Genomic DNA, 193,978 nt, shown 5'->3' on the forward strand with positions numbered 1-193,978 from the left:
GAAGTCACGTGCTTCACCACCGTATACTTTTGCAAGTACGTTAGTGATTGCTGCTGTTAGAGTTGTTTTACCGTGGTCAACGTGGCCGATTGTACCTACGTTTACGTGCGGTTTCGAACGTTCAAACTTTTCTTTTGCCATTTTAAAATTTCCTATAAAGAAATTAAAGTCCAGTCCTAAGACCGGACCGAACTAAAATTACTTAACAGCGCGAGCTGCAATTATTGCGTCGGCAACGTTTTTCGCCGCTTCTGCGTACTTGGAGAATTCCATTGAGTACGAAGCACGACCTTGCGTTGCAGAACGTAAATCAGTTGCATAACCGAACATTTCAGACAGCGGTACTTGTGCATTGACAAGCTTAAGACCACCAAAAGCGTCTTCCATGCCTTCGATCATGCCGCGACGACGATTTAAGTCGCCTACTACGTCACCCATGTTTTCTTCAGGGGTAGTGACTTCAACTTTCATAACAGGTTCTAAAAGCACTGGTTGCGCCTCTAAAGCACCATTTCTGAAGCCCATTGAACCGGCGATCTTAAAGGCCATTTCGTTTGAGTCAACGTCGTGGAAAGAGCCGTCAAATAACGTCGCTTTCACACCTAACAGAGGATAGCCCGCAAGCACACCTTGTTTCATTTGCTCTTGAATACCTTTATCAACCGCTGGGATATATTCCTTAGGAACCGTACCACCTACGATTTCATTAACGAATTCGTAAGTTGGTGCGTCTTCATCAGAAAAGTCCATTGGTTCCAATTTCAGCCATACGTGACCATATTGTCCACGACCACCAGATTGACGTACGAACTTACCTTCAGCTTCTACAGAACCACGGATGGTTTCTCTGTATGCCACTTGCGGCTTACCAACGTTACATACAACGTTGAATTCACGTTTCATACGGTCAACAATGATATCTAGGTGAAGTTCACCCATACCAGAGATGATCGTTTGGCCTGACTCTTCGTCAGTTTCAACACGGAAAGACGGATCTTCTGCTGCTAGTTTACCTAGCGCAATGCCCATTTTTTCCTGATCAGCGACTGTTTTCGGCTCTACCGCTACTGAGATCACTGGCTCTGGGAATTCCATACGCTCTAAAGTGATCACTGAATCTTGAGAACAAAGCGTGTCACCAGTGGTAACGTCTTTAAGTCCAATCGCAGCAGCAATATCACCGGCGCGAACTTCTTTAATTTCTTCGCGCGAATTTGAGTGCATCTGAACAATACGACCAAAACGCTCTTTCTTACCCTTAACAGGGTTATAGACAGAGTCACCTTGACCAACTGTACCAGAATAAACTCGGAAGAAAGTCAATGTACCAACAAACGGGTCTGTCGCAATCTTGAACGCCAACGCCGCAAACGGCGCGTCGTCACTTGCTGGACGAGTAGCTTCAGAGTCGTCCTCAAGGATACCCTGAATCTCTTTAACCTCGGTTGGTGAAGGCATGAATTCAATCACGGCATCAAGCACAGCTTGAACACCTTTGTTTTTGAATGCACTACCACATGACATTGGCACAATTTCGTTGCTCAATGTTAGTTGACGAATCGCAGATTTAATCTCTTCTTCGCTCAACTCACCTTCTTCTAAATATTTGTCCATTAGTTCTTCAGTCGCTTCAGCTGCACTTTCAACTAAGTGAGAGTGCCACTCTTCAGCTAAATCCTGAAGTTCTGCCGGGATCTCTTCGTAAGTAAAAGTCATGCCCTGGTCACTTTCGTTCCAGTTAATGGCTTTCATTTTGATGAGATCGATAACACCTTTAAATTCGTCTTCAGCACCAATTGGTAACTGAATAGGCACAGGTGTCGCACCAAGGCGGTCTTTCACCTGATCCACAACTGCCAAGAAATCTGCACCAGTACGGTCCATCTTGTTAACGAAGATCATACGAGGAACTTCGTATTTATTGGCTTGACGCCAAACAGTTTCTGTTTGTGGTTGTACGCCTGATGAAGCACAAAGAACAACAACAGCACCATCAAGTACACGCAAAGAGCGTTCTACTTCGATAGTAAAGTCTACGTGTCCTGGAGTATCAATGATATTGATGCGATGCTCAGGGAACTGAGCATCCATACCTTTCCAGAAACACGTTGTCGCAGCAGAAGTGATGGTAATACCACGCTCCTGCTCCTGCTCCATCCAGTCCATAGTTGCAGCACCATCATGTACCTCACCAATTTTGTGAGATAAGCCCGTGTAGTAAAGTACACGTTCTGTTGTGGTGGTTTTACCTGCATCTACGTGAGCACAAATACCGATGTTACGGTAGCGCTCAATTGGAGTAGTACGTGCCATAATATCCTCTTAAAGGTCTTGGGCAGATTACCAACGGTAGTGAGCGAATGCTTTGTTCGCTTCAGCCATACGGTGAACGTCTTCACGTTTCTTAACCGCAGTGCCTTTATTATCCGCAGCGTCAAGGATCTCTTGTGCAAGACGAAGACCCATTGATTTCTCGCCACGCTTACGTGCAGAGTCTACTAACCAACGCATACCTAATGCGTTGCGACGAACTGGACGTACTTCAACTGGTACTTGGTATGTAGAACCACCAACACGACGAGACTTAACCTCAACCGCAGGGCGTACATTTTCAAGTGCAGCTTCAAAGATTTCTAGGTGCGACTTGCCTGATTTTTCAGCAGCCACGTCTAGCGCACCGTATACGATTTTTTCAGCAGTAGATTTCTTGCCGTCTAACATTACTACGTTAACGAATTTAGCAAGAAGTTCTGATCCGAACTTCGGATCTGGAAGAATTTTACGTTGACCTATTACGCGTCTTCTAGGCATTTTATCTCTCCGATATCTTCAGGTTCGTTTTTTTCAACGAATACCCAAAACAAATTATTCAATATTAAAACTTAAGTGCTTGGCCTTACTAACGGAGAACCATTAGCCCTTAGGACGTTTTGCACCGTACTTAGAACGACCTTGTTTACGATCGTTAACACCCGCACAGTCAAGCGCACCACGTACTGTGTGGAAACGCACACCTGGTAAGTCTTTAACACGACCACCACGGATAAGGATTACACTGTGCTCTTGAAGGTTGTGGCCTTCACCGCCAATGTATGAAGTTACTTCGAAACCGTTCGTAAGACGAACACGCGCTACTTTACGTAATGCAGAGTTTGGTTTCTTTGGTGTAGTTGTATATACACGAGTACATACACCACGCTTTTGAGGACAAGCTTTAAGAGCAGCAGAGTTGCTCTTTGTAACCTTGCTGCGACGTGGCTTACGTACTAGCTGGTTAATAGTTGCCATTAAATAGCTCCTGATTAGTTAAAATTACTACTGAAAAAATAAAATCGACCCAAATTTTCCTTCCATTTTTATGGAACGAATAAATGGGTGGCCGAATTTTAATGAGCAAAGATTAACCTGTCAATAAAAACTGCGCTAAAACGCTAACTTTAGGTAAGGAAGAAGGTATTTTTACCGTCTCTAACTATTTACACAGCTTATCTGATCCGTTTAAGGTTTGCGTTTTAACGAGGGGCAATGATTTATCATATTTTCATTACCAATTTATGTAGCATAAAGTTTAGACAATACGACGTTGAAAAGGTTAATCATGCGAGATAAGAGAAGGGGAAAACACACATATAACAGATACAACATCATAGTTAAGGTTGTACCATGATCTCCACAGTCAACAAGAGGTGTACTTTCACACCCCCTGTCTAGTGATATTTAGAAGTTATAGCTCTTCAGAGATCATTACACTCAATGATAAACTTGGAGTAGTGTAATAGCGCGAAAAATCAAATGATAAATTTAACTGGTCACAACTACCGCCCGTAACAGCACCTTGAGATACATAGAACTTGTCACCACTATCAGACGCGCTGAATGTGCCGCATGATGCACTCATCTGCATATTTCTTGACGCTCTACCTGCAATATCAAAATAAAGCTTTTGGCCAAAGTCATTATACACTGGTAAAGATAAATCTAAACCAACTGTTCTATGAACAACCAGCGGCTCTAAGCCAGGGCAATAGTAGGTTTCAGTCACCGTACGCACACTAAAGTCACTTTGGGTCAATGAATGACGCTCACCACCGATATAGATTGAGCGACTAGAGAACATCCCCATGAAATCCGACTCAGCTAGCTCCGCACCATTTAACGTTTGCTCTTGTGCAGAGAGTAAAACTGGGTCAGCACCATATGCACATGGCTCTACTGGAGGCCGAATGATATCTCCAGGAGCTGCTTGTACTGATACTGCATTTGCCACTGCTAACGTTAGTAACATACCGCTGAATATTTTTTTAAATTGCATTGTTTTTTTCCTTAATTATAGTTATACGCAATAGCTTTTTATGACTAATCGCTTCTTAAGCGCCTAGCTTTAAATTTCAAACTTTTCCAAATAATCCCGTATTTTATGCCTCAGCCAGTTTGGCTGCTGTGCTGAGGCATCATTTTTATAAATGCGGGTTGTTGATTACTTCATAACAAGGTGAATAAGACCGTTATGTTAAAACTTACTGGTTACATAAAGTCTTAGATCGATACTTGCTATGTCGGTGTAATACATACGCGCTAAGCTGCCCACCTTGTCCATTCTGACTTTCACCGTTTCACACCCAGCATTGATTGGGTGATTTTCAACTCGAATTTGCGGTTTAACGACATAGCTTGATCTATCATGACGTAAGCCATATGAACTATCTGTCTGCACAACCTCATCATTACAATAAACTGACACCTTCATTGCAAAGTTAGATGAATACCAAGCAGATGCGATGTCACCCGTTAGTTGCACATCCAGCTCTGTCAGCCCCCAAGTACCATACACTGGTACTTCTACTTCATATGCCGTCTCTGCATACTTATTGACGCCACCTTCTTGCCTATATAGCTGTTTTATAACTTGCACATCATCTTTGGTAATATTAACGGCCTCACCAACAAATAAAGTCGGGAGTGCAAAAGCCGCTGATGACAACAAACAACTGCCCAGTAGTAATATATGTTTCATTCCGGTCTCCTTGTATTATTCATCCCCGCAAGGAATGCTCTAAATTATCGAGGATATTGCTCAACAATCTGGACTGTAAATGACAAATCAGTCACGCGAGTATAAAACTGCCTGCTTAAGTGTCCTTCTTTATCAATGCGTACTGTCATTTGCTGACAATTACCACCGGTGTTTAGTACTTCAGAAATCGCCGGCTTTGCAAGATAAGACACCCCCGCATACCTGATGCCAAAGTCCATGTTTTCGCCAATGAAAATGGCGTTATTTAACCCTGGAGTCTCACAAGAAACTGACAGCGTAGCGGCCATATTTCCTGCAAACCATCGCGTAAATACTTTACCGCCAACGCGATAGTTTAGGTCTTGACCAAAATCACCATCTACGTTCACTTTCGCTTCATATGCAACAACAGCCTGTTGCCCTGCATAAGGTTCTGTGATCGGAGTGAAATCAGCAAAGTTAAGTTCATAAACGGCGCCACCTACATCAACAGGTGCCGCATAGACTTGTGATGCAGCTAATAAGCTCGCCAAGATACATAGTTTTTTCATTTTATTACCCCATACTGAGTTGTAGATGATTGAGATGTCGTGTTAGATAAACGAATCGTGCCTTGCACTTTATTTGTTTTGCCATTGGTTAGTGTTGCGACACGAAGCTCCATAGATTGACAGGTTACCGGCTGTAACTTCACAAATGCCGTATCAAACGACACAGTTCTGCTTTGACTCGCTAGCGGTTCATTTGTAAATTCACTGCGATTTTGTCTATCCGTAAATAAAACCTGCCCATCACAGCGAACCTCTACCTCAACCTCATAAAGTAATTCACTATGTAGTGTATCGACGTATGCACCCATACACTCACTACCCTGAAATTGTGTACATACTGATTTTGATTCAGAACTGTAATCACCCGTTCCTGACGCCTGTAAGCTCAACTCAAAGACGGAGGCATTTACTGGCAATGAGTTAAGAATGTTTAGCGTATAACTGCCGTCTTGAAGTACCATATCGGCTTCTGTAAAACTGGTATTTAACTCTGCGGCCATCCCCATGGCGCTGTGCATAAGTAAACCTGCACTTATCATCGTTGTTTTCAACATCTCACAGCACTCCCTGAATAGGCTCAACAGCATTAATCGACACAGTGAAAGAAATATCCTGAATGCGGGTATAGAATTGTCGGCTCACAGTGCCTTCTTTAAGCAATTCCACTTTCAGCTGCGAGCAGTTTTCCACGCCTTCACGTAGCTCTGATATAGAAGGCTGCGCAGGGCTAGATATATTATCAACACGTTTACCGTAGACTTTACTCATACCTACTGGTACACCACTACAGCTTACCTTTGTTACCAAACCAAAGTTTGACGCGAACCAACGCGCACCCACTTCACCTTGGGCATTAAAAAATAATTTCGATTTCGCGCCTGTTACATCAATTAACGCCTCATAGCCAGTCACGACTTCTCGACCAGCCCACACAGTCGTCACGGGTGTAAAATCTGCTATATTCAATGCTAAAGGCTCAGCACCGACATTAAGTGTTTTCACTGTACTTGCGGCTGCTGCGCTACCTGCACAACTAAATAACACACCAAGTAACAGTAGGTTTTGTTTTAACTTCATGTTTATTTTCCCTAAACCATGATGGGGAAGCACAGCAATCACTGTGTCACCTCATATCAAACTAACCAATTCAATAGGTTAGGAGCCAAGTGGGAAGATCCGTGCGCTAAAATCACATGCATACGGTCTCGCCACGGCATCCACTTACCTGCAGGTTAGCTCCAATTAACTTTTTATCTTATAAGATCAAGATCTTAAGAACTTAGAATCCTAGATTTAAATAAATGATTAAGTTAGCGTTTAAATTCTCAATCACCGCTGAGCTATCTGCTGCTGAATGCCCAGTTTTACTCACGTTTATTTTCAATGACTTACAAGTACCATGTGTCACTTTACGGTTGTATATTGAAAAACGTGCAGGAATGACCATGCCACGACGTTCAAATGCAACATCGGCATCGTAGCCAATATCTGTGCCAGAGCACTCAACAGACATACCCACTAGTAAAGGCGAGCCACTGGTAGTGCCGTTTGCTTCACCGCTGACGTCAAAAATTAGCTCTGGATATCCGCCAATAAAGTCATCATAGGCATCAACCAAAACAGGCACTTCTAGGCTATATGAAACGACTTTGCCACCTTCAATAACAGGTGTGAAATCACTTTTTGTATAGCTGTGTTGCTCACCACCTACATAGATAGGCTCGACTGCATGTGCACCAAGCGACATTAAAAACAACATCGCAGTAGTTAGCTTTTTCATAGAACTTTCCTTTTATTTTTATATAAATTAATAAATTTTGTGTTTGTAAACTCGGCTTAGTCACTTGCGACAAAAGATGTGTTGTTACACAAACTCAAGGCAAAAGCGCATTCAGCCAATGTATTTTTCGAATCATTAAAATTCTTCTGAAATCATTACATTAAAACTAAAGTCAGCAGGCGGTAGACCTCTAAAAAACTTAAATTTCAATGTCATGTCTTTACAACTTCCACCTGTATTTTGTTGTCGTGAGATCACCCACTTATCACCAGAGTCACTGGCACTAAATGATCCACATTGAGCGCTCACACTCATGTCCTTACTTGAACGACCACTCAGATCGAAATACAGATCTTGACCCCAATCACCATCAACTGGAAACGTCGTTGTATAACCAACCAAATACCCGCATGAGCCTGGATATTGCGAATAATAAACAGGTGTTAAATTTGATAAATTTATCTTATAACGGGCGCCACCAACGTATATGGGACCAGGCGCAACAATGTCCCCTGTTGCACTGCGACCTAATGTTAGCTTCGGCGTTGCAGAGCGACACATCGCCCTGAGCACATCGCAGCAATCAACGACCGGATCATTTGTTGCGAACGTATATGGGCCAAAAAACTTGTCAAAATTTTTATCATAATTAAGGCCCGGCTTTGACGTGCTCAGTGTAAATTGCTCATCAAAAACCTCATCGGCGCTAGCTTGAAATGACAGCAAAGTCACCCCTGAAAGCAGAGCTAATATCATTTTTTTATTCATTCTTTTTCTCTTTTGATATTCTTTTTTATATAGAGCAATCTCTATTGCTCACCTTGATTCGCTCTTCACCCTCATTGAAATCAGTAAGGGGAACGTCGAACTAATTCAGTTGTTCTGAAATCATGATATTTAGATTCACGTCAAAATTATTCGGAAACGTCGGTTTATCGAGTGAAAACTTCAGCCTCATGTGCTTGCAACTTCCTCTCGTATTTTGTCTTTTCGAAATCAACCATTTTGAGCCAGAGTCAGTGGCATTAAACGAACCGCATGATGCGGACAAGGTCATTGGCATAGACGAGCGGCCGCCAATATCAAAAAACAAACCTTGGCCAAAGTCGCCATCAACAGCAAAGCTCGTTTCTAAACCAGTTAGGTAAGTAATAGGGATCTTGATCCCAAAAATCACTTTAATAAATCGCGTTTCATAAATAGGTGTGAAGTTTGAACGCTCTAGGGTATAGCGTGCTCCACCAATATAAACGGGTTCAGGTCTTACGACTGCCCGTGCGGCACTGAGTATTTGCTCTTCCGACATTGAGCTGAGCGTTTTGATATCCTGCAGAGACAGTTCAACTGGCACACCGCTCAGTACATCGCTAAGTAAATCGACATCACGTTGCAGTGGAGTATCATCATGGCTAGCCACTGCATTAGTCCCTACAGACATTAGAAGCAGCATCACAGAAGTTATGTTTTTCATGTAACCATCCCTAAATATGTTTATCGACTCAGTACTCACCGCTGCATCCTGCTACCAGGACGCAACTCTCTTATGGCCTCATCAAATGATAGAGGCCAGACTACACAGGTTTTTAGTGTTTACAGCTGCTCAGAAATCATGATATTTAGGTCGATATAACTTGGTGCAGCGCTGTTTGAGAAGGTGTACTTCAGCGTCATCTGTCTACAGCTTCTGGCCGTATTTTGTGATTTCGAAAGTACCCACTTAGTACCTGAATCAGATGCACTGAATGAACCACATGATGCCTTTAAAGTCATTGACTTGTTTGAGCGACCACTGATGTCGAAGAATAGGTCTTGTCCAAAGTCACCATCCACAGCAAAGGTTGCTTCATAGCCAGTCAATACTCTGTATACAATTGGCTCATAGGAACAAGGCTCAAAAATCGTGCGCGTTTCATAAATTGGCGTGAAATTTGACTTGTTTAATGTATAACGCGAACCACCAATATAAATAGGCTGAGGCTGAACGACTGCGTATGCTGCGCTCATCATTTCTTCCATAGACACTGTTTCTTGCTCGCTGTACGGATAAGGGCAGAAAGAAATAGGCTCGCCATGACGATAATTACAGCAATAATCTGGTGGAAGGCGAAATGGTTCATCGATAGCTGCTGATGTTTGAGTCGCAGATTGTGCGCTCACCACATTACCAGCTGCCACAACATCGCTTGCTAGTGCGTGAAAAGATAGCGCTGAAAGCGCTGATACAAATGCAAATACTGTCTTGTTATTCATGTTGATTTCTCTTTTTATCTTTTTAATTAGTATTTATTATGGGTACAGCAGTCGGCGCATTCTCTCTTGGAATGCCCCGTCCATCCCCTATATTTTTGGTTTAATCTTATTTATTACAGATGCTTAAAAAGCCTCGCGAAGCAATGCTTTCTGAATAGTACACACTGAATCGTTGATTACCTGACACTTGCAAAGTATCATCCACATACAGTTCATACTGGGCTGTAGCCGGCAAGCTAAATGAACTCGTTGCTTTAGCGCTTTGGTCTAGCGTAAAACGTACCTTTTGATCATACGTCGTTGGTAACTTACTGGACTCTGGTATTGTATACAGCAGACGATAACCTACTTCTATCACCTCAGGACCTGTATATTGTGGGCAAGTATATAGTTTGACTTCCACCGGCTGTAACATAGCTACAAACACATCACCCATTTCAACCAGGAAGTTATTCTGTGTGATTGACGGCGCAGTGTACGTAGAAGATGCCAAACGGCTATCTTGTGTGCTTACCTCTAGCGCTTTACCTTCTTCAATTTCTACCCAAGCATTTAGTCTGCCCATATCATCAGTGAAGTGCTGTACACCGTTGATGTTTAATTCAGCGTTTGCAACTGGCTTATTGAGTGAATTAAGCAGTCTTGCTGTGACTGTGCCACTTATATAAGACACTGGATCTGTTACTGTCACATCAATAGACTTGCGACTCGTATTGCCCGCTGAGTCACTCACTTGTAGATGTACCGTATAGTTACCAGCCATATCAGCCAGCAAGCTGTTTGTTGCTAAGTTATCCGCTGATAATTGTGCTGTCGATCCTGCAGGTTTATCTAAAGACCATTGGTAGCTCAGTACATCACCTTCAGGGTCATAACTGCCTGACGCATCAAACTGTGCTTCACTACCTAGTTCAATCGCACGTGGTTTTTCGTTAACGAATGTAATTACTGGCGATAAGTTTTCCGTCACATTGACGGTGTGCGTAACCGGGTCAGAGAAATACTGTCCGTCATTTGCGCGCACAGATACGGTATAATGACCGACTACAGACGGCGTGAAAGAAGCCTTACCATTTTCTGTTTGCAAGAGGATGTCACTGGCAGCGTCAACTACCTGCCACTCAAAAGTCAGTGGGTCATTGTTCGGGTCAACACTCTGTGTTGCATCTAGCACAACAGGTTCACCAATGAATACTGTCTCAGGGGCAGAGATTTTAGCCGTTGGCTTTTGGTTATCGTCAACAAAGAAAGTGCGTGGTTTAGAAGTCACTGCTGTCACACCGTCAGAGACTGTCAGTGCAACCACATATTCACCAGCAACATCTGGGTTTAACTGCGCAGATGCTTCCGTTGCCGATAATATTTCACTGCTACTTTGTGCAGGTCGACTTTGGAGCTGCCATTGGTATGTAAGTAGCTCACCTTCAGGATCATAACAAGATGCGCATGTAAGCGTGATTGGCGCAATACGTACATTGCTGTCCGAACCGAGATCTACAATCGGCGGTAAATTATCTGTCGTTACGGTAAAGGTGTACACGGCTTGAGTCATTTCACCTTTAGAGTCAGTTACTTGCACAGCCACTTCGTAGCTACCCAAAGTCGCTGCCGAAAAGCTCACTTGTGGACCTGATACGGCGCTTAAAGTCACATCCGCATCAACTGGCTGAGACAGCACTTGCCATGCAAATGTTAGACGGTCAAATCGATCTGGATCATAACTTTCGGAAGCATCAAGGCTGACCACTTCATTGAGTTTTAACTCGCCCTTGGCTTCTTTGATCACAACAACCGGCGCGGAATTTTCGCTGAGCGCGTCACTGGTGATCTGTAACGTATCCGTAGCAATATCACCAAACTCATTTTCAACTTTTAACTCGACAAGGTATTGGCCTACCTGATCCGCCACAAATGACGTTTTTACTCTCTTATCTCTAAAAATCTTTGTATTGCTGTGTTCTGGCTTGGAGAGGATCCGCCATTTGTAACTGGTGATCACGCCATCTAATGACTTACTTGCGCTACCATCAAGTGAAACTAACTGGCCCTGCTTGACGGTTAAATCTCGGCCTGCCGATGCAATAACAGTTTGCTCTGGCGTAAACTCAAAAGACGCTGCTTCGCTCACTGACTGACCATCATTTGCAGTCAGAGTTAGCACATAGCTGTCATTGTCTGTAAGCAGTACCGATACTTCTGAACCATGATTCTGCGACAATGCGACCGGAATACTGTCAACGCCTCTTACTAAACTCCACTCGTAGCTCAGCGCATCACCGTCTGCGTCATAACTTTGACCAGCATTAAACTGAAGCGGTCTATTTAGCAATAAACTTGCAGAGTCGGCTGTGATAACTGCAACAGGCACTTGGTTGCTAGCAACATTAGCATTTTCAGACATAGGTTGTGCACTCGTAGAGCCGCCACATGCAGCTAAGAAAGCACACAAAGATATAGGTAAACCATTTTTCAATACCATGACATTAATCCTTTTCCGTATTATTAATTCTGAGCTGCTAACCTGACCGCTTCATTCAGTGCTACACCTTTACGGCCCAACTCTTTTGCCTGTGCAATTAACTGCTCTCGCTCGTACATAATCTGTTGATCTACCCCTGAACTCGCTTCGCCAGAGGCCAATGCTTGCTTGTTTCTTTCCTCTACAAGCGCCTGTAATGAGGAAATACGCTCATTTTGAATACGCGTCGCATCACGGTAATCATTCACTTGCTCCTCAAGCTGCGGAAAGTGAGTAACAATGAAATCGTAGTAATGTTCTTCTTTGCTCTTGTCCTCACTCAGCGCTTGCTCTATGAGTGTGGTCGTGCCTTTGTAAGCTTCTGCCTCTGCGACAATCTCTTCGGCCGCTCTTTTATTTTCAATTACAGGCTCGATGTCCTGCTCAACAACTTCATTTTTAACCACTGGTAACTGCTCTTTCTCCTGCTCTACAGGCTGCTTTTGGACTTGTTGCGTTTCTTCCGGTGTATATAAACTCGTACCGATATAACCGGCTGCCGCTGCACACAACAATGTAATAACAACTTTTGCCTTCATAAAAAATCCTAAATCAATTGGGTGGAAAAAAGAGGGGGCGTCCCCCTCTACTGTGATGACTTATTTACAGCTAGCTTTATCAACACATACTTTTGCTTGAATTAGCGCACTACCTTGGAAAACATTAAACGATTCTTTCGAGTAACGTCTCCAGATCTTGCCGTATGTAGTTGAAGTGTGTGATGTCGTACCCTGAGCTTTAGAGCCACCGATGGTGTCTAGTACTCTCAGAACAACGTTAGCAACTTGACATACTTTGTTTCGAGGACAAACTTTGTTCAGACCATCACCAAGTTGTGCACCTACCGTGCTCTGACCTGCATCTGTTACTTCTGGGTCAGTTACAACTAAGTCATAAGACTCAGCATACGTTGCCAAGAACATTTGCCACATATCTGTGTAAAGTTGTGACTCTAGCTCTTCAACTAAGCGTGCTGCTTCAACAGGGTCGTTAGACTCTGGTACCGCACTCAGTGAACATTCCATGCCTAAGTTTTCACGTGCTGATTCACGGATATGGTCCCAGCTACGAGTCTTAGATCTGAACCAGCTCCAGCCTTTAGACTTACCAGTGTTTCTCCAGTATGAATTCATGCGATCGACGTCGATAGAACACTCACCTTCGATTTTGCCAGGATATGCATAGTAGTTATATGTAAGGCCGATATTGGTTGCAAAAACAGCATCATTGCCATTGGCAACATATTCATCAGTCACAACTGTCCAGCTGTCTTTGATGCCGTTACTGTCGGTATACGTGTAAGAGCGTTCTGTATTTTCTGTGTATGAACCACAGCGTGCATCTTTGGTTACATTGAAGTTAAAGCTACCTGCGCCCAGTGAATCCCAAGTCGTCGCATCAAAGTGAACGAAATCGCCGACTGTTTCACGCTCAAATGGCATGGCTTTATCACCAATCTTACCGAAGTTAATTACAGTATTTGCTGGGTAAGTCCATACATTCTTTCTGTAAAGTGGTGCGTTATCGCCACCTAGGATGTTTACATTTTCCTTACTTACACCTGAGTTCAAGCGGATATCAAATACACTAAGCTCTCTAACTTCATAGCCTTTACCAGCAACTGCATTCGAAAGGATACGAGCTTCGTCATCGAACAAGTTGTATCCAGCAACCGCTTCACCTGCAACCATGCGACCCGCTTCGTCAACTGCTTTCTTCTCAAGGTCATAGGCATTGTTAGCAATCATCAACTGGAAGCCATAGAGATCTTTAACAAAACTAAGCTGAGTATCTAAACGATTTAACTTATCGGTATACGCTTTATATAAACCTTGAACTGTATAGAAGTCAGTACGAATTTTGTCCTGCTCAGCAGAAATTGCGTCAGACTTCGCCTGTGCCGTACTGATCAGCGGTGTAAATTTGTTAATCTGAGCAATAATACACTCAGACATTCTTACTGGGTCCGTTGCATTGGTTACAATACACATATTTGTTGCATCTTGTTGCTGTGTACGCAAAGACGCGACTTCTTTGTCACTAAGCGCTTTATCAGCCGCTAGACCAACCCAAATTGAATTCAGTGAGTTGTACTGGTCGATAACCGCACCGTTTTCAAGCGCAAGCGCATTGATTTCAGCATTCTTATCACCAATTTCTTTGGCTTTTTTCAAGTTTTTAGCAGGAATAGCTACTGTCAATTGGAAGTAGTTACTGTAAAACTCATCGTTATCAAGTGCTTGTTGTACTTGTGCCTTTGAAACAGGCAGGTTGTGCAACTGATTCTTCATATTGACGTAAGAAGAACAGCTTGGGCCTCCACCGATTTCAAAATAGTCACCGATGATCTCTTTGTTATTGGCAGGGCCAACATGTAGTAGACGATCATTTTTGTGATCTCGAACTACATCACCGACACCTGCAGGCGTTGCCACGCCAATCGCACTTAGTGGGTTCCCTGAAGTAGCGTCTGGTAGTGCGAAAGCAGAAGAATGTGCTAGCGCTGCTGCAACTGCAACAGTTGTTGCGAGTAATTTACCGTACATGATTGTTATTTCCTTTATTAGTTTATTGAATTTTGTTAAAAGTAATTAGCACTTAAAGCCTTGTGCTAAGTTTGTTTACTGCGCCTTGGATAATCGAACGGTCACGACCGACATACTTATCAGCAAGCCAATTAGCTTGAGAGTTCAGATAGTTGTACAACTGAGCAATGTCGATTTCATTTGAGCTTAATGCTGATGTCACTGCGCCGCGTAAATTAGCCAGCTGCTGTGTACACAAGCTGCTATATGAGCCGCTACCGCAATTCGCTTCCAAATAAGTTTTCGTAGAGGTGAGATCTTCAAGTATCACTCGTAGATCTTCCGCTAGGATTTCGTCTTCAATGTCAAACTGCATAAACTCTAACGTGGCAACGGTATTATCAATTGCTGCTAGTAAGTTTGTGTGGCCTGTTGAAGGTACTGCTAAACTGGCCATTCTTTCTAAATGTAAATTGAATGACACAAGGTGCGAGGCAACTGCGCTGAAGTAACGCGGCTCTGGGTATTTCACCATTTGCTGAACCTCTAACTTACAACCCGGTTTCATCGCTTGGAATCCTGTTGCGCCATCTAAGCTGCTAAAGCTCACTACAGAGTCTTGGTTACCGTGAGTCAGCTCAATTGAGTTAGGCTCATAAGTGCGAGACCCAGCAATACGGTTCGAAACAGATGAACCATCACCATTTGACAAGGTGTAACGCACTGACAGAGGACGCATAGATTCACATTCAAATGTGTAATTTAGTAACGTCTTGTACAGGCCGTTTTCAATGATACTGCCATTGGCATAACTGTTGCTTTTCTGTGCAAAGATGCTTTTCCCACTAAAATTACACGGTGGTAAAAAGCGCTCTCCCGTCGAAGTTGTACGAGACTGACATTGCTGTTCAGCATTAAAAACCTCTACTGGAAAGGCGTGCGCTGCCGCCGTCCCTGTCAGTGACAAGGTCGCTAGTAATAAAGCTTTCATTATTTTTTCCTTTAATTGAACTTAAATCTGGTCAAGGGTTGCTGTTAATACCTGACGGCTGATGACTCCCAGCTCATCGGTGATTTTCACTACCATATTGATTTGATTATTATTCTCAGAACATCCGTGGAATGCAGATTGTCTGATTTTTAATTGCAAGTTATTGGATGGTGAATTCACTCCAATCGCATTTGGCAACAATGAGTTTGTTGATGTTGCCAGTCCTTGTAATGCTGGAAACAGCTCCAACAGTCCTACAGGCATTCTTGGTGTCCAAAACATCCCGTTATAATCGAAGTACTCTATTTCAATAAGTGACTTCTCACTGGTCATTTCAGAGGGTTCAAATAAGTGCCAATTCACTGATACCACACGGTCTTCATCAAACTGTCTGACATTGGCAAGTACTTGACTTCGATAAGCTAACGTCTCCATTCTGCGAATGATGGATTCCAACTCAGCCATCAAAACATCGCTGAAACCATTATCCAGCATGTAATAGATGATATCGTCAGCTCGATTCCCTAATTCAAAGCTTTCTGTTTGAATCTGCTTCATCTCAGGATTGATATTCTGAAACTCTTTACATAACAGAATCGGCTGACTGTCTAGGGTCTCTAAAGTTGCAAGTCCGACGTTGTTGGTCACATCTGCTATTTGAGTTAGCTGTGTGAGTGTTTCTTTACCCGTCAAATTTTGAGACAGATACGCAATATTGATAGCCGTTGCTAAGCGCTCCAAATTGACGTCTGTCCGCTGTGCTTTGTATTCAGCGAGCTTACGACTCACAAAACCGGCCAAATCAGGCTGTCTTAATTGATCAGGTGGCGTTGTTTGATAATCGCCGTTATATACATAGGTCAATGCAGACGCTTCGTTAGCCAGTGCCGTCAGTGAATGCTCATAATGAGAAAGCTGCTGATCAAAACTTGGATAAAATGGCGTCGTTGACGGCGCGACGATTTCATTAAAGCAAACACCCTGCTCACACTTCGCCAATGATGTGTCGACATACTTATTCAACACAGCAGACTTATCGAGCATTTTGCTTTGCAAATCTGCCGGCAGCTGCTCTAGTAAAGTAGCGTATGTGCTTAGCCTGCGATTTAAATAGCTAAGACGGCTATCTGAAATACGCGTTAAGCTATAGCGCTTTAACAGGGTCCACAATCTTACTTGTCTTGCGACATTGTTATTCAATTCAGACTTCAGTGACGTTTTCTCAGTACTTGAAAAGTATGGAAATCTGTCGATATCTACCATCATTTGCGCAAGTAAATCATCGAGTCTCTTTTCTAGTTCAAGTCCCAATGAATAACGTCGATATACCGCGGCATATCTAAGCGCTGATGACTCTCTGTCTATCTTTTCTAACAGATCAAGTCTGAAGTTTTGCTTGCGTAATTCATCACTTGCCGGGGTAAAGCCAAAGTCACCAGGAATAGCAATATATTCGTGGTATAACTCTCCAAATAAAGATGCTTGAAACACGTTCATTTGGCCTATCAAGGTTGAATAGTCAAGCAAATCACTCACATGAAACCAAGTGTCACTCCCCTCTTGTTGGTGTCCTGTGGCAGTCGCAGTCATCTGTGTCACGACGTCACAAGGCAACGCGACCTCTTTGAAACACTGTGGCATAGACGAAGGTGTCGCCGATGCACATACATCCGTACAGCTATTTGGATTAAATTCACTGTAGCAAATTTGCGGTTGAAAATGCCTAACCTGAAGTTTGGCAGAACAACTCGCATTTAAAGCATTCGCAGCGTCCACACTGAGTACATTTAACAGAATAAATGCAACACCAAGACTCGCGTTTTTATGCGAAATATCACATTTCATACTAAGTTTCCTTTTGTGTTTACTTGCTGGTGACTCATAGTGGCCCAACAAGTGGAACAAATTTCATTTCCATAGTAGTGCCAGCCCGCAAAAAAGTTCAATAGGTTAAAAATCAAACTTTTTTTCTATTCGGAAAATAAGTTCTATTTATTATTTAAATCAGCAAGTTAACCCCTATTTTCCCCTGCGTTATTTATTTATAACTATTTTTGTTAATTGATTTTTGATTAAAATTTGTACTGGATAGATTTTTTAAATTGAAAAATTCATCGCCTTTGAGGCTTTGATCTGTACAGGAGACTCTGAGGATTGTGGGGAAAATTCGAACTGATTGGGTATATGGGTGGGTTTAAACAAAAAGCCAGCTAATTTTCAACATGAATAGGGCTCATATGAATACTATTTATTGTACTGGAATAAGCAAAATACCACTGCACTATCATTGCGCTTCATTATTCTCTGTACATCAATAAATTCTGAGTCATATCGCTTCTTTTTTCGCGCTATCTGCAACCTATCACACGGCAGAAAATGAGATTGACTTCACTACGGCAAAAATAACTTAACTGCCTGTGATACAAAAAGGCGGGTAACTTCATACTGGCTAACCCTTGTTTCATAGCGCAACTAAAAACAAGATATGCCCAAGGTATCATCACCTATCTTATGCGCAATATATCGCGTAGTTGAAACGCTTGTTTAAGCATGCTTGACACGATAAAAAGGTAGCGAACTTAACGAAGTGGATATCTGGCAATTTAAGACAGTGGTCCATTTACTTTGCCAAGTGTTCCCTTGGTAAACTGTATGCTGTATTTATCCAGAGCACTGTTTGATGCGTACACATGATGCTTGCCTAACAACACCAAACACCTAGCACAATAAGAAAAGATGTGGTTTAAAGTTGACTAAATAAACCAGCTTGGCTGCCGCTGATCAATCCCAATGATTAAAACACCGTATGTTTAGTGACTAAATACGTGCGGTATTTAAAAGAAAGAGCACATCTAACTCAGCATGTTTCCTCCTCACGAAAACAGATGCCTATATACCCTTTTCGCGCTTTTTGCTCATACACCGTGTGTCAATGAGGCATGAAAAAGTATGCTAAAAGAGATACACCATACTAAACAAGGCAAGGTGATAGAGGCCTTATCGTTCTAGGAAGATTGAGGGGATATTGAGATTACGCAAAGTAACGCTGACCTGTACAAGCAAGAAAAAGGCGCACGCCTTCATCAGTGCAATGTTGCGGATATCATAAGTACCGGCATTGACGTTAGTAGAGCACATACAAACGGATATATATCAAAACGAATTACCTGCTAAAGCTGTCCAAATACTCAAAGGACAACTTGTGGCAAGGTGCAATAAACTGAGTGAAGTTCACATGAAGAATACTGAGCTGGGATCTAGTAGTTACGTACAGTTAGGGCCCGACTACCATGTATTACCTACATAGGAATACCGATACTTGTATGAAACTCAGCGCAAGTTAAATTTACAGACCAAGAGAGATTGACGACAATTAAGTAGCAGAGAAAAAGTGCAAGGAAGCTTAAGGACGCTCTATTTTTTGAGGCGTAATGATCATGGATCGTTAACATTACAAAATGCTGAATATCAGTCAAACAAACTGACCCATGTCTTTAGAAAAGTTGCGCGCATAAAAAAAGCCACCCTGCTGGGTGGCTTAAATTTCTACACTAGAGTGGAAAACTTACTCGTTTCCGCCTAGTAGGTCAGCATTAAGTGCATCTGTCAGCGCTTGCGACGCTTCTTCTGCACTTACTGTTTGCTCTTCAGCTGGTAGCTCGCTCTCTTTACGACGGTTGATGCGATCTTGGTGATACGCAAAACCTGTACCTGCTGGGATCAAGCGACCAACGATTACGTTTTCTTTCAGACCACGTAACTCATCACTCTTACCATTTACAGCTGCTTCAGTTAGGACACGAGTTGTTTCCTGGAACGATGCTGCTGAGATGAATGATTCAGTCGCTAGTGACGCTTTAGTAATACCCATTAGCTGAATTTCAAACTTCGCTGGGATCTTACCTTGCTTCTCAAGTTCACGGTTAGCAATGTTAACGCGTGCAACTTCAGCTTGCTCACCTGCTAGGAACTCAGTGTCACCACCGTCGATGATGATACACTTACGCAGCATCTGACGAACGATCGTCTCAATGTGCTTATCGTTAATCTTTACACCCTGTAGACGGTATACTTCCTGAACTTCGTTCGTGATGTAGTTCGATACATCAGTCACGCCACGTAGACGTAGGATGTCATGTGGAGACTCAGGACCATCGGCAATCACTTCACCTTTAGCAACCTGTTCACCTTCGAACACGTTAAGCTGACGCCATTTCGGGATCATCTCTTCGTAAGCATCACCTTGCTCAGGTGTGATCACTAGACGCTTCTTACCTTTCGTCTCTTTACCGAAGCTCACAGTACCTGTGATCTCTGCAAGGATTGCAGGATCTTTTGGCTTACGTGCTTCGAATAAGTCAGCAACTCGAGGTAGACCACCGGTGATATCACGAGTCTTCGAACCTTCTTGCGGGATACGTGCTAACACGTCACCCGGCTGAACAGTTGCGCCGTCTGTGATTTCAATCGTGGTGAATGAAGGTAGACGAATTTCTTGTAGGCCACGCTCTTCGTTTTCAATGATTAACTTAGGCTCTTTTGCATTCACCTTAGCTAAGTCTTTAACAACAACACGCGTTAGACCAGTAAGCTCATCAGTCTGTGCTTCTGTGTTTGAGTCATCGATATCGCTGAACGATACTTTTGACTGGTGTTCGATAACGATTGGGTGACTATGCGGGTCCCACGTAGCAACAATATCATTACCTTTAACTTCAGCACCATCTTGTACAGAAAGAACCGCACCGTAAGGTACTTTATAACGCTCTTTCTCACGACCTTGCTCATCGATAACCGTGATTTCAGTCGAACGTGAAGTTACAACGATCTTGCCATCAGTATTCAATACATATTTTGCATTGTGTAACTTCATGCTACCGTTGTTTTTAACTTGTACGCTGTTTTCAGCAGATGCTCTTGATGCCGCACCACCGATGTGGAACGTACGCATCGTAAGCTGTGTACCTGGCTCACCGATTGACTGAGCAGCGATTACACCGACTGCTTCACCTGGGTTGATGATGTGGCCACGTGCAAGGTCACGACCGTAACAGAATGCACAAACACCAAAGTCATTTTCACAAGTGATTACAGAACGTACTTTAACTTCATCTACTGAGTGTTCTTCTAAAAGGTCACACAGTTTTTCGTCAAGCATTACGTTACGCTCAACAAGTACGATGTCAGTACCTGGCTTACATACGTCTTCAGCAACAACACGACCTAGAACACGCTCGCGAAGTGGTTCTACAACGTCACCACCTTCGATTAGCGGCTTCATTACTAGACCTTCTAACGTACCACAATCTGATTCGTTGATAACCAAATCTTGTGCAACGTCTACTAGACGACGAGTTAGGTAACCCGAGTTCGCAGTCTTAAGTGCGGTATCGGCAAGACCTTTACGTGCACCGTGCGTCGAGATGAAGTACTGAAGTACGTTTAGACCTTCACGGAAGTTAGCTGTGATTGGCGTCTCGATGATTGAACCATCTGGACGTGCCATTAGACCACGCATACCCGCTAGCTGACGGATCTGAGCTGCACTACCACGTGCGCCCGAGTCGGCCATCATGAATACTGAGTTGAAAGAGTCTTGTTGCTCTTCTTCACCCTGTGCATTCACTACTGTGTCTTTCGATAAGTTCGCCATCATTTCACGTGAAAGGTTTTCGTTAACACGTGACCAGATATCGATAACTTTGTTGTATTTCTCACCCGCAGTTACAAGACCAGACTGGAACTGTTGGTTGATTTCAGCAACTTCAGCTTCAGCGCGCTCGATGATTTCAGTCTTAGTAGGTGGGATAACCATATCGTTAATACCGATAGATACACCTGACTTCATCGCGTAGTGGAAACCTGTGTACATCACTTGGTCAGCAAACACAACGGTGTCTTTCAGACCTAGGCGACGGTAACACTCATTAAGAAGACCAGAGATCTGCTTCTTACCAAGTGCTCTGTTGATAAGCTCAAACGGTAGACCTTTTGGCATGATCAATGACAGGATCGCACGACCTACTGTTGTATCAACAACATGAGTTTTTTCCGAACGCTCGCCAGTCTCTTCATCAACAATTGTCTCTGTTAGACGAACTTTAACGCGTGCGTGAAGCTCTGCGCTACCTGTACGGTATGCTTTTTCAGCTTCTTTCGGATCTTTAAACGCAATACCTTCACCTTTCGCATTGATGCGATCACGCGTCATGTAGTAAAGACCTAGTACAACGTCCTGTGAAGGAACGATGATAGGCTCACCACTTGCAGGTGAAAGGATGTTGTTTGTAGACATCATTAGTGCACGTGCTTCAAGCTGTGCTTCTAATGTCAACGGTACGTGTACCGCCATTTGGTCACCATCGAAGTCAGCGTTATACGCCGCACACACCAACGGGTGTAGGTGGATTGCTTTACCTTCGATTAGTACCGGTTCAAATGCTTGGATACCAAGTCTGTGAAGTGTAGGAGCACGGTTCAATAGAACTGGGTGTTCACGGATCACTTCATCAAGTACGTCCCAAACCTCTGGTACTTCACGCTCTACCATCTTCTTCGCAGCTTTGATGGTAGTCGCCATACCACGGCGCTCTAGCTTACCGTAGATAAATGGCTTAAATAGCTCTAGTGCCATCTTCTTCGGAAGACCACACTGGTGAAGTTTAAGCGTTGGACCAACTGTGATTACAGAACGGCCTGAGTAGTCAACACGCTTACCAAGAAGGTTTTGACGGAAACGACCTTGCTTACCTTTGATCATGTCTGCAAGCGACTTAAGTGGACGCTTGTTAGAACCCGTGATCGCACGACCACGACGACCGTTATCTAGTAATGCATCTACCGCTTCTTGTAACATACGCTTTTCGTTACGTACGATGATGTCTGGTGCAGCTAAGTCTAATAGACGCTTCAGACGGTTGTTACGGTTGATAACACGACGGTATAAGTCGTTCAGATCTGAAGTCGCAAAACGACCGCCATCTAGTGGTACTAGTGGACGTAGATCTGGTGGAAGTACTGGTAGCACGCTCATGATCATCCACTCAGGGTTGTTACCTGATTGGTGGAATGATTCCATAAGCTTAAGACGCTTAGTAATTTTCTTACGCTTAGTCTCAGAGTTAATTGTAGGTAACTCTTCACGCATTTCTGCGATTAGCTGACCAAGGTCTAGTTCGCGAAGTAGATCAAGTACAGCTTCTGCACCCATCTTAGCTTCGAACTCATCACCGTGCTCTTCAAGTGCATCTAGGTACTCTTCTTCACCTAATAGCTGACCGCGCTCAAGCGTTGTCATACCAGGCTCTGTTACTACGAAAGATTCGAAATAAAGTACGCGTTCGATGTCACGAAGTGTCATATCAAGCATTAAACCGATACGAGACGGTAGTGATTTAAGGAACCAAATGTGCGCAACTGGGCTAGCAAGCTCAATGTGACCCATACGGTCACGACGCACTTTAGTTAGTGTAACTTCAACGCCACACTTCTCACAGATAACACCACGGTGTTTTAATCGCTTGTATTTACCACACAAACATTCGTAATCTTTTACTGGGCCGAAGATACGGGCACAGAATAAGCCGTCACGCTCAGGCTTGAAAGTACGGTAGTTGATTGTCTCAGGTTTCTTTACTTCACCGTATGACCATGAACGAACCATGTCTGGCGAAGAAAGACCAATGCGAATTGCATCGAATTCTTCGGTCTTATTTTGTTGCTTCAGAAACTTAAGTAAGTCTTTCACCTTAGCTCTCCTGTCGGAGTTAATCTTGAGGGCAAGCATTGCTCACCCCTTCATTCTTTACAGTTACAGTCCGGGTTGGCAGCTCACTAGAGCTGCCGGTCGGATTAACTTTCTTCCAACTCGATGTTGATACCTAGCGAGCGGATTTCTTTCAACAATACGTTGAATGACTCTGGCATACCCGGTTCCATCTTGTGGTTACCGTCTACGATGTTCTTATACATCTTAGTACGACCGTTTACGTCATCCGACTTAACTGTCAACATTTCCTGTAGTGTATAGGCAGCACCGTATGCTTCTAATGCCCATACCTCCATCTCACCGAAACGCTGTCCACCGAACTGTGCTTTACCACCCAGCGGCTGCTGAGTAACTAGGCTGTAAGAACCCGTTGAACGTGCGTGCATCTTGTCGTCTACTAAGTGGTTTAGTTTCAGCATGTACATGTAACCAACAGTTACTTGACGCTCAAACGCATCACCAGTACGACCATCATAAAGCGTAACCTGACCACTTGACGGGTAACCACCCAGCTCTAGTAGCTCTTTAATTTCGCTTTCTTTAGCACCATCGAATGCTGGCGTCGCGATTGGTAGACCACCTTTAAGGTTGTTAGCTAGACGACGAACTTCGTCATCAGAGAAGCTAGCAATGTCTACTTCTTGACGGCAGTCACCAAGCTCATACGCTTTCTTGATGAAGTCACGTAGCTCATAAAGCTCCGCTTGCTCTTTCATCATGTCTTCGATGCGCTCACCGATACCACGTGCTGCCAGACCCATATGCGTTTCAAGGATCTGACCGATGTTCATACGAGATGGTACACCTAGTGGGTTAAGAACGATGTCTACCGTACGACCTCTTTCATCGTAAGGCATATCTTCTACTGGTACGATTGTCGAGATAACACCTTTGTTACCGTGACGACCAGCCATCTTATCACCTGGTTGGATACGACGTTTAACAGCTAGGTAAACTTTAACAATCTTAAGTACGCCCGGCGCTAGGTCATCACCTTGTGTGATCTTGCGACGCTTGTTCTCAAACTTCTTGTCGTATTCAGCTTTAAGCTCATCGTACTGTGCAGCAAGTTGCTCTAGCTCTGCTTGTTGTGCTTCATCAGCAAGGCTCTGAGTCAATAGCTTTTCAGCACCTAGAAGTGCAATTGCATCTTCATTTTGACCAGATTCAACAAGTAGCTTACGCGCACGGTTTAGAATACCGCCTTCAAGGATCTTGAACTCTTCGTTGAAGTCTTTCTTCGCTTCACGAAGCTGCATTTCTTCAACTTCTAGTGCACGCTTGTCTTTTTCAACACCATCACGTGTGAATACTTGAACGTCGATAACAGTACCAGATACAGAGTTAGGTACACGTAAAGAACTATCTTTAACGTCAGACGCTTTTTCACCGAAGATTGCACGTAGAAGCTTTTCTTCAGGTGTAAGCTGCGTTTCGCCTTTCGGTGTTACTTTACCTACTAGGATATCGCCGCCTTTCACTTCAGCACCGATGTAAACAACACCAGACTCATCTAGTTTGCCAAGTGCAGACTCACCTACGTTAGGAATATCCGCTGTGATCTCTTCTGGACCAAGCTTCGTATCACGAGCGATACACTGTAGCTCTTGGATGTGGATCGTAGTTAGACGATCTTCTTGTACAACTCGCTCAGAAAGTAGGATTGAATCCTCGAAGTTGTAACCATTCCAAGGCATGAACGCAACACGTAAGTTCTGACCAAGTGCCAAGTCACCTAAGTCCGTTGAAGGACCATCAGCAAGTACGTCACCACGTACTACTGGCTCACCAACCATACAAGTTGGTTTTTGGTTGATACATGTGTTTTGGTTCGAGCGCGTGTACTTAGTTAAGTTGTAAATGTCGATACCCGCTTCACCTGGAACGCGCTCATCTTCATTCACGTTAACAACGATACGGCTCGCATCAGCGTACTTAACTACACCGCCACGCTTAGCAACGATTGTTACACCTGAATCTTTTGCAAGTGTACGCTCGATACCTGTACCTACTAACGGCTTATCAGCGCGTAATGTTGGTACTGCTTGACGTTGCATGTTCGATCCCATCAATGCACGGTTTGCATCATCGTGTTCAAGGAATGGGATAAGTGCCGCTGCCACAGAGATAACCTGCTGTGGAGATACATCCATATACTGGATGCTGTCGCTAGGCATAAAGGTTGATTCACCTTTATGACGACATGGAATTAGCTCTTCTGCGAACTGATTTTCTTCAGTCAAGTTTGTATTCGCCTGTGCGATTACGAACTGACCTTCTTCAATTGCAGATAGGTAATCAACTTCGTCAGTAACGATACCGTCAACAACTTTACGGTATGGAGTCTCTAGGAAACCATAGTCGTTTGTACGAGCATACGTTGACAAAGAGTTGATTAGACCGATGTTTGGACCTTCAGGCGTTTCGATTGGACAAACACGACCGTAGTGCGTTACGTGTACGTCTCGAACTTCGAAGCCTGCACGCTCACGTGTCAAACCACCCGGACCTAATGCAGAAATACGACGCTTGTGCGTTACTTCTGAAAGCGGGTTGTTTTGGTCCATGAACTGTGACAACTGAGAAGAACCAAAGAATTCTTTAACAGCTGCAGAAATCGGCTTAGCGTTGATCAAATCTTGTGGCATCACGTTATCTAGATCACCTAGACTTAGACGCTCACGTACAGCACGCTCAACACGTACTAGACCAACACGGAATTGGTTTTCAGCCATTTCACCAACAGAACGAATACGACGGTTACCTAAGTGGTCGATATCATCCACTTCACCTTTACCGTTACGAATGTCGATAAGGACTTTCATAACAGAAACGATGTCTTCTTTGCTCAGTGTGCCTGGGCCTGTATCTGAATCATAACCAACACGGCTATTGAACTTCATACGACCTACTGTTGATAGATCATAACGCTCATCAGAGAAGAATAGGTTATCGAATAATGCTTCAGCAGCATCTTTCGTTGGTGGCTCGCCTGGGCGCATCATGCGGTAGATTTCTACCAATGCTTCTAGGCGGTTTGAAGAAGAATCAATACGAACAGTCTCTGACATGTACGCACCGCTGTCTACTTCGTTGATGTAAAGCGTATCGATCTTAGTGTGACCCGCTTTCACAAGCTCAGCCATTAGCTCTAGCGATAATTCAGCATTCGCTTCAGCAATGATCTCACCTGTTGACTCATCGATGTAGTTTTTAGCAACTACGCGACCAATGATGTACTCATGTGGTACTTCAAGTTGCGTGATGCCCTTTTTCTCGATGTTTTTAATATGACGAGCTGTGATACGACGGCTCTGTTCAACCAATACCTCACCGTCTGCATCTTTAATATCGAATGCAGCCGTTTCACCACGTAGGCGAGATGGTACTAGTTCCATCATCACTTTACCGTTTACTACTTCGAAGCTTGTTGTCTCGAAGAACAGATCAAGAATTTGCTCTGTTGTGTACTCTAGTGCACGTAAAATGATAGAAGCCGGTAGCTTACGACGACGGTCAATACGAACGAAAAGGTTATCTTTAACGTCAAATTCAAAGTCTAACCATGAACCACGGTAAGGGATAACACGTGCGTTATAAAGCACTTTACCCGATGAGTGTGATTTACCGCGGTCGTTATCAAAGAATACACCAGGTGAACGGTGTAGCTGAGAAACGATAACACGCTCGGTACCGTTAATAACGAAAGTACCTGTGTCTGTCATGAGCGGGATCTCGCCCATGTAAACTTCTTGCTCTTTAATGTCTTTGACTGTGCCTGGAGCTTCTTTGTCCATTAACACAAGACGTAATTTAACGCGAAGTGGAGCAGAATAAGTCACGCCGCGAATTTGACATTCTTTTACATCGAATACTGGTTCTCCGATACGGTAACTCACGTATTGAAGTTCAGAATTGCCCGAGTAGCTTTTGATAGGGAATACAGAACGGAATGCAGCTTCCAATCCAGTATCGCCATCCGCGTCCGGCGTAATGAATTTTTTAAACGATTCCAACTGCGTTTGCAAAAGGAAAGGTATATCCAAAACTTGTGGACGTTTACCAAAATCCTTACGGATACGTTTCTTTTCAGAATAAGAGTAAGCCATGGGGTTCCTCAGCTTGCTGATCTTTGACCCAACCTGTTCATGCAGAACAGCATTCATTGGCATCTAAGCCATGATAACAACATCTAAATTGTCTACCTAAACCCAACAGTTTCCCAAAAGGTTTAAATTATTGAAAAACTTGAAGAATTTAGGTTTTTATTGCGCAATAGTAATACTTTCGCTCTAGAGCGCAAAAGGGCCGGTGATTAAAAAATCACCAGCCCTTGCCTGATTTCTCAGGCAGCGAACCTAGCGTATGCTAGATTACTTGATCTCAACTTCAGCACCAGCTTCTTCAAGATCTTTCTTAAGTGCTTCAGCTTCTTCTTTAGAAACAGCTTCTTTGATTGGCGCAGGAGCAGACTCAACAAGAGCTTTTGCTTCTTTAAGGCCAAGACCAGTTGCACCACGTACAGCTTTGATAGCAGCAACTTTGTTACCGCCAGCGCCAGCTAGGATTACGTCGAACTCAGTCTTTTCTTCAGCAGCTTCAGCTGGACCAGCAGCAACAACAGCTGCAGCTGCAGTTACGCCGAATTTTTCTTCCATTGCTTCAACTAGTTCAACAACTTCCATTACTGACATTTCAGCAATCGCGTCAAGGATTTGGTCTTTAGTTACAGACATTTTAAGTTTCCTAATTAATCACGAACCCATGAGGTTCAAAAAATTTATTGATGAAAGTGTAAAAGGTGCGATTAAGCAGCTTCTTCAGCTTTCTGAACACGTACAGCTTCAATTGTTTTAACCAATTTACCAGCTGACGCTTCTTTCATAGCGCTCATTAAGCGTGCAACAGCTTCGTCGTAAGTAGGTAGCTTAGCAAGCATATCTACGTCAACAACATTGCCTTCAAATGCAGCCGCTTTCAGTTCGAACAACTCGTTTTTCTTTGCGAAATCAGCAAAGATACGAGCAGCAGCACCTGGGTGCTCTGAAGAGAAAGCGATTAGGCTTGGGCCTACTAGCGATTCGTTAAGGCACTCATAATCAGTACCTTCAACAGCGCGTTTTGCAAGCGTGTTACGGACAACTTTCATCCATACGCCTGCTTCACGAGCTTCTTTACGAAGCGCAGTGATAGCATCTACTGTTACACCACGAGAATCTGCAACTACTGCAGATAGAGCACCTTTGGCAGCTTCGTTGACTTCAGCAACAATTGCTTTTTTGTCTTGAAGATTTAAAGCCATGGGTGTTACTCCTGGTTAATATGGGAACAAGTCCCCAGTTCTACTTTACTCACAGTCAAATGACTCTGAGCTGCTTTTTACGGCGAGAACCAGAAGATTAGGAAAAATCTAGCTGGGATTCACACCGTCTACGTAGGAAGATTAAGTAACTAGGTTACACCTACGGTCTTGGACGGAAACGCAATTTATCGATTTTATTGTAGACCAAATTTGATAAACAACAGTTCGAAATTATGCGCTTCAACCCGAATTCTTTGCTTCGTTGGAAGTGACTTCTCAACGAAATGGCGCGAAATTATAGTCTAATTTTTACGCCATGTAAACGCTAAAATCTAAATTACGCTAGTAGCGTGTTTAGAGTAGCTTGGTCTACAGCAACACCCGCGCCCATAGTCGTTGAGATGCTTACTTTCTTCAAGTAAGTACCTTTAGCTTGAGAAGGCTTAGCCTTCTTAAGCGCAACGATAAGTGCTTCAAGGTTTTCTTGAAGCTGGTTCGCGTCAAAGTCAACCTTACCGATTGTCGTGTGGATGATACCGTTCTTGTCGTTACGGTAACGAACCTGACCAGCTTTAGCATTTTTAACTGCTTCTGCAACGTTAGGTGTTACAGTACCAGTTTTAGGGTTAGGCATAAGACCACGTGGACCTAGGATTTGACCTAGTTGACCAACAACGCGCATTGCATCTGGAGAAGCAACAACAACGTCAAAGTTCATTTCGCCTTTCTTAACCTGCTCAGCAAGGTCTTCCATACCTACTAAATCAGCACCAGCTTCTTTAGCAGCGTCTGCATTAGCACCTTGAGTGAATACAGCAACGCGTACTTCACGACCAGTACCGTGTGGTAGTACAGTTGCACCACGTACGTTTTGGTCTGATTTACGAGCGTCGATGCCAAGGTTTACAGCAACGTCAACACTTTCAGTGAATTTAGCAGTAGCTAGTTCTTTAAGAAGAGCAACAGCTTCGTTGATTTCGTACTCTTTAGTTACGTCAACTTTTTCGCGGATTACGCGCATACGCTTAGTTAATTTAGCCATTCTCAATTACCCTTCTACATTCAAGCCCATTGCACGTGCAGAACCTGCAATCGTGCGTACAGCTGCGTCCATATCAGCAGCAGTAAGGTCAGGACGTTTAGTCTCAACAATCTCTTCTAGTTGTGCACGTGTTACAGTACCAACTTTCTCAGTGTTTGGACGGCCAGAACCAGACTTGATACCTGCAGCCTTCTTAAGAAGGTAAGATGCAGGTGGAGTTTTCATATCAAAAGTGAATGAACGGTCGTTGTAAACAGAAATGATTACAGGAACTGGTGCACCTTTCTCGATAGACTCTGTACGTGCGTTGAACGCTTTACAGAATTCCATGATGTTTACACCGTGTTGACCTAGTGCAGGACCTACTGGAGGACTAGGGTTAGCCATACCAGCAGCAACTTGTAGCTTGATTAAAGCTTCAACTTTTTTAGCCATGTTAATAACCTCGTTAAATGGGTCTTAGCCTTGTGCGCGCGAGGACGCGTACTCAAACGGCTTCCCGATTAAAAAATTCTTTCTTTTCGTGGCAGAAATACTCTACCTACAAAAAGGCCGCTGATTATAGTTTAATCAGCGGCCTTTTTCAATTATTTTTTGCAATAGTACAAAATTACTGCAAATTAAGTATCTTGCTCTACCTGACCGAACTCAAGGTCAACCGGCGTTGAACGACCAAAGATAAGTACAGATACTTTTAAGCGGCTCTTTTCATAATCCACTTCTTCAACAACACCGTTGAAGTCTGCGAATGGGCCATCAATAACACGAACCACTTCACCCGGCTCAAACAGCGTCGCTGGCTTAGGTGCTTCAGCGTTCTCTTGTAGACGGTTAAGAATACGATCAGCTTCACGCTGACTAATTGGTGCAGGACGATCAGATGTACCGCCAACAAAGCCCATTACACGTGGTGTACTATTCACCAAGTGCCAAGTCGCGTCGTTCATCACCATCTGAACAAGCACGTAACCTGGAAAGAATTTACGCTCAGACTTGCGCTTTTGACCAGCACGCATCTCTACAACTTCTTCTGTAGGTACGAGTACTTCACCGAAGTCTTCTTCTAAGCCTTCAATTTTAATGTGCTCAATAATAGTTTGAGCAACGCGCTTTTCAAAACCAGAAAACGCCTGAATTACGTACCAACGTAATTTCTTTTCTTTGTTCTCATCCGACATGGGATCAGATCTCCAATCCAGTTAAAAAGCCAACAGCACGGAATAGCAAGCCATCTAATCCCCAAAGGATAAGTGCCATTACTACAGTTGCTGCCATCACGATAATTGTAGTATGCGTTGCTTCTTGACGCGTAGGCCATACAACTTTACGAACCTCAATACGAGACTCTTTTGCAAATGCAATAAAAGTACGACCTTTTTCAGTCGTCGCAGCGATACCAAGAGCGGCACCCACAGCAACCACAACACCGACCGCGCGTACTAATGCAGACATATCTGCATACATGTAGTTACCAACTACTGCGCCAGTGAGTAGTACAACTGCAACTAGCCATTTTACCGTGTCCATCGAGCTAGACGGGTTTTCAACATTAGTGCTCATAATTGTTTTACCTTAAATACAGACACAACAACCCTGTCTTAGACAGGGTTAATCCATTAAATCCAAATTTACAAATAAGCGACGAGTGCAGCACACATTATTTTAAATTTGGACTAAAAAGTATTGAGTGGCAGGGGCGGCAGGACTCGAACCCGCAACCATCGGTTTTGGAGACCGCTGTTCTACCAATTGGAACTACGCCCCTGCAAAGTGGATGCCCATTATACTGACGAACAAACTGAAAACAAGTGTAAAAGTTATACATCGTATGATTTTCACAACTTTTGTTTTTTTATCAGTTATTAAACACCCATTTAAAACCACTTTTTAAGTACTTAAGCCGCACAGGTAAGCGCGGCTGTATGAAGGATATTGGTGGGGCTGAGCAAATTATCAAGTCTCTGTTTATAAAAACAGATGATTTAATACAATAGCTATGACGCGGTTATACACAGTAAAACATTAATTGAGCGGATATCATCCATACCGCTCAAAAAGCAGATTACCCCTGTGCAACAACGCGTTTTACATCCGTCAATAAGCTCGACGCACCAAATCTAAACATACTAGAGCTAACCCAGTCAGCACCCATTATGTCAGTCGCTAATGTTAGATAAGGGAGGCCTTGAGCAACCGTTTTAACACCGCCAGCCGCTTTAAATCCAACAGGCTTGCCATTACTTTTAATGCGTTCTATCATCACCTGTGCTGCGGCCAATGTCGCATTGACCGGTACCTTACCGGTACTGGTTTTAATAAAATCAGCGCCTGCCAAAATCGCAATATCACTGGCTTGTGCGATTAATTCTGACTTTTCGAGTACACCAGTTTCAATGATCACTTTAAGTTTTGCCGACATACCACACACTTGTTTACTTGAGTGTACATATTGCCATGGCGTATCCGGGTCGCCGGCCACCACTTGGTTGTATGGCATCACTAAATCAATTTCATCAGCACCGTCGCCAATCGCTTGTTGTGTTTGCGCTAGCACTTGAGTAAGTGATTGCTCACCACAAGGGAAATTAGTGACCGTCGCCACTTTGATACTTTGCCAACCCCGTGATGCCAACTCCGCTTTACATAGCGCAACAAATTGCGGATATACACACACCGCGGCGGGTAATGCAATATTTTCATCAATGCTGTCCAACATAGCAATGATGCTCTGTGGTGTATCCTCTTCATTAAGCGAGGTTAAATCCATTAACTCAAGCACGCGGATCGCATCGCTCGCCGTAACTTGCTGCTGTGTACTCATTACATCTCCTTAAAACTTCAAACTACCCCATGGTTTAATAGCCATCAAACAGTTTCTACTTGTATGCACCCAGTAAAATAAATTACATGCCCGCTCTACAGGACATTTGTCCGCAACATACATTTTGATAATCGAAAATATTGCGTGCTCGACTATGGTCGTTCGATTATATCTCATAACCAATCGCTATAAGTTGCTAATATGGATACATTTTAGCCTCTAGGCCTTGAAATATAAGCCTTAAACCTAAATCGAAGTTTGTATATAACTTTTAGTTATATAATTTGGGTTAATATTATTTTTTTGTCTTTTAAGCCCGATATATTCTGCTCTCCTACTAAGTCAGTTTGGTTGGCTTACATCAAGGTTATACATTTAGGGGCGAATGTTGTGCAATATTTACCGATATTTACTAAGTTAGACGATAAACCAGTATTGGTGGTCGGTGGCGGCGATGTCGCTTTACGAAAATGCCAAGCATTTTTAAAAGCACGTGCACACGTCACTGTCGTCGCTCCTGAATTTTGTTCTGAACTGGTCGAGTTAGCAGAACAAGGTCAATTGCATCTAGTGAAAGAGTATTTTGATACTCACCATGTACTGGGCATGATGTTGATCATTGCCGCGACTGACAATGAAGCAGTTAACAAAGCGGTTTTTGATGCAGCCAACGCGCAAAACATTTTCGTTAATGTGGTAGATGACCAACCTAAGTGTGGTTTTATCTTCCCATCTATCGTTGATAGAGACCCTATTACCATTGCCATTTCCAGTGCCGGCACTGCCCCCGTATTGGCGCGCAGGATCAGAGAAAAATTAGAAACCTTGATCCCACATCACACAGGCAAATTGGCAAAGTTAGCTGGGGATTTCAGAGATCAAGTGAAAGCACGCTTCAATACGTTTTCGGACCGACGTCAATTTTGGGAGCGCGTATTTGATTCAAGTGTCGTTAGTAAAGTTCAAGTCGGTGATGAACAAGGCGCACAACAACAGCTTAATGACATGCTGACGCAACCCAGTTCACCTGAAGGCGAAGTCTTCGTCGTAGGCGCAGGTCCGGGCGACCCAGAGCTTCTAACGATAAAAGCCTTGCAACTAATGCAACAAGCTGATGTTGTGGTTTATGACTACTTGGTGTCTGATGAAATCATGGAATTAGTAAGACGCGACGCTGATTTGGTTTGTGTTGGCAAAAAAGCAGGCCATCATAGTGTTAAGCAAGGAGATACCAACCACATGCTGGTGAATTTTGCTAAGCAAGGAAAAAAAGTATGCCGTATCAAAGGCGGTGACCCATTCATTTATGGCCGCGGTGGCGAGGAAGTCCAAGTACTGGCCAAACACGGCGTTAAATATCAAATTGTCCCTGGTATCACCGCAGCGGCAGGTTGTAGTGCATATTCAGGTATTCCGTTGACACACAGAGACCATGCACAAGCGATTCAGTTTGTCACTGGGCACTGTAAAAAGGATGGTCAAGAATTGGATTGGCGTGGACTTGCGCAATCGAATCAAACCTTGGCTGTTTACATGGGCGTGATTAAATCGCCACACATTCAGGCCAAGCTGCTAGAACACGGTAGATCACCTGAAACACCTATTGCCATTGTTGAAAATGGCACACGTCAATCACAGCGCGTCGTTCGCGGCACACTTGGTGAATTGGCAGCAAAAATAGAGCAGCATCACATTCAATCACCAGCACTATTGATCATTGGTGAGGTCGCTGCACTACACGAAGAATTAGCATGGTTTGGGCAAACGGAGCAGATCAGTAGCTTTGCACAACCCATTACCCAAGTAGCTTAATAGACTTAATTTAATTAACAGTAGGACGACGAACAATGGCTTTAACCCACCTTCAGCAACTTGAAGCTGAAAGTATAAAGATTATTCGCGAAGTCGCTGCAGAGTTTGATAACCCAGTGATGCTTTACTCTATTGGTAAAGACTCTTCAGTGTTACTGCATTTGGCTCGTAAAGCATTTTACCCGGCAAAGATTCCTTTCCCTCTACTGCACGTAGATACGGATTGGAAATTCCGTGAAATGATTGAGTTTCGCGACCGCTTGGCAAAAGAATATAATTTTGACCTGATTGTTCATAAGAACCCTGAAGGTATTGCCATGGGCGTCGGCCCGTTTACACACGGCTCAGCGAAACACACTGACGTGATGAAAACGCAAGGCTTGAAACAAGCACTTGATAAGTATGGCTTTGATGCAGCATTCGGTGGTGCACGTCGTGACGAAGAGAAATCACGTGCGAAAGAGCGTGTTTATTCATTTCGCGATAAACATCACCGTTGGGATCCTAAAAATCAACGTCCAGAACTTTGGAATACCTATAACAGCCAAGTAAATCCTGGTGAGAGCATCCGTGTATTCCCTCTATCTAACTGGACTGAGCTGGATATTTGGCAATATATCTACCAAGAAAACATCGAAATTGTCCCTCTGTACTTATCAGATAAGCGCCCTGTGGTTGAGCGTAACGGTACATTGATCATGGTTGATGACGAGCGTATGCCACTAGAAGAAGGTGAAGTGCCAGAAATGAAGTCTGTGCGTTTCCGTACACTAGGTTGCTACCCGCTCACAGGCGCAGTTGAGTCTGAAGCCAATACACTAACCGGCATCATCGAAGAAATGCTGCTATCCACATCATCAGAGCGCGAAGGCCGTGTTATTGACCACGACTCAGCAGGCTCTATGGAGAAGAAAAAACGCGAGGGGTATTTCTAATGTCGACAGCGAACGAAGTAAGAGAACTAGGCATTGAAGCCTATCTGTCTCGTCAACAAGACAAAAGCTTATTACGCATGATGACTTGTGGTAGCGTTGATGACGGTAAATCGACACTTATCGGCCGCTTGCTACATGATAGCCATCAAATTTATGAAGATCAGCTTGCTGCACTTCACAAAGATAACGAAAAAGTTGGTAATGCAGGTGAAGAGCTAGATTTAGCGCTGCTTGTAGATGGTCTACAAGCTGAGCGTGAGCAAGGTATCACCATTGACGTTGCCTACCGTTATTTCTCAACGGCAAAGCGTAAGTTCATCATTGCTGATACACCAGGGCACGAACAGTATACTCGTAACATGGTAACAGGTGCTTCAACGAGTGATCTGGCTATTATCTTGGTTGATGCGCGTTACGGTGTGCAGGTACAAACTAAACGTCATAGCTTTATTTGTGACTCTTTAGGCATCAAGCAGTTTGTGGTTGCTATCAACAAAATGGACATCGTTGATTTTGACGAAGCCGTTTTTGAGAAGATCAAAGCAGATTACTTACAGTTTGCTGAGCAACTTAATGTTTCAGACATCAAGTTTATCCCAATGTCTGCACTTAAAGGCGACAACGTAGTAACACGCTCTGAAAAGACGCCTTACTACACTGATAAGCCATTACTTGAGCTACTGGAAGACTCGCCAGCAGCTGAAGCAAACCATGCTTTTGAAGCACGCTTCCCGGTTCAGTATGTGGTACGTCCAAACTTAGATTTTCGTGGTTTCCAAGGCACGCTCACATCCGGTTCGTTGAGTGCAGGTCAGGCTGTTAAAGTCCTGCCATCTGGTAAGTCTTCCACTATCAAAGAATTGGTTACTTTTGATGGCAACCTAGAGCAAGCACAAACAGGTCAAGCATTTACGATCACTTTGGCAGATGAAATTGATGTCAGTCGTGGTGATGTCATTGTCCCTGCGGATTCTACCGCCACGGTGACAAACCTCATTCAAGCAAAGCTTGTGTGGATGCACGAAGAGCCGCTTGTTTTAGGACAAAACTACAACTTCAAGTTGGGCAGTAAGAGCACGTCAGCCATTGTTCGCAAGATTGATCACACGATTGATGTGAACACGCTAGAACAAGGTCAGGCAGAGCAATTACAACTCAATGAAATTGCAATCGTTACACTTGAACTGACTGAAAGCATCGTGGCAGATATCTATCGCAACAACCACGAAACGGGTTCATTCATCCTGATTGACCGCATCAGCAACCTTACCATCGGTGCAGGTATGATTGAAGCGCTATTGGCTGAAGAGTCTGCAACGACGTCTGAGTTCAGTGCTTTTGAACTTGAATTCAACGCGTTAGTACGTAAGCACTTCCCACATTGGCAAGCGCTTGATATTAGCAAGTTGAAGTAAGTGAAGTTATGCCTGTTACTGGGAGACAAACGTGCTAGTTGATCAAATCATCTTAACAGGCATTATGATCGCTTTAGTCGTGTGCTTATTTGGCACACGACTCAATCCAGCTTGGTTATTTGTCAGCGCCATTGGTGTCAGTTATTTAACCGGTTTAATCGAGTTGGAATCTATGTTGGTGAACTACGCCAACCCGTCTTTGATCACCCTTGTTTTACTGATCTTAGTCTCTATTGCTATTGAAAAAACAACGTTGGTACAAAAGCTTGCCAGCACACTGGCCAGTGGAAGCTTGTCAAAGTCAGTGATGAAGCTGGGCCTCTCTACTGCGTTTTTATCCTCTTTTACAAATAACACGGCTGTCGTCGCTTCGCTCATCAGTACCATCAAGGAGAGCCAAACACACTCGCCCTCTAAGTTATTATTGCCATTGTCTTACACCGCCATCTTAGGCGGTACATTAACTTTAATTGGCACATCAACAAATTTAATCGTCAATGGCTTTGCCGTTGACGCCGGTATGGCTCCACTGGGCTTTTTTGACTTTACACTCGTTGGCTTCGGCGCATTAATTGTGGGCCTACTTACGATTTTATTGCTCCTCAAATTTCTCCCCGACCACGGTACCGAAGACCAAGAAGTCGTCCCCTTTTATTTAGAAGGCAAGGTCGCTGCTGATTCAAAACTGATCGGGCGTACTGTAGAAGAGAATGGCCTTCGTGATTTAAAAGACTTATTCCTAGCAGAAATTATCCGCGGTGAACGACGCATATGCGCAGTCACCCCACAACAAGAGATTTACCAAGGAGATGTTTTACTGTTTGTTGGTGACATCAAGTCTGTGCCTTTATTGCGTCGCTTTGATGGCCTTCAGGTGGTCCACGATAAACACGAAAAAGACGTGGAGCACCTAGTCGAAGTCGTCGTCAGTCAATCATCTAAATACATTGGTAAAACCATTAAAGAAATTCGTTTTCGCGAGCAATTTCATGCTGCCGTTATCGCCATTCGCCGAGGTCATGACCGTCTTCAAGGGGGGCTTGGTAAAGTGAAATTACAAGCTGGCGACTCTCTCATTTTAGCCCCAGGCAGTGATTTTTATAATCTACCGGATCTCAAACGCGAGTTTGTATATATTTCAGGTTTAGATTTACAAACACACTTGACCAAAAAGCAATCCGGCCATGTGCTGTTAGGATTTGCAGCGGTGATTGGTTTAGGGATCTTTGACATTGTGCCTTTGGTAAAAGGGCTAATGGTATTACTACTTGCACTGGTTGCGCTTGGCACCATCAAAGTGAACGAGATGAAGCGCCGTTTCCCTATTGAATTACTGGCGATTGTAGGCAGTGCAATTGGCCTTGCCAAATTAATGATAGAAACAGGCTTAGCCACACAACTGTCTGACGCGCTGTTTCTAATACTCGGCGACTTTGGCCCTTACGGTGCCTTCATCGCCATATTTGTGATGACCGTCGTCTTCACAGAACTTATCACCAACAATGCCGCGGCAGCACTGTCTTTTCCCGTTGCCTATGCATTAGCGGTTGGGTTTGGCGTTGATCCACTCCCATTTATTATGGCTGTTGCCTTTGGTGCATCAGCAAGCTTTATTTCCCCCTTTGGTTATCAAACAAACTTGATGGTGTATAGTGCCGGAAACTACCGCATCAAAGACTACGTTACGGTAGGCGTTCCGCTATCAATTATTTACTCTATTACCGTCCTGACCTTGATCCCATTGGTCTTTCCCTTTTAATGGATAGCTTCATGGATAAAAATATTGTTTGGCATAATTATGCCGTTGAAAAAACACATCGCAGTGAGCTCAAAGGCCATAAACCTGTGATCCTTTGGTTCACTGGCTTTTCTGGCTCAGGGAAAAGTACAGTGGCCAATGCCCTTGAAAGTGCCCTTCATCAAAGTGGTGTACATACCTATTTGCTTGATGGTGACAATGTTAGGCATGGGTTATGTAAAGACCTTGGCTTCAGCGACGCCGACCGCATTGAAAATATTCGTCGAGTGGGAGAACTCAGTAAATTGATGGTTGATGCAGGCCTTATCGTATTAACCGCATTTATTTCACCGTTTCAAGCGGAACGAGATATGGTCAGAGACCTCGTAGAAGACGGCGAATTCATCGAAGTATTTTTAGATACACCGCTAGAAGTCTGCGAGCAGCGAGACCCCAAAGGCTTATACAAGAAAGCCCGCGCAGGTGAGATCAAGAACTTCACGGGTATCGACTCTGATTATCAGCCACCCGTTGCACCTGAGATAAGATTGAACACAGGTGAGAATTCACTTGAGCAGTCCGTCCAGCAACTGGTAGATTACTTGAAAGATAAAAACATCATCCAGTAGCAAGGATAACCTATGAATGATACCGACCTGCTCGAAGAACTCGTCGAGCTTGCCCGCCTTGCAGGCGAGGAAATTATGCAGATCTATGCCAAAGATTTTGCCATCGAGTATAAAAATGACGATAGTCCAGTCACTGAGGCTGACTTGGCCGCCAACCGAGTGATCACCGCAGGTCTTTCGCGCTTGACCCCTGAAATCCCTATCCTCAGTGAAGAAAGTGCCAATATCAGCTGGCAAGAACGCCAAACTTGGCAACGTTATTGGCTAGTTGACCCAATCGATGGCACTAAAGAGTTCATTAAGAAAAACGGTGAATTCACCGTTAATATTGCACTGATTGAAAACGGTAAGCCAACCATGGGCGTGGTCTTTGCGCCGGCTCTGAACGTGTGCTATTTAGCTGCGCAAAGTATTGGTGCGTTTAGAGAATGTGGTGAAGCCCGAATTGAACTCAAGGTGACCAAGAAAGCAAATACAGGCACCATTAAAGTCGTTGGTTCTCGCTCTCATCCCTCACCCGCACTGGCTGAGTATCTAGGGCAATTTGACGACATTGAAATGGTTCCCAAAGGCAGTTCACTCAAGCTGTGTTTGGTCGCTGAAGGCGAAGCAGATATTTACCCTCGACTAGGCCCAACCAGCGAGTGGGACACTGGTGCAGGCCACGCTGTAGCAAGCATAGCTGGTGCGACAGTGAGTCAAATCGACGGTTCTCCTCTGACATACAATCAAAAAGAGTCTTATCTGAATCCATTTTTTGTGGTTTCAAGGCTCGAAAGTTAAACGACTTAGAGTGCTCTGTCTGAGCACTCTAAATCTCCCTTTTCTCCTTTTCAAAGGGTTATGCTGGGCTTTTGCACTACTTACTTATACTATAGCGTCCATTGAACTTGGCTTAACTCTTAAAGTAGCTAATATCTTTTTGTTTGGAAACTCTCTTTCTTGTTGGAATTAAATATGGACTTTACTAAGCGCTCTGCGACCCTGCTTTTGGCTCTTTGTGCCCAAAGCGCGCATGCTGCAAGTACCTCAGAAGATGAGGTCGCTGCCCTCAATCAATGTATTTTAAATCAGACTATTTCTGGAGATGATACCCGTACAATTAAAGAGGTACGCGCGTATTGTGAGCAGCAAGTAAGTGCACTGAGCCAACTCGACAAGCGTATGGCCAGAGAGCGAGTCACAGAAAAAAACCGTAATGTGCTGACCCCACACCATAGAAATTATATTCTGCCGGTATCATACATCAAAAATCCCAATAACCGCCCATTTGATGGCTTTGCTGACAAAGCCAATAAAGAAGGCGAGCCGCTGGATAATGTAGAAGCAAAATACCAAATTTCATTGAAGTTACCGATTTATCACAACTTTAAAGATCAAGATCAGGCCATTTATATGGGCGTCACACTGCAGTCGTATTGGCAGGTGTATAACAAAGATATTTCGTCTCCTTTTAGAGAAACTAATTATGAGCCCGAAATATTTTGGGTCAATTTTCTAGATGACGAAAATGTCTTATGGGGCGATGAAATGGCCATTGTGTTGGGTATTTCACACCAGTCAAATGGTAGAAGCCAACCAAATTCGCGTTCTTGGAACCGCATCTATGCCAATTTCATTTGGGAATATGATGGGTTTGTATTTAGCTTCAAGCCATGGTATCGACTGCCGGAAGATGAAAAACCTGAAGATAATTTAGCCAAAGGTGATGACAACCCCGATATCCACAAATATATGGGTTACTTTGAACTTAGCGGAGCCTACCGCTTTGACAATGACCATGAAATCGGCATGATGCTGCGCAACAATGCTGGCGGTGATAATAGAGGTGCTGTACAGCTAGATTGGTCCTTTCCCATTACAGGCCGCGTACGTGGCTATGCGCAATACTTCAATGGGTATGGAGAAAGTCTCATCGATTACAACGCCCACATCCAAAGGTTAGGCCTCGGTATCGCCATTACTGACTTGCTTTAAAGCTTTAGCAATCCGGTCAAGACTCACTTGACCGGATACATTTTTCCTAACGCTTCACAAAGAAGACGCCACAAAACTTTGCGACTAACACATCACCATCGTACACATTCACTGGTACCGTGTACTTAGCTTTTCCTTCGGTCTCAAGCGTTGTCAATTCACCGCTGCACTCAGACAAGGTCACCGTCGCACCTGGCGCTGTCGTGAGCGGCTTTAGGTATTTAATTTCAGCATCCGCAAGGACGATATCGCCTTCAAGATTAAGCTCTTTTAATGCCAAATATGTTGCGCCCCACCCTGTCAGGGTCGCCATACTGTAGACCGAACCTGCAAACATAGAATTATGCAAATTCAAGTTGGCTTTCAAGTCCGCTTTTGTCGAGAACTGCCAATCGGTGTAACTTTCAACTTTTATCCCCATGGCATCACTAATAGGAATAGACTCACGCCACGTATCTTGTAACACTTGCGTCCAATCTGGGTGTCTGAACCAACCTGGCTCTGATGGCTTTTGCTTGACCATTTTCCAGTGCTGTACATCACCATAAGCAAGGTGTGCTTTTTCAACCACTTTATAACCATGACGCTCATAAAATGCCAAAGCGCGCTCTCTGGCAAACAACACCAGCTCCTGCGCATCTTGCGTCCAAGCAATCTTTTCCAGCTCATGTAGCAATCGGCTACCCAGGTGTTGACCACGGTGCCCTTCGCCCACCGCCATGTAACGCACTTGTGCTTGAAGGTGATTATTAAAGTGTAAACGCGCAACTGCCAGCACTTCGCCTTCATTGTTTTTGATGTACCTGTGCTCAGCATCTTGCTCTAAATCGTCTTGCTCTGAGCCTCTTGGTTGATCCCATGGTGCTCTGAGAACCTGCCAACGCAATTGATAGTAGTCTTGCCAATCTTGGCTACTTTGTGGCGAAATGACTGGAAACATAATTACTCCTTTCTATGCACACCCAAGTGCGTGCCATTTTTGTGTTCTACCTTACAAGAAAAACTCTGAACAGGAAATGCTCAACGTAAAATCACCGACTAAATGTGTAAAATCATCTAAACACAGTGGAATTACCGCAATCCTTGTCTATGCTGATGGAACTATGCAAGATTTTTTGACTGAATCAGGAACCGTCAGCAACGATTTTGTAGCCCAAAGCCATGAGCTAGGCCACTTGTTATATTGGCATAAGCACGGGAAAACGAGCATACAAGTTAGACAAGAAAAAACGCTTCGTTGGCTATTAATAAACAATACGTTACAGTCAATCGTTGAACTGAATCACCCGGAGCACTTGCTTTTCCCTCATTTGCAAGTGTTGGATGCCTTGTGGCAAAAATACCCTAAACCTCACCGCGTACTCGAACTAGGACTGGGTGCAGGTGCCATTCGCGACTATTTACACAGTGTGCATGAAAATTGCCAAGTTATTTCCGTGGAAAACAACCCAGACATCATACATTGCTATAAACGGTACTTTGGCGGAGACCATATCAGTGAAGTCAATTGCAATGACGCCTACAAAGTATTAGAAGTAGACCACAATCACCCATTTAATTGGATTATCTTAGATTTATTCAGCGAATTGGATGCGCCACGCTTTTTATACCAGCACAAGTTTTACACCCTGTTACGCAATACATTAGCAGAACAGGGCGTATTATTTATCAACTTTATTGCCGAGCACGAGTCGCAACTCAAGCAACTAGAGCATCTGCTTATTATCAACTTCGGAAAAAAGCCCCATATCCACCAAGTACCGGGGTATGCTAACCACATTATTGTGGTTGAACGCTAGACCGACAAATTAAATGTCACCGGCCCATCGTTACACAAACTCACCTGCATATCCGCAGCAAACTGGCCTGTTGCCACTGAAATGCCAAGCCCTTTTGCCTGCTCAACAAAGTATTCATACAGTCGTTTTGCTTGTTCTGGCGAGCCCGCAGAAGAAAAACTTGGTCGCATGCCTTTTTTTGTGTCCGCCGCCAACGTAAATTGCGAGACCACAAGCAGCTCACCACCAATGTCTTTGAGGCTGAGGTTCATTTTGCCTGCATCATCGGTGAAAATTCGATAGTTACTGACTTTATGCAGTAATTTATCTGCACTTTGCTCATCATCCACTTTTTCGACACCGAGCAAAAGTAAGATACCCTGCTGAATTTCACCCACAACTTCTCCAGTCACTTCGACTTTTGCAAACTTGACCCTTTGAATTAATCCTTGCACGTTAACCTCTGTTTTTATCTATTTTGCACAGCAGTAAATCTGCCGCACGGCGAATAGCCTCCGAATATACTTGATTTGACGTGCAGTGCCCAACGCCTTCTAAAATTAGTAGCCGAGCATTTAATACTGCGGCAAATTTTTGCGCCATGGCAAAACGGCAGACTAAATCGTGACGGCTGTGGATCATCCAGATAGGCAAAGATTTTAAGGTGTGGGCATGCTTAAACAGCGCTTCATCCTCTAAAAAACATTGATTAGACATGTAATGCACCATTAATCTGGCTTGCGCAACAATATGTACAGGCGAGGGAAGTTGATAGCGCTGCATCTGAGTTTCAACGCTCAACTGCATATCCCAATCATGCCAAAGCTGTGCAGCTTTATGCTGTGATAGCTCATTGTCACTAAATAGTTGCTGCTGATAATGGGCTAATACCTGCTGATATGAGTCGAGCCCCTGTGAAAATTGAGTAAAACGCTCGGGATAAAACTGTGCCCCCGCACCTTTATCACCATATAACCAAGCCAAATCGGACGACGTCGCGAAAAAACTCGCCCAAGTGATCACCCCGGATACGCGATGAGCATGTTGCATCGCAAACCATAATGCCAATGTCGCACCCCAAGATCCCCCAGCTAAAACACAACGAGGAATATCCAGATAATCTAATAACGTCACCACATCATCGACGAGTAATGCGGTGTGGTTGTGCTCAAGTGATTGCGGGGAAGAGTTTCCGCACCCTCTTTGACTATATAAAATGATACGGTAACGCTTTGGGTTAAAATAGCTCTGCGCTGCCTTTTGCAGCCCCGATCCGGGACCGCCGTGCAATACCAACAGCGGAATACCCGCAGCGTTACCGTATTCCTCCACGTGCATTTGGTGGCCGTGAGAAAGTGGTAGATGAAAACTGCGCAGCGGTTCCGTTGGCTGATACAGTAAGGTCATGGATTTACCTCATAATTGAGGTGTGTCGCTCTCCTGTTCATGATGCTCGGCTAAACAAGCGGTAAACTCAGCGCCTAATAACACCACCATCCATGATAAATACACCCAAACAAATAAAATAGGAATAGTCGCCAGCGCACCATATATGACCTCATAGGACGGAAAGTGGCTGATATACATTGCAAACCCTCTTTTCGTCAGCTCAAATAAAAAGGCAGCAAATAATGCGCCCGGTATCGCGGCTTTAAACGACACACGTGTATTTGGTACTAAAGTATAGAGCATAATGAAGCCCGCCATTGAAATTACATACGGCAGCAACTTTAGGAGTAAACCGCTGAATCCAGGGATCCCTTGATCAGCAAATGACACCAGAGACACGATATACGACGTAACCCCGATACTGGCGCCCAATAACACAGGCCCCAATGTCAGTACCATCCAATAAATCGCAAATGAAATCATCAAAGGACGCTTACTTTCAACGCGCCAAATGCGATTGAGTGCACTATCTACATTACGAATAAGCAGTAATGCCACCGCAGCTAGAAAGCTGATACCCACAGCCGTCATTTGGTTTGCATTACCAGCAAATGCGCTAATATGGGCCTTTATCGTATCGGTAGAGGTGGGAACAAAGTTGGTGAATATAAAGTTTTCTATCGCCAAACGGGTATTCTCAAAACCAGGAAATGCGGTGAAAATCGCAACCCCCACAGCAATGAGCGGCACCAATGAAAGCAAGGTGACGTACGCCAAATACCCGGCATTTATGGTGAGCTGATCTTCTTTGCAGCGCTGGAAAAAACGCCGCCACCAACTCGGCTGAGCATCTATTACTGCGCGTGCTTGCGCTTTTATTTGAGGCCAATGTTGTTTCATAATTGTTTATACATTGATGATTGCTTTGCACATCTTACCAATCCACTTCATAATTTAAAGTAGCCCTATTAAGTAAAAGGATAAAGTATGCCTCTAAAATACCTAAAAATTTATATTTTGATTGCCGCTTGCGCTGTCCTTAGTGGCTGTAAAAGTGCGCAAAATGCCTATTATTCTGCGTGGGAGCAGGTGGGTGTACATAAACGTGATATTCTTGTCGATCGCGTCGAAGATACTCAACAATCTCAGCAAACCTCTCAACAAGAGTTTCAAAATGCGCTTGAACGCTTATCCGTTCTCATTGATTTTGATGGTGGAGAGTTACAAAGTGTCTACGAGCAGCTAAATAGTGACTTTGAAGCAAGCCAAAAAGCAGCGCAATCTGTCACTGACAATATTGATAAAGTAGAGTCGGTTGCCGACGCCTTATTCGAAGAATGGCAAGAAGAGCTTGAACAGTTTAGCAACCCAAAGTTAAAACGCAGCAGCGAGCAAAAACTGCGACAAACTCAAAAGCAATATGACAAGCTACTGCGCTCCATGCGTAAGAGTGAGTCAAAAATGCAACCTGTACTCGACTCTATGAAAGACAATGTTTTATATCTAAAACACAACCTCAATGCACAAGCCATTGCTGCCATCAGAGGTGAATTTACCAATTTAAAACGTGATATTCAGGGCTTAATCACAGATATGAATCGCTCAATTGCGGACTCCACCGCCTTTATCGAGCAAATGAACAAAAACTAAGATCTGATGAGCACTGCGCGCCTGCTTAGTGCTCTTCTGACATCTTTAAAGCCGCCTTTTCATACACCCAGTTGACTTCAGGCTCAGGTATATTCAATAAAAAGATCTCTTCGATAATCGCCCTCAATTGAACAGCATCCTTGATCAGCACTTCTCTGGTCTCTGCGGTTTCCTCGTTGCGATACACATATAACAAGTTATTTAATGTATGGCGCTCTTTTTGTGCCATTCGTGATAAGACTAAATGATTGACGAACAAAGAATCGGGGTGTTGATGACAATGAAAATGTGCAACGTCACAATCACTTTCAAACGTCTCTGCAAATTCAACGTCATATAATGGTACCTGCTTAGGTGATGTTAACGTGAGTACAGCACGCCGTGCACTACGTTCAACATAGTAACCATTAGCTTCATCATATACGTCGACGCTGTGATCAATGGGTATTAACGTACGTGGCGTTTTGCTACCAAAACCCACATCAATTAAGTATTCAGTGTGATGGTATTTAAGCAGTGTGACTCGATGTGTACGTGGGTTGTCCCATTTACCGTTAAGCAATACTCTGCCAAGCAAAGGAGACACATCAAAACCTAAATACTGTAACGCAAGCATCACAATTTTATTGTGCTCGAAACAGTAACCACCTTGCTCATTTTCAATGACCCGTGTAAACACCACATCGGGCTCTAAGCTCAAGCATTTATCTTGCATCGCGTTGATACTACTGAAACTAAATCGCGCGATGTGGGCTTTTATTAACTGCTCAACAAACGCTAAATTACCCTCTGAAGGGTAGTGCAATCCTAATTTGGCTAAATACAGGTCCAATTGCGACGATGTCATAGCACCTCCTACTCATCTGCTTGCTTACATAAGTTTTATTTACGGCGTTGCAAGATAAAACCTAAAGCATGGTTAAGGTCAACCCGCTAGCTGGCAAATTCTGTGATTTTTCTGCCTTGATCCTGAGATAGCAAATGCAAAGCTTCTTCTTCCAATAAAGGTTTGCTCATTAAGTAACCCTGCATTTGTTGGCAGTAAAGAGATGATAATACCGTTAACTGCGCTGGTTGCTCAATGCCTTCTGCTGTCACAGTCAAATTAAAGCTATTCGCAATGGCACAAATTGCCTCTATCAATTGGCGGGGATTGCCTACTTTTTCAATCCCATTGATAAACGCTCGGTCAATTTTCAAACCATCTACAGGTAAAACATTTAAACGAGACAAACTGCTATAACCTGTACCAAAGTCATCAATATAAATGCCAAAACCCATGTCATGTAACTTTTGCAGTGGCGCAACTAGGCTATTCTCTTGTGCCATCATGGCGGATTCTGTCAGCTCAATTTTAAACTGTGTCGGGTCCAACTCATTATGCTCAAATTGACTCAATAGCCAACTCATAAATCCTTTATGCTGCAACTGTAAAGGCGATACGTTGACACTCATAAATATACGTCGATTGGGAAAACGTTTCACACATTGCATGGCACGTGAAAAAACCCAGTGCCCAAGCTTCACGATTTGTGCGCACTCTTCTGCAATGGGGATAAACTCGGCTGGACTCACGACACCTAACTTAGGGCTCTGCCAACGCAGCAATGCTTCGAATCCAATAATAGATTTCCCCAATTGACAATAAATAGGTTGAAACCGCAGTGACAGCTCCGTGTCCATATTCAATGTTTGTAACTCACGCTCAATCAATAGCCGTCGAGATGCTTCATCGGCAATGGCCGAAGTAAAAATATGAAAATCATTTTTGCCACGCTTTTTCGCTTCATACATTGCCACATCTGCATCATGAAGCAGCTTTTCTGCTTCATAGTTATGGCATGGTGCTGTAAAACGCCTCACTCCCACACTGCCACTCACTGAGTGTTTACTTCCCTGATACTCAAATGGCTCTCTGATTGCCGCGAGGATATCCTCTAACATAAGCTCTAGTGGCACCTTCAGAGCTTGATTGTCTAGCAATATAGCAAATTCATCACCGCCTAATCGCGCAATGTCAGCATAACTGCCAACAAGCTCCCGCATTCTCATAGCGAATTCAACCAGCAGTTTATCGCCAGCAAGGTGACCTAGGGTGTCATTTATCAATTTAAACCGATCAAGATCGATATAGAGTAAAATAAACTGCCCCGCACTGCGCGCTCGATAAGACTCAACCAGTTGCAAAAAAGTCTGTCGATTGAGCAAGTCAGTCAAGCTATCGTGCTGGGCTTTATATTGGAGCTGCTCATTGAACAGTTTAATTTGCGTAATGTCTGTTACACGGCCCTCATAAATCGTATCGTGGCTGTGGCAGATCCACGAACCGGTTTGGCGCAACCATACACCATTCGCATGATTTGACCCCGCAAGCCATTCTAGCTCCTCATGTTGTTCAAACCTAGATACCATGGTGCGCCACTTCGCAGCAAAGTCATTATCGAGCATTAAATCACTCAGATGAATACTTTTTAAGGTGTGTTGCTCACCTATCAATAACGCTCTAAACGCGGGATTGGCATCCACCAAAACACCATGCTTGTCCAAGACAAATAGGCCTTCGCTGCTATTTACAAATAAACTCTTATACTTGCGCTCTGCAACAATCTGTTGCTGCAATGCAGATAATCGTTTATCAGATGCGTGTTTGAGCTGATGATTCGCTTGTGCCAGACTTGCCGTGCGCTCCTCAACCAGCATATTGACGGTTTGATGTTGCCGAGACAAATAACGTACTTGCAGCAGTACCATTAACCCTAGCGCAGCCGCAATCAATACGACCATGGCAATGATCAACGTAAAATTATTCAGAAAGGACGGCTTAAGCTGCTCTTGCGTATAGAGATGGATTTCAATCTGATTGCCAAAAAAGTCCATTCTTTCAATGATGCCAGGTTGTTTATTGGATAAATGATGCAAGCTTTGCCAATCCGATGTAAACAGCAGTTGCTCACCAGAGAGCACCCTCACTTGATGGCCATTATCTTGATAAACTGGGCTGAATAAGCCTTCTAATAAGTGTTGCAACTCAAAGCCTATGCCTAATGCCTTGGTAACACTGGCACTTTGAAATTGTTCGATAACCACGCTCCAACGATCAGACATCGGCCAATTTACTGCTTGTAGTTCACTGTTTTTTAAGCGCTCAGATAACGTACCCGATATCGACACAGCACTACCCAGAAGATGACCAAATTCAGACACTGGCGCCGTTTTAACCATGGTTAAATAACGAGTGCTTAAAGTATGCGGTAAGTGCACAGTAAAATCGAAAAAGCCCATATCTCGATATTGGCGCTCCAGCTGGGCAACTTGCTCCCGCTCTATGATGGCATAGGATTCCAAACTGAGTTCAAGCTCTAAACCTGCCAATTGCGATTGTGCTAAATGATAAAACTGCTCCGGCGTGATCTCCGGCGTTGCCCTTAGGTAAGCTTCTATCGAATACAGCAAGTGGGCAAATCGCTGCAGTTGCTCACTCATTCTAGAATGATATTGCGCCACTTGCTGTTCGAGCTGATGGTGGCTACGTTGCGTGTAATGATCGTGAAAAACCACGGCCATATAGCAGATCAAAAATAAATATATGCTGTAAATCCAACCACCAAACTGAATTGGTGATTGAAAGAATTTTTCCCACTTTTTTACTCTAGACATCCGCTCATAACACTGTACCATTGCACCACTTGATAATAATTCTTATTTGCGATGATTAAAAGTAAACTTTGTTGTTTTTACCCTTTTTTGCTACTAAGTACCCAAGTTTTAGCCAAAGATGACGAACTTAATGTCTATTCATTTCGCAAATACGAACTTATCAAACCCATGCTACAAGCTTTCGAGCAACACAGCGGTGTCAAAGTGAATCTCGTCAATGGCAAATCTCACTTTTTACTCTCACGACTCAAATCTGATGGTATACAATCTCGTGCAGATGTGATCCTCAGCTCTGATTTGGTGCAACTCAGTGCGCATCGTGCATTATTACAGCCGATGACTGAGCTCAAAGGCTGGTCACAGTTGCCAGATGTCTTCAAAGATCCAAATCAGCACTGGGTGAGCCTATCCATGCGCACCCGCGCGTTGTTTACGCGAAAAAACGACAATGCTACGGTATTTATTCCGACGTACTTTTCGCAATTTAGTGAACCACACATGCAGGGAAAGTTTTGTGTCAGAGACTGGGGACATAGCTACAACAAAACGTTATTTGCCAGTTTGCTATCAGGTAATCACGCCCAAGATACCCAATGGATAAACAACGCCAATCAGCTACTTGCAAAGCGCCCTTCAGGGGGCGACAGAGATCAATTACGTGGACTTGCTAAAGGACAATGCCAATATGCGCTAGCAAATCACTACTACTGGCATATGATGAAACAGTCGAATAATAAGCAAGAAGTGAAGCTTGCCTCGCAACTTGCAATGCACTTTTTGCAAATGGCAAATGGGCAAACCCCCGTGTCAACCACCACCGCAGCCATCGCAAAACACGCACCAAACAAAGAAAATGCCCTCGCGTTCATTGACTTTATGTTACAACCAAAAACACAAAAGATGTATGCGCAGCTGCTTAACGAGTTTCCCGTCGTCACCATTGAAGGCTATCAGCTGCCTTTTAAACCAGCGCTGCAAAATATCAATTTGAGCTTAGAGTACACCCAAAAAGCTGACAAGATACCAACACTGTAGCGCAGATATAACGTAAAAATCGATATAAGTCAGTGCACCTATTGACCTAATTTAGTGCACTGCTTAAGATAATTTTAAGTATGATTAGTTTGCCTGTGCGAGCCACTTTTGCACCGCAGCTTTCGGGTAAAGTACATCTTTAAATAGTCTATGTCGTTCAAATTTCAATGCCTTTTCAGTGCTCGGCAATCCAGCTTGAACTTGGCTGTGATGGGTGTTGAAGCGTGAGATCAGCGACAGTTTGTCGCGCGCAATTTTGAGGTGAACATTGAGGTAAGCACGTACATCGTCTGCGGTCATTAAACCCAGTGCATCTAAGTTCATTAGCTCTTTTTTTAACGTAGAGCGTATACCCATAGTTGATCTCCCTGTGTTGTCAAAATGGAATCAATCAAAGCTGCAAGCAAAATACACACCAAATGCTGCATTTACATTAAAGACCACCACAATAACGAAAAAGTTTCGTCATTCATCTTAACTGCGCGGTATACTGTCGCAAAGTCGCATTATGAGTTGTGATATGAATCAAGAATACGTTGAAATTGAACTTGAAGAAGAACCCATCGAGCTGTGTAATTTACTAAAAGTGCTCGATTTCGCAGAAACTGGCGGACAAGCCAAGCAGCTGATCACCCTCGGCTACATTGCTGTGAATAATGAATTATGCACGCAAAAGCGCAGAAAAATTTACTCAGGTGACACACTGCACTTTGATGGTGAGGTCTTCATGCTGACGCTCTCCGAAGATGCAATCCCCAATCCGCGTCCTCCAGAGCCTATTGCACCACCAAAAGCGCCTAAAGCCGCCACAAAAAGCACAGCGAATAAAAGCAAAAGCGGTAATAAAAAGCGTAAAAAACAGGGGCAGGTCGACAGTAAAACAGGCCGCAAACCTATTTCGTTTGGATAACAAGGAGTTCTCAATCAATGAGCATTTGGTTTAAACCCATTACCAAGGAACTTTGCCAGTCCCTTGATAAAGGCTTACACGGTAAAGGCTCATTAATGGCCACCCTTGGCATCGAAATCGATGAAATTGGCGATGACTATTTAGTGGCCACCATGCCTGCAACCGTCCATCACCACAACCCAATTGGCATGGTGCATGGCGGTGCCAATGTTGCTTTAGCGGAAACTGTTGCCAGCTATGCGGCAAACTTTGTCGTTGATTTTGAGCGCTTTTACTGTGTCGGCCAAGAGATCAATGCCAATCATTTAAAAGCCTCTCGAAACGGTACATTGCGCGCCACAGCAAAGCCACTACATTTGGGTAAACGCACCTCGGTATGGGAAGTGAAAATCACCAATGCCAAAGGCGAGTTATGCTGTGTGTCACGTATGACTGCAGCGGTAATTGAGCGCCCAGATAAGCAGCGAAGTATCTAAACATCATGGACCACATTGATACATTGATCATTGGTGCCGGTGTCGTCGGTCTATCCGTTGCAGCCAAGCTTAGCCAGCATCGAGAAGTCTTCGTGGTTGAGCAAGGCAAGCATTTTGGAGAGCACACCAGCAGTCGCAACAGTGAAGTTATCCACGCAGGTATTTATTACCCCACCGATAGTGCAAAAGCGCGCCATTGTGTCGCAGGTAAAGCGCTACTTTATCAGCACTGTAAAGACTATGGCGTGCCGGTCAAAATGCTCGGTAAGGTCATCACAGCACAAAACGATGCTGAAATACAGACACTGGAAAAGCTCATATTGCAAGCCGAGCTAAATGGTGTAGACGACCTATACTGGCTAAGCCAAGCAGAGCTGCAGCAAAAAGCGCCGCAGATAACAGCCAAAGAGGGACTCTTTTCACCCTCGACCGGCATTATCGACAGTCATCAGTTGATGCTCTCTTTGATTGGTCAACTAGAGCAAAACCAAGGACATTTTGTCGCAAATACACAATTTATCAGCGCAACACCCGTGCAACAGGGGTTTTTGGTAACACTCAATTGTGAGGGACAAACCTTCACGCTCAGCTGCACCCACTTGATAAACGCAGGCGGCTTATTTGCACAGCACAATGCGGCAAAAATTGAAGGGCTAAACAGTGCAAAGATACCGCCCATTCATTATTGTCGCGGACAATATTTTAGCTACCAAGGGGCACATCCATTTAAGCACCTGATTTATCCTGTACCAGAGCAGCATGGACTCGGTATACACGCCACCATTGATCTTGCTGGCCAATTGCGCTTTGGACCAGATACTCAGTTTATCGACACCATTGATTACGCAACAGATAGCAGCGCTTTAGACAAGTTTTATCAAGCCATACAACGCTACTGGCCTCAGGTTGAAAAAAGTAAATTGCAAATTGATTACGCAGGAATAAGACCTAAATTGCAAACCACGAGCGCACAAGATTTTATCATTGAAAACCAAAGCAGACATGGTATTACAGGCCTTATTAACTTATACGGGATTGAATCACCAGGATTGACTGCAAGCCTTTCTATTGCTCAGTCTGTACAAGCCCAGTTAGATGCTGAATAAAAAAGGCGACATGATGTCGCCTTTATCTCGTGATTTCAGTTTTATGTATCATCAAGCTGCTTAGCCCGCTGATCCATAAGCTTTTGTACGTTTTGCGCATCTTGCACCAGCTTTTTCACCTCATTGGGGCTCATACTGTTAATCCCACTTTTACCCTCTAGGCCGTCTGTTTTCTGTGTTTTTTCATTCAGAATATCTGTGTTCTCTGCTGCCATAATGGTTATTTTCGTCGGATCCAAGTTATGCACTTGGCTATTTACACGCGTATTTGGTCTATCTGAATAATGCCAGTTTCCTTTGGCATCTTGCCATTTATAAATGGTCGCTTGTGACGCGCTCGGCGCTTCACCATCCATCATCCCTTTCGCACTGTTAACCGCGTCGTTAAGTTCACGTTTTGACTTATCTAGCAGAGCATTGGCTTCTTGCTGCGCCTTACCAAAAATCATATCAACACTGAGGTAAGGTTTGCCATCGGGGCGTTTAATTATAAATAATGACGCCAATCCCACCAACATCATCATAATAAACAAGTAACTTGCGTATTTCATTTCGGCACTCCTTTTTGACTTGAGGCCACACTTGTAAAGTATAGCTTGGTATTGCGCACAGTTTGACAATTGGGCAAAAAATTATCAATAGAAAAGGGGATCGAAATGACTGAGAGGACGGTGTTATTTTAAAAGAAAATAAAAAAGCCGCAGACTATGCTGCGGCTCATCAAATCGCTTAGATACCATCCCCATCAATGTGTAGTCCACATTCACGGTTCAGACCAAAGAATCGCGTTTCTTCCTCTGTCATACCAGGTTCTAATTTACGTGTCGTATGCACATCACCCATAGACACATATCCTTGCTCCCATAGCGGATGATACGGCAAGTCATGCTTAGTTAAGTACTGATAAACATCTCGGTTGTGCCAGTCAATAATAGGGTAAACTTTTACACTACCTCGGCTAATTTCTAAGATCTGTTTATCAGAGCGTGACGAAGACTGCTGACGACGCAAACCACTAAACCAAGTACCGACTTGCAACTCTTGTAGTGCACGCGTCATTGGCTCAACCTTATTCAAGGTATTGTACTGTTTGATGCCTTCTTCACCTTGCTCCCACAGTTTGCCGAATTTAGCTTCTTGCCAAGCTGGGCTATAGTTACTGCGATAAACTTTAAGGTTTAACTTCAGCCTTTCAGTCAATTCATCCACAAACTGATAGGTTTCTGGGAAGAGGTAACCGGTGTCAGTTAAGACCACAGGAATATCGTTTTTTTGCTGTGATACGAGGTGCAGCATCACTGCCGCTTGAATACCAAAACTTGACGACAGCATATGGGTGTCAGGCAGATTCTCAAGCGCCCAAGCAACACGATCTTCAACACTTTTCTGTGCCAGCATGCCATTTGCATCAGCAAGCAATGCCTGCTGTGTTGCTTTATCTAGGGTTAATATTTGCTTAAATTCGCTCATAGCTTGTCCTATTATTGGGCCCTATTGGGCCCTTATTATTAAGCGTGGAAATCCGTTTTTGAAACTTTTACTTCCGCAACAATACCTTTGCGGATCACAAAATCACCAAAGCACTCTTGCTCTTGACGCTCAGCAGCCCACTGACCTATCAACTCATCTAGCGCAGGAAGATAAACATCTTCACTGACATTTTCTAGATACAACTTAGGAACACGGGTACCTTCACGGTTACCGCCAAGATAAACATTGTATTTACCTGGACCTTTACCAACGAAGCCCACTTCCGCCAACATTGCACGGCCACAGCCATTTGGACAACCTACCACACGCATGATGATGTCATCATTTGGAATGCTGTGTTTTGCCAATAGCGCTTCTGTTTTTTCTACTAGCTCAGGCAAATAACGCTCCGCTTCTGCCATCGCTAATGGACACGTAGGCAATGCCACACATGCCATTGAGCTCTTACGCTGCTCGGTATGCGTGTCATCAATTAAGCCGTGCTCACGAGCAATTTTTTCAATTTCAGCTTTGTCTTCTTCAGCCACACCCGCGATGATTAAGTTTTGGTTGGCAGTCATGCGGAAATCACCTTTGTGGATCTCAGCAATTTTGCGACAACCTGTTTTCAGAGGCTGGCCTGGGTAATCTAAAATACGACCACTTTGCAAGAATAACGTGAGGTGATGTTTGCCATCGATGCCTTCAACCCAACCAAAGCGATCGCCACGGTGAGTAAATTCATATGGACGACTCTCAGCAAACTTAACGCCTGCACGCTTCTCCACTTCCTCTTTAAACGCATCGATACCGAATGCATCTAGTGTATATTTGGTTTTTGCGTTTTTACGGTTTACACGGTTACCCCAGTCACGCTGTACACTGACAACATGCTCTGCCACTGCTAGCGTATGCTCTAGTGGAATAAAACCAAAGTCATCAGCACGACGCGGGTAAGTGTTCACATCACCGTGCGTCATTGCAAGACCACCGCCGACAAGTACGTTGAAACCGACTAGCTTGCCTTCTTCAGCAATCGCAACAAAGTTCAAGTCATTCGCGTGCACATCCACTTCGTTATTCGGCGGAATTGTCACCGTAGTTTTGAACTTACGAGGCAAGTAAGTAGAGCCTAAAATTGGCTCAAGATCGGTGGAATCTTTACGCTCGCCATTTAGCCAAATCTCTAAATAAGCACGTGTTTTTGGCAGTAAGTGCTCAGAGATCTTCGCAGCCCACTCATACGCTTCTTGATGAAGCTCTGACTCAACCGGATTCGTTGTACACAAGACATTACGGTTCACATCACCCGCGGTTGCAATTGAGTCGATACCCACATCATGCAAGGTTAAGTGCATTTCTTTAATATGTGGCTTTAATACACCATGGAACTGGAATGTTTGACGGGTTGTCAGACGAATACTGCCGTAAGACGTTTTCTCTTCTGCAAACTTATCAATGGCAAGCCACTGATCTGGCTGGATGATACCGCCAGGCATACGTGCACGTAACATCACGTTGTGCAACGGCTCTAGCTTCTGCTTAGTACGCTCAGCACGAATATCGCGGTCATCTTGCTGATACATACCGTGGAAACGGATCAGCTGGAAGTTATCCTTGGTAAAGCCACCCGTTAATTGGTCGCCTAGATCGGTTTCAATGGTTCCACGAAGGTGCTGACTTTCCGTTTTTAAACGTTCATTATCAGCAAATTTAGCTTCAGGATCGTGCTTACTATTGGGCTTAAAATCTTGATTGCTCATGGTTTTTCCTAAATTCTGTACAGTGACGGTAAAAGTGCGTGATGACGTCTATTAGTAGACGTCTTTTTGATAACGGTTAGCACTACGCAACTCTTTCAAATACTGCTCGGCCTGCTCATCATCTTTACCACCATGGGTTTTCACAATGTCTAACAGGGCCTGGTGCACATCTTTGGCCATACGCGTCGCATCGCCACACACATAGAAATGTGCCCCTTTTTCTAACCAAGCAAAAACTTCTTCGCCCTTTTCACGTAAGCGGTCTTGAACGTAAATTTTTTCTGCCTGATCCCGGCTAAATGCTAAGTCAACTCGGCTTAGCAATCCTGACTTCACATACCCTTGAATTTCGACTTGGTATAAGAAGTCTTGTGTAAAGTGAGGGTTACCGAAGAACAACCAGTTGTCTCCTTCTGCCTCACGTGCATCACGCTCTTGTAAAAATGCTCTAAATGGCGCGATACCAGTACCTGGACCAACCATGATCACAGGCGTATTATCATCACTTGGTAAACGGAAGTTATCATTGTGCTCGCTGAACACCTTGACCTTAGTACCTTCTTCAACGCGGTGCGCTAAGAAACCAGAACAGCCACCAAAGTGTTGTTCACCAAATGCTTCAAACTCGACTAAACCCACTGTTAAGTGAACTTCTTCTTCCACCTCAGCTTGGCTGGATGCAATCGAGTACAAACGTGCTTGCTGTTTACGACAACACTCAACCAGTGTTTGCGCTGCAATATCGCTTGGGTTTTGTTTGATAACATCAAAGATCTGACGTGCTTCTAAATATTCACGCAGCGCCGCTTTGTCTGTTACTAGCTTAGCCAATTCCTCATTCCCAGTGGCCGTCGCATACTTTTCAACGAACCCAGGATATGACTGAGTCAGTTCCAGTTTTTCAATCAGGGCATCACGCACACTGAAGGTGTCATCACCCAGTTTAACTTCGCTCTGAGGGTCTATATTTAATGTGCTGAGCACCTCATCGACCAGTGCTTCATCATTTAAGAAATACACACCTAATGCATCGCCCGGTTGATAACTAATGTCTGAACCTTCCAGATCAATTTCGATATGACGCACGTCTTTTGTTGAATCACGACCAGTGATTTTCACCGCCGTAGCAATTTCAGCGGTAAATGGATTTTGCTTTGTATACTGGCTATGAGCAGCTTGTGGCGCACCAAAAGGCGCACTCACTACATTTGTACCACCTGCAGCTTGCTGCGCTTTTAACTCTGGCTCAAATGCGTCTAGTGCTGATGCAATCCATGCCTCGGCCTGCTCTTCGTAATCAACGTCTAAATCAGCACGCGCAACCACACTTTGCGCACCCAACTTTTGCAGGCGCTCTTCAAAATCAATGGCTGTTTGGCAGAAGAATTCATAACTTGAATCACCCAAACCTAATACCGCGATTTTAACGCCATCTAATTTAGGCGCTTTTTTGCCAACTAAGAATTCATGCAGGTTCTCAGCATCTTCTGGCGGCTCGCCTTCACCGTACGTTGAGACCGCAACGGCGATAAATTTTTCTTTCTTTAAGTTACCAGGCTTATAGTCCGCCATGTTAACTAGCTTTGCATCTAGACCACGTGACTTCGCCTGTGCTTCTAGCTGAGCAGCAACGCCTTTTGCATTACCGGTTTGCGAACCATATAAGATAGTCAGTGGCACAGCATCTTGCGCAGGTGCAGCAGCTTGACCAAGCACGCCACCAAGCGCCGCAGTATTGGCATTTGCAGCCAAGTAACCACTCACCCAAGCTTGTTGAATAGGGTTTAGTTCAGCCACTAACCCCTGTAACTTTTGCAGTTGTTCTTGTGAAAGCGGACTTGCCGCAGCACTCAGTTGACTTAACAACATTGTCTATTCCCCGTAACCCATTTCGATTTACTTGCTCTGGCACTTTAGTGTGCAGGTCATTTAATAGCATGCAGGATACTGTTCCTATCCCTCAACAAAAAGAACAGTATCTGCTTTGTTATTCCTTTTAGTTATGAAAAGAAAAAAACACCAACGAAAACAGATTAAAAGAAGTGTTTATTTTTTGATCTATTTTTTATTAACATTTTAATAACTGCGGTGGGGTTTTTCTTCCGTTCTTTATCAACAAAACATAATAAGAGAAAGTAATGACATTACATAAAACAACAAGGATGCGGTATCAAGCGGCTGTTTTAGCAACTATTTTTAGTGCTGCAAGCCAAGCACAGGTAAACAATGGGGATTTTGAGCTATGGCAAAATAACGCACCGAGCAATTGGTCTACTATTGATTCAGGGATCACAACCTCCCCTGTGTCAACGCCTGTACAAGCAGGCCAAACCGCAGCAGCCATTACCGTCAATACCGCAACTCAAGGTAATACTGATTTACGCCAAAGTATTGCGGTGGTTGCAGGACAAAATTATGACTTCAGTGTGTGGGTTTATCACACGGAAGGAGGGGTGAAGTCGCGCCTCTATATCGATGGCTACCGAGGATATTCAAATCCACAGCTCACTGGTCAATGGCAGCAGATAAGTTATCAATATCAGGCAAGCACATCTAAAAACATTGAAGTGGGCTTGCGATTTTATGATGTCAGCGGATTTGACGGCAGTGAAGTGGTCTACGTTGACAGCTATGGTACAGGTACAACCACCACACCGCCTCCGCCGCCCCCTCCTGCAGATTGCCAGCACAACACCGTCACTTTTACCCTTAAAACAGATAACTACGCGAGCGAAACCAGCTGGCAATTAGTCAACACAGCGGGACAAAGTGTAAAAAGTGGCCGTGGTTACAGCAATAATCAAACCATTACTGAAACCTTATGTCTGGTTGATGATACCTATACGTTTACTATTCTAGATAGTTATGGCGATGGTATTTGCTGCTCACAAGGCAATGGCCGATACGAATTTAGTCACAATGGTCAAACCCTGATATCAGGTGGGCAATTTACCAATCAAGACCAAAAGCAGTTCACCCTAGGTAATGATGGCGGCAATGGGCAAGACCCAACTGGCTATTATGCATCTGCTGCGGGTCTAACTGGACTTGCACTCAAGTCTGAGTTACATACCATCATTAAAAACCACAACAACCAAGGCTATAGCGCTTTATGGTCTTTCATCGACCAGCACGAGCGTGACCGCTATTTTGAAAAAGATAACTCAGTACTCGATCGTTACTCTGAGCAACCAACAAATTCCGATGCGGTTAACTTTGTCGCAGTAGGCGATCAGTGTGGTAGCTATCGTGGTGAAGGTGACTGTTATAACCGTGAACACTCTTTTCCTAAGAGCTGGTTTGGTGGCAAAGTAGAACCAATGAACTCAGATGTGCATCATATTGTTGCCTCTGATGGCTATGTCAATGCAAAGCGCAATAGCTTTCCGTTTGGAGAAGTGGGCAACGCCAGTTATATCTCCTCTAACGGCAGTAAAGTCGGCAGTGCGTCAGGTATCAATTATACTGGCACCGTATTCGAACCCATTGATGCCTTTAAAGGAGATTTTGCACGAATTTATTTCTACATGGCCACACGTTATGAAAATGTCATTGCCAGCTGGCACAACAAATCTAGTTACGGCAGCGATGTACTCAATGGGACATCAGGCCTTGTTTATGAAACTTGGGTGATTAACCTGCTTAAACGCTGGCATCATCAGGATCCCGTCGATGATATTGAGCGTGCACGAAATCAAGCCGCTTATGAGTATCAAGGCAATCGCAACCCGTATGTTGACCACCCAGAGTTTGTCGACCTCATTTGGTAAAAATAAAACAAAAAAAGCGGCCCAATCCATTGGGCCGCATAACATACTCAGCGCAGAGTCTACGTGAGTGTTAAAGTAGGTAAGGTAACCATGTTCCTAACTCATAAATCGAATCGATCTTCCACCACCGCTGCGATTTAAAAGCACACTTACCTAGGCTCTATCGTTAAGGGAGATAAAGTCATTTTGGCATTGTTGCTGGCCCCCATTAAATTGGAGTACCTGCGGTTTTCAAATAAGGTATAAAATACATCAACATAATCATCATCATTGCTGAACCAGTTGCTTGGCATCGCCTTGACCAATTCATTGGTAAGCTGAGGGATAATGGCATACCCCTGCACATTAGGGTTAGGGATCAACTTCATCGCCTGCGTCACCACCTCTAAAAAGGCCACCGCCAATTCTTGATAATTTGTATTGTCATCATGCTCCATCAGCAGTACATCTGCCGCTTGCCAACGGTAGCGCTCCCAATGTATTAGAATTTGGTTTGGTGAGTAGGTTTGTCCATCGTGATCTAAATACGGTAAATCGACAATATCCAGTACTGGCGCATCTCGACTTGGGCTGACACCATTCACGATGGCATAAATTTCAGCGGCACCTGATACCCAAGGCTCTTTATCATCATTCAAGCGAATGTGATTAATCACGGATGTAGAAATAGCAGATTGCGCGCCTACAGAATCCCAGGTGTTAGTCTCAGAAATAGACTGCACCTCGCTAAAGGATTGAGTAAACACTTTGCGCATCACTGCAATCCCCTCTTTGTGCACAACCTGTTTATCCAACTCAATAATTAACACGGGTCGCTGTGGCATTTGTGTAGCGTCCAACAAATGTAATTGACCGTCTTCATCAAAAGCTTCGACATGAAGCCACTGCGTATCTTCCCCTCGCGGTGCAAATGCAATTAACGGTAGCTCACCTTTCTGCCACGCATCCAGCATGGCACTATCCGCTAGACGCAATTGAAATACTTGCTGACCATAAGATGACAACCCTTTTAATTGGCGCGTCAATCGATTTGCCTGTGATCCAAGCGATACCGTGTCATTAGATAAAGAGATCTGTGCAAGATTGAGTTTATTGAAACTATTGAGCTGCTTTTGCCAAGACTGTTGCTTGTGCTTGATATCACGTGCAACCGCTTTAGCGACCACACGCTTAATATCTGCGACTTGAAAACTCGCTGTGTTGTAATGATCTATCGACTTTAGCGAGGCACTGATGTCCTCTACCGCCTTCGTTGTCTGCGCGCTAACCTGGCCACAATGCAACGTAAGCGCTGCGGTCCATGCCGCGAACTTAAGTAACTTATGCATAACATTTCCTTGAAATAATCCGTGTGTGCTTAAAATAACTGCATTGCAGTATTTAATCGCCTAGCAACGATAAAACAGCTCACTAAATTTATCAAGATATTAATAATGAATTAACATGTTAATTTTCAATGTTGCGCTATCACAATGAAAAATATATATAAATTCGTTACACTACCCTAAAGAAAAATAATATATTATATTGCAATAATTAAATTTGGTTGATAATTAAACAGCAGGACGACGTCAATTCAATTCATCGTTAGGTGATACACCTACCCCAGATAATTTGACACACTCGTAAGGGTTACTGTTTCACGAAGATTTAAGCAATTGATTAATATAATTTTTGTGTGATTTTGATATAAAGCACAGGCTTTATTCGCGGTAAGATGCCGACATGAAAAGATTGATGGAGGCTCGATGCGGCCCCCATTAAATGTTACTTTTCGATAGGATACAATGTAATTTCAATGCCTGCACCAATAGCAGAAATTCTTAATAAAGTATCTACATCAATAGCTTGTGAATAGCATTTTGGCGTTTCACCCGAAACAAAACCGATATCAAATGTGCGTTTTTTACATCCCAGCCACTGTTTAAGCGCAGCTTTTGAACATGACTCAATCAGTTCACACAGATGATTAATCGCTTTGTTTGGACTACTCACTTCAGCACTCGCTTCAATGCGCGCCAGCTCACGATATTCATCTTTATCATAATGCAACACGACAGCATTACGCTTTAGGTCTTCCACCAAAGCGGAGATGTCATGTTTGGATTCTAATTCTAAGTCGACATTTAAAAATTGGATTTCTGACATTGCGAATGCGGTACCTTGCTTTATGGATGGGCCTCTCGCCCAATTGTTATACACTGCCACCACCAACCGACCAACATATTAAGTCATAAGTCATACTTTTGGGTGCGACAATTTGTCACTTCGGATTTTACGCCAATTTCATTAAGCTATCAGCAATTTTGACTAAAAAACAGAGCAATGATTAAAACTGCATTAAAACCCGCCAGAAAAGTACATAAATATCTGGGTTATTTACTGGCACTACAGATCTTCGCATGGCTGCTAGGTGGATTAGTGATGAGTGCAATTCCTCTCGAGATGGTGCATGGCAAACACTTGGCAAATAGGCAGATAGAAAACCCCTTTAGCGCCGCTGATTACACGGCCAGTTTAGATAGTCTAAAGCAGCAAGTATCTGAACTTAAAAGCATAGAATACAAGCACTTCCTTGATACCCCTATCATAAAGTTAAACGCCGAACATACAGCTTATTTTCACGGTAAAACGGGCTCTTTACTGCCACCACCCAACCAAGCAAATATAGAACAACAAGCTAAAGCACACTTCATGGGTAATGCAGATATCGCTCAGGCAACCCTAATGCCAGTAGGTCCAAGAGAAGTGCAGTATCGTAAAGATATTTGGCAAGTCACCTTTAATGATAAAGTGAGCACAACCATTTACCTCGATAGTAAAAGTGGCCAAGTGATCACCGTACGCAGTACGATATGGCGTATTTTTGATTTCTTCTGGATGTTGCATATTATGGATTACGATGAAAGAGAGGACTTTAATAACCCACTATTAATTTCTTTCTCAGCAACCAGCGTACTCTTCTGTATTTCAGGCTTAATACTATTATTCCAATCGCCACCTTGGAGACGCCGTCGTACACTGAAATAGCTATTATTAAACGATAAAGTGGGATAATCTGGGGGCAGTTTCGATGTTCACCTGAGGTGAGAGACATGTCCCGTATCCCAATTTTCTGTTCGCTCTTTCTACTATTCTTTGCTCAGCCTCTGGCCGCTCAGACATTCAACAGCTTTTATCAAACAAAAAAATACCTTAACCAGCAGCTCAGTGAACATGCAAAAACATTGTATTGTGGTTGTGATATCAACCGCGTTGGAAAAAAGCTCGTGCCGGATCCCCAAACATGTGGCTATCAGCCTAGAAACCCCACCACACGCAGCGGCAAACCAAACAGTCGAGCGACACGCATTGAGTGGGAACATATTGTATCCGCATGGGAGTTTGGACATCAACTACAATGCTGGCAAGCCGGTGGGCGCAAAAACTGTCGCAAAGTCAGTGCTCAATTTCGCCGCATGGAAGCCGATCCACACAACCTCGCGCCCGCAATCGGTGAGATAAATGGCGATCGCAGCAATTACCGATTTGGCATGTTACCCAACACCCCTTTTAGACATGGTGCGTGTGAAGTCAAAATCGACTTTAAACAGCGGGTAGTAGAGCCGCCTATTTATGCAAGACAGCAAATTGCGCAGGCCTATTTTTATATGCAACGAACCTATGGCTTAAAGATCAGTGAAAAACAACAAAAGTTGTTCGAAGTCTGGGGCAAAACAGAGCCAAAGCTTGCCCACTCACATTAAAATCTTCATATGCTTGTATTTAAAGTAGTAACAAGCACTAATTAGATTGTAATCTAATTCAGCAATTGATAATTTGGCTTTAATATTGGAATTAAACGTACAATTGAAAGCATCCTCCATAAAAGCAGGTCTTCTAAATTGGGGTTATGTAGTAAACGTTTAGGAACGGGATATGAAATTGAATAGCAGCAAGTTATACCTCGCACTCGGTATCGCATTGACATCCACTCTCATCGCTGGCTGTGGAGGTTCATCAGGGGGCGGCGGCGTGGCAAGTACACCGGTGAGCACGCCAGCAGTACCCGATACCACACCACCTTCATGGCAGGCTGGCCAATTTGATCCCTCTACTCGTTTCGTAAACCGTTGCGCTGCACCACGCAGCGGTATCGACCCATATGAAAATACAGCCTATCCAGATGTGGCTGGGACCACGATGCACGAAAAAATGTGGTTGCGTTCATTTAGTCATGAAACCTACCTATGGTACGACGAAATTATCGACAATGATCCGAACAACTTTTCCACTGTGGCGGCTTATTTTTCTCAATTGAAAACATTCCAAAAAACCGCCAGCGGTAGAGACAAGGATGAGTTTCACTTTAGCCAAAGCTACGAAGACTTTAAAAAAGAATCTCAAGATGGTGTATCAGCAAGCTTTGGATTGACGTGGACCATCCCACAATTCCGTGCCGCCTATGTGGCCTATGTCAATGACAATACCCCAGCAGCCAATGCCGGTGTTCAACGCGGCGACAGATTACTTAAAGTCGGTGACCTCGATTTCGCCACGTTTGATAGCCAAAATAGTGCGCAGTATAATCAGATACTTACAGCATTCACGCCCAATATCAATCAAGCAGTGACACTGACGTTACTCGATCGCAATGGGCAAGAGAAGACCGTCACTTTAACGGCACAGGACCTGCAACTTGCACCGGTAAAAAACACGCAAACCTTTGTTCATGAAGGTAAGAATGTGGGTTATGTACAATTCAACCAGTTTATTGCCAGTGCTCAGAGCGATCTCATTTCCGCATTTCGACAGTTTAGCGACGAAAATATTGATGAGCTGATCCTAGATATGCGTTACAACGGCGGAGGTCTGGTATTTCAAGCTTCTCAAATGAGTTACATGATTGCAGGCAATCAGTCAAATGGTCGTCCATTCTCTATCAAGACGCATAATGACAAACTGAGCAGTAGAAATGAACCGCTTGAATTTATCGATCGTTCGATTAATTGGACCACATTGCAATACAATAACGATCAGCTTCCTTCCCCGCAGATGCGACGCGTCTATGTGCTAACCACCAATGATACTGCCTCTGCCAGTGAAAGTGTCATCAACGCCCTCAGAGGGATCGATGTCGAGGTTATTTTAATTGGGGACAACACCCGAGGTAAACCGTTTGGTTTTGCGCCAGAACAAAACTGTGGCACCGTGTACTACACCATCCAAACCAAATCTGCTAATGCAAAAGGCTTTGGTGATTATGAAGATGGCTTTATGGTGACCCCCCAAGCAAACCTTGTCGGTGAAATCGGATTAGATGCAAAAGTACCTGGGTGCAATATCAACGACGATTTTAGTAAAGATCTCGGTGACAAAAGTGAAGGGCTATTTGCCGCAGCATTGCATCATATTGCCACAGGCAATTGCCCCGCTTCAGAGCGACAAGGGAGAACATTTTACTCCGAAGCACCATCGGTTCCTGCGACATATCATGGTATGACACCATTTAATGTGCCATTCAACCCACTCAAACATGGTGCCGTGTATACGCGCATCACTACGGATAACTAATGAAAGCTAAACTGCTTTTAAGTACGCTCGCGGCACTGTGCATCAGTGCCTGCAGCCATAGCCAAAGTACAGAACGGGTTCGACCCGCTCTACTCACTGAAGTCACCCCCTCGATACGCACAGAATTGGGCCGCGCCATTGTGTCCTTGAAAGGGGGCACAGTACCGACTTTGGCTATCGATGTATTTACGCAATCACCACAGCTGATGCTCACACAGGGTCAATCACTGGAAAAGTATGCTGCGGGTATGACGAATACATCACTGTCGTCATTGCCGATCAGTGCGTTTGAATTGCAATTGCGCGATAACCGCTGCGTACTTTACTATCCAAAATCAGGGCAGTTTGTGCCTTTGCAGTACGCCAAGTGTATTGCCTATAACAAAAAAGATCCTGCATAAACGCAGCCCCCCTGACTTGCATCCACAATGGGGATCAGAGAAACTAGGGCGGTTAAGCCAAGGAGTCATTTATGCACATCGCCCCCGCGTCCCCTTTTACGCCGCAATTACCCTATGTTTATCGCTGTATGGTGTTTAGCCCTGATATTTATCAAGATGCTGACTATAAACATTTCAATCAACCTCTTCCTGATAAATTACATCGCGCAGTGGCAAAGAGAAAAGCGGAGTATCTCGCAGGCCGTGTTTGTGCTGCCAGTGCACTGCAACCATTAGGACATACACATTTTGTTGTTCATAGCGCCGATGATCGCGCGCCTATTTGGCCTAAAGGGATCCGTGGCTCAATTACTCATAGTAAAGGGGTCGCGATGGCCGTCACCACAGATCAGCCTGACGTTCTTGGCATCGGGATCGACATAGAGCATCTGATGACAGACAAGCAGGAGTCAGAACTTCGCGGTCAAATCTTAAGAGATGATGAAACCGACGCTTTTACAGCACTTGGCCAAGATCATGAAAAGCCACTGACATTAGTTTTCTCGGCAAAAGAGAGTATTTATAAAGCGCTTTATGGCGTGGTAAGCGCCTTTTTTGGTTTTGATGCAGCAAAGCTCATCGCCCATGATAGACAGCATTTGCGGTTCATACTCACGACAGATCTCCACCCAACCTTACCAACTGGAACAGCAATCACCGTGCATTACCAGAGTACCCATGACATGGTGCTGACCGAATGTGTCCACCTAAATACGAATTGAGCCACGCAAAAAACGATGCCTTAGCATCGTTTTTTGCTGCATTGAGGGCGTGATCACACCGCCCACTGATCTGCAAGGCCACCTTTTGCTTCAGTAAGACACCCATTTTCCATACGTAATAACCTATCGGCCAAGTGGAAATATTTATCATCATGGGTGATCACAAATACCGTTTTCCCCTTTGCACTGAGCTCAGGCAACAACTCTTTATAAAACACATCTTTGAAAACAGGATCTTGATCAGCAGCCCATTCATCAAAGATATAAAACGGTCTATCCTCCAAATAGGTCACCACCAATGCAAGACGCTTGCGCTGTCCTTGAGATAACTTTTGCGTAGTGAAGGCACCGTTCTGAATGGCCACTTTATGATGCAAGTTCAACTTTTTGATCAGCTTATTCCCTTTATCCTGTAAAACGGTATCTTGGCAATCAAGTAGCCTATCAAACAGGTGGAAATCACTAAATACAGCACTGAATAATTGGCGATAACCATCTAACTTAGCAGCAGTAATGTGTTCACCATCTACGTATAAATCACCTTCTTTGGCAGGATATAAACCGCAAAGTAGCTTCGCAAATGTCGTCTTGCCACTGCCATTACCGCCCACAAGATAAATGATCTCACCTTTATTCAAGGTCAAGTTAATTGGTGTCAGCGCAAAGACTTCATCACTTTGCTCATGATAATACCCATGACTCAAAGCTTTAAGCTCAATCTGACTAAAGTTGTTTAGTTCTGAACTTGATTGCTGCTCGATAAGACGTAATTTAGCAGTCATCTCAGTGATGGTGTTTGCAGACGCTTTTGCTGCTGCCGCTTTTGGAATCGCCGCTAACATCACTTCAAGTGGCGTAAGCATATACAAAAACAACAGTGCAAAACCGGACATCACCTTGGTTTCATCTGTGCCTTGGCCAGTCAAGAAATAAAGCGTACCACCAATAAAAGCAAAAATGCTGAAGCCACCCCATGAAGCGGCATAGTGGTATATGGTCGCACCTTGTACACGACGTTTACGCAGCAGAGCAATGGTATCACCAATCACTTGTTCGACGAATATACGACGTTTAGACTGGTGTAATTTAAGCTCTTTTGCACCATCATAAATAGAGTCAAACTGGTCGTAGAGTGAGTCCTGAATTTTCGCAGCCTCGGTGACCTTTTTAAATGCCGTCGCGTTGGCTAAGCTATATCCGATTGACCCTACAATCAAAGTCAACACGGCAAACACAAAGACGCGCCAGTCTAACCATGCCATATAGGCAAAACTGCCGAGCACAATCATGGCATTGGTCAAAATTCCCGGTAAGCGTTGGAAAAATTCAGAGACACGCAAACTGTGCTCGGTTAAGCAAGATTTAATCTTGCCAGCACCTTGCGTTTCTACATCATTAAACACAGCGTTGACCACGTGTTCAGCAACCTGACGACGTACAGTCGCCTGACTTTGCTCGGTTAATTGCTCTGCAAATATTTTGGAGCATAGCTGCAACGCAACGCCCACGACAGCCAAAATAGCAAAGTAGGTAAACTGCTCGGTACGCGCCTCAGGCGAGGCATTGATGATTTCATTGATCAACGCAACAAGGGCGACGCTGGCCAAACCAAATAAAGTACTGGTAATGGCTGTTGCCATAAATCGCCACCATGTGGCACGAATTAGATTAGCAAGCACGTTACTTCTCTTTTTTGATTCAATATTAGGACTAGATACAGGACGAGAAGTCAGACAAAAAATTCACTGCAAAAACCAGATTTATATAACTAAATTAGGCCGAGTTAATGCCTTCACCCTATTTGTCATTTTATTCATACCACGCATTCTGTCTCTCTTATACCTGTCATACCCTTGCCAAAATTTTCCACTCAAGCAACAGGTTAAAAATAACAATGCATGAGAACACTAAATCTTTTTGTCATTGACACGTCTTTAACACACATTCGCGGCTGACCATCATGTCGGCAGCAGTTAAATGACAACGCAAAAAGGTTAAATTATGCATGCAGGCGAAATATCTAACTTAGCGCAGGCTCAGTCTTTAGGCGAGTTTCTGCTCGATCAAGATTGTCTCTTTGTGTCAGGCGATAGCTGTTTACTTGGACAAGGTATAAAACATCGATTTAATTTACCCATAGCAAACACAGACTATTTAGTGAATCAACTACAAGCACAGCTGCGTCAGCATCAGGATGACGATGACAACGTCATCGCGTTTGGTGTCCTGCCTTTTTGCAAATATCAAACTGCACAGTTCATTATTCCTAAACACGTCGCTAAATGGGATAAGAGCGTGTTTAGTCAATGGTTAAATACACAAACTGCTGATGCTAAACTCCAAGAAAACAAATTAAAAGATGTGCACTATCTTCAAGATAGAAAACACTTCGAGCAAACAGTGACTGACGCCAAGCAGTTATTCGAAAAGGCACTGTTAGAGAAAATAGTGCTCAGCAAGCAAGTTGAATTGGAATTTGAACGCCCGCTCAATCGTAAGCATGTATTAAATCAATTACTCACACAGAGCCAGTCAGGTTATCACTTTGCATTTCCCACAGAGCATGACTCTGTACTGATGGGTGTCAGCCCTGAGTTGCTGCTGAGAAAACAAGATGAAACCGTCACCAGCAACCCATTGGCAGGATCGATCCCGAGAGATCCCTGTAGCAAAGTGGAGGCACAGCGTCGTTCTGCCTTGTTCAATTCGAAAAAAGACAGATATGAGCATGCTGTTGTCATCGATGATATGCGCCAGCTGTTAGCGCCTGTGTGCGACAATTTATCGATCCCTACGGAACCCTCTTTACTGCACACAGCCACTATGTGGCATTTGTCCACAGTAATATCGGGACATTTAAAAGATCCCAAGACCCATATTTTAGATCTGGCCAATCAACTGCATCCAACTCCGGCTCTTTGCGGCAAACCGACAAAGCCAGCTTATCAACATATTTTAGATCTCGAAGGCCATGGTAGAGACCTGTTTTCGGGGATCATTGGCTGGTGCGATCAGCAAGGCAATGGCGAGTGGGTGGTGGTGATCCGTTGTGGAGAGCTCAAAGAGCACGTCGCTAAATTATTTGCAGGCGCTGGCATTGTCGCCGCCTCAGACCCTAGCTCTGAATGGCTAGAAACCGAAGCCAAACTCAAAACCATGCTGAACGCACTGTCTGTCCAGCAAGCCTATACTCAGTTTAACAAGTAACATTATGCGTATCGAATATACACCTTGGCCAGCAGAGCTGGCTCAACAATACCGCGCCAAGGGTTATTGGCAAGATAAGCCGCTGACGAGTATTTTATCCGATCAGCTTCCAAACAATAGCCAGGGTATTGCCGTTGCAGATGGACAACGTCAACTTAGCTATGCCCAATTAGATAATTACAGTGATAACCTTGCTGGCTACCTTGCTAACCAAGGCTTAGTGGCGGGAGACACTGCGGTCGTGCAACTCCCCAATTGTCTGGAGTTTTATATCACTTACTTTGCGTTGATAAAACTTGGCGTTGCACCCGTTTGTGCACTGTTCAATCATCAGCGTACAGAATTACAAAGTTATTGTGAGATCTTGCAGCCAAAGGCCATGATTGTCTCCTCTGCACACGCGTTATTTGGTGATGAGCAATTCACTCATGAATTATTTAATCGCTTTGCTTGTTTAAATAAGATCATCACAGATCACAGCAAAGGCAATAGTGAACTTAAGCAAGGTTATTTGCATAAGCATTCTTTCAAAGCCCCTGCTCTCAACCCTGAAGACGTTGCATTTTTCCAGCTATCTGGTGGCAGCACTGGCACACCAAAACTGATCCCGCGCACCCATAATGACTATCTGTATTCTGTGGTTGCGAGTAAAGAGATCTGTGAGCTGGATGGGGAGACACGCTATTTGTGCGCCCTACCTGCACCACATAACTTTCCACTGAGCTCACCGGGTGCGTTAGGCGTATTTATTGCCGGTGGCACGGTGATCTTAGCCAGCGATCCCAGTCCAGCTGTTTGCTTTAGCTTGATTGAGCACTATGCCATCACGCACACTGCGCTAGTGCCACCAGCCTTGCAATTATGGTTACAGCACGCATCAGCCAGCCAACATGATCTGAGTAGTTTAAAAGTGATCCAAGTTGGCGGCGCCAAACTCAGCCGCAGTGTGGCAGAGCAAGTCACCCCCATTTTAGGGTGTCAGCTACAACAAGTCTTTGGCATGGCAGAAGGCCTCGTGAACTACACCCGTTATGATGATGATCTCGAGTTGATCCTCACCACACAAGGGCGTCCAATCAGCGAACACGACGAAATCAAGATTGTCGACGAACACGGTAACAGCGTATCCCAAGGTGAGTCTGGACGTCTCATGACACGGGGCCCTTACACATTTCGAGGATATTACAAGTCGCCCACGCATAATGCCTCAGCCTTTGACAATGATGGCTTCTATAGCTCAGGTGATATTGTCAAACAATTGCCTTCAGGTCATTTAGTTGTGGAAGGTCGAGATAAAGATCAAATCAACCGAGGCGGCGAAAAAATCGCTGCAGAAGAAGTCGAAAACCATTTGCTAGGCCACCAAAACATCCAACAAGTGGCCATTGTGTCTATGCCAGATGACACACTCGGTGAGAAAAGCTGTGCTTTTGTGGTGGCAGATCAAGACATCAAATTGACCACCCTTATTTTACGCAAGTATCTGCGCCAACTCGGCATTGCCGATTATAAAGTGCCAGATAAATTTAAGTTCGTAACCCAACTACCGTTAACAGCCGTAGGCAAAGTCGATAAAAAAGCCTTGCGTGCCACGTTCGAATAACAGAGAAAACCATGAGCATTCCAAAGTTAAATCACTATCCGTTACCACGCGATGCAGAGTTACCTGAAAACCGTGTAAATTGGGAAATAGATCCCAACCGCGCCGCTTTGTTGATCCATGATGTACAACATTATTTTGTCGGGTTTTATGGGGATGACAATCCGCTGATCGACACCATGATCCAAAATATTCAAGCGCTCAAAGCACACTGCTACGAGCATAATATTCCGGTGTACTATACCGCTCAGCCAATCAAACAAGGTAAACACGAACGCGGTCTATTATCGGATATGTGGGGACCCGGTTTACAGGATCCAGCACAGCAACCGATCGTCGACGCACTGGCACCGACAGAAAAAGATGTGGTGCTCACTAAATGGCGCTACAGTGCATTTCAAAAGTGCGACTTTGAACAACAACTGCGCGACAAGCAGCGCGATCAGCTACTCATTGTTGGGATCTACGGCCATATTGGTGTCATGACCACAGCTGTAGATGCGTTTATGCGCGATATAGAGCCATTCTTAGTTGCCGATGCCATCGCTGATTTCACTAGAGAAGAGCATATGATGGCACTGAACTTTGTCGCGAAGCGCTGCGGTAAAGTAGTCTCCATGTCAGAGATCCTAGGTACCCAGACTCAAGATCTGACTTCGTTAGACGGATTAAAAGCCCATATTTTAACCCTGATCGACTGCGAAGAAGACGAGTTCGACGAGCATGAAAGTCTGATCGACTATGGCTTAGACTCCGTGCAGGTGATGAACCTCATCTCGTTGTGGCAACAACAGGGCATTGAAACCAACTTTATTGAACTGGCACAGATCCCAACTCTGGCCGCTTGGATAGAACTACTTGAAGAGCGTAAGGAAGACTAATGACGCATCCGCTTCCACTGACTGATTCGCAGCACGCCATGTGGTTGCTGCATACCATCAGTGGTCGAGGTGAGCTTTTTAATGTTGCCGAATGTTTAGAGTTTAAAGGTAAGATCTCGGCAAGTTGGCTACAACAGGCATTGCAACATGTTTGGCAAGCAAGCGATATGCTTGCTTGTCGCTTTATCAGCGATGACAGTTATACGCCTAAGCTTCACCACGACAACACACCTCCGCACATCATCTGCCAAGACATTGCACAAGACCCAGAAGATGTGCTCTCTTTTGCTCAGCAGTTTGCCAAACCGCATTTAGCAAAGCCGTTTGACCTTGCAAAAGATGCCTTGATGACATTATTTTTGCTGCGCGGCCCGCAGCAAGATTACCTGTTGATCGTAGCCCATCACCTGCTACTAGACGGCTATGGTTTTGGCTTATTCTCACAATCACTGAACCGCTGCTACAATGCCTTGAGTAAAGGCAAGCCACTGCCCAAATTGCGCTTTACAGAGCAACAAGAATTGCTCGAGTTACAGCAAAGTGATGGCTATCAAGCCCAGCAAAATCACGCGCGAGACACCCTTAACCAGTGGCTCGATAAAATAGCAAATGTCTACTCTTATAGCACTGAAAAAGCAGATGTTTCGGAACCAAACCATCGCCTGACAAGCACGTTTTCACAATCCGTCTGGCATACTATCCAATCTGCGGCACAGGTGACCAAAACGACCAGCAGTGAAATACTGCTTGCAGCCATCGCAGCAACCTTGGTTGAGCAACATCAGCAAAATCAAGTGACGCTGGGGTTAGTGATGATGAACCGCCAAGCCATTGTGGAGTTAAGTAGTCCATGTGTGCAAAGCAATGTTTTACCTTTACCACTAGAGCTGAATGACCAAGACGATTTAAGCGCAGTAGCACATCAAATTAATCAGCAGATCAAAGCCTTGAAAAAGGTGCAAAGCTATCGTGTCGAATCACTCAAACGGGATCGTCAAAAACAAGGTAAGTCTCTCAGTATTATCGGTCCCACAATTAATTTACTACCATTTGCCAGCACCCCTAAATATGCTGGTGTAGAAACGAGTAGTCACATTCTAAGTGCGGGTACCACAGACGATATTATGTTGCAGATCCACCTGCTCGGTGATACCCCCGCAACCGTTGATTTTGACAGTAACATTGCACGCTACGACACCGCTGCAGTTAAACACATCCAAACCCGTATATTTACCGCTGCAAACATGTGGGCGACTCAGCCGAAACTGTCACTCAAATCCCTATGCGAGCAACTTAGTCACTGTAACATAGAGGCCTCATAGATGGATTTTCATAATGCACTCACTTCAGAATACAACCAGCAGGTTGTATGGGTGACGGGCGTTGGCCAAGGTATTGGTCTTGCGGTCGCTAAGCAATTTGCTGCCTTAGGAGCTAAGGTCATCGGCTTTGATCGTCAGTTTAGCGACACCAGCATGCTGTTTAAGCATGTGCTGTGTGACCTATCAGCACCTGAACAACTCACCCAAACACTGAATGAACTCATACAACATGGTTTAGCACCCTATAATCTGGTGTATGTTGCTGGTGTGCTGGAAATGGGCGGGCTTGATGAGCTCAATCTGGCACAGTGGCAGCATTGCCAAAACGTCAATTCAGCGAGCCTATTCGTGTTTATTCAACAGTGTGCGAAGCACTTTAAGCAAACACGTCAGGGCAGTATTGTCACCATCGGCTCCAACGCTGCAAACACACCAAGGCAACAGATGGGTGCTTATTGCGCCTCTAAAGCCGCAGCCACACAACTGACGCTCACTGCAGGTATTGAACTGGCAAACTTTGGGATCCGCTGCAATGTTATCGCACCTGGTTCCACACTGACACCGATGCAAACGGGTATGTGGCAAGATGAGCACGGTGCACAACGCGTCATTGAAGGCTTTGCCGAGCAATATAAACTGGGTATTCCACTACAAAAAATCGCGACGCCTGAAGAAATTGCCAACACCGCGGTTTTCATCGCATCGAACTTATCTTCGCACACCACAATGCAAGTGCTTACCATTGATGGTGGCGCTACTTTTTGACCACACACCAAAGCCACCTATCCTTAGCGGGTGGCTTTTTTCTCAATTTATCGTGACTCATTCGTGCGACCCACACACTGTTGAACAAGTCTTATTTCCCCACAAAAAAGCCCCACATCAATCAGTGAGGCTTGGTGCTGCGAATATACACATCGAAGTGCCCGAAGACACTTCATATCGCGTATTAGAACGTATAAGTCACTTGCGCAGAGAAGTTGCGAGGGTCGCCAGGTCGAACTGAAATAAAGGCAATTTTCGCATCGTACTCTTTATCAAACAGGTTGTGAATATTGAATTTTGCACTCAATGATTCATTGAACTCATAATAAGCAGAGAAACCAGCCAGAACATGCGAATCGACTGGTACATACTCATATGGACCTAAACCAATAAAGCCCTCACGCTCACCAGCATAATTGATGTAGCCACCGACTCTCAGTTTATCAAACTCATAGAAGGTACTAAAACTTGCAATTCTATCAGGCACAACTCGAGATACACGACCCGCCAATTCATTTGGATTCGTTACATCCGTGTCAGAGAATGATAATGATGCGAACCACTGCTCAGTGAAGTAACCCGATACTTCGACTTCATAGCCTTCAGATTCAATGCCACTTTGACCAATGTAATACACATTGCCATCAGAATGTTTGCCTGCGACAACACCGTAATTTTCTTGAGTGATATTGAAGTAAGCTACATCTAAGCTCAGTGTATTGTCTGTATTCGAATATCTAAAGCCAATCTCTTGGTTTTCACCTCTGAGCGGATCTAATAAGGCACCAGCCTTATTATACTGTTGAGGTTGATCAAAAATATCGGTATAGCTTGCATACACCACCGTCTGCTCGTTTATCTTGTATACACCGCCATAGTATAGGCTTGTATCAGAGAACGTTTCATCGGTAACTGTCCCGTTGTTAGAGCTATATGAATCAATATCTTTACGATTTGCACCCAATAGCACGTTAAAGTTATCCAATAACTGAAGGTTAAGCGCAACGCGTGCACTTTGAGAGCCAATTTCAGCGCTGCGTACTTGCGGTTGTGCATAATTATACTCAGGCTTTGCCGGTTTTGGCTCTGGCGACTCATTTCGGTGCTCAGCACCTAAATTACCCGTCACCCTTGAAAGCGGTCTAAACGTATAACCCAATTCTTCAAAATTAGTATCCGCTAAAGTGAAGTTCACAGTATGCGTTTGACCAAACAAATCAAACTGACCATTTACACCAATTTCAGCACGATCTGTTTCAAAATCAGAATCTGTTTCGTACGTAAATAGTGCGTAATCACCCGTCGGCGCTGGGTGCCAATCAAGGCCGGCAAACACTTTCTCTTCATCAAGCGTTGAATGGTGAAGTTTTGCCACTACAGACCAATCGTCATTGATTTCATAACGCAGCTCACCAGTTAGGTTCTCTTGCGTTGAGTCTTGTGTGCCCCAATCAGGATAGATATTGGCTTCGATACCGATTTGAATAGGGTCGCCATTAGCAAATTGCAATGGTAGGCCATCTGATTTTGCACTTTGGCCATCGTCTTGGTAACTTGCAAAAACAGACACTTGCAGTGCATCAGTGATGTCTGCACTTAATGTTGTATAAAATGTCTTACGATCGGCATTGTAGCGATCAACAAATGAGTCCGTATCTTCTATAGCAACAACCGCACGGGCACGAACTGAACCGCTGTCGGTCAAAGTCGTATTGAAATCTGCTTCACCGCGCATCTTGTTCCACGAGCCATACTCTGCTGTGACATAACCACCCGTCCCATTGTATGCACGCTTTTGAACTAGGTTAACCGTACCAGAAGGCTGGCCAACTTCTTGAAGCATACCCGTAGAGCCACGGATCACTTCTACCGATTCAAAAATGCTTGTATCTAAAAGAGTGGCTTGCAGTGGACGAGCTGCTGTGCCCATACCATCAATCAAGAAACGGTTCATCTCGAAACCACGAGCGAAAACAAAGCGCTCGCGACTATCTAATGATGTTTCTGAGTATACACCGGCACTGTGCGTAAGAGCGTCACCAATAGAGTTAATATCATGAAAATCCATGAACTCACGGTCAATCACAGAGATTGATTGCGGCGTATCGCCGATTGCAAGTGGCAGTCCCGTTGCCCCTACATCGCGGTGGTGTTTGCCAACCACCTCAATTCGTTCCATATCTAATTTAGCATCGTCTGCTAATACTACTGAAGAACTACTTGCTAGTAGTCCAATACACACCGCTTTTGCAATCATAGAATATTGCTTCATACGCCGTTTGACTCCCTTATCCTAGTCGAGATAAAAAATGCTGATTTACTCAAGGGCAGACGAAGCAATACATTAAAAATTTAGCGACTTTACGTCATTTAGAGTGATAAAAATGGCTCTCATTCAATAAGTGCATAAATATCAATTATTTATGCGCGAAAAATATTTATGATTATATTCATATAGTTGATATATCTAAGAATTTATCGCAATACATTTATGCCAAATAACAAAATAAACAGCCCCACCATCGGCATTAAATACTTGGCAGCAAGGATACAATGCGCACGATAATTGACCTGCATTGAAAAGTGAAAAGCCACTCCGGCTATCACGATAATACTCATCAGCTCTGTGACTGTGATCACGGTATGAAAGTCTAAACCAAATAAATCTAAGCTCAGCCATATTCCACCACGTACCAACACCCAGCCGACAAACAGCCCGAGTATGACCCCAACATTTAATACGCGCATTACAATACCCCGCCAAGTGCAGCTAATAAGAGCAACATCAATATCGGCGCTGTACCGCGGTGGTGGCCCATCATCACCACCAAAGGCAGACCGATACTCAGCGCAAAAAACACTAAAAATAATGCGGCAATAAAACCGAGTTGAAAGTAATAAAAAACACTCAGTACCAACACGCTCAGCGCCAACATACGCGATGGCGTCATAAACTCAGAGACCTTTGCTACGCCGGCAAGTTCGCGATAAGGCCAATACTTAGAACTGGCAAATAGCACAAACCCAATTAATACAAAACTAAGCAAGGCGATCATTAGCAGGCTCCAAGTCAATTGTGCGTTTTTTCACTTTGTCTGTGACGCGTACTACAATCGTTGCTAAGCCAAAGCTCAAACCAGACAAAGCAATAAAAGCGATATTCGCGGTAAGTAGATCTTTGCCCACAAAACTATAAATCTCATGCCCTAACAGCAGGCGTATCACATCGATACAAGGTAGAATTAAAAACAACACACCCGCTATCTGCAGTACCATATGGGCAGACTCTTTTACCTGCTTAAAATAGCACGTCAATAAACCGCACCCGAATAAGCTGACAATCACAATTAGCTGATTTGTCAGCACAGTTAATGGCTCTCCCTGACTAAATAGTCGAGTGCAAACCAACAGCAATGCAATTGCAAATAATGCGCCGCAGGTGCCCGCTTCTAAGCATGCGCGCTGCAAGCGAAATAAGACTTGCCCAGCACGTTTAGGTTCTCTAATCGCTAACCAATACAAATTACCAATTAACATGGCTGCAATCGCCATCAGAGCTAAAATAAAGTACAGTAGATGGGAAGACTTACCGAGTAAGTGACCTTCGTGCAGCTGGATCATGATGTTATAAACATCATTCACAGGCGTTCGCTGCGGCTCATATAACAAGTTACCGTGGACATCATAAAAAGCGGTGACAAACTCAAAACTGCGATCAGACTCACCACTCACGCGCAAACGTATCCAAGGTCCAGGATAGATATCAAAACGCGCAATCCGCATATCAGGATATGCCTGTTGATAATCAGTGATCACTTGATTAAGGCGTTCTGTGCTAAGCTTAGCGTCCATATCATAGTTGTCCGGCTTACGAGGAAAGCCCAATTCATCCCAGTAACTTTCGCCACTTTTCTCGGCATATTTATGATATATCGGCGCATTTATCTCATAGCCAACATTAAAATATGCACTGCTCCAACCATACATCAACATAAACAACAGCACACCCAAGCCCAACAACACATGACTGTCTTTAAACACATCACGCGATTTACCTTTCGCGCGATATTGATGGAATTTTTTCACTAAATCACGCCAGCGGATCCAAATGCCACTGATGGTGACCATAATCAAGAAAATACAGGCTAACGCTATGATGTCTGTGCCGATATGCGTCATAAAATTGATATGCCAAAAATACAAAAAGTCTGCCGCAGCTTGCTGTTGTGTGCTGTCTTGACCAAAAAGCTGTTGCGTTTGATTGTTATAAAGCAAGCGGTCGTCATGACCGACGTAAATTTGAAATAAGTGGTGGTGCTCGGGGTCGGTTGTTAAAGTAATGCGCTGCTGCGCAAAATGAGGGATTTGTGCCATCATGTCAGTGACTGCGCTTTGCCATGACATATCACGCTCAACGTGTTGATCTTGATGCCATGCAAACTGCCAGTTTAGCAATTGCCCGCGGAAAAAAAGTAAACTACCACAGACAAAAACAATAGTGAGAATACAGGCGCTGATTGCCCCTAAAACGGAATGCTGTTTGGTTAGCCGGGTTAGCGTTTTTTTATCCATAAACTCCCTCCTGTTTATTTCAGGCTGTCCATTTAAAGTCAGTTTTTGACAGCCAAAACCACACCATTTGGCAGGACGAGAAGCATTGCTAAAAATTTATAAAAATAAGACAAAAAACATAAAAAGGGGCGTTTGTTACCCAAACGCCCCTATAAATCAGCCTGTTTGTCAGTGGCTAGTGTTAGCTAGTTTGCGTCGCAACCGCATTCAATAACTGCGGATGACGGACCACTTCTTGGTGCCCAACATCTAACTGTTCAACCACCATTGACGCGCCATTGCTCGTCAATTGCGCACTGTACACATCAATGTCACAGCTCAAACGCTCTGCTGACCACAAGACATGTGTTGGCAATGTTTCAGGCAGGCTTGGCAAGGTGCATTTCACTGCTCGCAGTGCTTTCAAGCGCTCACTCTTGATAAAAGTATCCGCCAATTGCTGTGCGGTGATCGCATTGTAAGGCAGCGGCAACGCGTCAACAGCAGATTGCCAAAATGCCTGTAGATGCGCGCTTAACGTACCGCTGTCCAGCTCATTATCAGCAAGCAGAGACGTAAAATAACCGTTTATGCGCTGCGCCCACGCCTCACCGCCATTATCCACCACCAGGGTTAAAAATTCGCTGACCGCATCTAACTGAGAAACATTGCGTGCTTGTGCGGTTGGGATCCACGAATCTGCCAAGTACAATTGTGTGACATGCTGCCCAGCAGCCTCCAACAAGGTTGCCACTTTTGCTGCCAATAGACCGCCCATGGACCAGCCCAACAACTCAATAGGCTGCCCAGCAAATTGCGCGATGAGTTTGTTCGCGTAACTTTGCGCCAACGCATCAAAATCATCCACAGCAAGATCGGTACTATTTGGTTCAAGGGCAAATAAGTTGACCTGATCATTCACATGCTCTGCCAATGCTCGATAACTCAGGGATAACCCTAAGCCATCGTGGAAACAAATAACCTCACGATTACCTGCTTTATGGCTATTCAATGGTGTGATCTGCTCAGTTGCCTCTGTGCTGAGCACATCGGCCAATTTAGCAACGCTCGGTGCTTGGAATAACACGCCTAAATCAAAGTGTAGATCTGATGCCTCTCTATCAGCCCAACGCTTAACCAGCTTGATGGCCGCAATGGAGTGCCCACCTAATTGGAAAAATGATGCGCTACGGCTGACTTTATCGAGCTCCAATACTTCTGCAAACACCGCAGCGAGTTTTTCTTCTAACTCCCCTTGCGGCGCTTCATAAGCCAGTGTCTGACTCGCAAATGAAGGTAGCGCCTTGCGGTCGACTTTTCCATTACCCAACCTCGGCCACTGTGCCACCACCATAAAGGCAGAAGGGATCATCGTCTCAGGTAAACTGTGTGACAAGGCACTTTTAAGTGCTTGCGTCGCGTCGCTGTCCAGTGCCCCATCTTCATACTGATTAGCAATCAAATAGGCATTTAGGCGCACTTGTCCATCCACTTTGTCTGCCACCACAAGCGCGTGTTCAATACCCTCAAGCTGCTCAATACAGGCAGCCACTTCACCTAACTCAATCCTAAAGCCACGTACTTTCACTTGGTCGTCTTTACGCCCTAAGATCATCACTGAGTTATCCGGCATGTAGCGAGCGAGATCGCCTGTGGCATAAACGCGCTGAGCCAATTCACTGTGCTCGGTAAACGCGGGATGGTCTGGCTGACCCAAATACCCGTCGCTCAATTGCGCACCAGCGATAAATAGTTCGCCCACTTCACCATAACTACACAGCTGCCCTGCTTGATTAAGCACATATGTATTTGTACCTGCAAAAACCCGACTGAGCTTAGCCACGCCACCGTCGCCTGCCACATAGCGATGACACATCACCCCTATGGTGGCTTCACTTGGTCCATAGTGATTATAAATTTCGCTATGCGGCGCCCACTGCTGCAGTGAACGTAAGAAGGTGTTTGGACACGCCTCACCGCCAAGTACAATTTTTTGCGGGAAATAAGGCAGTGCTTTTAAGTCGCACAGCGCTTGTAAGTGAGAAGGTACGATTTTAATGCAATCAATCTGATATTCAGATAAAAACGCCCCAAACTCTGTGCTGTCCATACTTTGCTTTTCACTGGCAATACACAACCGCTTGCCAAGGTATAACGCATTAAATAAACAGGTATACCCCAAATCTGCTGCCACGGTCGCTGTCAGTGCAAAGTTATTTTGCTCTGACAAACCCAATGCTTCACAGGATGCCGCGCAATAGGCACTCAGCTGTTGCTGGCCGATACGCACGCCCTTTGGCGTGCCCGTCGAGCCAGACGTAAAAATACTGTACGCCAAACTGCTTTCAAGTGACGCAAGTGTTGGCAACACAACATCACTGTCTGCTTGCAATGCCTCCAATGTTACACCTGTTTGCGCTGACTCCGCTATCAGGGTGGCATTATCAAACTGAGCGACAACCTTGTCGATACGTGCCTGCGGCCAGCTTGGGTCTAATGGCACAAAGCCAAAACCCGCTCGCATACTGGCAAGCATCGCCACGATTAAATCTGTGCTCCTTGGCAACAAGAGCAATGTTGGCTGCGTTGAATCAGACTGTCTGGACTTTAGTCCTTTAGCTATGTGCTCAACTTGTTGCCATAACTGGCCATAAGTGAGTGTGCTGTCTGCATCAATAAGTGCTTCAGAATCAGAATCTGTACTGGCAAAGCCCGCGACACGTGCGATCACTGTTTCAGCAGGCATTGCCAATTGGAGACCATTGATAGCCAAAAGCTGTGATTTATGTACATCACTTAATATGCTGATATCTAAAGATTGGGTATGCACCTCTGCAGAGTGAATAACACGTAATACCTGAGTCAGTTGCGCTAGCAAACTACTCACAGCAGCTGCAGAAAAACTGTTTTGGCAGTAATTTAATGTCAATGTGCCTTGCTGAGATACCGCTAGGTTCAGTGCATGATGCTGACTCACCTGCCAATCAGGCTGCGCGCTGTGTAGCGGCAATACGGCATCTGTCGTATTCAGTGCAATATTGAGCTGTGCCAATGAAATACTTTGCGCTACCTGGCGATGATTTTCACACTGCTCGTTTAGCGCACCTAACCAGCTGTGCAAACTCTGCTCCGGCTGATATTCAACAATAAGCGGCAAGCTTTTCGCATATCGGCCCAGTGCGCCTTCAAATGCTTCATCTTCAAGACGGGGATCATAATGCAGTGCAGTCAAAAATCGCGGTGTCGTTGCCAAACGCGCCATCAACCACCACCATGCATATTGCGCAATATTCTGTGCTGAAGTTTCCATTGTCTCTGCAAACTGTTCAACACCTTGCCACAACGCAGCATCAATATCATTTTGAACTTGCGTGTAGCTGCGCTCACCTTCACTGACTGTACCCATATTGTATGGAAGTTGTAATGGTGCCGGGATATCCTCGGTTAAATAGTTCTGCCAGTACACTTGGCCTGCTAGGCCATCTTCGTCATGTAACATCTCTTGCTGCCACGCGACAAAATCAGGAAACTGCAGCGCTTCTTCATCATCCGGTTGACCAGCTATAATAGCAGCGATGAGTTCCAGTGATGATAAGTCCAATGCACCAGCAAAACCGCGCAGTGCCAAATAACTCTGCTCTGGAGTATTGATGTGAGTGAGATGAAGATTGCAGCCCGCATTAGGTGTGATCTCAACGGGAGAAATCACCGCCAGCTGTGACAAACTTGGCACACCAACCTTTGCCCACTCAATGTTATCCACTTTTATTTTGGCATCAAGACTTGGCACAGCACGAAGACCTTTAAAGCCCTCAACTTGCTGATAAGTTGAAGCTAAACTTAAATGCGATTGCACTAGCTCATCAGCATAGCGCTGGATCTCTTGCAAATTGGTTGAGCAAGGCACCAATAACTGTACCAGTGCTGACGTGTTTTCGCCCTCAGTCACAAAGCGCTGCTGGTTTGCTGTCAGTACGACACCTTGTTGATATTCTTCAATATACTCTGTGATCATGCTAGGCACTCCTGCTCTGCTTGCGCTGTATTGGCGTCAGCCAATTGTTGTTGGGATACCATATCACCCATCGCAACAACGATTTTTCTTGGTTCTTCGTAAGGATCGCGGGCATGGGCTGCTAACATGTTATCAAGCATTACCACGTCGCCCTTTTGCCAGGCAAATCGCACCGCGCAGCGCTCATACGCTTCACCGATCAGGGCCATTTCTGCATAGCTGATCGGCGTCCCATCACCAAAAAATACATTGCGTGGTAAATACTCATGGCCAACCATTTCTATCAAGTCTTTTCGCACGCTCTCTTCTAAACAAGACTCGTGATGCAGCTGTACCTGATTAAAGAAAGACGCTTCACCTGTTAGATGGTGCTTGATCACGCCATGGGTTTTAGTACGCGTTTGCAAGCCGCCATTGTCTAGCCAACGGAACTCGGTATTACTGGCAGTCAAACGTGCTTCAACCTCTGCTTTATCGTCAGTTTTGTAAAAGTCCTGCCAAGCAACATCAAGATTCGGAATAAAGTTACGCACATAAAGTAGCTCTTTGGCTTTAATTTTTTCTACCAACTCTTGCGGTAATTCTTTGAGCATACGGCGACAATCCACAATCGGCGTCGCACCACCAACCACAGATGGCAACTCACAGAAGAACCATTGCTTGCGCGGCCACTTATCTAGGTGAGAGCTCTCATTGTGATACAAAATCATCTGACGCTCAGGGTAAGGCGTAGATTTATAGGTTTTTTTGCCGCCTTCTTTTTTCGGTAAGTCACCATACTGGCCGTATAAACCTGGCTGAATTGCATCAGCAAATGACTCAAATTCTTGAGGGGATTGCAGCGCAAAGTTTCTGAAAATAATCCCCCCGTACTGCTTTAAATAACCGTCAATCACATCACGGTTATTGCTTGCCCAGTTAATTGGGTCAAGATCAGGGGACGTCGGCTCTACGAGAATGGGAAACTGCTCAGTGTCTGGTAAAAAATAGGTTTTTATCGGCGCGGCAGGTGCCTTGGTGCGTTTTTTTAGACCTTTCTTTAATCCTGAAAATGAATTTCCGCGGGCGGCTTTTTGCATAGTTTTAAATTCCTGAATCATTGGCGAAATTACATTGCGAACAGGCTGTTCGCTCATCTCCATGAGTTGCAATACGCATTGCTGCCAACGCCCCAACCATTGCTGCATGCTCTCTGGGTTGTATAGTTGTTTTCTAAACACCCATTGGCATTGCAACTCATCCGCCTCAATGACGAAAAGCGCACTGTCAAATTTACTGCTAATCGCACTGAGGCTGTCGGCAGGTTCAAGGCTAATATCATCCATCATCCACTGCTGCTGCGGGGTGTTTTGCATGACAAATAACTGCTGTACTAATGGCTGAATATTGTTCACTCTTGGGGCGTCCACTAATTCAGTCAATGACTCCAAGCCCAGCGCTTGATGGGCCATCACTTGCAGTGATAAATCTTGAGTTTGTTTAATAAAATCAATAATTAAAGCATCTTTATCAAGCTGGCTACGCTGTGGTAATACCCGCACAAAAAAGCCAATCAGGGCTTCAAGTGCTGGATTATCACGCCCTGCAAAGTCACTGCCAACCACCACATCTGGTTTCTCGTTGATGGCATGTAAGAACAAGAAATAACCAGATAAGAGCAAGGCATTGAGTGATATTTGTTGCTCACTGGCAAAGGCTTTTAAGCGCTTAGTTTGATCTGCATCAAATGCGCCCACCACCAATCCCCCTTCATTACTTAATTGCGCAGGGCGTGGATAGTGATTTGGCAATGCACTGTTTGCTGGTGCCGCGGCTAAATGGTCGCGCCAATAAGCTCTCAGCGCGTCTCCGGACTCACCACTGAGTAGCGTTTGCTGCCAGCTGGCATAATCCACATAATCGAACTGTAATGGCGACCAGCTTGGTGGCTGATGACTCGCAAGTGCCTGATAGGCCGTAGCCAAATCGCCAATCAATACGCTCATCGACCAGCCATCGGAAATAATATGATGGGTGCTGACCGACAGTTGATACTCGTTTTCTCCAAGCTGAATAAGCATGGCGCGCAGCAGCGGTGCTTTTGTCAAATCAAATGGCTGGTTTTCAAAGTCGCGCTGCAATTGCTGGCTTTGCGCTGTGCGCTCGCCTTCATTTAAACCCGTCAGTACCTCCACCGCCAGTTTAAAATCTAGCTGCTCAATGACTTGCATACTGGCTTCACCTAAGTGCTCAACAAAGCGCATGCGCAACGAGGCATGACGCGCAATCACTAAGTCAAACGCTTGCTGTAGCAGGCCCACATTCAGCGCGCCACGCAGTGTGACCGCACCTGAAATATTAAACGCGTGCTTGTCTTGCGCTTTTACCAGTTGATCGGATAGCCACAAGCTCAGCTGCGCTGGTGCTAATTCATAACTTGGTTGGGTAGAGGCTTTGACCAGCTGAGGTCGCTGATCCTTGTCTACTTTATTTAATAGCGTGGCTAGTGCGGCTACATTGGGTGCATCAAACACATCTTTTACTGTGCAGTTGCACTCGAGTGTCTCACTGATACGACTTGCCAATTGCAGTGCGCTAATGGAGTCGCCCCCCAAGGTAAAGAAATCATCTTCACGGCCAATCGGCGAGGTCTTAAGGACGGTTTGCCAAATATCGGCCAATTGCTGCTCTTGCTCGTTCTCAGGCTCAACATAGTCTTCACTTTGGCCGTCATGTGCTTTTGGCAAAGCATGTCTGTCAATTTTACCTGAGTTATTCAGGGGCAATTTATCCAATACCATGATCACACTTGGCACCATGTAAGGTGGCAATTGCGCTGCTAATTGTGCTTGTAGGGTACTGCTTTCAAGTCCATTTCCTGCCACATAAGCCACCAATCGCGTGCCGGTTGGTAACTCTTCTGCGATTACCACGGCTTCAGTCACAGCAGGCTGTTGATAAAAGTGCGCTTCAATTTCACCTAGCTCAATTCTAAAACCGCGTATTTTCACCTGATGGTCGGTACGTCCCAAATATTCTAACTGGCCTGCACGGTTGTATTTCACCAAGTCTCCAGAGCGATACAAGCGGCTGCCCACTTGGCAGAATGGGTTGGCTATGAAACGCTCTGCACTGAGTTCCGGACGATTTAAATAGCCACGGGCGAGACCATCGCCCGCAATATATAACTCACCGGCAACGCCATTGGGGACCGGATTTAAAGCGCCGTCCAAAACATAAAATTGATTCCCGCGCACGGTTTCACCAAGGTGAATTTGGGGTATCACAACCTGCTGACAAGAAGACCAAATGGTGGTTTCGGTCGGTCCATACATGTTCCAAAGAGTCACTTGCTTTTCGAGTAATTCGGCTGCCAACTCCGAAGGGAGTGCTTCCCCCCCACACAGACCTAACACAGGTTTTTCAATTAAGTTTTGCGCCAGCAAGGCACGCCATCCCGCTGGCGTAGCTTGGATCACAGAAACGTCCGCCAAGATGGCGGTGCTGAGCTGACTTTGCTGCTGAGCAATGCATACCTTCGCCCCCACATACAGCGGCAAATGTAACTCAAGGCCTGAAATATCAAACGACAAGGACGTCAGTGCCAACACCGTATCTTCGCGCTGCAAAGCAAATCTTTCTTGCATGGCCGCTAAAAAGTTACTGAGGTTTTGATGGCTAATGGCCACCCCTTTTGGCTTACCGGTCGAGCCCGAGGTATAAATCACATATGCCAATTGCGCAGGGTGGATCGTGATAGTCGAGGCTGTAGCAGCATAACCTTGCAAAGATAACGTCGCTGTATTGCACTGTTCCACCTCTGTTTCCACTGATGCTGCAAGATTGTGCAGCACCAACTGTGTACCACTGTGCGAGAGAATGTAGTCAATACGTGATTGCGGTAACTTGGGGTCTATAGGGACATAAACGCCACCGGCACGCATTACTGCCAACATGGCCACCAGCATATCCACATCACGTTCATACATCAGTGCGACTTTTTGCTCACTTTGCAAGCCCTCAGCTAATAGATAATTAGCCAATTGCGCACTGCGTGTATCAAGCTGGGTATATGTCAGTGAAGTACCTTGCAAATCAGATGCCGCAATGTGGTTCTGATGCATGGCAAAATTCTGCGTCAACACAGACAAGTAACCCGCAGCTGGCACAACGGGTTCTGCTTTTACTGGCATCGCTTCTGCGACCACATTTCCAAGCGCCGCATCTGGCAAGCTGGTCAGCTTGGAGGCAAATGCCACAAAAGATGCCAACAAGCGCTCCAACACTGACATGTCATAGTATTTTGGATCGCCCTCAAATTGGATCAATAAGGTATCAGCTTGCTCAATCACTTCCAGTGAAAGCGGGAACTTGGCTTCAAACTTGTCGACCACAATGGGCGTCAGTGGCAGTGGCATCGGTCCATCACTGCTGGGCTTGTACTCTGAAAAGTTGTACATGGCTTGGAAATGGCTTTGTTCACCCATTTGCTGCCAGCCAAGCTCTCTAGCCAGCCATTCATATGGGATAAGCTGATGCTCAATCACAGTCAGGGTATGCTGTTGTACCGCGCGGGCAACCTCCACCAAGGTACGCTCGGGCAATGCCTCATTTTTATACAGCTGCGTATTGACAAAAAAGCCAACAATCTCGCTAATATCTGGATGATTTCTGGCAGCCGTCGGCACACCCAATAAAAACTGCTGTGCGTCGCTAAAGCGCGACAACACTATCTGATACAGTGCCATGGTTAACGACGAAACCGTCAGGTTATGTTGCTGAGAAAGCTGTCTGAGAGCACGGGTTTGCTCGGCAGATAACGGCGCTTTTGCCACCACGGCATAGCGCTCATCGCCCGCTTGATCCGCTTTTGGTAGTGCAAGATGTTGAGGCTCAAAGTTCACATAGTCTCGCCAATACAAACACGCTTGTTGTCCCATTTCAGACTCAAGGGCGCTGCGCTGCCACTGGGCATAATCTAAATATCGCAACCCAGTTGGTGAGAGTGGCTCACCAAAATAGGCTCGCACTAAATCTCGTAAAATTAAATTTAAAGACCACCCATCACTGGCAATATGGTGGTTATCTAACAGTAAAATACCGCCTTTACCGTGCGCTATCCAAGCGGCGCGCATTAACGGCGCAGAGCGCAAGTCAAACGGCTGAGCAAACCAATCAGTGACGATATTCGAGCCCAACACATCAACCGCTGCGCACGCCTGCAATGACGTATCTAACGTCAAAATCGACAACGGCACCTGTGCATCTTCAACCAAGTACTGCTTTGGTATATTGTCATTGCTAAAGCGCGTTGCCAGCGCCTGATGGGTATTTACCAAAGCGTTCAGCGCTGCTTGTAGTTTGTCGATGTCCAAAGCCGTCTCAATGTAAAAGGCACGGGGGACATTGTATGAAATCGACTCTGGGGTTAATTGCTGTTGTAACCAGAGCCTTTGCTGTTGAAAAGACAAGTTACCAAACGTGTCTGGGAGTTTCGGGATCTGGTTGTCAGCCTCTGGTTGCTCAGCTAGCAGTTCACCAAGTAATTCAAGGTCCAGTTCATCTGCAAGCACATCAAGAAAATCGTCGTTGTTCATGTGTATCTCGAAAAAAGGAAAAGGGAGTCACCGACTCCCATATACAAAGTTGAATGGATTACGTGTACTAGCTGCCCAAGCCGAGCTTTTGCTGCAGCGCTTTGCGCTGCTCGGGCGATAACGTTGCCAGCTTTAGTTGCGTCATGGCGATTTTTTCTAATTTTTGCGGGTTGCTATGCTGTGCGCTTAACACCGCTGCAAATTTCACTATGGTGGCATTATCAAACACCAAGGTCGGCTCAACATCCATCAGCAGCTGCTGCTTGATGCGCGTCACCAGCTTAATGGCCGCCAGTGAATGGCCACCAAGGTCAAAGAAGCTTGCATCACAACTGACTTTGTCCACTTCAAGAATGTTTGCCAGCGCATCCGCTAACCATGTTTCTAATTGCGAGTTAGGCGCAACGTAGTGATGGGTTTGTAATTTTGCAACGTCTGGCAGCTGGCTGCGATCAACCTTGCCATTCGCCAGCAGTGGCAACTGTTCAAGCGCCACAAAAAACTGTGGCACCATGGCTTCAGGTAGCTGTTCACGCAAACTGGTTTGAAGGGATTGGTTCACATCACCAGTCAATAAGCCCAAGGTTACCTCGCCTTGATAGCTGAATCCTGTCAGATAAGCCACTAACGCGGTTTGACCAGCCACTTTATGGGCGGTGACATAACAACCTACCGAAGTAAGACAGCGGCTCACAGCAGCGGCAACATCATTGGGCTCAACACGGAAACCGCGAATTTGCACCTGATCATCCTTACGGCCAGATAAGCTGATGCTGCCATCAGGCATATATCTGGCGACGTCACCAGTAGGATAAAGGCGTGGTGCCCACGGACTGTCAGTAATAAAGCCGTCATGTTCACCTTTACCAAGATAACCACGGGCCAACTGTGTGCCCGCAATATGCAGCTCACCTTGTTCACCCATGGCACAGAGCGCGCCTTGCTCGTTCAGAATGTAAATCGAGGTACCTGCAAACGCCTTACTCAACTTGGCAACAGTGCCAGCAAAACTGGTTAAGTCATGATATTGGTGAGACAACACCCCGACGGTCGCCTCAGTAGGACCATAGTGATTAAAGACTTCTGTGCTTGGACTCAGTTGATGAATTTTTTGCAGCAAAGTAGGTGCACTCGCCTCTCCACCCAAAATTAACTTTTGCGGCAGTACCTTGGGTTCAGCTTCCAATAACGCTTGCAGATGTGAAGGCACAATTTTCACCACCTCAACCTGATGCGCTGTAACAAATTGCGCAAAGGCCTGCCCTTCTCTGACCACTTGCTCAGGTGCAACGATGAGGCTGCCCCCATTATAAAAAGCGTTAAACAAACAGGTGTTACCAATGTCCGCCGCCACGGTTGAGGTCAAGCCATAGCGCTCAGCCCCCAAGCTGAGTGCCTCACTAGAACCAAAGCAATAATGGGCCAATTGGCCATGCTCAATCACCACGCCTTTGGGGGTGCCCGTCGAGCCTGAAGTAAACAACACATAAGCCGCTTGCTGGGCATTGGGTAATGCAATGCTGTCCACGGTCGTCAGTTGTTCAGCTTCACTGAGTAACGCAGCTAAACCTAACGTATGCTCACTGCTTTGCTCACCAATATGGTACGAGGCGCCCGCCGCAGAGATGATCTGTGCTTGGCGAGCTTCGGGCCACACCGGATCAACAGGGCAATAAGCCGCGCCCAAACGTTGAATGGCTAAAATCACCAAAACTTGCTCAAAACTGCGTGGCAAAGCCACAGTGACGATGTCATTACTGACTACGCCATTATTTTTCAGTACCTGGGCAATGCGCAACAAACGGTTATCTAGCGCTGCGTAATCAAGGCTTTGCTGCCCATCGGTGAGTGCCAATACACTATTTTGCTGCGCAAACTGCGTGATTTTATCAAACAACAAAGGCACATCAGTGGCTGGACGATTGAGTCCCAAATGGCGCTGTTGCTCTTGCTCAGTGGCAATGGACAATGCACCAATTGGCGTATGAAGCTGGCTGTCTAATTGCATCAACAAGTGTTGATATTGCGCAAGCAATACCTGCACAGCATCCGCGCTGTAAGCTCGACTATCATGACGCAGAGTTAATACCGCCTCATCGTCTTGCAGCACACACATCAAATGCAGCTCACTGCCATCATCTAAACGCAGCAGCTGACCCTGCGCCTCACCATGCCATACCTGCATCAGACAGCTCGGCGCAGTGTTTATGCCAAATTCGGCGAGGCCTGCAAAGGACTCAGCCCATTCAACATGCTGCTCACTTTGGAAGTCAAACTGAGTCAACCACGCACTGAGCGTGTGTGTGGGGCTTACTTCAATGGCCAGCGGTAAATGCAATTGATACACACCCAGTGCCCCCTCCAGCTCTTCGCTGATCTGTCTGGCATCGTAGCCAAAACCGGCGACAAAGCTCTTATTTTGACTGATCCTAGCGAGCAATAACCACCACGTCGCCTGCAATATGACATCAGCGTCCAATTCAAGTTGCTCGGCTAAGTTATCAATACGCTGCATTAACGATGAGTCCAAAGTGCACGCCTGACTTTGCTGAGCTTGCCTATCACTGACCTCAGGCGCTTTGCGATAAGGTAAGTGAAAGTGCTTATCAAGCTGCTGTAATTTGCTGCCCACTTGCTGCCAGTAAGCCGCCCCTTGAGCCGCTTCTGGCGCAGAATTTGTCTCTGCCACCCAGGCTAAAAAGTCTGGGTATTGGATCACCTCGTCATCACACTCAGTGCCATGCACTAATCCATCAATATATTCATAAACACTGGCAATATCTAAAGCCAGCGCATTGGCATGGACCAATAAGTACGCTTGTTGCTGAACCTCAAAGTGACTTAATTGAATATTGTGTCCGTGCGCTGCATTTATAGTCACGGGAATAAGCTTAGCCCGTTCCACCGCCGTTAAGTCCGCAGCACTATCGAGTGCTTCACACACAGGTACAGCAGGTTCGGCAGGCATTTGATGGAGCTCGTCTTGCCCCTCAGTTTGCACAAATGCAAACTGCAATATCAGCTGTTGCTGAGCAATGTCTGTCGCTCGCTGGTTTATCACTGACACGCTTAAATCTGACGCGATCGGCACCAATACACTGTGCACTGCAGGTGTACTATTTTCATGTGTTGATAGGTGTTGTTTTTGTTGAACACTCAGGCCAAGGCCCTGCGGATATGCATCAATATATTTTTGCATCATGCCAAATGTCTCTTGCAGTAAAGTTGGAGCCATTTGGCACACTGGGTTGCATCCAAACAGCCCATTATGAATTAACCAATAATGTGCTTACCCTAGGTGTTTTCAGCCAATCACATTGGCATAAGCAGTGTGTTTCACAGCGCATTGCACTGGGCATTGTTTGCCCACACGCTAGGGATGTCTTTTAATGACGAGCAAAGTAGGATTTTTTTTAAGGAAAACACGCAAGAATGTGGCTTTACTTGCCTAAGCGCTGGCCGGAAAATGAAAAAGCCAAGATCACATGGCGACCTTGGCTTTGGGTTAACAATCAAAAATCAGCTTACTTTTTCAATTTTCCAAACTTGGCGGACTTGCGTTTTTTAGCACCACTACTGCGTTTAGGTTTAGGTAAAGCTTGTTCAGGATGGACAGCCAAGGTATCCAACAGACCCAACCACTGAGTGACCAAGGTCGCCATTTTATCTTTCAGGTAGAGATCTGTTTTAAATACCAGATTACCACTGAACCCAGTTTCACTCGGCTCAATGAAGATGCCTGAATCAAACTTACTGCTCACTTCACCACTTGGCAGCTCAGTGATCTCCATGCCTTCAACAGGCCAGCGTGGCTGTGGCGTATTTTGCATTACAAACAACTGCTGGAATATTGGCGAGGTACCCGCTTGACGCGGTGCACCTACCAATTGCATGATCCGCTCAAGCGTTAGCAGCTGGTGATCTTGCACTGCTAAAAATTGCTGCTGGACCTGCTTTGCCAAACTGATAAGGCTATCATCTGCACTGACTTTAATACGCAGTGGCATCACCTTGATGAAATAGCCAATTAATGGCTCCAGCGAGAGTGTTTCTCGACCTGCCATGGGTGTGCCAACCACTAAGTCTTGCTGCCCAGTTTGCTGACTCAAAAACGCCATATAACTGGCTTTTAACAAGGCAAATAGGGAAACCTGATGCGCCTCGCTCAAGGTTTGCAATTGCGATGCTGTATCAGCTTGAATATCAAACCGTACCTGCTCGCCTTGGCTGCTCGGTTTGTCCGGACGCGGGAAATGCAGCGGCAACGTAGTGACCTGAGGTGCCGCTTCAAGCTGTTGCTGCCAGAATGTGTGGTTTTGAGTTCCCTCTTCGGAGGCTAAACGGGCGTTTTGCCAGTGCGCATAATCTGCATATTGCACCTCTAGCGGTGCCATCGCTTCAACCAGACTATTATCGCCGAGCTGCTCAGCATAAAACACGCCAAGCTCTTGAACCAAGTTGGCAATTGACCAGCCATCACTGACGATGTGATGCATACTCACCAATAATTGATGGCTATCTGCACCCAGTTGCAGCACTTTGGCGCGCATCAATGGTGCGGTACTTAAATCAAAACCTTGCTGCTCAAAGTCACGGCGAATCTGCATCGCCTTTTGCGCACTTTCAACCTGCTCAACAGCAATGGTAAAGTTTACATTTTCAAGCACCTTGCTGCGCGGCTCGCCCTCAACATTCACAAAGCGAGTACGCAGCACCTCATGACGCGCAAGTAACTGATTAAATGCCAGCTCAAGTGCCTGAATGTCTAATTCACCACTAAGAGATACGCCACCTGCGATGTTATACGCAGCTTTATCCGCAGCATCACTCATTTTGTCCGTCAGCCACAAGCTTTGCTGCGCAGCAGACACTGGCATTAGCTCTGTGCGCTCAATAGATATCAGTGCTAAACGCGCTACCCCCTGCTCAGACTGCGCAGTCAGTTGGGCTAAAGCCGCCAAATCTGGCGCATTGAAAATGTCTTTTACCTCAATGCCGTAATCACCTAATTGGTTAATTCTAGGCACCAAACGCAGCGCACTGATGGAATCTCCACCCAATGCGAAGAAGCTGTCGTGTCGACCCACTTGCGGGACATTCAACAGTGATTGCCAAATCTGCGCTATCTGCTGCTCAAGACCCGCTTGTGGCGGCACATATGTACCTTTATCAAATACAAGTGTGAGTATTGGTAAGCGCTTACGATCCACCTTGCCATTTTGATTGAGCGGTAACTGCGTCACAATTTCAATGGCTTGTGGGATCATGTACTCAGGTAGGCGCTCACGCAGCGCAACTTGCAGCGCACTGCCAGTCAGCTTATCACTGACCGCAAATGCCACTAACACAGGTTGCTCCTGCTGGCTTTGCACCAAAACCACCGCCTGTGCCACGCCATCGAGTGCACTGAGCTGCGCTTCAATTTCACCCAACTCAATACGATGACCACGAATTTTAATCTGATCGTCAACACGACCTAAGTATTCCAACTGTGCCTGCGCATTCCAGCGCACTAAATCACCCGTGCGATATAGTCGCGTACCATTGTCGCTAAACGGGTTCGCCACAAAACGTTCGGCAGTTAAATCCGCTTGCTGCACATAACCTTCAGCTAAACAGCTGCCGCCGATATACAGCTCACCCACCGCACCCTGTGGCAACAAGTTCAAGTCGCTATCTAATACATATACGTTTCGATTGCCGACCGGCTTACCGATGGGGACGTAACGACCATCAACTGAAGACTTAGCATCGCCCAGCCACAGCGTGGGTGTGACCACAGCTTCGGTTGGGCCATAGGCATTAACAAATTGTGCTTGTGGCAAGCTTTGCTGAGCCAATTTAAAGTCGCCTTGGTGCCAGCCTTCACCACCGACAATACACAGGCGCACTGAGTCGAGCTTTGACACATGACGCAAGTAAGCTGGCGGTAAATCCACCACGGTAACTTGCTCAATCTCCACGTACTCGACGAGTGCATCTGGACCCATAGATTTCGGGTCAACCACACTCAATTGTGCGCCACTTAGCAGTGGCATTAACAGCTGTTCCAGCGCCGCATCAAAGCCCATTGAGGCAAAGAGCACTGCGTGATCGCCGACTTGATACTGATAATACTGCTGCATGGCATAGCAATGATCTGCCAGCGCCTGATGAGAAACAGCCACGCCTTTTGGTAACCCCGTCGAGCCTGATGTGAAAATCATATAAGCCGTTTGCTGGGGTAAAATGGTGTTGCCAAGTGCCGTTGTCGGATACACACTGAGCGTGGACTCATCCAGTGTATGGGTAGACACCCCCTTCAATTCACTGGAACTATCATCACTCAACAATAAACCTGCGCCACTTTGCTGTGCAATATATTGCTGGCGTTCAAGAGGCAAACTTGGGTCAATTGGCACGTATGTCGAACCGGATTTCAACACAGCTAAGGCTGCAACCACCATGTCAATGCCACGGGCAAAACGCACCGCGACAACCGGGTGAGATTGTGCGTACAGGTAATGTGCCAAACGATCACTGTGCGCTGCGAGCTGCTGATAATTCAATGCCGTGTCGGCAAATTTCAGTGCGGTACTATGCGGGTATTGTTTTGCCATCGCGCTTATTTGTGACGTTACCAAAGACGCCGCCGTGTGTGTTTGCCCCTGACTCAAAGCATGCAACTGCGCTCGCTGTTCTTCTGGGAGCAACACAAGGTCAGCGATACGCTGTGATTGCGTTTTGACTAACGCAATCAATACCGCATTCAGTGCACAAGCAAGCTCTGCTCGGCGCGCCGGACTAAAGCGTTCTTTGGCAAATTCAAACTCAATATTGGTGAGCCCTTCGCTGTTTTCATAACAATTCAGCACCAACTCAATCTGGGCTTCGCTGGCATCAATAGATACGGGGCTCACATCTAACTGAGGCAGTGCAAGCAACGCTTCTCCATTGACACGTTGATGGTTGATCATCACTTGGAACAACGGCTGTTCAAGGTCACGGTCTAAATCAAGGCTATCTAATAGTTGTTCAAATGGTAAATCTTGATGCGCTTGAGCACCCAATAACTGTGTTTTCACCTGCTCAAGCGCATCACTCAATAACACCTCCCCTGAGAGATGCGTGGTGATCACTTGGGTATTCACAAAGAAACCAACCAGTGATTCAGTGCCCGCGTTATGACGGTTGGCAATCGGCATACCCACACGAATGGTTGATTGCCCGCTGTAGCGATGGAGCAACACCTTCAGTGCGGTCATTAAGACATTAAACAAACTGGTATTGTTAGCTTTGGCATAATCTGCCAAGGCTGTTTTTAGTGCATCATCTAGCTGAATTTGCTCTGTCACTGCTTGATAGCTACTTTGCTGCGTCGCTATATCGCTTGGCAGACGCAGCGCAGATAAGTCATCACCAATGGTACTATGCCAATAGCTGAGCTGCTCAGCTTTCACCTCATCGTTTAGCCAAGCCCGCTGCCAGTGTGCGTAATCGCTATAGCGCACGCTTGCGGTGTCGATAGGTAACACCTTATCCGAGAGCGCATCGCGATATGCCTTAGCAAAATCGTCAATAATGATCTGTAATGACCACGCATCTGAGATAATGTGGTGCATCACAACCACCAGTTCATGCTGTGAATCACTGTGTTTTATCAGACCAACTCTGAACAGCTTGCCTTGGGTCAATACAAATGGCTGTGCCACAAAGTCCGCCCGCCATGCAGTACTGTCCGTACCATTAGACGCATCAAACTCGTAATATGCAAATTGGCCAATCGGTGCGATATACTGCGATACCTGCGCGTCTTTATCTTCAACGTACACAGTACGCAATGCATCATGACGATTGCTAACAAAGTCCAATGCTCTTTGCAGTGCTTCTTTATTGAGCGTCCCTTGCAGCATCAAGCCGCCTTTAATGTGATACGCACTACTTTGTGGTGATAGCTTCCACAAGAACCATTGACGCTGCTCGGCAAACGACAGCCCAGAATACCTCTGTGCCTGACGCTGTAGCGCCGGTTTGGTACTGATATTATTGCCATCAATTAACGCCGCTAATTGGGCAAGACTGCCTGTACTCAGTAGCTGAGGGAGCTCAAAGTGAAGCCCTGATTGTTTACCTTGGCTCGCCACGCTCAGTGCTTTAATAGAATCACCACCTAACGCAAAGAAATTATCCTCTCGGCCCACTTGCTCTGTACCTAATACAGATTGCCAAATAGTGGCTAAGCGTGACTCGGTCTCTGTCTGCGGGGAAACGTACGCCTGTGTTTCTTGCCACTGTGGTGCTGGTAATGCTTTTCTATCGATTTTGCCATTGCTGTTATGCGGCATTTCATCCAACGTCATCACCAGTGCAGGCACCATGTAATCAGGTAGCCACTGGGCGATGGTGGTTTTAATCATTTCGCTATCGAGTGCTTTACCAGACACATAGCCCACCAGCTGTGTTGCGCCCGTGCTGTTGTCATCAACGACCACCGCTTCACTGACTCCGTCACAGCGATACAGCTGCGCCTCAATGTCACCCAACTCAATACGGTAACCACGGATCTTCACTTGATGATCCGTACGGCCTAAATATTCAAGCTGACCAGCTTGGTTCCAGCGCACCAAATCGCCAGTGCGATATAAACGGCCACCATCATCCGCAAACGGGTTTGCCACAAAGCGCTCAGCGCTGAGTTCAGGGCGAGCTAAATAACCACGGGCAAGGCCGAGGCCAGCAATATACAGCTCACCAGCCACCTGCTGTGGACACAGGTTTAATTGGTTGTCCAACACGTACAGTTGAGTATTTAAGGTGGCATCGCCTAAATGTACTGGCGCCTGTGTCACTTGGTAGCAACTTGACCAAATGGTGGTTTCGGTTGGGCCATACATATTCCAAAGTTGAACGCCACTTTGTGCCAGATCCGCCACCAACTCCGCAGGCAGGGCTTCACCACCACACAGAGCTCGCTTGCCTTGCACTTGTGTTAATAAATCAAGCTCTAGCAAGCTGCGCCAACCTGCTGGGGTAGCTTGTATTAAGTCTTGCTCGGCCAATAACGTAGCGCTCAGCGTCGATGCATTTTGTGCCACTGTGACCGTACCACCACTTATCAGCGGTAGATAAATTTCTAGCCCTGAGATATCGAATGACAACGAGGTTAATGCCAATGCATTAAGCGCACTCTCCAAGCCCAGCTGCTGCTGCATGCCCAGTAAGAAGTTAACTAGGTTGCCGTGACTGATCGCCACGCCTTTTGGCAAACCTGTGGAGCCAGAAGTATAAAGGGTGTACACCAATTGATGGTGATGGCGCTGCACATTAAGGTTGCCATCGTCATATGATGCAAGCGGCAGATCTGTGACGTTTAAACAGCTCACATCATCAGTAAAGGATACCTCTGAGTTAGTAAGTGCAAACTTTGCACCGCTATGCTGACAAATATAGTCGCGGCGCTCTTCTGGTAGCTCTACCGCGATCGGCACATACACGCCACCCGCTTTGCTCACCGCCAGTATCGCGACAATCATCTCAATACCACGGGTCATGCTGATTGCCACTGGCATCTCTGTAGTAAGCCCTGCTGCAAGCAGCGCCTGCGCCAATTGATTTGCACGACCATTCAGTGCGCCATAGCTGAGCTGTTCACCTTGCTCGTTTTGCACCGCAACAGCTAGAGGCGTTTGCTTTGCCTGTGCTTCAAACATTGCCAATGCATCGCTGCTCGGCAGGGTGTGTGATTGACCAATGCCGAGTTGCTTCACTTGTGCTTGCGTGGCGTCATCGAGCAATTGAATGTGTCCAAGAGGCTGTTCAACTTGTGTTTGCAGTGCGTCAAGTAGACGCGCCAAGTTATTCGCGAGATGCGCCACAAATTCAGCGCTTATACGCCAACCTTGGTATGCAAAGTTAATGGTCAGCCCCTGCGCTGTTTCGACAAATACCGTCAGTGGATAGTTGGTTTCTTCACGGTTTTCAACCAGAGAGAACTTTGCTCCATCTAGCTCATTGGCACCCAGTGTCTCTGAAATTGGGTAGTTTTCAAAAATAAGTAAGCTGTCAAACAGACCTTGCTGGTCAAAGCTCACTTGCCCGTCCGCCAGTTTTTGAACTTGATACAAAGGCGTGTGCTCAAATTCACGACTTTGCATACTGTCTTGCTGGCAGGCTTTGAGCCACTGTCCCACAATTTGCTCATTATCGAGGGTGCTTATCACCGGCAATGTATTGATAAACAAGCCGACAGTGCTGTCACTACCGACTAAATCGGCAGGTCGCCCTGAGGTTGTTGCACCAAAGCACACCGCCGATTTATTTAACATGCGGCTCAGTAGCAATGACCACGCGCCTTGCAGTACGGTATTAACCGTGATTTCTTGCTGCTGCGCAAAGGTTTGTAACTGCGCTGCGTGTGACTCATCGAGCTGCAATGTGTGCTGTGCATACCCTAGCTGGCTGTCCAAGGCATTACGGTTTTGCAGTTCAGTCAGATAAGAGGCGTCATTTAGCTGTGCAAGTCGGCTTTGCCAATACGCATCGCCCGCCGCCTCATCTTGTTTGGCCAGATATGCCAAATAATCTTGATACTGGCCACCGGGCTGCGGCAATGCATGCCCTTGATACGCCATCATGACTTCAGCCAGCACCGCGGTGCTGCTCCAGCCATCCAATAACATGTGATGGTAAGTCCAAATGAAGTGATGCTGTTGCGCCGATTGCTGTACCAAGGTGAACGACATTAAGCCCACCTCTTCAGTCACCGCAAAACCTGTATCTAAAATTGTGCGGGCCAGTTTATCGGCTGATTTTTCAGGCTCAGCTTGCCAATCCAATTCATCAAATACGATTTGATGGTCATGGATGACATACTGTAAAGGCTGTTGCGCCCCAGAGATAAAGCCTGTGCGCAAGGCCTCATGTCTCGCCACCACTTGCTGCCACGCGGCCTTAAAACGCGTGACATCCAAGCCGCTGATATCCAGCCTTAATTGATTCAGATATGCAGCACTTTGCTCAATCATGGAGTGAAACATCATGCCTTGCTGCATCGCAGACAGCGGATAAATGCTCGACACCGACGACGGGGCAATTGGCAGAGCATCTAGCTCATCTTGAGATAGGCTCAGCAATGGCACATCCGCAGGTGTCAATCTCACTTCAGCCTCAAGGCAATGGTTAATGACTGCACTGAGTGCCTGCTCAAAGTACTGCGCAAATTCAGCCATGTCCGATGACAATAACCGTGCACCACTGTAGCTGATGGCCAACTGTAACTGGCTGTTTTGAATAGCACCATTAATTGCAATGTCGGCGCTGAGCGGATTTTGTGCAGCAATGCTGCTACCGACGCCGTCTGTACTCATGTGCCAATCGGCTAACTGCGTATTGCTGTTGGCATCTAGCTGACCTAGGTAATTAAATTCAATTTGCGGCTTACGCTCTGTGCGCAGCGCCTGCTGCTGTGCTTCGCTGCCATAATATTTAAATGCGCCATACCCGATGCCTTTATTGGGGAGCGCACGCAAACGTTCTTTGGTGCCGATAATGGTCTGTGCCAAATCATCACCATCACTTAACTTCACCGGATATAAAGACGTGAACCAACCCACAGTGCGGCTTAGATCCAATTGCGACTGCCATGGTTCACGGCCATGCCCTTCTAAGAATACCTGTGCGTCGGTGCTGCCTGTCCACTGCTTCAATGCCACACTCAAAGCAGCCAACAGCAGTTCATCAATATGTGTACGATATGGGCGTGATGCCTGTGATAACAAGGCTTGAGTGTGTGACTCGCTCAACTTAACTTGTAAAGTTTCTGCACTTGCGATGGTCGCGTCGCCCTCTGCCACATAGTTAGGTAATTCAAGGGCATCACACTGCTGGTTTTGCCACAGGGCAAACTCATTGGCGTGAGCACTTGGGTAGGCTTGCAACTGCTGCGCCCAATATTGATAGCTGTGGCTTTTTGGGGGTAGTGCAATTGCCTTGCCCGCAGTTGCCAATTCAATGCCTTGCAATAAGTCATCCACTAAAACACGCCAAGAGACACCATCAATCACCAAGTGATGGGCAATTAAAATCAAGGCTTGTCGGTTTTCACTGTGGACATATAAAACCCGCAGCGAGTCAGCGCGCTGAATGCTTAAACTGGCTTGTGCCTGTTCAGCGGCATTGAGCAAATACGTATCAAATTCGCTGTCTGTGGTTTGCTGATACCAAACCACTTCGCGGTAATTCGCCTCATCGTACTCACGATACGTTTGTTGCCACGACCCTTGCTGTTGAAATTGCAAACGCAAGCTATCGTGATGCTTGATCAGCATTTGTACACTGTCGTTCAACTGTGCCAAGCCAATGGGCGCAGGTGGCGTCAAGCGAATAGCTTGGTTCCAATGATCAATCTGGCTGGGCTGTCTGGCAAAAAACGTGTGTTGAATCGGTAGTAATGGCGCGTCGCCGCTCACCACTTGCGGGATTTTATCTGCTTCGCTCAACTCGCTCAGCGCTTTAGCTAACTGGGCAATGGTCGGCGCTTCAAATACTTGCTTGGCGCTCAGAGCAAAGCCATGCTGGCGCATCGCTGACACAATTTGCAAGCTCAGGATCGAGTCTCCCCCCAAGGCAAAAAAGTTGTCATTACGACCAATTAGACTTTGCCCCAGTACCTGCTGCCAAGTCTGGCACAGTAATGTTTCTCGCTCCCCTTGCGGTGCTTGATAGGCACGCTGAGTTTGCAACTTAGGCTCAGGCAATGCTTTGCGGTCCACTTTACCATTGCTGCTCAGCGGCAATGCATCCAGTACCATGATACTGCTAGGCACCATATAATCTGGCAAAGCATCACTCAAGCCCTGCTGTAAACGGCTTTCATCTAAAGACGACCCACTGACATAGGCGGCCAATCTCGCGCCGCCATTGGGGCCACTGACTGCCACCACCACGGCTTCTTTTACGCCATCTTGGGCAAACAATTGCGTCTCTATTTCACCCAGCTCAATACGTAAGCCACGGATCTTCACCTGATGATCGGTTCGACCCAGATATTCAAGTTCACCCAGCTCACTCCAACGCACCAAGTCACCGCTGCGATATAAACGGCTACCGTCATGGGCAAACGGGTTGGCAACAAAGCGCTCCGCACTGAGATCAGGGCGATTTGCATAACCACGTGAAAGACCAACACCGCCAATGTAAAGCTCACCCACAGCGCCAATTGGACTGAGGTTCAGTTGCTGATCCAACACCCACAGCTCACATCCGGCGATCGGTTTACCGATTGGCACCGCTTTGTCTGCGCGGCCATCACATTCGTAATAGCTGACATCAATGGCCGCTTCCGTTGGGCCATACAGGTTGTGGATTTCCAGTTGCGGTAACAGCTTAAGCGTATCGGCTTGCAAAGCCGCAGGCAGCGCTTCACCGCTACAAATAATATGCTTAATGCTGGTACATTTTTGTGCCAGTGGCTCACTGACAAAGGCTTGTAACATCGAGGGCACAAAGTGCAATAAGGTCACCTGCTGGGCTTGAATAAGCTCGGCAAGCTCACGGGGCTCTTTGTGAATTTCCGGCTCAGCCACCACCAAGGTTGCGCCGCGCATCAACGGCCAGAAAAATTCCCACACCGAAACATCAAAGCCATATGGCGTTTTTTGTAATACGCGATCTTGACTGCCAATCGGATAGGCTTGGTCCTGCCAGCTGATCCGGTTGTACAAAGCATGGTGGTGATTCACCACCCCTTTTGGTTTGCCGGTCGAGCCTGAGGTATAAATCACATAAGCCGCTTGCTGCGGCAAAATAGTGACATTTGGATAATCACTACGGTGCGTCTCTAATTGCTCTGACAGCGCTGACCAAGCAAAATACGGTACGTTAAATTGCTGATTGTCGCGATTTCCAAGCACCAATTTAAAGGTGCTATTTTGCGCAATGTATTCAACGCGATCAGCGGGTAAGTTCGGGTCCAATGGTACGTAAGCCGCGCCGCTTTTCATCACCCCGATAAGCGCAATCACCATTTCGAAACTGCGGTCAAAATACACCCCAATTTGATCTTCCGCGCCTATGCCTTGGGCAATCAACCAGTGTGCCAATTGATTGGTGCGCTGTTCAAACTGTGCGTAACTCATGTGCTCACCAGCAAAGATCAATGCACTTTGCTCTGGTGTTTTTTGAGCTTGCGCACTGATGATGTCGGCAATAGAGTCTTGCCATTCAAATGCTGACTCGCCATTTGCAAACGACTCCAAGCTCTGCTGCCTGTGCGCTGGATACCAGTCTAAATATTGTAGTGGCGAGGCTGGGTGCAAAGAGACCGCACTGAGCAACGCAGTCAGTTCATCCAAGCAATGTTTGGCAAATGCTTCGCTGTATAACGTGTTGGCATAGTAAAGGTGCAGCGTGGTATCACCGCTGACTTCTTCAATCACATCCAATTGCAAATCAAAAGGCATAGAAAATCGCAGCGCTTGAGTATCTTTGAGCCTTACCCCTTGCAATGAGTCCATCGCACCTTTGTCACGCTTTAGATAATTAAACATCACCTGAAACAGTGGGTGACTGCCGGTGCTGCGTGGCGGTTTAATGGCATCGAGCAGATGCTCAAAAGGTAAATCTTGGTTGGCCTGTGCGAACTGTGAAAACGACTTGGCTTTATCCAGTAACGCTGAAAAGCTGTCTTGTGGCGCCACTTCCAAGCGCACCACTTGGGTATTAATGAAAAAGCCGATTAACCCGTGCGTTTGCGCATGATGGCGGTTGGCAATGGGCACGCCCACTTTGACATCATGTTGGTCGCTATAGCGATGCAATAAATATTGAAACGCACTGAGCAGTACCAAATACGGCGTCACTTGGTGCTGTTTGGTCAGTGCCTGTACTTGCTGCCATAAATTGCTAGGCAGCGTCATCGATTGGGTCGTGATGGGGTAGTTGCCGCCTTGCCTTGCCAAGCTGTTTGCAGGTAGGCGCAGGGGTTCAAAATCGTCGCCAAGCGCCGCTTGCCAGTCTGTTAATTGCTTGTCTAGCAACGCGGTATGATCTTGCTGTGTAAGCCACAAAGCATAATCTAAATAATCGGCTTGCGGCGTCAGCTCTGGTAAACTCTGCTGACTCTGCAACAACGCATACGCTTGAATAAATTCATTAAATAGCTGCTGCATCGACGTGCCATCAGTCACAATGTGATGCATCACTACCAGCAAAGTGCACTCACCCGAAGATTCAAGCAGTGCAACACGTAGCAGAGGCTCTGCGGTTAAATCAAAAGGCTGGTCGGCAATCTCAAATGCCTGCTGTACGGTATCAGCTTGGCTGGGCACGTCAATAAAAGTGAAAGCGTTATCTGCTTGCAGCTGCTGAACCGTGGTGCCCGCTTCCTCACTGAAACGACTATTTAAAATGCCGTGTTTTGCCACCAAGTGTGCAAAGCTTGCCTGTACCCAGGCTTTATTTAACTGGCCTTGAAAAGACAAGGTGCCCGCTAAGTTGTAGACACTGTCTGCTGGGTCTAACTGCCACGCAGTCCAAAGTCGTTGCTGAGCCGGTGTCAATGGCACTTTAGCGCTTCTATCTTCGCGCACCGTTAACTGATTTTGCTTGGCTCTAGATTGACTGTCGGCCAATTTGGCTTTGAGTTTTAATTGCTGTTCTTCAGTTAATGCGCCACCGCGCTCGCGTCTTCTTCTGCGCTTTTGCTCGCTCATGCTGATCCCACCTGGCTATCGATTGTTATGCACTGCTGTGTGTCAGTCGAGATAAAAAACAAAGTATTGCTTTGCCTGTACTCAACCACATTGCAATGGATTTTGGCTCGCTACCACATGACACTCACCCCCATACACAGCAACTCAAACAAGGCATCTTTGCTGCATTGCTGTTACTTATATTAGGTTGTTTGGGTTGTGGTGATTACATCGCGTTTTGCTTGGATGTGTCGGTAAATTTGCCCTTAATGCCAGCTAGACGTTGGGAGAGGAAAAAAATAAAGTGGGAGGCCAATTTGGCCTCCCAAAAAAATAGTCACAGAGCTTTCAAATCAGCCTCTATTCGCTCAGCAACTGCTCTTCTATTAAGAAAGTCAGATTGTCTAAATTGGGATCTTCAAAAAAGGTAGCTGGCTCTATCTCAACGGCAAACTGCTGTTTGACCTTGGCCAACATTTGTATGGCTATCAGCGAGTCGCCGCCAAGCTCAAACAAATTATCGAAAATACCAATTTCGTCAAAGCCTAAGAACTCACTCCAAATTGCTGCCAATTGCAGTTCAAGCTCGCTTTCTGGGGCTTCAAACTCAGTATCAAGATCTGGACGTTTGTGCCCTTTTGGCGCAGGAGATTTTGCCTGCATTAATTTTTCTGTCAGCTCTGCCACCTTATCTGCACGGGCCTGCCAAGACAGGCTTGCGGCATAAATTTGCGGCGCCTGCGATTGGCTAATACCATCCAATAAGGTTTTGGCCGCCAACTCATCAATACCAAAGTCTTCACCGACACTGTGACCCGCTGCCATGCCGATATTTGCCCAGGCATCCCAATTCACCGATTGCACCAAAAATGGCTGTGGCTGCATCGCCACCGCATCAAGGTAACTGTTGGCAGCACAGTAATCACTCTGACCCAAGGCCCCCAAAACCGATGCCAAAGATGAGCATAAAATCATCCGTTCTAGCTGATGTGATTTAAACGCAGCTAATAGATTATCTGTACCGCGGGTTTTCGCTGCCATGCTGTGCGACGCTTGCTCGGTGGTCATTTGAGCTAACATGCCTCCACCCGGTAAGCCAGCTGCGTGGATCACCTGAGTAATACGACCCAGCGATTGCTCTGCATGACTGATGGCGACATTCAGACTCGCAATATCCAGCACATCGGCAGTAACCACAGCAACGCGCGCACCCGTTGCTTGCAGTGACTGCAGTGCTTGGATCTGGCCTGCCAACTTGCTGTCTGTGTGCTCATCGTTGAGCAACGTAGGCCACTGCTCGCTGTTAGGGAATTCTGCACGAGTTTGCAACATCAAAGCATGGCCTTGTGCAGCCAATAACTTAGCTAACACTAAACCCACTCCGCCAAGACCCCCTGTGATAAAGGTCACAGGTGACGACGAAGTAGTACTCGACGCAATCTCTGTTTGCGGCAAAACTTGTTCAGTGAAGACAAAGCGCTGGCGACCTCGATAAGCAATTTCTTTTGCTTCATTGGCCATATCTGCAACCAGCTGCGCGGCAATGTGTGACTGAGCGCTATCGCGCTGCGCGGTGGTGATTTCTCGTAGCTGGCAATCAATGGCTGTTTGCTCCATGCCAATCACCCGCGTTATTCCAAGCGCTGTGGCTTTGTCCGCCGATATTTGCTCATCACCTAACACGCTGAATAATTCACTGGCCACCACTGTCCACTGCTGTGTGCCCTGACTCAATAGCCATTTGGCCAGCGGTAATAACTGCTGATAACCACATCCTGATTCATCAAGCAAACGACAATCCACAATGCGCGTAAAGCGATGCTGCTCAAAAAGTGCTGTTAATTGATTGGCATCTTGGCAATCCAAACGATATTGACCTTGTTCCAGCGAGACAAATTCATCCCCCTGCCATGCCAAGATCACTTCAGCGCCTTTTGTACTGAGTTCAGTGGTCAACTGTGACAATATTGGCGCATCTGTCGCAATTACGAGTACCTTTTCGCTGTTGAACTGACTAAGCGCAGAAGTTGTATGCAATTGCTGCTGCCAAACTGGCGCTAATAATTCAGGACCTGCGCTATCAGTTTGTGTCGTCACTGGTGTTGTGTTGTGTGTCGCATCAACCCAATATTCTGTGCTATCAAACTGATATGCTGGAAATGCCATCTCTAACCCATGTGGATTAGATGACACCACAGACCAATCTATCGCCACACCCGATTGCCACAGTTTTGCCAGCGTTTTCACACAAGGTGGAATAGGCGCTTTTAAATCGCGCGCATGGGCAATGGAATTGAGTACCGTAATGTCACCTTCAATCGATTGCTTGGCCAACTTTTGTAGCGTATCGCCAGGGCCTGCCTCAACGAGCACATTGCACTTAGCTGACAGAGTTTTCACGCCATCAACAAAATTCACGGCTTGGCGAATATGGTCTAGCCAATACTGTGTTGAAGTCGCTTGCTCTGGCGTGATCCAAGTCCCTGTTACGTTGGACACAAATGGTATTTGCGGTGCATTCAACTGCACAGTATTTAATACGTCAGCAAATTCACCCAACACAGGCTCAGTCAAATGGCTGTGGAAAGCGTGCGACACATGCAAGCGCGTAACGCTGATATCGGCGGCTTTGAGCTCAGTTTGCAGCGTCTTGATGGCTTCTTTAGACCCCGCCACAACAGTATTAGTCGGGCTATTACACGCTGCGATATCCAGTTGTGCATTTAAATACGGCTGTAAACTTGGCGCATCGCTCATCACAGATAACATGGCACCCGGTGCCATTTTTTGTAGCGCTTCGCCGCGGGCCGTCACCAATTTCACAGCGGTGTCTAAGCTCATCACTTCACTGAGACATGCAGCCACATATTCACCAATACTATGGCCAAGCATGGCTTCAATCTGTATGCCATGGGCTTGATAGCATTTAGCCATCGCATAGGCGACGACAAATAAAGCAGGCTGAGTCACACGCGTTTGACCTAGCAACTGGTTGGCTGCTAAAAGCTCATCATCGTTGGGGGTAAAGACGCGGCGTAATTCATCTTGCAAGGTGTTATCAAATAAAGCGATGACATCATCAAACTGGACTTTAAATTCAGGCATATGTTCAAGCAAAGGCTTAGCCATGGTCACATACTGGGACCCTTGTCCTGAAAACATCAGCGCCACTTGCGCAGCGCCCACTTTATCACCCGAGACATCTCGGACTAGCAGTTGCTGCGCCTGCTCTGCGCTGTCTACTACTAGGGCATGACGCACAGCCTGAGCGGTACGGCTATGCTGCGATTGTGCTGCGATAAGTGCTAAAGAATCTGGATTTTGCTGTAATTTGATAGCCAGCGCTTGGCGCTGGGTTTCCAGTGCTGACTGCGAGTTCGCAGACACAGGTAAAATGTGCCAAGGTGCCGTATGACTGTGCTGCGTCTCATTTGCTGTGTATTCTTCTAAAATCACATGGGCGTTAGTGCCGCCCATCCCCAGTGAACTCACCGCCGCTCGGCGCACTGAGTCACTTTCCCATGGGGTCAATGTGGTGTTGACATAAAATGGGCTATTCGCAAAATCGATTTTGCTATTCAATGGGTCACTATGCAAACTGGGTGGTAGCGTTTTGTGGCGCAGTGCCTGCACCGCTTTAATCAAACCGGTTACACCCGCCGCTGAGTCAAGATGACCAATATTAGCTTTAATGGAACCGATGGCAATTTGCTGCTTGTCACACTCACCATAGGCGCGGCTTAGCGCAGCGATTTCGATCGGGTCGCCTAAGGTTGTGCCCGTGCCATGGGTTTCAATATAACCCACTGAACTTGGCTCAATATCGGCAAATTCCAGCGCTGCTTCAATGGCATTTGCTTGTCCAGTGACACTCGGTGCGGTGTAGCCCACCTTCTCTTTACCATCGTTGTTTATTGCAGATCCTTTGATCACAGCCAGTATATGATCGCCCGCTTCAATAGCATCTTCCACACGCTTAAGCACCACAGCGGCGCTGCCGCTACCAATCAAGATACCATCCGCTTGCTCACCAAATGCGCTCAGTTGGCCAGAGGGTGATAAACTGCCGCCAGTTGGCGCATGATAACCTTGCTCGTTATTTAAGTTTAACCATACGCCACCAGCAAGGGCCGAGTCGCATTCATAGTTTTGCAGTGAGCGACACGCCATGTGCACTGCCACCAAAGACGTCGAACATGCTGTCTGCACGCTCACCGCCGGGCCCGTTAAATCCAGCTCATAGCTGATGCGCGTGGCCAATGAATCTTTATCGTTACCATTGGTCAGCGCCAGCAAACTGGTGATATCTTGCTGTGAATCACCCAATAAGTTTTGCAATAAATACGCAGTCACACCACAACCGGCAAATACACCGGTAAAATTACTGGTGTCGGTGGCAATCCCAGCATGCTCTAAGGCATGCCAACAGGTTTGCAAAAATACCCGTTGCTGTGGGTCAAGCTGCGCCGCTTCTTTGGGGGTATAGCCAAAAAATGCCGCGTCAAATTGCGCCATCCCCGCAAAAGGAATACCGCGTTTAATGTAATCCGGATGGGCAAGATCTTCATCGCTGACACCCGCCGCCTTTAAGCTGTTGTCATCAAATGTTTTGACGGAGCAGTGACCATCTCTGACATTTTGCCAAAGTTGATCTACATCATCGGCATCTGGAAAACGGCCAGCCATACCGACGATGGCAATATCTAATTCGCTATAATTATTCTCTGACATGATTAAGATTCTCTTGCTTTTCTTTTACGCGCGGCAATCGCGCCCATGCCGCGTTTTTGTTTCGCGCCACTTGGTTTTTTAGGTGAAACAGGAGCTGTGTTTGACTGCGCACCACCAAGTAGTGTCGCCAAGCTGGCAATACTTGGATGCGCAAACAACTCTGTCATTTGTAAATTTGGATACTGAAGTTTCAGCTCTTCATACACCGCCATCAGTAATAGCGAGTGCCCGCCAACATCAAAGAAGTTAGCGTGTCGATCGATATCTGGAGTTTTGAGATGTTTTTGCCAGATCTCGGCAATCGCGCGTTCGGTGTCGTTTTGCGCAAGCTCTACGGCTTTAACCACACGCTCAATTTTAGGCAGCTGTTTGCGCTCCAACTTGCCGCTGGCGTTCACCGGCAGTGTTTCCAGCACCAGAATATCGCCAGGCACCATGTATGCGGGCATGCGCTCAGCCAGCGCCCTTTTTAACTTATCGGCAAATCCTGCATCGCTGTATTTACCACTTTGAATGTAAGCAATTAAACCCAGCCCATGCGCTTGCTGCTCCGTCACCACAACCGCCATGTCAACATCAGGTAATTGGCTCAAGTGCTGCTCAATTTCACCTAGCTCAACACGAAAACCACGAATTTTTACCTGATGGTCGTTACGCCCGTGGTACATCAAGGCATCGCCTTGCCAGCTGACCATATCACCAGTGGCATACATACGCGCGCCATCATGGCTAAATGGATCCGCAATAAAACGTGTCGCCGTCATTTCAGGCTGTGCCCAGTAGCCACGCGCTAAAATATCACCGCCTACAAACAACTGACCCACTTGACCATGGGGGACTATCTCCAAGTTATCATCAAGGATATACAACTTACGTCCGGCCAAGGCATGACCCAGAGGTACTGACTGACTCTCTTGGCCATGAGTAGCAAAATCTTGGCAAGGGTGGATTGCGGCTTCGACCACGATTTCAGTCGGACCATAGGTGTTAAGTAATCGTACCTGCGACAAGCCAGTATTTTGCCAATCTTGAATACCCGCCACAGACATGGCTTCTCCGCCTGAGTGAACTTGTCTTAATTTAGGTAATGCAAGCGCGGCTTGTTGTGCTTTGCGAGCCCAACTGGCGCTGATACTGCGCCAATACACAGCGCTTAAATCCATTACCGCAACATCATGCTTTTGTGCCTGTTGATAAAGGGTATCAGCATCCCACAAGGCATCGCCGCGCAGTAATACCGCAGCGCCGACTGCCCAGGTTGGGAAGAGCTGTTCAACAAACGCATCAAAGTTCGCCGTGGCAAATTGCAGCACGACATCATCCGCTTGCAAGTTGATAAACTGCTTTGCCGATTCGATGTAGCGAGACAATGCACCTAACTCAATGGCAACGCCTTTGGCTTTACCTGTCGAGCCGGACGTATAATTGAGGTATGCGGTTTGCTGACAATGGCGTGTGACTGCTGGCACACCCGTATTGAGATGCTGCTCACCCAAGAGGGTTTGTGGCGACAATAACATGCCATCAAATGATACCGTCAGTTCGGTGTCATCACTGAGTATGGCTTGGCAGCCACTGTCAATGAGCATATGCTGCAACTTATCCGCAGGAAATTGCTTATCGAGCGGCAAATAAGCCGCACCGGCTTTAAGACATGCCAACGTACTGGCCAGCATCAGTGGCTTTCTGCTTTGCATCACACCGACTACAGATTCCGTGCTCAAGCCTTTTGCCACTAAACCATGAGCTAGGCGGTTTGAAGTCTGCTCAAGCCACTCATAACTGTAGTGCTGATCGTTATAAATCACCGCCGTGCGCGTAGGCTCAGTATGCGCAATCTCACTGATAGCATCTAACCAAGGTGTATCCGGTAATGTCACCACAGTGCCATGACCTTGCGCGATCGCCTGTGTTTTTTCCGTATGGGTTGCTAAATTGCCTATCGCTGTCGTCGGCTCAGCCACCGCATTGCGTAATAAAGTATTGAAGGCAAGCACCACCGATTGCATATATTCGGCATCAAATAGGGCTGCGTTATATTGGAACTCCAACAATAAGGCACCATCATTTAACAGACGCGAGTCTATGCTCAAATCAAACTGAGCTTGCGATTGCAGTGCCGCGACTTTATCCACCGCAACACTCGGTAGATCAAGCGCCTGCTGTACATCCTGCTCAAGGTGGTTAAACATCACTTGAAATAGCGGATTTTGCCCTACGCTACGGTCTGGGTTGAGTGCTTCAACTAATTTTTCAAACGGTAAATCCTGATTTTTTTGTGCTGCAATCACCTGCTCTTTGGTTGCCGCTAACACCTCAACAAAGCTTTGCTGTGCAGACAATGTATTGCGCTGAACCAGAGTATTGATGAAAAAGCCCACCAAAGAATGTAACTCGCAATAGCGGCGATTCGCTACCGGCACGCCAATGCGCGGCGTACGTTTGCCAGCATAGCGATAGAAAAACACCTGCAAGCTACTGAGCAATAACATGAATAAACTTGCGCCATGGCGATGCGCAAGCGCTTGAAGCTGTTCAACTTCTTGATAAGACAATTGCAGTGTTTGACTTTGCATCGGCGCAGGGCCATTAGGCTGCCTGATATGTTGCGGCGTGAGTAGCTCTTCATCATCACTGCCTTGCAACAATTGCTGCCAATACGAGAGCTGGCTGTGCGCATCGGCACTGGATAGCCACTGCTGCTGCCAAGCGGCGAAGTCACCATAATTAATCGTCTGCGGTACGTGAGTTAACGTCTTACCCTCAGCAAGCAACTGATAAGTGCGACTAATATCCGCAAGGAGAAGGTCAAAACTCCACGCATCACTGGCGATATGGTGCATCACCAGTACCAGCTCAAAGCGTCCCTCTGCGCGTTTTAACAATGCAGCTCTGAAGTTTTCGCCTTGTTCCAGCGCAAATGGTTGCTGATAAAATGTCTCTACCCATGCGACAATATCCGCGTCAGACTGCGTCGTCACATCAAGCGACTGCCAGTTCAACTGCTGCTCGGTTAAGCGCTGCTGCCACTGCCCGTCTTGATCTTTCACATACGCATGTCGCAAGGCGCCTTGTTGCTCTAACACCTGTTTAAGCGCAGTTTGTAAGTGCGTGTCGATGACGTCCCCAAGCAACGTTAAGCTAGCACCAATATGATATGCACTACTCGTAGGCTCAAGTTGCCATAAGAACAATTGTCTTTGTTGTTGTGCGCTCAGTGGATAAGCGGTTTGGGCCAATGTAGGGATCGCCACTTGATGTGCTTTGGTATTAATACTCTCTCGTACTAGCTGACAAAAATCAGTAAATTTATGCGCGGCAAATACCGCTGTCGGATCAATTTGGCACTCACATGTCTCTTGTACTTTTGCCAGTAGCAAAGCGGCCTTAATTGAGCTGCCACCTAAGGCAAAAAAATCGGCATCATTGCTGTTCACTGGATAGCGAAGGACTTCTTGCCACAACTCAGCCAAGGTATGTGTGAGGGTATCCCAGTCTTGCTGGTCTTCACCACCATGACTGATGGATAGCTGCTGTAATTGAGCGAGGTTAAAAACCCCGTAGGTCGCCAGCTTATCCTCATTGAGTAATTTCATGCACGCGCTGCGCTGTAATTTACCGCTGGAGGTTTTTGGTAATCCGCCTTGGTCTAATAACACCACCAATTCAGGGCAATGACCAAATTGCTCAATGATAAAATCTCTGATAATTTTTGCGCTTTGTTGCGCTGGCACCTCATTGCGGTACACATTGGCGGTTTCAATGGCAATACCTATGCCTTCACCGCTTTCTTCGCTTGGTACCGGAAATGCCGAGACGCGGCCTTGACGCACAAAGCTGATGGCGCCTTCAATTGCGCGCTCAATATCTTGTGGATAGACATTGTGACCATTCATGATGATCAAATCTTTTTGCCGACCAGAGATGTACAGTTGACCATCATGTATGTACCCAACGTCTCCCGTCCTCAGCCAACGCTTGCCAGCATGCTCAACAAATGTCTCTTGTGTCGCTTTATCATTGCGCCAATACCCAAGTGCAATGCTTGGGCCGCTGGCCCAGATCTCACCAATGCCGCCCTCTGCAACTTCATCAAAGCTCGAAGAACAAGTAATACGCACCTGATGTTCACTAGCCGATATGCCGCACCCAACCTGATGGCCATATTCTTCAGTATCACGCGTATCAGCAACCTGCTGATACACTGCTTTACCCGATGCCAAGGCTTGATTATCAAATGCCTTAATAACCGCACCCTGTGCAGGAATACTGCCAGTCACAAACAAAGTGCCTTCGGCAAGGCCATAACAGGGGTAAAGCGCGTTACTATCGAAACCTTGCGCTGCATATTTGTCGGCAAAGTTCAGTAAAGTGTCGTGACGAATGGGCTCTGCGCCGGAGAAAAACACCCGTAAACTGCTCAAGTCAATGTCTGCAATTTGCTTGTCTTTAATGCGCTCAATACACAGACGATAAGAAAAATCAGGGCCGCCACTGATGGTGGCACGATATTGGGAAATCAGCTGTAGCCAGCGCGCTGGGCGTTCCATAAAGTAACGCGGTGAACACAAGATCAATTTAAAACCGGTATATATCGGTTGTAATAACCCGCCAATCAAGCCCATGTCATGGAACAGCGGCAACCAGCTCACTATGATATCATCGCGACTGTTCTCTAGCCCCTCAGCAATGGCTTTTTCATTGGCAATCAAGTTGCCATGACTCACCATCACCCCTTTGGGTTTGGCCGTTGAACCTGAGGTATATTGTAAAAATGCAATGTCATCACTTTTAGCACAGTAGCGCTCAACGTCTTCAATTTGCTCACAAAACTCGTCAATCACCAGCATTTTACTGCCATGGACTTGCTCAACCAATGCCTCGACTGTAGCAGTATAACGTGCTGTTGTTAGCACAAGTGCTGCTTCTGAGTCTTCCGCAATGCCCACAGTACGGGCAATATGCTGGGCTTTGGTCGATTCTGGTGGAAAGCTCGGAATAGCGGTCACACCTAAATACTGACAAGCTAAAAAGCTGGTCACGTACTCAATGCCGGTATCCATCAAGATCAGCGCTCTGTCGCCTGCCACAACGTGATTTTTTAAATGACTGGCCACCATTAAGCTCTGTGCATACAGCTCTCCATAGCTCCATGGTGTGTGTGCTTTTTTATCAACACATACCAGCGCCGTTTTGTCTGGCTGCTGCGCAACATGCTGCGCTAAATGATCCATGATGGTAATGGCGTTCATGATTTACTCCATGAGATATAACTAGCAATGCGCATCGTGTTTGGTGCTTTTACCGCTCACACTATGTAAAGAGAATGCTTAATGCGCTTAAGTAATTGAGTGTTGTATGGCGGGGTCCGCCTGATCGCAATGTGACGTGATAGTTGAGTCTATAATGTCAGTGCTTGGCCTCGCCTATATCACTGACTATCTGACTCACTCTCACTTATTGGCCTGATCTATTGCGCCATGGCCTGGCGTAAACTTAACGGGCGCATATCAGTCCAATGGGTTTTGATATGTTCAAGGCAAGTTGCTTTATCGCCACTCACACCGGTGTCTTGCCAGCCACCGGGTATCGTCTTGTAACTCGGCCATAAAGAGTATTGTTCTTCGTGGTTAATGATTACTTTAAAAGTGCCATTTTCGTTGTCAAAGCTCATCACATTTTTCCAAAAATTAGACTGTCGCCACTGTGACGCGCGACAGTCTAGGATTTTTAGTCTTTTTTCACGCTAAGTGTGATTTCACTGACTTTGTTTTGCTTGATCTGTGCATCTGTGTACGGCAAATCAATCAATCCCTTACCTGCTGCATAGTGCTCGCTGGCATCAGAAAAGTGTGGTGAATTTGGATTATTACTCTGCGAGTAAGTCAATAGACCACGGGCTTGCGGACCATGCTGATCGAAGCCGACCACCATCATCCAGCTAGAACCATAGTTGATTGGATAGCCGTCCGTGCTCAAACCGGTGCTCACTGTCCAGTTTTCGTTTAATACTTCTTTTAAAGGCGGCGCCAGTTGCGGTGCAAACGAAGTCAGATCCATCGCATTGGTTGTCGAGTAGATGTTAAAACCACCACTATTGTGCTCAGCACCAGGCCAAGGGATACGTCGATCACCCTTTTGTAAATACTGTAACTCGCCCAATGGTGCATCAATGGCAAAGCCTGCATTTTCAAGGTGCTTACTTGCAGCCAATAGCTTAACCAAGGTTGCCTTGTCCGCTTTGACGATACTTGGCGTCACAGCAGGAAATACTGGGTTAAACTGCACCAGTAAATTTTCATCTTCCAATAAGCTGAAGAACTCCTTTGCAAGCGGTGCAGACACAGAGTTTGCATTAAATTTACCATCCCACTTTGCAAAAGCACGACATGCAGGGTCGACAGGCATACTTAAGGTGTCAGTGACTTTAAGCGTTTGGCCTGCATACAATGCACACGCAGCCATTACCGTTGGTTTGTACAGCTCAAACGACGCACTGGTGCCTGTGACGATGCTTTCTAGTTCATGACGATCAAACTTACCATCTGCACCACGAGCAAAACGCAATAAGTTTAAGTTGTAGCGAGTACGACGTGTTTGCTTATAATCAGTGTGGCCATACAGTGGCGAGTAGCCGGTCAGTTTTTCATTTAGGTTCGTCAGCCAGTATGAATTATTAGCATTTTGCACGTAATCTTGACGACGTAACTTTGGTGCGCGCTCATAGGGAACTTCTTGCTGGTAGACCAATGCACTGCTGGTGCCCGGTAAGACAGCCATACGTGTATTTTTATACACTTGTGAAATCACTGGATGTGAACGCAACAACTCTTCACCCATTGCAGGTAAATCAGGCACGTTAGAATCATCGATATAGAACACTTCACCTTGGTTGTCTGCCACAAGGGTATTGTTAAACGCCAACCCATCTAACGTTTTAAAGGTATCGATGAACTCGTCTAGGTTATTGGCACGGTTCATAGCCAACCAATGATCAATCCCTTCTAAGTTATTTAGATTGGTATCGCGTACAACATAGGCATTTTTGTCATCCCACTTGAAGTTTTTCTGATCTTCAAGCACATAACCAATTGGCGTCGTGAAGTAGTCTTTCTTCATGGTGATCACGCCCATCGGCGTCAGCACGTCAACATTAACCTGCTTTTTCTCAATATCTTGCCATTGGCCATCAAATTTATATTGCAGCGGGTTTGTAGGGTTTAACTCAAGCTGATAGATGACTTCATGACGTGCTGCTGAGTAGGTATGTGTCCAAGCAATGTTTTGGTTAAAACCGATATTCACAATTCCTGGTACACCCACCACTGACGCCCCCATGGTGCTAAAGTCGCCTTCTACACTGGCGTGGTTAGCCCAAAACCTCAGGTTACCATTAAATGGGAAATGTGGGTTTGCAAGTAATAAACCGCGGCCATTGTCAGTCACTTCATGACCTAATGCCCAACCGTTCGAGCCCTGTGTAAGTTGCTTTGGTTTATAGTCCGTATTGCTTGCCATTAACCAAGGCTGTGACGCTTCACTCTCTTGTTTCGCAATCACAGGTAGCCATTCAGTGCCTGTACCTGGATTTGCTTGAAGAATTTGTACCAGTAAACGGCCTATGCTGTTTTGAACCGCAGACGCTAACACAGATGCAACGACATCAACACCTTCAATCGGCTTAACCCACGCTTTGCCGTCACATGCCGGTGCCAGCGTCGCTTTGCCCAGATTGACATCTTGTAGGTACTGGTTATAGCCCGCAGCAAAACCCTCTGCTAGTGCTCGTGTATCTGCTGAAAGATTAGCATATTCACGCTCAACTCGACCGCGTAAGTCAATAATTTTATAGCCTAAATCTAGGCTCACAAAAAAGTTATCTTGACCGTTTTTATGTGGCCCAAGATACTTGGCACGTTCGCCTTTAACACGCACATAACCATCTGCCAAAATACATGCATGATCTTGTGCCTGCGCATACGCATTGCCATATCCTAAACCGAATAAAGATTTCGCCTGAATATGCGGAATACCATGTTCGGTACGCGTGATCTTAACATCTTCATTCAAATTCACAGACGCTGTGCTTGCCTCTGCGCCAATATGGACACCAGATAAGGCGCAAGCAGCCAAAATAGGTACTAATGTAGATTTTAACTTCATAACTTTCCTTAAGTTCTTAAACACTGTTAAAAATTTAAACCCGTGCACTCAAGACGATACAAACCGCAAAAAACCAAAGAAAATAACAAGAATATTTATTGCAAAATGAGCAATTAAGGTTGCGAAAAAGGACCTGTTTTTAACTCAAGGTTAATTTGCGTTTAATTAGCAAAACCAAACAAAACACTTGACTGTTAATAGAAGATCAAAATAACATAATAGTGATAATAATTCGCATTATCTATTACGGATTAACTTTTAGGACAAATAGGAGTAAATGACAGTGCAGCTGTGCAACAAGTGGTCTAAGGTGATTGCTGAGAATGAAGCAAAATTACTGGCTTATTTGAATAATATCCTACGCTGCCCATATCTGGCCGAGGACGCCTTACAAGATACGTTTTTACGCTTATCAGGAATGTCAAAGTGTCAAGATTGTCAGGTTAAAAACACCAAAAGCTATTGCTATCAAGTTGCTAGAAATATCGCCATTGATATGATCCGAAAACAAAACCGCGAATCTTTAGTTGATTTAGAATCAATCCAAACAGAACAATTCGACGATGAAAGCTCAAATATTGAAGAAAGATATATTGACGCGCAGTTGTCTGACAAAGTAAATAGCACCATCGGCAAGCTGTCTAAACGCCATCAAAATGTAGTGAGCTTTTATCGAGATGGGCGCTTAAAACAAAAAGAAATCGCCAAGATGTACCATATTTCACCAACATTAGTGAATTTTATGATCAAAGAAGCCATTCAATCATGTCAAAATGAATTGCAGGCTGGCGCTGTTGTAGCGCACTAATCAGGTAAACCCAAAATACCTTTTACATTAAGCTTGGCGGCGATAAAGTCGCCATGAGATACGTACATCAGCCCCGCTAACTTGCGAACGGTGTAATCTTCCTGAGGATCTAATTTGCCATCTGCAAATGCAACCATCCACAATAACTCAATCACTTCAATGCGCGCTTCTTCACTGGTATTGTCATTGACAACTTTAACAAAACGGTGCAAATCAATCGCTTCATCGACTAACTGCTGTGCCTTACTAAAAATAAGGTCACTGCTATGCGCCGATAACTGACAATGCTGCTGCAACAACTGAGTTATCATCTTTAACTCATCAGGCGCAATCTCATTATCTGCCCTCATCACCTCTACCATCAACGCACCTAATGCTGTCGCAAAATCTACTGGAGCCTCTTGCTGAGGCTGAGCGTCTAATTTAGCCAAAAATAATCGTATACGTTCTAACAATTGTCGCCCCTTTTGATACAATTAACAGACAGATACCCTTTTCAATGGTGCTAAGTAAGCATGCAATCTCGCACAACACTTATCAACAAAATCACTGTAAAAGTGCTGATATTAACGTCACTTGGCTTACTCAGTGCATGTAGCTTCACACCAAATAAGATAGGAATTGCTGAAAAGTACTATGATTTTGACCACCAAATCCATTACGAACAAATTAAGTATAACGATGACCACTACTATTTGCAGATAAAAGCCGATTCTTACGAGCACTTTTCACAACAAAGCATTTTTTTACTGCGCCACAGTCAAACCCTATGCCGTGGCGCTCAACCCCAAATATTATTGCATGGTGGCGTACAAAAATTTGACCGTTTACCGCTTTATCCCCGCCCTTATCAACCGGATCTGAGAGCAGATGTGAAGTGTGTAAAGGAAATAAATCGTGCGTTAAAAACCAGCACTCAGCGATAAAGTGCTGGTTCATCAAAGCAAATTAGTCTTTATATCCCCAAGGCGCTTTAGGTGCTTTCACCGGCTTCGTTAAATCAAAGTCGACTCTAAACTCACGCCCTTCACGCACCAAACGATACGTAAATTTGTCATCATAGATAAACATTTGCCAAGTGTTCCCCATCGATTGAGGAATAGCATGTGCAATAAATAGTTCTTTAGAATATTGATCCGCTGGGAATGATTGCACATTGTCAAAACCTGCATCGACCGTGTGACCACCATACATAGTCGATTTATCATCACTGCCATCTTTATGACGGTGGTCGTGTTTCAGGCTCAAACCGCTACCTGTTTTAGTAATGATCCAAGTACGTGACGCATCTTTACCTACGTGAAACGGGACTTGAAGCTCACGCTCGTTACAACGACGAACATGCATTACCAGCCTTTCTTCGCTAAATGCACTTGGACCCTGATTATCAACAGTCACCTTGCCTTCATATGCCTTGCCACAATGCGCTTTGATTTTGTCAAAAAAAGCATCATGAGTTGGGATAGATACAAGCGGAGCAGGACGGGCAAAAGCGGCGCTACTGGCAAACACCGTTGCAGCAGCCAACAGAGAAGCTGAAAACTTATTCATCGATATGTTCCTAAATATGAAAAGCCAAAGACTAAAACGCCTTTGGCATAATGGCAAAAAAATGCGATGGTTAGCCAGAAATCTATCTGATCACTGCCACGGTCTTGCTGACTTTAATTGGTGTTCAAAGGCATCGATATGGTGATTCAGTTGCTCAGTCTCTCCGATAAAGTCTAAGCCACTGAGTAGCCTTGCTTTAATATCTGAGCGAACCTCGAAAGAAATATCCGCAAAATGCTCACTACAGATCACCTGTTTTTCTAGATCAATTTCAATATGTACCTGTGGATGCGCGTCACACACAGCAAACAAATCATCCAGTATCTCTGCTGGCAGTGCAATGCAAAGCATCTGATTGTTGCCACAGTTATTGAAAAAGATATCTGCGAAACTCTCTGCCAAGATGACACTAAAGCCATATTGCTTGAGTGCCCAAGGGGCATGCTCACGAGATGAACCACAGCCAAAATTATCACGGGTCAATAATACAGTCGCGCCTTGATAACGTTCAAAATTTAGCGCAAATTCTGGATCAGACTCGCCGTTGTCTAAATATCTCCAATCATAAAACAGCGCTTTATCAAAGCCATCTCGACTTGTTGACGTGAGAAATTGTTTAGGAATAATCTGGTCTGTGTCGACATTATTTTTATCTAATGGCGCCATTAATCCACTGTGATATTTACTCATCTCTGCGCTCCTCGAATATCAGTAAATCGGCCTGCGATTGCCGCCGCCGCCGCCATTGCGGGACTGACCAAGTGAGTACGTCCACCACGGCCTTGACGTCCTTCAAAATTACGATTTGAAGTGGATGCACAGCGCTTACCCGAACCCAACCTGTCGTCATTCATCGCCAAGCACATAGAGCACCCAGGCTCACGCCACTCAAAACCTGCCGCGATAAATATATCAGCTAACCCTTCTTGCTCAGCCTGCTGTTTGACTAAACCAGAACCGGGTACTATCAACGCTTCGACGCCGTGCGCCACTTGCTTACCTTCGACAATTTTTGCTGCGGCACGTAGGTCTTCAATACGGCTATTGGTACAAGAGCCAATGAATACAGTATCAACAGTGGCATCTGATAACCTCTGACCAGCTTCAAGCCCCATATAACGCAGTGCCGAACGCATGGAATCTGCTTTGATCAAATCTTGCTCTTCATCAGGATTTGGAATGGGCTCATCAATACCAATTACTTGTTCAGGGCTTGTGCCCCACGTCACCTGAGGCTGAATGTCTTCCGCCGCCATTTCAACCACACGATCAAATTGCGCACCTTCATCCGAATGTAGCGTTTTCCAGTAGGCAACAGCGTGCTTGAAGTCTTCACCTTTCGGCGCAAAAGGACGCCCCTCTAGATACGCATAGGTTATGTCATCTGGTGCGATCAGCCCTGCTTTTGCCCCCATCTCTATACTCATATTACATAACGTCATACGTGATTCCATCGACAAGGCTTCGATAGCAGTGCCGCAGAACTCAGCAACATAGCCAGTGCCGCCTGCCGTACCGAGCTCGCCGATCACGGCCATAATTAGGTCTTTTGCAGTCACTGTAGGGCGAAGCAATCCATTGATCTGGATTTTAAGCGCCTTGGCTTTTTTCTGTTGCAGTGTTTGCGTTGCCAACACATGCTCAACCTCAGAGGTACCAATCCCATGTGCTAATGCCCCAAAAGCACCATGGGTCGAAGTATGACTGTCACCACATACTATGGTTGTCCCGGGTAATGTGATCCCTTGCTCAGGGCCCATCACATGGACAATACCCTGATTGATCGACTCTAAGTCATAAAGCTGAACACCAAATTCAGCACAATTAATTGCCAGTGCTTGAAGCTGATTTTTACTCACTTCACTGGCCGCATCAATTGAGCGACTTTTGGTAGATACGTTATGATCCATGGTCGCAAAGGTTTTTTCTGGACAACGTACTGGACGGTTTTTCTCTCTCAGGCCAGCAAATGCTTGCGGAGACGTCACCTCATGCACTAAATGCCTATCGATATACAGTAAATCAGTCTGCTCATTAATTTGTGCAACCACATGAGATTGCCAAATTTTATCGTATAAAGTCTGTGCCACTTGCTACATCCTTCCTTTAAAAACGAATCTTAAATACGATCAACAATCGCTTGGGCAACATCTTGCGTGGTGTACCCAGCCTGTGGATAGATGTCTGGCGTACCCACCCCTTGTGCTACAGCCTCTGCCACAGCTTTTTCAATGCGTCTGGCCGCTTCATCTTCACCCAGTGAGTAACGCAGCATTAATGCCGCACTTAAAATTTGCGCAATGGGGTTTGCAATGCCCTTTCCTGCAATATCGGGGGCCGAGCCACCAGCAGGTTCATACAAACCAAACCCTGACTGATTTAAACTCGCTGACGGTAATAACCCCATAGAGCCGGTGATCATGGCGCATTCATCAGACAATATATCGCCAAATAGATTGTCACATAACAGCACATCAAACTGACCCGGTTGCTTCACCAACTGCATTGCCGCATTGTCTATATAAATATGCTCAAGCGTCACGTCTGGATACTCTTGGCTTACTTCAATCACCACTTCACGCCATAACACACTCGAAGCGAGTACATTCGATTTATCAACCGATGTCACATGGTTACGACGTAAACGCGCTGCATCAAAGGCAAACCGTGCAATACGCTCGATTTCTTTGCGGCTATATTTTTGCGTATCGAAAGCAAATTCACTGTCACCACTGCCTTGGCGGCCCTTTTCACCAAAGTAGATGCCGCCTGTCAGCTCTCGTACACACAAAATATCAAACCCTTGTGCACTGATGTCTTCTCGCAGTGGAGACGCGGCGCTCAGAGCAGGTAAAAGCTGTGCGGGCCTAAGGTTACAAAATAAACCAAAGTGTTTTCTGAGCGGCAATAAGGAAGCGCGCTCGGGCTGTTTTTCTGGTGGTAAATCGGCCCATTTAGGTCCACCAACAGAGCCAAATAAAATCGCATCCGCTTGCTCGCACGCTGAGAGTGTATGAGCTGGCAGTGCTTCACCAAATTCATCGATTGCAGCACCACCAATGGCTTGATGAACCAAATTTAATTTAAACGCAAACTCTTCGCTAACACGCTCAAGCACTTGCTGGGCGGCTGTCATGACTTCTGGACCTATGCCATCACCTGCCAATACCGCAACTTGGTAACTTTTTTGACTCATCCTGCTTTCCTTTGTTGTTTAAGATCTGACACTTTTCGCGCCCTATCAATTAAGTTGTAAACGCGGATCATTGCTCTGGCAGATGCTTCAACGACATCTGCAGCAAGACCTGCACCGTGATACTGACGACCATCATATTTCGCAATAATATTGACCTGACCAAGTGAGTTAGCCCCTTGGCCTGTGGCATCAAGGTTATATTCAATCATCTCCACAGCTTGACCAGTGATCCGCTCAATCGCTAAAAATGCTGCTTCGACTGGGCCATTGCCTGTCGCCGCCTCCTGAATGAGTTCACCACCAAGGCTCATACCCACCGTCGCACTGGCAATGGATTGAGAATTAGAAGACGCGTTGACAAACTGCAACTGATAAAACTCATCTTGTTCTGCGAGTTTGTTAAAGTAAATCATGGCTTCTAAGTCGTAGTCATATACCGTACCTTTCTGATCCGCCAGCTCCAAAAAGCTGCGATACAGCTGGTCCATATCATAATCTTCAGCTTGATAACCCAATTCAGATAGACGGTGTTCAATGACGTGTCGACCAGAACGTGAGGTCATATTCAGTTGATTATTAGGTACACCCACCATTTCTGGAGCCATAATTTCATAGGTATTTTGCGCTTTTAGAACGCCGTCTTGGTGAATACCAGAACTGTGTGCAAACGCATTCTCGCCCACAATGGCTTTATTTGGCTGTACTGGCATATTGCAAATGGTCGCGACTTGGCGAGAAGCACGATAAATTTCTTCACTGCGAATATCCGTATGGACTTTCAAATGGTCTGCTCGCATTTTCATGATCATCGCCACTTCTTCCAACGAGCAGTTACCCGCACGCTCCCCAATTCCATTGATAGTGCACTCAATTTGTCTTGCCCCTGCTTGCACAGCTGCAATTGAATTGGACACGGCTAAACCCAGGTCATTGTGACAATGTACACTCAGTCTTGCTTTATCAATATTTGGCACGTTGTTGCGCAAATGGTGGATAATGGCTGAAAACTCATCAGGCGTGGTGTAACCCACTGTGTCGGGAATATTAATCGTTGTAGCACCGGCATTTATGGCACGCTCAACCACTTTACATAAATCTGCGTATGGCGTACGACCAGCATCCTCACAGGAAAACTCAACATCATCGGTATACTTTAAAGCTTGTCTGATCGAACGCTCTGCCATCTCAATAACATCATCTAACGATTTACGTAATTTATGCTCTAAATGCAGCGGGCTCGTCGCGATAAAGGTATGAATACGAGGTCTTTGCGCCCCTTGCAATGCTAACCCACACGCATCAATGTCTTTTGGCATTGCACGCGCTAGGCCGCATATCACAGGCCCTTTGACCTCATGTGCGATACGCTGAACAGCCCGAAAATCAGCAGGACTCGATACCGGGAAACCCACTTCCATCACATCAACATTCAGTCGACTAATGGTGTGTGCCAGCTGAATCTTGTCTTCTTCTGTCAAGCTCGCTTTAAGTGCTTGCTCTCCATCTCTTAATGTTGTGTCAAAAATCCAAACCTTGTCCTGCATTCCTATTTCCTCGCTCGCGCAAAATAAAAAACCCCGCTCGTTGGCGGGGTTTGCTATTTGGTTGCTCATAAACGCAACTAAGCCCCGCCCTTATCTAAATTAATCAGTAAGAGGTTAAGCAAAGTTGTCAGTAACGTGATGTTTTCCATTGTGAGCAATCGTACCTGTTGATGTATTAATTATGTTTTAACATGCCTAAAAACAGCAAAGCAAGCATAAAAATTTCAATTAAAACCAAAAAACCCCCAGATTAAAAAACAAAAAAACCCCAAAAAAACACAAAGTAGAATATATAATGCATTCGATAAGCAATTTACCCTATGTGTTACTACAAATTTTGCTCAAGGCTAAATTAAATATTAAGTGTAAAAAAACCGCCAAAAAAGGCGGCTTTTTATGGTTTATCTTCGTCTACGTATAGCTAAAAATAATAATCCCAACAGACTCACGATGCCCCAACTCCCTCCCCCATCACTTTGATCAGGGCTTTTATTCGGTGTCTCACTTTTACCGTCATCTGGGTCCGTGCCACCATCACCTGGGTCCGTACCACCGTCACCTGGGTCCTTACCTCCATTATCAGGGTCTGTATTATCATTTTGCTCTTCAACAACGACGTTAACTTCAAATGATCGCACAGTCGTCTGCTCCCACAGCACATTCAATGTCACTACATAAGTGCCCGCATCACTGAACACGTGCGTTATTACGGGATCACTTAATGCATCACCCAGTGACTGTTCATCTACATACCATTGGTATCGAATCGCCTCCAAGGGCTCGCTTGTAATGAACTTTGCAGTAAGCTGAGTTTGCTCTTTTTCAGTGATTGATTGAGGTAAGGTAATATCCAGTTCAACAATCTTTGGGGTGACTAAATCAACCACTTTCTCGCTTTTGTCGACCAGAACACCATTTTGATACACTTCCCTTTTAACAGTATAAATTCCAGCAGCTTCATACTGATGCTCTGGCTCAGCGAGATAGGAAACTGTGCCATCTCCAAAGTCCCAAAAGTATCCCGAGCTATCATTTGCCAAAACCAACGGGGAACTTAAACAACATAAAACTGCCCACACATTCCTTATTTTCCAATCCATGAATCAATTCCAATTTTCAAATTTAAGTATATTAGCTGATGCCTAGTGTATATATAACACACAACCCCATCAGCAGTAACGCAATAACGCAATTACTAATACATAGGTATTAATTACAAATCTAATGACCAATAGGTATAATGAAAATTGGCTAACAAACGCGCTTATTTACTTCCATACCTACACAAGTCACATTCCTTTGCATAGTACCAAATTTAAATATAATTTAACACTTTATATACATGATATTTTTTTAATAAACTTTTATTTACTTCTTCGAGCTTTTACTTTAGCATCTAAAACAGTTCAATTAATAGACAACTTAGAATGCCAAAAGGAAACGGCTTTTGATGTTTTTAAAGCTTAACGGAAAATGACTGTTTGGCATTTTACGCATTAAATTCATACAAGGAGATTAAAATGCGCATTGGTGGTTTCCCCTTCGCATTGGGGATGGTAAGTCTATCTTTGATAGGTGCAAGCAGCATTCAAGCAGCTGAATTAAAACCTATCATCAATCAGGAGCACTTGTGGGGTTCACCGATCTCCAGTCCTGTGCTCAAACCCACTTATTTTACTGCACAAAATGTAAGCGCCCCAAAAACTAAAAATACGTCAGGCGCATTAGAGCACCGCCTTGTCAAAGTGAAAGGTAGCAAAACAAAGTATGAGCATTACCAATCTTACTTTAATGGTTACCCAGTTGTAGGTGGGCAATTTGTTCTCGTTAAAAATAATGGCGAGATAATCCAAGGTTTAGGTCAAGTCCTTTCGTTAGATAAATCAACTCAGTTTATTGACGATGTTATTTTTCAACTTGATGAAAAACGTATCAAAACACAGCTTGAATCGGTGTTGAAAACAGAAGATTTTGAAAGCTTCTCCTTCTCAAAAGTATATAAAGCTTGGAAAGGCAACCTGATCCCAGCATTTTCAGTTCGCGTTAAATATAAAGATAGAATCGAAGATCAACTATTAAATGCCAGCACTTTACAAGTATTAGATAAGAAAAGTGGCGTTGATAAATTCACGCCCGCAAATACTGAGTATGTTGCGGCAGGTGGCATTGGAGGCAATGAAAAACTCGGCGCGATTTGCTACTCACCAAGCCCATCCAGTATGACAAATTGTGTTGCCTATCAATTTGATCAATATACTACTGCGAGTACAGAGCTGATTTTTGAAGATACGACCGTAAATAGCCCGCTCATTTTCAGTGATTTTGGCGGTTACCCATTTATTGTCAAAAAAGTCGGTAATCAATGCTTCTTTGAGAATCAATATGTTAAAACAATTGACTATCCAGTCGATCAGGAAGCCGCATTTTCTTTTGATTGCAGCACCAGCACAGAACACTTTAATAAAACGCAAATAGATGACTTTTATTGGAATAACTTTAGCTACTCGGGACTAAACGACGCCCATTTTTATGGCGGCTTAGTCATGCAGTATTACCATAAGCTATTCTCAGATCTTTACCCAACACTCAATAATGACTGCAGTTATTCAGGCTATTGTATCAAGCAGTTAATGCAACGTGTGAGCAACGACTCATTAGGATCAGCACAAGCCTTTTGGGATGATATCTATACGAATTACGGCACCGGTGATGGTGGCGCAACGAGTTACTCCCATACGACTTTAAGTCTTGTCGCACACGAGTCTGCGCATGCGATAACCTACTGGAACAGCGGTCTTGGTGGCAATGGTGAAGCGGGCGCATTCAATGAAGCATTCTCAGACATAGCAAGTATTGCTGCACTAAGCTATCTTCAAACAGGCGTGAGTGGCAGCTATACAACCTCACAGGCATATTTAAACCAAACATCTGACAATAGCAATGCTTTAAAAGATAGAAAGTGGTGGTATGCGTGGGATGTGTTTTATTCAGACGTCGCAGGTCGACATTTTGCACTGCCTTCAGCTGATGGAAAAGGGTTAGATCACCTTTCCATGCTTACACCAGGTGAGTCGCACTATAATATCGCAGGCCTATTTAGAAAGGCATTTTATGAATTGGTTAAATCCAAAAACTGGACTGTAGAAGAAGCATTCAAGCTGTTTATTAAGGCCAATGTTGACTGCCTACCAAGTAATGCCAGCCTTGCTGATGCCTCATTCTGTTTGCTTTCTCAAGCATCAAATTTCAATGAAAGCCGCACAGCTGCACAAGCTGAAGAGGATGTAGATACGGTTTTGGTGTCTGTCGGTTTAGTGGCACAAAATTCCAATAAGTCTACATTCGACTTAGATGTCTTTGCGCAGTATGACGAAATTGCGTTCGATTTAACCTCTATCCCCGCCAACGAAATCGCACGCATTGATATCAAGTGGGGAGATGGTACCTCTGACTCATGGTCTAGTCATAGCGCACAAGCCATCCAGCCATATTTAGCACGTAGACAGTCTGTAGCAATCGACGCGCTCAATTTATTTGAGCTCACGGTGACTAAACATAACAACTCGCAGCTTTATGCAGGTCGACACTATTTTAGTAAAGCATATGACAGTTGTGCACCGACCATTAATCAGCCCAATACTTTATTTTCTACAAACGTAAGTTTAAACGAGACACCTTTGACACTTACAGCTCAAAGCTACCAGTCTGTCATCGCTGATGCCGCCGTTTTAAACCGTGGCACACAAAACACATTATTTGTCGGTCAGAACCTGAACGGTCAGTCAGTTACGGTGTTATTAGATAGCAACTATGATGGCATTTACAGTGCAGAAGAAGCACTCACTCAAAATGCGACCGTATCCAATGGTCAAATCACATTTAATATCGACAGCCAAGTGGGCCTTGGAAAGTCTCTATTAAGAGTCGTGATTGGGAGTAGCTATGATTACTTTACAACATGTGGCTATTTAAGCCGTGGACAAGTCGTTGACTTCAAGGTGACAACAGAGCAGCCTGCTATTCCAATCTCAGCGGATTTTGAATATTCCATCCTAGACGGTAATAAGGTTAAATTCACCAATACCACGACACTGGATGAAACGAGAAACCCGGCTTATCATTGGGACTTTGGATTTGATACACCAACTAGTGACCGTAGAGATCCTGCAGACGTACAATACCCAGATGTCACAGCAAGTTACGATGTCACGCTCACAGTGAGTTACCAGGATGGTTCAGGCGAGTCAGCCACGGTCAATAAGCAGATCAGCATCACTGAGCAACCTACAGGTTCCGACCTTTGCTCAGTCAGTCGCATCATACCGACATCCGAAAATGCGTTATATATTGACGAGCTGTCGCTCTCGACTGACTGGAACAACCTAACCTATATCGATGGCTCACTAGGTTCGAATGCGTCTGGCTACAGTTCACATATCACTGATGTGACTTTCAAACAACAACGCGAACTGACGGTTAATGTGCTGTCCAACGTCATCCCTAGATCGACCGCCCAAACATTGATAGAAGACACCGACAATCATGTGCGCTTCACAATTTGGATAGACTCAAATAACGATGGGAAACTGTGGAGACGAGAGGCAAACTTCTCTAATTCGAGCAGTAATTATTTGCTGGACTGTAATGTTGATGATACTTGTCGGATCAAAGTCAGTCAGTCTCTGAGGTTACCGTACCTATACTCATGGGATCCAAAACGCTTTACGCTCAGAGCTAAACTCGAAGAATACCCATCGAATAGTCGCAGAGCAGATGGTTGTAAAAACTTCTATGACGGCGAGGTCTCGGATGTCAGTTTCATAGTTGAAGCAATCTAACTCCTAGCTCAAACCTTTTAATTTTTAGTAGTAAGGACTCACCAAACAAAGTTTGGTGAGTGCCTGAGCATGCGCTCGAAAACTTTTTAACTGTTTTTAAGGGAATAACATACCTATGAAATTATTAAGTCTTTCTGTTGCACTCGCTTTAGGTGCAACTTCAACACTGGCACTTGCAAATAACATTAATCCGGTTATTGGCGAAGCTAATTATGAGCTTTCTCAAGCACAGGTAATTGATAAAAATGCGGCGCTCACTAAGCGCTTAGCGCAGCATGGTCTGAATGCTAAAACAAGACCGCATTTATTCAACCTGATCGAACAAAGAGCCAACTCAAAAGTTAGCGGTGTTATACCTTCGACTTTGAACCAGGCACAAGCAAACTGTACTAGTGCAAACAAAGAACTGTGTTCATTCTTTATACACACAGGTGTGAGTATCAGAACCGATACCAGAACAAATAAACCACACCTTGTCGTTACTGCATTGAACTCTAAGTCTTATAATACTGAATACACAATGCTAGATATTGTGTTGATGAACGAAAAAGGCGAGTCCCTCACGCTACCAAAATACGTGGAGTTTTTTGGTGAAGGGGAAGAGCAAAAACGTAAAGAAATTCTTTCATCAACACCACTAGAAAATATCCTAACGAAATTACAAGGATCTGATGCTATCTATGCTGATGCATGGGTAACCGTTATCTACACCAATGCAAATGGTACTCAAGTGGTCGAAGATCAGAACGTCATCGTTGAGTATTCACTACCAACATTGCTTGATCAAATCGCTGCTGTAAATGCAAAAGCAAATGCTAAAGGCGCTGATTTTACAGTGATGGCTGGCCCAGAGCCAATTATTCACCACCCGAAAGACACGCGTTCAAAAACAAATACACCAGATAATAAAATCACAATTTGCTTGAACCGTAATTATGGGGATTGTGACTATGAAAATATTTATCCAATTTCAACACCAAATGATCAGCTGAAATTGAAGATCCCATTCCAAGGTGAGTACACGTTAACAGGTAAAGTAAAGCGTATTTATCGCCCTGACTGGACTGTCCTTGAAGCTGTCGAAACGGCTAATGGCGTTAAACTTGAAGTTGGTAATGGTGGCAAACCTGTTCCTAAACCAGCTGTCGTTAATTTAGGATCAAACATCTTTATTCAAACCAAAGAAGGCGGTGGTGCCAATGAAATTGCCGGTGACCAATATCAAGATATCGCCAACTTCTTCGCGAACAATATCAAACTAGAGTATATCCCAGTAGGTACTATCACAAAAACGAAAATTTCTTGGAATATCCCACGCGCACAAGGTGTATTTGGTGACGCTGCGCTATATGGACGTTATGCCGATGCGAACTGGATATTAAACATTGCAGCAGATATTGAGACAAGACCAGGTCGTCCAACACGTGCAAATACATTGGTGATCGGTTCAACACCTGAGAAAGGATCATGGGAATTTACCAATTTCCCACAAATGCAAATTGTTTATAGCTGTTTAGCGGAAGGCTCACTGATCACCTTACCTGGTGGCAAGCAAGTGCCAATTGAATCATTACAGATCGGCGACACAGTACTGGGTGCGAGTGAATATTCACCTTCAAACCATACACAGCTGACAATTGCTGATATTTCTGTTGGTGTAGAAGCAATTCCAATGACACAAATCACCACACGTTCAGGTAAAGAGCTCTTACTTACTGAGTCTCACCCAGTTGTAATGAACTCAGGTAAATCAATATGGGCGAGTAAAGTTGAACTTGGTGACGTGATCCACACGCAAGATGGTCCAGAGTCAGTAACTAAGATAGAAACTGTTAAATTCGTAGACAATGTTTATAACCTTCGCTTAGAGCGCAGCAAGGATGATCCTCAATATAAAGTGGGTGAAACATTCAGCTTATTCGCAAATGGCGTTCAAGTGGGTGACTTAGGCATGCAAAGTGACAATGAATTCACTGAAATCGTTGAAACTGAGCAAGATATTCTAAATCGCCTACCTGAAGCATGGCACAAAGATTACCTTAACAGTCTAAAGCAGTAAGGATATGGCCAATGTAAGGGGCCGTTTTGGCCCTTTTCACGGAGTGAAAATGATGAAAAACATAAATTATCTAATTGCGGCTTTTGCATTTCCAGTATGTGTAAGTGCAACGCCAGAAAAAGCGCCAGCTAACAACATGGCGGCGATGGACTTCCAAACGGAAGCCATAGATTTAGTGCCTCTAGGAACAGCTCATAAAAGCAAAGGCAATATCATGTTAGGCCTTAAATCAGTAGAGGGCATGGCTGTAGAGCACTTAGGCAATACCAATATCGATTTTCGTGTTGGCGTAGACTTAAGCTATCAAGAAACACTTAAACTGATTGATGGACAAGTCGATGCAGGTTTCAACTTTCCTGTTGTTCGTGTTGATGCAGGCGCAAATTACGCCAAAGACATCAGTGCGGATCGCTACACAGGCACTTACACGGTTTACTCGTCAGTCAAACCAAAATCTCGCATTTTAATGCCATCAAATGAAAGCGGATATAAGCCAACTGCGGCGGCAGCGGAACTTGCACAAGCGTACCCGGGCAATAAAGCAAATAACTTAGGTGACGGCTTTGTACAAGGCTTTGCTTATGGCTCCAATGTCGTTATCAATATGAAAATTGATTACCGCAATGAAGCTGATAAGCGCGAAATTGGTGGTTACCTAGGCGTAGAATGGGTTGGTAGTGTCGATGTAGACGGTCGCTTACAAAACATCGATGAGCAAAGAAAACAGTCGGTTAAAATCACCATCAGTGGCTATCAAAGCGGCGGCGATCCAAACCGCCTACTGCAAATAATTCCAAATGGCATTATGCAGTGTACCTTGTTGAATCCAGAGCCTTGCTTCAACTTATTTGAGTCAGCTGTTAATTATCTAAAAACAGATTATATCAATCAATTTAATACATTAGATGATTACAACGTCACTGAAACTTATATCACTAAATATCTTGATTCTGGTGCCCAGTTACAAACATTGATCCCAGCAGATGGCTATCAACCAGTGAACTATTTAACAAAGTTGGTTGTTAAAGAGCTCGTATCACGTTGGATTGAAGAACGTTTAACTTACAGAAGAGCAAAGAATTTACAGCGCTATTATGCAGCACAGTTTGATGCCAATCAGCTTAGAGATTTAGGCGAAATTGAACGTGCTAGCCGTGCGAATGCAAATTTATTTGCAGACATTGTAGATTACTGTGAAAGAAACCCAGAAGGTAACTACTGTATCGATTATGAGGTACAAAGTGTCGGGTACTATCAGGATTATAGCGCCATCAGTGCTATCTTAAGGTAAGGACGATAAGATGAAAAACACAAATTTACAGATCACTTTACCAGCTCTCACCTTACTATCTATTGCAACAACCAGTGTGATGGCCAACGAAGATCCCAAGGCAATCATACAACAAGCGCAATACAGTGAGCTTGGAGATGTGTTGACAGTATCTCAAGCACAGGGACGATTCGCTTGGTTGAAAAAATGCTACGACGGTTTACTTGTTGAGCTTTGGGAACAGATGTATGACTCCAGAGCGATCGTGCCGAAAGAGCAAAAACTGAATCAACTTAAAGCGTTATGGCTATCTAACACAAAAATTGCAGCGGGTAAGGCGCAATATCTAACATTTGCCAACCCTGACTTTTCCAACCCATATGATTGGTATGCAGGCACCAGCGAAGCTCAGGCGTGTACAACCATGCCACCTGAGTATCGTCCTATCGCATTGAAAACGACTCTATTATCTCGATCTTACTGTGAAAACCGCAGCTATGACAATGACTGGGAATGGATTGAGTCGGTCAAAGTAGATAAGTTTGAGCATGCATCAGGCAGTAAAAGTCACACCATGGTGTCTGGAAAAGTGCTCACCCTTAGTGCGAATAAGACAGTTAGCTTCACCATCACACCAGGAAATGAAGATCCGACTTTCCCGTCTTATGTTGCTGCAAGGGTATGGATTGACTGGAACCACAACGGCCAATTTGATGCCAATGAGCGCGTATACCGTGGTGCTTCTGACCAACCATTTACTTTCAATGTAGACGTCCCTAATAATGTTCCTGAGGGCATTACCTTGATGCGAGTAGCCACGGATGCAGGTGGCGGTTTTGATGACGCCTGTGAGCGTATTCACTATGGCGAAGTAGAAGACTACCTCGTAACAGTTCGTTAAGGAATGATGATATGAAACCAATCTATTTATCTGTGCTGTCATTGGCGCTATCTGGTGCAGCATTGGCTGGTGAAAAAATAGAGTCACAGCCAAGTACTTCAACACTATCTGGTTCTGTGGTCTCTGGGCTTATCAATGATCATGTTGCAATCGGCACAGCCTATGATAGCCAGAAAAAACGTTTTTTAAATGTACAGCCTGTTGCAGGTGTCGTTGATGAATCCTTCGGTAACACCGAGTTAAAATTCACTACGGGCATCGACCTAAACTATGATGACATGCTGAGATCACTCAATGGTAGTGTGGATGTTGACGTCAACTTCCCTGTCGTTAGGGTATCCGCAGGGGCTTCTCTTGCCAAAGAAATGGCCGCGAGCACCTATTCAAGTTCATATACATTTAGTGCCTCAAGTACGCCTAAAAAACATTTATTTTTACCTAAAAATGTAAACCAAGGGTATGCCCTATCTGAGGTGGGTGAAAATATTGCCAATAACTACCAAACTAAAATTCAAACGCTGGCAGGTGATGAGTTTGTAACCGGTATTGAATACGGTGCAAGTGTCCTTGTTAACCTGAAGATAGATTACGGTAGTAACCGTGATAAATCTGAAATTGGTGGTTACTTAGATGTGGACCTATACGGTGGTGTGTTTAATGTGGGTGGTCAGCTTAAGTACCTAAAAGACGATACTAAGTCGTCCATTAAAATTACGGTACGTGCTGTGCAACAAGGGGGTGACCCTAAGCAATTGCTGAGCATTATTCCAAACAACATCATTACCTGTTCTTTGGATAATCCAAAGCCATGTTTCGACATGTTCTATGAAGCTGTGAACTATTCTAAAAACAGCTTTAGACAGCAGTTAAACAACTTGTCTGATTACAATGTTGTACGCTATTACACAACCAGATATGACAACTCATCACTGGCACTACGTGCACTAGTACCTGAGTATCAGGTTGTGAGAAATGCGACAAAGTGGCTAATTAGTGAACTAGAGGATGACTTCAAACAGTCAATCCTTGATGAGCAACGCGCTCAGAGTTTGTTAAATAGTTATTACGCATATCTACCTGAAGCACAACGAGTTTCTGTAGAACGGATTAAAGACTTTGCTTATGATAATGCTTGGTTCTTCTTTAATGCAGCACAGTTTTGTCGAGACAATCCATTTGGCCATGCGTGTGAAAACAAAGTACGTGAAATGAAGCAAGCTTGCGAGCAACGCGGCCGTGCTTGTCCAGCAAACTATGATGTCACACAGCTACAATTACCGAGCAGTGATAGCCTTGATTGGAAAAAATGCGAGCTCGCACGTCAAGAAGCTGTGCGTTCTGGTGTTGTTACTGAAGATGAAAGCGCAAAGTTCCGTAACATGCGTTGGGCACCAACGTTTATTGACGTAAATGCACCAGCCAGAGGGATTTTAAACTGGCGTCTTTGCGAGGGTGCACTCAGCACCTATGGTAACGCATTCGCACAATAAACCACCAAAAGACCACAGTGGTTATGCCACTGTGGTCGCTTCCAGGAGCAGATATGAAACTAACATTGTTTCTGCTGACGATGATTTGGTCGTTTGATGCGTTTAGTAAGGTGTATTACAGTAAACAAATCAAGGATACAGATCTTGGAAAAGCATTCTCGACCCAGTCACATCAAGTCGGTGACCATTGCTTAGTTGGTCATATCTCTTATCACAAAGACCTATCTGGTAGCCTAGACTACTTTCAAAGAGTGAATAGCTCAAACATACGAAGAAGAACGTTCGGTGAAGTGCATGGTGGTGTTAATTTATTTATTGTCGCAGGCAGTGTGTCTACATCTATGACACATAGAAACGCCACAGATAATAAAACCATGACATCACAGCTGCACCTCAAACTTGACGAAGGCTACAGTACGTTAGAGCAAAGATCGGTCAAAAATGGTAAAGATTTGAGCCAATGTGGTACCCACTTTATCTACCAAGTTAACTATGGTCGAGATATTTTTATAAATACCCGACTTCACTTTAGGACAGAGGAAGATTTCAAACGTTTTGTCATAAAGATAAAAATTCGTTTGTTATTTTTCAAAAAAACCTTTACCAAAATACGTGAAATCGAGAAGTATGCTGAAAATGCAGTCTTCAGTGTTGATGTTAACTCAAACGGCCCTTTGCCCGCAGAGTTACAAGCAAAGTTAAATGCCAAACCGACACACTGTAGCGGTAAGAACATTTCACCTTGTTTAGAAACATTAACAAGCCTTGTTGACTACAGTTTTGATGCCAATGGATTGGTCAAAGATTTAGCACAACTGGAGAAGGTCCCGCGTAGCTTTGTTGTCGCAGGATTTCAAGACTCAGGACACTACGGCGCACAGGATTGGCAAGCAATACAGCAAAATTATTTGTACGAAAAAACTTGGCATGCGGTAGAAGCGCATTTTGGTGATGCAGTTCGCACATTGCAAAGAGCAGAGGCCTTTTTAGCCGTTGCTTCTGAGAGTGAAAAACCACAACTTGAAGCACAAAAAGCCGCGGCGGAACAAGCCTTGTTAGATGCCACACAATTAAGAGAAACCTGTTTCGCATCTCCTTGGCTCAGCCAATGTCAATTATAAATAATAGGGCCTCTGGCCCTATTTATTCTGACTTTTTTTGATAACCTGATGCACCTTTTGCAATATACCTTAGTTGCCAAATTAGCCTATCTGTTAGCTCAGCGCGTTGTTGTGAGTCTTGATCGAGCGCTTCTGCACCTGAACTAAATACCAAGGTTACCATGGCTTCTGCCTGCATATAAGCATGGTGCGGATCGACCTTAGTCTCTGATTCAAGGTAATGCGCTAACTCCAAAATAAAGTGCTTAATCTCTCTGGCGACTGCTGCACGAAAAGCCGGTGAAGTGCCAGAGCGCTCTCTGAGCAATAACCTAAATTGGTTACTCGACGTCTCAATAAACTCCATAAACGTTTGCACAGACGTATCTATCACACTACCACCACTGGCAATACGCCGTCTGGCTTGGCGCATAAGCTGCCTTAACGTAAGTCCGGCTTCATCCACCAGCGTCAGGCCCAATTCATTCATATCTTTGAAATGTCTATAAAAAGAGGTTGGTGCAATACCTGCCTCACGGGCCACCTCGCGTAAACTTAAATTAGAAAAGCTGTGCTCAGCACTGAGCTGATTGAACGCTGCTTCTATCAGTGCCTGTCGAGTTTTTTGTTTTTGTTGTGCACGCACACCTGACATGAATGACCCCTAATTTATTTGCCCCAATACGCTAATTGAGCAGTCTAATACTTGACGGCACAAGAATGAAATACTATTTTAGCGTACAAGTGTACGCTGAGATTTTTAAAAATGAAAAAACCGCCTATTATTTGGACTAATGTCATCTTTTTTAGTCTGTCTTTTTTAGCTGCCGTCACCTTAGTGCCTTGGTACGGATTTGAATATGGGTATACCCTTACTCACTGGTTAGCCTTTATTGCTTGTATGTTTTACGCTGGCATGTCTATTACCGCTGGTTATCACCGTCTTTGGGCGCATAAAGCATATGAAACCCACCCAGTGATCCAAGTATTTTTTGCACTTGGCGGCGCATTTGCTCTGCAAAATAGCATCTTACATTGGAGTAGTGATCATCGCGTACACCATGGCCAGGTAGATGACCCAATCAAAGACCCATATGCCGCCACACGCGGGTTTTGGTACAGTCACATTGGCTGGATGCTACGTGATTACCAAGGGGAAAGTTATGGTGACTATAACAATGCACGCGACCTACAACGCAACAAGATTGTGATGTGGCAGCACAAACATTATCTCAAACTGGTATTACTCACTAATATCGGTATACCGCTGCTACTTGGTCTAGCCCTTGGTGATGTATTCGGCATGCTGTTATTAGCTGGAGTACTGCGCTTGGTGCTATCGCAACACTTTACGTTTTTCATTAACTCACTGGCCCATATCTGGGGAAGTCGTCCTTACACAGAAAAAAATACTGCCCGTGACAATGGATTTTTAGCCCTACTCACCTATGGCGAAGGCTACCATAACTTCCACCATATTTTTGCCAGTGACTACCGCAATGGGATCCGCTGGTATCATTATGACCCAACCAAATGGATGATCCGTGCTCTGTCATTCTTTGGGCTTGCTAGCAAATTAAAGCGTACACCGGTGGAGCGTATCGAAAAAGCTAAGGCAGAAACCTTGTTGAATAAAACAAAAGTTACCCTTGCAAAATTGCCTTTGGCACAAGATAAGCTTACATTGTTACAACAAGAATATGATTTGCTTTTGAAAAAGTTACAGAACTTTTGTGCAATTCAAAAACAATTACTCGAAGCTAAAAAACATGCCGTTTTAGAACAGTGTGAACAATCCGCGCTACACAAACAATACTCTGAATTAGAGCAAGCGTGGCATTCACAAAAACAAGCATGGTTGGCACTAAACTCGAGGCTGTTAAAAGGCGCAGCGAGCTAACCCGCCCCTTATCGGCCTCCCCAATTAGCAAGTAAGGCGAGGCCGTGACTAAATCGAAATCCAAAGACAAACCCAGCGAGCAACCTGCACAATCTTTTCAATATGACGCCATAATCATTGGTACAGGCCCAGGTGGTGAAGGCGCTGCAATGAACTTATCCAAAAGCCAACGCAAAGTAGCCGTCATAGAAAAGCAAACATCTGTTGGCGGTGGCTGTGTTCATTGGGGTACGATCCCTTCTAAAGCACTCAGACATTCTGTCAGTCGACTTATCGAATACAAAGCCAACCCTTTATACCGATTTACGGAGCGTCCAAAGCGTTTAACGTTTCAAGACATTTTAAATCATGCCAGTGATGTGATTGGTAAACAGTCATCGCTACGTTCGAGTTTTTATGATCGCAACCGCATTCACCTTTACCAAGGTGAAGCCAGCTTTATTGATGCGAATACTGTACGAGTGACCCATCTTGACGGCTCTCAAGATGTACTCACCGCTAAAACCATTGTCCTCGCCACAGGCTCTAGGCCTTATCGCCCGCCTGAAATCGACTTTGCTCACCCACGCGTCTACGACAGTGATACCATTCTTGGCCTTGAGCACAACCCACAACGCGTCATCGTGTACGGTGCGGGGGTGATTGGCTGTGAGTATGCCTCTATTTTCAAAGGCCTTGGCGCGAAAGTGGACCTGATCAATACTCGAGATAGGTTGCTTTCTTTTATGGATGATGAAATTTCAGACGCCTTGAGCTATCACTTTTGGAACAGTGGCATCGTGATCCGTCATAACGAAGAGTTTGCCAAAGTAGAAACCAGTGACAAAGGCGTCATTTTACACCTCCAGTCTGGTAAAAAAGTGAAAGCAGACTGCATCTTATGGGCCAATGGCCGTACCGGCAATACCGACAGCTTAAACCTAGGCGCTGTTGGTTTAAAAGCGGATAGTCGCGGACAATTGCGAGTCAACGAGTACTATCAAACCCAAGTAGACAATATTTATGCTGTCGGCGATGTCATTGGTTACCCAAGCCTTGCTAGTGCAGCGTTTGACCAAGGACGTATTGCTGCCAATGCCATTGCGAATGGACAATGTGACGAGCGCTTGATCACTGACATACCAACTGGGATTTATACCATTCCTGAAATGAGTTCCGTTGGTAAAACAGAGCAAGAGCTGACCGCAGCGAAAATCCCTTATGAAGTCGGCAGAGCACAGTTCAAACACCTTGCACGAGCACAAATCGCCAGCACCGAGGTAGGCAGTTTAAAAATACTATTCCATAGCAAAACCAAAGAAATTTTGGGGATCCATTGCTTTGGCGAGCGTGCTTCAGAAATTGTGCACATCGGCCAAGCCATTATGGAGCAAAAAGGCGAGGGCAATAACGTCGAGTATTTTGTCAATACGACCTTCAATTATCCAACCATGGCAGAAGCCTATCGCGTTGCAGCCCTCAATGGCCTCAATAGGCTATGTGACTAACCCATCACAAAGCGGCTGTGTCCCCAGCCGCTGATTAAAAGCGATATTCCCCGCTGAGTCGCCATAATTGCTCGATTTGACGCGTGGGCAAATTATCATCAGCGCGATTAGCCACTTTTGTCTCTAAGTATTGAAACTCAGCCCCAAAGCGCCAACTCTTGGAGTAACGCCACTTAACCGTCGTCGTCACAGCACCGCCGTCACTTTCATTGGGGTCGAACGCCCAATGATCCATATCTTGCACTCTAAATTGCTCAATACGGCCACTGACTCTAAATTGCTGCCAGCGATGTGTCAGCAGTATAAATTGACTATCAAAGTCATTATCCACACCACGAGACACCCCCATTGCCGTATTCCCCGCCATTGCTTGGGCAATCAAATGGGTTTGCTTCGTTATTTTGTACTTATACGCCAGGCTCCAAAATTTGGTATCCCAAGCATATTGCCCGGTTTTATAATTAAGTACTTCTGGATCGCCGTTATTGTCATACCAATATGCGCGCAGGTCATGACGATTTTGATAGCTCCAATGTGCCCCAACATAATAACCAAAACGACCATCAATCTCCGTAAACGGCTCTATTTGCCACGCTTGTTTGCTTAACTGCGGTGTCATAAATCCCGCTGTCGGACGCAGCGCCAACACCTCATTGAAAACAGATTGCCTATCGTGTGGTGCAAAACCACGCCATGCCAGCACCGCTCCGAGCGGATCATTACCTTTATAAAGCCCCGCAACCCATTGCCAATTGTGCAAGCTCGGTTTTGCTAACCGCTTGCCGCTACGCTTAATACTGGCCTCGACGCCTATCACTCTGAGTTCTTCACCAAGCCAAGCGTTAATCGCGGAGTAGCCATAGTTATATGGCGAAGACCAGCCAATGTCAGGATTTTCCAACGACATTTTCGGATAAAATCCACCCACACGCACTTGCGGTTGATAGGCGCCCTCTACCACGGGTTTATATTCTGCAAATAATTCCGTAAATCCGACTTTGGCCTCAGGATCAGGCACATACTGCACACTGCTGTGTGCCGACCAGCTATCTCCCAGCTCAAAGCGAGATTGCAACAAGGCTCTGCTGATATTGACGCCATCATCTCCCTGGCCAAACCGATTCACCGATGCCCCCCATGCATACCAAGACGGGTAAGCACTACTCGATTGCCAACTGACCTGAATTTGCCCTTTATGTTGCGCTGCATGACTTAATATTGGTATCCCACTCAGTCCAGCAAACAGCAAACACATAGACGGTACAGCAAGTATATTTAAAGTGGCTTTATTCATAATCATCAAACTCATCTGAGAAGTCTTCTTTGGGCTTAAACAGCGACTGATCAAGTTGATAGATCAAAGCATTGGAAGTGGGTAATATTTTGAATGTTTTGCTTTCGGGTTTATCTAGATTAGCGAACCCTTCATGCCAGACTTGCATGGTTAGACTATCAATTGGGGTATCAGGCAGATCGATAGTGGCTTCCCCCTGTCCATTGGTCAGCGCAAAATAGGTGGAGTCTACCACCAGAATATAACCCAACATCCAATCATGAATATTACAGCCCAACTCAACAACACCCGTGTTACCAAAGTTGAGAGATTGCGGGCTATCTCGATATAGCTTAAATTCAAACGGTTGTGCTGGGGAAAACGAGTAAACATGATGCAAAATTGAGTCGTAATTGGGAAATGATACCTCAGCACCTTTGGGTACCACCAATATGTGCGGTGTAAAAGCGCGATCTTTTTGGCCCATTTTGTAGGCTTGCTGAAGAGTATTGGTGGACAGTGGCAGTTGCTTACTTTCAAACCACACCACCGCATCTTTAACCGCTTCTCCCCCGGCATCTTTCACCTGCACAGTGATAGGCTTTGCCAATAGCCAGGGTGATACTAAGCATGTACTTAGCATGAGCCCATATTGCCATCCTGCTCGTTTTGTATTTACCCTATTTACTTGCTGCGTCAGTTGCATCTAGCACAATCCTTATCCGACTTTATTTTTCATTTGAGTATAGACCGGACGACGTAAATTATGCATTCATCGCATTTTAATTTTGAATACGTATGCAAACCATTTAGAGCCTGAAATTAAGTCCGTAAGCTAACAGTAACTCGTTGCCATATGGAAAAAAACATGCGCTATTCAAGTTCATTTTGCTCAGCAGTTGGCCTAACCGTCAGTTTATTCACGCTCTCACCAACAGTGTATGCTGCAAACTTTAACGTCTCATCCCCTGACCAGCAGCTTACCTTCACTATCAGTGATGATCATACCCAGCCAAGATATCAAGTTGCCTTTAAAGGTCAAACAGTGATCAACCCTTCAACATTGGGGTTTGACTTTGCCAGAGCGCCATCAATGCGAAACAACTTGTATATCAGCAGTGCTGAGCGTAACTCGCATCATGAAACTTGGCAGCAACCTTGGGGTGAAGCGAGAAACATTGTCGATCACCACAATGAACTACTGGTTACTTTTGCTGATAAAGACAGCAAAGCGGTGCAATATCGAGTGCGTATTCGTGTTTTTGATGACGGCCTTGGATTTCGTTATGAAGTCAATCAAGATGAAGCCAGATATATTACCCGCGAGCTTACTGAGTTCAGCATTACGGATAGTGGCGACAGTACCGCATGGTGGATCCCAGCGCGAGGCTGGAACCGCTATGAATACACTTACAATACCACACCACTGCATGATGCATCCCATGTACACACGCCTTTCACATTTAAAAACAAACAGGGCGTACATTTGAGTATTCATGAAGCCGCACTGATAGATTATGCTGGTATGACACTGAATCAGCGCAGGCCAGGTACCTTCATAAGTGACCTCACGCCGTGGTCTGATGGCATCGCAGTGAAAACCAATGGTCGCTTTAATTCTCCATGGCGCACCATTCAAGTTGGAAAGCAAGCCAAAGATTTATTGAACTCGCACCTGATCTTAAACTTAAATGAGCCTAACAAACTCGGTGATGTGTCTTGGGTTGAGCCGGGCAAATATACAGGGATTTGGTGGGGCATGCATATCGGCAAGCACACTTGGGGCAGTGGTGATAAACACGGTGCCACCACAGAGCGCACCAAAGAGTATTTAAGCTTTGCCGCTGAACATGGCTTTGATGGCGTGTTAGTTGAAGGTTGGAACACCGGATGGGATGGCGACTGGTTCTATAACGGTGATGTATTTAGCTTTACGCAACCATATCCTGATTTTGACTTTACAGCCATCAAAGCACATGCCGATAAGGTCGGTGCAAAACTCATCGGCCATCATGAAACCTCTGGCAATGTCAGTAACTACCGTAATCAAATGGACGCAGCATTTAAGTTATACGCAAAAAATAATGTTAGCCAAATCAAAACTGGGTACGTTGCCGATGGTGGCAATATCAAACGTATCGATGAGCGCGGCCATGCGCGCTTTGAATGGCATGATGGTCAGTTTATGGTCAATGAATACCTAGACAACATCAAACTTGCGGCAAAATACAAACTCAGTATTAACACCCATGAACCTATCAAGGACACAGGATTACGCCGTACTTATCCAAATTGGATGACCCGCGAAGGTGCGCGCGGCCAAGAGTTTAATGCATGGGGCACACCACCTAACCCACCAGAGCACATTCCCATGCTGGCATTTACTCGCATGCTATCGGGCCCGATGGACTTTACACCCGGGATTTTTGACATGGGCTTTAACGGCCTAGGAGATAAAACAAACCGTCCACAAACCACACTGGCAAAACAACTTGCCCAATACGTGGTGTTATATAGCCCAGTGCAAATGGCAGCTGATTTACCAGAAAATTACCTCGCAAAACCGAATGCATTCCAATTTATCAAAGATGTACCGACGGACTGGGAACAGAGTATCGCACTGGCCGGTGAAGTCGGCGATTATGTGGTATTTGCTCGTCAAGAACGTGCTCGCGGCAAGTACACAGGTAAAGATTGGTATTTGGGCGCTATCACAGATGAACATGCGCGAAAAATTGAGGTGAAGCTCGACTTTTTAGCAGCAGATACACGTTACGAAGCGCATATTTATCAAGATGGCAAAGATGCTAATTGGCAAGATAATCCATACGCACTGGACATCAAAAAGCAAATCGTCACCGCAAAAGACAGTTTAACACTACAACTGGCCACCAGCGGCGGCACGGCAATTCGCTTTAAAGCCCTTTAAAAACGCAAAAAAGAGCAGGTTTTCCTGCTCTTTTTTCATCTCATGCCAGTACACCCTGAATCATGCACTGTTTGAAGCTGCTTCAGCGGCATTTAATTTGCGTAAGTGCGGGGTGATAAACTGACTCAATAACAAAGAGCATGCAGCCAGTGCAGCACCGAAATAAAACACCAATGATTGATCGTATAACCACACCACACCAAAGCTGGCAGGGATCACTACGGCAGCAATATGGTTGATGGTAAAACTCACTCCAGCCGTTGCGGCAATGTCTTCAGGTCGCGCAATCTTTTGAAAGTACGTTTTTAGCGCAATGGCCATCGCAAAGAAAATATGGTCTACCACATATAACACTGCTGCTAACTGTGCCGACTCCACCAGCGCATATCCGACAAATACTAGGATCAAACCGGTATACTCAACGGTGAGCGCTTTTTGCTCACCGATGCGCCCTATCCAACTGCCTATTTTTGGCGCCAAAAAGATATTAATAACATGGTTAAGCATATATAACGCGGTAATTTCTGCGACGTCATAGCCAAACTTCTCAACCATCAAAAAACCTGCAAACACCATAAAAATTTGTCTTCGTGCTCCGGAGAAGAATACCAACAAGTAATACAAGCTGTATTCTTTGCGCAGTATGAGCTTTTTATTCTGTGGTGATGCTGCCACAAACTGCCGATGCGTCATCGCCATAAATATCGTCACGGCAAGGCCTGCCCCACCAATAAATAAGTACATCCACACATAATCACTTTGCAACCAAGTAAACCCAACCCAGATCACCGCAAATGTCCCCAGCGCAGCCATTGATTTAATGGATAAAAGCTTTCCTAACTTCTCGGCAGCTTCGTCCTTTTTAAACCATTGTAAACTCAATGATTGATTGAGTGTCTCGAAATAATGAAAGCCAATCGACATCAACACTGTGGTGGCGTACAAGCCATAAATAGTCGGAAAAAACCCTGTGATCGCCACCCCAATAGACAGCACACACAAGCTCACCACAGCAAAAGTTTGCTCTTTTAACACCAATAAAATAAACACCGCGGTAAAGGCGAGAAAGCCGGGAATTTCTCGTAAAGATTGTAACATCCCCATGTTGGCACCGGTAAAGTCCGCGGCTTCCACCGCGAAGTTATTTAACATGGCAGTCCAACCAGCAAAAGCCATCGCCATAACGATGGTCGCCAATACTAAAAAGCTCATTGGTGAGGGGGTAAACCGCCCAAACGATTGTTTTTCCATTTACTATCCTAAGCACATTGAGTGAAACGCCTGTCTAGTATATGCTCAATGAATACTGGCCAAAATCCAAAAATATGACAGAAAATTTATCAAAACAGACAAATCAGCCATGGCTAAAAGTACAGTCTCGCTTTAAACGCACACAGCTTGGCAGGCCGGTATTCCCTCGAGCGACAACCATGCCAGAGTGGGAACATGTTGAAGCGCACACGCATACATGGGGGCAGCTCACGTATATCAGTGACGGTGTCATGACCATTTTCACGCCGCAAGGCAGCTTTGTGATCCCACCCCAACAAGCGCTGTGGATCCCACCAAATGTCGCACACGAAACCTATTGTCGTTATGGCGGGCATTTTCGCAGTGTGTACATAGATCAAAAGTATCAATGCGTACTGGGTAATCAGGCTAAATCTTTAGTGGTCGACCCGTTATTAAAAGCCATGATCTTAGAAATATGCACTTGGTCTGATGATTACACCTTAGACGATAAAACGCTGCGCTTTGTCGAAGTATTTATCGATCGTCTAGAGCAAGCGCCCACCAGCGACTTTTTTATTCCCAGAGCCCAAGACACACGCCTTCACCCAATTGTATCTGAGCTCTATGCCAACCCTGGATGTTCACTCACATTAGAACAATGGGGCCAAACCGTCGGTGCATCGAGTCGCACATTAAATCGCTTATTTCACAAGAGCTTTGATATGGGGTTTAGCCAATGGAAGCAAAAACTTAGAGCACTGCGTGCAGTAGAAATGCTCAACGCAGGACAATCTCAACAGGCCATTGCTCAGCAGTTAGGGTTTGAATCCAGTAGCGCGTTTAATACCGCATTTAAAAAAGTGCTGGGTGTGCCACCCAAACAATACATAAAGGCCTAGTCACCGAAGTACGGTGTGCTTTTCTGTCAGATTTTGGTAACTTACATGGATAAAAAATCACCACACTGGTGCTCTGATAACCAAGCAAGGAATCGATATGCTGCGTTTCGTACTGCTCATGATTGGCTTTTTTCACTTACCCGCTTGGGCAGCCAAGTCCAATTTAGACCTAATGCCGTATCCAAGCAGCATCACACAACAAGAAGGCTCATTTAACACGAGCATGCCCTTGCGTGTATACCTGCCAAACTTACCTAAATCACATATCCAGTATCTAAGACAACAGCTCAGAAATACCTTTGGTAATGTGCGCTTCACCAAAAATATTGAACGGGCGAATATCATTTTTGATACCTCAGGCACTTCGGCACTGCACCCGAGTCTAAACCAAAGCGAAAGCTATCAATTGGCCATCAACTCCACAAATATCAAGATCCAAGCAGCTCAGTATTGGGGGATCAACTATGCGTTGCAGACACTTAAGCAACTTGCCTTTCAATTTCCAAGCCAGATCCCCGCGATGATCATTGATGATAAACCTCGATTTGCGTGGCGAGGATTAATGATCGACAGTGCGAGACATTTTATCCCGATCAATATTATCAAACGCCAGATCGATGGCATGGTTTCAGCGAAGCTCAATGTACTACATTGGCACCTCACCGATGATCAAGGCTGGCGTTTTGCCAGTGTTAATTACCCAAAACTTCAGCAACTCGCCTCTGATGGTCTGTACTATAGCAAAACCGAAATGCTCGAGATCGTCGCATATGCGGCGATACGTGGGATCCGTGTGATCCCAGAAATTGACCTCCCCGGTCACGCCTCTGCATTGGCAGTGGCTTACCCAGAACTCATGGCCAATCCTGGTCCCTATCACATGGAACGCGGTTGGGGCGTCTTCAAGCCCTTACTGGATCCCAGTAACCCTAATGCTGATATCTTTATTAAACATATCATCGAGGAACTAGCGGCTATTTTTCCAGATCCCTATGTACATATCGGGGGGGATGAGGTTAAACCCGATCATTGGCTAGAAAGCAAAGCAGTCATGGCGTACATACAAAAACTGGGGCTCAATTCAGCAGTTGAATTACACAACCATTTCAACCTCAAAGTACAAACACAGCTAAGCGCCCACAAAAAAATACTGATGGGGTGGGATGAGATCTTTCAACCTGCGCTCAGCAAAGCCGTGGTGATCCAATCGTGGCGTGGGTTTGACTCCTTAACCCAATTGACCAATGCAGGGCATATGGGTGTCTTGTCTGCGGGCTTTTATATCGATCAGCCTCAGTACACCAGCTACCACTACCGCAATGATCCATTGCCACAACAACCCATCACACAAGCAGACATAGAACACAATAAACAATGGCAGGCATGGCAATTTTCCATCACCCGACTCAAAGGTTCACCAGTCACTGGCCACTTTGCTTTGGCAACGGATAACAATACAAACCAACTCGGTTATGTGGCCATCAATGGCCGAAAATTAATGACCATAAAGCAGCTTGAAACGCTCGCCAATATCACTCGCTTTGACATTGATACTTGGATGGGTCCAGTACGCTTTAGTTTTGTCACCAACCAACCTGAGCAAAGCCAAATATTGATAGGGAATACCCCTTACGAGCATCACATCAGCGCACTGCCTGATGTGCCAAAGCTAGACCCAGCACAATTTGCAACCATACCCCATGCAGAGGCAAGCAAGCGAATACTTGGTGGTGAAGCGACCATATGGACCGAACTGGTCATGCCCTATAATCTTGATCTCAGAATTTGGCCAAGACTCTATGCAATCGCAGAGCGGCTTTGGTCGCCTCAAGACTTACAAGATGCACAACAGATGTATCAGCGTCTAAAAACATTGGATCAGTTTGCTGTGAAACGAATTGGCCTCAGACATCAAGCTCAACACCTACAGGGACTGGCAGCACTGAGTAATCAAGGGGATATTGACGCACTCAAACGCTTTAGCCAGTTGGTGGAGCAAGCTCAGTATTACACCCGCCACCATGTCAAATACCAACAAGGTCTCTACCACCAGCAGGCCCCCCTCAACTCGCTGGTTGATTTTCTCCCCGCAGAAAGCCTGTATTTACATCAGTGGTATCTTGTCCTGCAAAATAAGGACAACACCAAGCACTATTTAACACTGTATAATGCCTATCAAGCTTGGCTAAAAGATATTCCCAAACTCGAAGCAACATTTGCGCAATCTAGTGCATTGTCCACACTACTGCCGTTGCTTGTACATCACCAAAACAGTCTTGAGCTGGGACTGCAAGTTTTAAAATACTGCCGAGATCACACACGCAGTACTGATATCAATGCACTGCGTGCCAAGATTTGGCAACAAACTCGTCGCCACGGTGAACTCATTTTAGCGGTGAATCATTTAACCGAAGCCATATTAGATAGTTGCTTTATGCAACAAGGCGCGACGCCTTCGATAAACTAAATCTGGCGATTGAGCGTCAATTGCGCCGTGTACGTTGATCCTGTTTGATGTTTTACACTCATGTGTAACAGCCACTGTGCCTCGCCAATCTGCTTTGACCAAGCGCGTGTATTGTCGGTACTAGCCGCTTGCCACCCAGCCTTAGTCATTTGCTGGTTAAGCCATGAGAATAACGCTGAAGATTGGGTATTTTTTAAATCAAACGTATAACCTTTATACCAATTGTACTCATCGCCATAATGGAATGTACGAGACGCCAAAGTGATACTTTCTGGTAAGTCATTAAACTCAGGCAGTATACGATCCGCCATTTTTCCACGAATATACCCTCCATTTGGTGTCCAATCATACTCAATTTTTGCCGCCACAGTGCGTGCAGAACGCATACCATTGACTTTTGCAACCAAGGATAGTGCGCCGTCAATACCAGAAGACAAGCCAGCGGTCGTTAGTATTTTACCGTTATCAGTCAGTTTTTTATCTTTTGCCAACTTTACCAAGGGGTACTGCTGTGCAAAGCTCTCAAACGCTTTTTCAATGGTCGTCGCGTAAAGACCGTTCAGCAGTCCAGTATTGGCTAAAATAAACGCGCCATTGCACACAGACATCACATAGTGTGCCTCGCGACTTTGTGCTTTAATCCAATTTTGCACTTGTTTATCATTGATCAAAGCACCATTAATATTGCCGCCAGGAATCAACACGGCGTCAAACAATGTGTTGTTTGCAAAACTTTGCGCAGGCGTCACCTTCAGACCCATTGCTGTGGTGATCTCCTTGCCCGTCTTACTGACTGTCGTCAGGCGAAACCCTGCTTGACCAAACACCTCTATGGGCCCCACAAAATCAATGGCCTGTGCGCCTTCAAATAACAACACTCCGACATGAAATGCATTTTCATCAGTCGAGTGGGCAGACCCTTTAATACAATACAAACACATTAACCATGCTAGGATTATTTTTTTCATTCATTAGCCTCTGCAGTAAAATTTTCGCGATATTGGGTTGGTGTCACGCCATACGCTTGGGTGAATTTTCGAGTTAATAACGGAGGTGAACCAAATCCGGTCAAAATGCTGATATGGGCTACTGAGTGCTCAGATGTACACAGTAACCCCTTGGCTTTTTCCAATCTTAAATTTTGTACAAAACGCATTGGAGATATCCCCATTTTGTCTGTAAATACTCGCTGGAAATGCCTTGGACTCAACGCAACTTGCTCAGCGAGCATCTCAACAGATAACGGTTTATCGATATTGTCTTGCACAAATTCAATGGCACTTTGAAAGCGCTGTGACAACGTCTGTTGCGCATTCAGTAAGCTAGAATACTGACGCTGATCGCCACTGCGCCTTACATACATCACCATATATTGCGCAACACGTTGAGCGACGGATGCCCCATGATCTTTTGCAATGAGACTCAGGGCAAGATCAATACCCGCAGTGAGCCCACCCGAAGAATACACTTCATCGCTTTGCACAAATAGCTTGTCAGACACGGCTTGCACACATGGAAATTGCGCAGCGAGCCGCTGCGAAAAGTCCCAATGGGTTGCCAATGTGAGCGCGCGATCTGGCCACAGTGCAGCAACAATAAATGCACCAGTACAGATACTGACAATACGCTCAGCATTGTGTGCCAACCGCCGTAATTGTGTCATCACGGCTTCGTCATTGATGACTCTTTGGCATCCTCGACCGCCAATGATCACCAACACATCAAGCGTCTGGCAATTTGTGAGCGTATTGTCAGCCAACGTCTTCAAACCACTTTCAGCACGAATTGGCGTCATATCATTAGCGAGCGTGACCAACTCATATACTTCTTTGGACAATAGATCATTCACGGTCGCAAACGCATCTAGTGGACCCGCTAAATCAACCGTTTGAAATTCATCGTAAATAAAAAAGCCAACAACTTGTGACATCAGGCACCTCCTAGGAAATAAGCATATCGCATCGCAAAAAGTCGTTAATGACTATAACTTATCTAAAAAGGACATACTTGGAGGACACGATAAAAGGCGAGCTGAATTCATATTTGCTGACTGTGGACGCTGTTATTATCAATAATCGATATTTAAACCTTTAATCAGGCTGTAACTTTACACATCAAGCCATGTTTAAAAGGTAAACTAAAATTTACATAAAATTGATGAGTTTTGTGAAAAATATAAATTTAATCATTTAAAAACAAAAATTTGAAAAAAATAACACACTACCCATTGAAATCATTTCAATCACATTTTTTATACATTCCGCAACATTTAGTTGTATCTTAAATTCGTCTAACAAGTGAACAACATAGGTACAACATGAAAGGAACAACACACTCCATTAAAGGTGCAATGCGACACACACTTCTGGCCACAAGCATGATAGCCAGTTTACCCGTATTAGCATTCGATGATATTAAGCCCAATATTGTTGGCGGCATACCCGCAGATACGACAGAGTGGCCATTTTATACACAAATACTCAGATCAAATGGTACCACGGCGTTTTGTGGTGGTAGTTATATCGGTGACGGTTATGTGCTCACTGCAGCACACTGTGTGCGTAACAGAACGGCAAGCGAGCTAAATGTTAAAGTCGCAGGTTTTATTCTTGGTGGCAGCGATGGTGACCGCATTGCGGTTGAGCAAGTACATATGCACCCTAATTATAACAACTCAACGCTACACAACGACATTGCAGTGCTAAAGCTGACTCGAGTCCCAACTCAGGGTGCTAGCGTCACACTTGCGCAATCTTCCATAGATTACTACGCGCGTGAAGGCGATTTACTCACAGTAGCCGGTCTTGGTCGCTTGCAAGAGGGCGGAACTCGTCCAACTAATTTATATGAGGTAGATGTACCATTGGTTTCTGACGCTGTTTGTCGTCAAACTGGCGGTCACTACAGCAATGTTGGCGCCACGGAGTTCTGTGCAGGTTACCCACAAGGCCAAAAAGATTCATGTAATGGCGACAGTGGTGGTCCGATTGTGATTCAATCAGGTGGCCAAACAGTGCAACTCGGCATAGTGAGCTGGGGTGTAGGATGTGCTCGCCCTGAAAACTATGGTGTGTACGCGGATGTTTCAGTGTATGACCAATGGATCGAATCCATCAAAAATGGCACAGTGCCTGTACAAGTTGGCTATCAAGAGCAAACGACACTGGCTGACTTTGTGGTTGGCGACACAGTAAGACACACCTTTACTATCACCAATACGGGTAGCCCTACATTTACGTTTAACCAGCTAAATGTTGCAGCATTAGGTGTCACTAGCAATTTGGTGACAACGGTAGACACATGTTCTGCAAGCACACTGACACAAAACCAAAACTGTAAGGTAAGTGTCGAGTTTAGCGCAGCAACACCTGGACTTGCGCAAACCACGTTAACTTTTAAAGTGGACGGCAGCACTACCACATATGTTGCGCGTGTTTTTGCTACTGCAACAGATGGTTCCAATGTATGTAATGGAACGTGGGATGCAAATACCGTATATGTCAGACCAGATCGTGTCACTTACCGTGGTTCAGAGTATGAAGCAAGATATTGGACTCGCGGCGATATCCCAAGTGAATCAGGTCTTTATGGTGCATGGAAGTTAATCGGCAACGATCCTACTTGCACTAAATAAGCAAAAATTAATCATGACAATCAAAGCCGTGCGTCTGGGTGCACGGCTTTTTTCATATTACCCTCTCAGGCTGCCATCAAAATTGACAGACAAATTGCCAACTGCCATCACTTCCTGGTACAGAGCGCGTCCACCAATTTGCTTCATAAACACTGCTTTGATGACGAATACGCTGTCCAGCCGCAGCATGATCGCCATTTGGAAAGTTAGGATGTACAACGTACTGATTTGGATCAACTTGAATATCCACACACTGGGTTGGCTTATCAGGGCCCCCGCTACCATCACATTGATAGCTTGGTGCCATTCCCTGCGCCACCTCCCATTTAGCCGTCAACAGTGATGCAGGTCCATTTGTGTCATGGGATAATTCCCAGTTCATAATACCACCGGCACTATCGAGCGCTAACTGAGCTTTTGCGCGTATTGTGGGAATGCCATTGTAATATGAGGCCCCATCTGTATCTCGACAAGCATTCGCAGCATCTTGTGAGACCAGCGTGCGATACGCTTGCCATGTTGGACGAGAATAAAAGGGCACACCCAACACGGTTTTCTCTTTACTGAGTCCACGACCTTGCCAATATGCAATCGAATCCAATGCATATTGAAAGCTCGCATGATCGGTATTATTTGCGTCGTAAGCCATTAAGTTTAAGAAATCGACATCTTGGAATACTGACTCCAATACACCGCCTCCTGTATACCCTAGAGCAACCACTGCGGCTGTTAAAAACTTCCCTTTCGCTTTGAGTTCTACACTCAGCTCTTTCATTAGCAATGCATAATTATTGGCAGAACTACCTGGATCTGGATATTCCCAATCCATATCAACGCCATCTAATTGATGCAATTCAACAAAGGCCATCAGATTGCGAATAAACGTAGCACGACCTTCTGTACTACTGGCAAAAGTCTCAAATGCACTGTCATCTCCGCCATTCCAACCACCCACAGCAATACCCACTTTAACACCAGATGCGTGGGCAGCACTCACGAGTTGCTGCATCTTTGCGAGGTTTTCAAGTGGCTGCAATGAGCCATCTGCATTAGGGAGCAAAAAGGAGTAATTAATATGTGTCAGCTTATCAAATTGAATATCGGCGACTTGACCTTGCCAGCTAGGAAAGTAACCGACAATCTTAAAACCACTTGGAGGAACAATGACATCATCCGCCACAACCGTGATCATGCGCTTGCCTGAGCTTGCTCGCCCATTGCTATCATCAACAACTTCAGCTTGAATCACATGCTCGCCCAAACCTGTCGCTGTCCATGTCACTTCATAAGGTGCTGTGTTATCCGTCATTATCACCACATCATCGACTTTAAAATCCACATGTTTGATTGGTACATTCATTGGATGAGACGCGGTCGCTTTGATCATCACTGGGGAAGCAATGATATGTCGGCTTTGATCCAGAGGCGCATCAAGTTTTACAATAGGTAAAGGCGCACCAATAGGATCACAGATCCCTTCCTTACGCCATACGTTTTGCGGCTCTGAATACATCGCGGGATCTTGATTCTGTGTCCACCACTTTGCAGTATATTTCGCTGTTAAGTGTTTTACTTCCATACCCCCTGTATACACTTTCGTTGCTTGCCAATTGCTTAATTGGCTACAGTCTAATGCCATCGTAGGCACACTGATAAGGCCCAGTGCTGCCAGAACTGCTAAATTGAGTGTTTTCATACCTTTGTTTCCATGTTGTTAGCCAGCGTTTGACGGCGAGCTCTGGCTGGCTGTTATCCAATAATAAACCCGCCCAGTTCCAGAGTAACAAACTGTACAAAAATCACCCAAGCCATATCACGGCTCTCAACTTGAAAGATTATAATGTTTGAAATGTACCGCGATCAAAGCGTCGCGTTTCAAAACCCCATCAAGCAGTATTTCAGGTTGTTATGATAGAAAAATGTGATTTGCCACTTTTGTTCATTGAATCAAAAGCGACATATTTTGACGTCACTTACGATCTTCAGAGGTTTGTGATTTGAATTTCAGCCTTAGCACTGCACAGTACAAGTCAGAGATCAGTATAAACTTGTGCTCATTTTGCCTCCCCAAGCTGACGATATCGAGCAACTAAGACAGTGATCTGCTGCTGTAACTCATCAATTGCCTGATCGATATTTAAGCGCTCTGTTGGCGTGAATTTGTTCTTTCGTAATAAAAAATGCACTTCGTTATCGTGGACAGGATAATCCCAAATATGAATTGGTTTATCACTCCATTTATGGCTGAGGTAGTTACCAACGATTTCGTCTTCAATAATAAAATCAACACGCTGTTTAGCGAGTAACTCAATGCGTCTTTGAATCGTAGAAATACCGATGAACTGATTACCAAACCTATCTTGATTAGCAAGAGACTTTATCTCTTCACCATAATAGGAGCCAATACTCAAACCGATTGTGGCTTCAGAGCTCAGTAAAGCCATGAGCGAGTATACTGATTCAGGTGGTTTTAAAGAAAATAGCCGCATTCTTTCCATGCGATACGGCTGCGTGAAATGTCCCCACTGCTTGCGTTTGAAGGTATAACTCACCATCAGTACGACATCGACAACCCCTTTCGTTAGCTGGGCAAAGCTGCGAGCTGCTGACGGCAAACGCACAAACTCAACACACACGCCCGCATGCTCAAACACCATTTTTGCAATCTCTATATCAAGCCCTTGTGCCATGCCTTTATCACTGATACTAGTCAATGGAGGCCACCCAGCAACTACACCCACTTTAGCGTGAGTGACACATGCTGAATTGATTTTATCGATAGAGTGCTGAGCTGATGACACATGCCAACTAGCTATCAGCACAAAAAGACTTGCCAAACAATATATTCGCACAGAGGCCTAACTAATGATGCAACCATCATTTAAGTGTAGCTGCTAATTGAGGTCTTTCTTACTTAATCGTTAAGCCAATTATAAAACGCCGTTTTCATTGCTAAAAACTAAGCACTTTAGCCCACCTTGAGGATCAATATCTTCAAATACCTCTGGGTTGTGTAGACGCTCGATAAACTTAATCGAGGGCGCTTCCCTATGCATTTCATCAATTAAAAATTGACTTTGAATCGATGGATCATTTACACAGGCAAGTACTGTTGCTCCAGGACAAAGCAGCTCAGGCAGCTTTCGTAAAATACGTTGATAGTCTTTGGTCAGTGCAAAACTGCCTTTTTGGAAGGTAGGCGGGTCAATGATCACTAAATCATAAGGACCGAATTTACGTAGTTTACCCCAAGATTTGAAGAGGTCATGCCCTAAAAAAGAAATATTGTCTAATGTATGGCCATTGAGCTGATGGTTACGTCTTCCTTGTTTTAACGCCGCTTTTGCCATATCCAAATTAACCACTTGTTTGGCACCGCCAGCCAGTGCTGCGACAGAAAAACCGCAGGTATATGCAAATAAATTAAGTACTTTTTTATTTTCACTGTGTCTCATCACCCAATCACGACCATTTCGCATATCAAAAAACAATCCTGTGTTTTGTTTTTTTCCAAGTGACAGTTCAAACTTTAAGTCATTCTCAGTGATAACAACTTGCTCTTCAAGCGTGCCAAACAACACTTCTACTGAATTATCTAGACGATACCTATGTTGAATAAAGACACATGTGAGCTTGTTTTGTACCACACCACTACTTATAAAAGTACGTAAGCACTGTCGAAGTGCCTCCATCCAATCATCATCTTGTTCTTTGAAAACTGTACACATGACTTGTCCTGACAGCCAATCAACAGTTAATTGCTCTAGCGATGGGTAACATCGGCCTCGACCATGAAAAAGACGTACTGCCTCGTCGGGAAGCTCAGTTAATTGTGAAAACACCTGCTGTAGAGGTGAAAAGTCAAATTGCATACAATAATCGCTAAAATTTAAATTTGAACGCAATTTTACTAAACTTAGTACGAATGCCAACATGATTTGGTTCATTCGCTAGAATTAAAAGTTTTAACGTCATCATTGTGATCTATAGCAAAAGTAATATCACTCTCCAATTTAAATATTGAACAATAAAAAACCACTTAGATTAATTACCCTGTACACAACTCTGCCACGCGAGTACCCTTTAGTTTTTGACCATTTTGCTAGTGAGAGTAAGTTCATGAGTACCGCATTTTCTCGCCGTTTTGTGACCCTAGTTGAACAATTTGCTGGCGGTAATAAACGTCAGTTTGCCGAATTGACCGGTAAATCACCATCACATATTTATCGAATTTGCCAAGGCCTTGGTCGTCCTTCAATGACCTATCTTGAGCACCTGTATAGTCTATTTTCTGTTGACTTGAACTGGTTACTAACGGGTGAGCAAGCAGCTGACGCACCCACACAACACAGCCAAGATGATTTACTCGTTGTGCCTAAATTGGACGTTGAAGCGAGTGCGGGATTTGGTGCCATTAATGGTCAAGAAGATACCACCGAACAATTTGCATTAAATAAGCGCTGGTTGCAATCACAGTTAGGTGTTCACAGTGACCACTTAGCTTTTGTTTCAGTGCGTGGTGATAGTATGTTACCCACTCTCGAACATGGTGACATGGTGTTAGTGGATCTAAGCCAACAGCAACCGAGTAAGGCTGGCGTCTATATCATACAAACTCAAGATGGATTGATGGCCAAGAGACTACAACAAAAATCTAATCATATTGCCGTGATCAGTGATAATCCTGACTACCCTAGCTGGGAGATCAACTCACAAAATGCCGAGCAGCATGGCGTAGCTGGGCGTATCGTTTGGTGTGGGCGTAGTTTGTAACAGCTCCTTATGAAATCCGCGTATTTTGACATCCAAGGCGTTTTGGTGGCTGTATAACAGACCACCTAAATTATATTTCCGCAAGTCAAGTGCGAAAGGTTAATGAGCCGTTTTAACAAAACAAAATCAATACAACTCTACAAACTCAGCAACCGCGTCAAAGCTGGAAAAGCATGGATCCTGAAACGAGTTCAGGATGACATGGTGCAAAATGTAACGACAGCGAGCGAAGCGAGTACGTTCAATTTGCGCAAAGTGAAGTGAACCGTTTTAACCGAACAGATTCAATACACCTCTACAAACTTAGCAACCGCCTCAAAACTAACAAGGCATGGATCCTGAAACGAGTTCAGGATGACGTGGTGCAAAAGGTTAGCGACAGCGAACGCAGTGAGTGCGCTTTTTTTGCGCAAGGTGAAGTGAGCCGGTTTAACCGAACAGAATCAATACACCTCTACAAATTCAGCAACCGCGTCAAAACTAACAAGGCATGGATCCTGAAACGAGTTCAGGATGACGTATTTAAACCATGACGCTGTACCCAACCTATACGTCACCCTGAATTTGCTTCAGGGTCTAAAGTTCAAAGTCTTAACGACGGTGAACAAAACGAGTACGTTCAGTTTGCGCAAGGTGAAATGAGCTGTTTTAACAAAACAAAATCAATACCCCTCTACAAACTCAGCAACCGCGTCAAAACTAACAAAGCATGGAGCCTGAAACGAGTTCAGGATGACATGGTGCAAAATGTAACGACTGCGAGCGAAGCGAGTACGTTCAATTTGCGCAAGGTGAAGTGAGCCGTTTTAACCGAACAAAACCAATACACAGCTATACGCACAGCAGCTGCTTCAAAACTAACAAGACATGGATCCTGAACTTGCTTCAGGGTCTAAAGTTCAAAGTCTTAACGACAGTGAACAAAGCGTGTGCGCTCAACTGAAGTGAGCTATTTTAACCGCTGCTGATGCCGCGCGCGAAAACTTAACGCGAATTGCGCGAAAACTGCGAAAAATGGATTTTTTAAATAGTGAAATGGCATTTCAAAAAAACAGACCTACTTCTTAGGGCTTTCAAACTCAACATTAACAATAAGACCTGCACTTGATAGGTTCACTTCTGAACGCGTTACAATCCACTCTCCATTTACGCCAGTTCTGAATCCGACCAATTCAATCTTACTCTCAGCCAAAATGCTCAGCGCTTTATGAGTTCCTGGTATCGACAAGGAGCCTGTGGCCAATCCTCTGGTCATTGCATCCAGTTTTGCTTTTGCTGCTCTTTGAGCTGCTTGCTCACCATCATATATATGTCTAAGTGTCAAAGCAGGTTCGCCCCCACCAATCGTCACTATTTGGCGTTGTGCTGTTGTGTGATCATGCCAGAATGCCTTAGCGCTTTTGTATTTACCCCTGTCGGCCATAGTGACTGTATATTCTGAAACATCTTGTTTAGTCAGTCTTGTTATTGGTAGCGGTTGACCAGAGGCTGAGTTAGCCTCTCCTTTAGTCGTGAAAATCAGACGCCCTGATGCGATTTTTCCTACTGCATCATATTGCTTGGCCAACCTTGTGACTAAGTGCAAGTCGTGCTCATTGGTTTGGTCTATGTGGGTTAACTGTATCTGGGTAAACTGTTCTGATATTGCTGCTTGTAATCCGTGTTGCGACGCTATACTTCTCAATAAATCACCTAGAGTAACGTTGTCAAAAGAACGTGTTTTTCGCTCTTTAAGTGATGCGCGCATATCTGCCGCTTTGCATCTCAACTCTAGCTCATCGGGTTGACCTGATAGAATGACTTCATCGACTATATAAAGCCCTTTATCAACTTTCCGATCACCAATACCTAATTCAATGGCTATTTCAGCACCTTGCGTTGGCAGTTTAATATGGTTGTCTCTATCATCGAGCACAACGCTAAGAGTGTCGCTATCTACCCCTGCCTCATCAGTAACTGTAATAGACAACACTCTATCAGTAACGATCTGTGTAATGTCTATGTTATTCGCTGTAATCTTAAATACTGGATGCATATTAATCCCAAAGCTTAATAGAGTTAGTTTGAGTGTATTGCTGAACGATTTCAGGTAACACAATTAGGGTGCCTAGGGGCAAAATGCAGGGTAAAAGCACTAGGTCAAGGTTAGCTTTATATACGGCTTCAACAGTGCCATTTAAATGTCCATAGTGCGTGTAACAAATTTGGTCTAGGCGCTCACCTTGTTTACTTCTATATTTCATCATCTCCCCCGTAGTATTTGAGCGTTAAGTTAAATTCAATTTTTTCAGGTACGCCAGCGCGTCTAATATCGGTGTGCGTTTCTTCTATGCGTTCAACAACAAACTCCCCCCAAACAAAACCAAAACCATCAACGAGTAATAACGGGAGTCCTTGAGCTGCTTCAGCCCGCATTTGGTCAACTTGTCTCAAGCCGCCATTAAAATGGGGGTAGATAGTTCCTGTTACTGTTATTTCCTCATTTCCTAGTCCAAGGTATTGCATAGCTGGCCTTCGACTGATGCGCTCTTGCGTTGTCCACCGATACTCTGTGATTCTTTTTAGTTCAGAATAAGCAGCAGTAGGCACAGAAAAACGGTATCTACCTAGTGCCAACATAACATCACGAATCATACAATTTACCTCGTTCTCTTTGTGCTTTGCGTTTATCAATTTCTCGCATGATGCGGTCTATCAGTTCTTTGCTGTTTTCATTTGGTTGTTGATTGATAGTGACATGCCATGTGTGGTACTCGTTGTGTTCTTGGGTGGGTGTCGTTTCACTATTCGAGTATTGAGAAATGAGTTCATTAAATTGAAATTGCTCTTTAGTAAAAGTTTGAGGTAGTGCTTTAGTTGTGGGCAGCGTATCTAGTTCATAGCGAGCCGCACCAACAACGTCTGGAACTTTTGATGCTGTCACATGTTGATAATGCTGTGTAATTGGCTGAGTTAACGGCTGTGGTGTTGTTGATTGAACAGTGTGCAACTGCTGTATAACAGGTTGTGTCAATGTGGGCGCGCTGGCTTCAGGTAGTGCATTAAGTTCATAGTGAGCCGTACCAACCGTATCTGGCACTTTTGGTGCTGTCACAGGTTGATAATGCTGTGTAATTGGCTGAGTTAACGGTTGTGGTGTTGTTGATTGAACAGCGTGCAACTGCTGTATAACAGATTGTGTCAATGTGGGCGCGGTGGCTTCAGGTAGCGCATTAAGTTCATAGCGAGCCATACCAACAGTATCTGGAGCTTTCGGTGCTGTCACAGGTTGATAATGCTGTGTAATTGGCTGAGTTAACGGTTGTGGTGTTGTTGGTTGAACATCGTGCAGCTGCTGTACAACAGGTTGTGTCAATGAGGGCGCAGTGGTTTTAGGTAGTGTATTAAGTTCATATCGCCCCGTGCCATCAACATCTGGCACAATCGGTGTTTTCGTCGCTTTGTATTGCTGTTGAATGGGCTGTACTAGCGCACTTGGTTGATTTGGCTGTTGCACAGCTGCCATAGCAGGTGTTACTGCTAGAGCGCTAGCAACGGTAACTGGTTTAATTAACTCTGTAACTGGCCTTTCTTCATCTCCAAAGCCTATCATGCCCCCAATTTCAGAAATGGTATCACCTAACCAGCCAATACTCTCAATTGATTTTTCAATAAACCAACTAGCAGCTTGAAATGGTGCTGTGACGAAATTAACCAAACTGCCAAACACAGCACCAATCGCTTGGCCAGCGCTAGTAAAACTTTTTAGTTCTTCACTGGCAATATTTACTGGAGTGAATAACTGGGAGACCCAACCAACTACCGAACCAATTTTGTCACCAACCCAGCCAAACATTTGGCCAAGAGGTGCAAGGCTCACTTTGATAGGCTCAATTGCTGCAATAAACCCATCTTTTACACCGACCATGAAGGCTTTAATAGGTTGCCAGTACTTGTAAATCATTAGAGCGCCTAGCGCGATAGCCGAGATTGCCCACCCAATTGGCGTCGTCATCAATGCAATACCCATGGCATTTATACTTGTAATAACGGTGGGTATCGTCACTGCACTGAATGTTGTTAACCCAGCTCTAAGCGCAGTAATTTTACTACCAAATGCAGCGATGCCTGGACTTGCCCCAAGTGCATTCGTTGTTGCTGCTGTTGTAACAGCGGTGGAATTAAACTTGGTTAAATTTAAACGGCCTAAAGTGACCATTGAAGAGAGGGTTTTAACAGCAATGCCTGCTTGTATGCAGCCGCCAATCATGAATGACCATGCATAACCTGTAGCAACCGATGCAACTTTTAATGTGGCGAGGCCAACTGCCAAGCCGACTATTACCTTAGTTGCAACTGGAAATGTATTTGCGACAGCGGCAACGCTATCTACCGCCTTGCCGAATATATCAGCTGCAAAGTTTATTGGTGGCAATAACACAGAGCCAATCGTCACACCTAAGCGAGTCACGCGATTTTTTAACAGTGTCAGGCTGTTTGCTGTTGTATCACTTCGTGTCGCAAATTCGTCTTGCATAGAGCCTAAATACTGACTTTCATCAGACACTAAACGCAGCGCCTTTTTGTAGTTACCTAGGCCGCTTATGAGCTTGGCCATATCGTCTGAGTATTCAGCCCCAAATAAATCTGAGAGCGTGCCCACCACATCATCTGAGGTTTTAACCGATTCTAAAAAGCTAATCAGTGCACCTTGCGCATCATCTTCAATGGCACTTTTTAGGTCAGTCGCATTGAGTCCAATTTCACTGAGCGCATTGCCAAATTTTTTGCCTTGCTTGTCTGCTGTACGCAATTTTAACAGCATGGCATTGATACCTGTCGCAGCAACTTCGGGTGGTGTTTTTAACTCTAAAAATGTCGCACTTAATGCCCCAATTTGTTGGCCTGTTAGACCAAACATTTGCCCCATGCCTGCTGTTCGGTTTGTAATATTGAGCATGTCGCGGGCTTGCGCATCCATGTTGTTTGATAAGTGGTTGAATGCGTCACCTATCTTAACAACGTCTGATTGTCCTAGTTTGAGCTGAGAGCGCAGCCCTGTCATCGCAGAGCCAGCCTCTTTACCAGATAAATCAAATGCAACGCCCATCTTTGCAGCATCTTGAGCAAATGTGAGTAGTTCATGTCGAGCAATACCTGCTTGGCCCGCACTTGCCACAATGTCGCCAATACCATCAGCAGCCATAGGAATGACCGTACTTAAATGCAATATGTCTTGGCCCATTTGCGCAAATCCCGCAGGACTGTCAAAGTTAACAACCTTGCCAACATCGGCCATCACGCTTTCGAACTTCACAGCAGCAGCGACAGGGGCCAGCATTGCGGTGCCAAGCGCGGCAGCATCGAGCATTTGGTTTCGATAATGGTCACGGCGCTGCATCACTGACTCGTGCCGCTGCATTGCGGTGTTTAACTCTGCGTATTGCCGTTTCAGCGATTTAACTGTCTCGCCAAGTCTAATTTGCTTTTGCGTTAACTGGCTTGTTGAAAGTCCTGCACTGGTCAGTGCTTGTCGATGCTTGGATAGGGCGCGTTGAGTATCGCCAAGTCGTGTATCTAGTTTATTTAGCTCTTTGTGTGCAGCACCGACTTTTTGTTTGAGTTTTTGGTGCTCGGCCTGACTTTGTGATAGCGCGTTGTTTGCTTTTTTGAGGGCTGTTTCTGACGCGCTATAGGTTGCTTTTGCTTTTTTAACTTCTTGCGTTGCAGCGTTAATTGCGGTTTTCATACTCGCACTTTTTGTGCTCGCTGCCGCGTACTCTTGCTTTAGCTCTTTCAGCTTTGCATGCGCACTTTCATAGCTTCGTTTCGACGATATAACGGCTTTAGTTGCTTTGTCCGCAGCCTCAGAATAGCTTAGAGTTGTTGATTGAGATGTTTTTAGCGCTGACTGATATTGTTGCAACTGGGTTCGCGCATGTTCAATATCATTACGAGTTTTTTTTAGCTGCTGACTAACAGCTTGAAACCCAGTCACAGACGCAGAAGTAGACTCTACCTGTTTTACTGTCTCGCCCAATCTGTTAAATTGGTTCATACTTTGACCAATTACAGTCTTAAATGAACCTGCGAGCGCTGCGCCAATGACAACTGAAACTGCTAACGATTTACCTATGGCCATCTCTACTACCTTGAACTATAAATTGTTGTATGTACCGTGTTTATTGGGTTCTATCGCTTATTTTCTGGTGACTGAGGGGTGGTTAGAGGCTCTGATTGGAGCCCCAATTTTTGCGGCGTTTCTTACTTTTGTGTTGATGTTGGTTTTATTTGCAATTGCAATGATAGCTACTTTTTGTCAAGCAGTGCTTTTAATTCTGCGTGCCATGATAGCGCCTCTTCTGCCGACATCTCCAACCACTCGCCAATCCCGCCTCCCGTAAAGTGTGAAAGTGCCAGAACTAGTTGCTTGATGGTGCTGGCGTCGAGCGCAAAAAACCTTTGAACGTTTCTTGAATTTGTTGATAGTCAGACAGGTCCAATTCTTCGAGCATATCCGGCGCTTGGCCGCATAAATCTGCAAACATTCGCTGTTCTGATTGCACCTCATCGAGTTTCATCGATTGTATGCGTAACTGATCTTTAAACTTAGGGCGTCGCATTTGCAGTTCATTAATGGTTTCGCCCTGGTACTCAACTGGATAATGTAGTTTGATAGTCTCAGTCATGATTTACCTCTTTGCCTTGAGTTTTCGCGTTGCGCTTAGTTGGTTTTGTTTCGCTCAGCTTGCCAGCGGCCAGCCAATTAGCGGCTTGTTTTGGAGTTAGCTCGATGGGTTCGTGTTCTTGAATACTCCGAGCATTATGAGTAATGGGCGATAACGTCCAATATGTTTGTTTGGTCATTAAATTGTCCTCTCTAGCAAAAGCCGCCGTTGTAGCAATCGGTCAACACCATTGACAATTTCAACACCGTTAATGAAGTCAAATTCATAAATAGTCTCGCCTGCGTATTTAAGCTTGTAATATGTCAGCGTTGCTTTTAGTTTTAGCTCCCCACCTTTTTTTGGCTCCCACGTACCAAAGTCGATTTCTGTCCAGCGCCCTTGCATTATGATTTCAAGTGGCTTTTCAAGTGGGATATTCTCCGCCTTGAATGCACCTTTGAGGCGAATCCTTACGCCGTTAATGTCTTGTGTGCCGTAGAGCTTTAATAGACTAGGGCTCGGTTCCGCAATCACCATTTCAGACAACTCAATCTTGTCTTGCCCCTGATCTAATTCGATGGGGCCAGTTAACCCTGCACCTTGATAATCTTCTGTAATGCGTGACAGTTTCGGGAGCTGTATTGATGTGCATTTCCCACCATATGTGCTGCCATCAACAAAGACGTTAAAGCCCTTTAGCGTTTCGGGTAAATTCAACATTAGAAAATCTCCTCTAAATACCTATCTGTTAACAGTGACCTGAATGTCACTGATTCAGCGGGATACACTGGCGTAAAATCAAAATCGAAATAAGTTTTGCCTTGGGCGATGTTCGCGGGGGTGTTGAGTTCAGGGTCTGCCCAGCATTCGCCATTTACAATTGCACCTATGCTTTTTAAGTGGCGAAGATAAGCGTTAACTGATGCAACAACTTCATTGAAGTAAGTCGGGCCATTAATTCCTTCATCGACTGCCCATAAGTGTGCAGCGAGAATTGAATCATTGATGATGTCAGCTGAGCGTGCAACGCATTCATACATCCACTTTGTATCTGACGAGCAATTACGTGGTCCCCATACCCGATGGCCTGCTTCATTGATGATTGTGCCAACGTGTTGCTCATTTAACAGATTGGCGCGGCTTGCTTTGTTGCCAAGTTCGAAGTCAATATGTCTTGATGTACCAGCAACACCATTGATGAGCTTGTTACTGATTGAATGCCAAAAGCCCTGCTCGTTATCTAATTTTGCTCGAAGACCAGCAAGTCGTGCGCTTGGTGGTTGTGTGATATATCCATCACTGACAGTATCCCAAACATTTACCCACGGGTCGCAAATGTATAGTCGTTTAGAACCAAATTTATTACGCAGCGTGATTGCGTCCGCATCCACCGTGTTGGGACCGGACGCATAGACCATTGCACGTAACGTATCGGCTAGGCTGACTAGCGACGTTATGACAGGCTCCTGATGGTCAAAGCCAGGGGCACATAAAATTCGAGGTTTAACACCTAACACATTTTTAGCTGCTTTAAGAGCTTGGATGCCTGTGTAATTGCCTGTTGCGCCATCAACACCGCCGATGACATTTGATAACGTTGTAGCAGGGTTTAAATCATCCTCAACGCGTACAACTACAATAACTGCGCCGCAATGGTCAAAAATTGCATCAAGTGCCTGTGGTAATGTGCCACGCCCAGAGTCTTGTGGGTCTAGTTTCGCGGCTTCAGTCATATTCCCTGCAATTAGCACGGGGGTATTAAGCGGAAACGCATTTGCATCAGCATCAGGTGCTGTGCCCACAATGCCAATGACACTTGTGCTTGCTGTTTGGATTGGGCGTGGGCCATCGTTGAGTTCAAGGACCTGCACGCCATGTAAATAGTCTGTACTCATGTCATTTCTCCTGTTGTATCAGCACATCAGTCACTGCTGTTGAACGCTGCTTTATCTCATTGATAACAGTGTCTTGACCTTTGTGTATGTACGCGAATTTAACTGTGCCTGCGTCAACATCGGCAACAATACTTCCAAGTTTGTCATTGATTGATTGCGCAGATTTTCGAACATCATCAAGTGACTGTGCAGAGTTCAGCGCTGAGCATAGCTTTACGATTTCGTATAGCAGTATTTGTGTTGTGTCCGCAGTAGTCCCTAAAATCGTTTGGTAATCGCCAGCGTGGTTTTCGATATCTGTTCTGACTATGTCGCGTTGCTCGCTCGGTGTCATAATGATTTCAAAATCAGATGCGTTATTAGCATGTGTATATGCGCTAATACCGCGAAACTGTGCGTGCGGCCCGTCGAACTCGATCATGCGTGTTTTTTTATTAATTAATTTCATCGTTATTCACCTTTGTTATGACCATGGTGCACTATCCACAGTCCTTTGATATGTATTGGCTCTGGCCCTAGATTGATGATTCGAACAGTTGAAAAACCTGCTGATAGCGGGCTTTCTACATTCTCAGCAATGGCAACTAAATCATCATAATTTGTGATTGACCAAGAATGACCTTTTATTTCCATATTTGAGATTTGATTCACTAGAGTTCGCGGGGTTGTAAAATCATGCGGCACAGTCGTCCACTGCGACTCCGCGCCAAGGCTATTGATTAAAACAGCAATACGTCCAGTCGGTTTATTCGAAGGGTGCGCATTGTCGCCAACTGCGACGTTCATATACACTGAAATACGGCCTGTAAACTGGCTTGGGGCAGGCTCAGAATAATAGACAGCTTTGCCTGGCAGAGTTGCATATAGCTCCGTGTAATAACTATGTGTAACGTTACCGTCGGCATCGACAGCATGCGGTGCATAATCACTGGCTGTTGAAAACTGGAATGCAGCAGCTTCGGCTAATGTACCAAATCGGGCTGGAAGCGTGATTGGCGTTGTGGTCTGATCTTTTAGCGTATCAACCATGCTAAATCCCACATGTTTTGTCGCTAACCATGCGTCATATTTGCTTTGTGCTGCACTTAACTGCTGCTGCACTGTGACATCAACCTCATTGAGTTTTGTAGATACAGTACTATTGATTGCTGACATTTTATTTGTGACTTCACCAGTCAGCTCTGAACTTGCACTCACCAACTGAGCATTAGTTTGCTGTAATTGAGCAACAGATTGTTCAAGTGTTGGCATTGTTAAACTCCTATGTTCATTAGTTTGTCGTTGAGAAAGATTTCTCGGTGATTTGATTTAATTTGTGCTGTTGCAATACGTGTTTGTGCGTCGCACATTGCAACGAACTCAGCGCCGTAAAACATGTTGATGTCACCAGTTGTCGTTACATCAATTGCGGACACAGGCACAGCGCTCAGTAACAAGTCAAAACCTTGAATTACGGTGCTCAGCGGTGTTTGATAAAACAGCGTGTTGTCAGGGTGTGACCACGCAGCGAATAGCGTACCGTCTTCTAGAAAAAAGCCTACCTCGCGTACAGGATATTCACTCGTGCTTTTAAACTCTGCTGTAATATGAATTTGTCCAGGTCCTGCATCTGCCACGCTCACGACTTGCGAGCGGTCACGTTCGTTACGTAATGCTGTTTGGTCACGTGTTGGGGTGTAACCCACGGTGCCGACTGCAATATGCGAAATATTGATATGAATGCCAGAATCCTTAGCATTTGCAGCGGCGTTTATGCCCGCCTGTGTGATTATCGGGGTGTAGTCGCTCATTGGCATACCATCCTATTTGTTTGAATACATTTGGTGTTGATACTGGACGTAATCACATGTGTGCAGGTGTGCAGTGTGTTATCAGGTGCACAAGTAAACGGCGTACGAGCGTTGACTATGTTGCTCGCTGCGGATTGCAAGGTATGTGAGCCAGTGTGTAGTGCGTTGTCAGGGCTGCTTATAAATTCACGCCGACTATTCACCGTGCTGCTCAGCGCTGACTGAATAACTTGGCTGCTTGTATGTAATGTGTGATCGGGTGAGCCAGTTAACTTGGCTCGGCTATTGGCCACATTGCTGTGTGCTGATTGAATAACGTGGCTGCTTGTATGCAATGCATTATCAGGTGCGCCTGTTAATTCGGCTCGACTATTAGCAATGTTGCTCGTTGCTGATTGAACAACATGGCTACTGGCGTACAATGTGTTATCAGGCCCGCCCGTAAAATCCATGCGTTGTACATTGCAGCTTGTAGTTGCTGATGCAATAGATATATGCTGGTCCATCTGCACACCGACATTGAAGTCAATGTGACTACGCGCGGGTTTTATAGCTGCAACAATTCGCCATAGCTGAGCTTGTAGCTCTGGCGTTAGCAATGAATCGCCTGTTTGGTTAAGGTTGTTGCGCACTAATGCGATCAATTTTGCAGTGTGAGGTACGCCTCCATTTTGCCACCATTCCTCAAGCTCAATATGTGCATTCAGTGCTGTAAGAGCGCGTTTTACAGCACCAGCCGTACCCTTGATTCTGTGTGTCGGAACAGATTCTGCGATGACTGTGCGCTGTATTGATTCATGCCATGTGCTGTCCCATTCATCCACGCTGAGCGCATGGGCAAGCCAAGGTAACAAATGTGCAGGGCAACGCTCTGGCGACCATAAATCACAAACTTGTACAGGCACATCATCAATACGTGCGCTGACTTGCTCTAATGCTTTTTCTTGCTGTGTGGCGTTACTGGGTAATAGCTGCTCAGACATTGCGACCACCTGTTGAAATATTGACAGAGGTGCAAAACGCAGCTTGATGTCCGTTCACCACCAAATCATTGGCCGGAGCAAGGAGTTCAACACGCTGCACGCCAGGGCGGTGCAAGACTGAATAGAGCGCGGAGAGCGAAATGTCGCGGCCCAGCTTATGATTATCAATCACCCATGCTTGTACTGCGGTTTCTGCCGCTTGTCTTACACTTTCTGCGTCAGGACCAGGATAAAAGTGAAGCACTGCCTCAATCTGATATTCGATGATTTCAGTCGGGCGTAGTCGAACATGATCTGTGAGGGGGCGCACGTCATCCGCATTTAAATGAGCCAAAACAGATTGGTTTAATTCCGTTGTCGGTGTGCCATTGGATTGCGTCGAAAGCACCGAGATAGCCACATCTCCTGGTTGCGGATTTGCTAACCCCGCATCATAGGTGCACTGTAAAATGGTTGTGCCAGCAGGTAATAAAGCCAATTGCTCATTACTCAATTGAGCTGATGCAAATATGGGCGCGTCAACAGCCACATCTTTAACAAAAGAGGATACCCGCATGGCATGAAACACATATGCGCCAATAGGCCCTGCTGTGCTGAACCCTTCAAGAGCTAGCTGAATACGCTCTCTGTAGCGTTCGTTATCCTCATATGTTGCCGGAATAGGTGGTAGTGCTTGCGGGTCTCCAGCTTCAACTATCTGACGCTCTACGCCAAATCGTGCGCCTAAATAATCCAACTCTGTATCCGCCGCCTTGGCAAGTAATACGGCTTCTGCCGCTTCGTTTACGCGTTGTCGCATTTTCAGCTCACGGTATGCAAACGCTTCAATAAGCTTTACTGCTGGTTCACTGGCCAATGTGATCTCAGCATCGGGATAACGCGCTTTATAGTCTGTGAGCATGTCATTTTTGATTTGCTCATAGCTCAGTGGCTCGATGATGTTTGGCGGCGGCAACTTGGATAAATCAATGCCTGTAAAGTTAGTCATACTCATAGTTGAATACCCTCTAACTTAAGTGGCTCGCCGTTGATTACATATGTCCCCTGTAAATCAATAATGAGTTGCCCTGGCGTGTGGTTTGCAACTTGTACACGGCTAACTTTATATCGTGGCTCAAAGCGTCTGAGTGCTGCTGCAACACCTGCGTATATCTCAACTAATGTCGTATTATTCACGGGGGCATCTATTAGGCTGGGTATCACACTGCCGTAATCTGGACGCATCACGCGCGCACCAATCGGTGTTGTTAGTATGTCGCGAATAGACTGTTTCAAATGGTCAATGACTGAGATGCGTTGACCTGTGCTTGCATTCATCATGGCTACTTCACCTTATACTTACCAGCAGATGAGCCGGATGGTACTTGGACTTCTGCATCGGCTGTGATCGTGTTTACCACCGCTTTTGAGAGTGCTTTAACCATAGGGCCAATCATTGCGTGTTGGTTATCAGTCACAAACCCTTCGGCTTCTAGCTCGCTAATCATGGCGCTTTCAAGTGCGCTTGCAGTTAGAGGCATGTTTAAACTCCTGCTTTTACGGTTGATGAACCAACGGGGTGATTACTCCCCGAAAAAACACATGTATGTCCTGTCGTAACACAGGGTTGACCACCATTAAGTGCAATGTTGGCGGCATCAATGGCGGCATCTCCAGTTACCGTTGCCGTGAGTGCACCTGCAACAGTCGCTGTTGCATCTCCGTGTGTACTGACGTTAATGTCTCCAGCACATTGAATACTCAGAACACTGGTTGTGCTGTCATAACGCACCTCTGTGCCGTCATTAAAAATGACAACATCCATGTCATCAGCAGTCTCTGGAGAATCCAGTTCTGTTGTGTATAAAATTTGTATGATGATTGCCTGAGTTAGCTCACCAGAAGGACTGGCTATCAGACATTGAATACCTGGCTTGAGAGGTCTCCAACGGATGTAGTTAGCCGCTACATCTGCGGGCCATGGCAACCAACCTGTAATGAGTTCACCAACCGCAACTTTTAGCTTTTTATTTTCGAGGTCAACTTCATGGATGGCACCAACCATCAATAAATTGTCAAACCTGCGTTTAAGCTCTGCAACGTCAAAACTCATGATAGATTCACCTTTGTATAGTCAGTTTCATGGTCTGCGCCGATATGGGGCGCAATGCCTATGTTCAGTTCATTCGGTTGTGGGTGTTGCGGCTCTGGCTCTGACGTATCGACACGTATCAATTGACGCCATCGAATCACCCACAAGCTGGTTGCATGGCGGCCAGTTGCACTGGTAAACAAATTTTTAGCGGCAACATCTGAGGCAGAATGTGCGCACTCATAACCAAAGCCTGAGTCATGGATAAGATTTGTAATGCCATCTATATAACTCAATGCATCTTCGAGTTGATGGTCTGGCCTGCCTGAGGTCACGATGTACACCATCGGAATGATGGGTAGGTCATAGCCGTTGTGCTTGTCGATTTTGGGTTCAACATATCCCAGCGTAACTAACATCGCAGGTGTTGACGCACCAATGCGTGCAAGCTCATCATTATTGACAGCGCCAGGATGTAACTCACATTCTTTCAGATCAGGAAACTGAACAGCGAGTACATCGCGGACTGTGAGCAAATAGCTTGATAGACTCATATCCAGCCGCCTGTTTTGTCTCTGCTAAATACCGACTCAAAGCTTTGCATTTCAGCTAAGTCCAGCGCTTGGGGCTCTGGTTCGCTGGCTTCAAGTCCTAAGCTCAATTCGCCTTTACTGATTTTGGTCAGCAGTTGCATGGCTGATTTTTTATCTTCAGTCACACGTTCAGCAGGGCGCTGGTCAATGTCTGCACGCACAATGTTGATAGCGATGCGTTTTAGAACGCCAGGCACAGTTGGCAGTGGCAGCGGATAGCGCATCGCAATATGTGCATCAATCACCTCGTTTACGCTGCTAATTGCGTCTGTTAAACGGGTTTCGTTGATCGCATCTTCACCGCGTTCGGCGGTGAGCGTGACAAGTTCACGCTCACCGAACTTTGCTATCAAATCATCGCGTGTGCAGTACATAATCAGCCCACCTTAACTACATTTTCTTGATACCATTTCCATGCAGCGTCGCGCTCGGCTGCGCTTGGCGTAACTTCACCCACACCTTGAACGTGACAAGTGAGATCTGCGCAGTTTGGTTTAGCATCCGGTTTACTTGCATACATCACCGCAATAATGTGTGCTAACTCTTCTGGTGCATCTCTTAAATCGAGCGCTAAAGCGTTATCCAGACTCTCTGAGTCCAGACAGCCCCCTTTGCTGGAAAGCTCATCTGTCGGATTTTCCGTGACGCGAATGTGGGGATCTGCGTGTAATATCGCCAATGCATCTTTAGTAAGTTGCTCTGCTGATAATTCGGTTTTACCCGACACAAATCTAAAACCAGCTCGGTGATAGTGTTGCTGACGCGGATTATGTACCGTGACAGACGGCAAACGAGTTTCCATAACATGCTCCTACCTTTTTGAATGTGGGGCTAAGCCCCATTAATTTCGGCTTAGTCCAACCACTCAGAGGCCAGTACTTCCACTTGGTTATAGTTGGTGTTGCTTGCACCACCTTCTTTTTGCATGGCTTTAATAAGTTGGTTTGCAGCGGCTAAGTGCTCAGCACCAACAACAAGTAAACTTGGCTTTATCCCCAGAGGGCGGCCTTTATCACTTTTGAGTTGCATCATGCGTTTAAACGCGACATTAAAGTTATCTGCGGTAAGTTCGGCTTTAGACATAAATGCCTGTTGCCAGAATCCATAGCCTGCATTTACACGAGCATCGACACCATACAAATACTCGTCAGCCATAAACACGCGATCAGATGTGCCGTCGTCAGTCTTAGCTGTGAGTTTGTAGTCTCGTCGTTTCTGGAAAATAAGCGGCTTGAGAGGGCGTCTTGCATCCAGTAAATACCAAGGAACTCCAGTGCCATCTTGAATATTAGAGACAAGTTTCATGTTTTGACCTTCGCCCATCGGGTGCTCAGGATCAAAATAGGGTTGGCCGTCGTAGCACAAGTTTTGTGTTCCTTTAGCTAAGCAGTCATAAACTAACTCATCAGGGTGTGACGCAGCTGCATAGCCCATATCTTCAAACTTCTTGAATACACCACCCAATGTATTGTCTTCGATGTAGTCTTTTAAAATGCCTTCAGTCGCTTCGAACTTTCTATTTTTAAGCGAGTATCCATGCATGGCCATCTTGTTCACTTCACGGTCACCAATCCATTCGCGCAACCTAGAGAACTCGCCCATCCACGCATAATCTTCTGTCGCTGTTGTTGATGAAACTTCGGTGGCAATTTGTGTCCAGGTGGGTGTGTAAGTGGCTCGACCTTGCTGGAATGCCGTTTGCACCCCTGTATAAATTGAACGAACGACGTCTGCTGTAATGTCCATGTTAAACTCCTAGATTGACCCAAACGCCTCGGCTATCCACTTCGGTGATAGTCCCAGCCGTTGAGCGGGTATTGGTTGCTGAATCAATAGAAAGATTGCTGGTTGCATCAACAAAAAATGCGGTTTGCCCCACATGGGTTTCGTTAATGTCGCCACTGTTCGGGAGCATGTGCTCGCCAATTTCAACCGAGCCACGAATAGCTTTATCAACACCTTGGCTGTTATCCACTGTTTCGCGTATAACGCCTGCGCATACGCCAACAGCACCAACTGAAACCAATAATCCATTGCTCAAAATTGCAGGCTTGTTTGCGGTGAGCTTTTCACCTCCCGCCAGTGGATAGCCACGAAAGCGACCATCACGTGTTGCTATTGCGCTCATTGTTGTGCTCCTTTTTGTTTCTTGAATGCCTCTGGATCAAGACCCGACGCTTTAAGAACGGCTAAATCAGCGCTGTCTAGCTCGCCACTATCTTGGCCTTTTGGTGGTGTTTTCGTGGTGGTCGTCGTTTGCTGGCTCTTCAATGCCGCAATCGGCGTACGCGCATCTAATTGGGTTTTCAGTACCGCCGCGCCTTGTTGTTCGCCAAGTTGTTTAAAATAATTGGTTTCAGCGTTTGAGATGCGGCCCTCTTCACGGGCTTTTTCAATCTGTTGCTCAATAGATAGCGTGCTGTTTTCCGTGCGCAGGGTAGCTGTTTCGCTCGCTAATGCGTCATAGTCCGCACGTGGCACCCACTTTGTTAAGTCTACTTGGCCGTTGCCGCCAGCGGCTTTAAGTGCGGCCACTTGTTCGTTCGCACTTTTGAGTTGTGCGGTTTTAATGTCTGTTTCGTCAGCCTTGGTTTTTAGTGCTTTGAGTGCTGTGGTTGCTGTGGCGTACTGCTCGGCTGTCGGTTCTTGGCCATCAGCCACGGTTACGCCTAACAGCTTTAGCAGCTGCGTTGCTTCATTCATGGTTTTATCTCCGGGGGTTTTAGTTTTGAGTGCCACCACGTTTTCCATGCCATCTATAGCAGGGTCGTTTGTGAGGGCAAAATGTCTGAATCGAATGGGTCTGCCATCTGACCCATAGTCAAAAACTGGGCTGATATAGCGGTATTCATCTTCACGAAGGGCCGCTGACGCTTTGGGTGTCCACTTAACATTGAGTGCAAACACACCTTTGCCTGGTACATATTCAAAAGATGAGGGCTTTACCCAACCAGAAGCCGGAGCAGGCTGGCCGTTTTTCTCGGTAAAAATAGTCTGGTGCTCGTAATCAAAATGCAGGTCATTAGTGCGGCTATCCAGATAGTGTTGGAGCATGGTCCATGCTATGTCATCCATTAGCCATGCGCCGTGCTCGGTGTCGTTTGGCCGACCATCTACGCTGGATTTAAAAAATCCATCAGGCACCACTTGCACGCGGGGACTGACGCCGTTTTCGTCAATCTCAATGTCAGAGATTTTGCAAACCGCAGTACCAAACGGACCCGTATGTTGATTTGATAAAACCGCTAAAAAAGCACCGTCCATAGGGCGAGTGCGTCCAAATTGCTTGCGGTCTCTTTTGTGGTTATTCATCGCTGACACCATGTGTTTATTCAATGGTGTCAGTATCTGATTTAGGCGGTGGGAAGTATTTTAAACTGGATTAAAAAAATATCGGTATGCTTTAATGCTGGGCTTTCTCATCATCTTTAGGATTTATTTTGGCATACAAATAAAGGCCACTATTAGTCAAAGCCCATATAGGCCCATTATCGCCAAATGACTTTTTCACATAGTGATGTTCTAACAACCAATTCAGATAGCGACTAACAGTTGTCCTTTTCATATTTGTGTCTTCTGCTATTCCAGAAGCATAACGCCAAGTATATTTGTGATGCCTAAGCGCTTTGACTATGGCTTGAACATCTATTGGTATAGTATGTACATCTACTTGTTGGCCTGATACCTCTTTGTCATCTTTGATTACTTCGGTTTCTTTATCTAGCACTGCTTGTATTTGTTCGCTTTTCAATAAAGCTTCAACGCCTGGCGCTTTAAAATGTTTGAATTTATCTAGATTCGCGAAAGTCAGCCCTAAAAATCCTATAGCGATAGCTAGTCCCATTTCGGCTGTTTGATTACAAACACCAAAATAGGTTGGTACTGTGAGCAAATAAATCGCAGATGCTACCTTGAATATTGAGTTCGGATTGCGGCTCATGATTAATTCCCTTTCCAATCGACAAAGTGGGCACATGAAAGAATAACGCCGCAATTGCGGCGTTATAGCATGAGGTTGTTGGCTTAAAACTTAAAATACTGTAACTCTAGCCCTGAACGATTCAGTGACCACTTGGCATTAAAATACCAACCATCTAAATTGCATGATGCATCTTCAATCATCAAGTTAATCTGCTCTCTATCACTCATGCTAACTTCACCCCTTTCAAAAAAAATGGGCTCCATTCCAGAGTTGCTTTGCGTTCTTTCTATATTACTCGATGCTTTTGAAATTAAGTTTTCAATTTTTGATTCTAGTTGCTCATTCATTTTCAAGCCCTAATAAACCATAACTTCGAAGATATTGGATAGAACTTTGTTGTTGTGTGAATACGTCCAACCATCCATTTCTAATCCACTACGGATTGTTTCCATAACATGCAGTGCTACGCCATAAGGGACATTTTGTTCAAATTTCAATTCGCCGAGGTAACCGCCATCTTTACTGAGCTGTAAATTTATGCATTCGAGTGTTTCGGAAAGTTCTTTTTGAATTAATCCTTCGTATTGTTTTAAAAATTCAGTTTTTGTTGTCATGATTTATTTCCTTTCAATGATGAATTTAGAATAACACTAGCACTACTTATATCTATAAACCAACTTTAGAAACGTTTCGAAACGGGGTTAACGCTCATAACATGACTTCAGTCATGCCATCGTAGCCTAAAACAGTCTTAGCGCATCTCAGGGGCGCACAGCGCCCATCATAAAATCTTCAGTTAGCTGTATAATTTCGCCCTCATCATCGTTGGTCAGCCCTAAGAATTGACGACTAGGCACTGCTGCCGGACCAGATGCCATATCATCGGTGCCGCCCCATTGCATGAGCGCAGCTTGAACGCGGTTAGAACCAAACTCAACGCCGCCATCATCAGCAAAGTATGAAAGGGTGTCACGCAGAAAATCATTCTCTCGTAAAATCGAGTTTGTGTTTTTGGTCTTATTCTTCTTGGTGGACTCTTTCAGAGGTTCCCAGTTCGAGCCGTCGGGCGCTTGCTCTTTATCCCAGCGCTCTATTGTTGATAGGTGTAGATACTCGCCAATGTCTTGGTGTAACGCCTTTGGGTTTGAGAGTTCAGACACCATCTGATTGAGCTGTGTTGATAGCTGCCGATCATCAAATTTTAGATTTAGCTTAACTCCGGCCATTTCGCTTTTCCTCTCTAATCTGCGCTAAGCGCTCACTGGGTTTGATTGCACCTGGTGCGTAGTCAAAGCCAGGGTCGATACCTACTGGCACCTCATGTACTTCTCCAGTTTTCTTGTTAACCCAATCGTACATACCATTATCTGGGGCTTTACCAACGGAAAGCCCCAGGCGTTGCAAATCCCGTTCGTTCATCGCAAGAACCCTACATTTGCAGCCCCAACCATTACTAGGGTAATGTGCTCGCCACCAAGGGTCATCAGCATGTAATGTAAGTGTATCCCACTGTAGATGTATCACCCTAGGGGATTCTGAGTTGCCATGTTTATACATCCAAAACGGGCGTGTTTCTTTTATAGCTTGCAATTGCTGATAGCGCCCTGCGTTATATGACTGGCGCAAATTGGTCTCGTAAATAACGTGACTGCGCCAACCTGGTTTGCCCACATAATCCCATCCGGCACGTTGAACAATATCTATGAATTGGCTTTGAAACGCTTTGAGGCTCATACCGTCCGCAATCGCTTTGTCTACTGCGTCGCGCAGACTCTCCAGTAAATCCTCCTCGATGGCTCCAGCAATAATAAATGCATGGTCGTGGGCTTCCTGCCATATCTCATCCCAGCTCTCACTGGGCAGTGAAAGCTTATCTCTAAAGAAGGTTATCGCCTCATTAAATGGTAAGTCGCCATATTCAACGGCCATCATCTACCTCCGCACGTCCAAGCAATGTGCTAGCAGCAATGGCGAGTTGCATTTGTGCGCCTAGCTCACTGGTGTTTAGCTCTCCAGCTAACGCGATAATATTTGAGCGCAGTTCTTCTAGGCTATTTGCTTTCAGCACAGCTTGTTTGACGGGCTCCAGCAATGTATCCATCAATGGACTGGCGATTTTTTGTAGCCTAGCTTCAAGCGCGTCTAAGTCTTCCTGCTCTGGTTCCTCGGTTTTTAAAGCTGCTGTTTGTGTTTTAAGTGTGGCTGTGTCAACTGGAGTGGTGGCCGTCACTCTCCCTAACACTGGCTCATCATTTTCAACGGCGGGTATTTGTAATTTATCTCGCAGCCATCTCACTGGAATTGGCATACCCATATCAACCAAATTAGGCACGCTATCTGAATACAGCTTGATGTCTTCTGGTTCACTCAAATCAAACTCAAAGCGGGGCATACGACGCGGGCCAGAATAAGAGCGACCATTGAGCGCGTATAGCGGGTAAACAATATCGCGTGTAATTGTTGCGGCCAGCTCCATGGCGTCCGACTCTATAATGTCGTCCATCACATCCTGGTGCACTCGGCCTAGGGCATTGGTTGATGTTGCGCCATCAGCTTGGCCTGTCAGGGTGCCGCCAAGTAGTGCTTTTGATTGCGTCTTTTCACACCATGCAACAAAGTTTAGAAAAGGATCTGCTTGGCCTTTGGCTGCTTCTTTAAAATCAATCTCCATACCTTTGGGGATGATACCGCCTGCATTGTGTCCAATGGACAAAACAGCACGCATAAGCGTTGATTTTTCTTTGCCACTCGCTCCGGCTGGGTATTTACCAATCTTGCTAGGCAAACCATAAATTTCAAGGAACTCAGCCAAGTCTCTAATCGAATAATTCTTAAATAAGAAAGGCCAAGCTAAATTCGATGTCAGGCCCGCTCTGTGCAGATAGCCAGATTTGCTGCGGCTTATATGTGTTACCCACCCGAACGGATTGAGCGCTGTACCGCTTGGGTCGTCGCTGCGCAGCCTTAGTTCGTTACGGTTCTCTTTGCCTAGCTGAAATAAACCTTGTTCTCGAAATTCTGCGCCAGAGATCATATGTGTTTTTTCAACGTACTCCCAGCGTAGTTCGCTCATGCTGAATGATTTTAAAATACCGTCTGTCATGTCGAATAACAGATCATTAAACCAGGTAGCGTCCTCAAGTAGTTCAGTAATTAAAGCAGCGTCTGCTTTCTCTTGGTCGGTAGCATTACGCGGTGGTTTGATAATCCATGGCAATGAGCGCACAGCACGGCGACGTTTACCCAGCTCAGCTATAAGGTGACTGTCTTTGTCTTCCATATCGGTCGCTAAGTCAGCTAGGGCTGATAAATCACCTTGCTCAACACGCTTCATCAATTGCGCTAGTTTTCTTGGTGTTAGCCCTTGAGTTGGGTTGTCACTGTAGCGTTTTAGTAACTGCTGTACACGGGCGTTATCGTCTGTTTGTTGCTCGTCTATAGTCAGTTCAAACGGCTGGCCGTGAATATCTAATATTTTTGATTGAGCCATTTAGTAGCATCCTCCGCTGAACTCCAGTGCGTCATATTCAAAATCGTCATCGTCATCGTTCTCACCTCGACCATTTGGTAATGCTGTAAACTCAATCGCAGTGCCATCCATCCAACTAGCACGGTTAGCCATTGCCAAACCAACAGCAAAATCGCCATGGCGCTTGTCGGTTTTTTTCTTTCCGCTGTGGTCTTTGGTTTTGCCCTTATCAATCTTGGGGATGCCATTGATGACTTTAATTTGGCACATGTCATCCAGCACATTTTGGTGTCTGGGGATCTCTAAATTACCGTCGTCTAGTTCACCTTTTAGCTTTGGCATCCATTCAGCGTACCAGTTGTCATTGAGGTGGACGCACTCGATTAATTCAATGCCGAACTCTAGTGCAGACGCTTCGGCCAGATAGCCGCCGTTACCCGTCGCGTCAAATGCTGCACCTCTCAGTCTGGGCAGTCCACGTAGAATAAAAAACACAACTTGCTTTTGGACCTCATAAGGTGCGTTTTTTATCTCAATCACAAATGGGACACGCTTATGCAGGTCAGCACGTATACGCATTGGGACTAACGAGGTTAAGTCTCCTACACGCGCGAAATCTTCACCAAATGCATGTTGTTCATCTGGGTTAAGTTGATCGAGTAGAGGCTGAATAACATCCTTACAAAATCGTTCAGTTTCTTTAAAACGCTGCTCCTTGGTCCATGTCATCCAATCGTCTTCACACGTTAATCTATGAATTGGAATGCCTTTGGTCATGGCTTCTTCAATCACAACACGCTTTAAATAGTTACCGCCGCTTTGTTTGGGAATACAAAAGTACTCCTCATTTGCAGAGTCTTTATTGGGGGATTCATCAATGCGGTCTTGTCGCCACTTTGTCTCAGCTTCAGGCGACCATTCCCAGCCTTTAACAAAACAAATGCGTTTGTATAAGCCATCTTTTAGCGCATCATCTAGGGTGATTCTGTGCACAGAATAAGGCTTTTTACCCTCGCGGGCATCTTTTATGTACTCATTAAATAGGTTGTCTACACCATTATGTGTTGAGATGATGCGAACTCGACTACCCCACATACGCAGCGCCATAGCAGCCTGCAATAGTGCGTCCAACGACTCATGGAATGCAGCCTCATCAATAACAACATCACCCTGCAATCCACGCAAGTTTGAGGGGCGACTTGATAGCGCTTGAATTTTAAATCCGCTATTAGGAAAGCGGATCATGTAGGTCAGTATTTCCTCTTTCTTTTCACTGTCCCAAAATGTTTGCTCGTAAACATCGGCTTTGGCCAACTGGTTAAACGCACGGGCGAACAGCGCACAGGCAGCGATGTACTCAAGCGCCATCTCTTGTTTTGACCCTACATAAAAAACGTTACTACCGTCTCGTTTTTTGGGCTTGCTGGCTGTAATAACATTTCGGCCAGCTTCTGCCCAGGTTAACCCTGTTCTGCGTGACTTCTCAGCAATACATACACCGGATTCATCTTCAAACCAGCGTTGCTGGTAGGGTAAAAACACAGCCTGTTTTTCAGGTACTTCAAACTCATCAGCGTCAGGAACATCAACGCCATAAATCTGCATTTCCGCTTTTAGGTCTATTTTGGTGGGGCGACTGGTTACCACCAATGCGGGTTTATCACTCATTATGCTTTACCCAGTAAAATGCCACGGATTTTGTCTTCTAGCGCCTCACTCATGCCGTCTTCACCGCGCAATTCATCACCAACAGCATTTGCAGCTTCTTCTGCATAAGCTCGGCGAATATCTGTTTCACGCTGATGTGCGCGCATTGCTGTTGATTCCAGTCTCTGAGCGGCCAACATGGCATCTTTAATCATGCCTATGTCGATCTCATCTTCTTCATCGGGGTTGAGCATTTGGCGTTGCATTGCAGCAAAGAGTTGACTGCGGCCCATCTCCAAAATCATTTTGGTTGTATCGCCTGTGGGTTTGTCACCCAGTTCGGCGGTGAGTGCGCTGGTCGTTGCGCGCAGTTCCCTGAGTCGCTGGCCTATTGCCTCAGTTTTTTGAGCATGACGGCTGAGGCCTGAGCGTGAAATAGTGGCCTCTTCAGTCAATCCTGCATCAAGAATTAACTTATTCACTTCCAGTAAAATGTCGGCTTGTGAATTGCCACCATCACGCAGCAATTCATCAAGTCGTTTTTTTATATTCTCTGGCAGCGCGTCAATTTTTGATGGTTTACCTCTGCGTACAGCGTCATTCATGGCTATACGCTCCGAGGTGCAGGGCGTCTAATGCCTGGGACAATGCTGGTGCCCTCGGCCACATCAACGCCAGCGCTCGTAATACGGGCAACCCATGTATTTTCGCTGAGCCGTTCGTTTTTAACGTAGCCGTTTTGTTCTAGCCAGTTCAATAGCGTTTTAAGTTGGTCAAGGCTGCAACCAAGCCCGTAACGTTTAAGCACATCACGTAACATGCTGGTGTTTGCGCCGTAGTCTGACGACTCCTTAAGCGCAATGAGTATGCTGATACGTTGGTGCTCCGCTTGTACTTCATTAATCGGCATGAAATAACCCTCTCAATTTTGAAAATAATTCAACAGCTAAACAGCCCAAGACTTTGCTGAGTTGTTCTAACAATTCAGCAAGCTTAAATCCGTAGCTCAATCCAGAACCCAGCGCGATACCTGCGCCAACAATTGCAAAAAAGGTGGTCACATACTCAATCATTACGTTTCTCTCTTAGTTCGTTTTCCATTAGCAAATCAGTCAGCCTAGTTACACTACTCAGTCCAGGCTTTACCGACTCTATGTTTGTATTGAGCCGTTCAATCTTTAGTTCTAACGCGTGTAAATCTTCAGATGTGGGAACCTTGGCTAATTGATTTTCAAGCTCTTTAACATCTTCTTTTATGTCGCCCTTAACTACGCTTATCTGCTCCTGTAGCTCGGCTTTATGCTCTGCTAGCTGTTCTGTTACAGCAGCTTTTAAATGCGAAATTTGCTCTGTTGTTTGGGTTTTATGTTTGTTGAACTCTGGGCGTGATGGAAAGCGTATGTACAAAAAAGCCATGATCAAAACACCTAATGTACCGAGCGCGCCCATAATCACTGTTTGCCATTTTTCAAAAAAATCCAACATAACTGAACCCTATGCCTTGGCTTCTATTCGCTGCTGACAGTCAATACATGTGCGGCAGTTGTGAATTGCTTTACGACGTGCTTCAGATATGTGTGCACCACACTCGACACATTCAGACAAGTCAACATCAGGCCCATCAAACAACGTCCGATGCTGCGCCAATTTGTGTTGAATTGCGTGCTCAATATCAATCTGTGCTTTATCTGCATCATCCATTTTTATTCCCTAAGTTCTGAATTGATTGTTTTATCTGTGGCGCGGCTTTTTCTACTGTGCGGCCAATCACGTAGCCGCCTATGCCTAGTTGCAGCAGTTCCCAAGCTTGTTCGCTTAGCCTAAATGCCAGCACGCCGAATGAGTCCAGTACAATGAGTGTTAGAAATGTGAGCATGGTGATTGGTCGCCAGTTACGCTGTAGCCTACTTTCGCCCTTGGCCTCAGCAACAATGACCTGTTGCTGGGCGTTTACAACTTGGCTTTGTAAATCGAGAATACGGGTTCTCAAATCCAGCTCATTCTTGTGGCGCTCGTTTTCCACTTTGAGCAATTCGCTCTTGAGTTGCTGACGCTCCTCATCGGTTGTAATAAAGTCATCTATCAGCGCCAGAACTGTGGACCCTATACCTAGCCACTTACTCATAAATCACGCTCCCCAAAATACTCATGTAAATGCTGACGAACATTCATATATGTTTGGTTGTTATCTAACTTCAGTCTGACATCTGTTTCGCTAACAGAGCGCCAGCCTTTCTCAAACTGTGATTGCATGGTGCCATCGAGTGAGTGAATAGGGATTGCGCCTTTATCAAATTGCAGCCCTAACTTGTGGGCTGCCAGCTCCGCTTCTATTCGCTTTCTGCGACCTTGTTGTCGGCTCCAGTCCCAATTGCTACCCATGAGAAACCTCTTGGTAACAGCATTGCGCAATATGGCTTATGCGGTTATACCAACCACGTAGGTTTGCAATTTGGCTTGTGTCATCAACAGCGATTCGGGCATATCTATAACTGCGGCTGCTGAGTAAAAGAGTGATAAATTCAGGGGGTAGAACACCAAGGCATGCTTTTAACGTGCGAGGTCCGTTAAGGCCATCCACTTTGGCTCCTGCTGCTTTTTGAGCTATCCGTGTCATAGCATCAACGCCATGTTGTACCGCGCCATCAAATAGGATGAGTGCTGCACCTGGATTTAGTTCATCGCACTGCATTGGCTCCCAGTAGTCGCGGTAGTAAAGCCGTATGGCTTGGTGAATTTCCAGCGCTTCAATATTGATACGAGGGTATGCATTTTGGCTAATCCCGAACTTTGTAAGGCCGCCACGGTCTGATGCAATATTGTTTAATCCTCCGTCATCTTTCAGGCCGCCCTCTAGATAGAGCACTGTTAAAACACTGCGGCAAAAAGCTTCGCTGTATTGCCGTAGTGCAGCGGCTATTTCTGGCTGGGTTCTGTAATGTTCAATTTGTTGAGGTGTCAGCATTGTTGACGCTCCGTTGCGTTTTGAGCATAGAGTGCCGCGAATGCGAGATTGAGTATTTTAAACTGGATTAAAAAAGAGCAGTTCAAATTGAAAACAGTTTGTTAAACCCAATTGGGCAGTTTTATGAAAAAAATAATAACCCAATAGGGGTGCTTACCAATAAAGCTATATATTTTGTACGAATTTAAGCCAAATAAATTAACTAAACACTTCACTTACGCTAAAGTGAAGTGTTAGTATCACGTTAATGAAATGGAGTTTTCTTTATGGTGTTGGCAAGGAGAGATCAATATAGATCCCTCCGGTGGTTTTTAATTCAGTTTAAAATAAACCACAGCTAATGATGTTATCCTCTGCACTCTATTTCAAAAGGAGTAATAACATGCACTACAAAAAATTGAATAATCTTGCATCTAACCTATTGTCCAAGGTTGTAGGTGGCTCAGCAGGTGGTGGCGGTGGTAATGAACCTCAAATTTCACCACTGAATGGCAGCGGAAATGATCCTATAACTATTTCTCATCAATTACCTGAAAACGAACTTCGTAAGGTATTGGGGGGTAATGGTAGTGGTAACGATCCTGGTTCAAAGCCTGCTAGAGCATATCAACAATTATCTCATTTCTTTTTAACTAAGCCTTAGTGGTTAACGAGTAGTCTTATGTTCCCTGAGTATATAAACAAATTGCACGAATTAAATACATGGATATGGCTTTTATCAATAATTGCGCCGACAGCTATGTACTTTTTGAAAGCTGGTTCACAATCCTATTTCATAGGAGCAGGTGTATGGATTGTGTCTCAGTTTATTAATTTACGAATTGAGCCATATTTGAGCCAGTTTGTAGATGAATCTCGTGATCATTTAGTTTATTGGTACGGAACATGGGCTGCGATAAATGCTTTGTGTATCTTTGCAATATATCTTGCCCACTTGCGACGTAACGTTGCAGTGGGGTTCACAAGTATCAGTATTATGTTTGCTTATGCTGGTCTTTTTCTATTGCAATTGATACGGCATCTCGAACTTGAGATCACTGGTACAAATTATTTTTCAAAAACTTATACGATTGGAATCAATACAGGTAATGTGGTTATTACGTTACTCATATCAGCCCCATTACTTGTATACATATGGAAATATAAGCTTCGTCAAAGGAATCAAAATGTTTAGCACTTTATATTTCATTACCTTACTAGTATTTATATTTATGATCATCAGAGATGCAACTTTTTTAAGAGGTGGCCCAAAAGACTATGCATCTAGTGAGGCTGAAACCCGACACCATTTAGGCAATAAGGCCTTCACTTTAATGATTAGAAGAAAGAATATAGAGCGAATGGCAGACAGCACTAAGAAGTACGAAGCGTTGGTTCAATGGAATGAAGACGTTGAGACCTTCTATGAGTTATGCGATGAGTTGGTCGAATCTAGTAATAAATCTCAAAATTTAATCAAATTTCCAATAGTGAAGTGAAATCACTTCACTATTGTTTTTTTCTCAGTAACTTCTGTATCTCTAGCTTTCCCAGCTTCTTTTTTGAGGCTATATAAAGCCATCTTTACTAAATCATCTACGTTGGCATTGTCTGCTTTTATTAGTAGCCCTAGCTCTGCTGTATTGAACAAAAAAGACTGGATTGCCTTTGAGAAATCTTCCTCAGAATAGCATTGCGTATCTGTAGCACTTTTCGTTCCATTAACAACAAATAGAATATCGAAGCCTATCTGTGCAAGCTCGTTCAATTTATCTGATGGTATGGGCTTGCCGTTTTTCTCCCAACGAACATATGTAGCAATCCCTACACCTAATTTTTCAGCAACTTCTGGCTGTGTCATGTTCAATCGGTCACGCTCAACTCTAAGATTGGTAATCATATTTGATAATAAACCTATTGACAGTTATCAAATATGATAACTATACTTGAGTTAACAGTTAACTAAACCTTAAGTCCACGTCCGCCAAAACGAAACTTAAGGTAAACCAATTGAGGTAATGTACTATGAAAGCCATTGAAATAAAACACGCCCTTTCAAAAAAAGGCCTGAATTTATCTATGATTGCAGAGGCCTTAGAGGTCAAACGTTCCGCTGTTTCGAATGTAGTCAACGGAAAATCCAAGTCACACCGAATTGCTCAAGCAATCTCCAAAGTTATTGATAAGCCCTTAAAAGAAGTTTTTCCGGAGTATCCAAACTTACCAGTTTTGAGAGGTGAGCAACGCACTCAGGAAGTTATGCAACTCCGTGAACAATTACTTGCTTCTTAAGGAGATAACTCATGTATATCTTTAATCAATCACAGCCTATTACTACAGCAATAGCCAAGTCTATTTTGTTATCAACTCAAAGCCCTAGTGGGCATCAGCTTGTATGTTCAAACGTCGCTGATTCAATTTCGCGTGCTGCGCTAGGTGATTCCGCCAGCCATTCAACAGCATCAGAGCACTCATGTTCGTGTCATGCTGTTCCATGTCGTCAATTGACCGATCAAGGCTAGGGATCATGCAAGCTGCAATATCTGGAGTAAGCGATTCTGCAAGCGCTGTAATTAAGGAGTTTATAGCGGCTGCTGTGTCAAAGAGCGTATCTATAGAGTTATCTATGTCGTTCATGGTTTTTACTCTGATTAATCGTGATTTATGTCATTGCACAGTTAAAGGACTAATAAATGTGCCACCCATGTTTTCCGTTAACAAAAGCATAAGCGCGAATGCAGCAAAAGGCACGGCAATAATAACGGCAATTTTTGCCGCGATTTTTGCCAAAGTTGTATTAATTGTAGGAACAAATAAAAACAGGTGGCAGTAGATGTTTTGTAAACAGTCTCATGTGGAGAATAACAGTATGTTGAACTCAGAATTTGCGCCCAATTGTGATGCCTCTTTGATGCTGATGGCCGCAATAAAACGCACCATTGATTCTAGCTCGCACTCGCGCCCGTCCATCGTTGACCGGATGAATGAAGCATTAGGGGGTAAAAAAACAATTACCATAGATATGCTTAACAAATGGGTCAGCGCGGGATCTGATAGAAAAATGCCCGCAGAATATTTGACAGCGTTTTGCTGGGCAACTCAAAGCACATTACCGTTTGAAGTACTTTTACAACCAATTGACTTTATACCAGTTGATGAACGTGGTGCGTCGCTTCAGCGAGCTGCTGAATTGATATTACAGTCCACTCAGTTACAAAGAAAGGCAGAGGGTATGTTTGCCGAGATTACAGCTCAAAACCCCAGCCAAACAATAACCAACCAAGTAACACCAATCCAACCCTAGAGAGGCAAATATGAGACATATCAAAGACCAAGTTGCGCTCAAAATTCGTGAAAATAGGTGTGAGAGGAACCATTGGCAAGCAGTGAACTATGCAAAACCAACAACTCGGCTAATGAGCATGGCGCAATTGCAAGAGATGGCAAACCGCACAGCTGGAGGTGCGCTATGAGCATGACATTCAAAGATGTAAAACAGTCAGCGGTGGCAATTGAGTTTGGACAGCCGCGTCTGAAATGTGATTGCTGCAAACGCATTGATCGCCCTTTACACACTGGAATTACGCAAACAGATTGGCTGAAAGCAGCTAACGCTGTTGGTTGGCGACACGTAACACATGAGGCATTTGACTTTGATTCAGTATGCCCAACGTGTGTTGCTGAGTTTACGGCAGAAGTTAAGGAGGCGGTATGAGCAATTATTCATCGCCACAAATTCAACGCACCCTTGTAGCTATCGAGTTAATGGCTGGTCATGAAGTATATGGGATTGAGCCAAAGGCACTGGCTGAGCAATTAGGGTGTAAAGGCCCAGAAGTAACTCGATTACTAGCAAATCTGCGAGAGGCTGGCTGGGCAGAACCGCTGCGCAATGACAACCAGCGCTGGCGATTAAACAAAAAGCCAGTGACCATTTGTAATAAAGTAGCTCACAGCTTCACGACTGCGATTAGAGACTTACAAATAGAGCACACCGAATACAGTGGGGTGACAGTATGAGTAAGACTGATACAGCGGCATTGATCGATGCGAAAGTGGCCCAAGGTGAGACCCTTGCTTCGATGCAAGATGTCTTGATGCAACTAGGACAGATTCAAGCATTCAATTTTGTTGGCAGACTCGTAACTGTTACGGAATTGAAGATTGCCCAAAAAATCAAAGAAACCAAGAGTTATAAGGGTCTTACGTATCGTGATGATTCTGGTAATTCCGTAACGGTTACGACTTGGGAAGATTGTTGTAAGCATATACTCAAAACTGATGTTCAAAATATTGATAATCGTTTGCGTAACTTACAACAATTTGGTGAGGAGTTCTTTGAACAAGCCCAAAAGATGAAATTGGGCTACAGGGACTTACGTGCTTTACGTCAGTTACCAGAAGAAGACCAAGCAATAGTCATAGAGTCTGAGGCGGTCGATTCCGGCGATAAAGAAGCAGTTAAAGAACTAATCGATGAACTTAAAGACAAGCACAATCAGGAGACAACAAAACTAAAAACAGAATTAGATGCGTCAGACCGAATGCTCAAAGCATCACGTAAAACATCGACAGAAAAAGAAGATGAACTTGTAAAGCTACGTGCAGATCTGGAAAGTAAAAAGTTTAGTTCCGAGAAGTGGAAAGGCGAGACAAAGAATTTCTTTGAAGCTTTAGCAAAAACTCAAAATCAAATCAGAGATGGTTTTAACCAGATGCTACAGCTTAGCGAGCAGTTAGAGACCATTCAAATTGATGACAAAACTTATAACGCTGCTAAATCTGCCTTTTACGCTGACAACAAAATTTTACTAACTCAGCTTGCAGGAATGTGGAACGAAATCCACCGTACCTATGGCGATTTAGACGATGCCAAGCCGTCTGGTGAGTGGCTCGTCGAGTTGGGTTTTGAAGGTACGGAGGTGATGGAATGAACGCATTATCTCTAGAATATTGGGCAGAACAACTGGACCAAGCGGGCCATGGTCAAAAAGGTGTGATACGTGAAAAAGCGTGTGAAACATTAGGGCTAAGTAAAGATGCGTTGTATCGCAGGTTGAGAAATCTCGGTTGGCAAAGTGGCAAGGCTAAACGCAGTGATGCTGGCAGCACATCAATGAGCCAAGAGTCTATTAATATGATGGTGTCATTGCTGAATCAGTCTGTCAGAGCGAATGGAAAGCGGATCATGCATGTGCCAGTGGCCAAGTCTATATTGGCTGCAAATGGCTATAAGAGTGTAAGTACTAGCCAGATCAGCCGTGTACTAGCTCGCCACAACGCCAGTATAGCTATGCTAGATAAAACTACGCCGCATGTTCAACTACGTAGTCTAGGCCCAAACCACGTACACCAGGTGGACCCATCATATTGCTTACTTTACTACCCTCCTGAGAGGAAAAACCGAAAAGTTAAAGGTGTGCGGCAATCATATATGGATGAGAGCCATTTTTATGCAAATAAGCCTGACAACATAGAAAACATTAAAAACCTACGTGTTTGGCGCTACGTGCTAACCGATCATTTTAGTGGTGCGATACGTGTTAAGTACTACCAAGCAGCAGGTGAAACTACGGCGAACCTGTTTGATTTTTTAATGTGGTGTTGGACTGTACATGAAGGTTCGGCATTTATGGGCGTGCCTGAAATGTTGGTGTGGGATAAAGGCTCTGCCAACAGCTCAAAAGCAATTAAAAATGTGCTGAAGAGTTTGCAGGTTAAATGCGAAGAACATAAAGCAGGTAGCCCACGCGCAAAAGGCAGTGTTGAAAATGGCAACGATTTAGTAGAAACCCAATTCGAAAGCCGCTTGTTAATGGAACCAGTCAACAGTGTTGAGGAGCTTAATGCGGCCGCTTGGGCATGGCAAGAAGCATACAACGCAGACAAGATTGCGGATCAAAACTGCAAGCACACACGCCACAAAATGCCGCGTTTAGATGTTTGGTTAATGATTTACAAGCCTGAATTTAAGCATCGTTTGCGCCAGTTACCAGATGAGCAAATTTGCCGCTTGTTACTTACCAAAGAAGGCGAAACCCGTAAGGTAAAAGGTGACTTAACCGTGACCTATCGCCATCCAGTTACAAAGTCACAGCTAGTTTATGACGTCTCTGAGCTTGAGCATATTCTAAACGGTATGACTGTTGAGGTTAGCCCTGTGATTGTTTGCGAGTCACCTGATTTGATGGTGGGTGTAAAAAACCCTTTGGGTGATGTTGTTTACCACCAAGTTAAGCCGCTGGAATTTGATGTTGCAGGGTTTAGGGTTGACGCTCCTGTCATCGGTGAGCGATATGCAAGCCATGCAGAAAACGCCACACAAACAGCCGTTAAAGCTGCCGACAGGTTGGCATATCCGAATATGAGCGACGAAGAGATCGAGAAAGCCAAAAAGGCCAAAGCTGCGCCATTTAACGGCAAGCTAGTTACACATTCGCACCTCAAAGACGTTGAGCACGAAACGCGGATCACACCTAAAGGTGAAACCATCCAACCAGCCAGTCCTATTGCCAAGCAAATTAAAGAATCAAAGCGTAAAGGCAAAGTTTTAGATGAGTTGGATTTGCGCATTATGGTGGCCGAGCGTTTAGGCCGCAATTTAAGACCAGCCGAAATTGATTGGTTATTACAGCAAGAAGTTGTTGAAACGGAAGTTAATGAAGTCGTTGAACAGTTGCACCGAGGGATAGCGGAGACCCCTGTGCTGAAAATATCAGGATAAACCGTGGAAAAACAAACAAAGCTCAGTGTTGTATTTGATGTGCTGAGCATCAAACAAGCCCAAGTAGTAAGGGTGTTGGCGGCAAAAGGTATTCAACTAAGCACGACAAGCCTAAGTCGCATTAAACGTAGAAACGAATGGCCCATCAATTGTGATAGGGCAAAGATTGAAAGCGAAATAAAAGACTATTTACGGGCGCATGGCGCAACTGAGGATCAACTGTCTGGTCTATTTGGTTGGTTTGAGCCTGAGCTAATTAAAAGAGATAGAGAACCGGAGGAAGATGAAATGCTAAAGGCCAAACTAAAACCTGCAACTAAAACCTTTTTTAAGATTAGACGAGACCCGTTTAATGACGAGTTTGAGTCTGTAGAAGATTTCTTCCTCACCGATTCACATCTGCAAACAATCGAAGAACTTATAGCTGCGGCCAGAGCTAATTCAATGGTCATTGTTACAGGCGAATGTGGGAGCGGTAAATCTATGATCCGTCGTTTGTTTGAGCACAAAGTAAAGGAGGAATTTACTGAAATTATGCTTATCTCTCCTAAACGACGCAATCGAAGGAAAATAACAGCCGACGGTATCTCTCGTGCACTTTGTCGCTCGCTTGGCGTAAAGCATTTAAATAACAGTGAAGACAGGGACGATGAAATTGAAAACACTCTGATTGAAAGGCATCGCAGTGGTTACAAGCATTTGCTGATTATTGATCAAGCCCAAGACCTAACCGAAGAGATGATCCGAGAACTCAAATGTCTTTGGGAAGTGACGGACGGGTTTAAGCGAGTTATAGGCATAGTGCTATTTGGTCAGCCTGAATTGAGAGAAAAAATCTCTGCACACTCAATGCGTGAATTCAGCATGCGTATAGATGATATCCGCATGAGGCCATTGGGGCTCAACGCCATTGACTACATGAAACATAAATTCACACGGATAGGGATTAACGCCGACAAAATTTTTACAGAGGAAGCATTGAGTGCTGTTCGTGGGAAGTGCTACGGAAAAGTTGGGAAAGGGATCGGTTTTGATGACGAAAAAATGGATCAAACTTATCCGCTAAATATCAATGTATGGCTTGCGCATACGTTAAATATTGCTGCAACGATTGGTGTGAAAAACATTGATGAAAAGTTTGTACATAAGGTGTAGCCATGAGTGATCACATAGAAGTAACGATCAGCGGAACCGCACAGGTTCAAATCAAAAAAACAGTAACGCTGCCAAAAGCGCAAGCTGAGGCAATGCTTGCTAGTGATGAGGCAATGCAAAGCATGTTAATTCGTCATGAGAACTTTAGCGTCAACAATTGGGAGAACATTTATAGCCACGGTAAACGAGAGTTTAGCATTGATTCTCCTGCTCCTGGCTATGTATGTGCAAATCATCTTTGTCGCTGGGTCGGCAATGAATCAGATAAAAAAGTTCCCGAAGATGGCAATGGCTCTGAGGCTGTTTGCCCTAAATGCAAAGGTAATCGATTTTACAAAGTTCAGCAGGTGGTGCCCCGTGGATAAACGTATTTTAAGCAAGATTAAGCGGTGTTTAGCATTGGCTAAATCTGCAACTAACGAGCATGAAGCCGCAGCAGCGATGCGTTCAGCACAGGCACTTATGGAGAAGCATCGAATTAGTATCCATGATGTTGGCTTTGCTGACATTGATGAACAACGCACGGTGTGCGGTGTTAATCGTGTTGTAAGGTATCAAGCAATGTTTATAAACCTCATTGAGAGAGCATTTGGTGTTGATTCGTTCATACAACAAACGTTCTCTCAAAGTGAGATCCGTTTTATTGGAATTGCACCTCAGCCTGAGCTAGCAAGCTATTGTTGGGACGTAATGTGGGCAAAGCTAAAAGCTGATCGAGCAAAGTACGTTCAGCAGCAATCCAACCGTTGTAAGCGTAGTACCAAGATAGCTCGAGGAGACAGATTTGCCGAAGGCTGGGTTATTTCTATCTATGAGCAAGTTTCTCAATTCGCCCGTACAGACACAGAAAACCAGCTTATTGAAGCTTACAAAACACGCCACTATCCAGATTTGGCGAAACGCAGCGGCACAAATCGAAGTAAAAAAGCCAATGTTGGTAATGCAATTATTGATGGCATTAAGGCTGGCAAAAAACACTCAATCAACCGCCCGTTAAATGGCGATTCTCAACGTAAACTAGCAGTAAGGTGAAGTAATGGAACAGGAATTTTTATTTAATAGCCGTGGTTACAAAGTCCCCGTAAGCAAGGTAACAGATAGTGACAAGGCACAAAATGCAATGGTCATTAAGCTGGTTCAACGAGCAAAACAACTGAGCTTGGAGCATGACGAATTCAAACGTAGTGTTTATTCACAAGTGAATGACTTTATTGCAGATATGGCCCATAGCTACGACGTTGAGATAGGCGGTAAAAAGGGCAATATCACTTTGACATCTTATGATGGAAAAAGCCGCGTTAAAGTTGGAGTTGCGGATAATATTAGTTTCGGGCCAGAAATCTTGGTTGCAAAAGAGTTGTTTTTAGGCGTGGTAAATGGGTTGCTGGACCAGCTTGATGATGAAGCTCAGCTCATTAAAGATATTGTGATGAATGCATTTGAGACTGATAAAGAGGGCCAATACAGCAAGACGAAAATAATGGAATTGCGCAGTAAATATCGTTACAGCCACAAGTCAGATGATTGGGCGGCTGGAATGCAAGCGATTGATGACGCATTTATCTTTGGCTCTACCAAAACATACGTCCTATTTCATGAACGAAATGAGTTAGGTGCATGGGTTCAGATCCCCTTGGTCAGTAAATCTTTATAAAGGTGGTATCAATGAAAATGAATAAATCACGCTATATACAGTTGATCCACATCGGCAAAGGTCAACTGAATTGGGATGACGAACTATATAGAAGCAACCTGATTGCATTGACTAAAAAGAATAGCTGTTTAGATATGTCAGTCGTTGAGCTGAACAAAGTACTGGAGTTCATGAAATCAAAAGGATTTAAGCCAGTTTCAGTAAAGGGCAAGCACTCGCCAAAAACTCGGGACAAAGTAGTTCATTCACCTATTGATAAACTGCGCCAGCTTTGGATAGCGATGAAATCACGTGGCTATTTGCGAGATGGCTCAGACGACGCGCTTTTGGTATGGAGTAAAGACCAGGCCAAACGATTAAACCACAATGTGCCGATAGACCGTTTAGAGTGGCTTAAACCAACCATGCTGCATCATCTAATCGAGCAGCTAAAAGCCTGGTACAAACGCAAGCTGATTGAAGATGTCAAAGAACTAACACCCGACCTACGAAAGCTGAAATTAGATAGGCATGACAGCTATCAAGCTCAGAAAGTTTATGAACTGGGAGAACTAAGCAAATGCACCATTGAGCAGTTAGAAGAATCTGCGAGTTTTATCGGGTTGATGCTTGGCAAGTACGAGGGTGGAAATAATGTCTGAATACGGCAAAGCGACTGATAGAGGTGACGGTATGTTGCTTTCAATTTTCGAAGTTGTTACGCGAACTACATCAAGCGCACTGGGTGAAGATAAAGCAGCTGAGTTAGGCCGTGCTGTTATTGATAGGGTTAGACACACTTTTGGCGGTGAGGTTGTTTATGTATGCCAAGGGCGCTCAATAGATGCAACTTTACAGGGTAACAAAATGTGGGCTGAGTTTACGGGCAATAACCATATTGAGTTGTCCAAAAAGTACGGCTGTTCTGTTCAGTGGGTTTATAAAACAGTGAGCACGATGACCAAGTTAAAACGTGATGAAAACCAAGCAGATTTGTTTGATTCTAGCAAAGGCCAAGGCCCAAAGCCCAGGGGGATTGTATGAAGCTAAAACGAAACGTCGCGGTGATGATCATAACATGTGCACTATGTTCAGTTGCTGTCGCATCATGTAACCCTGTTGAAGTTGAGCAGGAACCAAGAGGGCGAAATGGAGGGCCATCATACCCGCCAATAGCCCCAGAATCTAATTGGTCATTTGTTGATTTAATAGACCGTGTTTTATGTAAAGAAGAAGAGGTAAATAACAGTGAAGGACAATAACTTTTTAAATCAGCAGGCTGACAATTTGATTGCGCATTTTCTCAAACATAGCGATTGTAAAACTCAGCAAGAGACCATTGAAGCAACACAGATCATAATTAATAGGGCTGAAGTTACACAGAAAGATTTTGGCTCTGATTGGCAGGGCTCTCAAGCCAGTTCACCAAAAGCGATTAATTGAGGGGGTGTTATGTCTAATACAATTAAATATGATGAATTGTCTGTGGACCACGAAGCGGTAAAAGCAGGCCATGCAATGGTTGATTTATATGAACAGCATTCGACAATATATCCGGCTATTTCTGAAATTAAAAAGCAGTACCCTAATTTGTCTAATGATGTAATTATAGCCCTATGGATAGGCATGAATGCATATTGCTGTCCAGTGAGTAGCGACTAGCGATTGAAATGCGGCGAGATTTTTTGACCGCCGCATATTTCAAATAATGAAATGGTGTTTTAAATAATGTCTCACTCAATCCCGAGTTCTCCCGCATATTCCCGCAGTTTTCGCACAATTACCTATTTAGTTTTCGTACATTAGATCACGCTGCTGAGGGACTGGATTTAAAAGGAGTAAAGGGCAAAACCTGTGAAGGTTGCCCCCTTCACCTTGCGCTTATCG

At 45.0% G+C, this 193,978-nt stretch carries 167 protein-coding genes and 1 tRNA gene; 60 read left to right on the forward strand and 108 right to left on the reverse strand.

The features are described from left to right. The 28 genes from N473_RS26060 to deoC form a co-directional block, all read right to left on the reverse strand. The coding region (locus N473_RS26060; RefSeq protein WP_231099494.1) for a GTP-binding protein at positions 1–141 on the reverse strand (141 nt) is incomplete at its 3' end. A 57-nt stretch (positions 142–198) separates the two neighbouring features. Beyond that, positions 199–2,313, reverse strand: a complete 2,115-nt coding sequence (fusA, locus tag N473_RS24825; protein ID WP_039611449.1) for an elongation factor G — start codon at positions 2,311–2,313, stop codon at positions 199–201. A 27-nt stretch (positions 2,314–2,340) separates the two neighbouring features. Then, positions 2,341–2,811: a 30S ribosomal protein S7 gene (gene rpsG, locus N473_RS24830; protein ID WP_039611450.1), complete on the reverse strand. Its 471-nt coding sequence runs from the start codon at positions 2,809–2,811 to the stop codon at positions 2,341–2,343. Between the two features lie 102 nt (positions 2,812–2,913). Beyond that, a complete protein-coding gene (gene rpsL, locus N473_RS24835) occupies positions 2,914–3,288 on the reverse strand; it encodes a 30S ribosomal protein S12 (RefSeq protein WP_010387308.1) in 375 nt (124 codons plus the stop codon). A 436-nt stretch (positions 3,289–3,724) separates the two neighbouring features. Next, positions 3,725–4,312: a hypothetical protein gene (locus N473_RS24840; protein WP_063370286.1), complete on the reverse strand. Its 588-nt coding sequence runs from the start codon at positions 4,310–4,312 to the stop codon at positions 3,725–3,727. A 198-nt stretch (positions 4,313–4,510) separates the two neighbouring features. Further along, on the reverse strand, positions 4,511–5,014 hold the full coding sequence (locus N473_RS24845; RefSeq protein ID WP_063370287.1) for a hypothetical protein: 504 nt from the start codon (positions 5,012–5,014) through the stop codon (positions 4,511–4,513). A 44-nt stretch (positions 5,015–5,058) separates the two neighbouring features. Then, positions 5,059–5,565 carry a hypothetical protein gene (locus tag N473_RS24850; protein WP_063370288.1) on the reverse strand — a complete coding sequence of 169 codons (507 nt, stop codon included), beginning with the start codon at positions 5,563–5,565 and terminating at the stop codon, positions 5,059–5,061. After that, entirely contained in the window at positions 5,562–6,119 is a 558-nt protein-coding gene (locus N473_RS24855) for a hypothetical protein (protein ID WP_063370289.1), read from the reverse strand. The genes N473_RS24850 and N473_RS24855 overlap by 4 nt, the downstream gene beginning before the upstream one ends. 1 nt (position 6,120) lies before the next feature. After that, positions 6,121–6,642: a hypothetical protein gene (locus tag N473_RS24860; RefSeq protein ID WP_063370290.1), complete on the reverse strand. Its 522-nt coding sequence runs from the start codon at positions 6,640–6,642 to the stop codon at positions 6,121–6,123. Positions 6,643–6,844: 202 nt separating this feature from the next. Continuing rightward, positions 6,845–7,345 (reverse strand): hypothetical protein, encoded by a 501-nt coding sequence (locus N473_RS24865; protein WP_063370291.1) that lies wholly within the window; start codon positions 7,343–7,345, stop codon positions 6,845–6,847. Positions 7,346–7,480: 135 nt separating this feature from the next. After that, on the reverse strand, positions 7,481–8,113 hold the full coding sequence (locus tag N473_RS24870) for a hypothetical protein (RefSeq protein WP_063370292.1): 633 nt from the start codon (positions 8,111–8,113) through the stop codon (positions 7,481–7,483). A 100-nt stretch (positions 8,114–8,213) separates the two neighbouring features. Next, a complete protein-coding gene (locus N473_RS24875) occupies positions 8,214–8,816 on the reverse strand; it encodes a hypothetical protein (protein WP_063370293.1) in 603 nt (200 codons plus the stop codon). Positions 8,817–8,935: 119 nt separating this feature from the next. Further along, positions 8,936–9,595 carry a hypothetical protein gene (locus tag N473_RS24880; protein ID WP_063370294.1) on the reverse strand — a complete coding sequence of 220 codons (660 nt, stop codon included), beginning with the start codon at positions 9,593–9,595 and terminating at the stop codon, positions 8,936–8,938. Between the two features lie 106 nt (positions 9,596–9,701). Continuing rightward, a complete protein-coding gene (locus tag N473_RS24885) occupies positions 9,702–12,074 on the reverse strand; it encodes a PKD domain-containing protein (RefSeq protein WP_063370295.1) in 2,373 nt (790 codons plus the stop codon). A 23-nt stretch (positions 12,075–12,097) separates the two neighbouring features. Next, positions 12,098–12,652, reverse strand: coding sequence for a hypothetical protein (locus N473_RS24890; protein ID WP_063370296.1), 555 nt, complete (start codon positions 12,650–12,652; stop codon positions 12,098–12,100). 60 nt (positions 12,653–12,712) lie between these two features. Then, positions 12,713–14,659: a hypothetical protein gene (locus N473_RS24895; protein WP_063370297.1), complete on the reverse strand. Its 1,947-nt coding sequence runs from the start codon at positions 14,657–14,659 to the stop codon at positions 12,713–12,715. 52 nt (positions 14,660–14,711) lie between these two features. Continuing rightward, positions 14,712–15,629, reverse strand: coding sequence for a hypothetical protein (locus tag N473_RS24900; protein WP_063370298.1), 918 nt, complete (start codon positions 15,627–15,629; stop codon positions 14,712–14,714). A 21-nt stretch (positions 15,630–15,650) separates the two neighbouring features. After that, positions 15,651–17,474 carry a hypothetical protein gene (locus N473_RS24905; RefSeq protein WP_063370299.1) on the reverse strand — a complete coding sequence of 608 codons (1,824 nt, stop codon included), beginning with the start codon at positions 17,472–17,474 and terminating at the stop codon, positions 15,651–15,653. 1,720 nt (positions 17,475–19,194) lie between these two features. Beyond that, entirely contained in the window at positions 19,195–23,376 is a 4,182-nt protein-coding gene (gene rpoC, locus N473_RS24910) for a DNA-directed RNA polymerase subunit beta' (RefSeq protein WP_063370300.1), read from the reverse strand. Between the two features lie 104 nt (positions 23,377–23,480). Further along, positions 23,481–27,506: a DNA-directed RNA polymerase subunit beta gene (gene rpoB, locus N473_RS24915; protein WP_039611460.1), complete on the reverse strand. Its 4,026-nt coding sequence runs from the start codon at positions 27,504–27,506 to the stop codon at positions 23,481–23,483. Positions 27,507–27,770: 264 nt separating this feature from the next. Then, a complete protein-coding gene (gene rplL / locus N473_RS24920; protein ID WP_023400585.1) occupies positions 27,771–28,133 on the reverse strand; it encodes a 50S ribosomal protein L7/L12 in 363 nt (120 codons plus the stop codon). A 71-nt stretch (positions 28,134–28,204) separates the two neighbouring features. Beyond that, positions 28,205–28,699, reverse strand: coding sequence for a 50S ribosomal protein L10 (rplJ, locus tag N473_RS24925; protein WP_023400586.1), 495 nt, complete (start codon positions 28,697–28,699; stop codon positions 28,205–28,207). 337 nt (positions 28,700–29,036) lie between these two features. Then, positions 29,037–29,741: a 50S ribosomal protein L1 gene (gene rplA, locus N473_RS24930; RefSeq protein WP_063361553.1), complete on the reverse strand. Its 705-nt coding sequence runs from the start codon at positions 29,739–29,741 to the stop codon at positions 29,037–29,039. Positions 29,742–29,747: 6 nt separating this feature from the next. Further along, a complete protein-coding gene (rplK, locus tag N473_RS24935; protein WP_010387320.1) occupies positions 29,748–30,176 on the reverse strand; it encodes a 50S ribosomal protein L11 in 429 nt (142 codons plus the stop codon). A 185-nt stretch (positions 30,177–30,361) separates the two neighbouring features. Continuing rightward, the gene (nusG, locus tag N473_RS24940; protein ID WP_023400588.1) at positions 30,362–30,919 is read right to left on the reverse strand and encodes a transcription termination/antitermination protein NusG; all 558 of its coding nucleotides are present in this window, start codon (positions 30,917–30,919) and stop codon (positions 30,362–30,364) included. Between the two features lie 4 nt (positions 30,920–30,923). Beyond that, positions 30,924–31,301: a preprotein translocase subunit SecE gene (gene secE / locus N473_RS24945; protein ID WP_023400589.1), complete on the reverse strand. Its 378-nt coding sequence runs from the start codon at positions 31,299–31,301 to the stop codon at positions 30,924–30,926. 128 nt (positions 31,302–31,429) lie between these two features. Then, positions 31,430–31,506: transfer RNA gene (locus N473_RS24950), tRNA-Trp, on the reverse strand. Positions 31,507–31,803: 297 nt separating this feature from the next. Next, positions 31,804–32,562, reverse strand: coding sequence for a deoxyribose-phosphate aldolase (deoC, locus tag N473_RS24955; protein WP_063370301.1), 759 nt, complete (start codon positions 32,560–32,562; stop codon positions 31,804–31,806). A gap of 390 nt (positions 32,563–32,952) precedes the next feature. Here deoC and cysG point away from each other — a divergent pair, with 390 nt between their 5' ends. The 7 genes from cysG (at position 32,953) to N473_RS24990 (ending at position 41,068) form a co-directional block, all read left to right on the forward strand. Continuing rightward, positions 32,953–34,374 (forward strand): siroheme synthase CysG, encoded by a 1,422-nt coding sequence (cysG, locus tag N473_RS24960; RefSeq protein ID WP_063370302.1) that lies wholly within the window; start codon positions 32,953–32,955, stop codon positions 34,372–34,374. 35 nt (positions 34,375–34,409) lie between these two features. Further along, a complete protein-coding gene (gene cysD / locus N473_RS24965; RefSeq protein ID WP_039611464.1) occupies positions 34,410–35,309 on the forward strand; it encodes a sulfate adenylyltransferase subunit CysD in 900 nt (299 codons plus the stop codon). After that, positions 35,309–36,724 (forward strand): sulfate adenylyltransferase subunit CysN, encoded by a 1,416-nt coding sequence (gene cysN, locus N473_RS24970; RefSeq protein WP_063370303.1) that lies wholly within the window; start codon positions 35,309–35,311, stop codon positions 36,722–36,724. The genes cysD and cysN overlap by 1 nt, the downstream gene beginning before the upstream one ends. Before the next feature lie 64 nt (positions 36,725–36,788). After that, positions 36,789–38,483, forward strand: a complete 1,695-nt coding sequence (locus N473_RS24975) for an SLC13 family permease (protein WP_063370417.1) — start codon at positions 36,789–36,791, stop codon at positions 38,481–38,483. Between the two features lie 11 nt (positions 38,484–38,494). Further along, complete coding sequence (gene cysC / locus N473_RS24980; RefSeq protein ID WP_063370304.1) at positions 38,495–39,091, forward strand: adenylyl-sulfate kinase; 597 nt, start codon at positions 38,495–38,497, stop codon at positions 39,089–39,091. 12 nt (positions 39,092–39,103) lie between these two features. Then, entirely contained in the window at positions 39,104–39,874 is a 771-nt protein-coding gene (cysQ, locus tag N473_RS24985) for a 3'(2'),5'-bisphosphate nucleotidase CysQ (protein WP_063370305.1), read from the forward strand. Between the two features lie 174 nt (positions 39,875–40,048). After that, positions 40,049–41,068, forward strand: a complete 1,020-nt coding sequence (locus N473_RS24990; protein WP_063370306.1) for a phospholipase A — start codon at positions 40,049–40,051, stop codon at positions 41,066–41,068. A 46-nt stretch (positions 41,069–41,114) separates the two neighbouring features. Here the strand turns inward: N473_RS24990 and N473_RS24995 are convergent, their stop codons facing one another. Continuing rightward, positions 41,115–42,008: a bifunctional GNAT family N-acetyltransferase/hotdog fold thioesterase gene (locus tag N473_RS24995; protein ID WP_063370307.1), complete on the reverse strand. Its 894-nt coding sequence runs from the start codon at positions 42,006–42,008 to the stop codon at positions 41,115–41,117. Between N473_RS24995 and N473_RS25000 the strand changes: the two genes are divergently transcribed. Continuing rightward, the gene (locus tag N473_RS25000) at positions 41,995–42,867 is read left to right on the forward strand and encodes a spermidine synthase (protein WP_231099630.1); all 873 of its coding nucleotides are present in this window, start codon (positions 41,995–41,997) and stop codon (positions 42,865–42,867) included. The genes N473_RS24995 and N473_RS25000 overlap by 14 nt on opposite strands. Here N473_RS25000 and dtd read toward each other — a convergent pair. The 3 genes from dtd to N473_RS25015 are packed head-to-tail and all read right to left on the reverse strand — an operon-like array spanning position 42,864 to position 45,135. Continuing rightward, on the reverse strand, positions 42,864–43,301 hold the full coding sequence (gene dtd, locus N473_RS25005) for a D-aminoacyl-tRNA deacylase (RefSeq protein ID WP_063370309.1): 438 nt from the start codon (positions 43,299–43,301) through the stop codon (positions 42,864–42,866). The genes N473_RS25000 and dtd overlap by 4 nt on opposite strands. Position 43,302: 1 nt before the next feature. Beyond that, the gene (locus N473_RS25010) at positions 43,303–44,253 is read right to left on the reverse strand and encodes an alpha/beta fold hydrolase (protein ID WP_063370310.1); all 951 of its coding nucleotides are present in this window, start codon (positions 44,251–44,253) and stop codon (positions 43,303–43,305) included. Positions 44,254–44,262: 9 nt separating this feature from the next. Continuing rightward, entirely contained in the window at positions 44,263–45,135 is an 873-nt protein-coding gene (locus N473_RS25015; RefSeq protein WP_063370311.1) for a virulence factor BrkB family protein, read from the reverse strand. Between the two features lie 87 nt (positions 45,136–45,222). Between N473_RS25015 and N473_RS25020 the strand changes: the two genes are divergently transcribed. Next, positions 45,223–45,885, forward strand: coding sequence for a DUF2959 domain-containing protein (locus N473_RS25020; protein WP_063370312.1), 663 nt, complete (start codon positions 45,223–45,225; stop codon positions 45,883–45,885). Between the two features lie 25 nt (positions 45,886–45,910). Here the strand turns inward: N473_RS25020 and N473_RS25025 are convergent, their stop codons facing one another. Together N473_RS25025 and N473_RS25030 are read right to left on the reverse strand one after the other, a co-directional pair. Next, on the reverse strand, positions 45,911–46,732 hold the full coding sequence (locus N473_RS25025; RefSeq protein WP_063370313.1) for an arylamine N-acetyltransferase family protein: 822 nt from the start codon (positions 46,730–46,732) through the stop codon (positions 45,911–45,913). A gap of 86 nt (positions 46,733–46,818) precedes the next feature. Further along, positions 46,819–49,542 carry a putative bifunctional diguanylate cyclase/phosphodiesterase gene (locus N473_RS25030; protein WP_081221433.1) on the reverse strand — a complete coding sequence of 908 codons (2,724 nt, stop codon included), beginning with the start codon at positions 49,540–49,542 and terminating at the stop codon, positions 46,819–46,821. A gap of 168 nt (positions 49,543–49,710) precedes the next feature. On the opposite strand from N473_RS25030, the gene N473_RS25035 reads away from it, so the two are divergent. Then, positions 49,711–50,577 (forward strand): extracellular solute-binding protein, encoded by an 867-nt coding sequence (locus N473_RS25035; RefSeq protein WP_231099631.1) that lies wholly within the window; start codon positions 49,711–49,713, stop codon positions 50,575–50,577. A gap of 84 nt (positions 50,578–50,661) precedes the next feature. Here the strand turns inward: N473_RS25035 and N473_RS25040 are convergent, their stop codons facing one another. Beyond that, positions 50,662–50,934 carry a hypothetical protein gene (locus N473_RS25040; protein ID WP_039611477.1) on the reverse strand — a complete coding sequence of 91 codons (273 nt, stop codon included), beginning with the start codon at positions 50,932–50,934 and terminating at the stop codon, positions 50,662–50,664. A 163-nt stretch (positions 50,935–51,097) separates the two neighbouring features. On the opposite strand from N473_RS25040, the gene N473_RS25045 reads away from it, so the two are divergent. From N473_RS25045 to N473_RS25055, 3 genes are read left to right on the forward strand one after another with little or no spacing between them, the layout of a single operon-like run. Continuing rightward, positions 51,098–51,487, forward strand: coding sequence for an RNA-binding S4 domain-containing protein (locus N473_RS25045; protein WP_063370315.1), 390 nt, complete (start codon positions 51,098–51,100; stop codon positions 51,485–51,487). A 17-nt stretch (positions 51,488–51,504) separates the two neighbouring features. Beyond that, a complete protein-coding gene (locus tag N473_RS25050; RefSeq protein ID WP_063361570.1) occupies positions 51,505–51,963 on the forward strand; it encodes a PaaI family thioesterase in 459 nt (152 codons plus the stop codon). A 5-nt stretch (positions 51,964–51,968) separates the two neighbouring features. Beyond that, entirely contained in the window at positions 51,969–53,069 is a 1,101-nt protein-coding gene (locus N473_RS25055) for an NAD(P)/FAD-dependent oxidoreductase (RefSeq protein WP_063370316.1), read from the forward strand. Positions 53,070–53,110: 41 nt separating this feature from the next. On the opposite strand, the gene N473_RS25060 is transcribed toward N473_RS25055, so the two are convergent. The 4 genes from N473_RS25060 to N473_RS25075 all read right to left on the reverse strand — a co-directional run bounded on the left by N473_RS25060 (position 53,111) and on the right by N473_RS25075 (position 58,171). Further along, on the reverse strand, positions 53,111–53,620 hold the full coding sequence (locus N473_RS25060) for a DUF4124 domain-containing protein (RefSeq protein WP_063370317.1): 510 nt from the start codon (positions 53,618–53,620) through the stop codon (positions 53,111–53,113). 178 nt (positions 53,621–53,798) lie between these two features. Then, positions 53,799–54,539 carry a phosphoadenylyl-sulfate reductase gene (locus N473_RS25065; RefSeq protein ID WP_063370318.1) on the reverse strand — a complete coding sequence of 247 codons (741 nt, stop codon included), beginning with the start codon at positions 54,537–54,539 and terminating at the stop codon, positions 53,799–53,801. Between the two features lie 38 nt (positions 54,540–54,577). Continuing rightward, complete coding sequence (gene cysI, locus N473_RS25070; RefSeq protein ID WP_063370319.1) at positions 54,578–56,302, reverse strand: assimilatory sulfite reductase (NADPH) hemoprotein subunit; 1,725 nt, start codon at positions 56,300–56,302, stop codon at positions 54,578–54,580. Positions 56,303–56,353: 51 nt separating this feature from the next. Further along, positions 56,354–58,171: an assimilatory sulfite reductase (NADPH) flavoprotein subunit gene (locus N473_RS25075; protein WP_063370320.1), complete on the reverse strand. Its 1,818-nt coding sequence runs from the start codon at positions 58,169–58,171 to the stop codon at positions 56,354–56,356. A gap of 293 nt (positions 58,172–58,464) precedes the next feature. Here N473_RS25075 and N473_RS25080 point away from each other — a divergent pair, with 293 nt between their 5' ends. Next, positions 58,465–60,072, forward strand: coding sequence for an endonuclease (locus N473_RS25080; RefSeq protein WP_063370419.1), 1,608 nt, complete (start codon positions 58,465–58,467; stop codon positions 60,070–60,072). Positions 60,073–60,221: 149 nt separating this feature from the next. On the opposite strand, the gene N473_RS25085 is transcribed toward N473_RS25080, so the two are convergent. Both N473_RS25085 and N473_RS25090 read right to left on the reverse strand, forming a co-directional pair. Beyond that, positions 60,222–61,400: a DUF3103 family protein gene (locus N473_RS25085; RefSeq protein ID WP_063370321.1), complete on the reverse strand. Its 1,179-nt coding sequence runs from the start codon at positions 61,398–61,400 to the stop codon at positions 60,222–60,224. 439 nt (positions 61,401–61,839) lie between these two features. Further along, positions 61,840–62,220 carry a hypothetical protein gene (locus N473_RS25090; RefSeq protein ID WP_063370420.1) on the reverse strand — a complete coding sequence of 127 codons (381 nt, stop codon included), beginning with the start codon at positions 62,218–62,220 and terminating at the stop codon, positions 61,840–61,842. 177 nt (positions 62,221–62,397) lie between these two features. Between N473_RS25090 and N473_RS25095 the strand changes: the two genes are divergently transcribed. The 5 genes from N473_RS25095 (at position 62,398) to N473_RS25115 (ending at position 66,787) form a co-directional block, all read left to right on the forward strand. Continuing rightward, positions 62,398–63,102: a hypothetical protein gene (locus N473_RS25095; protein ID WP_063370322.1), complete on the forward strand. Its 705-nt coding sequence runs from the start codon at positions 62,398–62,400 to the stop codon at positions 63,100–63,102. A 65-nt stretch (positions 63,103–63,167) separates the two neighbouring features. After that, positions 63,168–63,818 (forward strand): endonuclease, encoded by a 651-nt coding sequence (locus tag N473_RS25100; protein ID WP_063370323.1) that lies wholly within the window; start codon positions 63,168–63,170, stop codon positions 63,816–63,818. A gap of 172 nt (positions 63,819–63,990) precedes the next feature. Beyond that, positions 63,991–65,625, forward strand: a complete 1,635-nt coding sequence (locus N473_RS25105; protein ID WP_063370324.1) for a S41 family peptidase — start codon at positions 63,991–63,993, stop codon at positions 65,623–65,625. Further along, entirely contained in the window at positions 65,625–66,026 is a 402-nt protein-coding gene (locus tag N473_RS25110) for a hypothetical protein (RefSeq protein ID WP_063370325.1), read from the forward strand. The genes N473_RS25105 and N473_RS25110 overlap by 1 nt, the downstream gene beginning before the upstream one ends. A 71-nt stretch (positions 66,027–66,097) precedes the next feature. After that, the gene (locus N473_RS25115; RefSeq protein ID WP_063370326.1) at positions 66,098–66,787 is read left to right on the forward strand and encodes a 4'-phosphopantetheinyl transferase family protein; all 690 of its coding nucleotides are present in this window, start codon (positions 66,098–66,100) and stop codon (positions 66,785–66,787) included. 53 nt (positions 66,788–66,840) lie between these two features. Here the strand turns inward: N473_RS25115 and N473_RS25120 are convergent, their stop codons facing one another. Continuing rightward, entirely contained in the window at positions 66,841–68,466 is a 1,626-nt protein-coding gene (locus N473_RS25120) for a cyclic peptide export ABC transporter (protein ID WP_063370327.1), read from the reverse strand. Positions 68,467–68,788: 322 nt separating this feature from the next. On the opposite strand from N473_RS25120, the gene N473_RS25125 reads away from it, so the two are divergent. From N473_RS25125 to dhbA, 5 genes are read left to right on the forward strand one after another with little or no spacing between them, the layout of a single operon-like run. Next, the gene (locus N473_RS25125; protein WP_063370328.1) at positions 68,789–69,994 is read left to right on the forward strand and encodes an isochorismate synthase; all 1,206 of its coding nucleotides are present in this window, start codon (positions 68,789–68,791) and stop codon (positions 69,992–69,994) included. Between the two features lie 4 nt (positions 69,995–69,998). Continuing rightward, positions 69,999–71,597 (forward strand): (2,3-dihydroxybenzoyl)adenylate synthase, encoded by a 1,599-nt coding sequence (locus N473_RS25130; RefSeq protein WP_063370329.1) that lies wholly within the window; start codon positions 69,999–70,001, stop codon positions 71,595–71,597. Between the two features lie 11 nt (positions 71,598–71,608). After that, positions 71,609–72,475, forward strand: a complete 867-nt coding sequence (locus tag N473_RS25135; protein WP_063370330.1) for an isochorismatase family protein — start codon at positions 71,609–71,611, stop codon at positions 72,473–72,475. Beyond that, complete coding sequence (locus N473_RS25140) at positions 72,475–73,797, forward strand: condensation domain-containing protein (RefSeq protein WP_063370331.1); 1,323 nt, start codon at positions 72,475–72,477, stop codon at positions 73,795–73,797. The genes N473_RS25135 and N473_RS25140 overlap by 1 nt, the downstream gene beginning before the upstream one ends. Continuing rightward, positions 73,798–74,562, forward strand: a complete 765-nt coding sequence (gene dhbA / locus N473_RS25145; protein ID WP_063370332.1) for a 2,3-dihydro-2,3-dihydroxybenzoate dehydrogenase — start codon at positions 73,798–73,800, stop codon at positions 74,560–74,562. It begins immediately after the preceding gene. Positions 74,563–74,746: 184 nt separating this feature from the next. Here the strand turns inward: dhbA and N473_RS25150 are convergent, their stop codons facing one another. The 12 genes from N473_RS25150 to N473_RS25205 all read right to left on the reverse strand — a co-directional run bounded on the left by N473_RS25150 (position 74,747) and on the right by N473_RS25205 (position 117,266). Then, positions 74,747–76,834, reverse strand: coding sequence for a TonB-dependent siderophore receptor (locus N473_RS25150; RefSeq protein WP_063370333.1), 2,088 nt, complete (start codon positions 76,832–76,834; stop codon positions 74,747–74,749). A 203-nt stretch (positions 76,835–77,037) separates the two neighbouring features. After that, positions 77,038–77,310 (reverse strand): hypothetical protein, encoded by a 273-nt coding sequence (locus tag N473_RS25155; protein WP_063370334.1) that lies wholly within the window; start codon positions 77,308–77,310, stop codon positions 77,038–77,040. After that, a complete protein-coding gene (locus N473_RS25160) occupies positions 77,310–77,618 on the reverse strand; it encodes a hypothetical protein (RefSeq protein WP_063370335.1) in 309 nt (102 codons plus the stop codon). Before N473_RS25160 ends, N473_RS25155 begins: the two co-directional genes overlap by 1 nt. Continuing rightward, positions 77,602–79,134, reverse strand: a complete 1,533-nt coding sequence (locus tag N473_RS25165) for a PepSY-associated TM helix domain-containing protein (protein ID WP_063370336.1) — start codon at positions 79,132–79,134, stop codon at positions 77,602–77,604. The genes N473_RS25160 and N473_RS25165 overlap by 17 nt, the downstream gene beginning before the upstream one ends. A 181-nt stretch (positions 79,135–79,315) precedes the next feature. Next, positions 79,316–83,128 carry a non-ribosomal peptide synthetase gene (locus N473_RS25170; protein ID WP_063370337.1) on the reverse strand — a complete coding sequence of 1,271 codons (3,813 nt, stop codon included), beginning with the start codon at positions 83,126–83,128 and terminating at the stop codon, positions 79,316–79,318. Beyond that, positions 83,125–88,704: a non-ribosomal peptide synthetase gene (locus tag N473_RS25175; protein WP_063370338.1), complete on the reverse strand. Its 5,580-nt coding sequence runs from the start codon at positions 88,702–88,704 to the stop codon at positions 83,125–83,127. The genes N473_RS25170 and N473_RS25175 overlap by 4 nt, the downstream gene beginning before the upstream one ends. Positions 88,705–88,771: 67 nt before the next feature. Beyond that, the gene (locus N473_RS25180) at positions 88,772–91,939 is read right to left on the reverse strand and encodes a non-ribosomal peptide synthetase (RefSeq protein ID WP_231099632.1); all 3,168 of its coding nucleotides are present in this window, start codon (positions 91,937–91,939) and stop codon (positions 88,772–88,774) included. A 289-nt stretch (positions 91,940–92,228) separates the two neighbouring features. After that, complete coding sequence (locus N473_RS25185; RefSeq protein WP_063370339.1) at positions 92,229–104,393, reverse strand: amino acid adenylation domain-containing protein; 12,165 nt, start codon at positions 104,391–104,393, stop codon at positions 92,229–92,231. 339 nt (positions 104,394–104,732) lie between these two features. Further along, the gene (locus N473_RS25190; RefSeq protein WP_063370340.1) at positions 104,733–109,103 is read right to left on the reverse strand and encodes a type I polyketide synthase; all 4,371 of its coding nucleotides are present in this window, start codon (positions 109,101–109,103) and stop codon (positions 104,733–104,735) included. 2 nt (positions 109,104–109,105) lie between these two features. Next, entirely contained in the window at positions 109,106–114,355 is a 5,250-nt protein-coding gene (locus N473_RS25195; RefSeq protein ID WP_063370341.1) for a non-ribosomal peptide synthetase, read from the reverse strand. Positions 114,356–114,573: 218 nt separating this feature from the next. Then, positions 114,574–114,777 (reverse strand): MbtH family protein, encoded by a 204-nt coding sequence (locus N473_RS25200; protein ID WP_039611504.1) that lies wholly within the window; start codon positions 114,775–114,777, stop codon positions 114,574–114,576. A 56-nt stretch (positions 114,778–114,833) separates the two neighbouring features. Further along, complete coding sequence (locus N473_RS25205) at positions 114,834–117,266, reverse strand: penicillin acylase family protein (RefSeq protein ID WP_063370342.1); 2,433 nt, start codon at positions 117,264–117,266, stop codon at positions 114,834–114,836. A gap of 277 nt (positions 117,267–117,543) precedes the next feature. Here N473_RS25205 and N473_RS25210 point away from each other — a divergent pair, with 277 nt between their 5' ends. Beyond that, positions 117,544–118,074: an RNA polymerase sigma factor gene (locus N473_RS25210; RefSeq protein WP_039611506.1), complete on the forward strand. Its 531-nt coding sequence runs from the start codon at positions 117,544–117,546 to the stop codon at positions 118,072–118,074. Here N473_RS25210 and N473_RS25215 read toward each other — a convergent pair. Continuing rightward, a complete protein-coding gene (locus N473_RS25215; protein ID WP_063370343.1) occupies positions 118,071–118,529 on the reverse strand; it encodes a TerB family tellurite resistance protein in 459 nt (152 codons plus the stop codon). The two genes, N473_RS25210 and N473_RS25215, sit on opposite strands and share 4 nt — an antisense overlap. A gap of 60 nt (positions 118,530–118,589) precedes the next feature. Here N473_RS25215 and N473_RS25220 point away from each other — a divergent pair, with 60 nt between their 5' ends. Continuing rightward, a complete protein-coding gene (locus N473_RS25220) occupies positions 118,590–119,000 on the forward strand; it encodes a hypothetical protein (protein ID WP_063370344.1) in 411 nt (136 codons plus the stop codon). Between the two features lie 22 nt (positions 119,001–119,022). Here the strand turns inward: N473_RS25220 and N473_RS25225 are convergent, their stop codons facing one another. From N473_RS25225 to N473_RS25250, 6 genes are all read right to left on the reverse strand, one after another. Next, positions 119,023–119,625: a hypothetical protein gene (locus N473_RS25225; RefSeq protein ID WP_063370345.1), complete on the reverse strand. Its 603-nt coding sequence runs from the start codon at positions 119,623–119,625 to the stop codon at positions 119,023–119,025. Positions 119,626–119,715: 90 nt separating this feature from the next. After that, complete coding sequence (gene leuD / locus N473_RS25230; protein WP_063370346.1) at positions 119,716–120,315, reverse strand: 3-isopropylmalate dehydratase small subunit; 600 nt, start codon at positions 120,313–120,315, stop codon at positions 119,716–119,718. Beyond that, positions 120,312–121,715, reverse strand: coding sequence for a 3-isopropylmalate dehydratase large subunit (leuC, locus tag N473_RS25235; protein WP_063370347.1), 1,404 nt, complete (start codon positions 121,713–121,715; stop codon positions 120,312–120,314). The genes leuD and leuC overlap by 4 nt, the downstream gene beginning before the upstream one ends. Before the next feature lie 29 nt (positions 121,716–121,744). After that, complete coding sequence (gene leuB, locus N473_RS25240; RefSeq protein ID WP_063370348.1) at positions 121,745–122,821, reverse strand: 3-isopropylmalate dehydrogenase; 1,077 nt, start codon at positions 122,819–122,821, stop codon at positions 121,745–121,747. Beyond that, positions 122,818–124,365: a 2-isopropylmalate synthase gene (gene leuA / locus N473_RS25245; RefSeq protein ID WP_063370349.1), complete on the reverse strand. Its 1,548-nt coding sequence runs from the start codon at positions 124,363–124,365 to the stop codon at positions 122,818–122,820. Before leuA ends, leuB begins: the two co-directional genes overlap by 4 nt. Positions 124,366–124,766: 401 nt before the next feature. Beyond that, entirely contained in the window at positions 124,767–125,465 is a 699-nt protein-coding gene (locus N473_RS25250; RefSeq protein ID WP_063370350.1) for a PKD domain-containing protein, read from the reverse strand. Between the two features lie 420 nt (positions 125,466–125,885). On the opposite strand from N473_RS25250, the gene N473_RS25255 reads away from it, so the two are divergent. From N473_RS25255 to N473_RS25280, 6 genes are all read left to right on the forward strand, one after another. Beyond that, positions 125,886–129,203: a GEVED domain-containing protein gene (locus N473_RS25255; RefSeq protein WP_063370351.1), complete on the forward strand. Its 3,318-nt coding sequence runs from the start codon at positions 125,886–125,888 to the stop codon at positions 129,201–129,203. 115 nt (positions 129,204–129,318) lie between these two features. Next, positions 129,319–131,262, forward strand: a complete 1,944-nt coding sequence (locus N473_RS25260) for a Hint domain-containing protein (protein WP_063370352.1) — start codon at positions 129,319–129,321, stop codon at positions 131,260–131,262. 49 nt (positions 131,263–131,311) lie between these two features. Then, positions 131,312–132,553, forward strand: a complete 1,242-nt coding sequence (locus tag N473_RS25265) for a hypothetical protein (RefSeq protein ID WP_231099633.1) — start codon at positions 131,312–131,314, stop codon at positions 132,551–132,553. A gap of 10 nt (positions 132,554–132,563) precedes the next feature. Beyond that, positions 132,564–133,433 carry a GEVED domain-containing protein gene (locus N473_RS25270; RefSeq protein ID WP_063370353.1) on the forward strand — a complete coding sequence of 290 codons (870 nt, stop codon included), beginning with the start codon at positions 132,564–132,566 and terminating at the stop codon, positions 133,431–133,433. Positions 133,434–133,444: 11 nt separating this feature from the next. Beyond that, a complete protein-coding gene (locus tag N473_RS25275) occupies positions 133,445–134,923 on the forward strand; it encodes a hypothetical protein (protein ID WP_039611517.1) in 1,479 nt (492 codons plus the stop codon). A gap of 53 nt (positions 134,924–134,976) precedes the next feature. Then, positions 134,977–136,044, forward strand: a complete 1,068-nt coding sequence (locus N473_RS25280) for a hypothetical protein (protein ID WP_063370354.1) — start codon at positions 134,977–134,979, stop codon at positions 136,042–136,044. Positions 136,045–136,066: 22 nt separating this feature from the next. Here the strand turns inward: N473_RS25280 and fabR are convergent, their stop codons facing one another. After that, the gene (gene fabR / locus N473_RS25285) at positions 136,067–136,678 is read right to left on the reverse strand and encodes an HTH-type transcriptional repressor FabR (RefSeq protein WP_039611519.1); all 612 of its coding nucleotides are present in this window, start codon (positions 136,676–136,678) and stop codon (positions 136,067–136,069) included. A gap of 111 nt (positions 136,679–136,789) precedes the next feature. Here fabR and N473_RS25290 point away from each other — a divergent pair, with 111 nt between their 5' ends. Further along, a complete protein-coding gene (locus N473_RS25290; RefSeq protein ID WP_063370355.1) occupies positions 136,790–137,923 on the forward strand; it encodes an acyl-CoA desaturase in 1,134 nt (377 codons plus the stop codon). Between the two features lie 44 nt (positions 137,924–137,967). Further along, positions 137,968–139,410: a Si-specific NAD(P)(+) transhydrogenase gene (sthA, locus tag N473_RS25295; protein WP_081221440.1), complete on the forward strand. Its 1,443-nt coding sequence runs from the start codon at positions 137,968–137,970 to the stop codon at positions 139,408–139,410. Positions 139,411–139,444: 34 nt separating this feature from the next. Here sthA and N473_RS25300 read toward each other — a convergent pair whose 3' ends face one another. Beyond that, on the reverse strand, positions 139,445–140,704 hold the full coding sequence (locus N473_RS25300) for a hypothetical protein (RefSeq protein ID WP_155735740.1): 1,260 nt from the start codon (positions 140,702–140,704) through the stop codon (positions 139,445–139,447). After that, positions 140,697–141,389, reverse strand: coding sequence for a methylamine utilization protein (locus tag N473_RS25305; RefSeq protein WP_231099634.1), 693 nt, complete (start codon positions 141,387–141,389; stop codon positions 140,697–140,699). Before N473_RS25305 ends, N473_RS25300 begins: the two co-directional genes overlap by 8 nt. A 162-nt stretch (positions 141,390–141,551) precedes the next feature. On the opposite strand from N473_RS25305, the gene N473_RS25310 reads away from it, so the two are divergent. Further along, positions 141,552–143,612 carry a glycoside hydrolase family 97 protein gene (locus N473_RS25310; RefSeq protein ID WP_063370357.1) on the forward strand — a complete coding sequence of 687 codons (2,061 nt, stop codon included), beginning with the start codon at positions 141,552–141,554 and terminating at the stop codon, positions 143,610–143,612. A gap of 60 nt (positions 143,613–143,672) precedes the next feature. Here the strand turns inward: N473_RS25310 and N473_RS25315 are convergent, their stop codons facing one another. Beyond that, positions 143,673–144,863, reverse strand: a complete 1,191-nt coding sequence (locus N473_RS25315; protein ID WP_063370358.1) for an MFS transporter — start codon at positions 144,861–144,863, stop codon at positions 143,673–143,675. Between the two features lie 74 nt (positions 144,864–144,937). On the opposite strand from N473_RS25315, the gene N473_RS25320 reads away from it, so the two are divergent. Together N473_RS25320 and N473_RS25325 are read left to right on the forward strand one after the other, a co-directional pair. Further along, positions 144,938–145,744 (forward strand): AraC family transcriptional regulator, encoded by an 807-nt coding sequence (locus N473_RS25320; protein WP_063370425.1) that lies wholly within the window; start codon positions 144,938–144,940, stop codon positions 145,742–145,744. A 97-nt stretch (positions 145,745–145,841) separates the two neighbouring features. Then, positions 145,842–148,211, forward strand: a complete 2,370-nt coding sequence (locus N473_RS25325; protein WP_063370359.1) for a family 20 glycosylhydrolase — start codon at positions 145,842–145,844, stop codon at positions 148,209–148,211. Here N473_RS25325 and N473_RS25330 read toward each other — a convergent pair. Together N473_RS25330 and N473_RS25335 are read right to left on the reverse strand one after the other, a co-directional pair. Beyond that, positions 148,208–149,179, reverse strand: coding sequence for a DJ-1/PfpI family protein (locus tag N473_RS25330; RefSeq protein ID WP_063370360.1), 972 nt, complete (start codon positions 149,177–149,179; stop codon positions 148,208–148,210). The genes N473_RS25325 and N473_RS25330 overlap by 4 nt on opposite strands. Beyond that, complete coding sequence (locus tag N473_RS25335; protein ID WP_063370361.1) at positions 149,176–150,141, reverse strand: GlxA family transcriptional regulator; 966 nt, start codon at positions 150,139–150,141, stop codon at positions 149,176–149,178. Before N473_RS25335 ends, N473_RS25330 begins: the two co-directional genes overlap by 4 nt. A gap of 387 nt (positions 150,142–150,528) precedes the next feature. Between N473_RS25335 and N473_RS25340 the strand changes: the two genes are divergently transcribed. Further along, positions 150,529–151,845: a trypsin-like serine protease gene (locus N473_RS25340; RefSeq protein WP_231099635.1), complete on the forward strand. Its 1,317-nt coding sequence runs from the start codon at positions 150,529–150,531 to the stop codon at positions 151,843–151,845. Positions 151,846–151,921: 76 nt separating this feature from the next. Here N473_RS25340 and N473_RS25345 read toward each other — a convergent pair whose 3' ends face one another. The 3 genes from N473_RS25345 to N473_RS25355 form a co-directional block, all read right to left on the reverse strand. Further along, positions 151,922–153,541: a glycosyl hydrolase family 18 protein gene (locus N473_RS25345; protein WP_063370362.1), complete on the reverse strand. Its 1,620-nt coding sequence runs from the start codon at positions 153,539–153,541 to the stop codon at positions 151,922–151,924. 358 nt (positions 153,542–153,899) lie between these two features. Next, on the reverse strand, positions 153,900–154,667 hold the full coding sequence (locus tag N473_RS25350; RefSeq protein ID WP_196766482.1) for a substrate-binding periplasmic protein: 768 nt from the start codon (positions 154,665–154,667) through the stop codon (positions 153,900–153,902). A 108-nt stretch (positions 154,668–154,775) separates the two neighbouring features. Continuing rightward, complete coding sequence (locus N473_RS25355) at positions 154,776–155,717, reverse strand: class I SAM-dependent methyltransferase (protein WP_063370428.1); 942 nt, start codon at positions 155,715–155,717, stop codon at positions 154,776–154,778. Positions 155,718–155,964: 247 nt separating this feature from the next. Here N473_RS25355 and N473_RS25360 point away from each other — a divergent pair, with 247 nt between their 5' ends. Then, the gene (locus tag N473_RS25360; protein WP_063370363.1) at positions 155,965–156,618 is read left to right on the forward strand and encodes an XRE family transcriptional regulator; all 654 of its coding nucleotides are present in this window, start codon (positions 155,965–155,967) and stop codon (positions 156,616–156,618) included. Between the two features lie 1,057 nt (positions 156,619–157,675). Here the strand turns inward: N473_RS25360 and N473_RS25365 are convergent. The 37 genes from N473_RS25365 to N473_RS25545 all read right to left on the reverse strand — a co-directional run bounded on the left by N473_RS25365 (position 157,676) and on the right by N473_RS25545 (position 182,600). Continuing rightward, a complete protein-coding gene (locus N473_RS25365) occupies positions 157,676–158,653 on the reverse strand; it encodes a phage late control D family protein (RefSeq protein WP_063370364.1) in 978 nt (325 codons plus the stop codon). A gap of 1 nt (position 158,654) precedes the next feature. Next, on the reverse strand, positions 158,655–158,861 hold the full coding sequence (locus N473_RS25370; RefSeq protein WP_081221443.1) for a tail protein X: 207 nt from the start codon (positions 158,859–158,861) through the stop codon (positions 158,655–158,657). Then, on the reverse strand, positions 158,851–159,252 hold the full coding sequence (locus N473_RS25375) for a phage tail protein (RefSeq protein WP_063370366.1): 402 nt from the start codon (positions 159,250–159,252) through the stop codon (positions 158,851–158,853). The genes N473_RS25370 and N473_RS25375 overlap by 11 nt, the downstream gene beginning before the upstream one ends. Continuing rightward, complete coding sequence (locus N473_RS25380; protein WP_063370367.1) at positions 159,242–162,739, reverse strand: phage tail tape measure protein; 3,498 nt, start codon at positions 162,737–162,739, stop codon at positions 159,242–159,244. Before N473_RS25380 ends, N473_RS25375 begins: the two co-directional genes overlap by 11 nt. 280 nt (positions 162,740–163,019) lie before the next feature. Then, a complete protein-coding gene (locus tag N473_RS25390) occupies positions 163,020–163,286 on the reverse strand; it encodes a phage tail assembly protein (protein ID WP_063370369.1) in 267 nt (88 codons plus the stop codon). Next, complete coding sequence (locus tag N473_RS25395) at positions 163,279–163,464, reverse strand: hypothetical protein (protein ID WP_063370370.1); 186 nt, start codon at positions 163,462–163,464, stop codon at positions 163,279–163,281. The genes N473_RS25390 and N473_RS25395 overlap by 8 nt, the downstream gene beginning before the upstream one ends. After that, the gene (locus tag N473_RS25400; RefSeq protein WP_081221444.1) at positions 163,464–163,985 is read right to left on the reverse strand and encodes a phage major tail tube protein; all 522 of its coding nucleotides are present in this window, start codon (positions 163,983–163,985) and stop codon (positions 163,464–163,466) included. The genes N473_RS25395 and N473_RS25400 overlap by 1 nt, the downstream gene beginning before the upstream one ends. After that, positions 163,985–165,160: a phage tail sheath subtilisin-like domain-containing protein gene (locus N473_RS25405; protein WP_063370371.1), complete on the reverse strand. Its 1,176-nt coding sequence runs from the start codon at positions 165,158–165,160 to the stop codon at positions 163,985–163,987. Before N473_RS25405 ends, N473_RS25400 begins: the two co-directional genes overlap by 1 nt. Position 165,161: 1 nt before the next feature. After that, positions 165,162–165,608 (reverse strand): hypothetical protein, encoded by a 447-nt coding sequence (locus tag N473_RS25410; RefSeq protein ID WP_063370372.1) that lies wholly within the window; start codon positions 165,606–165,608, stop codon positions 165,162–165,164. Positions 165,609–165,610: 2 nt separating this feature from the next. Next, complete coding sequence (locus N473_RS25415; RefSeq protein WP_063370373.1) at positions 165,611–166,411, reverse strand: hypothetical protein; 801 nt, start codon at positions 166,409–166,411, stop codon at positions 165,611–165,613. 2 nt (positions 166,412–166,413) lie between these two features. Beyond that, entirely contained in the window at positions 166,414–166,950 is a 537-nt protein-coding gene (locus tag N473_RS25420) for a phage tail protein (protein ID WP_063370374.1), read from the reverse strand. Then, positions 166,947–167,933, reverse strand: coding sequence for a phage tail protein I (locus N473_RS25425; RefSeq protein WP_063370375.1), 987 nt, complete (start codon positions 167,931–167,933; stop codon positions 166,947–166,949). The genes N473_RS25420 and N473_RS25425 overlap by 4 nt, the downstream gene beginning before the upstream one ends. Beyond that, positions 167,926–168,927, reverse strand: coding sequence for a baseplate assembly protein (locus N473_RS25430; RefSeq protein ID WP_063370376.1), 1,002 nt, complete (start codon positions 168,925–168,927; stop codon positions 167,926–167,928). Before N473_RS25430 ends, N473_RS25425 begins: the two co-directional genes overlap by 8 nt. Continuing rightward, the gene (locus tag N473_RS25435; RefSeq protein ID WP_196766483.1) at positions 168,924–169,253 is read right to left on the reverse strand and encodes a GPW/gp25 family protein; all 330 of its coding nucleotides are present in this window, start codon (positions 169,251–169,253) and stop codon (positions 168,924–168,926) included. The genes N473_RS25430 and N473_RS25435 overlap by 4 nt, the downstream gene beginning before the upstream one ends. Before the next feature lie 2 nt (positions 169,254–169,255). Continuing rightward, positions 169,256–169,453: a hypothetical protein gene (locus tag N473_RS25440; protein WP_063370377.1), complete on the reverse strand. Its 198-nt coding sequence runs from the start codon at positions 169,451–169,453 to the stop codon at positions 169,256–169,258. Between the two features lie 2 nt (positions 169,454–169,455). Beyond that, on the reverse strand, positions 169,456–170,025 hold the full coding sequence (locus tag N473_RS25445; protein WP_063370378.1) for a phage baseplate assembly protein V: 570 nt from the start codon (positions 170,023–170,025) through the stop codon (positions 169,456–169,458). Then, on the reverse strand, positions 170,022–170,558 hold the full coding sequence (locus N473_RS25450; protein ID WP_063370379.1) for a hypothetical protein: 537 nt from the start codon (positions 170,556–170,558) through the stop codon (positions 170,022–170,024). The genes N473_RS25445 and N473_RS25450 overlap by 4 nt, the downstream gene beginning before the upstream one ends. Further along, entirely contained in the window at positions 170,555–170,971 is a 417-nt protein-coding gene (locus N473_RS25455) for a gp436 family protein (protein WP_063370380.1), read from the reverse strand. The genes N473_RS25450 and N473_RS25455 overlap by 4 nt, the downstream gene beginning before the upstream one ends. Positions 170,972–170,973: 2 nt before the next feature. After that, positions 170,974–171,399 carry an HI1506-related protein gene (locus tag N473_RS25460; RefSeq protein ID WP_063370381.1) on the reverse strand — a complete coding sequence of 142 codons (426 nt, stop codon included), beginning with the start codon at positions 171,397–171,399 and terminating at the stop codon, positions 170,974–170,976. A 50-nt stretch (positions 171,400–171,449) separates the two neighbouring features. After that, on the reverse strand, positions 171,450–172,343 hold the full coding sequence (locus N473_RS25465; RefSeq protein ID WP_063370382.1) for a Mu-like prophage major head subunit gpT family protein: 894 nt from the start codon (positions 172,341–172,343) through the stop codon (positions 171,450–171,452). A 1-nt stretch (position 172,344) separates the two neighbouring features. Further along, positions 172,345–172,725 carry a hypothetical protein gene (locus N473_RS25470; protein WP_063370383.1) on the reverse strand — a complete coding sequence of 127 codons (381 nt, stop codon included), beginning with the start codon at positions 172,723–172,725 and terminating at the stop codon, positions 172,345–172,347. Next, positions 172,722–173,909: a phage protease gene (locus N473_RS25475; RefSeq protein WP_196766484.1), complete on the reverse strand. Its 1,188-nt coding sequence runs from the start codon at positions 173,907–173,909 to the stop codon at positions 172,722–172,724. Before N473_RS25475 ends, N473_RS25470 begins: the two co-directional genes overlap by 4 nt. 91 nt (positions 173,910–174,000) lie before the next feature. Further along, positions 174,001–174,537 (reverse strand): helix-turn-helix domain-containing protein, encoded by a 537-nt coding sequence (locus N473_RS25480; protein ID WP_081221448.1) that lies wholly within the window; start codon positions 174,535–174,537, stop codon positions 174,001–174,003. An 83-nt stretch (positions 174,538–174,620) separates the two neighbouring features. Further along, on the reverse strand, positions 174,621–174,866 hold the full coding sequence (locus N473_RS25485; RefSeq protein WP_063370385.1) for a hypothetical protein: 246 nt from the start codon (positions 174,864–174,866) through the stop codon (positions 174,621–174,623). Between the two features lie 9 nt (positions 174,867–174,875). After that, positions 174,876–175,133, reverse strand: a complete 258-nt coding sequence (locus N473_RS25490) for a hypothetical protein (RefSeq protein WP_063370386.1) — start codon at positions 175,131–175,133, stop codon at positions 174,876–174,878. Between the two features lie 147 nt (positions 175,134–175,280). After that, positions 175,281–175,745, reverse strand: a complete 465-nt coding sequence (locus tag N473_RS25495; RefSeq protein ID WP_063370387.1) for a phage virion morphogenesis protein — start codon at positions 175,743–175,745, stop codon at positions 175,281–175,283. Next, positions 175,732–176,451: a phage minor head protein gene (locus N473_RS25500; protein WP_081221449.1), complete on the reverse strand. Its 720-nt coding sequence runs from the start codon at positions 176,449–176,451 to the stop codon at positions 175,732–175,734. The genes N473_RS25495 and N473_RS25500 overlap by 14 nt, the downstream gene beginning before the upstream one ends. Continuing rightward, a complete protein-coding gene (locus N473_RS25505; RefSeq protein WP_063370389.1) occupies positions 176,438–178,009 on the reverse strand; it encodes a DUF935 domain-containing protein in 1,572 nt (523 codons plus the stop codon). Before N473_RS25505 ends, N473_RS25500 begins: the two co-directional genes overlap by 14 nt. After that, positions 178,010–179,656 (reverse strand): terminase large subunit domain-containing protein, encoded by a 1,647-nt coding sequence (locus N473_RS25510; protein ID WP_063370390.1) that lies wholly within the window; start codon positions 179,654–179,656, stop codon positions 178,010–178,012. Continuing rightward, on the reverse strand, positions 179,656–180,240 hold the full coding sequence (locus tag N473_RS25515; protein WP_063370391.1) for a DUF3486 family protein: 585 nt from the start codon (positions 180,238–180,240) through the stop codon (positions 179,656–179,658). The genes N473_RS25510 and N473_RS25515 overlap by 1 nt, the downstream gene beginning before the upstream one ends. A gap of 2 nt (positions 180,241–180,242) precedes the next feature. After that, entirely contained in the window at positions 180,243–180,545 is a 303-nt protein-coding gene (locus N473_RS25520) for a hypothetical protein (protein ID WP_063370392.1), read from the reverse strand. Continuing rightward, on the reverse strand, positions 180,535–180,708 hold the full coding sequence (locus tag N473_RS26420; protein WP_155735741.1) for a hypothetical protein: 174 nt from the start codon (positions 180,706–180,708) through the stop codon (positions 180,535–180,537). Before N473_RS26420 ends, N473_RS25520 begins: the two co-directional genes overlap by 11 nt. After that, positions 180,701–181,120 (reverse strand): DUF2730 family protein, encoded by a 420-nt coding sequence (locus N473_RS25525; protein ID WP_063370393.1) that lies wholly within the window; start codon positions 181,118–181,120, stop codon positions 180,701–180,703. The genes N473_RS26420 and N473_RS25525 overlap by 8 nt, the downstream gene beginning before the upstream one ends. Before the next feature lie 9 nt (positions 181,121–181,129). Further along, entirely contained in the window at positions 181,130–181,336 is a 207-nt protein-coding gene (locus N473_RS25530) for a TraR/DksA C4-type zinc finger protein (protein ID WP_063370394.1), read from the reverse strand. Next, positions 181,329–181,760 (reverse strand): 3TM-type holin, encoded by a 432-nt coding sequence (locus N473_RS25535; protein WP_063370395.1) that lies wholly within the window; start codon positions 181,758–181,760, stop codon positions 181,329–181,331. Before N473_RS25535 ends, N473_RS25530 begins: the two co-directional genes overlap by 8 nt. Then, entirely contained in the window at positions 181,757–182,017 is a 261-nt protein-coding gene (locus tag N473_RS25540; protein WP_063370396.1) for a hypothetical protein, read from the reverse strand. The genes N473_RS25535 and N473_RS25540 overlap by 4 nt, the downstream gene beginning before the upstream one ends. Further along, positions 182,010–182,600, reverse strand: coding sequence for a glycoside hydrolase family 108 protein (locus tag N473_RS25545; protein ID WP_081221451.1), 591 nt, complete (start codon positions 182,598–182,600; stop codon positions 182,010–182,012). Before N473_RS25545 ends, N473_RS25540 begins: the two co-directional genes overlap by 8 nt. Positions 182,601–182,982: 382 nt before the next feature. On the opposite strand from N473_RS25545, the gene N473_RS25550 reads away from it, so the two are divergent. The 3 genes from N473_RS25550 to N473_RS25560 are packed head-to-tail and all read left to right on the forward strand — an operon-like array spanning position 182,983 to position 184,078. Then, a complete protein-coding gene (locus N473_RS25550; protein WP_063370397.1) occupies positions 182,983–183,243 on the forward strand; it encodes a hypothetical protein in 261 nt (86 codons plus the stop codon). A gap of 18 nt (positions 183,244–183,261) precedes the next feature. Continuing rightward, entirely contained in the window at positions 183,262–183,774 is a 513-nt protein-coding gene (locus N473_RS25555; protein WP_063370398.1) for a hypothetical protein, read from the forward strand. Next, complete coding sequence (locus N473_RS25560; protein ID WP_063370399.1) at positions 183,767–184,078, forward strand: hypothetical protein; 312 nt, start codon at positions 183,767–183,769, stop codon at positions 184,076–184,078. Before N473_RS25555 ends, N473_RS25560 begins: the two co-directional genes overlap by 8 nt. A 2-nt stretch (positions 184,079–184,080) precedes the next feature. On the opposite strand, the gene N473_RS25565 is transcribed toward N473_RS25560, so the two are convergent. Next, positions 184,081–184,479, reverse strand: a complete 399-nt coding sequence (locus tag N473_RS25565; RefSeq protein WP_063370400.1) for a helix-turn-helix domain-containing protein — start codon at positions 184,477–184,479, stop codon at positions 184,081–184,083. Between the two features lie 125 nt (positions 184,480–184,604). Here N473_RS25565 and N473_RS25570 point away from each other — a divergent pair, with 125 nt between their 5' ends. Genes N473_RS25570 through N473_RS25650 form a run of 18 tightly spaced genes read left to right on the forward strand, consistent with a single transcriptional unit; the run spans position 184,605 to position 193,753 of the window. Beyond that, a complete protein-coding gene (locus tag N473_RS25570; protein ID WP_063370401.1) occupies positions 184,605–184,871 on the forward strand; it encodes a helix-turn-helix domain-containing protein in 267 nt (88 codons plus the stop codon). A gap of 11 nt (positions 184,872–184,882) precedes the next feature. Beyond that, on the forward strand, positions 184,883–185,101 hold the full coding sequence (locus N473_RS25575) for a hypothetical protein (protein WP_063370402.1): 219 nt from the start codon (positions 184,883–184,885) through the stop codon (positions 185,099–185,101). A gap of 5 nt (positions 185,102–185,106) precedes the next feature. After that, positions 185,107–185,412: a hypothetical protein gene (locus tag N473_RS25580; protein WP_063370403.1), complete on the forward strand. Its 306-nt coding sequence runs from the start codon at positions 185,107–185,109 to the stop codon at positions 185,410–185,412. A gap of 36 nt (positions 185,413–185,448) precedes the next feature. Next, positions 185,449–185,883 carry a hypothetical protein gene (locus tag N473_RS25585; RefSeq protein WP_155735742.1) on the forward strand — a complete coding sequence of 145 codons (435 nt, stop codon included), beginning with the start codon at positions 185,449–185,451 and terminating at the stop codon, positions 185,881–185,883. 10 nt (positions 185,884–185,893) lie between these two features. Beyond that, entirely contained in the window at positions 185,894–186,052 is a 159-nt protein-coding gene (locus tag N473_RS26425) for a hypothetical protein (RefSeq protein WP_155735743.1), read from the forward strand. Further along, on the forward strand, positions 186,049–186,294 hold the full coding sequence (locus tag N473_RS25590) for a hypothetical protein (protein ID WP_063370405.1): 246 nt from the start codon (positions 186,049–186,051) through the stop codon (positions 186,292–186,294). Before N473_RS26425 ends, N473_RS25590 begins: the two co-directional genes overlap by 4 nt. Further along, positions 186,291–186,599, forward strand: a complete 309-nt coding sequence (locus tag N473_RS25595) for a MarR family transcriptional regulator (RefSeq protein WP_063370406.1) — start codon at positions 186,291–186,293, stop codon at positions 186,597–186,599. Before N473_RS25590 ends, N473_RS25595 begins: the two co-directional genes overlap by 4 nt. Continuing rightward, positions 186,596–187,513, forward strand: coding sequence for a hypothetical protein (locus N473_RS25600; RefSeq protein WP_063370407.1), 918 nt, complete (start codon positions 186,596–186,598; stop codon positions 187,511–187,513). The genes N473_RS25595 and N473_RS25600 overlap by 4 nt, the downstream gene beginning before the upstream one ends. Further along, positions 187,510–189,303 carry a DDE-type integrase/transposase/recombinase gene (locus N473_RS25605; RefSeq protein ID WP_063370408.1) on the forward strand — a complete coding sequence of 598 codons (1,794 nt, stop codon included), beginning with the start codon at positions 187,510–187,512 and terminating at the stop codon, positions 189,301–189,303. The genes N473_RS25600 and N473_RS25605 overlap by 4 nt, the downstream gene beginning before the upstream one ends. A gap of 3 nt (positions 189,304–189,306) precedes the next feature. After that, the gene (locus N473_RS25610; protein WP_063370409.1) at positions 189,307–190,458 is read left to right on the forward strand and encodes an ExeA family protein; all 1,152 of its coding nucleotides are present in this window, start codon (positions 189,307–189,309) and stop codon (positions 190,456–190,458) included. A 2-nt stretch (positions 190,459–190,460) separates the two neighbouring features. Further along, entirely contained in the window at positions 190,461–190,823 is a 363-nt protein-coding gene (locus N473_RS26620; RefSeq protein ID WP_063370410.1) for a hypothetical protein, read from the forward strand. Beyond that, positions 190,816–191,490 carry a DUF2786 domain-containing protein gene (locus tag N473_RS25620; protein ID WP_063370411.1) on the forward strand — a complete coding sequence of 225 codons (675 nt, stop codon included), beginning with the start codon at positions 190,816–190,818 and terminating at the stop codon, positions 191,488–191,490. Before N473_RS26620 ends, N473_RS25620 begins: the two co-directional genes overlap by 8 nt. 4 nt (positions 191,491–191,494) lie before the next feature. Further along, positions 191,495–192,112 (forward strand): DUF3164 family protein, encoded by a 618-nt coding sequence (locus N473_RS25625; RefSeq protein ID WP_155735744.1) that lies wholly within the window; start codon positions 191,495–191,497, stop codon positions 192,110–192,112. Between the two features lie 11 nt (positions 192,113–192,123). Beyond that, complete coding sequence (locus N473_RS25630) at positions 192,124–192,753, forward strand: gp16 family protein (RefSeq protein WP_063370412.1); 630 nt, start codon at positions 192,124–192,126, stop codon at positions 192,751–192,753. Then, positions 192,746–193,135, forward strand: coding sequence for a Mor transcription activator family protein (locus N473_RS25635; protein ID WP_063370413.1), 390 nt, complete (start codon positions 192,746–192,748; stop codon positions 193,133–193,135). Before N473_RS25630 ends, N473_RS25635 begins: the two co-directional genes overlap by 8 nt. Then, entirely contained in the window at positions 193,132–193,353 is a 222-nt protein-coding gene (locus N473_RS25640) for a hypothetical protein (RefSeq protein WP_063370414.1), read from the forward strand. The genes N473_RS25635 and N473_RS25640 overlap by 4 nt, the downstream gene beginning before the upstream one ends. Next, positions 193,340–193,534: a hypothetical protein gene (locus N473_RS25645; protein ID WP_063370415.1), complete on the forward strand. Its 195-nt coding sequence runs from the start codon at positions 193,340–193,342 to the stop codon at positions 193,532–193,534. Before N473_RS25640 ends, N473_RS25645 begins: the two co-directional genes overlap by 14 nt. A 9-nt stretch (positions 193,535–193,543) precedes the next feature. After that, complete coding sequence (locus tag N473_RS25650) at positions 193,544–193,753, forward strand: hypothetical protein (protein WP_063370416.1); 210 nt, start codon at positions 193,544–193,546, stop codon at positions 193,751–193,753. Positions 193,754–193,978: the final 225 nt, after the last annotated feature.

This window comes from Pseudoalteromonas luteoviolacea CPMOR-1, assembly GCF_001625685.1.
GTDB classification, from domain to species: domain Bacteria; phylum Pseudomonadota; class Gammaproteobacteria; order Enterobacterales; family Alteromonadaceae; genus Pseudoalteromonas; species Pseudoalteromonas luteoviolacea_K.

What these genes read in the sequence shown, in the direction of transcription:
- fusA (WP_039611449.1), bottom strand. Translation starts at nt 2,313, where the DNA reads ATGGCACGTACTACTCCAATTGAGCGCTACCGTAACATCGGTATTTGT.
- rpsG (WP_039611450.1), bottom strand. Translation starts at nt 2,811, where the DNA reads ATGCCTAGAAGACGCGTAATAGGTCAACGTAAAATTCTTCCAGATCCG.
- rpsL (WP_010387308.1), bottom strand. Translation starts at nt 3,288, where the DNA reads ATGGCAACTATTAACCAGCTAGTACGTAAGCCACGTCGCAGCAAGGTT.
- N473_RS24840 (WP_063370286.1), bottom strand. Translation starts at nt 4,312, where the DNA reads ATGCAATTTAAAAAAATATTCAGCGGTATGTTACTAACGTTAGCAGTG.
- N473_RS24845 (WP_063370287.1), bottom strand. Translation starts at nt 5,014, where the DNA reads ATGAAACATATATTACTACTGGGCAGTTGTTTGTTGTCATCAGCGGCT.
- N473_RS24850 (WP_063370288.1), bottom strand. Translation starts at nt 5,565, where the DNA reads ATGAAAAAACTATGTATCTTGGCGAGCTTATTAGCTGCATCACAAGTC.
- N473_RS24855 (WP_063370289.1), bottom strand. Translation starts at nt 6,119, where the DNA reads ATGTTGAAAACAACGATGATAAGTGCAGGTTTACTTATGCACAGCGCC.
- N473_RS24860 (WP_063370290.1), bottom strand. Translation starts at nt 6,642, where the DNA reads ATGAAGTTAAAACAAAACCTACTGTTACTTGGTGTGTTATTTAGTTGT.
- N473_RS24865 (WP_063370291.1), bottom strand. Translation starts at nt 7,345, where the DNA reads ATGAAAAAGCTAACTACTGCGATGTTGTTTTTAATGTCGCTTGGTGCA.
- N473_RS24870 (WP_063370292.1), bottom strand. Translation starts at nt 8,113, where the DNA reads ATGAATAAAAAAATGATATTAGCTCTGCTTTCAGGGGTGACTTTGCTG.
- N473_RS24875 (WP_063370293.1), bottom strand. Translation starts at nt 8,816, where the DNA reads ATGAAAAACATAACTTCTGTGATGCTGCTTCTAATGTCTGTAGGGACT.
- N473_RS24880 (WP_063370294.1), bottom strand. Translation starts at nt 9,595, where the DNA reads ATGAATAACAAGACAGTATTTGCATTTGTATCAGCGCTTTCAGCGCTA.
- N473_RS24885 (WP_063370295.1), bottom strand. Translation starts at nt 12,074, where the DNA reads ATGGTATTGAAAAATGGTTTACCTATATCTTTGTGTGCTTTCTTAGCT.
- N473_RS24890 (WP_063370296.1), bottom strand. Translation starts at nt 12,652, where the DNA reads ATGAAGGCAAAAGTTGTTATTACATTGTTGTGTGCAGCGGCAGCCGGT.
- N473_RS24895 (WP_063370297.1), bottom strand. Translation starts at nt 14,659, where the DNA reads ATGTACGGTAAATTACTCGCAACAACTGTTGCAGTTGCAGCAGCGCTA.
- N473_RS24900 (WP_063370298.1), bottom strand. Translation starts at nt 15,629, where the DNA reads ATGAAAGCTTTATTACTAGCGACCTTGTCACTGACAGGGACGGCGGCA.
- N473_RS24905 (WP_063370299.1), bottom strand. Translation starts at nt 17,474, where the DNA reads ATGAAATGTGATATTTCGCATAAAAACGCGAGTCTTGGTGTTGCATTT.
- rpoB (WP_039611460.1), bottom strand. Translation starts at nt 27,506, where the DNA reads ATGGCTTACTCTTATTCTGAAAAGAAACGTATCCGTAAGGATTTTGGT.
- rplL (WP_023400585.1), bottom strand. Translation starts at nt 28,133, where the DNA reads ATGTCTGTAACTAAAGACCAAATCCTTGACGCGATTGCTGAAATGTCA.
- rplJ (WP_023400586.1), bottom strand. Translation starts at nt 28,699, where the DNA reads ATGGCTTTAAATCTTCAAGACAAAAAAGCAATTGTTGCTGAAGTCAAC.
- rplA (WP_063361553.1), bottom strand. Translation starts at nt 29,741, where the DNA reads ATGGCTAAATTAACTAAGCGTATGCGCGTAATCCGCGAAAAAGTTGAC.
- rplK (WP_010387320.1), bottom strand. Translation starts at nt 30,176, where the DNA reads ATGGCTAAAAAAGTTGAAGCTTTAATCAAGCTACAAGTTGCTGCTGGT.
- nusG (WP_023400588.1), bottom strand. Translation starts at nt 30,919, where the DNA reads ATGTCGGATGAGAACAAAGAAAAGAAATTACGTTGGTACGTAATTCAG.
- secE (WP_023400589.1), bottom strand. Translation starts at nt 31,301, where the DNA reads ATGAGCACTAATGTTGAAAACCCGTCTAGCTCGATGGACACGGTAAAA.
- deoC (WP_063370301.1), bottom strand. Translation starts at nt 32,562, where the DNA reads ATGAGTACACAGCAGCAAGTTACGGCGAGCGATGCGATCCGCGTGCTT.
- cysD (WP_039611464.1), top strand. Translation starts at nt 34,410, where the DNA reads ATGGCTTTAACCCACCTTCAGCAACTTGAAGCTGAAAGTATAAAGATT.
- cysN (WP_063370303.1), top strand. Translation starts at nt 35,309, where the DNA reads ATGTCGACAGCGAACGAAGTAAGAGAACTAGGCATTGAAGCCTATCTG.
- N473_RS24975 (WP_063370417.1), top strand. Translation starts at nt 36,789, where the DNA reads ATGATCGCTTTAGTCGTGTGCTTATTTGGCACACGACTCAATCCAGCT.
- cysC (WP_063370304.1), top strand. Translation starts at nt 38,495, where the DNA reads ATGGATAAAAATATTGTTTGGCATAATTATGCCGTTGAAAAAACACAT.
- cysQ (WP_063370305.1), top strand. Translation starts at nt 39,104, where the DNA reads ATGAATGATACCGACCTGCTCGAAGAACTCGTCGAGCTTGCCCGCCTT.
- N473_RS24990 (WP_063370306.1), top strand. Translation starts at nt 40,049, where the DNA reads ATGGACTTTACTAAGCGCTCTGCGACCCTGCTTTTGGCTCTTTGTGCC.
- N473_RS25000 (WP_231099630.1), top strand. Translation starts at nt 41,995, where the DNA reads ATGACTGGAAACATAATTACTCCTTTCTATGCACACCCAAGTGCGTGC.
- N473_RS24995 (WP_063370307.1), bottom strand. Translation starts at nt 42,008, where the DNA reads ATGTTTCCAGTCATTTCGCCACAAAGTAGCCAAGATTGGCAAGACTAC.
- N473_RS25010 (WP_063370310.1), bottom strand. Translation starts at nt 44,253, where the DNA reads ATGACCTTACTGTATCAGCCAACGGAACCGCTGCGCAGTTTTCATCTA.
- N473_RS25015 (WP_063370311.1), bottom strand. Translation starts at nt 45,135, where the DNA reads ATGAAACAACATTGGCCTCAAATAAAAGCGCAAGCACGCGCAGTAATA.
- N473_RS25020 (WP_063370312.1), top strand. Translation starts at nt 45,223, where the DNA reads ATGCCTCTAAAATACCTAAAAATTTATATTTTGATTGCCGCTTGCGCT.
- N473_RS25025 (WP_063370313.1), bottom strand. Translation starts at nt 46,732, where the DNA reads ATGACATCGTCGCAATTGGACCTGTATTTAGCCAAATTAGGATTGCAC.
- N473_RS25030 (WP_081221433.1), bottom strand. Translation starts at nt 49,542, where the DNA reads ATGTCTAGAGTAAAAAAGTGGGAAAAATTCTTTCAATCACCAATTCAG.
- N473_RS25035 (WP_231099631.1), top strand. Translation starts at nt 49,711, where the DNA reads ATGCTACAAGCTTTCGAGCAACACAGCGGTGTCAAAGTGAATCTCGTC.
- N473_RS25040 (WP_039611477.1), bottom strand. Translation starts at nt 50,934, where the DNA reads ATGGGTATACGCTCTACGTTAAAAAAAGAGCTAATGAACTTAGATGCA.
- N473_RS25045 (WP_063370315.1), top strand. Translation starts at nt 51,098, where the DNA reads ATGAATCAAGAATACGTTGAAATTGAACTTGAAGAAGAACCCATCGAG.
- N473_RS25050 (WP_063361570.1), top strand. Translation starts at nt 51,505, where the DNA reads ATGAGCATTTGGTTTAAACCCATTACCAAGGAACTTTGCCAGTCCCTT.
- N473_RS25055 (WP_063370316.1), top strand. Translation starts at nt 51,969, where the DNA reads ATGGACCACATTGATACATTGATCATTGGTGCCGGTGTCGTCGGTCTA.
- N473_RS25060 (WP_063370317.1), bottom strand. Translation starts at nt 53,620, where the DNA reads ATGAAATACGCAAGTTACTTGTTTATTATGATGATGTTGGTGGGATTG.
- N473_RS25065 (WP_063370318.1), bottom strand. Translation starts at nt 54,539, where the DNA reads ATGAGCGAATTTAAGCAAATATTAACCCTAGATAAAGCAACACAGCAG.
- cysI (WP_063370319.1), bottom strand. Translation starts at nt 56,302, where the DNA reads ATGAGCAATCAAGATTTTAAGCCCAATAGTAAGCACGATCCTGAAGCT.
- N473_RS25075 (WP_063370320.1), bottom strand. Translation starts at nt 58,171, where the DNA reads ATGTTGTTAAGTCAACTGAGTGCTGCGGCAAGTCCGCTTTCACAAGAA.
- N473_RS25080 (WP_063370419.1), top strand. Translation starts at nt 58,465, where the DNA reads ATGCGGTATCAAGCGGCTGTTTTAGCAACTATTTTTAGTGCTGCAAGC.
- N473_RS25085 (WP_063370321.1), bottom strand. Translation starts at nt 61,400, where the DNA reads ATGCATAAGTTACTTAAGTTCGCGGCATGGACCGCAGCGCTTACGTTG.
- N473_RS25090 (WP_063370420.1), bottom strand. Translation starts at nt 62,220, where the DNA reads ATGTCAGAAATCCAATTTTTAAATGTCGACTTAGAATTAGAATCCAAA.
- N473_RS25095 (WP_063370322.1), top strand. Translation starts at nt 62,398, where the DNA reads ATGATTAAAACTGCATTAAAACCCGCCAGAAAAGTACATAAATATCTG.
- N473_RS25100 (WP_063370323.1), top strand. Translation starts at nt 63,168, where the DNA reads ATGTCCCGTATCCCAATTTTCTGTTCGCTCTTTCTACTATTCTTTGCT.
- N473_RS25105 (WP_063370324.1), top strand. Translation starts at nt 63,991, where the DNA reads ATGAAATTGAATAGCAGCAAGTTATACCTCGCACTCGGTATCGCATTG.
- N473_RS25110 (WP_063370325.1), top strand. Translation starts at nt 65,625, where the DNA reads ATGAAAGCTAAACTGCTTTTAAGTACGCTCGCGGCACTGTGCATCAGT.
- N473_RS25115 (WP_063370326.1), top strand. Translation starts at nt 66,098, where the DNA reads ATGCACATCGCCCCCGCGTCCCCTTTTACGCCGCAATTACCCTATGTT.
- N473_RS25125 (WP_063370328.1), top strand. Translation starts at nt 68,789, where the DNA reads ATGCATGCAGGCGAAATATCTAACTTAGCGCAGGCTCAGTCTTTAGGC.
- N473_RS25130 (WP_063370329.1), top strand. Translation starts at nt 69,999, where the DNA reads ATGCGTATCGAATATACACCTTGGCCAGCAGAGCTGGCTCAACAATAC.
- N473_RS25135 (WP_063370330.1), top strand. Translation starts at nt 71,609, where the DNA reads ATGAGCATTCCAAAGTTAAATCACTATCCGTTACCACGCGATGCAGAG.
- N473_RS25140 (WP_063370331.1), top strand. Translation starts at nt 72,475, where the DNA reads ATGACGCATCCGCTTCCACTGACTGATTCGCAGCACGCCATGTGGTTG.
- dhbA (WP_063370332.1), top strand. Translation starts at nt 73,798, where the DNA reads ATGGATTTTCATAATGCACTCACTTCAGAATACAACCAGCAGGTTGTA.
- N473_RS25150 (WP_063370333.1), bottom strand. Translation starts at nt 76,834, where the DNA reads ATGAAGCAATATTCTATGATTGCAAAAGCGGTGTGTATTGGACTACTA.
- N473_RS25155 (WP_063370334.1), bottom strand. Translation starts at nt 77,310, where the DNA reads ATGCGCGTATTAAATGTTGGGGTCATACTCGGGCTGTTTGTCGGCTGG.
- N473_RS25160 (WP_063370335.1), bottom strand. Translation starts at nt 77,618, where the DNA reads ATGATCGCCTTGCTTAGTTTTGTATTAATTGGGTTTGTGCTATTTGCC.
- N473_RS25165 (WP_063370336.1), bottom strand. Translation starts at nt 79,134, where the DNA reads ATGGATAAAAAAACGCTAACCCGGCTAACCAAACAGCATTCCGTTTTA.
- N473_RS25170 (WP_063370337.1), bottom strand. Translation starts at nt 83,128, where the DNA reads ATGATCACAGAGTATATTGAAGAATATCAACAAGGTGTCGTACTGACA.
- N473_RS25175 (WP_063370338.1), bottom strand. Translation starts at nt 88,704, where the DNA reads ATGAACAACGACGATTTTCTTGATGTGCTTGCAGATGAACTGGACCTT.
- N473_RS25180 (WP_231099632.1), bottom strand. Translation starts at nt 91,939, where the DNA reads ATGGCTCCAACTTTACTGCAAGAGACATTTGGCATGATGCAAAAATAT.
- N473_RS25185 (WP_063370339.1), bottom strand. Translation starts at nt 104,393, where the DNA reads ATGAGCGAGCAAAAGCGCAGAAGAAGACGCGAGCGCGGTGGCGCATTA.
- N473_RS25190 (WP_063370340.1), bottom strand. Translation starts at nt 109,103, where the DNA reads ATGTCAGAGAATAATTATAGCGAATTAGATATTGCCATCGTCGGTATG.
- N473_RS25195 (WP_063370341.1), bottom strand. Translation starts at nt 114,355, where the DNA reads ATGAACGCCATTACCATCATGGATCATTTAGCGCAGCATGTTGCGCAG.
- N473_RS25200 (WP_039611504.1), bottom strand. Translation starts at nt 114,777, where the DNA reads ATGAGCTTTGACAACGAAAATGGCACTTTTAAAGTAATCATTAACCAC.
- N473_RS25205 (WP_063370342.1), bottom strand. Translation starts at nt 117,266, where the DNA reads ATGAAGTTAAAATCTACATTAGTACCTATTTTGGCTGCTTGCGCCTTA.
- N473_RS25210 (WP_039611506.1), top strand. Translation starts at nt 117,544, where the DNA reads ATGACAGTGCAGCTGTGCAACAAGTGGTCTAAGGTGATTGCTGAGAAT.
- N473_RS25220 (WP_063370344.1), top strand. Translation starts at nt 118,590, where the DNA reads ATGCAATCTCGCACAACACTTATCAACAAAATCACTGTAAAAGTGCTG.
- N473_RS25225 (WP_063370345.1), bottom strand. Translation starts at nt 119,625, where the DNA reads ATGAATAAGTTTTCAGCTTCTCTGTTGGCTGCTGCAACGGTGTTTGCC.
- leuD (WP_063370346.1), bottom strand. Translation starts at nt 120,315, where the DNA reads ATGAGTAAATATCACAGTGGATTAATGGCGCCATTAGATAAAAATAAT.
- leuB (WP_063370348.1), bottom strand. Translation starts at nt 122,821, where the DNA reads ATGAGTCAAAAAAGTTACCAAGTTGCGGTATTGGCAGGTGATGGCATA.
- leuA (WP_063370349.1), bottom strand. Translation starts at nt 124,365, where the DNA reads ATGCAGGACAAGGTTTGGATTTTTGACACAACATTAAGAGATGGAGAG.
- N473_RS25250 (WP_063370350.1), bottom strand. Translation starts at nt 125,465, where the DNA reads ATGGATTGGAAAATAAGGAATGTGTGGGCAGTTTTATGTTGTTTAAGT.
- N473_RS25255 (WP_063370351.1), top strand. Translation starts at nt 125,886, where the DNA reads ATGCGCATTGGTGGTTTCCCCTTCGCATTGGGGATGGTAAGTCTATCT.
- N473_RS25260 (WP_063370352.1), top strand. Translation starts at nt 129,319, where the DNA reads ATGAAATTATTAAGTCTTTCTGTTGCACTCGCTTTAGGTGCAACTTCA.
- N473_RS25265 (WP_231099633.1), top strand. Translation starts at nt 131,312, where the DNA reads ATGATGAAAAACATAAATTATCTAATTGCGGCTTTTGCATTTCCAGTA.
- N473_RS25270 (WP_063370353.1), top strand. Translation starts at nt 132,564, where the DNA reads ATGAAAAACACAAATTTACAGATCACTTTACCAGCTCTCACCTTACTA.
- N473_RS25275 (WP_039611517.1), top strand. Translation starts at nt 133,445, where the DNA reads ATGAAACCAATCTATTTATCTGTGCTGTCATTGGCGCTATCTGGTGCA.
- N473_RS25280 (WP_063370354.1), top strand. Translation starts at nt 134,977, where the DNA reads ATGAAACTAACATTGTTTCTGCTGACGATGATTTGGTCGTTTGATGCG.
- fabR (WP_039611519.1), bottom strand. Translation starts at nt 136,678, where the DNA reads ATGTCAGGTGTGCGTGCACAACAAAAACAAAAAACTCGACAGGCACTG.
- N473_RS25290 (WP_063370355.1), top strand. Translation starts at nt 136,790, where the DNA reads ATGAAAAAACCGCCTATTATTTGGACTAATGTCATCTTTTTTAGTCTG.
- N473_RS25300 (WP_155735740.1), bottom strand. Translation starts at nt 140,704, where the DNA reads ATGAATAAAGCCACTTTAAATATACTTGCTGTACCGTCTATGTGTTTG.
- N473_RS25305 (WP_231099634.1), bottom strand. Translation starts at nt 141,389, where the DNA reads ATGCAACTGACGCAGCAAGTAAATAGGGTAAATACAAAACGAGCAGGA.
- N473_RS25310 (WP_063370357.1), top strand. Translation starts at nt 141,552, where the DNA reads ATGCGCTATTCAAGTTCATTTTGCTCAGCAGTTGGCCTAACCGTCAGT.
- N473_RS25315 (WP_063370358.1), bottom strand. Translation starts at nt 144,863, where the DNA reads ATGGAAAAACAATCGTTTGGGCGGTTTACCCCCTCACCAATGAGCTTT.
- N473_RS25320 (WP_063370425.1), top strand. Translation starts at nt 144,938, where the DNA reads ATGACAGAAAATTTATCAAAACAGACAAATCAGCCATGGCTAAAAGTA.
- N473_RS25325 (WP_063370359.1), top strand. Translation starts at nt 145,842, where the DNA reads ATGCTGCGTTTCGTACTGCTCATGATTGGCTTTTTTCACTTACCCGCT.
- N473_RS25330 (WP_063370360.1), bottom strand. Translation starts at nt 149,179, where the DNA reads ATGAAAAAAATAATCCTAGCATGGTTAATGTGTTTGTATTGTATTAAA.
- N473_RS25335 (WP_063370361.1), bottom strand. Translation starts at nt 150,141, where the DNA reads ATGTCACAAGTTGTTGGCTTTTTTATTTACGATGAATTTCAAACGGTT.
- N473_RS25340 (WP_231099635.1), top strand. Translation starts at nt 150,529, where the DNA reads ATGAAAGGAACAACACACTCCATTAAAGGTGCAATGCGACACACACTT.
- N473_RS25345 (WP_063370362.1), bottom strand. Translation starts at nt 153,541, where the DNA reads ATGAAAACACTCAATTTAGCAGTTCTGGCAGCACTGGGCCTTATCAGT.
- N473_RS25355 (WP_063370428.1), bottom strand. Translation starts at nt 155,717, where the DNA reads ATGCAATTTGACTTTTCACCTCTACAGCAGGTGTTTTCACAATTAACT.
- N473_RS25360 (WP_063370363.1), top strand. Translation starts at nt 155,965, where the DNA reads ATGAGTACCGCATTTTCTCGCCGTTTTGTGACCCTAGTTGAACAATTT.
- N473_RS25365 (WP_063370364.1), bottom strand. Translation starts at nt 158,653, where the DNA reads ATGCATCCAGTATTTAAGATTACAGCGAATAACATAGACATTACACAG.
- N473_RS25370 (WP_081221443.1), bottom strand. Translation starts at nt 158,861, where the DNA reads ATGAAATATAGAAGTAAACAAGGTGAGCGCCTAGACCAAATTTGTTAC.
- N473_RS25375 (WP_063370366.1), bottom strand. Translation starts at nt 159,252, where the DNA reads ATGATTCGTGATGTTATGTTGGCACTAGGTAGATACCGTTTTTCTGTG.
- N473_RS25380 (WP_063370367.1), bottom strand. Translation starts at nt 162,739, where the DNA reads ATGGCCATAGGTAAATCGTTAGCAGTTTCAGTTGTCATTGGCGCAGCG.
- N473_RS25390 (WP_063370369.1), bottom strand. Translation starts at nt 163,286, where the DNA reads ATGACTGAGACTATCAAACTACATTATCCAGTTGAGTACCAGGGCGAA.
- N473_RS25395 (WP_063370370.1), bottom strand. Translation starts at nt 163,464, where the DNA reads ATGACCAAACAAACATATTGGACGTTATCGCCCATTACTCATAATGCT.
- N473_RS25400 (WP_081221444.1), bottom strand. Translation starts at nt 163,985, where the DNA reads ATGTTGAATTTACCCGAAACGCTAAAGGGCTTTAACGTCTTTGTTGAT.
- N473_RS25405 (WP_063370371.1), bottom strand. Translation starts at nt 165,160, where the DNA reads ATGAGTACAGACTATTTACATGGCGTGCAGGTCCTTGAACTCAACGAT.
- N473_RS25410 (WP_063370372.1), bottom strand. Translation starts at nt 165,608, where the DNA reads ATGAAATTAATTAATAAAAAAACACGCATGATCGAGTTCGACGGGCCG.
- N473_RS25415 (WP_063370373.1), bottom strand. Translation starts at nt 166,411, where the DNA reads ATGCCAACACTTGAACAATCTGTTGCTCAATTACAGCAAACTAATGCT.
- N473_RS25420 (WP_063370374.1), bottom strand. Translation starts at nt 166,950, where the DNA reads ATGAGCGACTACACCCCGATAATCACACAGGCGGGCATAAACGCCGCT.
- N473_RS25425 (WP_063370375.1), bottom strand. Translation starts at nt 167,933, where the DNA reads ATGTCTGAGCAGCTATTACCCAGTAACGCCACACAGCAAGAAAAAGCA.
- N473_RS25430 (WP_063370376.1), bottom strand. Translation starts at nt 168,927, where the DNA reads ATGAGTATGACTAACTTTACAGGCATTGATTTATCCAAGTTGCCGCCG.
- N473_RS25435 (WP_196766483.1), bottom strand. Translation starts at nt 169,253, where the DNA reads ATGATGAATGCAAGCACAGGTCAACGCATCTCAGTCATTGACCATTTG.
- N473_RS25440 (WP_063370377.1), bottom strand. Translation starts at nt 169,453, where the DNA reads ATGCCTCTAACTGCAAGCGCACTTGAAAGCGCCATGATTAGCGAGCTA.
- N473_RS25445 (WP_063370378.1), bottom strand. Translation starts at nt 170,025, where the DNA reads ATGAGTTTTGACGTTGCAGAGCTTAAACGCAGGTTTGACAATTTATTG.
- N473_RS25450 (WP_063370379.1), bottom strand. Translation starts at nt 170,558, where the DNA reads ATGAGTCTATCAAGCTATTTGCTCACAGTCCGCGATGTACTCGCTGTT.
- N473_RS25455 (WP_063370380.1), bottom strand. Translation starts at nt 170,971, where the DNA reads ATGTACTGCACACGCGATGATTTGATAGCAAAGTTCGGTGAGCGTGAA.
- N473_RS25460 (WP_063370381.1), bottom strand. Translation starts at nt 171,399, where the DNA reads ATGGAAACTCGTTTGCCGTCTGTCACGGTACATAATCCGCGTCAGCAA.
- N473_RS25465 (WP_063370382.1), bottom strand. Translation starts at nt 172,343, where the DNA reads ATGGACATTACAGCAGACGTCGTTCGTTCAATTTATACAGGGGTGCAA.
- N473_RS25470 (WP_063370383.1), bottom strand. Translation starts at nt 172,725, where the DNA reads ATGAGCGCAATAGCAACACGTGATGGTCGCTTTCGTGGCTATCCACTG.
- N473_RS25475 (WP_196766484.1), bottom strand. Translation starts at nt 173,909, where the DNA reads ATGAATAACCACAAAAGAGACCGCAAGCAATTTGGACGCACTCGCCCT.
- N473_RS25480 (WP_081221448.1), bottom strand. Translation starts at nt 174,537, where the DNA reads ATGAGCCGCAATCCGAACTCAATATTCAAGGTAGCATCTGCGATTTAT.
- N473_RS25485 (WP_063370385.1), bottom strand. Translation starts at nt 174,866, where the DNA reads ATGAATGAGCAACTAGAATCAAAAATTGAAAACTTAATTTCAAAAGCA.
- N473_RS25490 (WP_063370386.1), bottom strand. Translation starts at nt 175,133, where the DNA reads ATGACAACAAAAACTGAATTTTTAAAACAATACGAAGGATTAATTCAA.
- N473_RS25495 (WP_063370387.1), bottom strand. Translation starts at nt 175,745, where the DNA reads ATGGCCGGAGTTAAGCTAAATCTAAAATTTGATGATCGGCAGCTATCA.
- N473_RS25500 (WP_081221449.1), bottom strand. Translation starts at nt 176,451, where the DNA reads ATGATGGCCGTTGAATATGGCGACTTACCATTTAATGAGGCGATAACC.
- N473_RS25505 (WP_063370389.1), bottom strand. Translation starts at nt 178,009, where the DNA reads ATGGCTCAATCAAAAATATTAGATATTCACGGCCAGCCGTTTGAACTG.
- N473_RS25510 (WP_063370390.1), bottom strand. Translation starts at nt 179,656, where the DNA reads ATGAGTGATAAACCCGCATTGGTGGTAACCAGTCGCCCCACCAAAATA.
- N473_RS25515 (WP_063370391.1), bottom strand. Translation starts at nt 180,240, where the DNA reads ATGAATGACGCTGTACGCAGAGGTAAACCATCAAAAATTGACGCGCTG.
- N473_RS25520 (WP_063370392.1), bottom strand. Translation starts at nt 180,545, where the DNA reads ATGCCGATTAATGAAGTACAAGCGGAGCACCAACGTATCAGCATACTC.
- N473_RS26420 (WP_155735741.1), bottom strand. Translation starts at nt 180,708, where the DNA reads ATGATTGAGTATGTGACCACCTTTTTTGCAATTGTTGGCGCAGGTATC.
- N473_RS25525 (WP_063370393.1), bottom strand. Translation starts at nt 181,120, where the DNA reads ATGTTGGATTTTTTTGAAAAATGGCAAACAGTGATTATGGGCGCGCTC.
- N473_RS25530 (WP_063370394.1), bottom strand. Translation starts at nt 181,336, where the DNA reads ATGGATGATGCAGATAAAGCACAGATTGATATTGAGCACGCAATTCAA.
- N473_RS25535 (WP_063370395.1), bottom strand. Translation starts at nt 181,760, where the DNA reads ATGAGTAAGTGGCTAGGTATAGGGTCCACAGTTCTGGCGCTGATAGAT.
- N473_RS25540 (WP_063370396.1), bottom strand. Translation starts at nt 182,017, where the DNA reads ATGGGTAGCAATTGGGACTGGAGCCGACAACAAGGTCGCAGAAAGCGA.
- N473_RS25545 (WP_081221451.1), bottom strand. Translation starts at nt 182,600, where the DNA reads ATGCTGACACCTCAACAAATTGAACATTACAGAACCCAGCCAGAAATA.
- N473_RS25550 (WP_063370397.1), top strand. Translation starts at nt 182,983, where the DNA reads ATGCACTACAAAAAATTGAATAATCTTGCATCTAACCTATTGTCCAAG.
- N473_RS25555 (WP_063370398.1), top strand. Translation starts at nt 183,262, where the DNA reads ATGTTCCCTGAGTATATAAACAAATTGCACGAATTAAATACATGGATA.
- N473_RS25560 (WP_063370399.1), top strand. Translation starts at nt 183,767, where the DNA reads ATGTTTAGCACTTTATATTTCATTACCTTACTAGTATTTATATTTATG.
- N473_RS25565 (WP_063370400.1), bottom strand. Translation starts at nt 184,479, where the DNA reads ATGATTACCAATCTTAGAGTTGAGCGTGACCGATTGAACATGACACAG.
- N473_RS25570 (WP_063370401.1), top strand. Translation starts at nt 184,605, where the DNA reads ATGAAAGCCATTGAAATAAAACACGCCCTTTCAAAAAAAGGCCTGAAT.
- N473_RS25575 (WP_063370402.1), top strand. Translation starts at nt 184,883, where the DNA reads ATGTATATCTTTAATCAATCACAGCCTATTACTACAGCAATAGCCAAG.
- N473_RS25580 (WP_063370403.1), top strand. Translation starts at nt 185,107, where the DNA reads ATGCAAGCTGCAATATCTGGAGTAAGCGATTCTGCAAGCGCTGTAATT.
- N473_RS25585 (WP_155735742.1), top strand. Translation starts at nt 185,449, where the DNA reads ATGTTGAACTCAGAATTTGCGCCCAATTGTGATGCCTCTTTGATGCTG.
- N473_RS26425 (WP_155735743.1), top strand. Translation starts at nt 185,894, where the DNA reads ATGAGACATATCAAAGACCAAGTTGCGCTCAAAATTCGTGAAAATAGG.
- N473_RS25590 (WP_063370405.1), top strand. Translation starts at nt 186,049, where the DNA reads ATGAGCATGACATTCAAAGATGTAAAACAGTCAGCGGTGGCAATTGAG.
- N473_RS25595 (WP_063370406.1), top strand. Translation starts at nt 186,291, where the DNA reads ATGAGCAATTATTCATCGCCACAAATTCAACGCACCCTTGTAGCTATC.
- N473_RS25600 (WP_063370407.1), top strand. Translation starts at nt 186,596, where the DNA reads ATGAGTAAGACTGATACAGCGGCATTGATCGATGCGAAAGTGGCCCAA.
- N473_RS25605 (WP_063370408.1), top strand. Translation starts at nt 187,510, where the DNA reads ATGAACGCATTATCTCTAGAATATTGGGCAGAACAACTGGACCAAGCG.
- N473_RS26620 (WP_063370410.1), top strand. Translation starts at nt 190,461, where the DNA reads ATGAGTGATCACATAGAAGTAACGATCAGCGGAACCGCACAGGTTCAA.
- N473_RS25625 (WP_155735744.1), top strand. Translation starts at nt 191,495, where the DNA reads ATGGAACAGGAATTTTTATTTAATAGCCGTGGTTACAAAGTCCCCGTA.
- N473_RS25630 (WP_063370412.1), top strand. Translation starts at nt 192,124, where the DNA reads ATGAAAATGAATAAATCACGCTATATACAGTTGATCCACATCGGCAAA.
- N473_RS25635 (WP_063370413.1), top strand. Translation starts at nt 192,746, where the DNA reads ATGTCTGAATACGGCAAAGCGACTGATAGAGGTGACGGTATGTTGCTT.
- N473_RS25640 (WP_063370414.1), top strand. Translation starts at nt 193,132, where the DNA reads ATGAAGCTAAAACGAAACGTCGCGGTGATGATCATAACATGTGCACTA.
- N473_RS25650 (WP_063370416.1), top strand. Translation starts at nt 193,544, where the DNA reads ATGTCTAATACAATTAAATATGATGAATTGTCTGTGGACCACGAAGCG.